This is a genomic window from Myxococcales bacterium, assembly GCA_016706225.1.
In the GTDB taxonomy this organism is placed as follows: domain Bacteria; phylum Myxococcota_A; class Polyangia; order Polyangiales; family Polyangiaceae; genus JADJKB01.
Genome location: JADJKB010000005.1, coordinates 1091099 through 1271091 on the forward strand (window position 1 = coordinate 1091099; position 179993 = coordinate 1271091).

The 179993-nt window shown below is 66.8% G+C and carries 167 protein-coding genes and 1 tRNA gene (1 of these 168 cut by a window edge); 81 read left to right on the forward strand and 87 right to left on the reverse strand.

The genetic code is table 11. From position 1 onward, the window contains the following. From acs to IPI67_12515, 8 genes are all read right to left on the reverse strand, one after another. Window positions 1-1935, reverse strand: the 5' portion of a protein-coding gene (acs, locus tag IPI67_12480) for an acetate--CoA ligase (protein ID MBK7581015.1). The gene continues 27 nt to the left of window position 1, outside the view; 1935 of the gene's 1962 nt are visible here — the first part of the coding sequence; it begins with the start codon at window positions 1933-1935; its stop codon lies off the left edge, out of view. A 173-nt stretch (window positions 1936-2108) separates the two neighbouring features. Beyond that, window positions 2109-2267: a hypothetical protein gene (locus IPI67_12485; protein MBK7581016.1), complete on the reverse strand. Its 159-nt coding sequence runs from the start codon at window positions 2265-2267 to the stop codon at window positions 2109-2111. Then, entirely contained in the window at window positions 2255-3589 is a 1335-nt protein-coding gene (locus tag IPI67_12490; protein MBK7581017.1) for a PEGA domain-containing protein, read from the reverse strand. Before IPI67_12490 ends, IPI67_12485 begins: the two co-directional genes overlap by 13 nt. A gap of 68 nt (window positions 3590-3657) precedes the next feature. Then, on the reverse strand, window positions 3658-5112 hold the full coding sequence (locus IPI67_12495) for a protein kinase (protein MBK7581018.1): 1455 nt from the start codon (window positions 5110-5112) through the stop codon (window positions 3658-3660). A 122-nt stretch (window positions 5113-5234) separates the two neighbouring features. Beyond that, complete coding sequence (gene rpsT / locus IPI67_12500; GenBank protein ID MBK7581019.1) at window positions 5235-5498, reverse strand: 30S ribosomal protein S20; 264 nt, start codon at window positions 5496-5498, stop codon at window positions 5235-5237. A 9-nt stretch (window positions 5499-5507) separates the two neighbouring features. Next, a complete protein-coding gene (locus tag IPI67_12505) occupies window positions 5508-5672 on the reverse strand; it encodes a hypothetical protein (GenBank protein ID MBK7581020.1) in 165 nt (54 codons plus the stop codon). Window positions 5673-5780: 108 nt separating this feature from the next. Then, complete coding sequence (locus IPI67_12510) at window positions 5781-6941, reverse strand: hypothetical protein (protein MBK7581021.1); 1161 nt, start codon at window positions 6939-6941, stop codon at window positions 5781-5783. After that, window positions 6938-7528 (reverse strand): sigma-70 family RNA polymerase sigma factor, encoded by a 591-nt coding sequence (locus tag IPI67_12515; protein MBK7581022.1) that lies wholly within the window; start codon window positions 7526-7528, stop codon window positions 6938-6940. The genes IPI67_12510 and IPI67_12515 overlap by 4 nt, the downstream gene beginning before the upstream one ends. Before the next feature lie 246 nt (window positions 7529-7774). Between IPI67_12515 and IPI67_12520 the strand changes: the two genes are divergently transcribed. Genes IPI67_12520 through IPI67_12535 form a run of 4 tightly spaced genes read left to right on the forward strand, consistent with a single transcriptional unit; the run spans window position 7775 to window position 12255 of the window. Continuing rightward, window positions 7775-9079, forward strand: coding sequence for an efflux RND transporter periplasmic adaptor subunit (locus tag IPI67_12520; GenBank protein MBK7581023.1), 1305 nt, complete (start codon window positions 7775-7777; stop codon window positions 9077-9079). 5 nt (window positions 9080-9084) lie between these two features. After that, complete coding sequence (locus IPI67_12525; protein MBK7581024.1) at window positions 9085-9807, forward strand: ABC transporter ATP-binding protein; 723 nt, start codon at window positions 9085-9087, stop codon at window positions 9805-9807. Beyond that, complete coding sequence (locus IPI67_12530) at window positions 9804-11027, forward strand: ABC transporter permease (protein ID MBK7581025.1); 1224 nt, start codon at window positions 9804-9806, stop codon at window positions 11025-11027. Before IPI67_12525 ends, IPI67_12530 begins: the two co-directional genes overlap by 4 nt. Continuing rightward, window positions 11020-12255 (forward strand): ABC transporter permease, encoded by a 1236-nt coding sequence (locus tag IPI67_12535; protein MBK7581026.1) that lies wholly within the window; start codon window positions 11020-11022, stop codon window positions 12253-12255. The genes IPI67_12530 and IPI67_12535 overlap by 8 nt, the downstream gene beginning before the upstream one ends. 30 nt (window positions 12256-12285) lie before the next feature. Here the strand turns inward: IPI67_12535 and IPI67_12540 are convergent, their stop codons facing one another. The 4 genes from IPI67_12540 to IPI67_12555 form a co-directional block, all read right to left on the reverse strand. Then, window positions 12286-14196 (reverse strand): 30S ribosomal protein S1, encoded by a 1911-nt coding sequence (locus IPI67_12540; protein ID MBK7581027.1) that lies wholly within the window; start codon window positions 14194-14196, stop codon window positions 12286-12288. Between the two features lie 95 nt (window positions 14197-14291). Continuing rightward, window positions 14292-15215, reverse strand: coding sequence for an Mrp/NBP35 family ATP-binding protein (locus tag IPI67_12545; protein ID MBK7581028.1), 924 nt, complete (start codon window positions 15213-15215; stop codon window positions 14292-14294). 87 nt (window positions 15216-15302) lie between these two features. After that, window positions 15303-16487 carry a hypothetical protein gene (locus IPI67_12550; GenBank protein ID MBK7581029.1) on the reverse strand — a complete coding sequence of 395 codons (1185 nt, stop codon included), beginning with the start codon at window positions 16485-16487 and terminating at the stop codon, window positions 15303-15305. 91 nt (window positions 16488-16578) lie between these two features. Continuing rightward, the gene (locus IPI67_12555) at window positions 16579-18171 is read right to left on the reverse strand and encodes a hypothetical protein (protein MBK7581030.1); all 1593 of its coding nucleotides are present in this window, start codon (window positions 18169-18171) and stop codon (window positions 16579-16581) included. A 175-nt stretch (window positions 18172-18346) separates the two neighbouring features. Between IPI67_12555 and IPI67_12560 the strand changes: the two genes are divergently transcribed. Further along, on the forward strand, window positions 18347-19162 hold the full coding sequence (locus IPI67_12560; GenBank protein ID MBK7581031.1) for a redoxin domain-containing protein: 816 nt from the start codon (window positions 18347-18349) through the stop codon (window positions 19160-19162). 50 nt (window positions 19163-19212) lie between these two features. Continuing rightward, window positions 19213-19722, forward strand: a complete 510-nt coding sequence (locus IPI67_12565; GenBank protein MBK7581032.1) for a TlpA family protein disulfide reductase — start codon at window positions 19213-19215, stop codon at window positions 19720-19722. 51 nt (window positions 19723-19773) lie between these two features. On the opposite strand, the gene IPI67_12570 is transcribed toward IPI67_12565, so the two are convergent. From IPI67_12570 to IPI67_12590, 5 genes are read right to left on the reverse strand one after another with little or no spacing between them, the layout of a single operon-like run. Next, window positions 19774-21153 carry an MATE family efflux transporter gene (locus IPI67_12570; protein MBK7581033.1) on the reverse strand — a complete coding sequence of 460 codons (1380 nt, stop codon included), beginning with the start codon at window positions 21151-21153 and terminating at the stop codon, window positions 19774-19776. Between the two features lie 15 nt (window positions 21154-21168). Further along, window positions 21169-21684 (reverse strand): hypothetical protein, encoded by a 516-nt coding sequence (locus IPI67_12575; protein MBK7581034.1) that lies wholly within the window; start codon window positions 21682-21684, stop codon window positions 21169-21171. Next, complete coding sequence (locus tag IPI67_12580) at window positions 21681-23573, reverse strand: hypothetical protein (GenBank protein ID MBK7581035.1); 1893 nt, start codon at window positions 23571-23573, stop codon at window positions 21681-21683. Before IPI67_12580 ends, IPI67_12575 begins: the two co-directional genes overlap by 4 nt. A gap of 5 nt (window positions 23574-23578) precedes the next feature. Then, window positions 23579-24265, reverse strand: coding sequence for a TlpA family protein disulfide reductase (locus IPI67_12585; protein ID MBK7581036.1), 687 nt, complete (start codon window positions 24263-24265; stop codon window positions 23579-23581). Next, the gene (locus IPI67_12590) at window positions 24265-25254 is read right to left on the reverse strand and encodes a hypothetical protein (GenBank protein ID MBK7581037.1); all 990 of its coding nucleotides are present in this window, start codon (window positions 25252-25254) and stop codon (window positions 24265-24267) included. The genes IPI67_12585 and IPI67_12590 overlap by 1 nt, the downstream gene beginning before the upstream one ends. 521 nt (window positions 25255-25775) lie before the next feature. Here IPI67_12590 and IPI67_12595 point away from each other — a divergent pair. Further along, window positions 25776-26363, forward strand: a complete 588-nt coding sequence (locus tag IPI67_12595; protein MBK7581038.1) for a hypothetical protein — start codon at window positions 25776-25778, stop codon at window positions 26361-26363. 12 nt (window positions 26364-26375) lie between these two features. Here IPI67_12595 and IPI67_12600 read toward each other — a convergent pair whose 3' ends face one another. Together IPI67_12600 and IPI67_12605 are read right to left on the reverse strand one after the other, a co-directional pair. Next, window positions 26376-28640 carry a TIGR04551 family protein gene (locus IPI67_12600; protein MBK7581039.1) on the reverse strand — a complete coding sequence of 755 codons (2265 nt, stop codon included), beginning with the start codon at window positions 28638-28640 and terminating at the stop codon, window positions 26376-26378. 80 nt (window positions 28641-28720) lie between these two features. After that, window positions 28721-29878 carry a protein kinase gene (locus IPI67_12605; GenBank protein ID MBK7581040.1) on the reverse strand — a complete coding sequence of 386 codons (1158 nt, stop codon included), beginning with the start codon at window positions 29876-29878 and terminating at the stop codon, window positions 28721-28723. A 132-nt stretch (window positions 29879-30010) separates the two neighbouring features. On the opposite strand from IPI67_12605, the gene IPI67_12610 reads away from it, so the two are divergent. From IPI67_12610 to IPI67_12640, 7 genes are all read left to right on the forward strand, one after another. Continuing rightward, window positions 30011-31591 carry a thrombospondin type 3 repeat-containing protein gene (locus tag IPI67_12610; protein MBK7581041.1) on the forward strand — a complete coding sequence of 527 codons (1581 nt, stop codon included), beginning with the start codon at window positions 30011-30013 and terminating at the stop codon, window positions 31589-31591. After that, a complete protein-coding gene (locus tag IPI67_12615) occupies window positions 31591-32133 on the forward strand; it encodes a TlpA family protein disulfide reductase (GenBank protein ID MBK7581042.1) in 543 nt (180 codons plus the stop codon). The genes IPI67_12610 and IPI67_12615 overlap by 1 nt, the downstream gene beginning before the upstream one ends. Window positions 32134-32238: 105 nt before the next feature. Next, a complete protein-coding gene (locus tag IPI67_12620; GenBank protein ID MBK7581043.1) occupies window positions 32239-33066 on the forward strand; it encodes a HEAT repeat domain-containing protein in 828 nt (275 codons plus the stop codon). Between the two features lie 42 nt (window positions 33067-33108). Then, window positions 33109-34227, forward strand: coding sequence for a glycosyltransferase family 4 protein (locus IPI67_12625; GenBank protein ID MBK7581044.1), 1119 nt, complete (start codon window positions 33109-33111; stop codon window positions 34225-34227). Beyond that, entirely contained in the window at window positions 34224-34967 is a 744-nt protein-coding gene (locus IPI67_12630) for a crotonase/enoyl-CoA hydratase family protein (GenBank protein MBK7581045.1), read from the forward strand. Before IPI67_12625 ends, IPI67_12630 begins: the two co-directional genes overlap by 4 nt. Before the next feature lie 49 nt (window positions 34968-35016). Further along, window positions 35017-36069: an MBL fold metallo-hydrolase gene (locus IPI67_12635; GenBank protein ID MBK7581046.1), complete on the forward strand. Its 1053-nt coding sequence runs from the start codon at window positions 35017-35019 to the stop codon at window positions 36067-36069. A gap of 50 nt (window positions 36070-36119) precedes the next feature. Further along, entirely contained in the window at window positions 36120-36485 is a 366-nt protein-coding gene (locus tag IPI67_12640) for a hypothetical protein (GenBank protein MBK7581047.1), read from the forward strand. 11 nt (window positions 36486-36496) lie between these two features. Here the strand turns inward: IPI67_12640 and IPI67_12645 are convergent, their stop codons facing one another. Next, on the reverse strand, window positions 36497-38905 hold the full coding sequence (locus IPI67_12645) for a hypothetical protein (protein MBK7581048.1): 2409 nt from the start codon (window positions 38903-38905) through the stop codon (window positions 36497-36499). 66 nt (window positions 38906-38971) lie between these two features. Here IPI67_12645 and alaS point away from each other — a divergent pair, with 66 nt between their 5' ends. After that, the gene (gene alaS, locus IPI67_12650) at window positions 38972-41641 is read left to right on the forward strand and encodes an alanine--tRNA ligase (GenBank protein ID MBK7581049.1); all 2670 of its coding nucleotides are present in this window, start codon (window positions 38972-38974) and stop codon (window positions 41639-41641) included. Between the two features lie 16 nt (window positions 41642-41657). On the opposite strand, the gene IPI67_12655 is transcribed toward alaS, so the two are convergent. Next, window positions 41658-42698 carry a UDP-N-acetylmuramate dehydrogenase gene (locus tag IPI67_12655; protein MBK7581050.1) on the reverse strand — a complete coding sequence of 347 codons (1041 nt, stop codon included), beginning with the start codon at window positions 42696-42698 and terminating at the stop codon, window positions 41658-41660. Window positions 42699-42745: 47 nt separating this feature from the next. Continuing rightward, entirely contained in the window at window positions 42746-43162 is a 417-nt protein-coding gene (locus IPI67_12660) for a hypothetical protein (GenBank protein ID MBK7581051.1), read from the reverse strand. Between the two features lie 241 nt (window positions 43163-43403). Here IPI67_12660 and IPI67_12665 point away from each other — a divergent pair, with 241 nt between their 5' ends. The 4 genes from IPI67_12665 to IPI67_12680 all read left to right on the forward strand — a co-directional run bounded on the left by IPI67_12665 (window position 43404) and on the right by IPI67_12680 (window position 47879). Continuing rightward, window positions 43404-43958 (forward strand): O-acetyl-ADP-ribose deacetylase, encoded by a 555-nt coding sequence (locus IPI67_12665; protein ID MBK7581052.1) that lies wholly within the window; start codon window positions 43404-43406, stop codon window positions 43956-43958. Window positions 43959-44097: 139 nt separating this feature from the next. Continuing rightward, a complete protein-coding gene (locus tag IPI67_12670) occupies window positions 44098-45753 on the forward strand; it encodes a restriction endonuclease (GenBank protein MBK7581053.1) in 1656 nt (551 codons plus the stop codon). After that, window positions 45750-46646, forward strand: a complete 897-nt coding sequence (locus IPI67_12675; protein MBK7581054.1) for a hypothetical protein — start codon at window positions 45750-45752, stop codon at window positions 46644-46646. The genes IPI67_12670 and IPI67_12675 overlap by 4 nt, the downstream gene beginning before the upstream one ends. A 42-nt stretch (window positions 46647-46688) precedes the next feature. Next, window positions 46689-47879 carry an arginase family protein gene (locus tag IPI67_12680; protein ID MBK7581055.1) on the forward strand — a complete coding sequence of 397 codons (1191 nt, stop codon included), beginning with the start codon at window positions 46689-46691 and terminating at the stop codon, window positions 47877-47879. A 299-nt stretch (window positions 47880-48178) separates the two neighbouring features. Here the strand turns inward: IPI67_12680 and IPI67_12685 are convergent, their stop codons facing one another. Both IPI67_12685 and IPI67_12690 read right to left on the reverse strand, forming a co-directional pair. Then, a complete protein-coding gene (locus IPI67_12685) occupies window positions 48179-48952 on the reverse strand; it encodes a glycerophosphodiester phosphodiesterase (GenBank protein MBK7581056.1) in 774 nt (257 codons plus the stop codon). Next, window positions 48949-49905 carry a hypothetical protein gene (locus tag IPI67_12690; protein ID MBK7581057.1) on the reverse strand — a complete coding sequence of 319 codons (957 nt, stop codon included), beginning with the start codon at window positions 49903-49905 and terminating at the stop codon, window positions 48949-48951. The genes IPI67_12685 and IPI67_12690 overlap by 4 nt, the downstream gene beginning before the upstream one ends. Before the next feature lie 92 nt (window positions 49906-49997). Between IPI67_12690 and IPI67_12695 the strand changes: the two genes are divergently transcribed. The 7 genes from IPI67_12695 (at window position 49998) to IPI67_12725 (ending at window position 57239) form a co-directional block, all read left to right on the forward strand. Beyond that, the gene (locus IPI67_12695) at window positions 49998-50723 is read left to right on the forward strand and encodes a hypothetical protein (protein MBK7581058.1); all 726 of its coding nucleotides are present in this window, start codon (window positions 49998-50000) and stop codon (window positions 50721-50723) included. 52 nt (window positions 50724-50775) lie between these two features. Then, the gene (locus IPI67_12700) at window positions 50776-51210 is read left to right on the forward strand and encodes a DNA-processing protein DprA (protein MBK7581059.1); all 435 of its coding nucleotides are present in this window, start codon (window positions 50776-50778) and stop codon (window positions 51208-51210) included. Further along, window positions 51210-51737, forward strand: a complete 528-nt coding sequence (locus tag IPI67_12705) for a hypothetical protein (protein MBK7581060.1) — start codon at window positions 51210-51212, stop codon at window positions 51735-51737. Before IPI67_12700 ends, IPI67_12705 begins: the two co-directional genes overlap by 1 nt. Before the next feature lie 76 nt (window positions 51738-51813). After that, window positions 51814-54279, forward strand: a complete 2466-nt coding sequence (gene topA / locus IPI67_12710; protein MBK7581061.1) for a type I DNA topoisomerase — start codon at window positions 51814-51816, stop codon at window positions 54277-54279. Next, window positions 54276-55619: a methylenetetrahydrofolate--tRNA-(uracil(54)-C(5))-methyltransferase (FADH(2)-oxidizing) TrmFO gene (trmFO, locus tag IPI67_12715; protein ID MBK7581062.1), complete on the forward strand. Its 1344-nt coding sequence runs from the start codon at window positions 54276-54278 to the stop codon at window positions 55617-55619. Before topA ends, trmFO begins: the two co-directional genes overlap by 4 nt. A 48-nt stretch (window positions 55620-55667) precedes the next feature. Beyond that, window positions 55668-56558: an rRNA pseudouridine synthase gene (locus tag IPI67_12720; protein MBK7581063.1), complete on the forward strand. Its 891-nt coding sequence runs from the start codon at window positions 55668-55670 to the stop codon at window positions 56556-56558. A 186-nt stretch (window positions 56559-56744) separates the two neighbouring features. Then, complete coding sequence (locus IPI67_12725; protein MBK7581064.1) at window positions 56745-57239, forward strand: hypothetical protein; 495 nt, start codon at window positions 56745-56747, stop codon at window positions 57237-57239. Window positions 57240-57265: 26 nt separating this feature from the next. Here IPI67_12725 and hemW read toward each other — a convergent pair whose 3' ends face one another. Beyond that, window positions 57266-58522, reverse strand: coding sequence for a radical SAM family heme chaperone HemW (gene hemW, locus IPI67_12730; protein MBK7581065.1), 1257 nt, complete (start codon window positions 58520-58522; stop codon window positions 57266-57268). Window positions 58523-58581: 59 nt separating this feature from the next. Here hemW and IPI67_12735 point away from each other — a divergent pair, with 59 nt between their 5' ends. The 8 genes from IPI67_12735 to IPI67_12770 all read left to right on the forward strand — a co-directional run bounded on the left by IPI67_12735 (window position 58582) and on the right by IPI67_12770 (window position 65500). Further along, complete coding sequence (locus IPI67_12735; protein MBK7581066.1) at window positions 58582-60744, forward strand: bifunctional (p)ppGpp synthetase/guanosine-3',5'-bis(diphosphate) 3'-pyrophosphohydrolase; 2163 nt, start codon at window positions 58582-58584, stop codon at window positions 60742-60744. Window positions 60745-61144: 400 nt separating this feature from the next. Further along, the gene (locus tag IPI67_12740) at window positions 61145-61471 is read left to right on the forward strand and encodes a four helix bundle protein (GenBank protein MBK7581067.1); all 327 of its coding nucleotides are present in this window, start codon (window positions 61145-61147) and stop codon (window positions 61469-61471) included. Window positions 61472-61567: 96 nt separating this feature from the next. Next, window positions 61568-62044, forward strand: a complete 477-nt coding sequence (locus IPI67_12745) for a hypothetical protein (GenBank protein MBK7581068.1) — start codon at window positions 61568-61570, stop codon at window positions 62042-62044. After that, window positions 62041-62577, forward strand: coding sequence for a hypothetical protein (locus IPI67_12750; protein MBK7581069.1), 537 nt, complete (start codon window positions 62041-62043; stop codon window positions 62575-62577). Before IPI67_12745 ends, IPI67_12750 begins: the two co-directional genes overlap by 4 nt. Before the next feature lie 107 nt (window positions 62578-62684). After that, the gene (locus IPI67_12755; protein ID MBK7581070.1) at window positions 62685-64250 is read left to right on the forward strand and encodes a beta-lactamase family protein; all 1566 of its coding nucleotides are present in this window, start codon (window positions 62685-62687) and stop codon (window positions 64248-64250) included. A 105-nt stretch (window positions 64251-64355) separates the two neighbouring features. Next, window positions 64356-64427 (forward strand) — tRNA-Gly (locus tag IPI67_12760). 326 nt (window positions 64428-64753) lie between these two features. Beyond that, complete coding sequence (locus tag IPI67_12765; GenBank protein ID MBK7581071.1) at window positions 64754-65176, forward strand: hypothetical protein; 423 nt, start codon at window positions 64754-64756, stop codon at window positions 65174-65176. A 15-nt stretch (window positions 65177-65191) separates the two neighbouring features. Next, window positions 65192-65500 (forward strand): hypothetical protein, encoded by a 309-nt coding sequence (locus IPI67_12770; protein MBK7581072.1) that lies wholly within the window; start codon window positions 65192-65194, stop codon window positions 65498-65500. Here the strand turns inward: IPI67_12770 and IPI67_12775 are convergent. Both IPI67_12775 and IPI67_12780 read right to left on the reverse strand, forming a co-directional pair. Beyond that, a complete protein-coding gene (locus tag IPI67_12775) occupies window positions 65459-65995 on the reverse strand; it encodes a helix-turn-helix domain-containing protein (GenBank protein ID MBK7581073.1) in 537 nt (178 codons plus the stop codon). The genes IPI67_12770 and IPI67_12775 overlap by 42 nt on opposite strands. Before the next feature lie 6 nt (window positions 65996-66001). After that, complete coding sequence (locus tag IPI67_12780) at window positions 66002-66199, reverse strand: hypothetical protein (protein MBK7581074.1); 198 nt, start codon at window positions 66197-66199, stop codon at window positions 66002-66004. Window positions 66200-66338: 139 nt separating this feature from the next. On the opposite strand from IPI67_12780, the gene IPI67_12785 reads away from it, so the two are divergent. The 4 genes from IPI67_12785 to IPI67_12800 all read left to right on the forward strand — a co-directional run bounded on the left by IPI67_12785 (window position 66339) and on the right by IPI67_12800 (window position 68623). After that, the gene (locus tag IPI67_12785; GenBank protein MBK7581075.1) at window positions 66339-66590 is read left to right on the forward strand and encodes a hypothetical protein; all 252 of its coding nucleotides are present in this window, start codon (window positions 66339-66341) and stop codon (window positions 66588-66590) included. After that, complete coding sequence (locus tag IPI67_12790; GenBank protein ID MBK7581076.1) at window positions 66538-67023, forward strand: hypothetical protein; 486 nt, start codon at window positions 66538-66540, stop codon at window positions 67021-67023. The genes IPI67_12785 and IPI67_12790 overlap by 53 nt, the downstream gene beginning before the upstream one ends. Window positions 67024-67376: 353 nt before the next feature. Beyond that, window positions 67377-67850, forward strand: coding sequence for a hypothetical protein (locus IPI67_12795; GenBank protein ID MBK7581077.1), 474 nt, complete (start codon window positions 67377-67379; stop codon window positions 67848-67850). 62 nt (window positions 67851-67912) lie between these two features. Continuing rightward, the gene (locus IPI67_12800) at window positions 67913-68623 is read left to right on the forward strand and encodes a hypothetical protein (GenBank protein ID MBK7581078.1); all 711 of its coding nucleotides are present in this window, start codon (window positions 67913-67915) and stop codon (window positions 68621-68623) included. 31 nt (window positions 68624-68654) lie between these two features. Here the strand turns inward: IPI67_12800 and IPI67_12805 are convergent, their stop codons facing one another. From IPI67_12805 to IPI67_12840, 8 genes are all read right to left on the reverse strand, one after another. After that, window positions 68655-68891, reverse strand: a complete 237-nt coding sequence (locus IPI67_12805) for a hypothetical protein (GenBank protein MBK7581079.1) — start codon at window positions 68889-68891, stop codon at window positions 68655-68657. A 41-nt stretch (window positions 68892-68932) separates the two neighbouring features. Then, the gene (locus IPI67_12810) at window positions 68933-69541 is read right to left on the reverse strand and encodes a hypothetical protein (protein ID MBK7581080.1); all 609 of its coding nucleotides are present in this window, start codon (window positions 69539-69541) and stop codon (window positions 68933-68935) included. Between the two features lie 61 nt (window positions 69542-69602). Beyond that, the gene (locus IPI67_12815; GenBank protein ID MBK7581081.1) at window positions 69603-69782 is read right to left on the reverse strand and encodes a hypothetical protein; all 180 of its coding nucleotides are present in this window, start codon (window positions 69780-69782) and stop codon (window positions 69603-69605) included. After that, entirely contained in the window at window positions 69779-70768 is a 990-nt protein-coding gene (locus IPI67_12820; GenBank protein MBK7581082.1) for a serine/threonine protein kinase, read from the reverse strand. The genes IPI67_12815 and IPI67_12820 overlap by 4 nt, the downstream gene beginning before the upstream one ends. A 60-nt stretch (window positions 70769-70828) precedes the next feature. Further along, window positions 70829-72967 (reverse strand): DEAD/DEAH box helicase, encoded by a 2139-nt coding sequence (locus tag IPI67_12825; protein ID MBK7581083.1) that lies wholly within the window; start codon window positions 72965-72967, stop codon window positions 70829-70831. Continuing rightward, window positions 72964-74316 carry a BREX system ATP-binding protein BrxD gene (gene brxD, locus IPI67_12830; protein MBK7581084.1) on the reverse strand — a complete coding sequence of 451 codons (1353 nt, stop codon included), beginning with the start codon at window positions 74314-74316 and terminating at the stop codon, window positions 72964-72966. Before brxD ends, IPI67_12825 begins: the two co-directional genes overlap by 4 nt. Then, window positions 74313-77084 (reverse strand): BREX-2 system phosphatase PglZ, encoded by a 2772-nt coding sequence (gene pglZ, locus IPI67_12835; protein MBK7581085.1) that lies wholly within the window; start codon window positions 77082-77084, stop codon window positions 74313-74315. Before pglZ ends, brxD begins: the two co-directional genes overlap by 4 nt. Beyond that, window positions 77081-80728, reverse strand: coding sequence for a hypothetical protein (locus IPI67_12840; protein ID MBK7581086.1), 3648 nt, complete (start codon window positions 80726-80728; stop codon window positions 77081-77083). The genes pglZ and IPI67_12840 overlap by 4 nt, the downstream gene beginning before the upstream one ends. 81 nt (window positions 80729-80809) lie before the next feature. Here IPI67_12840 and IPI67_12845 point away from each other — a divergent pair, with 81 nt between their 5' ends. After that, window positions 80810-81013, forward strand: coding sequence for a hypothetical protein (locus IPI67_12845; GenBank protein MBK7581087.1), 204 nt, complete (start codon window positions 80810-80812; stop codon window positions 81011-81013). Next, on the forward strand, window positions 81010-82152 hold the full coding sequence (locus tag IPI67_12850) for a zinc-ribbon domain-containing protein (protein MBK7581088.1): 1143 nt from the start codon (window positions 81010-81012) through the stop codon (window positions 82150-82152). Before IPI67_12845 ends, IPI67_12850 begins: the two co-directional genes overlap by 4 nt. An 18-nt stretch (window positions 82153-82170) precedes the next feature. Here the strand turns inward: IPI67_12850 and IPI67_12855 are convergent, their stop codons facing one another. Beyond that, window positions 82171-82599 (reverse strand): hypothetical protein, encoded by a 429-nt coding sequence (locus IPI67_12855; GenBank protein MBK7581089.1) that lies wholly within the window; start codon window positions 82597-82599, stop codon window positions 82171-82173. Continuing rightward, window positions 82600-83739, reverse strand: a complete 1140-nt coding sequence (locus IPI67_12860; protein ID MBK7581090.1) for a hypothetical protein — start codon at window positions 83737-83739, stop codon at window positions 82600-82602. A 404-nt stretch (window positions 83740-84143) separates the two neighbouring features. Here IPI67_12860 and IPI67_12865 point away from each other — a divergent pair, with 404 nt between their 5' ends. Together IPI67_12865 and IPI67_12870 are read left to right on the forward strand one after the other, a co-directional pair. Further along, window positions 84144-85391: a hypothetical protein gene (locus IPI67_12865; GenBank protein MBK7581091.1), complete on the forward strand. Its 1248-nt coding sequence runs from the start codon at window positions 84144-84146 to the stop codon at window positions 85389-85391. A 109-nt stretch (window positions 85392-85500) separates the two neighbouring features. Next, entirely contained in the window at window positions 85501-86643 is a 1143-nt protein-coding gene (locus IPI67_12870) for a hypothetical protein (GenBank protein ID MBK7581092.1), read from the forward strand. Window positions 86644-86661: 18 nt separating this feature from the next. Here the strand turns inward: IPI67_12870 and IPI67_12875 are convergent, their stop codons facing one another. Together IPI67_12875 and IPI67_12880 are read right to left on the reverse strand one after the other, a co-directional pair. Continuing rightward, the gene (locus IPI67_12875) at window positions 86662-86868 is read right to left on the reverse strand and encodes a hypothetical protein (protein MBK7581093.1); all 207 of its coding nucleotides are present in this window, start codon (window positions 86866-86868) and stop codon (window positions 86662-86664) included. Next, window positions 86868-87017 carry a hypothetical protein gene (locus IPI67_12880; GenBank protein ID MBK7581094.1) on the reverse strand — a complete coding sequence of 50 codons (150 nt, stop codon included), beginning with the start codon at window positions 87015-87017 and terminating at the stop codon, window positions 86868-86870. The genes IPI67_12875 and IPI67_12880 overlap by 1 nt, the downstream gene beginning before the upstream one ends. 709 nt (window positions 87018-87726) lie before the next feature. Between IPI67_12880 and IPI67_12885 the strand changes: the two genes are divergently transcribed. Next, window positions 87727-88203: a DUF4157 domain-containing protein gene (locus tag IPI67_12885; protein MBK7581095.1), complete on the forward strand. Its 477-nt coding sequence runs from the start codon at window positions 87727-87729 to the stop codon at window positions 88201-88203. Between the two features lie 371 nt (window positions 88204-88574). Here IPI67_12885 and IPI67_12890 read toward each other — a convergent pair whose 3' ends face one another. The 3 genes from IPI67_12890 to IPI67_12900 form a co-directional block, all read right to left on the reverse strand. Then, a complete protein-coding gene (locus IPI67_12890) occupies window positions 88575-89276 on the reverse strand; it encodes a hypothetical protein (GenBank protein MBK7581096.1) in 702 nt (233 codons plus the stop codon). 194 nt (window positions 89277-89470) lie between these two features. Further along, on the reverse strand, window positions 89471-89749 hold the full coding sequence (locus tag IPI67_12895; GenBank protein ID MBK7581097.1) for a hypothetical protein: 279 nt from the start codon (window positions 89747-89749) through the stop codon (window positions 89471-89473). A gap of 66 nt (window positions 89750-89815) precedes the next feature. Continuing rightward, window positions 89816-89977 (reverse strand): hypothetical protein, encoded by a 162-nt coding sequence (locus IPI67_12900; GenBank protein ID MBK7581098.1) that lies wholly within the window; start codon window positions 89975-89977, stop codon window positions 89816-89818. 243 nt (window positions 89978-90220) lie between these two features. Between IPI67_12900 and IPI67_12905 the strand changes: the two genes are divergently transcribed. Beyond that, complete coding sequence (locus IPI67_12905; protein ID MBK7581099.1) at window positions 90221-90535, forward strand: hypothetical protein; 315 nt, start codon at window positions 90221-90223, stop codon at window positions 90533-90535. A gap of 244 nt (window positions 90536-90779) precedes the next feature. Then, the gene (locus tag IPI67_12910) at window positions 90780-92453 is read left to right on the forward strand and encodes a hypothetical protein (protein ID MBK7581100.1); all 1674 of its coding nucleotides are present in this window, start codon (window positions 90780-90782) and stop codon (window positions 92451-92453) included. A 57-nt stretch (window positions 92454-92510) separates the two neighbouring features. On the opposite strand, the gene pglX (IPI67_12915) is transcribed toward IPI67_12910, so the two are convergent. Genes pglX (IPI67_12915) through IPI67_12930 form a run of 4 tightly spaced genes read right to left on the reverse strand, consistent with a single transcriptional unit; the run spans window position 92511 to window position 101150 of the window. Further along, the gene (pglX, locus tag IPI67_12915) at window positions 92511-94682 is read right to left on the reverse strand and encodes a BREX-2 system adenine-specific DNA-methyltransferase PglX (GenBank protein ID MBK7581101.1); all 2172 of its coding nucleotides are present in this window, start codon (window positions 94680-94682) and stop codon (window positions 92511-92513) included. After that, window positions 94565-96214, reverse strand: coding sequence for a BREX-2 system adenine-specific DNA-methyltransferase PglX (pglX, locus tag IPI67_12920; protein ID MBK7581102.1), 1650 nt, complete (start codon window positions 96212-96214; stop codon window positions 94565-94567). Before pglX (IPI67_12920) ends, pglX (IPI67_12915) begins: the two co-directional genes overlap by 118 nt. After that, window positions 96181-100506 carry a BREX system serine/threonine kinase PglW gene (gene pglW / locus IPI67_12925; GenBank protein MBK7581103.1) on the reverse strand — a complete coding sequence of 1442 codons (4326 nt, stop codon included), beginning with the start codon at window positions 100504-100506 and terminating at the stop codon, window positions 96181-96183. Before pglW ends, pglX (IPI67_12920) begins: the two co-directional genes overlap by 34 nt. Beyond that, on the reverse strand, window positions 100500-101150 hold the full coding sequence (locus IPI67_12930; GenBank protein MBK7581104.1) for a hypothetical protein: 651 nt from the start codon (window positions 101148-101150) through the stop codon (window positions 100500-100502). Before IPI67_12930 ends, pglW begins: the two co-directional genes overlap by 7 nt. Before the next feature lie 133 nt (window positions 101151-101283). Here IPI67_12930 and IPI67_12935 point away from each other — a divergent pair, with 133 nt between their 5' ends. The 6 genes from IPI67_12935 to IPI67_12960 all read left to right on the forward strand — a co-directional run bounded on the left by IPI67_12935 (window position 101284) and on the right by IPI67_12960 (window position 105571). Further along, complete coding sequence (locus IPI67_12935) at window positions 101284-101481, forward strand: hypothetical protein (GenBank protein MBK7581105.1); 198 nt, start codon at window positions 101284-101286, stop codon at window positions 101479-101481. Between the two features lie 76 nt (window positions 101482-101557). Continuing rightward, entirely contained in the window at window positions 101558-102430 is an 873-nt protein-coding gene (locus IPI67_12940; GenBank protein MBK7581106.1) for an ATP-binding protein, read from the forward strand. Further along, on the forward strand, window positions 102430-103149 hold the full coding sequence (locus IPI67_12945; GenBank protein ID MBK7581107.1) for a DUF4325 domain-containing protein: 720 nt from the start codon (window positions 102430-102432) through the stop codon (window positions 103147-103149). The genes IPI67_12940 and IPI67_12945 overlap by 1 nt, the downstream gene beginning before the upstream one ends. 121 nt (window positions 103150-103270) lie before the next feature. Beyond that, the gene (locus IPI67_12950) at window positions 103271-103717 is read left to right on the forward strand and encodes a hypothetical protein (GenBank protein ID MBK7581108.1); all 447 of its coding nucleotides are present in this window, start codon (window positions 103271-103273) and stop codon (window positions 103715-103717) included. Between the two features lie 156 nt (window positions 103718-103873). Further along, the gene (locus IPI67_12955; protein MBK7581109.1) at window positions 103874-104638 is read left to right on the forward strand and encodes a restriction endonuclease; all 765 of its coding nucleotides are present in this window, start codon (window positions 103874-103876) and stop codon (window positions 104636-104638) included. 288 nt (window positions 104639-104926) lie between these two features. After that, the gene (locus tag IPI67_12960; GenBank protein MBK7581110.1) at window positions 104927-105571 is read left to right on the forward strand and encodes a hypothetical protein; all 645 of its coding nucleotides are present in this window, start codon (window positions 104927-104929) and stop codon (window positions 105569-105571) included. 46 nt (window positions 105572-105617) lie between these two features. On the opposite strand, the gene IPI67_12965 is transcribed toward IPI67_12960, so the two are convergent. The 4 genes from IPI67_12965 to IPI67_12980 form a co-directional block, all read right to left on the reverse strand. Further along, entirely contained in the window at window positions 105618-106478 is an 861-nt protein-coding gene (locus tag IPI67_12965) for a hypothetical protein (protein ID MBK7581111.1), read from the reverse strand. Window positions 106479-106537: 59 nt separating this feature from the next. Then, window positions 106538-107086, reverse strand: coding sequence for a hypothetical protein (locus IPI67_12970; protein MBK7581112.1), 549 nt, complete (start codon window positions 107084-107086; stop codon window positions 106538-106540). A gap of 143 nt (window positions 107087-107229) precedes the next feature. After that, window positions 107230-107727, reverse strand: coding sequence for a hypothetical protein (locus IPI67_12975; GenBank protein ID MBK7581113.1), 498 nt, complete (start codon window positions 107725-107727; stop codon window positions 107230-107232). A 164-nt stretch (window positions 107728-107891) separates the two neighbouring features. Continuing rightward, window positions 107892-108758, reverse strand: a complete 867-nt coding sequence (locus IPI67_12980) for a hypothetical protein (protein MBK7581114.1) — start codon at window positions 108756-108758, stop codon at window positions 107892-107894. Window positions 108759-109288: 530 nt separating this feature from the next. On the opposite strand from IPI67_12980, the gene IPI67_12985 reads away from it, so the two are divergent. Further along, complete coding sequence (locus IPI67_12985) at window positions 109289-110155, forward strand: hypothetical protein (protein ID MBK7581115.1); 867 nt, start codon at window positions 109289-109291, stop codon at window positions 110153-110155. A gap of 1 nt (window position 110156) precedes the next feature. On the opposite strand, the gene IPI67_12990 is transcribed toward IPI67_12985, so the two are convergent. From IPI67_12990 to IPI67_13000, 3 genes are all read right to left on the reverse strand, one after another. Then, complete coding sequence (locus IPI67_12990; protein ID MBK7581116.1) at window positions 110157-110627, reverse strand: hypothetical protein; 471 nt, start codon at window positions 110625-110627, stop codon at window positions 110157-110159. A 53-nt stretch (window positions 110628-110680) separates the two neighbouring features. Then, a complete protein-coding gene (locus IPI67_12995; protein MBK7581117.1) occupies window positions 110681-111391 on the reverse strand; it encodes a hypothetical protein in 711 nt (236 codons plus the stop codon). Window positions 111392-111587: 196 nt separating this feature from the next. Beyond that, on the reverse strand, window positions 111588-112469 hold the full coding sequence (locus IPI67_13000; protein ID MBK7581118.1) for a hypothetical protein: 882 nt from the start codon (window positions 112467-112469) through the stop codon (window positions 111588-111590). A 143-nt stretch (window positions 112470-112612) separates the two neighbouring features. On the opposite strand from IPI67_13000, the gene IPI67_13005 reads away from it, so the two are divergent. Next, entirely contained in the window at window positions 112613-113578 is a 966-nt protein-coding gene (locus IPI67_13005) for a hypothetical protein (GenBank protein MBK7581119.1), read from the forward strand. A gap of 90 nt (window positions 113579-113668) precedes the next feature. Then, window positions 113669-114682, forward strand: a complete 1014-nt coding sequence (locus IPI67_13010) for a sensor histidine kinase (GenBank protein MBK7581120.1) — start codon at window positions 113669-113671, stop codon at window positions 114680-114682. Between the two features lie 47 nt (window positions 114683-114729). Here IPI67_13010 and IPI67_13015 read toward each other — a convergent pair whose 3' ends face one another. Further along, window positions 114730-115461: a hypothetical protein gene (locus IPI67_13015; protein ID MBK7581121.1), complete on the reverse strand. Its 732-nt coding sequence runs from the start codon at window positions 115459-115461 to the stop codon at window positions 114730-114732. A gap of 64 nt (window positions 115462-115525) precedes the next feature. Between IPI67_13015 and IPI67_13020 the strand changes: the two genes are divergently transcribed. Then, window positions 115526-116068 (forward strand): DUF2378 family protein, encoded by a 543-nt coding sequence (locus IPI67_13020; GenBank protein ID MBK7581122.1) that lies wholly within the window; start codon window positions 115526-115528, stop codon window positions 116066-116068. Window positions 116069-116135: 67 nt separating this feature from the next. Here IPI67_13020 and IPI67_13025 read toward each other — a convergent pair whose 3' ends face one another. The 5 genes from IPI67_13025 to IPI67_13045 all read right to left on the reverse strand — a co-directional run bounded on the left by IPI67_13025 (window position 116136) and on the right by IPI67_13045 (window position 118535). Beyond that, on the reverse strand, window positions 116136-116720 hold the full coding sequence (locus tag IPI67_13025; protein MBK7581123.1) for a hypothetical protein: 585 nt from the start codon (window positions 116718-116720) through the stop codon (window positions 116136-116138). Between the two features lie 191 nt (window positions 116721-116911). Then, window positions 116912-117208, reverse strand: coding sequence for a hypothetical protein (locus IPI67_13030; GenBank protein MBK7581124.1), 297 nt, complete (start codon window positions 117206-117208; stop codon window positions 116912-116914). A 243-nt stretch (window positions 117209-117451) separates the two neighbouring features. Further along, window positions 117452-117613 carry a hypothetical protein gene (locus tag IPI67_13035; protein MBK7581125.1) on the reverse strand — a complete coding sequence of 54 codons (162 nt, stop codon included), beginning with the start codon at window positions 117611-117613 and terminating at the stop codon, window positions 117452-117454. A gap of 91 nt (window positions 117614-117704) precedes the next feature. After that, a complete protein-coding gene (locus tag IPI67_13040; protein ID MBK7581126.1) occupies window positions 117705-117920 on the reverse strand; it encodes a hypothetical protein in 216 nt (71 codons plus the stop codon). Window positions 117921-117980: 60 nt separating this feature from the next. After that, window positions 117981-118535 (reverse strand): hypothetical protein, encoded by a 555-nt coding sequence (locus IPI67_13045; protein ID MBK7581127.1) that lies wholly within the window; start codon window positions 118533-118535, stop codon window positions 117981-117983. 473 nt (window positions 118536-119008) lie between these two features. Between IPI67_13045 and IPI67_13050 the strand changes: the two genes are divergently transcribed. Next, window positions 119009-119464 carry a hypothetical protein gene (locus tag IPI67_13050; GenBank protein MBK7581128.1) on the forward strand — a complete coding sequence of 152 codons (456 nt, stop codon included), beginning with the start codon at window positions 119009-119011 and terminating at the stop codon, window positions 119462-119464. A 226-nt stretch (window positions 119465-119690) separates the two neighbouring features. Here IPI67_13050 and IPI67_13055 read toward each other — a convergent pair whose 3' ends face one another. Further along, on the reverse strand, window positions 119691-119870 hold the full coding sequence (locus IPI67_13055; GenBank protein ID MBK7581129.1) for a toxin-antitoxin system HicB family antitoxin: 180 nt from the start codon (window positions 119868-119870) through the stop codon (window positions 119691-119693). 71 nt (window positions 119871-119941) lie between these two features. Between IPI67_13055 and IPI67_13060 the strand changes: the two genes are divergently transcribed. From IPI67_13060 to IPI67_13080, 5 genes are all read left to right on the forward strand, one after another. Then, window positions 119942-121198 carry a transposase gene (locus IPI67_13060; GenBank protein MBK7581130.1) on the forward strand — a complete coding sequence of 419 codons (1257 nt, stop codon included), beginning with the start codon at window positions 119942-119944 and terminating at the stop codon, window positions 121196-121198. Next, a complete protein-coding gene (locus IPI67_13065; protein ID MBK7581131.1) occupies window positions 121195-121482 on the forward strand; it encodes a hypothetical protein in 288 nt (95 codons plus the stop codon). The genes IPI67_13060 and IPI67_13065 overlap by 4 nt, the downstream gene beginning before the upstream one ends. Then, a complete protein-coding gene (locus IPI67_13070) occupies window positions 121479-121622 on the forward strand; it encodes a hypothetical protein (protein MBK7581132.1) in 144 nt (47 codons plus the stop codon). The genes IPI67_13065 and IPI67_13070 overlap by 4 nt, the downstream gene beginning before the upstream one ends. A gap of 491 nt (window positions 121623-122113) precedes the next feature. Then, the gene (locus IPI67_13075; protein MBK7581133.1) at window positions 122114-122947 is read left to right on the forward strand and encodes a hypothetical protein; all 834 of its coding nucleotides are present in this window, start codon (window positions 122114-122116) and stop codon (window positions 122945-122947) included. 383 nt (window positions 122948-123330) lie between these two features. After that, window positions 123331-124149 carry a hypothetical protein gene (locus tag IPI67_13080; GenBank protein ID MBK7581134.1) on the forward strand — a complete coding sequence of 273 codons (819 nt, stop codon included), beginning with the start codon at window positions 123331-123333 and terminating at the stop codon, window positions 124147-124149. A gap of 1061 nt (window positions 124150-125210) precedes the next feature. Here the strand turns inward: IPI67_13080 and IPI67_13085 are convergent. The 4 genes from IPI67_13085 to IPI67_13100 form a co-directional block, all read right to left on the reverse strand. After that, window positions 125211-126059: a hypothetical protein gene (locus tag IPI67_13085; GenBank protein MBK7581135.1), complete on the reverse strand. Its 849-nt coding sequence runs from the start codon at window positions 126057-126059 to the stop codon at window positions 125211-125213. A 229-nt stretch (window positions 126060-126288) separates the two neighbouring features. Further along, a complete protein-coding gene (locus IPI67_13090; protein MBK7581136.1) occupies window positions 126289-126924 on the reverse strand; it encodes a metallophosphoesterase family protein in 636 nt (211 codons plus the stop codon). 57 nt (window positions 126925-126981) lie between these two features. After that, window positions 126982-127479 (reverse strand): hypothetical protein, encoded by a 498-nt coding sequence (locus IPI67_13095; protein MBK7581137.1) that lies wholly within the window; start codon window positions 127477-127479, stop codon window positions 126982-126984. Then, complete coding sequence (locus IPI67_13100) at window positions 127476-128069, reverse strand: DUF4352 domain-containing protein (protein ID MBK7581138.1); 594 nt, start codon at window positions 128067-128069, stop codon at window positions 127476-127478. The genes IPI67_13095 and IPI67_13100 overlap by 4 nt, the downstream gene beginning before the upstream one ends. 214 nt (window positions 128070-128283) lie before the next feature. Between IPI67_13100 and IPI67_13105 the strand changes: the two genes are divergently transcribed. Together IPI67_13105 and IPI67_13110 are read left to right on the forward strand one after the other, a co-directional pair. After that, window positions 128284-128754, forward strand: a complete 471-nt coding sequence (locus tag IPI67_13105) for a helix-turn-helix domain-containing protein (GenBank protein MBK7581139.1) — start codon at window positions 128284-128286, stop codon at window positions 128752-128754. 610 nt (window positions 128755-129364) lie between these two features. Then, entirely contained in the window at window positions 129365-130018 is a 654-nt protein-coding gene (locus IPI67_13110; protein MBK7581140.1) for a hypothetical protein, read from the forward strand. A gap of 1644 nt (window positions 130019-131662) precedes the next feature. Here IPI67_13110 and IPI67_13115 read toward each other — a convergent pair. The 11 genes from IPI67_13115 to IPI67_13165 form a co-directional block, all read right to left on the reverse strand. Next, entirely contained in the window at window positions 131663-132106 is a 444-nt protein-coding gene (locus tag IPI67_13115; protein ID MBK7581141.1) for a hypothetical protein, read from the reverse strand. Window positions 132107-132314: 208 nt separating this feature from the next. Further along, window positions 132315-132674 carry a hypothetical protein gene (locus IPI67_13120; GenBank protein MBK7581142.1) on the reverse strand — a complete coding sequence of 120 codons (360 nt, stop codon included), beginning with the start codon at window positions 132672-132674 and terminating at the stop codon, window positions 132315-132317. A 326-nt stretch (window positions 132675-133000) separates the two neighbouring features. Beyond that, window positions 133001-133981, reverse strand: coding sequence for a hypothetical protein (locus tag IPI67_13125; GenBank protein MBK7581143.1), 981 nt, complete (start codon window positions 133979-133981; stop codon window positions 133001-133003). Window positions 133982-134147: 166 nt separating this feature from the next. Then, the gene (locus IPI67_13130; GenBank protein MBK7581144.1) at window positions 134148-134984 is read right to left on the reverse strand and encodes a hypothetical protein; all 837 of its coding nucleotides are present in this window, start codon (window positions 134982-134984) and stop codon (window positions 134148-134150) included. A 39-nt stretch (window positions 134985-135023) separates the two neighbouring features. Continuing rightward, entirely contained in the window at window positions 135024-135791 is a 768-nt protein-coding gene (locus IPI67_13135) for a hypothetical protein (protein ID MBK7581145.1), read from the reverse strand. Continuing rightward, window positions 135788-136390 carry a sigma-70 family RNA polymerase sigma factor gene (locus IPI67_13140; protein ID MBK7581146.1) on the reverse strand — a complete coding sequence of 201 codons (603 nt, stop codon included), beginning with the start codon at window positions 136388-136390 and terminating at the stop codon, window positions 135788-135790. The genes IPI67_13135 and IPI67_13140 overlap by 4 nt, the downstream gene beginning before the upstream one ends. A 31-nt stretch (window positions 136391-136421) precedes the next feature. Continuing rightward, window positions 136422-137396, reverse strand: coding sequence for a hypothetical protein (locus IPI67_13145; protein ID MBK7581147.1), 975 nt, complete (start codon window positions 137394-137396; stop codon window positions 136422-136424). A gap of 616 nt (window positions 137397-138012) precedes the next feature. Next, entirely contained in the window at window positions 138013-138498 is a 486-nt protein-coding gene (locus tag IPI67_13150; protein MBK7581148.1) for a hypothetical protein, read from the reverse strand. A 241-nt stretch (window positions 138499-138739) separates the two neighbouring features. Further along, window positions 138740-139672 (reverse strand): SGNH/GDSL hydrolase family protein, encoded by a 933-nt coding sequence (locus IPI67_13155; GenBank protein ID MBK7581149.1) that lies wholly within the window; start codon window positions 139670-139672, stop codon window positions 138740-138742. Window positions 139673-139674: 2 nt separating this feature from the next. Then, window positions 139675-139971 (reverse strand): hypothetical protein, encoded by a 297-nt coding sequence (locus IPI67_13160; protein MBK7581150.1) that lies wholly within the window; start codon window positions 139969-139971, stop codon window positions 139675-139677. Continuing rightward, on the reverse strand, window positions 139971-141296 hold the full coding sequence (locus IPI67_13165; GenBank protein ID MBK7581151.1) for a hypothetical protein: 1326 nt from the start codon (window positions 141294-141296) through the stop codon (window positions 139971-139973). The genes IPI67_13160 and IPI67_13165 overlap by 1 nt, the downstream gene beginning before the upstream one ends. Before the next feature lie 202 nt (window positions 141297-141498). Between IPI67_13165 and IPI67_13170 the strand changes: the two genes are divergently transcribed. From IPI67_13170 to IPI67_13185, 4 genes are all read left to right on the forward strand, one after another. Next, window positions 141499-142419, forward strand: coding sequence for a hypothetical protein (locus IPI67_13170; GenBank protein MBK7581152.1), 921 nt, complete (start codon window positions 141499-141501; stop codon window positions 142417-142419). Window positions 142420-142516: 97 nt separating this feature from the next. Next, the gene (locus IPI67_13175; protein ID MBK7581153.1) at window positions 142517-143284 is read left to right on the forward strand and encodes an META domain-containing protein; all 768 of its coding nucleotides are present in this window, start codon (window positions 142517-142519) and stop codon (window positions 143282-143284) included. 281 nt (window positions 143285-143565) lie between these two features. Next, window positions 143566-144168, forward strand: a complete 603-nt coding sequence (locus IPI67_13180) for a hypothetical protein (GenBank protein MBK7581154.1) — start codon at window positions 143566-143568, stop codon at window positions 144166-144168. 89 nt (window positions 144169-144257) lie between these two features. Further along, window positions 144258-145055 carry a hypothetical protein gene (locus IPI67_13185; GenBank protein MBK7581155.1) on the forward strand — a complete coding sequence of 266 codons (798 nt, stop codon included), beginning with the start codon at window positions 144258-144260 and terminating at the stop codon, window positions 145053-145055. 11 nt (window positions 145056-145066) lie between these two features. Here the strand turns inward: IPI67_13185 and IPI67_13190 are convergent, their stop codons facing one another. Beyond that, window positions 145067-146431: a hypothetical protein gene (locus IPI67_13190; GenBank protein ID MBK7581156.1), complete on the reverse strand. Its 1365-nt coding sequence runs from the start codon at window positions 146429-146431 to the stop codon at window positions 145067-145069. 560 nt (window positions 146432-146991) lie between these two features. Between IPI67_13190 and IPI67_13195 the strand changes: the two genes are divergently transcribed. Continuing rightward, entirely contained in the window at window positions 146992-148125 is a 1134-nt protein-coding gene (locus IPI67_13195; GenBank protein ID MBK7581157.1) for a hypothetical protein, read from the forward strand. Window positions 148126-148137: 12 nt separating this feature from the next. Here IPI67_13195 and IPI67_13200 read toward each other — a convergent pair whose 3' ends face one another. From IPI67_13200 to IPI67_13230, 7 genes are all read right to left on the reverse strand, one after another. Next, the gene (locus tag IPI67_13200; protein MBK7581158.1) at window positions 148138-148653 is read right to left on the reverse strand and encodes a hypothetical protein; all 516 of its coding nucleotides are present in this window, start codon (window positions 148651-148653) and stop codon (window positions 148138-148140) included. Between the two features lie 165 nt (window positions 148654-148818). Next, entirely contained in the window at window positions 148819-149571 is a 753-nt protein-coding gene (locus IPI67_13205) for a hypothetical protein (protein ID MBK7581159.1), read from the reverse strand. A gap of 87 nt (window positions 149572-149658) precedes the next feature. After that, window positions 149659-150108 (reverse strand): hypothetical protein, encoded by a 450-nt coding sequence (locus IPI67_13210; protein ID MBK7581160.1) that lies wholly within the window; start codon window positions 150106-150108, stop codon window positions 149659-149661. 49 nt (window positions 150109-150157) lie between these two features. Next, entirely contained in the window at window positions 150158-151072 is a 915-nt protein-coding gene (locus IPI67_13215) for a hypothetical protein (GenBank protein MBK7581161.1), read from the reverse strand. 184 nt (window positions 151073-151256) lie between these two features. Continuing rightward, on the reverse strand, window positions 151257-151859 hold the full coding sequence (locus IPI67_13220; protein ID MBK7581162.1) for a hypothetical protein: 603 nt from the start codon (window positions 151857-151859) through the stop codon (window positions 151257-151259). Further along, the gene (locus IPI67_13225; protein ID MBK7581163.1) at window positions 151853-152860 is read right to left on the reverse strand and encodes a hypothetical protein; all 1008 of its coding nucleotides are present in this window, start codon (window positions 152858-152860) and stop codon (window positions 151853-151855) included. The genes IPI67_13220 and IPI67_13225 overlap by 7 nt, the downstream gene beginning before the upstream one ends. Beyond that, the gene (locus IPI67_13230; GenBank protein ID MBK7581164.1) at window positions 152857-154212 is read right to left on the reverse strand and encodes a serine/threonine protein kinase; all 1356 of its coding nucleotides are present in this window, start codon (window positions 154210-154212) and stop codon (window positions 152857-152859) included. The genes IPI67_13225 and IPI67_13230 overlap by 4 nt, the downstream gene beginning before the upstream one ends. Before the next feature lie 133 nt (window positions 154213-154345). Between IPI67_13230 and IPI67_13235 the strand changes: the two genes are divergently transcribed. The 6 genes from IPI67_13235 to IPI67_13260 all read left to right on the forward strand — a co-directional run bounded on the left by IPI67_13235 (window position 154346) and on the right by IPI67_13260 (window position 158868). Next, on the forward strand, window positions 154346-154681 hold the full coding sequence (locus tag IPI67_13235) for a helix-turn-helix transcriptional regulator (protein ID MBK7581165.1): 336 nt from the start codon (window positions 154346-154348) through the stop codon (window positions 154679-154681). A 212-nt stretch (window positions 154682-154893) separates the two neighbouring features. After that, window positions 154894-155589, forward strand: coding sequence for a response regulator transcription factor (locus IPI67_13240; protein ID MBK7581166.1), 696 nt, complete (start codon window positions 154894-154896; stop codon window positions 155587-155589). Between the two features lie 203 nt (window positions 155590-155792). Next, a complete protein-coding gene (locus IPI67_13245; protein MBK7581167.1) occupies window positions 155793-156254 on the forward strand; it encodes a hypothetical protein in 462 nt (153 codons plus the stop codon). A 149-nt stretch (window positions 156255-156403) separates the two neighbouring features. Then, the gene (locus IPI67_13250; protein MBK7581168.1) at window positions 156404-157261 is read left to right on the forward strand and encodes a hypothetical protein; all 858 of its coding nucleotides are present in this window, start codon (window positions 156404-156406) and stop codon (window positions 157259-157261) included. A 244-nt stretch (window positions 157262-157505) separates the two neighbouring features. After that, window positions 157506-158438: an SUMF1/EgtB/PvdO family nonheme iron enzyme gene (locus IPI67_13255; protein MBK7581169.1), complete on the forward strand. Its 933-nt coding sequence runs from the start codon at window positions 157506-157508 to the stop codon at window positions 158436-158438. 148 nt (window positions 158439-158586) lie between these two features. Further along, window positions 158587-158868 carry a hypothetical protein gene (locus tag IPI67_13260; GenBank protein MBK7581170.1) on the forward strand — a complete coding sequence of 94 codons (282 nt, stop codon included), beginning with the start codon at window positions 158587-158589 and terminating at the stop codon, window positions 158866-158868. A gap of 765 nt (window positions 158869-159633) precedes the next feature. On the opposite strand, the gene IPI67_13265 is transcribed toward IPI67_13260, so the two are convergent. After that, window positions 159634-159774 carry a hypothetical protein gene (locus tag IPI67_13265; protein ID MBK7581171.1) on the reverse strand — a complete coding sequence of 47 codons (141 nt, stop codon included), beginning with the start codon at window positions 159772-159774 and terminating at the stop codon, window positions 159634-159636. A 6-nt stretch (window positions 159775-159780) separates the two neighbouring features. Between IPI67_13265 and IPI67_13270 the strand changes: the two genes are divergently transcribed. From IPI67_13270 to IPI67_13300, 7 genes are all read left to right on the forward strand, one after another. Beyond that, entirely contained in the window at window positions 159781-161520 is a 1740-nt protein-coding gene (locus IPI67_13270) for a hypothetical protein (GenBank protein MBK7581172.1), read from the forward strand. Continuing rightward, window positions 161520-162323, forward strand: coding sequence for an SUMF1/EgtB/PvdO family nonheme iron enzyme (locus tag IPI67_13275; protein MBK7581173.1), 804 nt, complete (start codon window positions 161520-161522; stop codon window positions 162321-162323). Before IPI67_13270 ends, IPI67_13275 begins: the two co-directional genes overlap by 1 nt. A 206-nt stretch (window positions 162324-162529) precedes the next feature. Beyond that, a complete protein-coding gene (locus IPI67_13280) occupies window positions 162530-166513 on the forward strand; it encodes a hypothetical protein (GenBank protein ID MBK7581174.1) in 3984 nt (1327 codons plus the stop codon). After that, a complete protein-coding gene (locus IPI67_13285) occupies window positions 166474-166959 on the forward strand; it encodes a hypothetical protein (GenBank protein ID MBK7581175.1) in 486 nt (161 codons plus the stop codon). Before IPI67_13280 ends, IPI67_13285 begins: the two co-directional genes overlap by 40 nt. A gap of 17 nt (window positions 166960-166976) precedes the next feature. Continuing rightward, window positions 166977-168635, forward strand: a complete 1659-nt coding sequence (locus tag IPI67_13290) for a hypothetical protein (protein ID MBK7581176.1) — start codon at window positions 166977-166979, stop codon at window positions 168633-168635. Continuing rightward, window positions 168632-176101, forward strand: a complete 7470-nt coding sequence (locus tag IPI67_13295) for a hypothetical protein (protein ID MBK7581177.1) — start codon at window positions 168632-168634, stop codon at window positions 176099-176101. Before IPI67_13290 ends, IPI67_13295 begins: the two co-directional genes overlap by 4 nt. Window positions 176102-176263: 162 nt before the next feature. Next, complete coding sequence (locus tag IPI67_13300; protein MBK7581178.1) at window positions 176264-176488, forward strand: hypothetical protein; 225 nt, start codon at window positions 176264-176266, stop codon at window positions 176486-176488. A gap of 659 nt (window positions 176489-177147) precedes the next feature. On the opposite strand, the gene IPI67_13305 is transcribed toward IPI67_13300, so the two are convergent. The 3 genes from IPI67_13305 to IPI67_13315 all read right to left on the reverse strand — a co-directional run bounded on the left by IPI67_13305 (window position 177148) and on the right by IPI67_13315 (window position 179585). Further along, complete coding sequence (locus IPI67_13305; protein ID MBK7581179.1) at window positions 177148-177348, reverse strand: hypothetical protein; 201 nt, start codon at window positions 177346-177348, stop codon at window positions 177148-177150. Between the two features lie 1342 nt (window positions 177349-178690). Further along, a complete protein-coding gene (locus IPI67_13310; protein ID MBK7581180.1) occupies window positions 178691-179014 on the reverse strand; it encodes a hypothetical protein in 324 nt (107 codons plus the stop codon). Between the two features lie 370 nt (window positions 179015-179384). Then, a complete protein-coding gene (locus IPI67_13315) occupies window positions 179385-179585 on the reverse strand; it encodes a hypothetical protein (GenBank protein ID MBK7581181.1) in 201 nt (66 codons plus the stop codon). Window positions 179586-179993 lie beyond the last annotated feature (408 nt).

The following is a 179993-nucleotide window of genomic DNA, read 5'->3' on the forward strand; positions in this document are numbered from 1 at the left end:
CAGAACGTTCAGGTCCTCCAGCGTGGACACGTCACCTTTGGTCTCGCGGCCGGCGGCGATGTCCTTCAAGAGCCGACGCATGATCTTGCCGCTGCGGGTCTTGGGTAGGCTGTCGGCAAAACGGATCTCATCGGGCGCTGCGAACTTCCCGATCTCTTGCCCGACGTGGGCTTTCAGCAGCTTGACGAGCTCATCCCCGGCGGAAAACCCTGGTTTCAGCGTCACGAACACCACCAGGGCTTGCCCCTTCAGGTCGTCCGGGCGACCCACGGCCGCGGCCTCCGCCACCGACTTGTGCGAGACCAGCGCGCTCTCGATCTCTGCGGTCCCGATGCGGTGACCGGAGACGTTCAGGACGTCGTCGATGCGGCCGACGACGTGGAAGTACCCGTCCTCGTCGCAGCGCGCCCCGTCGCCCGTGAAGTAGTTGCCGGGGATTTCACTGAAGTACTGTTGCTCGAAGCGCTCGTCGTCCCCCCAGATGGTGCGCAACATGCTCGGCCACGACTGGCGCATGACGAGCAGCCCGCCTTCGTTGGCGCCGACGCCCTTGCCGTCCGTCGTCACGACCTCGGGACGCACACCGAAGAACGGCAGCCCCGTCGACCCGGGTTTGCTGGGAACGGCGCCGGGCAGGGTCACGAGCATGATCGCGCCCGTCTCGGTCTGCCACCACGTGTCCACGATCGGGCAGCGCTTGGCGCCGACGAGCTCGTGGTACCATATCCACGCCTCCGGATTGATGGGCTCACCCACCGTGCCGAGCAGGCGCAGGCTGTCGAGGTTGCTCTTTTTTACCCAGTCGTTGCCGGCGCGGATGAAGGCACGGATAGCGGTGGGCGCGGTGTAGAGAATCGAGACCTGGTGTTTCTCGATGATCTGCCAGAAGCGGCCCCAGTCCGGGAAATTCGGCGCGCCCTCGTACATCAAACACGTGGCTCCGTTGGAGAGTGGGCCGTACACGATGTAGCTGTGGCCGGTCACCCAGCCGACGTCCGCCGTGCACCAGTACATGTCGTCTTCCTTGAGGTCGAAGACGTACTTGGTCGAGACGTGGGTGCCGGCCAGGTAGCCGCCCGTGGTGTGCAACACACCCTTGGGTTTGCCCGTCGATCCCGAGGTGTAGAGGATGAACAGCGGGTGTTCGGCGTCGACGATCTCGGCAGCGCCATTGGCGGGGTCAGCGGCCTTCGAGACGTCGTCCCACCACACGTCTCGCCCGCTCTTCATCTCGACCTTCGCTAGTTCGTCGTTCAGGCGCCGGAGAACCACCACCTTTTCGATGCTCGGTGTGGACTCGACCGCTTTGTCGACCGTTGTCTTGAGTGGGATCACCTGCCCGCGTCGCCAGGCGCCGTCTTGCGTGAGCACGACCTTGGCGCCGCAGTCGTTGATGCGGTCACGCAACGACTCGGCGGCGAAACCGCCGAAGACCACGCTGTGGGGAGCGCCGATGCGCGCACACGCCAGCATGCCGACCACGACCTCGGGGACCATGCCCATGTAGATGGCTACGCGGTCGCCCTTCTTCACGCCGAGCTGGCGCAGTGCCGCTGCGAAACGTACGACCTCCGCGTGCAGCTCGCCGTACGTCCAGCTGCGGACCTCGCCCGGCTCGCTCTCCCAAACGATCGCTTTTTTGTCTTTGCGCTGCTCGAGCTGCCGGTCGAGGCAGCTCTCGCTCACGTTCAGCTCGGCCCCCACGAACCACTTCACGTGGGGCAGCTCGCCCTCGCTGATCTTGGTCCACGGCTTGCGGAACGAGAGCTCACGGGTCTCGCGCTTCCAGAACGTGTCCGGGGAGTCGATGCTCTCTTTGTAGAGCCGCTCGTAGTCCGCCTTGTTCTGGATGCGGGCCGTGCTGCGGAACTCCGCACTCGGTTCGAAGCGGCGGTTCTCGGCTGAAAAGGTCGCGATGGCTTGGCTGTCCGTCATGGCTTGTCCCCTCGGAGTGGCGGCGCGCTCGCCGGTTGTGCGACGACGCACTTGGTCCCAGCGAGCACAAAAAGCGACCCCCATTTACCACGGCCGCGCGTGTGCGGAACCGAACTCCGGGTCACGCCGGACAGATACCGGCGATCAGCCGGCATTCCGTGCGGCGTCCGCGCTCAGCGCGGCTTCCACTCGCTCCAGCCGCCGCGCAGACCAATGCCGCCCATCAACAGGCCGCCGGTGTCTTCGAACGGTGTCCAGCTCGAGCCGTCGTCGCGCGACCCCTTGGCGTTCGACGCGCCGTCGATGAACACGAGCCCGTTCAGCTCGAGCAAGAGGTGGCCCCAGTTGTACTGGATCCCGACCTCGAGCAGGAAGTACGGATCCCAACCCTTGGCGCTGCCGCCGGGCATGGCCTGGCCCCGACTTGTTTCGAATCCGGAGCGTCCAACTTGATCTCGTGGCGGACTGCGCCGGCGCCGACGACCGACGTGAAGCGCAGCGTCTCCCCTCCGCTCATGATGCGCAGGTTCGGACCGAAACGCGTCGAGTCGAGGGTGAACGAGCGCTCGAAGGCGTTGTCGGTTCCGCACTTGCGAGCTTGCACGTTGGTGTCGCAGGCCTTGTCGACTTTGTGTGAGCCGCCTTCGACCAGGAGCTCCACGGCGACCGGTGTCCAGATCCGATAACCAGCCCGCACACCCAACGAACCGCCGGTCACCTGGCTCTGGTCGAGCTCGAGCCCGGCGGGTGCGTTGCGCAGACCCACCCCGGACAGTGCCAGGAGTGCGTACCAACCGCGCTGCTGTGGCGGGGGCGGACCGCCCGGTTTCGGCCGATCGTCGGGGACCAGCACGGCCTTCACCTCGACGGTCTTGCCGATTTCGACGGCGAAGGCCTGCTCGAACTGGCGGAAACCGTCGCGGTAGACCTGCACGTAGTGACGGCCGGGTTCGAGCGGTCCTCTCCAGCGCGAGAAAGCGAGGGCCTTGCCGTCGATGGCGATGGCAGCCTTGGGGTCATCGCTGGTGACGGAGACGAAGCCGGCGTTCGCCGTGAGAGCGAGGTCGATAGGCACGTCGCGCTGGGCGCCGGCGACGCGGATCGTGCGCGCGACGCGCGCGTAGCCGGGAGCCTCGGCCACGACTACGTGCTCTCCCGTGTTGAGCTGCGTGCTCGCGCCGAGCTCGTTCGGTTCTAGCGCCCGCCCGTCCAGGAAGACCCGCGCTTCGGCAGGCGTCACCCGGACGACGACGCTGCCGACGAGGGAGCCCAGCTCGGTGATGGCGTCGCGCAGCGACTTTTGTTCGTCCGCCGAGATCTCACTCTGGTGCCGAGCGAGCAACTTCTTCAGTGTGTCGATGGCGTCGGTGTAACGAAACAGCTCCTTCTGACACAGAGCGATGTTCTTCAGCGAGCTCGGTCCTGGTTTCAGTTTGTAGGCCGCGTCGAACTCCGCGAGCGCTCCCTTCCAGTTGCTGCCGTTGAACAACTTGACGCCATTCTGGAAGTGGCTCCGGGCCTCGATGGTCTTTGGGTCTTCGGCGGGGGCAGCCGGGGTGGCTGCCGGCTGCGCAAACGAGCGCGGACTCGTCGTCGCCACAGCGAGGGCCACGAGCCCGACCAGCCGCCGTCGTCCGGTAACCAAGGCGTGCACGACCACCGTCCAAGGGTTTTGCCCGATTGGGGCGGCGGGGTCACGCCCTTCTTACACGGCGGCCCGACTCAAGGGCCGTGGGTGTCCAAGGTCAGTCCCGTCGCGACACCCGGCGGGTGGGGTCGCGTCGGCGGCGTGCTCGCTGAGGCTTGGCTCGACGCACCCGGCTTGAGTCCGGGTTTCGGGGGCCAGCCGGGTTTGACTGCGTTCTGGCCTGCGTCCGGCAGCAGAGCGGGGGACGGAGCGCTGCTCGCCGCCGCATCGGCCACTGGCGCGACCCCCAGCGCTGGCGTCGGAGGCGTCACGACGCTAGCGGCCGGGAGTGCGCGCGTCGTTGGGTCCGGCTCCGGCGGCCGTTCACGATGCGCGCCAGGCCCGGTCATGATCGCCGCGGTCCCAGCGAACGCGGCCAGCGCGCCCACGAGGCCCGCCACCCAGATGCGTCGGGCGTGGGTGCGAGGATTCGATGCTCCGCTCGCGAGCACGAGTTCCGCACCCTCTCCCAGCGGCACCGCGGTACCGCCGGCGGTCACGACCTTCGCCGCCGCCGGGTCGCCCGGCGTCGAGGCCTTGCCGATGGGATTGGTGTCGCTCGTGCTCGCGAACTGCGCGCGAGGCAGTCCCAGCCCGCCGGTGCGCAGGAGGCCCGGCGCGGCCATGCCCAGGGCGTCGTAGAAGTCGTTGGCGTCCTGCCAGCGTGCATCGCGCTCGCGCATCAGCGAGCGCGCGATGACGTCGGCGACGGCCTCGGGGATCTCCGGTACCAAGCTGCGAATGTTGGGAGCGTCCTTGGTACAGATGTCGATCAGCACCGCTTCGTACACCGAGCCGATGTGCGGTGGGCGACCGGCCAGGGCCTCGAACAAGATGGCGCCGACGCTGAAGAGGTCCGAGCGGCCGTCGATGTCGCGGAATGCCTGCGCCTGCTCCGGAGACATGTAGAACGCCGTACCGAGCACGACCCCGCGGCGAGTCAACGTGTCCGCGGTCGCCTCGCGGCGTGTGATCTTGGAGATGCCGAAGTCGACGATCTTGACGAACATCGGGTCGTCATCGCGGCGGCACAAGAAGACGTTGTCGGGTTTCAGATCGCGGTGGACGATGCCGGCGGCGTGGGCGCGGGCCAAAGCTCGCAGCACTTGCCCGGTGATGTGGATGGCGTCGGCCAGGGGAATGCGCCCCTCCCGTTTGAGCAGCGCGCGCAGATCCTCACCGCTCAGGAGCTCCATCACCAGGAATGGTCGGCCGTCATCGGTAGAGCCCGAATCGAAGATGTGAACGATGTGTGCGCTCTCGACGGCGCCGGCAGCCTCGGCTTCCCGCTGGAAGCGGGCGATCGAGTCGCGATCTCGGGCGGCGCCGCGGTCGAGGAACTTGAGCGCGACGCGTTTGCCGATGGCGATGTTGGTGGCTTCGTACACCGCGCCCATGCCGCCGCGGCCGATCAATCGGTCGACGCGGTACTTGTCGGCGACGGTCACGCCCGCGAGCGCTTCGTCCTGATCCACCTCGGGGCTACCCATGCGACTCTCGGTCCGCGCGTGGCGCGACCTCGAGCGATGTTAGCACGCAGGTTGGCCTGGGTTTTCCAGGGGCAGCCAGGCGCGGCGCGTGGGGCGACGCCACGACGCGTGGAGGCTCGACGTCAGCCCAGCTTGGCGAGGGCGGCCTGGATGCGCGAGGTGGTGCGCGACGCCGTCTTCTTGTGAATCACGCCCTTCTTGGCCGCCTTGGCCAAGGCCACGCTGGCCGACGCGACGCTGCTCTTTGCGACGGCTTTGTCGCCGCTCTCGACGGCGGTGCGAGCCTTCTTCACGGTGGAGCGGACGCTGCTCTTGGCCGCGCGGTTGCGCTCGGTTCGAACGAGTCGCTGCCGATTACGTTTTCCTGCTGACGGGTGGTTCGCCATGGCTGTCTCTCAGGCGCTCTTCTTCTTGGCGTCCGGCGCTTTCGCGTCGTAGCCCTCGGGGTGGATGGGGAATGCCGGCGTCGTGGCGCGCGAGCGGGCTCGCTTCTTGGAGCGCCCTGCTCGGGAAGCGTTGATGGCGCGGCGGCGCTCACTCTGTTTTGTGGACGAAACCATCGGCGAATCCTCGAAAACCCGCGGCCTTCCGGCCTGGGGGGCGGGGAATATGCGGGACGCGGCGCGCCTTGTCAACGAGAGTCGGGCCAAGCTCGGAGCCCGGGGTCTTCAGGGGCGGACCGCGGAGCCCACGCTGAAGCTCGGGCGCGCAAAGGGCTGCACCCGAGCCTTGCCGAGGGCGGCCTTGATGCAGGCCTCGGCGGGGGTTCCGGCCGCTTTCCCCGACACACCCACCGACTTCACCCGACCGTCCGCGCCGAAGGTGATCGTGGCCCGGGAGGCTTCGTCTTGGCCCGCCACGCAGGCACGGGCTGAGCCCATGACCGAACCGATGGCGGCCTGGACCGCGCCCGTCGATGGTTTGTCGGGCAAGTCGCCCGCCGTTGCGGCGGGCTTCATCTTCGCCGCTTCGTCGTCCTTTTTGTCTTCCTGTTTTGCGACCGGGGCAGCTGGAGGCTCGGGCGCCGGCTCGGCGCTGCCGGCCTTCGGGGCGGCTTCGGGTTTTGCTTCGGCGCCCTTCAGCGCGAGCTTCTCCCCGCCCTGCGGTCGCCCGGCGACGGCCTCGGGGTTGCCCTGCGCGAGATCGTCGAGGGCCACGATGTCGTCACCCGCGGCGCTCGCGGCAGGCTGAGTTGCTGCGGCGGGCTCCGCTGCTGGGCTGACCGTCGCGGCTGCGACAGCCGCAGGCTCTGCCTGACGCTGAGCCCGCACTACGATCGCCGCGGCGGCTGCCAGGCCCACCAGACCGATTGCTGCCATGGCGAGCGGGCCCGCGGCGGAGCGTCGTCGTGCGAGGTCGACCGGCGGCGCGCCCGCGCCCGGCGTGCCCTGAACCGACACCGGCGGCGGAGCGCTGATGCGCGTCGCGGCTGCGGCCGCCATCTGTGCGGCCTCGGCGCGCACCGCATCCGCAATGGCGGGTGCGCTCGCGCGGGCCGAGTTCGCGAGCGACAGGCTCTCGAGCGCGATGTCGTTGGCTTCCTCTTTGGGTTTCTCTGCCGCCAGGCTGCGCGCCAGATCCGCCAAGCTGCGCGGCGGCGCGTCGTCTGCCGCTGGCTCTTTCGCAAAGCCCGGCTCGCCGGCTTCCGGTGGAAGTGGCGCGGCGACGAGCGCGGCGCTGTCCTCGTTGCTGTCGGCCGCTGCGAGTCGCCCCTCGATCGACTTCGCGCTCTCTTCCCAGGCGCCGTCCTCGCGCTCACCAACGGGCCAAGCTCCGAGCATGGCTTCGAAGGGCTCCGGGAGCTGCTCTTCTCGATCTTGCTTGCTCATTTTTTGCCCGAACCTTCCGAGTAACCTTGACGCGACAGGTGGGCACGCAGCTTTTTCCGCGCTTCGTGCACGCGCCACGCGACGGTGCCTTCCGGGCACCCGAGCACCTGCGCTGCCTCGCCGTGAGACAGCCCGTCGATGCTCACCAAGATCAACGTCGTGCGTAGCGTCTCGCTCAGGTTGTCGACGCCTTCGGCCAAAGCCAGTGCGGCCTGGCGATCCGCGGCCAACCGCGCCGGGTCGGCATCGACGCTCTTCTTGTCGGCGAGCAGCCCCTCGATGCGCGGATCGTCCGGCGTCGTGGCCTTGCGCCCCGACTTGCGCGAGCGGATGGCATTCAAAGAAAGATTCACGGCTATCCGGTACATCCAGGTGAATGGCTCGCTGCGCCCATCAAAACGATCGAGCGCACCGTAGGCCCGCACAAAAGTGTCCTGAGTCACGTCCTCGGCTTCCGCGGCATCGCGCAACAAGTGCACCGCGAGCCGGTAGATGCGTTTCTGGTGGCGACGGACCACGACACCGAACGCCTCGGCATCGCCCTTTCGGGCCGCATCCACCAGCTCACGGTCGCTCTTTTGAGACATGCTGGTCCCGGCGTGCGGCCCTGACCAACGGGAGAGTCAGTCAGGGTCGAATACGACGGGTCACGATAGTTCAACACCAAGCGCTTGGACAAAAGGGCGGCAGTAGACTTGGGCGCGATCTCGGCTTTCGGTCAAAATCCCGAGATTACGAGGAAAATCGCCGGCCCCGGCTGGCGGCCCGGGGCACAAAAGGGGCCCTGGTCCCCAGACAGCGGGCCTCCGCGCTATACCGATCCCGCTTCGCCCATGAGTGCAGACCCCGACAATGGCAACGGCACCCAGCCCGGTGTCGTGACCGACGCCGTCCGTGAGTTGGAGAAACAGCTGCGCGCCCAGGGCGCCCGGCGCTGGCTGCGCCGGCTCGCCGTCGTGGTGGTGCTGGCGGGGGTGATTGGCGGCATCGGCGCGTACCGACGCGCCACCCGCCCGCCTCCGACTCCGCGTTTTGCCACGGAGGTCATCGAGAGTCGCGACGTCGTCGAGCAAGTTCAGTCCACCGGCAGCGTGAAACCTCTGACGGAGGTCCAGGTCGGCGCTCAGGTGTCCGGCCGCATCGTGAAGGTCCATGTCGACTTCAACACCACCGTGAAGAAGGGCGATCTGCTGGCGGAGATCGATCCCACGCTCTACGGCGCACAGGTGAGTCAGTCCGGCGCTCAGCTGAAGGCGGCAGAGGCGAGCGCCAAGCGCGCGCAGGCGCGCCTCTCGACGGCGGCGGCTGGGCTCAAGCGTCTGCAAGGTCTCAAGGCCGAGGGCATTGCCACGCCTGCGGACGTGGAGCAGGCACAGGGCGAGCACGACGTGGCCGAGGCGGATCTGGCGGCGTCGAAGGCGCAAATCTCCCAGATCCGCGCGCAGCTCTCGGGTGCTCGCACGACGCTGGCCTACGCGCGGATCTTCTCGCCCATCGACGGCATCGTGGTCAACCGCGCCATCGACCCGGGGCAGACCGTAGCAGCCAGCTTCTCGGCGCCGGTGCTGTTCGTGATCGCGCAGGACCTGGCAAAGATGCAGGTGCTCGCGGAGATCGACGAGGCCGACGTCGGCAAGATCCGAGAGAAGATGAAGGCCGAGGTCGTCGTCGACGCGTTCGTCGGTGAGAAGTTCGAAGGCACCGTGACCCAGGTGCGCTTCAGCCCGAACAACGTGCAGGGTGTGGTCACGTATTCGGCCGTGATCGAGGTGGCGAACCCGGCGTTCAAGCTGCGTCCCGGCATGACCGCCACCGTCACCATCAAGACCCGCGAGGCCAAAGGCTCATTGGCGGTGCGCAACGCCGCGCTCCGGTTTCGCCCACTCCCGGAAAAAGACGAGGACGGCAAGCCAAAGCCGGTGAAGCCGCCCCCACCGCTCGACCCGGGCAAAGGCCGCGTCTACGTGATCAGCGGCGGCCCGCTCGGCTCCGAGACCACCGAAGACAAAGTGGTCGGTGTGGGCATCACCGATGGTGTCTGGACCGAGCTGGCCGACCCTGCCGGGCTCGTCGCGGGGCAGGCGATTGTCGTCGAGCAACGCGAAGACAAACAGAAAAAACGCTTCGGCATGTTCTGATCCAGATGTCCCGGCTCATCGGTCTCAGCGGCGTATGCAAGGACTACATGAGCGGTCCGGAGATCGTGCACGCGTTGGTCGACGTGGAGCTCGAGATCGGGTCCGGCGAGTTCGTGGCGGTGGTGGGCACGAGCGGCAGCGGTAAGAGCACGCTGATGAACATCTTGGGCTGCCTCGATCGCCCCACGCGGGGTCGCTACGAGCTGGCGGGTATCGACGTGACGGAGCGCTCCACCGATCAGCGGGCGCTGGTGCGAAACCGACTGATCGGGTTCGTGTTCCAGGGTTTCAATCTGCTGCCGCGCACCACGGCTCTCGAGAACGTCGAGCTGCCGCTGGTGTACCGCGGCATCGGCGCCCGCGAGCGCTTCCGGCGGGCGGCGCGCGCCCTGGCGCAGGTAGGGCTGGCTGACCGAGCGCACCACACGCCCGCGCAGCTCTCCGGTGGGCAGCAACAGCGGGTGGCCATCGCCCGGGCGCTGGTCACGAATCCGCCGCTGCTCCTGGCGGACGAACCCACGGGCAACCTCGACACCCGCACCAGTCACGACGTGCTCGGCCTGCTCCAGGCCTTGTCGACGGACCACGGCATCACGGTCGTGATCGTGACTCACGAAGCGGACATCGCGGCCTGTGCACGCCGCATCATCACCGTGCGCGACGGGCGCATCGATCGCGACGAGCGGAACGCGGCCCCCAGGCTCGCGCTCGCCGAGAGCAGTCCGTGAACGCGGTCCTGACCTCGTTGCGCATGGCGCTCTCGGCCCTGGTTCGCCAGCGCCTGCGGTCCCTGCTCACGTCCATCGGCATCCTGATCGGTGTGGCGGCGGTGGTGCTGGTGGCGGCTCTGGGCGCCGGCGCCCGCGGCGAGATCGACAAACAGATCCAGAGCCTGGGCTCCAACGTCATCTTCGTGTTCTCACAACCCTCGGCCAAGAGCGGCGCGAAATCCCGGGCCAGCATGGGCATGGGGCTGACGGAGCGCGACGCCGAGGCCATTCGCCGCGAGGCGACGGCGGTGACCGCCGTGACGGTCTACTCCGAGGTCAAGGCCCAGCTCGTGAGTGAGTTCGGCAACGGCAAGATCGGCGTGATGGGGGTGGACCACAGCTACTTCGCCGTGCGCGGCTACGAGGTCGCGACCGGGCGGCGTTTCAACGAGAGTGAGGCGCTGACCAAGGCCAAGGTCGCGCTGATCGCGCCCACTGCCCAGACGAAGTTGTTCGGCAACCAGGACCCCGTCGGGCGCTGGGTGCGGGTCGGGAAACACCCATTTCAGATCATCGGCACGCTGCGCTCGAAGGGCCAATCGCCGTTCGAAGATCAGGACGACCGCATCCTGATCCCGATCGGGACCTGGCGCTCGCGGGTCGTGCCCACGCTAGGGGATCGCGTCCAGCTGGTGATGGCGTCGGCAAAGAGCGCGGAGCACAGCAGCGAAGCCGAGCGTCAGGTGCGCCAGATCTTGCTCCAGCGTCACCAGATTGCGGAGGGTGAAGAGCCGGACTTTCGCATCGGAACCCAGCAGGAATTTCAGCGCATGCAGGAGGGCATCTTCACGGTGCTGACGATCTTGCTGCTCTCGGTCGCTGCCATCTCACTCTTGGTCGGCGGGGTTGGGGTGATGAACATCATGCTCGTGGGGGTCACCGAGCGCACCCGCGAGATCGGCATTCGGATGGCGATCGGAGCGCGCCCGGCCGACATCCAGTTCCAGTTTCTGCTGGAGTCGATCGCGCTCACACTCTTCGGCGGCGTTGCGGGCATCGTCGTGGCCGCGATCTTGATGCAGGTCTTCGCCAAGGATCTCGGCTTCCCGATGCAGATCAGCCTGCAGGCCATCGCCGTGGCCGTTGGCACCAGCGTGATCATCGGGTTGGTGTTCGGGTTCTGGCCCGCGCGGCGCGCCGCGCATCTCGACCCGATCGAGGCGCTGCACCATGAGTAGGATCTTCGGTGCGGTCTGGATTGCGTTCTTGCTCGCCTTCGGCGCGCTCAAGCGCAGTCCGCTCCGGGCGAGCTTGACCGCGCTCGGGATCCTGATCGGTGTGGCCGCGGTGACCATTGTGGTTGCGCTGGGTGAGGGTGCGACCCAGGAGATCTCCGGACGCATCGACAGCATGGGCGAAAACGCGCTGATCGTCATGCCGGCCGAGACGTTGCGCAGCGGCGTGCGCGACGAACGGGCGGTCGGCATCCTGACCGAGGGTGACGCCGAGGCTCTGGCCGCCGAGGCCCCGGCGGTGGAGCGAGCCGCGCCGCTTCTCTTCAGCTCGGCGCAGGTCGCCTGGCGAGACGCGAACTCGCCCACCACCATCGTGGGTAGCACCCGGGCGTTCTTCGACATCCGACGCTGGAAGGTGTCGTCAGGCACGCTCTGGCCGGTCTCGAGCGAGACCCTCGGCGAGAAGGTGTGTGTGATCGGCGTCGGCGTGCGCAACAACCTGTTCGGCAGCGAAGATCCCGTCGGGCAGACGCTGCGCATTGGACGCCACCCGTTCCGAATCGTCGGGCTCCTGGACGAGAAAGGCCAGGGGCCCTTTGGCAACGATCAGGACGACGTGGTCGTGATGCCCGTAGCAACGCTGCGCGCCAAGCTCCTGCCCACCCGCCCGGGCCAGGTCGGGCGCATCTTGTTGCAGGGGACCACGCCCGACTCCGCGGCGGAGGTCGAGCGCCAAGCCGAAGCCATCCTGCGCCAGAGGCATGGCCTGACCGAGGGCGCCGAGAACGACTTCCGCGTTCGCAGCCAAGAGGACTTCCGGCGCCGCCAGGAGGGGATCTTGGGGACGCTGCGCACCCTCTTGCTCTCGATCGCGCTGGTGAGCCTGGTCGTGGGTGGGATCGGCGTGATGAACATCATGCTCGTCAGTGTTACCGAGCGAACCCGGGAGATCGGGATCCGCATGGCGATTGGCGCCCGGGAGATCGACATCATGTTTCAGTTCCTGGTCGAGGCCGTGGTGCTGTCGCTCCTGGGTGGCGCGGTGGGGGCACTCCTGGCGGTGCTCGCGGTGCGCAGCATCGCCAACGCCCTGGGCTGGCAGATGGGTGTGTCCACCGATGCACTGATGGTTGCGCTTGGCGTGAGCACGACCATCGGCGTCACCTTCGGGTTCTTCCCAGCGCGGCGGGCGGCGCGCCTCGACCCCATCCACGCACTCCGGCGCGAATAGCGGCCCGCCACGCGGCAGGTGCGAGCGAGGTCAGCCGCCTTTGTTCAGCTTCTTGGCCAGCAAGTCGCCGAGGGTGCCGAAGCCGCCCTCTTTGGCCAGGGCCTGGCGGTACTCGCGATGGGCGCGCCGCTCTTCGTCCTCGGCCATGCCCTTGATGCTGAGCTTGGGCTCACCCCGCCGAGGATCGATGTCGATGACCTTGACGTCCAGGGTCGAACCCATCTTGAACGACTTCCGGAGATCGGTGCCGCGCGGAGTTCCGGTCTGGCCGGCCGGCAAGAAACCACGCGCCCCACGCCCCGTGACGCCGAGGATGCGCACGATGAGCCCCGAGGCCTCGTGTTTGATCACCTCGACCTTGACGATGCTGTTGCGCGCGACCTTCTGCGGCTCCTCGGCCGCACGATCGGCGGGCGGAGCAGGGTGGAGCGCGATCTTCTTGGTGCGCGGGTCGAAGTTGTGGACGACGACGTCGACGTCCTGCCCTTCTTTGAGCACCTCGTTCGGATGTTCGATGCGGGTCAGCGAGAGATCCGAGATGTGGATCAGCGCTTCGATGCCCGGCTCGAGCTCGACGAAAGCGCCGAAGTCGAGGAGCTTCTGCACCTTGCCGGAGTGACGGCTACCCGGCGCATACTTCTCTCGCGCGGCGGCCCAGGGGTCCTCGATCAGCGCCTTGCGGCTCAGCCAGATCTTTCCCTTTTCGTCGATCTTCAGGATCTTGACCTCGACCTGTTCGCCGGGACGAAGCAGGTCGACCATACGAGCGCGGGAGTCGTGGCTGGCCTCCGACACGTGCACGAGGCCTTCGAGGTTCTCCGCGTCGGGAAGCGCAACGAAAGCGCCCCACTCGACCACCGTGCGCACGATGCCCTTGAGGACCTGCTCTTCGGTGAGCAGGGTGAGCGCGTGTTTGCGCCGCTCGTGGGCCTCGGCCTCCAGCATCGGGCGGCGCGAGACGACCACGTCGCGGCCCGCGTTTTTGTACTGGATCACCTTGAAGTCGAGGCGTTGGCCGACCAGCCCGCTGAAGTTGGCGTTCTGTGGGTGCAGATCCATGCCCGACGCGGGCGCGAAGGCGCGCAGGCCCGAGATGTCGACCTCGATGCCGCCTTTGATCGCGCCGGTGACCAGGCCGTGGACCAGGCTGCCGTCCTTGGCCGCTGCCTCGACCGCCGGTTTGATCTCCTCTTCCCTGAGGGGCTTGCGGGTGAGCACGACCAATCCGCCGCGCACACCGTCGTTGTGGATGTGCGCGACGAAGCGATCTCCGACGCTGGGCATCAGGTCGTCCGGCTTCATCTCGGTGCGATCGAAGATGGCCAGGGCTTTGCCCGCCAGATCCACCATGACCGCCGTCTCGAGCACGGCCGTCACCTTGCCGAACACCTCTTCGCCGACGTGGAACGGTGCGCGCTCGGTTGCCGGTCGGTGGCTGCGCGACCGCGCGTGCTCGTCGCGTCCGGTGCTCTGACCGTCTGCCGCCGCACTACCGTCGCCCGGCTTCTTCTTCTTGCGACGCCGTCGCTTCTTCTTTTTTCCCGGTTCGCCGTCCGCGGTTGCTACTTCGCCCTCGACCGCTTCGCCTTCAGCCGAAGCCCCGTCGTCGCCGTCGCCGTCGCTGTCGTCGGCGTCGTCGTCGCCCGCGCTGTCGTCGCCTGGAGCTTCGCTCTCGCCGCCGCCCGCGGCTGGCGCCGCGCTCGCGGCGTCGTCCGTCGCGGCTGCGCTTGCGGACTCGGCGTCGCTCGGGCTCGGTTCGACAAGCGGCGCGCTCGCGTCGCTCGTTGCCGTGCTCGACTGGCCGGGCTCGGGGGTTTCGGGTGTCACGGGGGTGCCTGTCGACGCCTCCGCGGCCGGCGCGGCCGTAGCTTCGCCGGAGGTGTTCGGCTCAGCGCCTTCGGGCGCGGAGTCGGCGGTGGAGTTTTCGATCTCGGAAGACATGCGGGCACCATCCCTCGACGAGGGGACCGGCCCTATAACGTGCCTTTTGCCGCCTGCCAATCGCGGCGCGCGGATCGGTTTCGGTTGTGGCGAGGTCAGCGCGAAATCGGCAGGTGGCGGTTGACTCCGCCGGCCCGGTCGATGACCAGACCGCCCGAAGCGCGCGCATTGTCCGCTTCCAGCTGCTCCACGAGGCGCTCGGCGACCCGCACGAACGCCTGCGCCATCTCGGAGCCCGGGGAGGCCTGCACCAGGGGAGTGCCAGCGTCACCCCACTCGCGGACGCTCGGGTGGATGGGGATCTGGCCGAGCAGGGGGGCTCCCGCCATCTCCGCGACCTTGGCGCCGCCGCCGGCGCCGAACAGCTCGTGCCGTTTGTCGCAGCCGTCGCAGATGAAATAGCTCTCGTTCTCCACCACGCCGGTGATCGGAATGCCGACCTTCTGGCACATGCTGACGGACTTGTAGACGTCCATCAGCGCGACCTCTTGGGGGGTCGTGACGATGACAGAGCCGTTGGTGCGCAGCTGCTGCGAGAGGGTGAGGGCGATGTCTCCGGTGCCCGGCGGCAGGTCGAGCAACAAGAAGTCGAGCTCACCCCAGTCCACGTCCTTCAGGAATTGCACCAACGCGCCGTGCAGCATCGGCCCGCGCCAGACGATGGCGCTCTTCGGATCTTCGAGCATGAAACCAATGCTCATCAGCTTCACCCCGAAGCGCTCGAGGGGCTGGATCTTCTTGCCATCGGTCATGGGCTGGCCGGTGATGCCGAACATGGTCGGCACGCTCGGGCCGTACATGTCCGCGTCGAGCAAACCAACGCGATAACCCTGGCGTTTGAGCGCGAGCGTCAGGTTGGCGGCCACCGTGCTCTTGCCAACCCCGCCCTTGCCGCTCATCACCAACACGACGTTCTTCACGCCGGGGACGGGGTCCCCTTCGGCGACGACTCGTCCCGACACACTCGGCGTTTGTTGTTCGCTGCTCATGGCCCGCGTTCCCGTAGGACCGGGAGGCATGCCTGTCAAAGGCCGGGTGCACAAAAAGCAAAGAGCCGGCGGCCCCGAGAGGAACCGCCGGCTCCTGCTTCTAGCAGCGCTGTTTGCTCAGGCGCCGCCGCTGCCGGTCGCCGAACCGCTGGCGCTGGCGCTGGCCGAGACCGAGACGCTGACCGAGGCCGAAGCCGCGACCGACGCCTGGAGCTGGGCCACGAAGTCCGCGCCGAACGTCACGGCACAGGCTGCTGAGGCGGCGACCTCGGCGCCGACGTCCGCGGCCTTCACCGCGATGTCCGCCGCCGCTTTGCCCGCGAGCTCACCCTTCGCCGCAACGTCGAGGATGGCCGGCAGGTTCGCCTCGAGCGTGGCCGAGAGGGTTGCATCACCCGAGGCCTGCACGACCACCTTGGGCGGGGTGCAGGTCGCGGTCAGTGAGCCTTGACCCGAGCAGCCGGCCTTGCAGTCGGCGTCGATGTCGCACTCGAGCGGCTTGAGCTCACCCTCGCACTTCGGCGCGGTGTACTCGACGCTGCAGCCACCCTTGCAGCTGGCCTCGGCGCCGCAGTTGACCTTGGCGGTCGCGCTGAGCTTGCACTCACCGGAGCAAGTGCCCTTGCACTCGGTGTCGCATTTGCCTTCGCATTTGCCAGCGCAGGTGCCGCTGCTGTCAGCCCCGTCGCACTTGCCGGTGCAGGTGCCCGCGCAGGTTCCGGTGCAAGTAGCGGAGCAGGTGCCTTCGCAGTTGGCCGCCACCGTCGCCGAGCCCTCGCAGGTCGCGCTGGCCTTGCACTCACCCGAGCACTGGCCGGAGAGCTCACCTGGGTCACAGCGCAGCTCGAGCTTCGGCGGCTCGCACTTGCCACTGACATCGCATTTGCCCTCGCAGCTGAACTGCGCCTGGGCGTTGACCTCGCACTTGCCACCCTCGATCGACAGCGTCACCGAGCCGCTGGCCTTGATCTTCGCGTCGAGCGCGACGGAGGCCTTGTTGCACGCAGCCTTGAGATCGTCGTCGGAGACGTTCTTGCCGTCGCCCACGTCCGGCGGAGTCTCGCCCAGATCCTTGGCGATGTTGGCGCAGGCCACCGACAACGAGGCCTTCATTTCGCCGCTGACCGTGACCAGCGCGTTGACCGCGCCCTGGAAAGCCTCGGCCTTGGCCTTCAGCTCGGCCGCGCACTCCGTGGCGTTCTGCGCGTCCTTCGCCGCGTCACACCCGCCGCCAAACGGCAGGGCCATCGCTGCAATCAGCGCCGGCCCGGCCAAGAATCGGAATCCCTTCATCTTCTTCATTGGAAGCTCTCCTTATTCACGATCTTCTTCGGGAGCGAACGCCCCACCAGACTCATTCGACGAACGATTTCTGCCACTGATGCAAATCCGATCACTGGGGTGGCCAGCAGCCGGGCTTCGAGTAGGGGGCAATCTTGCCCTGCAGGCTGTCGGCACCGAGACACGTTTGATAGAGGGGGCTGCCGGACGATTTGATCGCCGAGCCGCCGTAGCAGTTCATGGTGATGCCGCTCGGTGCCTTGGGGCAGCCGCCGTCCGTGCACTGCACGTTCTGGGTCACCGGCAGCCCCGTGCAGTCGCACTTCGGTCCGAGATCCAAGCAGTAGTGCTCGCCGCCGTAGTCGGTGGACAGGCACAGGCCCGTTGGGCAGTCGGCGTCGTCGCGGCACGGCTCGCAACCCTTGCCCGTGCCCTTGCACGCGCCGAAGCGGTGGGCACAGGTGGGCTTGCCGAGGGCCGTGTCGTGGACCGCACACTCGGCCGCCGTGCCCCAGGGACAGGCGTTCGAGACGTTCGGATCGCAGATGGCCGAGCAGTACTTGTGACCCTTGCCATCGCTGGCGCAGATCTGACCCGGGATGGCGCGACAGTCCTCGTCGCTCTTGCAGTCGCCACAGAACTCCCGCTTCAGGCACAGCTTCCGCAGCAAGGTGATGGGGCCGCAGGAGAACTCCTTGCCCGGCCCGAGCTCCGCGGCAGACACACAGCTCGGCGGGTTGCCCCCGACGCCGGTGAGGCCGCAGGCCGTCACGCAGGGTTTTCTGCCGGTCCGCACGGTGTTGCAGGAATAGCCCGCGCCGCAGTCGTCGTCGGAGCCGCAACCCGTCTTCGTGCAGTAAGCCTCGATGTCACCGGGGCCGGCGCCAATGCACACGAAGCCGTTGGCCTCGTCGCACTCGGCGTTGGTGCCGTTGGTGCATTTAGAGCCGAACTGCCCCTTCGGGTAGGTCTTGCCAGCGGCGCAAGCCAGGACGTCTTTGCCCTCGGCGTTCTTGGCGGTCTTGCACTCACCGACGGTCGCGCAGTCGGCGTGGGTGGTGCAGCCGACGTACGCGCACACCCCTTCGACACAGCCGAGGCTCAGGTCCGAATCACACTCGGTCGACTTGGTGCAGGCGTGGCCCAAGCCGAAGACGGGGGTGTCGGACTTCTCACACACGTTCTTGGTGGGGTCGCCGCTCGGATCCTTGACACACGCACCTGGGACCGCCGCGCAGTCACTGTTGAGCGTGCAGCCGGTGAGTTTGCACGTCCCGCCCAGGCACTTGTAACCGCGGAGCTCGTCGCACTCGGTGTCCACGGTGCAGGTCGTGTCGTATTGCCCGAGCTGCTTCCCTCCGTCGGTGAAGGGCGCCCAGAAGCAGAACTGCCCCGCAGCGCCGGTGTCGTCATTGGTGCCGTAGCAATATTTGCCAGCGGGACAGTCCTTGGTCGCGTCGGCGCAGGTCTGCGCGCAGGTATTGCCGACGCACTTCATCGTCGCCGGCGAGACGCAGTCCGCCACGTCGCACTTCTTCTGGCACTCGCCGTTGATGACTACGCCCTTGCAGGGCTCGGCTGCCGCGTCGTCGCTGCTGCAGGCGGGCAGCGCGAGGGTCGCGGTTGCCGATAGTCCCAAGACCGCGGTGAAGGCCTGTGCCGCCTTGCGCCAGAGACCCGAATACCCCTTGAGAGACCTAATCATGGTGACCATCGTTTCCGCGTTCGCTGCCGGCCGCGCCAGCCGGAAGGCCCGATAACTCGGCGAGTCGCCTTAGCCCGGCCGGGCGGAGGTGAAAAGGCCCCCGGGGCAGCGCTTGACGGGATCGCCGCTCCCGCTATGCTCCCGGCGGGTCTAGCACAGTCCCGGGAGGCTACCCATGAAGACGGCATTGCTGCTCTCCGCAGCGGTTGGTGTGATCACGATCACTGGATGCGGCAGCTCCGACGCGGGCGATCCTCCGAAACAAAACGACTTCGATCACGGCACGGTCGTGAACAATGGCACCGGCGGCGCAGCCGGTGGCACCTCCACCACCGAGCCTCCGTTCACGGCGTACGAGTATCCGGCGGGCCCCTACGGCACGCAGGTCGGCTCCATCATCGAGCCGCTCGCGTTGCTTGGCTGGACGGCGCCCCGGCAGGCGGGGCCCGAGGGCTACGACAACAGCCTCTTCGAGCCGGTCAACGTCGCTCAGTATTACAACCCGACCGGGGCAAAACCGATCAAGCTGCTCTGGATCAACTCGTCAGCGGTCTGGTGTGGGCCGTGTAACGAAGAGTACCGCTACATGCGGGACAACAAGACCTACCAGAACGACATCAAGCCACTCGGGGTCGAGCTGTTCGGCACGTTGATGGAAGACGGCGCGAACCCGCCGAACCCCGCCAAGCCGGTGAACCTCACGTCGTGGGGCGTCAAATACGAGGTCGAAGCGCCGATGGGCCTCGACCCCGCGTTCAAGGTTGCCAAGTACTTCAAACAGGCCACCGTCCCCGGAGGCCTCTTCGTCGACACCAAGACGATGAAGATCGTCGAGATCCTCTCGGGCGGTAGCGTCCCCGACGTCTGCTGTGACTCCAGCAGCTGTTACGCCGCGCCCAACGACGAGTGCCAGAGCGGCGGCTGCTCCTCGGGTCAGCAGTGTGTCTCCGGAGTGCTCAGCAAGCTCAAGTCGGCGGTCGCGAATCTGTGACGGCGGCGGGTTCGTTCGCGCGCGCGGTCGGGCGAGGCTCGAGCGTCGCGATGGCGCTGCTCGTCCTGGGAGTCGCGGCGTGCGGCTCGAGCCCGGCGGGCGGCCCATCGGACGCGAGCTCCGGAGGAGCCAAGCCGCCGGACTTCGAGCTTTCGACGCTCGACGGCCAGACGGTGCGGCTCTCCGATCACCTGGGCAAGGACGTGATCCTGATCGACTTCTGGGCGACCTTCTGTGATCCCTGCCTGGCGTCGATGCCCCACCTCGACGAGCTGTACAAGAAGCACAAGGCCGAGGGCTTCGTGGTGCTCGGAGTCTCCATCGACGGGCCGGAGTCGGCCGCGCAGGTGAAGAGCACGGTGTCGAAGCTCGGCGTCTCGTTCCCGATCTTGCTCGATCAGGAGACCCGCGTCGTGGCCCTCTACAACCCCAAGACGAGCGCGCCTTACAGCGTGCTCATCGGGCGGGACGGCAGTGTGCTGACCAAGAAAGAGGGCTACACCACCGGCGACGGGACGTCCGTCGACAAGGACGTGGAAGCCGCCCTCGCGCGCAAGTGAAGCCCGACGCGCGCTCGTAGAGCCCCCGCGGGCGGCGCCCAGCGGCCGAGCTCAGCTGCCGTGATCCGGCCGTGCGATCAGCGGCAGCGTGCGCGACGAACGGAGGAAGCGCGAGCCGAGCAGGACCGCGGCCACCGTCAGACCCACGATGAGCCCCGTCCACATGCCGCGAGGTCCCTGCCCGAAGTGGAGGCTCAGGCTCGCCCCGAGCGGAATGCCAACGACCCAGTAGGCGATCGCCGCGAGGATCATCGGCATGCGGGTGTCTCTGAGGCCGCGCAGAGCACCATTGGAGAGCACCTGCGCCCCGTCGGGAAACTGAAACGCCGCCGCGTAGAGGATCAAGCTGGCGGCCAGGGCAGCGACGGCCGGGTCCTTGGTGTAGAGGCGGACAATCTCGTGGTTGCCGAGGAGCAACACGGCGCCGGACACGAGCTGAGTGCCGAGCATGATCACGAACCCGGCGAAGGCGGCGCGGCGAATGCCCAGCCGGTCGCCGCGACCGACGGCGTGTCCCACCCGTACGGTCGTGGCCTCGGCGATGCCGAGCGGGATCATGAAGGCGAGACTCGCCACGTTGATGGCGACCTGGTGGGCCGCCGCGGGCACCTCACCCAGGCGGCCGATGAGCAGTGCCGCCACGATGAAGAGGCTGCCCTCCATCAGCACGGTGAAACCGATGGGCAGCCCCGTGCCGAGCAACCGCGCGAGCTCCGAGACACGTGGCGGGTCGAAGCGCGAGAACAGCTCGAGCTCGGAAAAACGGCGGGCACGGGCCAGGTACACCGCGAGCACGATGGCCTGAGTCCAGAGCACGATGGCAGTGGCAAACCCGAGTCCCCCTGCGCCGAGCTCCGGGGCGCCGAAGGCGCCGTAGGTCAGGGCGTAACCGAGCGGCACGAGCAGGAGCAACCCGCCGAACGACAGGAGCATGGTGGGCAGCGTGAACTGCACGCCATCACTCATGTAGCGCATACACAGGAACAGACAGAACGCCGGCACTCCCCAGCGAATGCCGTGCAGAAACGCGGTCGCGCCCGGCGCAATTTCACTGGCGATGCCCATGGCGGGCAGCGCCTGGGGGATGAGCGTGAGGAACAGAAAGAGCGGCGGCGCGAGCCCGACGGCGAGCCACAACGCTTGCCGAAACAACGGACCGATCTCCCGGCGCCGACCTGCACCGTACAGCTCGGACACCGACGGCGGCACCGCCATCAAGGTGCCCATCACCACCGTGAGCGGCAAGAAGTACAAGGCGTTGCCGATGGTGACCGAGGCCAGCGTGCGAGTGCCGTGATGCCCCGCGATCACGTTGTCGACGAAGCCGATCAGGGCGGTCGACAGGTGCCCGAGCACGAGCGGGCCCGCCAGTGTGGTGGTCGTCCGGAGCTCGCGACGAAAGCTCGCCGGCTCGAGGCTGCGATGCGACATGGATGAAGTGCCGGTTCAGGGCGGAGGGAGGGGCGGGGGCGCTTCCAGCGCCCGAGCGAGCGTGACGTCGCGCAGCAGCGTGTCCCTGCCGTCGTCCACCTCGTACACCCGAGCAGGCCGGATCACGGTCTCGGTGTCGATGGGCGCCGGGCCCTCGCCCGAGAAGACCGGGCGGTAGGTCTTGCCCGCCTCGGCCACGAAGGCCGCGCGCCCCACCGCTCGCGCTGTTCCCGACACGTCCCCGATGATCAGCCGATGTGGGCCCGGGAGCACCTCGACGTGGAGGCGGGCGTCTTCGGGCACTCGCGTCGCGATGTCCTCCCCGTCGAGGGTGAGCAGCGCGAGTCCGCTGTCACCGTTGACCCGGATGATGGCGATGCTCTCGCGAGGCCGGACGGGGCCGGCGTATTGCTGCGCGATGAAGGTCGGGCCGCCGCACCCCAGCAGACTGAAGCCGAGCGCCACGCATGCGCCAGCGCGGACGGCGCGCAAGAAGTCGGCGCCCGGGAGCGGAGCGAGGTTTGGGTTCAAAACCGCACCGTGGCATCGAGGCGTGCACCCTCGAACGGCGGATAAATCCGGCACACTCCGCCGACACAGCGCAGGGCGCCGCGCCGCTGTCCGACGAAGGCACTCACGCTCGACGACGACGTGATCTTGTAGCTGACCTGCCCGTTGAAGTACGTGGCCGGCACGCCGGGGTTCGAGCTGTACTCCACGCCGAATGCCGCCGAGAGGTGCGGCGACCAGTCGACACCCGTCAGGTGTTGGCCCTCGAACCACGGCTCATCCGGGCCGCCGACGACCTGATGTCGGCGCCGGTGCCAGCCCTGAAACTGCAGAGAGAACGGTCCACCCAGCGAGCGCAGCACGTCGTAGCGGGCGTAGGTCTCCTGGTAATAAAGATTGGTGACACCGCCGCTGGAGGCCGCGAGGGACTCTTCGGCCTGATCGATGCGCGCACCGAAGGTGAGGTTGGCCCGGCTCTTGCGCCGCTGACCGGTGAGCTCCATGCCGGTCGCCAGATCCCACACCCGATTGAGGTTGGCGTTCGACGTGTCACACGCCTCGTTCAAGGCTCGCTCCGCCCAGGTTCGGTAGTGACCCACCCAGGCGAAGACGCTCTCGTCCTTGCCGAGGTGAACGTCGCCCTTGAGCCGACCGCCGGTGACGCAGGTGTTGAACCCCTCGAACTCGGTGTCGACCCAGAACGCCTCGGTCGTCGGCGGGGCGCTGTACTGCACCAACGAAAACTCGCGCGCGCGCGCCGTCTCCACGTTGGCGGCGAGCGCAAAAAAGCGCCGGTAGTGTTTGCCCTCGAAGGTGAACGTCACGGGCTTTTCAATCAGCGTCACCGCCGCGTAGACGGCGTAACCCTTCTTGCCGTCGATCAGCTGGCGATCGGAGCTGCTCGCGTCGCGCTTCGCGTCGTCCAGGCTCTGCAGCGCCAGCTCCAGGTAGCCGTCGCCGTGACCGTCGAAGTCCGCGATCTCGAGCGACTGGCTGCCGGTGAGGATGGTGTCGGCCTGGCGCACGACGTCGCTCGACAGGGGATCCTGACGGTAGAGCAGCGAACCCTGGGTGCCGAGGCGAAAGCCTTTTGGGGCCACCTCGAGCTGAGCTGCGGCCAGCCGATCCGGCGCGTAGCTCGGCGAGGCCCCGAGGAAGTCGGTCTCGACGGCCCGGGGCATGCCGGCCTCGGTGACCGCGATGAAACCCGGAGTCACGCCCTTGTCGACGCTGAGGTACCGCCCACTGGCCTCGTCGATGCGCAGCGGGTTCATCTCGCCGCCGAGGGCGCTGAGCCGCAGTTTCAGCGGACCTGCGTCCACTCGCCCGGTGATGCGCGCGCCGCGCACCGTGGTGTCGCTCGCCAGCTCGTCCATCTTGCGAACGCTGAGCACGAAGCCGCGGCCGAACGAGGCGTAGAAGTCTCCGGCGGTCACCTCCACGTCGCGCGTGGAGTACCCGACGTAGTACTTCGCGGGGTAGACCCAGTTGATGTAGCGGTTCGACATCTCGGCGCCTGCTTCGTTGAACTTCTGGCGAAACAGCGCCGCGTCCGAGATGCCGGCGGTCGCAGGCCGGTTCTCCACCACGTCGAGGGCGATCGCCTCCGGGTAGGGAGAGCGATAGAACCACGCGTTGTCGATGCGCAGTCCGGCCGTCCACTTGCCCCACGAGGCCTGGACGTTGAAGCGGTTGTACCACATGCCCCACTCGTCGTTGACGCGGGTCGGGACGTCCAATGGGCGAGTGTCGCGGTTGTCGAAGTTGTAGAGCACGCTGGTCGCGTCGGTGACGTCCAGGTGAACTGCGTCGTCGCCGAGGCGCCCCGGCTCGAGGGCGTTCGCAGCTCCGGCGACGAGCAGCGAACCGAGCGCGCCGCTCCAGGCGGTCCAGACCAAGGCCCCGCGCATCGCTCCTACTTCCCGCGCTTTTCCAGCTCGGTCTCGATGAAGGGCCAGATCACCGCGCCCTTGTCGCCCGTCGTTCCGAACAGGACCTTCATAGTCTTGGCGTCGACCACCAGGTTGAGCGGTGCGGTCTGATCGACGCCGAAGGTACCGCCGAGCTGATTCTCGGGATCGAGAGCAAACGGGAAATTCGTCTCATAAGACTTCGCCCAGGCGACCAGGTGTTTCTCCTGGGCGGGATTGAAGTTCCCGTCCTCGAACAGCACACTCAGCACCCTGAATCCCCGAGGCGCGAGCGAGGCCGCGTGTTCACCGAGCGACGGGTTCGTCCCGGTCCCTTCGTGTTCGTTCTTGCACGCACCACACCAGCCGGCCGCGGTGTTGAACAGCAAGATCTCGTTGCCCTTGCTGCCGTCGGGATCGTAAAAATCCGAGAGACTGATGGGCGCGAGCTTGGCCGTGTCGTACCCGGCGGTCTTGGGGTCGAGCCAGCCCTGCTGAAACGAGAGGTCGCCGAGCACGAGCCCGATGTCGCCCTTGATGTCCTTCGCGTAGGGTCCACTCGGATAACCGGCGGTGTTGCCTGCGTCGTCCGCCAGCAAGTACTCCGGTATGTCCGGGCGGTTCGTGCCGCAGGCGCAGGCGAGCAGCGCCAGCACCCAGACCCCGCTCGAGGACCGTGGCAGGTGGTCCATCACTTCTTCTTGATGCCGAAGGTGCTGAGAACGGGGATGCCCTCGCCGTCGTTGGTCTCGACGCTCTGGCCATCACTCGTCACCTTGCCGCCGCTGACCTTGGCCCAGCCGGCGTAGGGAGCCCACTCTTCCCCTGGATCGATGCCGTGGATCCAGAACTCGACCTCGGTCCCTGCGGCCCAGCTCGCCGTGTTCTTCACGCTCAGCTTGGCGTGGGGACAGAACTCGGTGTCGAGGGGGGTCGTGCCGACGATGATCTCGAAGCCCGCGCTCTTGTCGACCGCCGGCGGCGCGCTGCTGAGGGGCACCTCGGCGGCGCGGAACTTCTTCAGCTCGTCGGTATCGAAGGTCAGCTCGTCGAACGTGATGTCGGTGCCCGCCGCCAGGGTCAGCGTGGCGCCGCCGCTCGACGCGCTGCCACCCGGAACGAGAGTCACACCTTGGGAGGGATCGGGCAGCTTCGCAGTTCTCACCTCCCCAATGGCGTACTTGGTGGTGTTCGTCGGCAAGAGCTGGGCGAACTTCACGTAACCCATGCCGTCGCCGTATTTGAACGCGGGGCGGCGGAACTCGGCGTTCGGCAGGATGCCCGGCGCACAGACGCTCGTTTGTTTGTCGAGCGTGCAGACCACTCCCTGGTTGTCGGTGCTGCCGTTGATGCACAAGTCGAGGCCACACACCTGCGCCAATACCTTGGTCGCCGGCGCGCCGGTCGTGTCGAGGATGGTCGCGTTGAGCTCGTCGACCTGATGCGAGGGATCGGTCGATGGGTAACCGGGGCCCTTGGCGCACGCGGAGCCGCCGGCTCCGGAGCTGCCACCACTCGCGGTGCCTCCGCTGCCGCCGGTCGTGAGCGTGCCGCCCGCGCCGCCGCCGGAGGTCCCTCCACTCGTCGAGCCGCCGCCCCCGCCGCCGTCGCTGCTGCTGCAGCCGAACGAGGCGAAGACCGAGAGGCAGATCACTGCCGAGGTGATGCGAAATCGAGCCATACCATCTCCTAGATGCACGAGCCGGCCGAGCTTGCGCGCGCGTCGTGGATCTTTACCAGCTGGCGGCAGCTTGACCAGGCCCGTGCGCGGATTGGCCCGCCGGGGCGCGCACAAATTCGCAACGGCGATTGATGTGGGTGCCCCCGCCTCGTCCGTCCTCGGCCGCTGCGCGGCCTGCGGGCGGCCGTTCCCCCCTTGCGTCCGTCCTCGGCCGCTGTGGGCCGCCACGGGGCCCGCGGGCGGCCACTTCGCGAGGGCGAGGGCGGGAGCGGGTGCGGGGGCGCACTGGGGGGGCCGTCGGCTAGCGCTGACCAGCATTGCGCTCAACGCCGCGACGGCTCGAGTCGTTGGACCATGGCTCCTGCGCTGGTGCGCCGCGCGCAATTGCCGCCGCCGCCCCCGACACGGTCACCTGATGCTGGCTCCGACGGCCGCGCAGGGCAGAGAGACCTCCGGTCAAGAGTGCCATTCCGCCCGTCCATCTGGCCCTTCGCGCTCCGGTTGGCTACCCTGACCCGGGGATGAGTGTTTCGGTCGTACCCAGGCGCCCGGCGCGCGTGCAAGCGGCGACCGTGCGGGTGCGCGATGCCTTCGTGCGTGAGCGCTTTGGCGACGAGGCCACGCAGCGGTATCACGAGCACGCCTCTCCGGAGCTGCGGCAGCTGCTCTCGTCCAAGGACTCGCCGCCCGGTGGCTGGGTCCCGTTCGCGCTCTTCGTCGAGGCCAACCTGCTCATCGACCGTTTGTGGGGTCGAGGTGACGGCGAGCTGATCTGGCAGAGCGGGCGCTTTGCCGCGAGCCACAACGTCGGTGCGTGGAAGGGGTTGATCATCCGCCACGTGACCCCGGGCATGTTGGTCAGCCTCGTCGGCAGCCTGTGGGGCAAACACTACGACGGCGGCCGGCTGGTGAGTCGCGCTGCAGGGAGCACGGCCCTGATGGTCAGCATCCTCGATTTTCCGGAGCCACACACGGCGCACTGCAAGGCCGTCGGCGGCTGGATGCTCGGCTCCCTGGAGATGGGCCCGCGCAAACAGCCCGAGGTGGTCGAGCTCTCGTGTCGCAGCCAGGGCGCCGGCCTGTGTGAGTTCCGGTTGAGCTGGGCCTGAGCCCGCGCCGCATCAGAACAGTACGCCGAGGTACCAGCGGAGGATCTGCGCGGTGCTGGTCTCGGACGCGCCGGCTCCCAGGTCCTGTTCGATCTGACCGGCTTCGCGATCTTGCTGGTAGCCGAGCCCGCCCATCGGGAAGAGCACGCCCCACTGCAGCATCGTGTAGAAGCCGCCGGGCTTGGCGTGGTGGTCGTTCAGCGAGCCGTCCTTGGACTGGTAATAGAGCGAGAGATCCAGCTCGATGCCCAGATCGCGCTTGTGACCCGGGGTCTGCACGAACTCGCTGGCGCGGCTCCAGATCCCCGCGAAGCCGCCGCCAAACCGCTGGCCGCTCGCCTCGCGCACGAAGTCGTACTCGACGCTGGGGCGGAAGTAGTAGCTGCCCTGCACCCGCGACAGCAGGTTGCGGTGGAGGATCAGATCCACCTTGTAGTTGGGGTGGAAGCGAAAGGTGCTGATGGTGTTGTCGCCGCGCTGAGGCTGTAGGCCGCTGAAACCCGGGGAGAGCCCACCGGCACCATCGATTGGACCGTAGACGTCGGGGTCACCGGACGCCCAACCGGTCTTGAACTCGAGCTTCAGCCGATCTTCGACCAGCTTCTGCTCGATCTCCGTCGCAAAGCCCCACATGCGGATCTTGCGGCCGTTGACCGCGTCGTCCGGCGTGCTCTCGATGGAGCCCTGCACGGTGGCGAGCTCGGACTCGAAGCGGAACTTCTTGTACAAGATCTGCAGCCAGAAATCCGGGATCCACGCCACCGCACCGCGCCGCACGTAACCTGTGCCGACGTTCTCCGTGGGGCAACCCAGCGTCGGCGCACCGTTGTTGCAGGTCCCGCCCTCGCCCTCGTTGGCGATCAGCTGGCGGCGGTGCACGATGTACGCGCCGCCGTTCAGCACCAGGTCGCCCTTGGCGAGCGCCAGCTGGGTCAGGTCGGGGTTCTTGCGCCGCGCCAGCACCAGCACGTACTGATCGACGTCGTCGAGCTGACCGAGATCGTAGGGCTGAGCTTGGGGTTGGTTCAACGAGTCGCTGGTCGCACCCTCGTTGGTGAAGTCCCAGGCGGCGCCGAGGTAGAGGTCGAGGGATTTGAGCCCCGTGACGAACATGATGCGGTCCGCAGTCGACTGGTAGTCGTCGTCCGGCCCGTCTCCGCTGTTGGCCAAGATCCCCAGGCCCCAGTGGCTGGGCATGCGCCCGAACCGCAGCTGCCCGACGGGGGTCATGTATTCCGCCCAGACGCGCTTGACGCGAATGCTGTCGCGGAAGCTGTTGCGCCCGTCGCTGGGAGGCGACTGGGTGTTGTCGAAGGCGCCGATGGGGTTGTACCCGCTGCGCTTGGTGACCTGAGCGCCGGTCGCCGTGGAAGAGTTCGAATAACCCTCGGGCGTCGACCCGAGCACCAGGTTGTCGAGCAGATCGATCTGCGACATCACCCGCAGGTTGTCCGAGACGTGCAGCTCCGGATTGAGCCGGAAGCGCATGTTGGCGCCGGCTTGTGTCTTGTTCTTGCACGGGTAGAGGCCGTCCCGCGGATCGTCACTTGCGGAGAACGACTCCGGCGACTCGTCTCCCGTACACAGCGCCGGCCCGTAGGCGCTGCCGCCCCGCCCGATGTAGCGGTTGTCGCTCGGCATCGGCCACAGCGCCTGGTTCGGTGCGTCGACCCGGCCGAGTGAGAAGTTGTGGAACAGCTCGGCGCGCAGGCGGTAGTAACCGTGGATCTCGAAGATGGGTCGCGCGTGGGACCACCAGTCTTCGGCGTAGATCTCGTCGGACGACTTCGCTTTCTTCTGCGCGCCTGCCGGCTCCGTGCCTTGTTTCTGCAGCGCCGCGGCGTCCGTGCCGGGCTGCGGCCACATGGGCATGGGCCCGAAGCCTGTGCCCGGTGCGGGCGTGGGGGTCACGCCGGTGCCGGCGGGTCCCTTGCCGGTCGTCGGTGGAATCGGCGTAGGCGCTTCTTCTCCGCCGTCACCCGGGTCGGTATCGACCTCCGGCGGCAGCTCTTCTTCTGCTGCCGCGGCCGGCGGCTTGGCGCCTGCCGGAGGTTTGCCGGGCGTAGCTGCGGGCGTCCCGGGTTTGCCGGGAGCCGCTGCCGGCGCCGCGGGTTTGCCGGGAGCCGCGGGTTTGCCGGGCGCGGCTGCGGGAGGTTTTGCCGGGGCTGGCGCCGCCGGGGGTGGCTTCGGTGCCGCCGGCGCCGGCGCTTGGGCCGCCGCCAGGGCGCTCGTCACGACCCAGCTCAGAGACAAAAGGAAGGCGGAACGCTTGGGCATGGGTGGACGGCCGGTCGAGGCTATCGCACGCGCCCGACGAGACTGTCAACGACGCTCTTTTCGGCGCGCTTTCGCGGGGTTCACGCGCGGGCGCCCGAGCTGTCTTCGTAGGCGGCCATGACGTCGGTGCGCATCTGGTCGGCTTGGGTCTTGGGGACGGACGACGGGCTGCTCTGGCGCAAGCCGAGCTGAGAGATGGCCTGAGCGTGGTCCGCGAGTCGCTGCTGCGCCGCCCAGCCCGCACTCTCGGGCAGGCTCAGCGCCTCCCGAAACGCTTCACCCAGCTCGATGGCCGAGTTGAAGCGATGCATTGGATCTTTGGCCAGCGCCCGCGAGAACAGCAGATCGAGCACCGGCGGTGCTTGCGGAACGAAGCTCGTGAACGGCGGCGGTGACTCCTCGATCTGCGCCGTGCGCACCATGATCTCGTTGCGCAGCGGTGAATCGAAGGGCGTGACCCCGGTCAGCATCTCGTAGAGCACGATGGCCGCGCTGTAGAGATCGCCGCGCGCGTCGATGTCCTTGCCGAGTACCTGCTCGGGCGACATGTAGGCGCCGGTCCCGGGCGCCATCCCGCCCGTGTTCTTCGCCTCGTCGGCGGGCAGGCGGGCGATACCAAAGTCCGTGAGCTTGACCACACCGTCCACGCGCACCAGCACGTTGCTGGGTTTCACGTCGCGATGGATGATGCCGAGGGCGTGAATCGCGGCGAGCGCACCCAAGAGCTGCGAGAAGAAATGCCAAGCGCGCATGAATGCCATGCAAGGCAATCCTCCGGGCGTGCTGCTCTTGGCCTGGCGTGCGATCAGCTCGGACAGCGGCTCGCCCTCGACCAGCTCCAGCACGATCGCGAGCTGGCCCGCGAGCTCCGCCATCGCAAAGAAGTGTACGATGTTGGGGTGGGACAGGCGTCCGAGGGCGCTCGCTTCGCCCTTGAACAATCGCCGCGCCCGCTCCCGGCTCTTCAGCATCGGGTGGAGCACCTTGACGGCAACCGGGTGCGCCGGTGTACCGGCCGATGAGCCTGCGGGGTTGTAATAGAGCCAACCGCGGTGGACTACCCCCATGCCGCCCTCCCCGATCCGAGGCCCCACCACGACCCGCCCCCACTCGAGGTCGAGCTCGCTGCCGTCACCGAAGCGGCGCTCCGCCTCACGAGCGGGTTGAGGCGAGCCGCACTGCGTGCAGAAGCGGGCCGCATCGTCGAGGATGTTCTTGCATGCGGGGCAGAGCGCCACGAAGGCGAGGATAGCCGGGCAGCGGCTCCAGGGAGAAATCGACGACATTCTTCGCTGAAAAAAGCGCTATCAAGGCCGTTGCGAAACGCTGGTGGGGTGTGCGAGCCTTGGCTTCGCTGAGGGTGCCCCTCAGTGTCGGAGGAGATCCCGTTGCCGTTGTTCGTCGCCCCGCTGCCACCTGACCCCCTCACCCCCAGGCGATCCCGGCGCCCGCTCCGCGCGGCGCACCTGCTCGGAGTTGCCAGTTTGCTCGGCGTCAGCTTGGGTTCGGTCACCGCGCAGGCCCAGGACGCGAAGGAAAAGGAGTTCTCGGCGCAGCGCTTCGACCCGGCTCCGGGGCCTCGCAACTACTTCTCCACCCGGGGTGTGCGCACCGACGGACAGATGGCGTGGAGCGCGGGCCTGATGGTCAACTACTCCTGGGAACCGTTCGTGGTTCGGAGTTGTTTCAGCGACACCAACTGTGATGACAAGAACGCGACCGGCACGGATGACGTCAAAGTCATCGAAAACATGGTCACGGGTGACGCGCTCGCGTCTCTCACGCCCATTCCCCGCCTGCAGCTCGGGCTGAAGATCCCGGTTACCTGGGCCAGCGGCGACGGCCTCGCGGACGGGGGTGTTCCGGAGGAGGGCGGCATCAACGCGGTTGGCCTCGGGGACGCGACCCTCGAGGGCAAGTACCGGCTGCACGGCGAGATCAGGGATCCCTTCGTGGTCGGAGTCGGTGCGTTCTTTACCGGACCGCTGGGTCGCGCAACGGCCAAAGACAGTTACATCGGGGACGCGACCCCGACTGCGGGTCTGCGCGGCATCTTCGACGGTGAGCAAGGCCCGTTCTCGTTCGGCGGCAACCTCGCCGCCGTGTACCGCGGCAAAGGGCGGGTCGGCTCCACCGAGCTTGGGCCCGAGTTCCGCTATGGCGTCGCCGGCGGCTTCAAACCCAGCCCCACGCTCCGCGTGATCCTCGACGGCTTCGGCGCGACCAAGTTCAGCGCCAAGAACGGGACGAACTCCCTCGAGGTCGACGGCGGCGTCCAGATCATGCCTCTCGACTCGCCCTTCGTGATCTTCGCCGGTGTGGGCACCGGGGTGATCCAAGGCGTGGGCGTGCCGAAGGTGCGCGGCATTCTCGGCCTGATGTACGTCGCCGAGGGCGGCGATCGCGACGGCGACGGGATCCCCGACGACAAGGATCAGTGTCCGACCGTGCCCGAGGACAAGGACGGCTACCAGGACAACGACGGCTGTCCAGACGCCGACAACGACGGCGACATGATCCCCGACGAGCAGGACAAGTGCCCGAGTCAAGCCGAGGATCCCGACGGGTTCGAGGACAAGGACGGCTGTCCCGAGCTGGACAACGACAAGGACGGCGTCAACGACGACCAGGATCGTTGCCCGAACAAGGCGGAGACCAAGAACGGCTACAAAGACGACGACGGTTGCCCGGACGAGCCCGACCGGGACAACGACGGCGTGTCGGACAAGCTGGACAAGTGCCCGGATCAGGCGGAGGACACCGACGGCTTCCAGGACACCGACGGTTGCCCGGATCCGGACAACGACAACGACGGCGTGCCCGACCAGCAGGACGAGTGCGGAGACCAGCCGGAGACCATGAACGGCTTCCAGGACGAAGACGGCTGCCCGGACGAACTGCCGAAGGGCGACGCCAAAGAAGACAAGAAGAAGGAAAAGAAGAAGAAGTGATGCCGCCAAGCGTCGCGCGCCTGGGGGGCGTGGTCGTCGGCGTGAGCCTCGCGCTCACGTCGATTGGATGCGGAAAGATGGGTCCGGCTCAGAGTGGCAGCGGCGCCGAGCACCCGCTGCTCGGCGCGCCGGCCCCCGCCTTCGAGCTCCCCGGATACTCGGGGGGAGTGAAGAAGGTGTCGTTGGCCGACGGTGCCGGGAAGGTCATGCTCGTCGACTTTTGGGCGACGTGGTGTGAACCCTGCAAGGACTCGTTTCCGCACCACCAGCAGCTGGCGGAAAAGTATTCCGGCAAGCTCGTGGTCATCGGCATCAGCATCGACGACGACCCCGACGGCATCGCCGAGTTTGCCAAGAAGAACGGTGGCAAGTTTCCTCTCGGCTGGGACGAAGGTCAGAGCGTCTCGGAAACCTACCAACCACCCACGATGCCAACGGCGTACGTGATCGACCAGAACGGCATCGTGCGTTACGTGCACCCTGGATTCCACCAGGGCGACGAGGCCGAAATCGATGCGCACGTCGCCGAGCTCTTGAAGTGACGCTCGACGCAGAGCTCGATGTAGCCGACGCTCTCCGCTGTACGTCGATGTAAGTACATCGCGCGGCTTGGGAATGGGCCACCGCTGGGGTACGATTTCATCAGCGTGCGGTTCTGGCTCAGTCTGCGACTGCGACGATTCGCGCTATCCGTAGCGTGCGCCATAGCGCTGACCCTCTCGCACGGAAGCGCCTACGCTGGAGGCAGCGTCGATCAGCTGATCGAGCGGCTGCAGAACGGCGCCGACTTCCGTGTGCGCGTGCAGGCCGCGCTGCAGCTTGGCAAGACCAAACACCCGGACGCGCGTGAACCTCTCGAGAAGGCCCTCGACGACGACAACGCTGCAGTGCGCACCGCTTCCGCGGCGGCACTGAAAGTGCTGGCTGACAAGAAGAGCATCACGGCGCTCGAGGCGCACAAGAAGGATTCGTCATCGGCGGTGCGCTCTCAGATCGCGGCGACCTTGGCGTCGCTGCGCATGGTCACCACCAGCAGCGTCGCCAAGATGATCGTGAAGATTGGCCGCATGCGCACCGGCAAGGACGTACGCGGGAAGCTCGTGGGTGAGCTGGAGGACGCGAGCCGCCAGAAGTTCGGCGAGCTTCCCGGGGTGAGGGTCATGGACGAGAAGTCCGGAGCCGAGCCCGAGAGCAAGGGCAAAAAGACACCGATGGTGATGGTGACGGGGCTCTTGCGAAAAATGAACGAATCCCAGGAGGGGTCCGAGGTCGTCTACTCCGCGAGTGTGGAGTACGTCGTCCACCGCATGCCCGAGCAAGCCATCGCCGGCACGGTCAGCGGCTCGGCGAGCACTCGGGCGAGCACCGCCGAAGCCAAGAAACGCTCACCCGAGCTCAGGCGGCTGGTGCTCGCGGCCGCCGTCGCCAGCGCAGTAAAACGCGCGCCCGAAGCCCTGGCTGCGGCGACCCGCTGACGGGTGGTTGACGCGGCCACACTGGCCGTTCGATAGGGGTGCGTGCCCACGCCGCCCCGTGTGCTGTTCGTCTCCAAGCCGGTGGTTCCGCCCTACCACGACGGCACGAAGTGTCTGGTTCGAGACGTCGCGACTCACCTGGAAGGGTTCCATCCCGTCGTCATGGCGACCCCTGGCGCGGCGCCGCTCCCGGGAGTCGAGCTCGCGAGCGTCTACTCGGATGCGGGTCACCACACACCGGCCTTGGCCGAGAACGCCCGCGCCGCCCTGTTCGTCGCCCGTTATCCTGGCGCCGCGCTCTGGCACTTCGTGTTCGCACCCAACCCCAAGACCAGCGTCATCGGTCGACTGCTCCGCAGTCTGCGACGCACACCCGTCGTGCAGACCATCGCGTCGCCGCCGCGCAGCTTCGAACACATCGACCGCCTCTTGTTTGGTGACATCGTCGTGGCTCAGAGCCATGCCACCGCCGCCCGCATCGCAGAGCATGCGCCGCGTCGCCGCATCGAGGTCATCCCGCCGCCGGTAGCCGCCATCCCATCCCGGCCAGTGTCCGAGCGCCGCGCTCTCTACGAACGCCTCGGCCTCCCTGAGGGCGCACCCGTGCTCGTGTACCCCGGGGACATCGAGCTGTCCGCCGGCGCCGAGAACGTGGCGGCTCTGGTCGAGCCGCTCGCGCGGGAGTTGCCGGACGTCGTGATCGTGTTTGCGTACCGCGCCAAGACCTCGCGCGCACACGCCGTTGCCGCGGCACTGCAGCGTCGGCTTTCTGCACGGCACACGCGCTTCACCGACACACTTCCGGATGTGCTGGCGCTGATCGAGGACGCCCGCGCGGTGCTGTTTCCCGTCGATGATCTGTGGGGAAAGGTCGACCTGCCCATCGTGCTGCTCGAGTCGATGCGGCTCGGTGTCCCGGTCATCTGTCAGGACCAGGGCCCGCTCGCCGAGCTCGGGGGTACGCTGCGGATCGCGCCAGGGGACCAGGCGGGTTATGTCCGGGCGGTGCTCGAGCTGGTGAAGAGCAGCGAGCACACGGACGCGGTCCGACGAGCGCAGTGGGCGCGGCTCGAGGCCGAGCACGACGCTCGGGTCGTGGCGCGGCGCTACGAGCGCCTCTACTTGGAGCTCTTGGGGGAACGAGCAAGGAGCATACGATGAACGTGCGAACCGAAATTCGGGGAGCGGTGACGGTGGTCAGCTTGGACCGCCCCGAGCGCAAGAACGCGGTCGACCGGCGAACCGCCGGCGAGCTCCTGGCGGCGTTCCGGGAGTTCGACGCCAGCGAGGCCGCGAGGGTGCTGGTGCTGACGGGGAGCGGGGGCACGTTCTGTGCGGGAGCGGATCTGAAGGCGCTGGACAACGACGTCGACGCGCCGGAGGGCCCCATGGGTTTCACGCGGCTCGTGTCTTCGAAGCCCTGCATCGCGGCAGTCGAGGGACACTGTGTTGCCGGGGGTCTCGAGCTCGCGGTGTTCTGCGATCTCCGCGTCGCTGGGCGTTCGTCGCTCTTTGGTTGTCTGGAGCGGCGCTGGGGTGTGCCGCTGATCGACGGTGGCACCCAGCGACTGCCGCGGATCGTGGGGCTTGGTCGCGCCCTCGATCTGGTGCTGAGCGGTCGCTTGATCGACGCCGTGGAGGCGGAGCGCATCGGGCTCGTCAATCGGGTCGTGGACGACGGCGCTGCGCTCGAGGCCGCCGTGGCGCTCGGCCAGGAGCTCGCGGCCTTCCCCTGGTCCTGTCTGCTGGTGGACCGGACCTCGGTCTACGCGGCCTTCGACGTGCCGCTGTCGAGCGGGCTCGAAGCCGAGGCAAGACGCGGGCGGGAGGTGCTCGCGGAGGCCGCGGAGGGTGCGCGCTCGTTTGCGGGTGGCGCTGGCCGACACGGTTCGGCGCGCTAGGGCTTCCTTCCAGGGGTGCACGCTGTATGGTCGTTCACTGGAGTGACAAATGACCTTCCGGCAGCTGTTTGACCTGGTTTCCTGCACGTACACCTATCTGCTTGCCGACGAGGCCACGGGCGAGGCGGTGCTGATCGACTCGGTCTTCGAGCGACACGCGCGCGACGCGGCGTTGATCCGCGAGCTCGGGCTGAAGCTCCAGCTGACGCTGGACACCCACTGCCACGCGGACCACGTGACGGGCGCCTGGCTGATGAAACAGGCCTTCGGCAGCAAGATTGCGCTCGCCCGCGCTTGCGGCGCCGAGAATGTGGACCAGCCGCTCGGCCATGGCGATGTGATTCGCTTCGGCGCGCAGAGCCTCGAGGTGCGGGCGACGCCCGGCCACACCGACGGCTGCTTGGCGTTCGTGAGCGCCGACCACAAACGGGTCTTCACCGGCGACGCGCTGCTCGTTCGGGGTGCCGGCCGTACGGACTTCCAGCAGGGCAACGCCGCACAGCTCTTTCGTTCGATTCGCGAGCAGCTCTTCTCGCTGCCCGACGACTGCGTGGTGTGCCCGGGCCACGACTACGAGGGGCGCGCCTCGAGCACCATCGGTGAGGAGCGCAGCTTCAATCCGCGCATTGGCGGCAAGGCGCGCGAAGAGGACTTCGTCGGCTACATGCAGAACCTCGGGTTGCCGCACCCAAAACAGCTCGAGGTCGCGTTGCCGGCCAACATGCGCTCGGGAAAACCCGAAGACGGCCAGGTCCCGCGCGCGCCGGATTGGGGCCCGGTGGGGCTGACGTACGCGGGGCTCCCAGAAATCGCCGCGGAGTGGGTCGCACGTCACCGGAGCGACCTGCACCTGCTCGACGTGCGCTCGGCCGCCGAGTTCGACGGTGAGCTCGGCCACCTCGAAGGGGCGCAGCTCGTGCCGCTCGAGGAGCTGCGGGCTCGGGTTGCCGACGTGCCCTCGGACAAACCGGTCGTCGTTGTGTGTGGGACGGGCAAACGCTCGGGTCTGGGCACCAACATTCTCCAGAAGGCCGGCCTGACCCGGGTCGCGAACCTGAAGGGTGGCATGCTCAACTGGCGCGAGCTCGGGCTGCCGAGCTGACGGGCGCTCCACTACTTCCCCCAACAGGCGGTGATTCGTGAAGATCCTTGGTGCGGGCTTCGGCGGGCTCGAAACGGCGCTGGGGCCTCGGCGCGCGCCTGCGCGACGGCTACGAGGTCACACTGGTCGACAGAAGTGACTCGTTCTTCATCGGGTTTTCCAAGATCGACGTGCTGTTCGGGCGTCGCACCGAAGCCGAGGAGCGCTACCCGTACACGACGCTGCGCGGCGAGGGGCTTCGATTCGTGCGGGCGACCGTGCGCAACATCGACACCGACACACGGAGCGTCGACACGACGGGTGGGAGTCGCGCTCGGAGCGGAGCTCGCCCCGGGCAAGACGAACGGTTTCGTCGAGAGCAGTACATGGTCGACGCCGGCGGCGTCTGGATGGTCGCCGAGCGTTTGCCGGACTAGGTGTGTCGTGCTCAGCCCGCGATGAGCCGCGCGTAGTCGTCCGACAAGTAGAACGAGACCAGCGCCGCGATGCGCACCGCGAGATCCTGATGCGCGAGGTGACCGTCCGCGCTCCGCTCGCGCAATACCGCGAGCGCACCGTCCTGCTCCGCCAGCGCCAGCTCTTGTTTGTGATCGGGTCGCACGAGCAGAATCGCGCGCAGCGCGGCCGCGAGATTGCGGCACGCCACCAGCCCGGCGCGATCCGCCGTGAGCTGCATCACGCGGGCCGTCGCCACCAGATCCTCGTGCATGGCGGAGAGCACGTCGTCGCTCTCGTGAGGTACGCCGAGATCGGGCCGACTCGCCAGCCGCTTGCGTACCGCGCTCGCGCCGCCCACCACGCGCTGGATGGTGCTGGTCGGGACCTTCTGCAAGATCTGGAACGCCTTCTCCGCAAAACGGTAGCTGCGAAATAGCGGCAGGACCCCCAGCAGCAGATCGAACCCCTCGCGGCTGCGTTCGAACAATCCCCGCCACACCTCGCTGGACGTCACCCGCGCGTGACCAAACGCCACGTGGGCGACCTCGGCTGCGACGGCGAACTGGAGCTCTGCTTCGCTCATTCCGTAGTCCGGATCGTCTTCGAGATGGCGCCCCCCCACCAGCACGAAGGCCGGCGGACCTTCGTACGAGCGCAGTCCGATGCCCTTCTTGCCCCGAGAGATGAAGCCCTCCATGTGCTGCACACCGAGTAGCCGCGCGGCGCGCATCAGCGCTCGCGCCGGCACCGGCCGACGCGACACGCTGATCGGCTCCACGTATTCGAGCAAGGTGCCGTGGTCCGGCTCGGGGACCGCCGCGAGCAGCGATTGGATCCGCCCGAGCACCACGCTGTCTTCGCGTGCGGCCGGGTGAGGCAGAACATCGGCGAGCAACGTCTGGGAGAGCGGCGCCGGATCTTCGCCAATCGGTAGGTCGTGCCGCTCGAGGCCGCCCGGCGCGAGCACCGAGAGCACGCGCGCGGCGCGCTCGGCCAGCTGCCCCGTTGCGCGTTGGGCCAGCGCCTCGACCCGGGTGTGCACGAGCGGTTGCAGGCGCGCGAGCTCCGCGACCGCCCGCGGGCACGGGCCCTCTGGCGTGCGGCGGGCTTCGGCCAGGAGCTCGAACACACGAATGCGCAAGACCTGTCCGCCGGCACCCGCAGTGAGATCGGTGTCCTGACTCGGCAACAGGTCGAGCAGCTCCTCGCTCGGGAGCACGAGCAGGCGAGCCTCGAGCAGGTCGCGCGCGCGCTCACGCTGTCCGGACTCGATCAGGTGCTCGGCGAGCTCGACGTCGGCGCGAGCCAGTCGCTTCGGATCTTGGCGCAGCTCGGTCAGCCTCGAGTGCAGCCGCTCGTGCAGCTCGAGCGCCCAGGGTTCCGCGCGACTTCCGCGCCGCCGCAGGCTGTCGTTCAAGTGTACCGCGGCCTCCGGCGACAGCCGGAAATCCGTCCACAGCTCCGCGAGCGCCTCGGGCGGCGAGTGTCTGGAGTCGAGCTCGTCGACGAGCAGATCCACCTCGTGCTCGGCGGGGGCGAGCTCGGAAGCGTCGACCGCAAGCATGAACGCCGCAGCCAGAGCTAGTGGATCTCGCGCCTCCCGCAGCCGATCGAGCAACGTGCGACCGAACGCCCGGGCCACGGGATCCGCGCGACCGAGCCAGTTGGCACGCGCAAACGCGAGCAGCCGCCCCGCCCCGCTCACCTCGGCGCCCGCCAAGATCTCCCGCCACAGGTCGGTCTCGGAGCGAGGAACTCGCCAGCGAAAACGCCCAGCGACCACGTCGGTCTTCACCGGGCCGTCGTCGAGCGTCAGCCGCACACCTTCGAGGGGTTCGATGCGGCGATCCCCGAGGGGTGACAGCACCACCCGCGCCACCCGCTGGTCGCTGACGAACAGGTAGCCGGTGCCGCTCATGCCAGGCGACAGTCGAGACTCGACCGGGGCGTCCTTGTCGGTCTCGCGCATCGCCAGCATCAGCTCACCCGGCTCGAGGAAGCCCGCGAGGAACGCACGCTCCACCGGCCCGAGCGGCAGCACGTGACGCCCGATCTCGGGCGCGGCCCTCGTCGGGTCGCCTCCGAGCCGACCAACCGCAATGCACTGACGCGCCTCGCGCCGCGCAGCCATCGGGACCGAGAGCTCGGTCCCCGTGATGCGGAGCTCGTCCCCGAGTGCGCCGCGCTCGTAGCGCAGGTCGTCCCGCTCGAGCAGCGACAGGAGCACGCCGTCTGCCGCGCTGTCCGCCGCCGCCAGATACAGCCCGCGCGAGGTACGCAGCAGGCTGGCCGGGCGCCGCGCGCCACCGGCGACGGAGAGTTTTCCGCGCAGTGGGACCCGTTGCTCGATACGACCGAGATCACGGGCCTCCAGGTAGGCGAGTAGGGCGTCAGCCATCTGTCGGGGTGCGATGCTACTACGCGCGCGCGGCGCGCGGGCCCCTGTGCTAGACCCCGGGGCCCCATGTCGAAGACCTCACAGGAGCTGCGTCGAGCGTTCCTCGAATTCTTCCGGTCCCGTGGCCACACCGTCGTCGAGAGCGGCGCGCTGGTGCCACCCAACGACCCAACCTTGATGTTCGCGAACGCCGGAATGGTGCAGTTCAAGGACTGCTTCACCGGCCGCGAGAAGCGCGCCTATCAGCGGGCGGCGAGCAGTCAGAAGTGCATCCGCATCAGCGGCAAACACAACGACCTCGAGAACGTCGGCCCGAGCCCGCGGCACCACACCTTCTTCGAGATGCTGGGCAACTTCAGCTTCGGCGACTACTTTAAGGAGGAGGCCTGCGTCTTCGCCTGGGACTTCCTGATCAAGGACATCGGCCTCGATCCGCAGCGCTTCGTCTTCACCTACTTCAAGGGTGAGGGCGACGTGCCCGCCGACCACGAGGCGCGGGACCTGTGGCGCAAGATCACCGGGCTGGGTGAGGAGCGCATCCTGGGTCTCGGCATGGCCGACAATTTCTGGGCCATGGGAGACACGGGCCCCTGCGGTCCTTGCAGCGAGCTTCACTACTACGTCGGCCCCGAGGTCGACCTGGCGCGCTTCGGTGAGGAGCAGACGGCCCAGGGTCATGGCTGGATGGAGATCTGGAACCTGGTCTTCATGCAGTTCGAGAAGAAGACCAAGGAGTCCGCGCTCGAAGCCTTGCCGGCGCCGAGCATCGACACCGGCATGGGGCTCGAGCGCCTGGCGGGCATTGTCCAGGGAAAGACCAGCAACTACGAGTCGGATCTGCTGCGCACACTGGTCGACCGCGCTGCCGAGCTGTCGAAGAAGAGTTATCAGGGTGGCATGACGCCGGACGAGGTCTCCATGCGGGTGATCGCGGATCACGCGCGCACGACCGCGTTCCTGATCGCCGAAGGCATCATGCCCGACCGAACCGGGCGTGAGTACGTGCTCCGGCGCGTCATGCGCCGGGCCATTCGCCACGGGCATCGCCTGGGCATCAACGAGCCGTTCTTGCACCAGGTCGCCGATCTGGTGGTGACGCACATGGGCGAGCAATATCCGGAGCTCGTCGAGCGACGCGAGATGATCCGCTCGGTCGCCGAGGGGGAAGAGACGCGGTTTCGTCAGACCATCGAGCGCGGGCTCTCGCTGCTCGATCAAGCCTTCGGCGGCATGGACGAGACCGGGCAGAAAGAGCTGCCCGGCGCTGACGCCTTCCAGCTCTACGACACCTACGGCTTCCCGCTCGACCTGACCCAGGTGATCTGCGCCGAGCGCGGCTACGCGGTGGACAACGCGGGTTACGACGCCGCACTGGAAGAGGCGCGCAAAAAGAGCGAGTTCCGCGGCATGGAGCAGGCCGTCGAGTCCGTCTACCGAGATGCGCTCGGCAACCTGCCCCAGGGCACGGTGGTCTTCAGCGGTTACGAGCGCGACACCGACAAGTCCAAGGTCGTTGCCATCGTCAAGGACGGCGCCCTGTGCGAGCGCGCAGCCGCGGGTGACTCCGTCGAGATCGTGACCGAGCGCACGCCGTTCTACGCGGAGTCCGGCGGGCAGGCCGGGGATCAGGGCAGCATCGTGCTGCCTGCGGGGCGGCTCCGGATCGAAGACACCTTGCGCCCCGTCGCGGGCCTCAGTGTGCACCGCGGTGTCGTGGAAGAGGGCAGCGTCGCCGTCGGAGAGGAGGCCACGCTTGCCATCGACGTCGAGCGGCGCGAGGGCATTCGGCGCAGTCACTCCGCCACCCATCTGTTGCACTGGGCGCTCCGGCAAGTGGTGGGCAGCCATGCCCAGCAGAAGGGCTCGCTCGTGGGGCCCGGCCGCCTGCGCTTCGACTTCACCCACGGCAAGCCGCTGAGCAGCGAAGAGCTCAGCAAGATCGAAGACCTCGTGAATCAGCGCACGCTCGCCAACGCGCCGGTTCGGACCGAGGTGCTCTCGATGGAAGAGGCCAAGAAGCGCGGCGCCATGATGATCTTCGAAGAGAAGTACGGCGACACGGTGCGCATGCTGAGCATGCTCGAGAGCGTCGAGCTGTGCGGTGGGACGCACGCCCGGGCTACGGGGGACATCGGTCTGTTCAAGATCCAGCTCGAGCAGGGCATTGCCGCCGGAGTGCGCCGCATCGTAGCCACGACGGGGGAGGGCTCGCTGGCTCACCTACGAGCGGTCGAACACGATCTCGAGCGTGCGGCGCAGGCTGCAAAGGCGTCGCCCAAAGATCTGGTCGAGAAGATCGAGAAGCTCGTGGCCGAGACGAAGTCGCTCGAAAAGAAGGTCGACGAGCTCTCGAAGAAGCTGCTCACCGGTGGCGGCGGACTCGAAGCGCTGCTCGGGCACGTACGCGAGATCGGGGGCGTCAAGGTGCTGGGTGTGAAGGCGGACGTCGCCGATCGCGGCGCCTTGCGCGAGCTCGCGGAGCAGCTGCGGGACAAACTGGGTGACAGTATCGTGCTCGTGGGCTCCGAGACCGAGGGCAAGGCGCAGCTCGTCCTGACCGTGTCGAAGCCGCTCACGGGTCGGTTCAAGGCGGGCGAGCTGATCCGCCCGATTGCCGCCATCGTGGGCGGCTCCGGTGGCGGTCGCCCCGACATGGCGCAGGCGGGCGGCACGGAGATCGACAAGCTCGATCAGGCCATCGAGGCCGTCTACGCCGGCGTAGCGCCGACGAGCTGACGCTCTCACCCCTCCGTCACGCTTCGAAGCCCCAGTGCACGGGCTCTGGCTCGAGCTGCACACCGAGCTGGTCGCGAACGGTCAGCCTGACCCGCTCGGCAAAGCGCCGGATGTCCGCGGCCCGGGCGCCCGGGTGCGCAACGATGCACAGCGAGTGTTTGGTCGACAGGCCCACGTTGCCATCGCGAGTGCCGCGCGCGAGCCCCGCACGCTCGATCAACCACGCGGCGCTGAGCTTCACGCTGCCGTCCGGCTGGGGGTACCTCGGCAGCTCCGCAACGCCAGCTCGGGCAGCGACCTGGTCAGCCGCCGTCGCGTCGACGATCGGGTTGACGAAGAACGAGCCGCAGCTGCGACCGTTCTCGTCCTGGGGGTCGAGCACCATGCTCTTTCGCCTCCGCAATTCGATCACGGTGTCGCGCACGCGCGCGAGCCCCGGCTCCCCCGCCGCCCTCGCCGCGAGCTCGCGCTCGAGCTCCGGGTACCTCACACTCGGCGCTCCGCCGGGTGACAGACGAAAGGTGACCGCGAGCACCAGGTGGCGCTCCGGAGCCTCGCTCTTGAAGAAACTGTCGCGGTACCGGAACTGACAGCTCGCGTTGTCGAGCTCGAGGGTCTCGCCGGTCCGCCGGTCGAGCAAGCGCACGCGTTCGATGCGTTCGCTGACCTCCTGGCCATAGGCCCCCACGTTCTGGATCGGCGTCGCCCCGACCAGCCCGGGAATGCCGCTCAGGCACTCGACGCCGGCGAGTCCCCGCGACACCGCGCTGGCAACGAACTCGTCCCACACCTCGCCCGCGGCGACCGTGACCTCCCCGTCGTCGCCCCACACACAACCCCGGTTGGCCATCGAGACCACGAGGCCGGGCACTCCGTCGTCAGCGATGACGACGTTGCTTCCGCCACCGAGAACCCGGAGCTCCACGCCGCGTGTCCGCGCGAGCGCGACAGCCTCCCGAGCGTCAACCTCGGAGCGCACCACGCCGAACAGTGCGGCCGCGCCGCCGACGCCCAGGGTCGTGAGGGCCGCGAGAGGTACATTTTCCGAGAGCTCCACGTCGCCGCGGTCTTATCACGGCGCGCTGCCCCTTCCGACAATCCGGCTCAGCGCGGACGCGTGCGCCGGAGTCCGGGCTTGGGGCGGGCAAAGACCTTGACCTGTCGCTCCCGGCTCTCACCGCGCCCGGCGCGGCCTTCGCGCTTGGCGCGCGCGGTCTCGATCAGCTCGCGCGACTCGGGGCTCAGGGACTCGGGCAAGGGAGTGACCGCCAGGGGAGCCACGGCGTCCGCCAAGGTGAGGACCCGATCGAACAGCGGGCTCTTCGAGTCGATCAACACCAGGGCCTGACCGTTCAGTCGAATGAGTCCACCCGACGCGTGGTGCATCGCCAGCCGCATCGGTTCCATGCGCACGCTGATCCCCATTCCTCGGGCAAAGGCCACGAGCTCGTCGAGCAGTCGCTCCGGATCGTTCGCAGGCTTGGCGTCGTGCATCTTCCTCCGCGGAACACTCGCTGCCATCGGACTCCCTCCCTGGATCACCCGAAGGGCTGACCCGAGACGACTTCGCGACTCATGTCGCTTCACTGACGTGGGGGCCGGCGAAGCCGGCGTGTCATGCGCTGCTCCTCCCTCGTGCCGCTCGCCCCCCGTCGGTGCTCCGCCAGGATCGCTTGCGCCGAGACTCCACAGTCTACAGCAGAAATCCGGGGGCCGGCGCGCCGGGCTTTACGACGCGGGCAAATCCTCTTTAGTTACGCCGATGCACCGCTACAGTTTGGGTGGGGCGGAGTTGGAGCTCTGCCGCGGAGACCTCACGGAGTCCGACACCGTGGCCATCGCCAACGCCGCCAACTCGATGCTCATGGGTGGGGGCGGCGTCGATGGCGCGATCCACCGCGCGGCGGGTCCCGAGTTGCTCGAAGCGCTCCGAGAGCTGAAGCGCGATCTTCCCGGTGGCTTGCTCGAGACCGGCGCTGCCGTGATCACACCCGGCTTCGGTCTCACCGCCAAGTGGGTCATTCACTGCGTGGGTCCGATCTACGATCGCGAAGGGGAAGCGGCGCCCAAGCTCCTCGCGCGCTGTTACACGAAGGCGCTCGAGCTTTGCCGGCGGCGGGAGCTGGAGAGTGTTGCGTTCCCGTCGATCAGCACCGGGGTCTACGGCTACCCGGTAGAGCTTGCCGCCAAGGTCGCCCTCGACGCAGTCCGGCGTGGGGTGGGCGAGGGGAAGCAGCCCAAGCTCGTGCGGTTCGTGCTGTTCAACGAGCCCACACTCGACGCTTATCGAACGGCGGCCGAAGCCTGGCGTCCGTGAATTCCGGTTCCCCGCGGCCAAGCGGCCGTGGTATGGCGCACCGCGCGTGTGTGTATTGCCGGAGGAGGGAGCGATGATCGCTTCCCAGGCATGCCACCCGAGAGAACGAAAATGTTCTCCAAGAACCCAGAGACTCAGAATGACTTTTACGGAAGCTGCGGCGCAGGTCCTGCGCCTCGTAGGCAAACCTCTACACTATAAGGAGATTACGGACGTCGCGATCGAGAAGAACCTGCTGAGCCACGTGGGCAAGAGCCCGGAGGTGACCATGGGGGCACGGCTCGCAGCGCTCGTGAAAAAGGGGGACAAGGAAAATCCTCTCGTTCGGATCAAACCTGGCGTCTTTGCCCTGCGTGATTGGGACAAAGCCACCATCGACAAGGGGCTCGCGGACCGCACCCCGGCGCTCGAGATCGCCAAACACGCGAAGCTCGATCTCTCCCCGATCACCCCGGCGAAGCGCGCGGACGACGACGACGACGACGAGGTCTTGGTCAGTGCCGATGCCGGCGACGAGGACGACGAAGACGACGCCCCTCCCGTCAAGACCGACGCCGAGGAAATGGCGCGCGAGCAGCGAGCTGCTGGCGCGACGGAGTTGTTCGAGGCAGAGGACGACGACGATCTTCCGATCCTCGGCCGTCCTGACGACGCAGAGGGCGAAGAGGACATCGAAGGTGAGGGGGCCGCGGACGCGAATGGTCGCCGTCGCCGTCGCCGTCGCCGTCGTGGCGGTCGCGGAACTGAGCGAGACGAGCCGCGCAGCAGCGGCGACGATCTTCCAACCTATACCGTCTCCGACGCCCCCGCCGACGTTCAGGTCGACGGTGACGCGGAGCCAGGTCCGGACCGTGAGCGAGATCGGGGCGGCGCCCTGGAGCGCGATCGGGATCGGGACCGAGGTCGTGACCGAGGTCGTGGCCGCGACGATCGCGAGCGTCGTGACGACCGCGATCGAGATCGAGATCGCGACCGACGCGATGATCCCGGCGGGCCGATCGACGAGCTGGCAGCCAAACCCCTCGCAGACGCGGTGGCCGCGCTGCTCGGCACGTTCGACCGCGGCGGTGGTCCGGTGGGTGTGCAGAAAGTGGCCGATCTCGCCCAGCGGCGTGGGCGGCTGACCGGGGACTTCCAGGCAGCACAGGGGCTGATCCTGGCTGCGGCGCGCGCCGACAATCTGCGCCGCTCCGCCAACGGAGCTCGCCCCCGCTTTCGGATCAGCGGAGGTCGCCTTGCGCTCACCGAGTGGGCCATCGACGCAGAGGCACTGCGACTCGAGCGGGACGTGCTGGCGCAAGCCGACCGTTACCGCGAGGCGGTGCGGCGGTCGCTGCTTCGGAAGATGCAAGACTTGCCTCCGCGCGCCATCGGCGAGCTCGTGTGCTTGCTGCTCGAGCGAGTGGGCATGACAGACATCCAGATGGTTCGCCGTCCCGGCTCCCCGGGCACCGAGCTGCATCTGTCTGCCGTTGCTCGGGGGCCGAGCGGAAACATGCCGACGGCCATCGTGGTTCGGCGTGACGGGCGCGAAATCGGGCGTGAACGCGTGACCGAGCTGCGCGGTGCGCTCCACCACTACGGCTCTGCCGCTGCTGGCTGGCTCGTGACGACCGGGCAGGTCCTGAGCGGCGCGCGCGAAGAGGCCTCGGCCGTTGGTGCGGCTCCGGTCGCGCTGGTCGATGGCATCGGGTTCGCTCGCTTGTGCGAAGAACACGGCGTTGCGGTGCTCGAGACCCGGGTGTCGCTCCCGATCATCGACTTCGAGCTGCTCGAGGCGCTGCGCGGGTCATGACCTCGGGCGGGGTGCGCGCCAGCAAGACAGCAGCCTTCGGCGCCCTTTGTGCGGCGCTCGGGGGCTGCACCCGCTCCCCCCCGCCGTCTCAGTTTCCGAGCGCTCAGGACGCGCTGGCACGCATGCACGCGACCTACGCGTGCAGTCGCGGCATCCAGGGCGAAGCCAAGCTCGATTACTTCGGCGAGCAGGGTCGGGTTCGGGGCAACGTGCTCTACATGAGCATGTTGCCGGACTCGCTCCGGTTCGACGTGTTCAGTCCTTTCGGCGTGACGCTCTCGACGCTCACCGCCGACGGGCGTGACTTCGCGCTCTACGATCTGCGCGAGAAGTCGTTCCTCTCCGGTCCGGCCAACACCTGCAACGTGATGCGCTTCACCCAGGTGCCCGTGCCCCCTTTTGCGCTGGCCCAGCTACTCCGGGGCGAGGCGCCGGTGCTCGTGCACGAACAACCCCAGGCGACGCTGGCCTGGGAAGGGGGCGTCTACGTGCTCCGGGTGACCAGCAAACACTCGGCCACTCAGGAGATCCACCTCGAGCCGAACCCGAACGACTGGGCCGAGCCGTGGGAAAAACAACGCGTGCGAGTGCTCGAGGTACGCGTCGCGCAGCACGGCATGGATCTGTACCACGCCTATCTGGCCGACCACGTGGCGGCGAGCACGGCTCCTCCGCGCAAAGACCAGGACGGTCTCGAGCCCACGCTGATGCCGAGCGGTCCGGAGTGCCACGCCGAGATCCCGCGGCGGCTCCGCCTGGTGACCCCGGACACCGACCAGGAGCTGGTCCTCAGAAACAAGGACGTCGTGCACAACCCGCCCCTGCCCGAAGGGTCTTTCCGTCAGGGTCCACCGCGGGGCGTGACGATCCGCCGCTCGGTGTGCGCCGATTGACGATCCGGTGGCTGCGGTAATCTCGTATAGTTCCCCGTCGAGATGGCCAAGAAGCGCAAGGCCCGAGCGGCACAGGTCGATGCGGCGCGGGCGGAGCGCCTGGCAAAGGCGAAAGAACGGGCGCAGGCCCGGGGGCGCGCGCTGAAGAGCGCGGCCGAGCGCGAGAAGGCCGCGGCGAAGCGGGCCGAGCGCAAGGTCGAAACGACACCGTTCGAGCCCGATGGCAAACACACGCCGTTCAGTCCCGTTCCGACCGAACGCATGCCGCGCTTTGCGGGGGTTCCGACCTTCCTTCGCCTGCCGGCGGTCCCCGACGGCGACGCGGTTCCAGCGGTCGACGTGCTGTTGGTCGGTGTGCCGCTCGACGGCGGTTCGACCTATCGCTCCGGTGCCCGCTTCGGCCCGCGCGCAGTGCGCGACGCGTCGGCGCTCGCCCGTGGTTTCTCCTCGGCGCTCGGCATCGACGTGTTCGACGAGCTCCGGGCGGCGGACGGCGGCGACGTCGTGCTCTCGCCATTCGATCTGGACGCGGCCATCGAGGCGGTTGCAGCGCGGGCGGAGGCCATCGCGCGCTCGGGGGTCATCGGTGGTTTCATCGGTGGCGATCAGACGCTCACCCTCGGCGCGCTGCGCGGCATTCACCGGGCGAAGCTCAAGAGTGTGGGTTTGGTCCACATCGACGCCCACAGCAACACCGCAGGCCCGGCCTGGGGGCGCGACATCCACCACGGCAGCGTGATCCGACACGCCGTCACCGAGGGTCTCATTCGTCCGGACTGGACCGTGCAGATCGGGCTCCGAGGGCCGTACTCGACCTCCGGGGACCTCGCGTTTGCGATGGGTCAAGGGTTCGAGATCGTGAACGTGGACGAGGTGAAGTGGGATCTTCACTCGGCGGTGAGCACCTTGCGCAAGGTCGTGCGCCAAGGACCGGTCTACGTCAGCGTCGACATCGCGGCCCTCGACCCGGCGCAGGCACCCGGCGTGGGGATCCCATGGCCCGGCGGCATGACCGCGTGGGAGCTGCAGCAGATCCTGCGGGCGCTCGTCGGCAGCGAGATCGTCGGCTTCGACGTGGTCGAGCTCTGCCCGCCCTACGACGTCTCGGAGATCACCGCGCACGCGGGGGTGATGGTGGTGCAAGAGATCCTGGCGGCCATGGCCGACACCCGACGCAGCGCGCGCCCGGCGCCGAGCACACGAGACGCGCGGGGCGGGCGCATCTCGGCGTGATGCGCGGGGTGCGAGGTCAGCGGGAGAATAATTACAGGAAGTCGGAAGGGCGGAGAGGATTTAGGGATCGGAGGAGAAGCAGAGGGGCGGAGAGCGGAAGGGGAAGGGCGGAGAGGATTTGGGGATCGGAGGAGAAGCAGAGGGGCGGAGAGCGGAAGGGGAAGGGCGGAGAGGATTTGGGGATCGGAGGAGAAGCAGAGGGGCGGAGAACGGAAGGGGAAGGGCGCAGAGGAAAGGGGAGGGGCGGAGAACGGGGAGGGGCGGATTGAGCGGGGCAGGAATGTCGAGGCGCTGGTGTTTCATGGCGAACGGCGCTGACGAAGCGCGTGCACGATCACGTCGGGCACGTCGCTGATCAGGGCGTCGACGCCCGCGTCGGCCAGGCGCAGGGCGTCGTGGGGTTCGTTCACCGTCCACACGTTGACCAGCGCGCCGGCGCGCTGCCAGCGTCGGATGCGCTCGGGGGTCGCGATGGCGAGCTCCGGGTGAACGCCAACCGCGCCCAGCCGGCGAAAGGCCGGCGCCCACCTGAGCACGCGCTGTTTTGCGTGCACGAGCCACGCGGACGGTACCTCGGGCAAGAGCCAGGTGAGCGCTCGCACGAACAGCGGATCGAACGACGAGAGCAGCAGCTGTTCACGGCTGAAACGCCGCGCGCGGAGCAGCTTTGCCACGCGCCACACCAGCTGGCGTCGCTCCGTCACGTCCCGCTTCAGCTCCACGTTCAACAGGTGTCCGCCGGCCTCCGCCCAGTCGAGGACCTCGTTCAAAGTCGGGATGTGTGCGCCGCCCGCCAACTGAACGCGGCCGAGCTCGCTCGCGTCGAGCTTCTCGATGTCGCGCACGTCGCGCTGCTCCGTCACGCGCTCGAGGCTCCGGTCGTGCGCCACCACGACGCGGCCGCTGCCGTCCAACCGCACGTCGAGCTCGACCCCCGCCGCCCCCCGTTGCACCGCGAGCTCGAAGGCCTCGAGGCTATTTTCGGCCGCTTCGCGCCGCGCCCCGCGGTGACCCAGCACCAGCGGCGGAGCTCCCGGCCTGCGACGGAAACCCCGAGCCGCGGGCGGCGTCACGCCAGCTCTTCGGCAATGGCGCGGGCGATCTCCCGCGCCCGGTCCACCTCGGCCGCCCGGAACGCGATCGCCCCGACCACCGGATGACCCCCGCCGCCGTAGCGCGCGCAGATCGCGCTGATGTCGGTGTCGAGGGGTTTGCCGCTCCAGGGGTTGTAACCGACGCTCACCTTGGCGCCGCTCTTGAGCACTCCGACCACCACCGAGTAGACCGAGTCGGGGAAGAGGGCGTACGTGACGAACTTGCCGACGCTGTCGAGCACCGTCTCGGTCAGGTCCACGAACACGACGCGCCCCATGCGCTGACCTTTTTCCCGCACGCGCTCGACGAAGCGACCTTGTTTCTCACCCAGCGGTTTGTAGCGGTCCTCGATCAGCTGTGAGCGAGCAACCTCGGCCAGCGGTTTCTTCAAGAGCTCGGGCACCATGCGCTCGAGGAAACCATCGTCGCCGTAGTGCTCCACCACACTCACCATGCGCATGATGGGCTCGGTGCGGCTGATGGCGTGTTCGGGGGAGTCGAAGCGGGCCGAGTCCACGATGTCCGCCCAGTGCACCAGATCTGCCAGCGCTGGGTCGTTCAGCGCGAAGTGGCGCCAGGCCACGTCGGCAATGAGCTTGGTGCAGGAGCTGTAGTCCGGATCGTAGAAGTAGCGCCCGCCGGCCTTTTTCTCTTCGAATACGCCCTGGTCGTCGCTCGTCTGAAAGGCTGTGCGATGGTGATCGAAGAACCAGGTCACGTTCCCCACCGCCGAGTAGCGGTAGTCCAAGATCGCGTTCTCGTCGCCGCAGAGCAGCGTGGCATCGGCGCGAGTCTGGCCGTTGCCGTAGCCGCACGCGCGGTACACACACTTGCGCTTCGGGCCGCCAATCGCACCGAGCAGGCGTGTGAACACCACCGCGCTCGCCAGCCCGTCGAAGCAGTGTCCGTGTGTCGCGACGACGACCTTCACCCAACGCCTGTTAGCACAGGTCCTGGCACTGTGGGGTGGTGTGGGTATAGACTCCGAGCCGTCGTTTTCGGCGAACCGAGGGAGCCCCGAGCATGCGATTGATGACGTCGACCATCGTTCTCAGCCTCGCCATTGTGAGCGCAGTTGCGCTCACAAACTGCAAGAAGAAGGACTCGGGCCAGGATGCGCAGTCCGGGTTTCAACAGGGGCAGTCGGGCGGTCCATACGGAAGCGGCGGCGGTCCTGGACCCGGCCCCACTGCAGCGGCACCCGACGCGGGCAGCCCCGCACCGTGTCAGCCGGGTCAACCGTGTCAGCCCCAGCCGGGCCAGGTGCCCGCGCTCGGCAGCGTCGGCAACGACCCCAACGCGCTGCAGGCGATCATCGCCGGCGCGCTCGCCGGCGGCGCTGCGACCTTCGGGCTCCTGACGGGCGGCGAGACCTCGCAGCTCGAAGCGGGCATCAAGATGAAGGCGCAGACCGACGCCAAGGGCAAACGGCCCGACGGACAGCTGATGACCGCCAAGTTGCAACAAGATGGCCACGCCGAGGCGATGTTCACGCTGCCGCCGAACAGCTGTTTCACCTTCGTGGGCTTCGGAAATCCCGGTGTCTTCAACTACCAGATCAACATCTTGACCGCGCCGCCGATGCCACCGCAGGTGCTCGCGCAGAGCGGCGCCGGCGGTGTGGATCCAACCGTTGGTCCCAACGACCAGTGCGTGCGAAACCCATATCCGACCGCGCTACCGGTGAAGATCGACATGCACGTGCTCAAGGGTCAGGGGCTGGTGGGCGTGCAGGCTTACAAGAAGTGACGGGAAGCGCGGCCGCGCGCAACTGCCCGATTGGTGAGCCGATACGCGGACGGTGCAGCCACCTTCCGCTTTCGACGTTCTGACGGACGCCCGCCTCCCGCCGCGCGTTCGCGACCTGCCGCGTCCCCCAGCGCAGCTCTACGTGCGCGGTGAGCTGCCGCGCGGTCCGGCGGTCGCCATCGTCGGCACACGAGCGCCCAGCCTGGATGGTGAGACGTACACCCGACACCTCGCGGGAGCGCTCGCGCGAGCCGGAGTGGCGGTGCTCTCCGGAGGCGCGGAAGGGATCGACACGGCTGCTCATCAAGGTGCCCTCGACGTGGGCGGAGTGTCCGTCGTCGTGATGCCATCGGGTTTCGAGCGGCCGTTTCCCGAGGCCAACGCCGAGTTGTTCGAGCGCGTCGTGGCCGGTGGCGGCGCCTTGGTGTCGGAACACGCACCGGACGTTGCAGCGAGCCGCACCCGCTTCTTCCCCGCAACGCGCTGATGGCAGCGCTCGCGCATGTGGTGGTGATCAGCGAGGCGCCCTGGCGGAGCGGGGCCCTGAACGCGTCGAAACACGCTCGCGCCCTCGGGCGCACGCTCCTGGTGGTGCCGCACGCGCCCTGGAACCGAAGAGGCGCCTGCTGGTCCGTCGAGCTCGGCCGCGGTGCCGAGCTGTGTTTGGGCCCCGACGACGTGCTCCGCCGCCTGGCTGACCGGCAGCTGCACGCCCTCGGGCGCGCGGGGGCGCCCCCGCCAGTGCCCGCGCCGGCGCCCGCCCCCGCCCGCGAGGAGACCGAGCCGCCGAGCCTCCCGGAGCCACCACCCCCGACCCAATGGCACCCCGACCCGGACTGCCGAGCGGTGCTCCAGGCAATTTCTGGCGGCCTCCCCCATCCCGACGAAATCGCTCAGCGAACGGGGCTCGATGTGCCGCGCGTCCAACACGCGCTCTTGACTCTGACGCTGGAAGGCGTGTTAGTAGCGGCCCCCTCCCGCCAAGGGAGAACCGTAACCCGTCGAAAGCATTGATTTTTGATGCCTTCACCCCGGGGAACGGGGTTGCGCCTCCAGGTTTCGGAGCGCATGAGGAGGGGTTCAGGCTGTCATGGAGAAGACCCTCGTCGTCGTCGAATCACCGGCCAAGGCCAAGACCATCAAGAAGTACCTGGGCCCCGGGTTCGAGGTCCTGGCGAGCAAGGGTCACGTCAAAGATCTGCCCAAGCGCATGGGCATCGACGTGGAGGACGGCTTCAAGGAGACCTACGAGGTCATCGAGGCCAAGGCCAAGGTCCTGGTCGAGCTCAAGGCCCACGCCAAGAAGGCGGAGCGCCTGCTCCTCGCAACCGACCCCGATCGCGAGGGAGAGGCCATCGCCTGGCACATCGCGGAGGAGCTCAAGCGCCCCAAGCTCGAAGTGCAGCGGGTCGAGTTCCACGAGATCACCAAGAAGGGCGTCCAGAAGGGGCTCTCGCAGCCCCGGGCCCTCGACGAACACCTCTATGATGCCCAGCGCTGCCGCCGGGTTCTCGATCGCATCGTCGGTTACGACGTGTCGGCGCTCGTGTGGAACAAACTCGCGTTCGGCCTCTCCGCCGGTCGAGTGCAGTCCGTCGCGCTGCGTTTGATCGACGAGCGGGAGCGCGAGATCGAGGCCTTCGTCTCGGAAGAGTACTGGAACATCGGCGCGGCCCTGAAGAGCAAGAAGTCAGCCCCGCTGGTGGCACGCCTCACTCGCGTGAACGGCGAGAAGGTCGAGGTCACGAACGGGGCTCAGGCGGCCGCCATTCGCGCCGATCTCGAGCAGGCCAAGTACCGAGTCGCCACGGTCACCAAGAAGGAGCAGAAGCGCAATGCGCCCGCTCCGTACACGACCAGCAAGCTACAGCAAGATGCGACGGGGTATCTGCGCTTCACCGCCAAGCGCACGATGAGCGTCGCGCAGAAGCTCTACGAGGGCGTCGACCTCAAGAAGGACGGCGGCGCGGTCGGCCTCATCACCTACATGCGTACCGACAGCGTGCGCGTGAGCCAGGACGCGATCGACGACGTGCGCGTGCACATCGCCGAAAAGTACGGCAAGGAGTTCCTGCCGGCGAAGCCCAACGCTTTTCGCAGCAAGAAGAACGCCCAGGAGGGCCACGAGGCGATCCGCCCCGCCTCCCTCGAGTTTCCGCCGGCGCTGGTGGAGAAATACCTGACGGCCGAGGAGTTCAAGCTCTACAAGCTGGTCTGGGATCGCTTCGTTGCGTCGCAGATGGCGCCCGCGGTCTACGACCAGACGGCCGTCGACATCGATGCCACGCCCACTCACAAAGGGGCGACCCACAAGTCGCTCACGCTGCGCGCCAACGGCAAGGTCCTGAAGTTCGCCGGTTGGCTCGCCGAGTACGGCAAGGGCACGTTCGGCGACAACGAGCAGCTCGCGGGCGAAGACGAAGCCAACGAGGCTGAGGCGCGGGACAGTGTGCCGCCGCCGCCCTCCGGCGAGACGGTCAAGACCCTGGGCTTCGACAGCGACGACGGGACCCTGCCCGAGCTCAACGAGAACGAGGAGCTCAACCTCGTGACGCCGCCGGGTGTGCTCACCGAGCAGAAGTTCACGCAGCCGCCCGCGCGCTTCAACGAGGGCTCGCTGGTGCGTGAGCTCGAGAAGCGTGGCATCGGCCGGCCGAGCACCTACGCGGAGATCATCAGCAAGGTGCAAGCGCGCGACTACGTCGAGAAGCTCCCGGGCGGACAGATGAAACCGACGGAGCTCGGCAAGATCGTGGTGTCCGGGCTGCTGTCCACCAACCTCGACTTCATGGACCCCGACTTCACGGCCAAGATGGAGGAGGAGCTCGACGAGGTCGAAGCCGGCCGCCTCGAGCGCGTGAAGCTCCTGTCCCGCTTCTACAAACGCTTTCGCGAGGTGCTCGACGTCGCGAAGAAGCAGAAGCGCTGGGCTCCGGAGCCGGAGCGCACGGAAGAGAAGTGCCCCGAGTGCGACTCGTTCCTGCTCAAGCGCTGGAGCAAGAACGGCTTTTTCCTGGGCTGCGAGGCCTACCCGAAGTGCAAATTCACGCGGGACCTCGGCAAAGACGGCGTGCCCGCGCCGCCGCCCAGGCTCACCGACGTCGAATGCGACAAGTGCGGCAAGCCCATGGTGATCAAGACCGGGCGCTTCGGTGAGTTCATGGCGTGCAGCGGCTACCCGGCCTGCAAGAACGCCCGGCCTCTGCCGCTCGGCGTGCCGTGTCCCAAGTGCGGCGGTGACATCGTAGAGATCCGCTCCAAGAAGCGCGGCGGCAAGACCTTCTACGGCTGCACCAAGTACCCCGAGTGTGACTTCAAGATCTGGCAGCGCCCCATCGACGAGCCCTGTCCGCTGTGCAAACACCCCTTCTTGACCGAGACCACGGGCAAGAAGAAGAAGATCGTCTGCCCGCGCGGCAAAGAGTGCGGCTACTCCCGCGAGATCGAGGAGGTCGGCGAGGGTGTGCTGCAACCGGGTGGGGATGGCGCGCCCGAGTCCGGCACCGTGCGCTCGTCGCACGCGCCACCCGACGCTGCCGAGTCGCTCTCGCCGTGACCGCGGCCGCGGAGGTCTCGATCATCGGTGCGGGCCTCGCGGGCTGCGAGGCCGCGCTCAGTCTCGCCGCCCGCGGCATCCCGGTGCGCCTCTTCGAACAGAAGCCGGTCGCCCGCACCGAGGCGCAGTCGAGCGACTCCTTGTGTGAGCTCGTGTGCTCGAACTCGTTCCGCGGCGCGGCGCTCTCGAACGCCGTCGGCCTCTTGAAGGAGGAGATGCGACGGCTCGGCTCCCACGTGATGCAGGTCGCCGAGCTCACGAAGGTCCCCGCCGGCGGCGCGCTCGCCGTCGACCGCGAGGCCTTCGCCGCGGAGATGAGCCGGCGTGTGCGGAGCGAGCCGCGCATTCAGGTCATCGACGGGGTCATCACGAGCATGCCCGCGGCGCGGCCCTGCATCGTTGCCACCGGACCCCTCACGGGCGCGGAGCTCGCGGCGGACATCGCGCGGCGCGTCGGCAGCGAGCACCTCGCGTACTACGACGCCATTGCGCCGATCATCGACGCCGAGAGCATCGACTGGGACAAGGTCTTCGTGGCCTCGCGTTACGGCAAGGGCGAGACCGAGGCGGACCAGCAGGCTTACGTCAACTGTCCGCTCGATCGCGAGCAATATCTCGCGTTCGTGGACGAGCTCCGGCGTGCCCAGAAGGTCGAGCCGAAGAGCTTCGAGGACGTGCGTTACTTCGAAGGTTGCCTGCCCGTCGAGGTGATGGCCGCGCGGGGTGAGCTCACCTTGCGTTTTGGTCCGATGAAGTCCGTCGGCCTCGACGACCCGCGCACCGGCCGCTGGCCCTTTGCCGTGGTCCAGTTGCGCAAGGAAGACGCGGCCGGCAGCGCGTACAACCTGGTGGGTTTCCAGACCCGCATGACGTGGCCCGAGCAGGCGCGGGTGTTCCGCACCATCCCCGGCCTCGAGCAGGCGGAGTTCCTGCGCATGGGCTCGGTGCATCGCAACACCTTCATCTGCGCGCCGAAGTGCCTGGGCCCGACCCTCGAGCTGGTGGGTGAGCCGGGCCTGTATTTCGCGGGGCAGATCACCGGGACCGAGGGTTACGTCGAGAGCGCCGCGGGCGGCTGGCTCGCGGCCTATTTCGTCGCGGAACAACTGGCGGGGCGCACGCCCGTGCCGCCGCCGGTGACGACGGCCCACGGCGGTTTGCTCACGCACCTGTCGCGTCCCAACGCCGACTACCAACCCTCGAACATCACGTTTGCGCATCTGCCGCCACTCGAAGGCGGAAGACTCAAGAAGCGCGCGCGGTACGAAGCGCTGGCGGCGCGAGCGCTCGCAGATCTCGAGGTGTGGTGGGCGGCAGCGCAGAGCACGCGGGCGGCGTAGGGCGTCTGGGGCAAGTCGCGCCCCAAGTCGTGTTACTCCTCCAGCGGAGTGTTCGTCCCCCGGCGTCTCGACAAGTACCTCAAGGACTGCACGCCGTTGTCGGTGAAGCAGGTGGAGCAAGCGCTCTCCGAGGGGCGCGTGCGAATCGAGGGCCGCGCGGCACTCGACCCGACCCCGCTGGTCTTCGACGAAGATACTGTGACCCTCGACGGCGTGGCGCTACGGCTGCGCGCCGATCACACGCATCTGATGCTGAACAAACCGCTCTCCGTCACCTCCACGGCGCGAGATCCCGAGGGGCGCGCGGATCTGAGCGGGTTTCTGCAAGCGATGCCGCCGGGGGTGTTTCCCATTGGGCGTCTCGACCGCGACACGTCGGGGTTGCTCCTGTTCACCAGCGACGGGGATCTGGCCCACGCCGTGCTGCATCCGGAGCACCACACCGACAAGATCTACTGGTTGTGGCTGAACGAGGTCGTCGAAGACCACGACCCACGCCTCGCGCAGATGCTCGAGGGCTTCGTGGTGCGGGAGCAGCACGTGCGCGCGCGGGCGATCGAGGTCCTCCACCGCACCTCGGATCTCACCGAGCTCCTGGTCACGCTGAACGAGGGAAAAAATCGGCAGATCCGCCGCATGCTGCGGGCGCTTGGCTTCCATCTGCAGGCCTTGCACCGAAGGAGCGTGGGGCCGCTCTCGCTGGGTGACCTGCCGCTGGGGCAGTGGCGAGCGCTGAGTGACGCGGAGGTGGACGCCCTCTGGACCGCGACGGGTGGGCGCGACTTGGTGCGAGCGCGGAAGGTGGCCGCGTTGCGACTCGCACAGGGCAACGCTCGCGCCGCGGGCGCGGCGGACTTGCGGTTGGAAGCTTGGCTCGCGGGGGAGCAGGGGAGTCGGAGGAATTACAGGAAGGCGGAAGGGCGGGAGGATTTGGGGTGAGGGGAGCAGGGGAGGCAGAAAAATTACAGGAAGGCGGAAGGGCGGGAGGATTTGGGGTGAGGGGAGCAGGGGAGGCAGAAAAATTACAGGAAGGCGGAAGGGCGGGAGGATTTGGGGTGAGGGGAGCCGTTGCTCGAGCGGGTGTCTGGTCCGAACGAGGCGACGGTGCGAAGCTGGAGCAGGCTCATGCGTGCGCGAACTCGGGCAGACGTCACCCTCGCGTTCCTCCTCGCCGTGGCCGGGTGCGCGGCGCGGGAACCTGGGCCTCCGCCCGCGCGCTCCATCGTCGTCCCTGAGGCTGCGAGCGAGCCGAGCGAGCCGAGCACCGCCCCACCGCCAGCGTCCGCCTCGTCCTCCGGCGCCCGCTCGCTCGAGTGCAAGGTGCCAAGCGAACAGAGTGATCTCGAGGCCGCGAAGCGGACCTTCAGCGCCGGCGTCAACGCCTACCAAGACGGTGACTTCGCGTCGGCAGCGGACGCGTTCGCGCGTTCGTACGTCCTGTCGTGCAAGTCACCCCTCCTGCACAATCTGTCGAAAGCCGAGGAGCAGCTCGGTGACTTCGCGGCGGCGGCCCACACGCTCGAGCTGTATCTGCAGCGGGACCCGAGCGTCCCGCAGGCCGAGGACGTCCGGCGACGCATCGACGAGTTGCGACGGCGCGCCGGGGGCCCGCAGCGCTGACGCCGGCGTGCCCGCCAGCGCGAGCCTCACATCAGCTCGCTGATCGTCCCATCCGCGAACAACCACGCCGCCTTCGGGATCCACAGGCGCTCACCACTCTGCTCCAGCCGTCCGCACCCCACCAACCGCTCGACAGCGCGCCGTCGCTCCGGCGTCCAGGCCTCGACGCCGAGCTCCCTGGCCGCCGCACCGAAATCGAGACCTTCGGCCAGCCGAAGCCCGAGCAGGATGCGCTCGACCAGCGCGGTCTCGCCGTCAATCGGCTCGTGTTCCGGAGTGAGGGCCGAGGCGCGGCCGAGCTCGGCGGACTCCCAGCTCTCCGACAGATACCGCTCCACCGCCGGCGTGTTGCGATACCGCACACGCTCCCCGCCCATGCTCACGGTGCCCCATGCTCCGGTGCCGAGGCCCAGGTACTCGCGCCCGATCCAGTACCCGACGTTGTGCCGTGAGCGCGCTCCGGCGCGGGCAAAATTGCTGATCTCGTAGTGCTCGAAGCCCAGTCTGCCGAGCGCCTCGTCGACCGCCAAGAACGACTCCGCAACGACGTCGTCCGGCAAGAGCGGCAGGCTGCGCTGTTTTGCGCGCCGCCCGAACTCGGTGCTCGGCTCGATGGTGAGCGCGTAGGCCGAGAGATGCTCGACCCCGAGCTCGGCGACCGTCCGGCTCTCCTCCGCGGCCTCCGCGGGGCTCTGGCCGTGCACACCGAAGATCAAATCCGCCGACACCCGCGGCACACCGGCTAGGATGGCGTCCTCGACCGCGCGCAGCCCGCCGCGCACGTCGTGCAAACGACCCAGGAACGCCAGCCGCTCGGCGTTCAAGCTCTGCACCCCGAGGCTCACGCGATTGACGCCTTCATCAATCAGCGCCCGGGCTCGCTCGCGGTCGAAGCTGGTCGGGTTGCACTCGACGGTGATCTCGACGTCGTCCGCCACCTCGAAGGCCTCGCGGATTTTCCCCAGCACCCGCCCGAGCTGTCGCGGCTCCCACAGACTCGGGGTTCCGCCTCCGAAAAATACACTCTCGAGCCGGCGCGGCCCCAGCTCCGGCCGCCGGCGCCCGAGCTCGTCGATGACGGCGCTGGCGTAGTCCTGGTGGGGGAGGGCTTGCGGAACGCCCGCGATGCTCAAGAAATCACAGTACGGACACTTCTTGAGACACCAGGGGAAGTGCACGTACACACCGAGTGAGCTGAGCTGATCCGCCGCGCTCGCGCGTCCTTGTTCTGGAGTTCCGATCAGCGCAGGCCCTGGAAAACGCCCGGGTTTTGCGAGCGACATGCCGTAGTGATACCTTCCATGCGGCCAAGCTCAGCGCTTGGCAGTTTTTTCTCGCCACCGTGCTCGACGTCTCACAGCTCGTCTCTCGAGTGCAGGGTTACCAGCCCGCGGCCGACACCGATCTGATTCGGAAAGCCTACCACTACTCCGAGTGGGCCCACCGCGAGCAGATGCGCAAGAGCGGGGATCCGTACTTCATCCACCCGGTCAGCGTCGCCGACATCATCACGCAGCTGCGCCTGGACACCGCCAGTGTGTGCGCGGGGTTGCTGCACGACGTGGTCGAGGACACCGGCGCCACCCGCGAAGACATCGCCCGGGAGTTCGGCGACGAGGTCGCGCACCTGGTCGACGGGGTCACCAAGCTGGGCAAGATCAACTTCACCAGCAAAGAAGACCGCCAGGCGGAGAGCTTCCGCAAGATGGTCGTGGCCATGGCCCAGGACATCCGTGTGCTCCTGGTGAAGCTGTGTGACCGCCTCGACAACATGCGCACGCTCCAGCACATGAGCGCCGAGGGCCAGGAGCGCATCGCCCGCGAGACGCTGGAGATCTACGCGCCGCTGGCCAACCGCCTCGGCATTCAGCTGCTCAAGAGCGAGCTGGAAGATCTCTCGTTCCAGTACCTGGACCACGACGGCTACAAGGCCATCAGCCAGAAGCTCGCCAAGACCAAGAAGGAGCGCGAGCGTTACATCGAGGGGGTGTGTCGCACCATCTCGTCGCGGCTGGCCGAGCACGGCTTCGGCGCCGACGTGACCGGGCGCGCCAAACACCTCTACTCGATCTACCGGAAGATGAAGTCGATGCAGAGCGACTTCGAGCAGATCTACGACATCCTGGCGTTCCGCATCTGTGTCGAGTCCGTGGCGGACTGCTACGCGGTGCTCGGGGTGATGCACTCGAAGTGGATGCCGGTGCCGGGACGCTTCAAGGACTACATCGCGCTGCCGAAACCCAACATGTACCAGTCGCTGCACACGGCCGTGATCGGACCGGGCCGCCAGCGCATCGAAATTCAGATCCGCACCCACGAAATGAACCGCGTCGCCGAGCACGGCGTGGCGGCGCACTGGAAGTACAAGGAGCGCATCTCCGGCGGGGTCGACCCGAGCGCCGCCGAGAAGTTCGGCTGGCTGCGGGAGCTCGCGGATTTCCAGCGTCACCTCAAGGACCCGGCGGAGTTCCTCGAGAGTGTGAAGATCGATCTGTTCCCGGACGAGATCTACGTCTTCACACCCAAGGGCGACGTGCGCATGTTCCCGCGCAGCTCGACCCCAATCGATTTTGCGTACTCGATCCACACCGAGGTCGGCAATCGCTGCTCTGGCGCCCGCGCCAATGGCCAGATTGTCCCGCTGCGTTACAAGATGCGCAGCGGCGACGTGATCGAGGTGATGACGTCGCCCCAGCAGCACCCGAGCAAGGACTGGCTCGACTACACGGTGACAACGCGCGCGCGCAACCGCGTGCGAACCTTCCTGCGCAGCGAGCAGCGCGAAAAGAGCATCAACCTCGGCCGCGAGCTGCTCGACAGCGCGATGCGCGAGGCCGGCATGAGCCTCACGCGCCTGCTGAAGAACGAAGACGAGCAGCGGAAGCTCTGGGAGGCGCACAAGACCGGCACCTGGGACGAGCTGCTCTTGACCATTGGCTACGGCAAGCTCGAGACCGAAGATGTCATTGCGACGCTGCGTGCCAAGTCGCCTGCCGGCAGCACGGAGCCGCCGCCGGAGCTGAAGACGGGCCGCATCGAGCAGCTGGTGCGCAAGGTCACCGGCAAGGACACCGGCGGCATCAAGGTCAGCGGCGTCGACGATGTGCTCGTGCGGTACGCCAAATGCTGCAACCCGCTCCCCGGTGACTCGATCATCGGTTTCATCACCCGCGGCCGGGGCGTGACCATCCATCGGCGGGAGTGCGCGAAGGCGTTCGACACCGATCCCGAGCGGCGCATCGACGTGTCGTGGGACAGCAAGGCGAAGATCAACCGCCCGGTGCAACTCAAGGTCACCACCAGCAACAAACCCGGCATCTTGGCCAACGTGAGCCAGACCTTCAGCGCCCAGAAGATCAACATCAGCGAGGCGAACTGCCGCGCGCAAGACGACGGCCGGGCGTGCAACATCTTCACGTTCTTCGTGGGCGACCTGAACCAGCTGAAGAACGTGATGAAGGCCCTCACCAAGGTGAGCGGCGTCGTGGACGTCGAGCGGGTGTAGGCCGCCCGAGCCGGCCGCGTCAGCGGAGGATTTTCGCACCGCGGAAACGGGCGCGCTGGGCGGCGCGGGGCGGAGGAGTGTTTGCGAGGGGCGGCGCGGGGCGGCGAGGGGAGCGCGCATGCGCGGCGCGGGGATGAGGGCAGAGGGGCAGGGGAAAAGCGCAAGGGGCAAGGGGCAAGGGGCAAGGGGAAAACCGGGAAGCGAGGAGCGGGGAGCGAGCAGTGGGGAGCGAGGAGCGGGTGGGGACTGCTCGTTCGGTAATTGATTTTGCCGCCGTGCTCGCGTGGGTCAAGGCCGAGCCGCGGCTTCGCCGCGGTGCTCGCTGCGCTCGCAGCCTTGACCCGCGCTGTGCGCGGCAGCGGGACGCGAGCGCTCCGAACGAGCAGGAAGAGAGACGCGAATGTTGAGGATCTATTCGGTGGTGCTGGGGGTGATTCGGGGACTGCGACCGGTGCTGGCGGTCGTGGAACGCAAGGACGGTGACCTCGGGCGGCACCTCAGGCGGTGCTCGGCCAGTGTCGGTTTGAACTTGGAGGAGGGCATGTACTCCAGGGGACGCAGTCGCGCGGCGAAGTACCATGTTGCACTCGGCTCCGCGCGCGAGACCCTCGCGTGCCTCGAGGTCGCGGAGGCGTTCGGCTACATCCGGGGTGTCGACCCGGCTCTGCAAGCGGAGCTTCGGCAGATCGTGGGCACCCTGGTCCGCCTGGTCGAGCGGGCGGTGTAAGCTCGCGGATCTCGCGGGATTCGCCGCGGGCCCCCATCAAAGCGTATATACGTCGTTTCCAAAGACGTATGCACAGAAATGCGCTACCTTGTCTGCGTGTTGGTCGCGATCGCACGCCAGCTCGACCACTGGCTCATCGAGCGGAGCGCTGAGCTTCGGGGCGATGGCCTGCCGGCCTACGCGCACGCCGAAATCAAGGTTGTTGGGCAAGCCGCCTTGCTCGAGGCTGGCGTGCCCTTGCAGCTGGCGGCCACCAAGGACGTCGATGTCCGCGCCAGCTATGAGTTTGCGGTCGAGCAGGAGTTTCGACGCTTGCTCGAAGAAAACGGCAGGGTGCTCGATCCCGTCGGGCACGAAGCCTGGATGCCGAGGGAGACCCGATACACTGCGCTTTACTCTGGCAAGCTCGTCACCCTGCTCGTTGCCGATGCGGATGCAATCCTGGTGTCGAAGGCACTGAAGGCCCCGGCGAAGAATCGTCCACTGATCACGGAGTACCTGGCGAAGGGCGCATCGACGCGGTTCTTCGACCTTGCGAAGCGGTACGGTGTGGACCTGGAGCAGTTCACATGAGCCTGACGGGAGCGGAGCTCCAGGCGCGCGCGAAGAGGCGCTTCGCGCAGCTTCAGCGCGGGCGGCGAGATCCTCGCTACGCACGAGTGCTCGGCCGGTTGTGTGCCTTGGGCCTGGTCGTGACCAACTTCGAGGTCGAACGCTACACGCGCGCGATCACCATCGATGACGCGCTGTGGGTTGGCAAGCTCGAGCCGCGAGTGTTGGAGCTGCTGCCGGCGCTGGTCGTGAAAGCGCCCGCGCTGTTCGTCGATGCCCGAGCGCTGCCCCCGGATCTGGCGCAGGCCGTTCGTGCGCTCCGACGCGGTGAGCCGCCCGAAGATTTTCGCGGCATCCCCGGTCGGGACCTCGTAAAGTGGCTGCCCCGCGTGGGTCGAAAAGACAAGTTGCCGAGCCTGACGAAGGCCTTTCGGCTGCGACAAGAAGACCTGAAGCTCCTGGCTCGTCTCAGCCATCAGCTTGGAATTACCGAGACGGACGTGGTGCGCCGCGGCCTCCGTAGCCTCGCCGCGTCTGAGCTGCTCGACGACTGAAGCGGGTGCCGCGCTCGCTTGCCCGTCCTCTCTGCTCTTCGCGCTTTGCCCCTCCCCCTTGCGCTTTGCCCCTTGCCCCTTCTCGCTTGCCCGTCGAAGGTCGTGCCGTGCTCTCCCGTCGCAGGTGGTTGCTCGGTGCCGCGGCGCTCGCCGCCCCGCTGCCGGGCTGTTACGCCAAACCGCCGAAGCCGTACCCCTACGCAGCCACGCCAGAGGAAGAGCTTCGCGAGCGCGTCGCCGCGCGGGTCCGGGCGTTTCAGGCGAGCGCGCCCGACGCCGGAGTTGCCGTTGGCATCTGGCGAGACGGACGCCCGAGTGTGTTCGGCTTCGGGCGCACGACGTATCACGATCCGCATCCGCCGAACGCGGACGCGCTGTTCGAGCTCGGTTCGCTCGCCGAGACCCTCGTCGGTGTCCTGCTCGCTGAGATGGTCGCCCGAAAGCGTGCGGCCTTCGATGGCCCCGCGCAGGAGCTCCTGCCGCCGAGCCTGAAGCTGCCGGCCGATGGCGGGGGGGAGATCACGCTTCGGCAGCTGGCGCTGCACACCTCGGGTCTTCCCGCAGTGCCCGACCTCGAGCGTGTCGCCGGGGACGAGGCTGCGCTCACTGCGCTGTTGGCGAAGGCCAAGCTCGAGACGCCACCCGGTGCGCGCTTTCAGCCCTCGAACCTCGGCATTGCGCTGCTCGGGCACGCCCTCGCGACGCGTGAGGGGCGGTCCATCGGCTGGCTCTGCAGGAATCGCATCGCCGCGCCCCTCGGCATGCTGTCGACCACGACCTTCGAGCGCGACGCCGCGTTCGACGACAATCGCCTGGTCGAGGGGAGGGACGCTCGCGGCGCGCGCGTCGCTCCGCGCTTCGACGTGCCGATGTTGTCGGTCGGTGCGCAGCGCACGAGCTTGAACGATCTCTTGCGGCTGTTGCAGGCCGTGCTCGTGCCGGGGCAAAGTTTGCTCGGCGCGGCGATCTTCTCAGCCATCGACCAGCGTCGTCCACTCGGTGATGGAACCGAGGTCGTCATCGGTTGGCGCAGTGACCCAGCTCGCGGCGTGCTCTGGCAGGCCGGGTCGTCGCCTGGGTTCCGCGCGGGGCTGTGGGTCGAGCGCCAGAGTGCGCGGGCCATCGCGGTGCTGGCGGCCTCCGCGAGCATCGACGTGCGGGCGCTACTGTTCGAGCTCGCGCGAGAGGAGGCGTTGCCGTCGAGTCGGGCGATTGCGCAGGGCGGTCCGGTGGTGCAGTCGCTACCGCCGACCGCGATCCGTGCCGACGTGGTGATCGACGGCAAGCTGCGTTTCGCGGGGCATCGGGTCGAGAGCGTCGTGGTCAGCCCCGGCGACGCACTGCGTGTGGTGTTGTACTGGCAATGCCTCGCGCGCATGCCGGAGGATTTGCAGGTGAGCGTCGTGGGCATGGATGAGAGCGGGCGCGAGCGGCTCAGGGCGGATCACTATCCGGCAGGGGGTCGGTACCCGACGTATCGATGGCGGCCGGGTGATGTGGTGGAGGACGAGCTCGTGGTCGTGGTGCCAGCGGGCTACGATGCGGGTCGCCTCACGTTGTGGCTTGGCCTGACCGGCTCAGGGCGCCCGCTCCTGCCGGGGCCGGCCCGGGACGTCGATCTGGCCGGTCGCATCCGCGGACCGAGCGTCGAGGTCGTCCGTGGATCCCCCTGAAAAAATGCCCTTTCCGGCACCGGCCCAGCGCCCGCCGCAGGCTCCCCCGCGGCCCCAACCCGCGCTTGACACGCTTCGGGCCGAGCGGTAGTTACACGCCCTTCCGCGGGAGTAACTCAGCGGTAGAGTGCCACCTTGCCAAGGTGGACGTCGAGGGTTCGAATCCCTTCTCCCGCTCCGAAAGATCGAGTGTGAAATCCGCCGGTTGAGCTTCAGCGCTCAGCCGGCGTTTTTCGTTTTGCCTCCTGTGCATACCCCGATGCATACCCCGGGCACCTGGGTTTGGGGTTCCGCTGTGGACTTGCCGGAACTGCGCGAGCGACACCACGCGGGCCAGGCTGAGCCGCATCTCGTCGGCGCTGACCGTCGAGTAGCGGCGCTGCATGGCCTCCGTGGCGTGACCGGACACCGCCCGCGTCACCACGTCCGAGACCTCCGCCGCGCGCGCCAGATCCTGGAACGTGCGGCGCATGGCCCGGGGCGTGACGCGCTTCTGGAGGCCCATGGCCTTCGCCACGGCCCTGAAGGGCTTGTCCAAGGCCGAGCGCGACAAGAAGCCGCCCACGGTCGAGGGAAAGAGCAGGTCCGAGTCCTGCATGGGCCCTTCCGGGAGCTGCTCGACGTGCCAGCGGAGGATCTCCATCAGCTCGTCGGGCAGGCTCAGCCTCTGGTGGCGCTTGGTCTTGGTGGTGTTCATGACCTCTTCGCCCACCGTCTGCGAGCGCCTGATCAGCAGCACGCCGTCGTCCCACAGCACGTCGGGCTTGCCGCCGCGCCGCCGCAGCGGACGCAGCGTCGACGGGCGTGACCCCGTCGCGATGCCGATGGCCGTGATGGCGAAGTACTGCGGGAAGAGGGCTCGCATCTTCGCGAGAAAGAGAGGGACCTCGTCGGGTTCGAGCGCATTCGGCTCTTCTTCCGAGTAGGTCTCCCACTCGCTCGTGTCGAACGGTTTGACGCCCAGCATCGGGTTCCGCTCGAGCTCCAGCTCCGCCACGGCCGAGCCCACGATGACGCGCAAGACTGCGAGCCACGTGTTCGCGGTGTTCGGAGACAGGTTCTCTTCGTGGATCCTCTTGCCGAGCTCCGCGCGCCAGCTCTCGATGTGCTGGCGCCTGAGCTCGTTCAAGGGCAGGGCGCCGAAGCGCGGGATGAGGTGGTGCTCCAAAGTGGAGCCCCACTTCTGCCGCCCCTGGGCGCTCTTGATTTCAGCGGTCATGATCTTTCGCTCGAGCAAGGACACGGCGTAGTCGCAGAAGAGCGGCGTCCGAGGACTCGGCTCGATCACGCCCGAGGCGTGTCCGACCTCCTCCCAGAGCAGCTTCTCGGCGACGCGCGCCTCCGTCACCTGCGGCAGCGTCAATCGAACTTCTTTCCTTTTCCCCGTCTGCGGGTCGCGGAATCTCCGGCGAACGAGGAATCCGCCCTCCTTCCTCCGAAAGACCCCCGGCAAGCACGGCCGCGGGTCGAGCCAACTGTTCCACTGCTTCTTCCATCTCACTTTGTCCATCGGTGGCTCCCTGTGGAGGCGCACCTGGACGTTCCGGATCCAGAGTACGCGGGGCCTCGCCTCGCAGGAAGGCGTCGAGATCGCTTCGTGACCACATCAGCGTCCCGCCGCCGCCGCGGCGTCCCACGGGCTGGATCCGGCCTTCCAATTTGGCCTTTCTCAGCGCGGAGCCGTCCCGATACCCGAGGTATCGGGCGGCCTCTGCCGTGGTCAGGTAGGGACGCGCCGCGGACATCGGCGCTCACTTCTTGGGCTCGACCAGCGGCTGCTCGGTGGTCGCCGGCCCCGACAAGTAGCCGGCCTCGATGAGCACGCGGCGGGCGCGGTGGCCGGCGGCGCCACGGACGGGATATCCGTGATACAGTCGCAACAGACTTCGCGGATCTACGTCGGCTTGGACGGCGAGACGGCGGAGGGTCGAGGCGTCGATGCTCTTCATGGTGGGGTCTCCAGGACCGCATGATGCCCGCGCCGAATCCGGTCACTTCGCCGTTTGCCAAACCCCCAAGCATGGAGTGATCTCGCGGGGTTGCTGCGCGTCCTGGCCCAGCGACGGCTGCCGCGTCAGAATTTCCGACATGGATCGGGACGACCTGACGACCGAGCGCGCGCTCGCCTGCGAGCTCCTCAATGAGCTCGGCTTCGACGGCGATCGCCTTGCCAAAATGCGCCTCAACGGACCGGTTTGCCCCTGGCTGAACGAGGCCGAGCACCGGGCGCTTCAGTGGGTCTTCACGAACTTCCCCGAGCGCGGCGGCCCGGCCGTGAGCTTCACCCATGCCGCTCGGCGCGTCGCCCGACACGCCGGCGCAGGTCGGCCCCGACGCTGACGGCATGCTGCACTTCGCGCGCACGCCGGACATCGTCGGCTCGGCCGGCTCGATCCTGCACTGGCGCGGGATGCTTAGCGGGGCGGTCATGATGGACATCGCGTCGGCAACGCGGGCCCAGGGCGGCCGCCGGTCGCCGCTGGACCTGCGGGCGGTGCTGCAACAGCTCGGCATGGCAATCGAGCGGACCGCCAAGGTCCGCCTAGCGAATCCGCCGCGCACAGCCCGCTGCGTGGCGCTGCTCCTGATGGTCGATCACGGGCAGCAGGCGTTCCATCAGAAGGTCATGGTCAACCCCGAGGTGTTTCCGTACTTCGATCCATGCCATCGTGACCGTCGCTGGAAACCCAGGAAGCGCGCATTGCTGCGCGCAAGGCCGCGAGCGCCGAGGTGGCGCCGGTGTCGCGCGGCGTCTTCCGCGTGGCCACCGTGAAGCTCATCAACGCAGAGGTCCGTGAGCTGATCCGTGATCGGCGCGGGAGCACGCCGTCCGTCGTGCACTCACCATGAGATCCTCTCGCGCGTGACGGCTACGAGCGCTTGCTCGGTCGAAGAAGGCTGTCCAGAATGGCTGTGATCTTCACGGAGGATCACCGTCATGAATGCGAGCTTGGAGTCTGGATTCGCGAAGAACACGCCTGAACACACCGCGTTTGGTGGTCCTGCGCACCCCGGTTTGGTGCACCTCAGGTGGCCGCTTTGGTGTACCAAGCGCGCTACCAAACACGCGGTTACGGCAGTACCAACGGCGCGGCGCGAGCGATGCCATAACGGGACGCAGGCGCGATGAGCCCGGCGACCACAAGGGAGCGCCTCAAGGTCATCGCGTCCTTCGGCACGCGCGGCTGCACCCCGGCCGAGTTCGCGGGCAAGGCGTACGCCGACTCGAAGGAGTGGAAGAAGCCCGTGCGCCGCGGCGGCATGCGCGGCGGCAAGGTCATCCGGGCCGCGGCAGGGGTGCTGGGCAGGCTCAGGGCCGGGAGGCTGGTCGAGAGCCTGGACGGGCGCTTCTGCATCACCCAGGCGGGCAAGGAGTACGTTTCGGGGCAGCAGCCGGTCCAGCCACCCATCGCCGCGCTGCCCCCGGCCAACGCCCACCCAGCGCCCCGGCAGTGGGTCCAGGCGCCGGGAGTGCCGGGGGGGTGGCTGTGGTGGGACGGGGCGAGCTTCTGGTGCCGGGATGCCGCGGGGCGGCTCTTCTACTGGGGCCCGCCGGCGAGCCCAGCGACGCAACCGGCTCGAGGGGCAACTGCACGCTGACGTAGGATCCCGTCAGGGGTCGCTCCGGCCCTAAAGGCTCGGCCTGCAACGGGCGTAGCTTCATGCGAGACCAATACGCCGGTGACCTCTCGGACTTGATCAAGTTCTCGCTGTTGCGCGCCTTCGGGAGTGGCGGTCGAAGATTAGCGGTCGCCTGGTACTACGCGCCAGGACACGACGGCCGAAACGACGGTCGTCACGTTGAGCACCGGGCGGAGAAGAGCTGGCAAGCGCTGGACCCGACCGTGCACCACGCTCTCGCCCGCCTGCGGGAGCGGACCGTCGCTGCGCTCGAGCGGCTCCCCATCTGGCCGGCAGGCACACGGTTTCACCGAGACCCTGTTCCAAGGCGGGGACGCGACAAGTGGGTTCACGGCATGTGTCTGTCCCTCGCAGACACTGACCTCGTGTTCCTCGACCCTGACAACGGCCTTGGACGGCACTGGCAGAAGCATGCCCGGATCGACGACCTAGCTGAGCTGCGGCAGAACAACCGGGCCCTCGTGTTCATCAAGTTTCCGCATCGAATGAGCTCCTACGAAGCCCAGATCCAATCTCTGCATGCGCTACTTCGATCGACCGGGTTCAGGAGTCCGCTCACCGTGAGAACGAGTGTTTCGGTGCTCGGGGCGGAATCGCAGCGCCGGGTTCCGCGCGCACGGTTCTTCACCGTGGTCGGAGCTGACGCTCACCTGGCCCAGATCGCCGAGGCGTTTGCCGCGCGGGTCTCGGCGATTCCGTTCGCCAGCGCTTCCGTCATCGCGGAGACCTGACGCGGGCGCGTACAAAGCGCCGGGGAGTCCCTCAGCGAACCAGGTAGCGCTGCTCAAGGTAGTCCAGCCAGCCCCGAGGCGCAGCGTCCGCTCCGGCGAGCTCCCGGGATTCCTGGATGAACCGCTCGAAGGTCACAGGCAGAAATGTCCTTCGCCGGTCCGGCACGATGAGCTCCAAGTGAGCGCTCGCCGCCTTCGCGTAGTGCTCGTTGCCCTCGGGGTAAAGCAGGACGGACACGAACTCCTCAACCGCCGTGCCGGGTTTCATCCGGAGAGCCTCTCCCAATAGCTGATTCCGCCAGATCTGCTTCAGCTCGCGCGTGCGGAGCGCGCGTCGAGCGCGCCCTCGATGTAGAGCTGAGCTCGCTCGTGGATCCGGTGGTACGGCGAGCTCTCGGCGAACATCCGCGCGCGTTCGGTCTTGCCCCAGGCGTAGGGGCCCTCGGTGTACTTCACCTCTATCCCGAGAGCCGCGCGGCGCCCGTCGGCCAGCGCACACTCGACGTAGGCGTCGAACGAGGTGTTATCGGCCAGGTACTCGGCCTTGGGTTCCGGCGCCCACTCGATGGCTATCTTGACCAACTCGGCGACATCCAGCCGAAGCCACCGCGCGAACAGTCGCGGGGCCCACGGCAGGTCGCGTAGGGGAACGAAGAGGTTGAACGGGATGTGCTCGCTCCGCAGCATGTCGTGCCAGAGCGGCGTGTCGGCTCTACGGTAGCGCTGCTCTACCGACGTGAGCATTCCAGGCCAGTCGTAGAAGTTCTTGCCCGCGATCGCATCCGCAGTCGTCAGCCGGTTTCCGTACTCTCGATACCCGGCCGAGCGGAGCTGCTCCACCCGGAATCGAGACTGGTGACGCCGGGCGCGTGCCTTGAACGCGTCGTCGCCGGAGTATTGGGGGCCAAGACTGGTCATCGGTCCGCCGAATCAGCTCCCTAACATCGACGCGGCTCGCGGTCCCGGCGGGTGCGGGTTGTCAGAATGGGATGTCGTCGGAGTCCGCTCCCCCGAGCGCTTGTTTCGTTTCAGTGGGGCGGATTAGCTCCTCGATCCGTGCAAGGTTTCGCTCGGCCCACGCCGCGCCTGCATCCAGCGGCCGATACACCGAGAACGGTTCGCTATCGTTGTAGCTTTGCTCCTTTTGTTCCTCGATCATGTGCCCTCAGGAGAAGCCACTCTGAGGGCAAGAGACGTCCTCAGCCTGGTCTGGCGGCCGCCTATCTCTTGTTCGATCGCGTAGAGCGCGACGGAATGCGTGCTGGTCGGGCAGGCGCCGACGATCACGCCCAGTACTCTCGCTTGGTCGTCCGTCAAGTCGTGGGGAGACTGCGATGGCGCGTCACCGCGCCGGAGCGCACGCACATCCTCCACGAGCTCGGTCGCCGAGCTGTACCGCTTGTCTGCTTGAGCAAGGCAACGCAGGAGCACTCGTTCATAGGACTGCGAGATCGTCACGCTGGAGCGGAGGTTGGACTCCCAGTTCACGCCCCTGGGGGACATCCCAGTCAGCAGCCAGTACCAGCAGGCACCCAGGCTGTAGATGTCGCATCTGGGATCCAACAGCTGAGGATTTTCGGTCAGCTCTGGCGCGCTGAAAGCATCACCCGCAACTGCATCGCTACTCTTGGTGAAGCGCTCGCCCTTCGGATCCAGGAGCGCAGCGACTCCGAAGTCCAACACTCTCGCGTCGCCCCGTAGGGTCATGAGGTTCTGCGGCTTGATGTCCCGATGAACGATTCCGCACTGATGCGCATATGCGAGCGCGTCGCCGACGTACTCGATGAATGGGAGCACGATTTCCGGCGTGGGCTGGCCGACGCGGCGCGCCGCCGCCAAGTTCATTCCGGTGAAGTACTCCATCAAGATGTACGGGCGTCCTTCGTGTTCACCAACGCCGTAAATCGGAACGATGTGAGGATGGCGAAGCCGAAACAGCACCTCCGCTTCCCGGAAGAACCTCTTCGTCGCCGTTTCGATGTCATCGTTACCGATGCTCGGGCTGAGGAACTTGACGGCAAACTCGAGGTTGACTCCTTCGAGCGTCGCCACGTGAACGACGCCAAAGCCCCCGACGCCAAGTTGCTCCCCGACGATCAGCTTGCCCAGCTGGACACTGGTCCCTGGCGGTGGTCCGCGCGACATGCCATCAGCCTACTCCAACGTCGCGTTCCGCGCCGAGCGCCACGAGTCGGGCGAGCCGGGTCAGCGTGCGCCGGTTTGACCGCCGCTGGTCGCGGTCGGAGGCGCCGACAGTGCCCGCCTCGCACCCTCCACATCCAGCACCTTCTCGACGACCAGCTCCGCCAGCAGCGCCTCCGGCAAGCACACCTGGAACTTCGACACCCTCGTCCGGCTGGGATCCGGCGCCGCCCGTAGCGCATCCTCCGCCGTCGGCCTTTCGTCGGCCTTCCACCGCGCCAGCACCTCCCGCACCGCGGCGCCGCTCTTCGCCGCGTCGCCCTCGAGCTTGATGGCCGCGTTCGTCGCGACCACCTTCTCGCCGAGCTCCTGCTCGAGCATGCCGCGGAGCAGGGCGTTGGCGCCGCCGCCGGCGAAGTTCCACCAAGTGATGCGGTCCGGGGCCTCGATGAGGGAGCTCTCGCTGCCGCGCAGGTGCTCGAACTCCGAGCGCAGCGTGGTCATCACGCGCGTCGCGCGCTCGGACCAGGAGTCGTCGCGCTCATCCGAGACCAGCAGCTTCCTCATCGCCTGGCATAGGTCGTGGGACAGGTGCCTTGCTTCACCCTGCCAACGGGGGGTGCGGCCCCTGGGAGATGGGCGCACGACGCACACACCGCGGTCCCACTCGACTGTGATGATTTCCCAGGATTTGCCGGCCAGCATGAACGAGCCTGGGTTTGGGCCGTTGTCGATGGCCGCGAGGAAGCGGGCCTCGACGGTGCCGACCTCGTCGGGGCCGGCGCGAACGGTGATGTCGCGGGGCGCGTCGAAGACCGCGTAGAGCTCCTTGAAGTGCGCGCGGCCGAAGCGGCGCTCGCCGACGGGCCCGAGCCAGAGCTTGCCGCTGTGATCGGCCAGGATTTCCTGGGAGAGCATGTGGTCCACGATGGCTTTGCGCTCGGCGGACCCGAGGCGCGAAAACGCCGCCGACCCGCGCAGCCAGTAGTCCACGTCCTGTGGGAGCACACCGTCGAGCTGGATGCCCAGGGTCATGAGCTGGTGCGCGAAGATGTGCGAGGCCCGGGAGCTCGGCTCGACGGACTCGACGAATCCGTCGCGGAAGAGCTGCACCAGGGCCGCGGCGCCGAGGACGGCCATCTCGTCCAGGGCGAGGAACGTGCAGTTGGGAGTCATGTCCGGGCGGCGGCCGGTGCGGCCCATGCGCTGGAGGAAGCTCGCGACCGTTGCGGGAGCGTTGATTTGCAGGACGTGATCGAGATCGCCGACGTCGATGCCCAGCTCGAGCGCGCTCGTGGCCACGATGACGCAGTCGCGGCTCTGCTCGAAGGCGCGCTCGGCGTCGCGACGCGCGGCGGCGGAGAGCGAGCCGTGGGTGACGTAGGAGATGACGCCGCGGTCGTTGAGCAGATTGCCCAGCTTTTCGGCTTTGCCGCGCGAGTCGACGAAGACCAGGCGCTTCTTGCTGGGGTGGAGCCGCTCGATGGCCACCGCGGCGGTCTCCATCGAGCCGACGTAGTCGATGTCGAGCTTGGGCTCTCTCCGCGAGCCCTTGGGGTCGACGACGGCGCCTTGGCGTTCGGAGCTGCCGCGGATCCACCCGAGGATTTCCTCGGGATTGCCCACGGTCGCCGAGAGGCCGATGCGCTGCACGTCGTGGCTGGTGAAGCGGAGGATGCGCTCGATGACCGCGCTCAGGTGAGCGCCCCTGTCGTCGTCCGCGAAGGCGTGGATCTCGTCGATGATCACCGCGCGGAGCTTCGCGAACAGCTCGCGCGTGGGGACGCTGGAGCTCATCAGCATCGCCTCGAGGGACTCGGGGGTGATGAGCAAGATGTCGGTGGGGTCGCGCAGGAAGCGACGGCGCTCGCCGGGGCCGACGTCGCCGTGCCACTTGAACGAGCGGCGGCCAATCAGGCCAGCCAGGCGCGCGACGCGGTCTTCCTGGTTGTTGAGCAACGCGCGGATCGGGGAGAGGTAGATCACCGAAACGGGGCGCCAGTCTTCGGTGTCCATCTGCGACAGGATGGGGAAGAACGCGGCCTCGGTCTTGCCACCGGCGGTGGGCGCGAGGACGACAGCGTTCTTGCCGTCGAGAATGGCGTCGATGCTCTGTTCCTGCACCAGCCGGAGCTCCCTCCAGCCGAGTGTGTTCGCGATCTGATACGCGAGCGCGCTGGAGAGCCGGTCGAAGGCGCTCAAAGGTTCCGCGCTCCTCCAGGCGGCTTGATATCGACGTCCAGGGCAATGTCGTCGGGGGACTTCGCGATGCCCGCCGCGCCGCGCTCCTCGTCCGTCAGCTCTTCCGCTTTGACGATGAGCGGGTAGTCTTCCCGTGGATTGAACTCCGGATGCTCGTCCACGCGGTCCAGCACGTCGACCACGCGCTTGAGGTAAATGCGCGGCGCGACGCCGACCTTGCCGCCGAGCTTGCCGGCGACGCCCTGCGCGAGGGTGTGGAGCAACGCATCGTCGACCTTCGCGTGGATTCGGTCGCTAGCGGTGGACGGGTAGAGATCGCGGACGCGCTTGCCGACCTCGACGAGCTTGTCGAGGTCGAAGGGCATGAGCCGGAGCTGCGGCGCGCGCGCGCTGTCGAAGCGGGTGTCTTTCGCGAACTCCGTCGCGAGCCGCGAGGCCAGGGCAGGGGCGCGTTGCACGCCCTGGGGCCCGTCGAAGAACTGCGGCGTGCCGGTGACGAGAACGTACAGGCCGGGGTAGCGGCTCTGGTACAGGTCGTCCACGAACTGTCGGAGCGCGTTGAGGCTCTTCTCTCGGCTGTCCGCGCGCACGCGCTGGATGGTCTCGACCTCGTCGAGCACGAGCACGAGCCCTTTGCGCCCCGTCTGCTTGAGCACTTCGAGCAGGCCGCGGAAGAATCCGGAGGCCCCGTCGTGGTCGATCTCGCCTTTCAGCGCCGCGGCCCGCTTGATCTCGGCGCCGACGTTCGGCTGCCCCATCAGCCAAGCGATCAGGCCCTCGGAGATGGCGTGCTCACCGCCGACGCGCGCGGCATGGCAGCGGCGGAGCGCCGCCGCGAACTGAGGCTGGGTGGCGCTGACGGAGGCGAGCCGCTTTTCGAGCAGCTCGCCGACCGCCCGGCTCACCGCCTCGGCGTCATGGCCGCTCACGTGACCGCCGGTGAGGACTTCCTCCTCCAGGTTGTAGAACCAGCGATCGATGAGGGCTCGGAAAGCGCCTTCGGACCACTCCTTGGTCTGAAGCCCCTCGATCGCGCGCCGGTAGACCGTTTCGAGGCGGTAGAGCGGCGTGTCCGTCTCGGAGATCTGGACCAGCGTGGTCGCAAAGCCGCGTTGGCGGGCACGGTGCTCGAGCCAGCGCGCGAAGAAGGTCTTGCCGCAGCCGTATTCGCCGCGCACGGCCTTGAGCATTCCGCTGCCCGCGGCCACGGAGTCGAGCTCCTCGTCGATGTGCTTCTCGAAGCGGTCGAGCCCGACGGCGAAAAGCTCGAGGCCCCGCTTCGGGACGACGCCGAGTCGCAGGGCGTTCACGATGTCACGACGCTTCAGCGGGCTCGCTTCGGTGCTCACAGCTTCACCTCGAACTGTTGCGCGAGCTTCTCGCGGTCCAGATACACCTGCTTGTCGACGGGACTGTGGCGCAACACCTGGTAGCCCTCCAGGTTCAGGACCTCCTGGAGCGACGAGACCAGGCCGGCGACGCGCCACTCGAGCTCTCCCATCGCGGCGGCGAAAGCCTGTTCGCCGGACGCTCCGTTGCGCGAGAGCAGGAAGTCGACCGCCATCACGACCTTTGCGCGGCGATCGGCGCGCGGGCAGATCTTCTTCAGCACGTCGGAGGTCGCGAAGGCCGATTCTTCGATGGGCGGCGCGCTCGGCCGGCGCTTCGACGGCGGCGGAGGGGCGACGAACGGCAGTGTGGCTTGCTTCGGCTTCTGCTTCTCGGGCTGACGCGGGGCGGGAACCGCGACGTCGAAGTGCCACCACGCCGGCACCAACGCGGGCCGTGGCTCGAGCGCAGGGTCAGCGACCGAGACCCCCGCGTCATCGCAGCCGATCAGCACGCAGGGCGCGACGACCTCCGCCAAGGTGGCGCCCCCATGCTCGCCCGCATGCGCGCCGCCGCCGTATCGCGAGGCGTCGTCCGCCAGCAAGACCACGCCGTGTGCGCCGCGCGGCGTCCAGACTCCGCTCCCCGCGAATGCGGCCTCGCCGTCGGCGACGGGATCGGCGGGCGATGCCCACGGGCGCCAGCGAGCGCCACCCCCCGCGAGAGCGCTCACGGTCTTGAACCGATCGGCGGGAACGTGCCCGTGGTCGCTGGCGAGGAGCACGCAGCGACCTGCGGTGCGCGCCGCCTCCAGGAGGTCCGGCAGCGACGCGATGTTCTCGGGCTTCCAGTCGGGACGGTGTTGGCTATCGCCCTTGAGCGCGGCGTCGATGGCGTTGATCACCATGGCGACGACTCGCTTCGAAGTGTCGGCGATGAGGCTCAGGGCTTCCGAAGAAGCACTTCCGCCCGTGGTGTGGCCCTCGGAGCGCAGCAGGAGGCGCGGGGTCTCGTTCTTCTCGCAGAAGCGCAGGATGTCGCGGTGGGTCTGGAAGCGCTCGGGGTCCTTCGACGTGTTGCCCGCATCGCCGGGCTTCATCGGCTTACCCTCGAAGAAGGCCGCGCGGCTCACCTCGGTGATGGTCGGTAGCGATGCGAAGACGACCGGGTAGGCCCCGCTGCCGATGCGGCCCTTGGTGCTCGCGTGCCACGCGAGCGGGCCCCACGCCGCGGCGCGATTGCCGAGCGCCTGCATGAGCTCGACTGCTTGCGCCCACGCCATGCCGTCCAGCAGGAGCACGAGCAGGCGCCGAGAGGCATCATCCTCGAGGAAACGCGCAGCTACGCGCGACAAGGCTTGGTCGATGGGAAGGACCTCGGTGGCGGGGCGGCCTGCGTCGTGCCAGGAGCGGAGGCTCTGCGCGAACCGCCGGTCGAGCCCGGTGCGCGCGAGATCGGCCGCTTCGACCACAGCCTGCGCGCCGCGACCCAAGGCGGACTCCGCGCTTCCGCGAGCCCAGCGGCGCGCCCAGTCCACGTAGCCGCCTTCTTCCGAGTACCAGCGACCGAGCGCTTCCGCCGCCGCTTGTGGCGTGGGCGGGTGATCGAGCTCGAGCCCGCTCTTCTGCGTGAGCCACGCGGCCAGGCGTACGGCCATCTCGGCGCGCTTCACCACGGCCGTCTGGTCGCTGTCCTTGAAGAACAGGTGACCGTCGAGGGCGCGCAGGGCGCGGGCGGCGTCGGCAAACGTTTCGGGGGTCGCATCGCTCGCGCACGCTTCGAGCGTACGACCGAGCTGCTCGAGTCGGGCGGTCCAGGCCGAGGGCAGCAACGGGTGCGCGGCGATCCAGGCGCGGATCTCGGGCTCGTCCACGTGGGTGTCCGCGGCACGCAAGATCGCGCGCGCCTCTCCGGGCGACGCGCGCTCGACCAGGCGCAGGCTGCGCGTCGCGCTGCCCGCTAGCCCCCTGACCACGCCGTCCACGTTTGCATCCGGTACGGTCACGCCGAGCGAGTGCTTGAGCTTCTGCTTGAGCCAGATCCACGCCGCCGCGTCGGGGCGATCCACCAGCGCTTCGAAGATCAGCGAAAACTCGAGGAGCAAGCGGCCGCGGCCGTTTTCCCAGCCGTTCCAGATGATCGGTCCGACCGGGCCGAGCTGGCGTGCGAGGTGTTCGAGCAGGGCGGCGCGCACGCCCGGTCCGCCATCGCCGCCGAACATCGCTGGCGCTTTGGGGAAGCTCGCGTTCGTCGCGGCCCAGGCCATCAGTGCGTCCACCGCGAGCTCGCCGCCTCCGCTGAGCCCCCAAGTCTGATCGAGCCACGCGCCCCACAGCTCGTTCAGCGTGAGCCGACCCCCGGTGATACTGAACGCCGGCGGCGGCTTCTGGTCGAGCAGCAGCCCCACGAGCGGCGAGCGCAGCACGGCGTCCTCCAGCTCGCGCACTCCGAACATGCGCCGCACGCGCGCGTCCACTCCAATGCGGTGGACTCGCCCGTTTTGAACGAAGCGTCCCGCGAGATCGATGGGGATGTCGCTGGACCACGGCACCAGAAACGCGACGTGGGACTCGATATCGTCGAGCGGCGGCAGGTGCTCTCTCAGCTCGAGCTCGCAGCGAACCGGCAGGACACGAAAGCGGAGCGACTGGTCCGTGCTCACAGTCGTGGGCTCACCCGTTCCGTAGAACGCTACCAGCGTCGACTTGCGGGTGGTCGTCGGGCCGTACAGGCGATCGAGCGCGCCCTTCAGATCTTCATGGGTCAGATGAGGGAGCTCGCTGGTCATGGCTTTTTCGGCCAGGAGACTTCGATTTGCCCCGACACCATCACGTCGTCGCCGTGCGCCCCCACTTTCTGCTCGAGCTCGGCCAGCGACTCACGCAGCGCTTGAACGGCGGCCTGTCCTTTCCCGGCGATCTGCCGCGCCTGACGTTCGCGTCCGGGCGCTTCCAGCGCCGGCGCTCGCGGCGTGAGCAGGCGCTGCCCCTCGACCGCAAGCTCGCGAAGGCGTGGCGCCAGGTGCTCGTTGATCTCGTCCTGCCGCAACGCGCGCTCCACGCGCTCGAGCAGCTCGGCGGCGCCACCGAGCGTGGCACGCTGGGCTCGCAGCGCGGCGAAGACGTTGAAGATGATGTCGTCGGAGAGCACGTCTGCCGTGGCGCCCGCCGTCGCGATGCTGGCGCCCACGGCTCGCGGGCTCGTCTCGGCCACGAACGAAGCCAGCAGCTCCACCTGCGCGAGCCCCGACTTGCCGCGCAGGCCTGCCCACAGCACGTCGGCTGAGCGTGCGGTTTTCTCGCGGTCGGTGTCTCCGAGCCCGAGCTCCGCCCGTCGCGCGGAGAGCGCAGTGACCAGGCGGCTGCACGGCTGAGAGGCCTTCCCCGCGTGCTCCTCCACGGCCGTCTCGAAGCGCTTGAGGTTGTCGGCGTGCAGAGCGCGACCGCCGAGGCTGAGGCCGAAGGTGTGGCCCGCCAGCCCCAGCGCTTTCTCCCAGTCGGAGGCGCTCGGCAGGTCGGGCTTCTCGAGCACGACCTCGTCCGGGATGTCTTGCCCGGGCTTGGGGAAGAAGGCCTTGCCGTAGAGCGAGAAGGTACGCTGGGCCCAGCGTGCATAGCAGCGCACGACCAGATTTTCCGCGCCGCGTTCGAGGCCCATCTTTCCCGCTTCGTCGAGCCAGTCGCGCACCTCCGCCGCCGTGGGCGCGTCCACGCTCTTCCGGAGGCGGCTGCGCTCGATCTCCTGGAGCTTCAGGTCGTCGATCAGGTGAACCGCGCCCTCGGTCACGCGCACGAGCCCAAGCTCCTGCAACGTGAGCCGCATCTCGTCGGTGAGCGCTTTGTCCGCGGCGATGCGCTTGTCGGTCGCATCCACGATTTCCCCAAACTTCTCGACGAGGGCGTCGATGCGCGCCTTGGTGAGCGGCTTGGCGGACGAGAACTTCGGGTGTCGCGGCCAGCGTGCGTCGAGCGCCGCGCGGGCGTAGGCGTCCAGCGCGTCGGCGAGCTGCGCGGCGGCGGGCGCCTGGAGCGTCGCGCCCGGCTTGAGCAGCATCAGGTGCTTCGCAACGGACGCGGACGGATCGAGGTCGCCCTCCCTGGCGGTGGCGAGGCCGTAGGCCTGCTCCAGCACGTTCAGGATGCGCGACTTCTTCTGGTTTCGAAGGTTCTCCAGATCGTTCAGCGCTCGGCTCTGGTGCTCGGTGCTCAAGTCGGCGACAGCCTGTCGCTTCGTGGCGCTATCCGAGAGCACGTGCTCCAGAATCGTCAGCTCCCCGAGCAGGTTGTTGACGGAAGCGCTGAAGAAGTGGGGCAGCCACGCCAGGGTCCAAGAGCCCCCGCTCTCCTCCATGAAGCGCTCACAGATTTCGACGTCTTCGTTGGGTCCGTGGCCCGGATCGTCGAACGGGTAGTCCACGATGACGCGCAGGGCGTCGGAGTCCGGACAGCGGAGCTGTTCGCCGCCGAGCTTGCGAACGTTGGCGAAGCGCAGGTGTGCGGGACGCTTCGTGCCGCGCCACTCGACCTTCTGGTCGATGCCCCAGTCCGCGACCTTCTCGACGCCGAGCGCGTCGAACAAGAGATCCCGGAGCACGCGTTGTCGCGACCCAGCGGTGTCCGACGAGCGGTAGCGCTCCAGGATCGGGCCGAGATCCACCCCTTCGAGCTGGATGCGCACGGAAGGATCGGTCTGGTTTCCGACGTGAACCTGGCCGATCACGCTGGCCCACTGCCGCAGCTTGCCCGCGACCTGGGCGCCTTCGGTTCCCGCGATGGGCACCTTGAGCGTCCCGTGGTTTAGCTGCGCGAGGCGGCTGGCGGTCAGATCCTTGAGCGCGGGCACCTCGGGAACCAGCGCCGCGACAATCAGGGTCTTGATCAGGCGGTTGTCGGTGCGACACGCCTTTTCGCCACAGCTCGAGCAGCCCAGGCGGATCGGGTGGCCATCGCGCATGCGCTGGCAGCGGTCCGGGGTGTTGGTGCCGTGGGTCTCGCGGATGATGGGCAAGAGCTGCTGCTTGTAGAGATCCTTGGCGCTCTTGAAGCGCGCCCGCATCACGCCGTCCGCCGGTTCTTCGCTACCCGCCAGCACGTCGAACAGATCGCCCACGCGCACGACCTCGCCGAGCATCAGATCGTCGATGTGCTCGACGAGGAGCTCCATCAGGAGCTTCAGCGCGGTGCGCTGCCGCTGGAGTGAGCTCGACAGCGCGACCAGCGCTTCGACCAGCGCCGGACTGAAAGGATAGAGCTTGCGGAATGCCTCCGCGTCCTGCTGCCCGAGCAGGGTTTGCCAGGACGCTCCCGCGCTGCGCTTCAGCGTCTCGAACGCGCCATCCAGCGCCTTCTTTGCCTCGTCGCTCTTCGGGCGCAGCATGCGCCGCTCGATGATCGCCGGCAGGTTCCGGTCCTCGAGCGCTATGGTGTCGTAGCGGCCCTCCCAGTGCTCGAGGGAGCCTGCGAGGCGCTGCGCTTCCGCCCCCGCGTAGTCCTTGCCGCACATCTCCACCAGGCTGCGCTGCCGGGCGATGAAGCTGACGAGCGGCAGAGCCCGCGCCGTGTCCTGCGCCTCGACCAGCTTGACCATCTTCTGCACTTCGTTGTGCAGCCAGGCCGAGTCGCTCGCGCGGTGCGCCAGCCACAAGATGAGCTCGTCCAAGAACAGGACGACGCCGTCGTAGCCGAGCTTCCGCGCGTGACCCGCCAGCACCGCCAGCCCGGAGTCGATGTCCACGAACGCGCGGCTCTCTTCGGCCCAGGCCTGGAACCAGGCCTTCACCAGCGCATTGAAGAGCTCGGCGCGAGTCTCGAGGACATTCGAGGCGGCCGCCTGCTCGAAGCGTTCACGGTCCCAGCCCGCGGCCAGATCGCCCCAGCCCTCGCTCGCCGCGGCGCCTTCGTTCATGTGGGCAAAGAAGCGCTCGTCGCCCAGGCGATCGAGCATCCGGCGCGCGTCGGCGAACAGCCCCTCGTCCGCGAACAGCGCTGGGATCGGGGCGTCAGGGTGATGCTTCTGCACCCACTCCACGTACGTCCCGAAGATCGCGCGCTCGATGCTCTCCTCCGCGATCATGTGGAAGTGGAGCTGGAGCAGCTTCGCCTTGCCGACGAAGCCGTGCTTGGCGCGGAGCGCGTGCAGCTCGGACTTTCGCCACGCGGCCTCGTTGCCGTCGAGCAACAGGCTCAGGAGCGCCATGAAATGCGACTTGCCGCTGCCGAAGCTGCCGTGGAGGTACGCGGCCTGGCTGCGCCCATCGCCGAGCGCGCCGCCCACCAGGCCGAGCGCTCGGTCGAAGGCATCGACCAGCGCGGGCGTGACGACGTAGGTGTCGGTCGTCTCCTGCGGGTGCTGCACGCCCTCCGACAGCTTGACGACGAAGTCGCCCTTCCGAACTTGGTCGGGCAGATCGAAGAGGTCTTGCACGCGGGTCATCGCGGTCCCCAAGGGCCAGGCCGGGAGGCGCAGTTAGGGCGTCGAGACTACACGGTTTGTGGGAGAATTGGGTGCGACACGATGCGGCGCACGAAGCCATCGAAGTGCCCCGATTGTGGGACCGGCAACGTCGTGCGCATCATGCGCGGCGAGCCGACACCGGAAGCCGAGGCGCAGGCGCAGGCCGGTCTGGTGATCCTCGGCGGCTGCATCGTGTTCGAGGGACAGCCAAGGTGGGGCTGTACGGCGTGCGGAAACACGTGGATGAGGAAGCCACGCCGATGACGGCTGGAGCGCGAGCGAGTCGAAAGAGCCTGGCCGAGCGCTACCCACGCCTCGCGCGGGAATGGCACCCGACGCGCAACCGACCCCTCACGCCCGGCGAGGTGGCGCCCGGGTCCGCAAAGCGGATCTGGTGGAGGTGCTCCGTCGATCCGACCCACGTTTGGAGGACGGCGCCCTACAATCGCACGAGCGGGAGCGGCTGCCCGATGTGCTCGGGGCGTGTTGCCACACCGAGCACGGCACTCGCCGCCGTCTCACCCGAGCTCGCGCGGGAGTGGCATCCGACCGCGAATGGAGACCTTCGGCCGTGCGACGTGCGCCCAGCCTCCAATCGGCGTGTGCGCTGGCGTTGCCGCGAAGATCACCGCCATGAGTGGGATGCGCCGGTCAACCGCAGGAGCGCCGGGATCGGTTGTCCCTACTGTGCTGGCCGGCGTGTCGCGCCTGGTGCGTCGGTCGCGGATCGATTCCCGGACGTCGCCGCCGAGTGGCACCCGTCGCGCAACGTCAAACAACCCTCCGAGCTCACGCCGGGCAGTCAGTATCGCGCGTGGTGGCGATGTCGGCGCAATGCGCGGCATGTCTGGCAGACGGCCGTGGTGCATCGGACCACCGGAGGGCAGGGCTGTCCGATCTGCTCGGGCCGGCGCACGACGCCGGCGACCTCACTTGCAGGCAAGCACCCAAAGATCGCGCGTGAATGGCACCCGGTCAAGAACGGTTCGCTTCAGCCGACGCAGGTCAGCGCCCGAAGCCACCAGCGGGTGTGGTGGCTCTGCTCGAAAGATCCGCAACACGAGTGGCAGCGCGCTGTCTCCACGCAGACGGCCGGCGGTGCGCTGTGTCCGTTTTGCTCTGGCCGGCGGGTCTCGCCCACGAACTCGCTCGCGGCGCTGCGCCCGGACCTGGCGCGCGAGTGGCACCCGACCAAAAACGGCAAGCTGGGCCCGGCGTCGGTCACCGCGACAGCGCCACGCCGCGTCTGGTGGCGCTGTCAATGGAACGACCACCACGTGTGGAGCACAAGGGTCTATTGCCGCTCGCGAATGAGCACCGGCTGCCCGTTCTGCGCCGGGAATCGCCCTGGAAAGCGCAAAAAGCGGAAGCGCGTCAAGGTTCGCGTTCCGCGGATGGTGTGAACGCCAGCCGCGCCTGGTTCACCCAGCAGGAAGCTCATCGGGCGGGTGCAGTCGGCCACGCTCGTTGGCGAATCGGGCCAGGCGCGCACCATGTGCCTCGACCTTGCTGTTCGTCAGGGTCGCAAAATCGACGACGGCGTGCGCGGGGTCGGGGCACGGTTGTTCGCTCAGCGGATCGGCGAGCGCAGGCAGACCGAGACTCGAACACTCGCCGACGGTCACCGCCCAAGTCCCCGCGGAACGGAACTTCTTGCATTCTGTGTGGAGCTGAAACGCATCCTCCGCGGTCGTCAACGCGCTTCGGGCGACGGACAGCTTTCGGTGGTCCTTGGGTGTGGGCCGGAACGCCTGGCTTCCAACGCGCCCATCACGGATGAACCCTGGATTCACCTGTCGAAAAAGCAGCTCTGCCGCGTCGTCCAAGGTGCCTGTGTTGGCATCCGCCATTCAGTCCTCCCCCTGGAGATGGCTAGAAAGGAAGGCTCCGAGCCGCGCCTCCTGACCTGGGTCTGCCGTAGTGAAATCGCGTTCGTGCATTTCGTCGGCGTCGAGTCGCACCGCGCGCACCTCAGCCGTCTTGTGCGCGGGCTCGAGATCCATCGAGATTTCCCAATTCGGTCGTGACCACTCCGCGCGAACTTTCCCCTCTGGGGTCGGGTAGACGTAGGGCGTGGGCAGGCAGAAGCCGTCGATGATTCCGCGGAGCAACTTTGCGCTCCAGACCAGCGCAGACTCCTCGAACCTCGTCCCCTCGCCATCGCACCACCCATCGGAAAGGCCTCGGAGCGAAGCAATCTGCTCGTCCACCGGGATGTTGCAGCCGGGCCGGCCGGTTGCCACGTCACCCTCTTCTGCCGCGCTGACATCCGACGCTTGAGCCACTCGCAGCAGCTTGCCTTCCGCGTCGAAGACACCCGTTCCGGAGACTCTTACGGCGCTGTCTCGCTCCAGTGATCGAACGACCTGCGAGAAGAACAGGCGGGACGACCGCACCGGTATGCGCCGATCGGTTCCCAGCCGAATCTCGAAGGACTCCTGGTCTGCGTCGGTCTCCCTCACCACTCCGACGAGCTCGATCTCTTCCTCGTAGGTGCCTTGCGAACGGAGCAGGATCGAACGGCGCGCGTGCCGGTCATAGACGGCTCCCTCGCGCTTCCCGGCCAACGCAACTACGACCGACTCGTCGTCGCGCAGCGTCCGACCGAAGGAAGCGAAACGCCCGACCACGTCGGGCGTGAGCCAGCTGGGCTTTGGCTCGTTGTCGGGCAGTTCGGCAATCGCGCGCTCGACCGCCGCACGAGCGTTGTCGAAGAAGTCACCCGGGAACAGCGGTAGCAGATCCTGCTCGCGTTCGATGATCGGTACGGCGCTCCCGGCCTCGATGCGCGAAAGGGTCAGGCGGAACGAGGCGTCGAAGCCTTTCGGAAGCCGCACCCTGTTCGGGTTCGCCTCGAGGAACAGCTGCTTGGCAACAGCCACGACGAGGTCGCGATATGCCGCCAGCTCGGGCAGAGCCTCGAGCGGCATGGCGGCGCCGTCGAAGCGCTTGCCTCGGAAGATCAGCGTGGCGAACGGGACGCGACTCATTGTGCCTTGAACATCCGTAGCCTACCGCGTGTTCCCGCCGCACGCCCAGGTCGAATCCGCCTCCCGCCACGCAGGCTCGCAGGGCACTCCCGCGGGCGCGAGTGGCCCCGGGACGGTACTCGGTCAGGCGAAGCAACGGAGGTGGGTGAAATTAACGACCGCACATCTGTGACTTTCGAGTTGCCTCGACAGCCCGCTGTCGTCCGTTACCACGGTCGAGCCGTGCGGTGGGCCGAAGCGACGAAGCCGCGTCAGTCCACCAGCTCCGCTGTGGCTCAGCGCCTGCTCCGCGCGCCCAAGCGGCATCCGGATCTCCAGTCGGCCCGCGCCGGCTGCCAAGAAACGCCGTGGTACTATCCTCATCGTTGAGAGGGACAATGGGTGACCACGAGTCCAGTAGAACCGTGTTGCCATTGTCCGCAGCCAGGCCCATCGAGCGCGCGGAGAGCGACTTCGCCGGCGCGGAGCTCACGCTCGTGTACGACCGAGCGACTGAGGATGGGGCGTCCAGTCGGCGACTGGTGCTCGGCATTGTGGAACTCTTGCACGACGGACTCGAGTTTGGCCCGCAACAGCCGGAACGACACGGCGATGGCTGCTGTCGATTCGACAACCACGAGCTGAACGTACGACGTCTGCGCTTGGGCGTGCGCGACGCGATCGAGTGGTACCGTGCTTGCGCGTCAGGCAAGGGGGTAATCCCTCCGATGGCCCACGAGCGCCTGGGCAATCCCGAGGGGTTTGTGCTCGACCTCCCCGCGCTCGGGGAAGAACCGCCATGGCCCACTCTCGCGCTGGACGAGAAAGACGAGTACTGGGAGGGAGCGCGCTTCTGGGGAGCCCGGCCCGGCGGGACGCGGCGCCATCAACTCGTTTCAGAGGATCCGGAGTTCGTTTTTGGGGGATGGCCCGAGGGCTCACGGCGCAAAGCGCGCGAGTGGCTCAGGTCACAGCTCGCGATTGACCTGTTCGAGCGCCCGCGGTTGCTGGGGTCCATTCATCTCGTTCTGACGAACCCCGTGTTCGGGCAGGTCATGCTCCGGCTGAACAGCGAGGATCGGCGGCAAGTATTTGTCTCGATCCAGACGTGGCCCGGAAAGCCGCTTCCCGGGCTCATTGCACGCGTTCGCGAAGAGAGAGCGATCGGACGCGCAGTCGACGAAGCCGTCGCGCTGAATGGCAGGCACGTGACGCTTCAATTTCCACACGAGCCCCATCTCCTGGACCTGATGATAGAGAGTGACGGACATGGGCCGCTCTTCGCGAGTGGAACGAGAGTATTCATTCGGCAGATCAGCACGAGTATTGGCATCGTCGGAACACGCCGAAGCGTCTCAGTGCCGGGTCGCTCACGTGCGAGGGGTCCGGAGGTCTACACGGTGGACGTGGCTACTTCCACGCAGACGGTCACCGTTGGTGAACACTCGCTGCCTCGCGCTCTCGCGACGCTGTTGCGCGAAGAAGCTGAGGTCCAGGGGCGTCGCGACTCGAAGAAGCTCGGACAGCACTGGTTTAATGGAGAGACCGACGAAGCGACCCGGTTCGTCCGGGACCTCATCGGCGGCGTCCGTCAAGACGCGCTCATTGTCGACCCGTACTTCGGGTACACCGAACTCTTGCGCTTTCCGTTGATGCGATTGGTGATCTTGTAGGTGTGAAGGCTTCCCATGCGGGGAATGCGAGAAGATGCCCATGAGCGCGAAAGCAGCTTTTCGGCCGGCGTTTCGCTCGTTCGGCGGGACGGCTACACTTGGCCCCGCGATGAGCCTCTCGGACGATGTCGATACCCTGCTGCTGGCCATCTTCGAGCGCGAGCAAGAGCGCGAGAGCAAGGGCGAGCCGCGGTGCTACTTCGAGTCCCGCGAGTTGGCCGCCGCGCTGAGCTGGACACCCGAGCGCTTCAATCGAGCCGGCGAGCTGCTTGAGCAGCGTGGCCCGGTCGAGGTCGATGAAAGCGGAGGGTCAACGCCGTTCTTCACCCACGGCCTCTTTCTCACTCCCGCCGGCTGGCTTGAAGCCGAACAACTGCGCGCAACACAAGCTTCCAAGGATTCGGCGCGTTCGGTAGAGTCTGGTGGCGTGTCCCCATCGCTTCGCGACAAGCTTCGCTCGCTCGCCGACGAGCTTCGCGCCGTCGAGTCCTACCCGTGGGCCAACGTCGAGGTCTTGATCCAGCGCGGCAAGCCCTTGGTTCGAACGGCGTTCCCCGACCATGTTGATGAATTCGCGAAGGTCTGCACGACCCCGAAGTGGGCATTCTTCGGCCGCGTCGTCTCCGGCGGCGACCCGTGGACAGGCACACCGCGGCGCGACAACTTCGCCGAAGCAGAAGCTGGCGAGAAGAAGCAAAACATCCAGCTCGCTGCCCAAGCCCGCAACCGCATTGTGGCGTTCCTCGACGGCCTGCTGGAGATCCCCGAACCGGCGCACGACCCACCGGCGACCCAGAAGACCCCGCTGGAGCTGGTCATTGGCATCCTGGAGCGCTTCCCCGCCGTGGCTCGTGCCCTTGCAACACGGAGCCAGAAGCGCGAGCCCCTGACCATCAGCGACGAGTACGATGTCCAGTACATCTTGGGCGCGCTCCTCGCGGCGCACTTTGACGACGTGCGGGCCGAGGAGTGGACGCCGAGCTACGCGGGCAAGTCATCGCGCATGGACTTCTTACTGAAGCGCGAACGGATCGTCGTCGAGACGAAGTACGCGCGCTCTGGCCACGCCGACAAGGAGATCGCCGACGAGCTGATCATCGACAAGGAGCGGTACAAGAAACACGGCGACTGCGACGTGCTCGTCTGCTTCGTCAACGACCCCAGCCACGTGATTCGCAATCCCGTAGGCCTGGAGGACGACCTCGCCCAAGAGAGCGGGCCCAAGTGCGAGGTCGTCGTTCGGCCGAGGTGAGTTACTCCGAGTGGGGGATCAAGGCGCCTCACCGTCACGAGGGCGCAGCCGGTCTTTGATCACAGTCATGCCGGCATCGAACATGGCGTTCTCGATCTCCGCTTCGTTGCCCAACAGGAGCACAACCGCATCGGTTTCGGTAATCGTCAGGCCAAGCGCAGACGCAGCGCGCATGACGTCCCGAGCACGCCAGAAGACGGGCGCGAATCTCTTCGGCTTCGACATCACGGCCTCCGAAAGCGAAACCCACACTCGTAGGTGACGCCCTGCTCTTCTCCGTCCAACGGAGTCCAGCCTTCGTCCCAGAAGAGAAAGATGTTCACTGTGCTCCCCAAAGAGTCGCTGATCTCGATCTCGACGGTGTCGCCACCCACTCCGCGGTGTCGGTACTTCCGTGCGGTCGATGCTCGGCTTCGTCCTGCTCGTGACGGCCTGCCAGGAAGGCCCGTCGCCAGACCTCATGTCGGTGGGCCCGCAACTCGAACCGGCCATCCGCGCGGCTCACACCACGGCGGCGGCCAGGATCGCCTATGACCGCCTCACCTCCCCGAAGGCGCGCCTCGTGGTGGGCTGGCGGTGCTATTTAGCGCCTCATGCCCCTCCGGGTGCGAACGAGGCTCGCGTGCTCGTGGATTCCGGCCGTGTCGATATCCTGCGGAAGCTCGCGTCGGCTCCCGCCCCTGAGGCACGAGTCTACGGCGCAATCGGGCTGAGAGAGCTTGGCGTGATCGACTCCGAGACGTTCGCGCGCATGCTCAGCGACATCGAGGGGCCGGTGCAGACTTGCAACGGGTGCATCTTCTGGACGGCCAACGCCAAGGAAGCAGCTGCTGCGCACGACGAGTGGTTTACAGTAATTGAGCGGCAACGGCTTGGTGAGCTTGTCGTCCACCAAGCGAGCCGGTCGTGCTGCATAGTCACTTTTTGTACACCGCCATCTCCATCGGGCGGAGGGATGAAGACACGAGCGCTTCCTCGGGTGCTCGTAACGGTGTTAGCCTCACTCTGTCGGGGTCGGTCATCCTGCCGTAACGTCAGTTCGGCGAAGGAGCGGCCACGGCTTGTTTCAACGGAGGGATGCAGATGAGTGTTCTCGATACGCTGCAAGAGTTGGGGGGATGTGCCGGGGGCAAGTTGATCTACTACGCGGCGAAGTACTCGGCCGAGGTCGCAAACGTCTTCAAGGACAAGAACAAGCTGAATGCTTCGGCCAAGGCGAAGTTCAAGCCCCTGTTCCCGCATCTCAACCTGGACAAGGTCAGGATTCGCCCAGACTGCACGTTGCCGGGAAACTGGTTCACCAGTTCCAACGACGTGGTCGCGATGACCTTCGGCTACACGATCTACTGCAAAGGCAAGAAGATGCAGAGCACCAACAAGAAGCTCAACATCCTCATGCACGAGTTGGTTCACGTCGATCAGGTACGGCGGCGCGACAACAGCGAAGACAAGTTCGCGTGCGCCTACGGCAAGGGCTTCTTGGCGGGCGGCAGCTACAGGAAGAATCCCATGGAGAACGAAGCTTACGACTTCGTGGCCACCAACGCTTTCCCGGAGTGACCTCGCGAAAGCGCCAACGCTACTCCGTTGAAACGCCGGTAACCCCGCTCGGGCACAAAGCCTGTTGTCAGGCCGCCCTCCTCCGGGATCTGGACGCGCGTCTCGATCGGACGGCACCAAGAGCTACCGGAGTGTTGCCTCGCCAGCGCAAGGCTTGTCCGCCTCGGTTGCGCGTGCGCAAGCATCCTATTCTCTGCCGCACGGTCTCGCGCGTGAGTGTGGAGCGTCAGCTCGACAACATTGTCGATCAGCATGAGTGCGAACCGATCGAAGTTGCGGTCGTGCAGCGCCAGCTGGTCAAGCGCGAGGTCGAGTTGGTCGATATGGTCAGCAAGAGTTTGAATCATGGGCCCATACCTCGTCGCTGGGCGTCACGGCGGAGTTCCGGCGGAGTAGTGCTCGTCCACGCCCGCGATGGATTCAAGCAACCACTCGCGCCACAGGCAGCAGGACTCGGCGATCTCGTTGACCTTGTTCCACGCCACGGGCACACCGATGATCTGGCCATCGGAGGACGGTGCCCAGATTGGTGCGTCCTTCTTGGCTCCGCGAAAGCGCCACACCGCACCGCCGCTGATACCCCCTGGATGTCCGAGTCGAAAGACCTCGCCTGGCTTCACATCGAGGTGCGGCGGAACTTCATCTCCGGGTTGCACGACAGCTTCGTCCCACGAAACGTGGAGACGTCCGCATTCGTCGCGGTGCCGCACTCCGGTGATGTAGTAGATGTGCGTGTAGCCGCGCGACTTGGGCGATCCATTCAACGTCTCGCTCAGGTAGTACGGATAGCCCGACAACACGATAACATCGTTGTTGTCGTCCACACCGTCGTCGCTCGCGATGTTCTCAATGGTGATGGCCATGGATCGAAGAACGCGCTGAGCATCGTCCGAGACCAGCAGCAGCGCAACATCGACACCCTCCTCGCACCCCGTCACCTCCGGTCGTCGCTCCCGTGCTGGGCCAGGAATGATCCCGCGCACGACATCATTCAGCCCCGGATCGCATCCCCGGTATCCAAGCCGATGAGGTGTGGTCTGCGCATCCTTGGCCACGTGCCAAGCTGTGAGCACGGTCACTACTCCTCCAGGGGTGAGAAGTGCCACGCCACTCGCCACCGTCGTGGGAGCGTCCGTCGAGGCACCGGGCACGAGAAACACTGCCGGCCGCTGAACGAACTCCGCGATGGCAGAATGAGCGTGGTCTTGCTTCGCCTGCTCCGGGTCCACGACCAGAGGGTTCTATTCCAGAACGGCGAGCCGCACCATCACCCTCGCACCACCCACTCCGTTGCGCCCACGATGCCTTCCGCCCTCAAGCTGATGCATCCGCTGTCCCGCGCGCCGATGACGACCACATCCGCCAGCAAGATCCCCACCGCTTCGCCGGCTGCATCGAGCCTCTCCGCGAGGTGCTGCGTGTCGGGCGACAGCAACGGCTTTCCCGCCGGGTTGTTCATCACCACCACGAACGCCTCCGCACCGGCCTTGATCATGCTGCGCAAGACGGTAGCTGCTTCGAGCCCGTAACCCTTCTGGATCCGCACTTCGAGGGTGAAGAGGGCTACGAGGTGCTGAAGCCCTGGACTCAGAGTGCGCTCGATATCGCTCGTTCAGAGCGCCGTCGCATCGATGTTCGCATCATGACCGGGCGCCTCGGAGAACTCGAGGCATGGATCGAGAACAACAGCGTCGCCGTCGATGAAGTTCAGCGGAAGGGCACCGCCCGGCCGCTTCATGACCGATACGCGCTCGTGGACGACGACCTGTGGCATTTTGGGTCAACGGTCGGCGGGGGGCACCCCGGGCTCTCGAGTGCGAGTCGAGGATGGGGCAGACACGTCAACAACTTCGACACTCTGTTTCGCATCTGCTGGGAGGCATGAGGGATCGGGCTGCTCGAGGTGATGATTGGCGCCCGCGACCCTGGCGCTCCTTTCGATGCGCAGAGCCAGGCGTTGTGGCGCGAGCTCTTCCACGCTTTGGAATTCCTTGTTGCCGGACAGGATGGGCGTCTGATGCAGCTCGGACCGCGCGAGCTTGCGCGGTTGTTTGCCTACGTTCCGTACGTCTTCGGGGCCACTTGGGCGAGCGCGGTGAGCGAGGTTTCCGAGCACCTCCGAGTGGACGAAGTCCTCGCGCTTCGAGCGGCGCGCCACTTGGTCCGCAACGGTGTGGAGCGCGACGACCTCCACGCCGCGTTCGCGCAGCTCGGCCTCGACATACAAGCGGTCGGCCGCGCTGCGCTCGTGGCCGCGGAGGTCGTGCCTGAGGTGGAATCAGGCGAGGTCAAGGAGGCGCTCGGCGAGGTTCTGAACGGGACGAGTGTCTGAATACCCTGAGACCCCGGTCCTGCGCGGCCCCCCGTACTCGATTATGCGCGCGATGCGAAGCATGTTGCGGCGAAGGCGAGCGGGCTCCAGGGGGATGTTTCCGTGTTCGTCCAGCCAGTGGCGGGGATCAACGGTGAGTCTCACGTCCGCGATTGTTGCCTCCCGCAGGCCTGACGATCAAGGCCCCACCCGCGAAGCTCGTTGCTTGCCATCGAGTCGCCGGAGGCAAAGACTCGTAGCCGCCGTGGAACCGCCGCTCAAGCTCCAGGCACTCGTCGCGGGCAAGAGGATCTTCGTCACCTCTGGCGAAGGTGGAACAAGCACCGTGCCCGAGCTGCGAGCTTTTCTCCGGCGGTATCCGACCCGCGAGATGCTCCGCGCCATCGGTCAGGCAGCCGCTCAGGTCGAGCGCAATCCGCCGAATATCATCGGCCTGCTCGAAGGAGACGTACCCGTACCATTGGCAGGGTTGCCTTATCTCGCGCTGCTCTCCATCGAGGAGTCCAACGATGTGGCAGAGCCGATGTGGGGCTACGCCGGCCTCGTCTGCAACAGGCACGGTCAGCTCGTTTCCGCGCAGATGATCCCCGGCGGCGGTGTCGATGGGGCTGCACTTGGGCAAGCGATCCGGATGTTCCACAACCTCCGTGACCCGATCAGCTCTTCGACGGGTTCAGACGGTAAGGCTTTCGAGTTCATGGTCAGGACGAGCCATGCGCAGTTCGCCATCCAGGGCGCGCTCAACCAGCTGCTCCCGCGAACGGTGCTCATCTATCGAGATATTTGGCCGCGCGTCGAGAAGGCGAGGAGCGCTTCGCCGCTTGATGACCTCAAGAAGATCACCGGCGGGCTCGACCTTGGTCAGGCTCTTCTTTTCGCGATGGCGTGGTGGGGGAGCGTGGATCAGGGCTACTTTCGTCCGTACACCGCCAGCCAGCTCGACGAAGCCAAGCGCAAAGAGATCCTCAACGACGAAGCGCAGCAGACGGCCCTGGCTTGGCTCTCGGCAAGCTACTCCGAGATCCGAGAGGCCGCGAAAAAACACTCGGAGAAGCACGTCCCGCCAGACGAGCGCTACGACCGGTATCGCTTCAACCCACTCCTCGAACGCCCGATCGTCCGCCCGGACATCCAGCCCGATCCGAAAAGCGGGCTCGTCTATATGCTGCCTTGCCCGAGGCTCTTGTACTACCGGGTGACGAGTGGCCTGTACCACGACCTGCTCAATCACCACATGGGCCAGGGCGTTCAAAATCCGTTCAAGGAAGCGTTCGGTCACGTGTTCCAGGAGTATGTCGGCGTTCTTCTTCGCGAGGCGCTCGGCACCGATTCCGTCCTTCCCGAGTGGCAGTACGGCACCGCGAAGCAGGCCCGCGACACGCCCGACTGGATCGTCCTCGATGGCAATCGCGCCGTGGTGATCGAGGTCAAGCAGTCCGGCCACTTCTTGCCGTCCAAGATGTGGGGCCACCTCGATGACCTCCGCGCCGAACTCAAGACACCCGCGGGTCGTGCAGCGGGGCAACTACGCGCCTTCCAACAGGCGCTTGACGGTTCGGCTCCTGGCCTCGAACGGCTCCGGGACGTCGTGTCCGTTGAGCGAATGCTCGTGACCTACGACTTCCTTTCCTGGAGCAACTGGATCATCCGCGAGGAAGCGCAGAGTGTCGCGGGCGTGGCGGCGGAATTTCACTTCCACATTGCCCACATCGACGAGTTTGAGCGTCTGCTTGGCGCTTGCACCGATCGTTCGCTATTCGATCTGCTCCACCAGAAACGCACCGGCGAGGGCGATCAGGACATCATGGACTTCAGGGAGTGGACGCACGACTACATTGGCGACAACGTCTCAAACCCGTTCCTGGAGGCGAAGGTCAGAGAGGTGATGAGCGAATGGGGCGTTCCTTTTCCCGAGTAGGGCCGCCGCCGTTCTACTCGTCGCCCTCCGCGCCCACGATGCCCTCGGCGCTCAAGCTCAGTCCCCCTCAACCTCGGCCGCCTTGGCCTTCTTCGTGGCGCGCGCAGCGCGGGATTTGCGCTCCGGTCTCCACTCCCTCAGCTCCTCGACCGTCAGCCCGAGCTCGCGGCATTCGCCTTCGAGGTAGCTCTGGAAGTAGTCGCCGAGGCGGAGGCCTTCGAACTCCTGGCTCGGCTCGTTGTGCCACTGCTTGATCCAGGGGATGAGCTCGAGCAGGCCGGCGAGCATTGGGGTCAGGCGATCCTTGCTCCAGCCCTCGCGCTGCTTGCGATCTTGGTAGAGGGCGGCGAGGGCTTGGGCGCGCTGGAGGTGGTTCCAGCCGGCCCAGCCGTAGACGGGCTCGCGGTCTTCGTCGCTCTCGCAGCCGGGGTAGGAGATGAAGCGCTCCTTCGGCACGTCGAGCTTGCCGCGCAGCTCCCAGAGCCGCGGAGTTGAGTAGTCCTCACGTGCGTATTTCGGCGGAACGGCGGGGACCGCCGATGCACCGGCATCTTCGGCTCGCTGTTCGTCCCAAGTTGTCCGCCAGAAGTCATGCTTCTCCAGGCCGGCGCCGGTGAAACGCAGACACGCGATGTATGGGGCTTGGTCGTCCGTGAGCAGTTCGGTCAGGACCGCTGCCGCGTCGCGCTCCGGCATCAGGTAGCCGATCGCCGCTGAGACGAAGCCGTTCTGCAGGACACCCCGAACGACGTCACCCGCGCGGAGCGGTGCTTTGCCCTCGGACAGGCCTCTTTCCAGCTCTTCGAATAGCATCCGCGACAGCGTCTCGCGCGCGCGGCGCTCGAAGGTGAGCACCGCTCCGGCCAGATGTTTTGGAGTAATGAACCAGCGTCGCTTGTAGTCTGGTGTCTCGATGATGCGCAGCTCCGCGCTCGCGTCCAGGCTCTGGCATCGGTTCTCCCAGAGTTTCGCGAGCCGGTCTGGCAAGTGGTCAGGAAGGGTCGGTGACAGGCGGTGGTCATCGATTCCCGTGGCCAAACCCCGACGGGCCAGCCGTAGCTCGAACGGACGATGCCCAACTTCGACCCCCACCCCGAGCAGCACGCTCGGATCCTCGAGGATGAGCTCACGCTCACAGAGGTCCCAGCGAACGTAGGAGCGCCAATCTAGCTCCTCCTGGAGGACCACGAGCTGGGCGAGCATCGAAGCGTCGTCCTTCTCGAGCTCCGCGAGCAACTCTCGGAGCGCGACTCCAGATTGCGGCAGCTCGGCGCGTAGGCGCTGCTCGAGAGCGCCTGCGCGCGCCTGCGCCAACTTCGCGGCGTGGCGTGCGAGCACGACGTCTGCGGCGTCAACAAGCGGCGCAGGGATGGGGCACTCGCCAAGTTGGGTACCGGCGAACTCGTAGGCGATCTTCGCGGGTTCGTCCTGCCACTTTCCGGTGTCAGTTCCCGACCCCTTGTCGTGGAACACCTGCTTCATCCAGAAACACGCCGTCGAGCTGTTCAGGTAGGCGAGCAGGGCGTAGTGGTCGTCTTCGGCGGCGGATTCGGGGAGCTTGATGATGGGGGCCGAGCGGTTGAACACCTTGCCGCCGCGGTCGAGGACGAAGTGGTTGTGGGTGGCGACAAACGCCCACGCGATGGAGGTGGGCGTGCGGTGCTTCTGTGCTGGGAGCTGCGGAATGGCCCAATAGGGCATCCCTACGTCACACATCCGAGTGCCGCCCGATACAAATCGCTGTGCGAGCCAGCTCCGGTGCGGCCAGAGGAATCTCGCCAAGCCTGGCCATCGCTCGAGCTGCTCCACGACCCAGGTTGCTCGGTCGTAGGGAACGGCAATCGAGTCTCTGGCAACAAGGGCCCAGTCGCGAATCTCCTCGCCGATCGGCTGCGCCAAGAGCACGCCGGGTTCCACGCCGAGTCGCGCGTACTCGGTCGGTGGCATTTCGAGCAGGTCGCCAGCGCGAGTGATGGTGTCCACGCCAATACTGGCGACTAGATCCGAGAGGCGCTTCTCGGCGCGATCCTCCAAGAGTTCTTTGAGCTCGCTGGCCCCGCCGCCACCAAGGCTCCACGGATGCTTCGCGAGGCTCGTGCGCTCCACGTCTGTCACAGAGATGTACTCGTTTTCGAAGCCCGTCTCGCTCCAATGGTCCGCGATGCTTCGCCAGACCACGCCCTGCTCTGCGTTGTCCGGTGTGCTCGGTTCGCCGCGACTGGCCAGCACGCTGTGCACTTTCTTGCCCTGGCTGCCTCTGCCGTCCCGAAAAGCAGAACGGTGGGAGTGCCATGCCCGGGGATATAAGCGCCGCTGGTGTTGATCACTAGGTCGAGGTTCACGGTCGGGAGGTAGTCTTCGATTAGCGTCTTCCCGAACTCTCGCTTCATGAAGGAGTTGGCCGTGATCATGCCGACCGCGCCGCGAGCACGTGCGAGCTGAAAGAAACGCTCCGCGAACGGAATCGTGAGTGCATACTTGCGCCGCGCTGAGGGATACATCGCCTGGTATTGTTGTGACCGAGCGTGGTCCTTCGGTGCAATGTACGGCGGGTTCCCGACCACCGCCGCGTACTGCCGGTGGAGCACCTCCCGCGCCGCGGCTTCGTCCTCGAGCTGGTAGAGATCGCTGTCCCAGATCGCGCGCGACTGGCCGCTGACCTCGCCGAAGGTCTGTTGCGCGCCGACCGTGGTCATGCCGCGCGCCTGCGGGTTGTGCAGCAACGAATCTGCCACCACCAGGTGCAGCGGCAACGCCGGTGCGTCCTTTAGCAGCGTGAAGCCCGCCTTCTCCAGGTACGCGAGCGTCAGCCGGAAGCGCGCGATGGCGACGGCGTAGGGGTTGATATCCGCGCCGAACACCGCGTCGAGGGCCTTGCGCGCGGCTTCGCGGGGCTCGAGCCCGGGTTCGGCACGCAGGCGATGGTCGAACAGGCGATCGAACGCTCCGAGCAAGAAGTGGCCGCTGCCGCAGGTCGGATCGATGAGCGTGGTCTCGTTCAGGCCGAAGCGCTCGATGGCGCGCTCCAGCGTGCGATCGAGGATGAAGCTCTCGACGAAGCGTGGCGTTTGGAGCAGGGCGAAGCGCTTCTTCACGTCTTCCGACAGGTCTTGGTACAGATCGCCCAGGAAGCGCGTGTCGCTGGCGCCGAAGCGGAAGGCGGGCTCGCTCGCGTTCGGCGTGCGGAAGAGGGCGAGCAGCTCCTTCGTGACCTCCGCGCTCGGCGCCAGGAGCCAAACGGGGTTGTGCCGCGCATCGAAGAGATCCCGCGCCGCCGCGAAGCGCGAGAGCTCGCGGAAGACCGTGAGCAGGTAGTCGCGCTCGGTGAGAGAAGGGGCGAGCTCCAGGAACAGCTGCTGGCTGTCGGTGGCCCCGGGCCCGGCGATGCGCGCGCGGCCGAGCAGCCCCCGGTCTTCGAGCACGCGGGCGAACACGCACGAGAGCAGCCAGGCCGCCGCGACCTGCTCCACGAAGCTCTGCTGCCACACCACGAAGGCGTCAGCGGTGCGGCGCGCCTCGACCTCCGCCGCGTGCCGCGCCTTCAGCGTGGCCGTCACCGCCGGCGACGTCGTCGCGCGCTTGGCGAGATCGTCCGCGAGCAAGCGCAGCACGCGCTGGGCGGCCTTGAGGAACGCCGCGCCATCGAGGGGCGCGCGCGGATCGGCGAGCGGAGCGAGCTCGGCGTTCTTCTTCGCCTTCGAGGTGGTTTTCTTGGGGCGGGCCATCTTCATGCCGCCGCGTGATGCGCGTTCGAGAGCCACTCGCGCGGGATCCAGGTGGACTGGGAAGCGAGCAGGCCGGGGATGGCGAGCTCGCCGTTGATGCGCGGGGTCGTGCCGGTGTCGCGCCCGGGGACCAGGAGAAAGATGGCGCGCGCGTCGTCGTCGCGGGACGCCTCGATCGCGCGCGCGAGGAAGCGCTCGAGGCGATAGCGCGCGATGAGCCCGGGCTGCACCAAGAGGAGCGGCTCCTTGGGCGGGAACAGGCGGCTCGCGACCTCGTCGGCGGCGGAGCTCGCGAGCCGCAGCAGGTTGGGCCAGCCGGGGCTGCCGGGTCCGAGCCGATCGGTCTCGAAGACCTTCTCGGGGTCCACGCGGTGCTTCGCGATCTGCTGCTTCATCTCCGCGATCAACAGCGCATCGAAGGACTGCGGCACGAGGCCGAAGCGCTGCTTCAAGCGACGCGCGGCGTCGAGCGCGACGTCGGCAGTGACGCCGAGGACGCACAGGGCCTGGCGCTCGAGCAAGGCGCGCACCGTGTCTTCGAAGTCCTGCGCGGTCGCGGCGCGGCCGTCCTGCGCGCGGGGCTGGCCTGTGACGGCGCTGGTGATCTTGGTCAGCGCGGCGGTGTGCGTCGGGTTCGGGCGTTCGCCGGGGCGGTGATAGCTGCCGCTCTCCGCGTCGAAGATCAGGCCGTAGCGCGAGAGCAGCTCGTCCAGCGCGGGTCGCTCGGGAAGGGCCTGAGCCTCGGGGTAGCGCGCCGAGACACGCTGCTGGATCAGCTCCGGCGTCAGCGCACGCTGGAACGCAGCGGACTGCACGACGTAGAGCAGCGCGGCGCTGAGCTCGAGCGCGCGCTCGGCCGGCAGCCCGCGCGGGTAGATCTCGAAGCGCGCCGAGCGGGCCGCGGTGCGGCTGGCGGACACAGCGAGATCAACCAGTCGCTCGGGCGCTAGGCTCGCGAGAGGAGTGCTCTCCGTGAGCTCGACGAGCGCCCGCGTGACCTCGGCGGGGGAGGCGAGCACCGGCCGCGCGGCGAGCTCGTCGGCGCGCTCGCCGAGCAGGCGCAGGACGTCGGCGAGGTCTTCTCGCGCGACGAGCCAGCTCTGGTCGTCGAGCAAGCGCGAGAGGCGCAGGCCCAAAGGCTCGGCCTTCTCGGTCTCAGCGACGACGCGCAGGAGGCCCGCCGCGCGTGCGCGGATCAGCTCGGGCGCGGCTTCTCGATCGTGCGCCAAGGCATCGACCAAAAGGTCCGCCGCGCGCGCCAAGGGCAGGGCGCCGCCCACCCCGTCGAGTAGCGCGCGCACGCGCTCGCGCAGATCGGTGACCGCAGGTTGCTTCGACCAGACTTCGCGCTGCTTCATCAACGCGATGTAGAAGAGCGCGGGGGTCTTCTCGAAGTGATCGGCGAGCTCGCGCACCGTTACGTCGAGCCGGCCGAGGAACGGCTCGCTGAGGCCGAACAGCGCGGAAAAGTACCGGCGCTGGGTCTTGCCTCGCGGCATGAGCGCTTCGAGAAATCCCTCGATCGTGGTCGGGTGCTCGCGTTCCCCGGCCAGGGTGTGCTCGCGCTCGAGCAAGGCGCGGAGCACCGACTCGTCGAGCGACGCCGCGCGAGCGAGCTGGGCGATCTGCGTCCCCGGAGTCTGGGCCAGCGCGCGCAGCGAGCGCAGCCCGGCGTTCACCAGCGCCTGCGACGCGGTCTCGTCGAGCCCGGCCATGGAGACCATCAGGTCGTCGCCCTGGTAGCCCGCGAAGAACGGCTCGGCCGGCTGCAGCTGCACCGCGGTCAGGGACTGCCAGCGCTCGCGCAGCGCGAGGATCTCGCGGGCCACGCCGCGCCCCACGCCGCGCACCGCAGAGAGGCGATTGTCCGGCAGCGAGAGCAGATCCTGCGCGCAGGTCGCGCCCGCACGATCGAGGGCGTTCTTCGCGCGAGCCGAGAGCGGCAGGGAGTCGATCGGCGTGTCCGGCGTGATCAGCGCGATCCGATCGTCGCTGAGCTGCTCGGGCTCCGGCTCGGGTTTTCCCGACTCGACGGTCGGCGGAGTCACGGGCAGCGCGGGCGCCTCGAAGCAGCGCGCCCAGGCGTGCAGCATCTCGTTCGCGCTGGCAAAGCGGAGCTCGGCATCGCGGTGCAGCGCGCGCTCGAAGAACTGCGAAAGGCCGGTACGCACCGAGGCGTCGAAGCGCTCGGCGGCAATGGCGAGCTTGGCCTCCGGGTCGAGCGCGGCGCGCGCGCCGAAGCTCGGACGCATGCCGGCGAGCATCTCGTGCAGCGTGACCGCGGCGCTCCAGCGATCGGCGGCGGCGTCCCACGCCCCACGCGCGCGCAGAAACGGGTCGCGATACGCGGTGGTGCCGATGCCGAGATCGCTTGCGCTCGCCTCGGCCAGTGAGAAGTCGAACAGCACCAGGCGATACGCGCCTTTCGTCGCGGTGCCGACGCCGAGGTTTGCGGGCTTGATGTCGCGATGCTGGATCTGCTTGTCCTCGAGCTCGACCAGCGCGCTCAGGAGGTCGTCTCCGTAGCGAGAGGCGAAGTCGAGGGAGACCGGGCCTTGATCGGCGAGGTCGCGATACAGCGTGCGGTCACCCGCGAGCGACAGGAGCAGCGCCGTGCGTTCGGAGAGCACGCGCGTCGTGACGTGCTCGACGATGCGTGAGCTGCGCAGGCGCCGGAGCGCGCGTTCCTCGGCGGCGAGCCGCGCGTCGTGCTCCGGGCCCAGGCTCACCTTGAGCGCATAGCTGCGGTTGTCGTTCTCCCAGAGAACCTTCAGCACACGCGCGGTCGCGCCTTGTCCCAGGACGGCTTCGACCATCAGGTCGCCCAGCATGTCGCCCGGCTGCGCCGTCAGCGGATCGACGACGGCATCGGGCTCGCGGGCGCCGTCGTGCTGCGTTTCGGTGACCAGGATCTCGACCCAGCTCTCGACGTCGTCGGCGCGATTCACCGGCGAGAGCTGAGTGGCGAGCTCCACCGCCTCCGCGGCGGCGGAGTGGATCCCGTCGTTGACGGTGCGAGGGTTGAGGCTGCGGTCGACCGCGAGCCGCTCGTCGAGATCGGCGCCCGACTCCGCGGGGGCCTTGCCCGTCAGCACGAAATACGCGACCGCGCCCAGGCTGAACATGTCGGACACGGGCGCGCGCCGCGAGGGATCCTCGCGCAGCTCCGGCGCCTGGTACGCGGAGAAGCTCTTGGTTGCGAGCAAAGACACGTGGACCGTCGCGCTCAGATCCGCGCCCGCCCCGAGCTGGAAGTTGTAGACGCGGGTCTCGAGCTCACCCGAGTCGGGCCGGCGCCGCACCAGCACGGACTCGGGGCTCAGCGCCCCGTGGACGATCTGCTTCTTGTGACAGAACGCGAGCGCCCGCCCGATCTGCGCGATCAAGCTGATGCGCTCGGCGGCGGGCAGGTCGGGGTTCTGGCGCATGAACGCATCGAGTGGCAGCGCGTCCGGCAGCTCGTCGAAGAGCACGGTTGGCCCGAGCGGCGCGTCGGTGACGTAGTCGGCGAAGCGCAAGATCCCCGGGTGCTCGCGCAGCTCGTACAAGAGCTGGGCCTCGCGATCGGCCGCCCGGAGCAGGGCCTGGCGGCGCTCGACGCTAGTCTGCTGCGGCACCAGGTAGATGCGCGCGCGCCGGCGAATGCTCGTCCGGTCGCGGTGCTGTGCGACGCGGTCCTGATACGCGGTCCCGTCTTCGAGCACTTCCCCGAGCTCGTACGGCCCCACGTATGCACGGCCCTTGCGCGGCCGAATGCCGAGCTCGCCAATCGCCCGCACCACATCCCGTGCGGTCGGACGATCGATGGGGCGCAACGTGCGCTCGCGCTCCGAACCGGGAAACTCGTGGTGGGTCAGCGCGCGGATCACGTCTCGCCGGGTGACCACCCCCACGCGACCTTCCGCAGTGAGGTCGAGCTCGACGCCCTCCGCGCTCAGGAAGACGAGCGCCTGGATCCACGGGATGCGCCGTTCCCCGAGCTTGTGCGCGAGGCGGCTCTTCAAGACCTTCGACTTGTGGTTGGTCAGGGACAGCGGCGGGTCCATGTACCGAGACGGCTGGCCCGGCTCGGCGCGCGACCAGTCGTTGGCGTTGCCCGCGTACTTGCCGGGACCGCCCTTGAGCTCGACCAAGTAGAGCGCGGCGTACCCCATCACCAGAAGGTCGATCTCGTAGAGTCGCCCGCTCGTCGGGTCGATCAGCTCGAAGAGCTCCCAGACGTGGAACGGATCGCGGTCCGGTAGGTTCTGCTCGACGAAGCTCAGCCCCTCGCGCTCGTGCGCGTGGACGGTCGTCCCCGACAGCAGAATTCGGGCCTGGCTCAGCACTGCGCTGCCTCGAGGTCCGCCGGCGCCGCGTCGTCCGACACGAGCGCGCGGCGACCCTTCCCCGGCCCGAACACCGTGGGCTTGGTGCTGTTGAGGAGGGCCGCGCCGAGGGCCGCGAGCTGCCGGTGCGAGGGAGGAGTCGCGACGCACACGACCTGGTCCGCCCAGTCGAGGGCCGGTGTGCTGGCGAAGGTGCGAATGCACGCCGCAATCGCGCTTGGCCCCGCGACCACGAGTTGATCGCTGGCGTTCACGGGGCCCACGTCAAACGGCGAGAGGGTCAGCCCCCAGGCATCGGCGGCGGCAGAGAGAGCGTCCTCGATGCCCCGTGGAGACGGGAGCGCGCGCCAGAGCTCTTCGGCGTCCACGGGGTCGAGCGGGCTCCAGTTCGCGCCGAAGGCTTCGTCCTCGGCCGTGCCGTGCAGGTCGAACACCGTCCGCGCCCCAAACGCGCCGGGCCACTGCGCGTCGGCGTCGCGGAGCATCAGGTCGATGCGATCCGCGGTGGTCAGGTCACCCTGGAACGCCCGCCAGCGGGCGTCCGCATCGGCCCCGAAGCGCCGCGTCGTCGGCGTGCGCTGCTCGACGAACCGGAGGCCCGCGAGGGCGGCGCGGTAGTAGGAGCGCTGGTCGGAGACGAGCATTGGGGAGGTGAGAGTATCAAGTGGGGGCGGGGGGACAAATGGATGAAAACGTGCGGGTGCGACGCGGGCTGTCGCGTGGAAGGTGGGGACATCTTGGCGTGCCACGCTCGCGTACCGCATGGCCGAGGAAGCCATGAATCACTCGATGACCCGCGCAGGAGCCATGGCCGACCCCGAGTTCCTTGCCGTCTTCCACGCGAAACGGGACTACTTGTGCGGACTGCGCGCCGCCGCTGTGGAGATCGCGAACCCGGTCGAGCTTCATCTCTTCGAGATCTACGCGGCGCTGGCCTTGGGCACGTCGACGTGGAACACGTTCCGGACGCACTAGACCCACGGTCGAGACCCTCTTTCGTTGGGACCGGTGGAGCGGGAGGGAAATCCGCGGTAGCTTGGAGACAGGTTAGATGGCGGACGTCGTTGAGCTCCCGGCAGTGTGTGGCTTGGAAAACGCCGACGCAATCGTGGCCTGCTGCATCTCGCTCGAAGCCGCCGACGTTGCCGAGATAGATGCGCGGCGCTGTGAGTCCATCGACGCTTTCGCGATTGCCACCATCGCTGCTGCGGTGATCTCGCGTCACTCCCGGGCAGAGTCTGCGCCTAGATTCCGTGCCCCCGCGAGCAGCGAGACGAGCGCGTTGTTTATTCGTTTGGGCTTCCAGGAGCTGTGTGAGAGTCCGAATGGCGATTGGAAGCCAGCCTCGACTTTCGAGGCGCGGCAACTGCGCGCCCACGACCCCGCCTTTGTCGACCGCCTCGCGGACGAGTTCGCGCAGGGCGCCAACGGAGTCGTCGAAGAAGCGCGGTTCTCCGTGCGCCTGTGCTTCATGGAGCTCCTGACCAATGCGTTCGACCACTCCCTGTCCCCGATCGGTTGCCTGGTGGCGTCCTTGCGTGACGATTCGGGCATGGTCGACTGCGCAGTGGCCGACGCCGGCATCGGGATCCCTCGCGCCTTGCGCCAGAGCCTTCGGCCCGGCATCGCTGGCGCTCAACAGACCGACACGGAACTGCTCGTGCAAGCCGTCACCAGCGGGCTGACCTCCAGGCGAGAGCGAAGCGGCGGGCTGGGCCTCGGAAACGTCCGGCAACAAGTCGTGATGAGGGACGGCGTGATGACGATACGAAGCCTATCGGCCGCAGCGTCGTTCGGGCCGGGTCTTCGCGTGCGGGGCGAGGAACAAGGATCCCGGCTCGGCGGGACGACCGTTCACGCACGCTTTGATCCGAGGCGGCCCTTGCATGACTCGAAGGGCCACGAGCAGGTGGAGGTGTTCTAGTGCCGCGCCTCGAAGTGGAAGCAATCTGCGGTGCAACGCGCGTGTCCCGTGCGGATGGGGCCAAGCTGCGCCGGGCGATCGAGAGCGCTTGGGACGCCGGCGAGACCATCGAAGTCGATTTCGGCGGCAGCGTCATCGCGTCCGTGTCGTTCCTCGATGAAGGCATTGGACTCTTGGCAAGACGGTTTCCCCTCGAAGTGCTGAAACGTCGGCTGCGCATGATCAGGCTGTCCGAGCCGGACCGAGCACTATTGAATTCGATCTTGGTCTCACGAGCCAGGGAGCGAGGCACCCACCTGTGGCGCGGAGCTCTCGGGACGGAGGAATGGGTCGCTGACGTGCTTTGGGATGACGGTACGCTGCTCGGGCTTCGCATCTGCCGCGCGGGCGGCGACGCCGCCAGCGGAGACGAGAACGCGTGGTGGGACTACCAGGCAAAGCACTTTGCGGGCTGGGATGCCCCGCCACAGTTACGCTCTGAGATCGAACGGGCTCTCGAAGCGCGCGAGGTCGCGATTGAAAACGCCCGTCGTCGGTTGCTGACGTTGGCCGCAGAGGCCGCATTATCGAGTGGCAGTACGAGCGAGGAGCAGAACGTAACGCTCGAGCTCGAAACGCTGGACGATGTCGAAGCAGCCAGACGCCTTGCGCGACAAGGCGCGGCGATGGTCACGGGGCACAGTTGCGTCATCCGAGTGAAGGCGAGCGCGGCAGAGTGATCGCAACCCTGGTGGTCAGTCGATGGGCTCAATCAGACACCTGAAGCGCCGGGGCGACCGCGGGTCGTACGGCGGCTCGCGCCGGCGGGGCCCGGGAAATCTCCTGGAGGCGGTGGCCGCCATGCGCGGTCAAAGCTTCCTCGAGGTGGTGCAAGCAATGAGCGTTGGGTCCGAAGACCAGACCCGACTGCCGAGTCCTGACGCGCCGTCCGTCCCGTGGGAGCAGCTCTTGCAGGTGCTCGAGCAGCTCCCGACGATCACGGAGCTCGGGAACCGTCCGTCCCGTGTTCGGGCGCGGTTGAAGACAGCGGAAGCCATGGACCTGCTGGCGTTCACGTGCGATCCACTCGTTGGCGCGCGCAACACGCTCGGCGCCCTGCTGTTCCCGTGGGAAGACCCCACGAATCGGCAACTGTTTCCGTTCGCTCTGATGGGACTGCGCGGCAGGACATGCGCGGTCACGCTGGACGACTACGAGGCGCTCATGGAAGAGGGCGGGCGGCACGTCTTCTCGTTCACGATCATCCAGGCCGACCTGGAGCCCTGGTCCAGCGCGATCGAGTCTTGAGGCGCCCGGCGGGCGGCGACTGTTCGCGGTGCATGACCCGGCGGCGGCACTCGGCGCGCCCGCACCAACGGGCGATCGTGCAGGCGGGACCGGCCTCGGCTGAAGCAGCCGAACGCGCGCCGGATGTCCATGAGTCCGGTGTACGCTTCTCGGACCGTGTCGAGAGACAATGATGATGAGTCCGGGAAGCACGCCAACGGTGGTCTCGGGCGCCTGGTGAGCCATTATCGACTGCGCGCCGAGGCAGGAGCGCTCAGCGTCACCGCAGGAGAAGTCCGCCTCGCTCAAGGGCATGCGCAAGCGAGTCCCATGCAGGCTCATGGCCGAGGTTTCGTGCTTCCGGTTGGCGCAGCCACCGAGCGGGACGAGGCGCACGCTCTCGCGCCGGCAGTCGTGCACCGCGAGCTGCTCCTTCAATCCGCCGTGGTCCGCCTGGGCGAGCGCGTGCCTGAGGGCCAGGTCGTCGAAGCCGTGATGGTTCCATGGACGGACCTGGTGCGCGCCGTGGCGCACGATCCTGAGTTCTTGCGCAAAGTCGACCCGCGGACGATGGAGGAGCTCGTCGCCGGCGCGTACAGAGCCGACGGGTATGAGGTCGTGCTCACGCCTCGCAGCGGCGACCTTGGTCGTGATGTGATTGCCACGAGAGGCGACCTCAAAATCTGCGTTCTCGACCAAGTGAAACGCTACACGACGGGGCACCGCGTGACAGGTGACGAAGTGAACGCCATGCTCGGCGTCATCACGAAGTTCCCGAACACGTCCAAGGGCTTTGTTACGACCACGGCATCTTTCGCGCCCGGAGTCCTGAAGGATCCACATCTCCAGCAGTACATGCCGTACCGACTCGAGCTTCGCGACGGAGACGCCTTGCTCGAATGGTTCAGCGCTCTCGCGAGCACGCGAAACCCGCAGACCTGAGCGTGTCACCTACCCCGATACGCCCGCGCGCATTGTTCTGAGCGTTGATGTGCCAGTTCGCGACAGGCGATTCAGAGTGAGGCCAACGGGTGGCGTGTCCCGCCACCCGGGCGTATCCTCGAGGCGAGGCGCGAGATTGCCATGAGAATCGCAGTCGCGACTTTGATGACGCTCGGGCTCATCGGCTGCGCAGAGCCGCCCGACGAGCCCGCCAGTACCGCAGGCGCGAGCACCGAAAGTGGGTACACGCATCTCTTCAGCCACTCGCGCTTCGCTATTGGTCCGACGGTGACCGAAACGAAGAGCGAGTTTGGAATGGACAAGGTGATCGGCCCTTGGGGGGTCTTCGCCACGATCCAGAAGACCGGCAGCGTGCTCGCCCTGCCGAACGCCGACGCGCCCTCGCGGGCACGCCCAGCGCTGCCGGGGGGCGCGGAAGCGCACAACGTTGAAGTTCGGTCGTACTTCGTCGGCGCTGGCCTGCCCGCCGCCGAAATAGACCAAGTGACGGTCAACACGACGGCGAGCGCCGGGGGCTCGGGGACGGAGACACCGGAGTGGACCCTCGTGGCGTACACGTCGGTCCTCAACAGGCAGTACCAATCGATCCCGATCGTGGATTCCTTTGCGTGGGCACAGGTGAATGATCTTGGCGACGTCGTGACCGAGTCCGTCTACTGGCCCGGGATCCCGAAGAGCATTCTCACCGAGGCCTCCGAGTTCGCTGACCAACTCGAGGACCCCGCCTCGAGCCAGGCGTTCTTCGCCACCGTGCCAAGCGGGGGCCGGTTGGTGATCCATCACACTCCGGGAACCTGGGCCGGCACGTTCGACGCCAGTGTCGCCTACGACATCAGCACGTTTGGCAAGACCACCCACTACGATGCGGGCGGGAAGACGTTCGTCCTGCCGGAGGAGTCGGGGGCGCTCTAGGGCGCGACGTTGACGGCGTCAGCCGCCGTCCCGTCAATGCGAGGCGCTACACGTCGCGCCGCTCCAGGTGAACGACGTCTCGGTCAGCTCCGTGGGTGAGCAGAGCGTTGGCACAGACTGCAGCGGGGCTGCAGTGGATCTTCAGCTCGGTGGAAGGCACACCCCCGGCCATCACGATGCGTCCGGTGCAACCGCCGCTCTGCTGCGACTCCAGCTGGAAGTCGACGGACTCCGAACCCGGTTTCCCGCAAGTGAACAAGGGATGCTCGCACACTGCGCAGGCGGCTGGCGGGCCTGCGGCGCTCGCCGCGACATACTCCGTGGGCACGCCCGGGTACGCGCTCAAATTGAGCTTCAGCGGCTCCACCGCGAATCGAACGAAGGCCGGGATGCCGCCGCCCTGGGAGCTGTTGATGTTTAGCTGGACCGCGTTGGGGCCGGGGCCGTTCATGCTCGACGTGTCGACCAAGTCCCAATCGCCGCCGCCCGAGAAGCCCTGGCGCCGCACTAGCGCTCCCTGCTTCAGGTCCAGAAAGTACCAGTGACCGTCTTCTGCGAACTCGATGCCATCGTGGGGCGAATCGAAGATGGAACCGCCGTTGCAGAAGAACCAGGTCCGCACGAGCCAAGCGCGAACGCCCTCGAGATCGAAGACGTCGGTGACCGTGCCCGGCGCGGAACAGCTCGCGGCTGCGACGCTCGGTGCCGGAAACGGTCCGTCCGGGGGCTTCGGGCTCGCGGGCACGCCGCCGCTCCCGCCGCTCGACGCACCGCCAGTGGCACCGGTCCCGGACGAACCTCCGGACGCTTGACCGCAGTCGTCGAAAGCCTCGTTGCAGCTTCGATCCGCCACCCAGCCTGCGGCGCCACGCGCCGCGGACGCGCGCCGACACGCTCGCGCTCCCATCCTGCCACGATGACTCGCTCCGGGGGGCATGGCTCGCACGGCCAGGTCGCCCCGCAGCATCATCCCGCGCAGTACTCGGCGCCGACGGTCGTTGACAGCTCGAGGCAGCTCGAGGGCGCAAACGTCACGCCCGCCTTCGGGCCCGTGCAGGTGCACACCACGGTCGGGGAGTCCTTGGTTTCGCAATCGACGCCCCAGGTCGGGCACGAGATCTTGCAGCTCTGCTTGTAGGGCGGGTCACCCGGGCCCATGCCGCCCTGACCCATGCTGCACTCGTCTCCGCTACCCGGGTGCGAGCACTGATCGAGGGCGTCGAGCTCCGGCTTGCAGAGGTCGTCGATGTCGTGCTCGCAGCCGGAGAACTTCTCGATGCCGCAGGTCACGACCTGGTCGAACGCTGCGGTGCAGCCGGTCTTCGCCTCGCTGGCGCGCTGCTCGTGGAGCTGGGCGTTGCAGTCCTCTGCCGTCATGGGTGAGCACTGGGCGCTCGAGATCTTGGCGCAGAGCTCCTCGATCAAAGCGTCGGGGTTCTGTTGGGCCGTGCTGCTGGTCGAGCCGCCGCAGGCACCGGCCCCGACCAGCGGTAGGAGGAACCAGAGAGTCTTCACGCGGCCAGTGTAGCACCTCTACTCCGCGCCCTCGGTGGCGCGAACCCGAAGAATCGCGCGCGCAGCGGCGATGAGGCGCGGGACACTTTGGGAAATCACTTACGAGACGTGGCTTGGTGCGTCCGCTTCAGATGACGACGGGCCTAGGCAGTGGATCCCCACTGCCCTTCGCCGAGCCTCGTGCCGTCGATGGCGTCGATAGCCACGAAGGTGCCCATCTGGCTGCCCTGTCCGTCGTCCTGGAGCGTGCTCTGGACGTTCCAGATGATTCGCTCGTACTTGAAGTGATACGTGATGCTGGCCTTCCACGCCGCAATTCCCGGCGACAGCCCCAGGCTCTTGGCCACGCATATCGCGGCCTCTCGCGTCATCAAGAGATTCGCGTCACAAGCGGTCGCCGGCTGACCTGCCGTCACGCAATCGGATGCGGCACGCTCTTGCGGTGGGACCGCAGGCGGTACGCCGCCGTCCGGCGGCGACGTGGGTGTTGCCAGATCGTCCTCCCAGCCGTATCCCGCACTGGGCGAGAACTGGCTCTTGCAGCTCTCGACTGTTGCTCCACCGGCAGTCTTTCCCGTTCCAGTTTCGCCCGAGCCGCACCCAACCCAACTGATTGTGAGGAGCATCAACCAGGGACGCATGCCCGGAAGCTCAGCATGTCGCCTCGACCCGAGCAAGACTTCGTCGTCCGCTGGCGCTACGGCGTGACGGGTATCCGGCCCGGCCTTCGCCGGTGGTCCTGGGACGACGTGCTTGCAGATGTGGTTGGCCCATCGGGCCGCAAGGTTGGACCAGGTGCACGCAACTACTGGCACTCCGTCTGACACTTCTGTTCGACGCAGGTCATGAACCCGTAGAACGTCGGCTTGCCTGCGGGGTAGCCCGTGACGCACTTGTCGACGCAGGCCTGCTCCGTGCACGCGGAGACACAAGACAGAATCTGGGTGCATTGTTGGTTCGACGTGCACGCGTTCAGCTCGACGGAGCACTGCGCGTGCGCACACACGCTGCAGTTGCCGCTCGAGCTGCCACACTTCTGCGGCGCACCGCCGGCGGCCCCGACCTCGGTGCAGCCGAAGTAAGGCCCGCCGATCGATGTGGTGTCGATCATCACGCCGCAGGTGCCAGTCGTCGCAGAGCAACATCCCGCGAAGCTGCCGGGACCGCCATCGAGTAGGTTCGGATAGAAGAGCGCGGGACAGCTCGGATCGACCGCGCCCGCTTGGTTCGTCGGGTAGCAACCCGGGTTCATGCCGATGAGCGCAGCCACGCTGGGCTCCACCAGTGCCCCACAGCCGCCGCTGACCGAACAGCACGGCTTCATGTCGAATAGCCCGGGGAGCTTGTACTCGGGACAATTCCCGCACGGCAGGCCGCCGCTGCCGCCGGGATCGCCGCCGCTGCCGCCGATCGGGTACCCACCGTAGGCGCCTGTGCCGCCGACCGGGTAGCCGCCGTAACCGCCACCGCCCGACCCCGCACCGCCGCACGTGCAGTCCGAGTAAGCGTCGCCGCTGGCGAGACACTGCTCATAGCAGGAGCCCTTCGCCCCGCAGACGCGGATCTCACCGGGAGTACAGGATTCGAGCGGATTGTCGGTCTTGCCTCCGCAGGCATCCAGTATCGCTGCCGACGCAACCAGCACCGTCCAGAAGAAAAGCCGCGACTTCATTGGTGCTCCTCCACGCCCCCCGAGAATAGCAGCGGTCAGCGCCGATGATCGCGGGGCGTCACGCGCTGCTGCCCTGGGACGACGTGCTTGCAGGCCCATCGGGGCGCAAGGTGGCAGGGCGCGCAGTCGATCTCCGCGATGGTCCGACCCGGATCCACCAGTGATGAACCTCCAACCGGGCCCTCAGCTCTGCGAGACTGGCGACCCGCTGGAAAGCCCATCACAGAGCGAGAGCCCTCGGGCCGAGAGCAAGCACACGGGACCCAATCACTTTGGGACGAGGGGCAACGTGACCGAAAGAACGCGAGGGCAGTCGCTGCTTCGAGCGGATGCATACTGACTTGGCCATGAGACGACGACGGACGGGCCGGATGCCAGACCTTGTATTTGTTTGGCTCATCGGCGGAATCGCAATTGTCGGTTGTGGACGCAGCGAGCTAGGGAGCGAACCGGCGCAAGCCACGACGATCCCCGACTGCACGCCCGGTTCCCCGGAGGTAGTGTATTCGTTCGAGCATGAGTCGCGCCTCGTGGGAACCACCTTGGCGGACGAAGCCTCGGCTTACGTACTGCTGGAGTCGGACCCCACCGATGGCAACGACACGATCTCGCTGATACGGGTGTCGAAGAGCGACCGTGGCAAGCACGAGCTGGCCAAGATGTTCGGCGCGCGGGAGCTCGTGTCCTACGCTGACTCGCTACTGACGAGCTCGGGCAGCGAGCTGGTTCGCATTTCAAAGGACGGCGGTGCCGTAGAATCGATCGCCAAGGTCCCGCTGATCGGAATGGGGTACTCCCGCATCGGCGTGGAAGGGGCGAGGATTGTCGTCTTGGTGGGCGGAAAGGAGCCGGAGCTCGTGGTGTTCGACACACTCGATGCACCGCCGCGACACTTGCCGGTGCCGAAACAGAGCCAACCCGTCGCAGCCAAGCTGCGGGTCCATGACGGGAGCGCCTACGTTCTGCGAAACACTCTGGATCGGGTCTCGCTGGAGACCGGCAACGTCGAGACGCTCGTCTCCGACGCGACCTCGTGGCGTGACTTCGAGGTGAACGCGCACGGCCGCTACTGGCTCGACTCGGCCTGGCCACCGGCGGGCCCGGTGGAAACGGCTACAACGTCCGTCTACTGGCGTCCTCCCGGAACTTCCGACGACTTGCTCCTGGCGACCTCCTCTGGGGTCGGTGAGCGCCTCGTCTTGGACGAGGCGCACGTCTACTGGAAGGCGAAGGTCTACGAGGACATGGGAATCGCGGGACGGGTCTTCCGCGCCCCGCTCGAGGGCGGGAACACCCAAGCTCTGCCCCTTGCCGCGTCACTGGACGCGGTGCTCGCGCAAGATCCCCGGTGTCTGTACCTGAGTTGGAGGTCGAGCCTGGTGCGGTACTCTAAATGATTCACGAAGTGCAGAACAGATCGCCGGACCCCACTCGCCGCTCGAGGGAGCCGTCCGAGGTGGACCAGGTGACGAACATCTCCCAGCGAGCGCCGCCGCAAAAGGAGCATGTGGGCGATCCCGTGCCCGTGCCGGGGGGCTTCACGTGCTCGATGCTGAGAGTCTCTCCCGGGCGCACCAACCCGCTACTATTGGGAATGAAGGGGAAGTGGACAGTCCCCCTTTCGCCGTCGCCGGACAGCTCAAGGCGCGCATCGTCGATATCCCAGACGCGGCTCACGTCGGTCGAGTTGGTGTACGCCACGCGCAGCAGCGCAAAGGACGCGTCTGCGGGGTTAACCGGGAAGCAACCCAGGCTTGCACTTGCCATGAGCACGCGCACTTCGGGATTCGCGTCTCCGACCTCGCTGCTGCACGCGATCGACTGGAGCGCCAGGAGCAGCCCCGCGACCCGTTGAACGTTGCGCGACATGTCGGCTACTCTACCCCCTGATTGCCTCACGCCAGCGAGCCAAGGCTGCCGGCCTACGGCACGGCGTTGAGCGGCTCGGCGGTGAAGTAGAGGCAGGCGCCACCCGCCACGGGGGTCGAGACGTAGTTGGGCGCGCCACCGATCGTCACTTCGACGAGCTTGACCTTGTCGAGGCTGCCGGTGAGGCCGGAAGTGGCCGCCGAGGATGGAGGCGTACTCGACGAAATCGTGATCGTCCCGCTCTCCGGGAAGAATTTCTTGTTCGTCCCCGTGGCATCCTGCACGACCACCACGCAGTGCTCGCAGGTCGAGTAGTTCGACTCGATCCCTGCGCCCAGCGTGAACGTGCCGGTCTTGTCCAGCGCACTGCCGTCCGGCGACGCGATGGTGAGCGTCATGCCGTCCACCGAGGTGGGCTCACCCAGTGTCGTCGAGAGCTCGGCGCGAAACAGCGCTGCGACGCTGTTCGAGTTGGCCGCATCGAAGTTGAGCGTTGAGAGGTGAATCTCCGTACAACCGGCGGGAGTGCCGCCGGTGCCACCAGTGGCTCCAGTGCCCGGGGCGCCGCCCCCGCTCGCGCCGCCGACGCCAGTTCCACCGGTCGAAGTCCCGCCAGAACCCCCAGCCCCGCCGGTCTGCCCACCGGACCCTCCGAGTCCGCCGCCGACGCCCGCCGCACCGCCGACAGCACCGCCTCCTGAACCTGAACTGCCGCAACCTCCGACAACGAGAGAGCATGTGACCAGCAGGACGGACTTCCGCATCAGTGCCTCCACCAGCGGACGCTATCGGCCCGCCTCCGGTCCCGCAACCGCAGGGTCTGCGCGCCCGTCCTGCCGCGGGTGCCGGGAGGGCATTCGAGTTTTGCGAGAGATACTCAGCACGACCGGGCCATCGCAGGCCGCTGCTTTGTCACGGCGCACCCGCAGGCAGAGCCGGGAGGGTTCCATTTGGACCAGCTCAGTCCGAGGCGCTGCACGTCGCGCCGTCCCAGGTGAACGATGTCTCGGTCAGCGCGGTGGGTGAGCAGAGCTCATTGGCGCAGACTGCAGCGGGGCTGCACTGGATCTTGACCTCGGTGGAAGGCATACCCCCGGCCATCACGATGCGTCCGGTGCAACCGCCGCTCTGCTGCGACTCCACCTGGAAGTCGACGGACTCCCAACCGGGTTTGCCGCAAGTGAACAAGGGATGCTCGCACACTGCACAGGCGGCTGGCGGGCCTTCGGCGCTCGCCGCGACATACTCCGTGGGCACGCCCGGGTACGCGCTCAGGTTGAGCTTCAGCGGCTCCACCGCGAAGCGAACGAACGCGGGGATGCCGCCGCCCTGGGAGCTGTTGATGTTGAGCTGAACCGAGTTGGGGCCGGGGCCGTTCATGCTCGACGTATCGACCAAGTTCCACTCGCCGCCGCCCGAGAACCCCTGGCGCCGCACCAGCTTTCCCAGCTTCAAGTCCAAAAAATACCAGTGACCGTCTTCTGCGAACTCGATGCCATCGTGGGGCGACTCGAAGATGGAACCGCCGCTGCAGAAGAACCAGGTCCTCGCGAGCCACGCACGAACGCCCTCGAGATCGAAGACGTCGGTGACCGTGCCCGGCGCGGAGCAGGCTGCCGCTGCGACGTTCGGTGCCGGAAACGGGCCGTCGGGGGGCTCTGGGCTCGCGGCCACGCCTCCGCTACCGCCGCTCGACGCACCGCCGGTGGCACCGGTTCCGGACGAACCTCCGGACGCTTGACCGCAGTCGTCGAAAGCCTCGTTGCAGCTTCGATCCGTCTTCCCGGAACAGGCGATGACGCCCACCGCGAAACCAAGGAGGACCACGCGCCTCGCGCTCATCAGTCCATTCTATCTGGGCCCTCGGTGCGGCGCCATGCAAGGCGGGAGCGGAGGCCGGGGAAGGCTGCCGCTGGGTCTCCCGATTCTGGGGATGCGCGGGGTCGGCAGGCGTGCGCGTCATCACTGTGAGCTAAGCTCACGACATGCGTGCGTGGAACAGAGAAGCAACGCGAATCTTCGCCGTTGTCGCCGTCGTGGTCGCGAGCGTTTCGTGCTCAGGCAGCGTTGAGCGCGACGGCGCCGGCACCACCGGTGGAGTTGGCGGAAGCTCCGCGACGGGAGGCACCGGCGGAAGCTCCGCGACGGGAAGCACCGGCGGAACTGCCGCGTCGCCCGGCGGGGGAGGAACGACATCGGGCGGGGGCAGCGCCGGAGTGGCTGGGAGTGCTGGTGTGTTCTGCGCCGGCGTGACTTGTGCGGCGAACGAGGACTGCTGTCTCGGAACCGGGAAGTGTTTCGACCCGTCGGCCGCGCCGAGCAGCTGCGAGGTGCCCAATCTACCGCCGGGACGGCAAGGTCAGAAACCGTGTGCATCCAGCGCGCATTGCGCACCGGGCGAATTCTGCTCGCCAGCGAGCTGGCAGCTCTGTCTGGGTCCCGGTTACTGCGAGTCCAAGACCAACTGCGGGACCTCGAGCGGCATGCTCATGTGCGGATGCAACGGCGTCACGTACCCCGACGTGCAGACCGCGTGTGCGCAAGGTGTCTACGTCATCGGTCAGGGCAAGTGCGGGGAGCCGCAGACTCTGGGCGCGGGGGGCACGTCGGCGGGCAAGACTGTGACGTTCTGCGCGACGTCCTCGATGTGTCCGAAGGGACAGGAGTGCTGCAGCATCACTGGCCAGTGCTTCGACCCCGCGAAGCCGGCACTCTGCTCGTTCCCGCCCGAAGGCACCAAGTTCCCGTGCATCGACGACTCCCAATGTTTCCAGGGCGGGGAGTACTGCTACGCAGAGACGTGCGACGGACCGGGCGGCTGCGTGACGGTCGGCGGCACCTGCACCGGGCAGCTCTCGCCGGTCTGCGGGTGCAATGGCAAGACCTACGTCAACGCGGGATGCGCTGCGACCGAGGGCGTGCGCGTGGCCCACAGCGGCGCGTGCACGTAGCCGGAAACGAACAGACGCGCGCCCGCCCTCCCGAGCCCCCCATGTCGGAGCACTGGTCGTTCTCGGCCCGCGCCGGTATAGGAAGCGAGGATGACCGCACCCATCACCGTGCTCTGGCTCCTCGACGAGCACGATGTCCCCGTGTCGCGCGACGACCGGTTCCGACACGTCGTCGGCAACGCGGAGCGGTTCGCGGCGACGATCACGGGCCTGCTCGTCGACGGCGCGGTTCTCGCCGTCGTCCGCGACGAAGAAGCGGGTCAACGCGCCATCGCCTGTGGCGCCGACGAGTTCATCCTCGCCAGCGACGCATCCGGTGCGACCTTCGAGAAAGTGGTCGAGCGCACCGGCGCCAGGGCGCGTGCGCGACTGCACCGAGATCTCTTCCTCATCGACCTCGTCCGCAAGGACGACACGACCGCTCTCGAGCTCCTCGCCGCCGCGCTCGGCGAGGCGATCGCAGGGCCGCTCTCCCGCGCAACCCAGGAAAGCGCCGAGCTCGCCCTGCAGATCGGTGGCGACAAGGCGCCGGCCGACCGCGCCCACGCAATCGCGGGAACAGTCGCCGGTGTGGCAAACATCGTCGAGCGCATGCGGGAGCTCGTCAGCACCGAGCCGACCGACGAGGTCGTGGACTTTTGCGAAGTCGCGCGCGAGGTAACGCGAGCCCTCGCGGCCGGAGTCCAGCCGAGCGCTTCGTTCGAAGTGCAGGTCGTGGATCGCGCGTGCCAGATCGGAATGCCCCGCTGGCAGGCGGCCATGGTCGTGGCGAGCCTGGTTGCGAACGCCGTCGAGTCGGTGGCGGCGCGGGGCGGCGCGGGGCGCACAGTGTCCGTCGACGTCTCATTGGTCGATGACGCGGTCGTGCTCGAAGTCTCGGACGACGGCGTGGGCATGGCCGAAGATGTCCGCGTCCACGCCGGAGATCCCTTCTTCACGGCGACGGGCAAGGGCCGCCTTGGCCTCGGGCTCACTCTGGTGTCGTCGCGGGTGCGCCGCGCCGGCGGTGAGCTGATCATCGAATCGGATCCGGGAGTGGGCACCACGGTACGGGCGTTTCTGCCGCTGGTCGGCGGCAGCCCGGCTCGGCGTCCCTCGAACTGAGCGCTCGGGGGACTGTTTCACGCTGAAACAGTCCCGGCGGCCTTTCTTCAGCTGCTGGCCTCGCGCAGCAGCGCTCGCAGCGCGACCAGCCGCTCGTCGAGCTCGCGTAACGCGACCAGGGCGACCTCGATGTCCTCCGCGCTGAGCGTCGCCACGGCGGCACGATCGCCGAAGGTCTCCAGTGGCACGGCCGCCAGGCGCCGAAGTCCGTCGAGCGCGCGCAGGATCTCGAGCTTGGGCCGACGTCCTCCGTGTCCGCCTCGCCGCCCGGCCGCCCGGGCGCGCAGGGCAGCTGGCGTCCAGCGCTCGCGCTCCGCCGTGCCGAGCAGTTGCTCCTGCTCCCGGCCCGGCAAGCCCAAGACGGCGTGAACGTGGGTCACCCCGAGGTGCTTGCTCTGCGTGAGCAGCGGAACGCGCGTGGACAGCTCGAAGATCGCGACGGCACGCCAGAGGCTCGCGGCACTCATCGGCAGCTCGGGGTGCAGCGCGAGACGTCGGAACGACGCCTCTTTGGGGCCGTTGCGCCGGACGAGCTCCAAGTCGCCCTTGAACAGGTGGCGAAACACGATTCCCCCGACGCCGAGCGCGAGCTCGATGGATGCAGCGCGGGACAGATGGCGGATCTCGGTCACGGCCCGCTCCACAGGGTCATCGGTCGCGCGTGCGGCGCGATTCTCGCCGCGCACGACCATGCCTTGCGCACCGTTGACGTCCTTCGCCACTACCTCTCGAGCACACCAGTACTTTCCCGGGCTGGCAAGGTGGTAGGATGTCGGCACGACAGCCTGCAGACTGACCGCCGACCTCGGGCCGGGACTCGCGCTGCTCGGGGTCGAGAAGCGAATGGCGGACGCGCCCGCTCACGCGCGTGTACGCGGCCTGTTCTTCCAGCTGGCCGAGCAGGCGGTTCAAGCGCGGTCGCCGGAGCTTCTGGCAGTGTGGCGAGCCGTGTCTGGAGCTCGCTCCAGGTGGCCGTTCTTGATGTACCCGCTGCGAGCATTCATCCGGGAGCAAGCAATGGCCGCCGTGCTGCTGGACGAGGAAGACCCTGGCGGCGCGCTCGGGCGGCTGTGGAGGGCGACGCCAAGGCTGTCGCCGTTGATCCGCGCCGAGGCGTTCATGAGGTACCTGGCGAAACGCAAGCCCGAGGAAGCGCTGACCTGGTTGGGGCAGAACCGTCGCATGATGGTCGACTATGGCGAGTGGCGTGTCGAGATGACGGGTCCGAGGAGCGCGCTCCTGCACTTCGTGGACGAGTACGTCTGGATCGAGCACAGCCAGGTGGGTGGGTTGACGGGGACTCTCGAGCGCTGCGGAGTTTCACCGGTGGTGACTGCCGAGCTGGACACTCCGTACTGCGGGCGTTTGGTCGCCCGGTGGGAGTAACCTGCCAAGCCGATCTTCGCTGGCACGTGACCTGCGGAATCGTCTTTCCCGATGGGGGCCCCTGCTGCTAGCCGGGGCGCATGTCGTGGTCGAGGATCGCCCGCACCAATTCTGTCGGGGCAGCGGTGCCGTCCAAACGCAGCACAGGGCACGAGAGTCCGGCAAGCCACGCTTCGTGAAGCTCACGGCTTCGCTGTTCGACTCCGCCCGTGTCGTACCGCGCAGCCCACGCGAGGAAGGCCTCGTGGGCTTGGTGCATGTCGCCGCCGTGCGCGATCCGCGCGCCGAAGCGAAGGTGCTGTCTCGATCGCAGGCGTTCGAGCCGCACAACGGTCGGCGCCGTGAGAAAGACCGCCAAATCGCACTGACGAGCGAGCGAATCTCCCCAACCACAGAGGCAGCCAGATAGAACCCAGCGTCGGGCGCGCGAGACGGCTTGCGTGAGCAACTGCACGCGCTCGAGCGGCGTCCGTGGGGTGGTGTATGGCGGATCGGTCGGAGCCCAGAAGAAGTCGTCCACGTCGATCGATTCAGCGTCGATGGCGCCGGCGATGTTTTGACCGAGGGTCGTCGTCCCGCTGCCTGAAGCACCCAGAATGTGAATGAAGCGGGTGCGCGTTTCTGCGTGCCGGGCTCCGCGGCGAGAGACCATCGGGGCTACTCTGACCACGCAGTGGTCGGCTGAAGTCCCCAGCGACGATTGCCCATGTCAGCAGGCATTCTCGCACGCTTCCCGCGCCCAGCACGCCTCGTCATTGCCCGTCCCTCCGCCGCTGCAGCGTGCCGGGCCGGCCAATCGCCGGCGGCCTTCGCTGACCTCACTGGCAATGCTCGTCCTGGCACCTAGCGCCGCCGGGTGCGCAGCTCCTGCGCGGTCGAGCGCACGGCGATGGCCCAGGCGGATCGATACGCGGCCTCGAACGGCAGGTCGCCGCCAACCGCTGCCTCCACGACTTCTTCGAGCAGCGCGGCTTCGAGGTCGGGTGAACCGACCGGCAGACTGATTTGCACGAACACGCCCGCCCCGGGTCGCACCAGGTCGACGCAGACGCGTGTCTCGCCGGAATCTCGTTCTACGCTGAGCAGCGCATGCGCCCCATCGCAAAGCCAGATCATCCAGCGATCGCGCTCGGGAGACACCAGCCATCCCAAGCCCGAGCGGCCGCGAACGATGGAGCGGGGCTCACCCATGCTGCGCCAGGAATTGCCACGTCCCGTCCGGCACGGCCGAGCGAGCGTGGCCACCAAGTAAGAGATGAAGGCTGCCGGTGCGTCGCCGCCCCAGCAGGAAGGACCAAGCTTACCCCGCGGACTCGGGCGCGCCACCCCGCTCGCGCGGCAGAACGCTGGCCTTCACGTTCACGTTGACTGCGGCCAGGTGCCCTAGTTTGCAGATGGATCCACGACGCGCCCCACGAACACCGCTGCGCGTGTGGCATGGTCGAGGATGACGAAGAAGAACGGCCGCGAGACGTCGAGGGTCGCGGCCTTGGTCGGTAGGTTGCGGCTGCCGCCGGTCCGCGTCGAGGCTCTGCTCGACTTCACTGAATCGCCCGGCGTCGGGCAAGAGCAAGAGCATCGCGACTTCGCCACCGTCGTAGGGCAGCACCGCCGCCTGCCAACCGTCGCGGGCGCCCTACGCTCCGGCGCCCTGGCTGCCTTGCATCATGGGGATGGAGACCGCGCTCCCGTCGAGGCGGGTGAACGTGCGGGTCTGAGTGGACGACGCGGAGAATGGACGGGCCCACGCTGCGTTGAAGTAGACGGTGTTGGTCAGCACGAACACGGTGTTGGGGTCCACGCTGCCTTGGGGCAGGAGCTCGGGGATCTTCTCCTCGGTCTGTTGGCTCACACCTGCTCGAGACGCGCGCGCAGAAGATCCACGTGTGCTCCAACACGCTTGCGCGCGGCTTTAGTAAGTATCCTGGCCCGCCAGGAAATTTGCGGTCTTTAGCTCACCGTACGTTCCTTGAATCTTGTAAGCGACGAGCCCCACGCCGCGACAGAAGATCTCGTAGACGTCCTTGTTGTACGAAGCCGTCTTGCGCCAGCAGAGATCGAAGGCGCCTGCAGGGACGGAGACCGAGCCTTCATCGCTCCAAGTGAACTTCGTTCCATCCTTGAAACCGGCGTCCCAAGACGCGCCAGCGACAACCGGCGTAGACACCAGGTTCTCCTGGAACGCCGCGGTATAGAGCGCCACGTTGTCCGGGTCCTGACCGATTGTCACGTACCCGTCGCTACCCAACCACTTGAGCGACCACTTGCCTTCGCTCGAACCGCCCACGGCAATCGAAGAGTTCGACGTGTACGTCCACTCCCGACCGACCTCGACTGGGAATAGTCGCGTGTCCGTCGGCTGCTGCGGCTTACCAAACTGGCAGTGGTCGCCGGCACAAGCGTAACCTAGACGTTGACACCCGCAATTGGGGCAGAAGTTGCTCGGCGCATCCGAGCAAGAGAGCATATGCCCGTCCGCACAGACCCATCCGCCGGTGGTGTCTTCAGGTTTGCACCGGATAGCGCAGTAGTTCGGCCCAGGCGGCGGTTCTGTCGAGCAAACCTCAGGTGTGCAGTCAGCATCGCTCTGACATTGCTTGTGGCACCGGCCGTTCGCACATTCCAGGCCCGGGTTGCATTTGTCTTCGGGCATGCAGAATTCGTAGACACCCCCCGTACTGCCACAAACATGCTGGTCATTGCAGTACTTACTCGCGCACTCGTCGCTACCGCTGCAGCTCTCGCCGATTGCCGGCTTTGCCTCGGAAACTCCACGAGCCCTCTCCTTCTGAGGCAGCGAGAGCAGTTTTGAGGCAGCCGAGTTTCTCCGCATCGCGACACCAAGCGCCTGCTTGGCCCAAGTCATCGCTTGGTGCTAAGTGGTGATTTTCGTTCGCGTTTCTCGTTGCTCGACTCGCGTGCGCTGCTACAACTCTCTGCATGGGCCAAGCAGACAAGATCGTGCACGAGTACCGCGTCTCCAAGCGACGCTTCGACGCCGCGGTTTCCGCGGTTGACCTCCTCTCGGCAGAGCAGCGCACAGAACTGATCGCTGTGCTCCTCGAGAGACTCGAGTCAGAGACTCGTACTCCGAGAGCTTCCGGACCGAGTGCTGCTCCCGCCGAGCCCGTGCAGCGCCGACGAGTCGTGCGCGCACCGACCCGCGGAGGCACCCGTCGGAAGAACATGAAGACCGACCGCGCCGAGGCTCTAGTCCGCGAGCGGCCCGGGCTGACCTCGCAAGAGATCGGGGAGGTCATCCAGCAGGCGCGCCCAGCGGCGGACTCCACCCTGCGACAGGTCCAGGCGCGCAGGGGCTCGATCGAACGGCGGGACGGGCGCTGGTACCCCGTGACCCCACCGAATGGAGGAGGGCCCCCGCCGACCGCCAACTGATTCCCCACCCACAAAACGATGCGACCCCAAGTTTGAGGTTGGGGTCGCGTCACGTCCCGGCCGGTGAGGCCAGCACTTCCTAGAGAGGATGGGCTGAACCTAGCACGCGCACCGCCGGATGCAACCCGTCGTGTGCCCGGAGGTATAGCGTCATGTCGCAAATCAGGAGGTAGGCGCGGCGCCGTTGGCCGGACGGCGCTCGCATCGAAGTCGGGGGCGGTGGGGCTCACGCCTTGCCGTCCCCGTCGGCTTTCTTGGCCGCACGTAGTCCCAGTCCCAAGAGCCATGTCGAAACCGGCGCGCCCACCTCTTTGGCGGCGGCCTCGAGGCGCTCTTTCTGCTCTGCCGTGACCCTGATGCGCAGCGTCAACTCTTTCCTCTCGGCTTTCGGCTTCCTCCTCTTCACGGGGTCTACTGTAGCCACATTTAGTCTACGGTCCAAGGGAATCTTATTTGCCCGGATGGCGTAGACCTAGTGTGACCACATTAGGCTCAGCTCAAACCGCCCCCATCGACAACCCCAGGCAAGCACGTGGCCTGGCGCTCGCGAAGAGCAAGGCCAAGGCGTTTCGCCCGATCGCGGGCAACTCTTACCTCGTGCCGTCCGCCACCACGGCAGGCAACAGCGGCTACGTCGTAGACCTCGTCGCTGGCACGTGCACCTGCCCCGACTTCGAGACGTCGGGTGTCGCCTGCAAGCACCAATGGGCGCTCCGCTACCTGACGCAGGAGCAGGAGCTGCCCGACGGAAGTGTCGTGACTGAAGTCCGCCAGACCTACTCCCAGAATTGGCCGGCATACAACCGCGCCCAGTGTGAGGAGAAGGAGCGCGTGCAGATCCTCCTGAAGGGTCTCTGCGACGGCATCCAGCAGCCCTCACAAGGGCTTGGTCGGCCGCGGACACCTCTTGCTGACGTCGTCTACGGCGCCGCGCTGAAGGTCTACGGCACCATGAGCGGCCGTCGGTCCACGACGGACCTCCGCGAATGTGAGGCGAAGGGGTTCGTCGATCACGCGGCCTCGTACAACACGCTTTTCCGGTACGTCGAGTCGCCTGCGCTCCTACCTCTCTTGACCCTGCTGGTCGAAGAGAGCGCCGCACCGCTCCGGGCCATCGAGCAGCACTTCGCGGTGGACGGTACCGGGTTCTCGACGAACACGTACAGCCGGTGGTTCGACCACAAGTACGGCAAGGAGACTCGGGTGAAGATCTGGATCAAGGCCCACGCGATGATCGGCGTGAAGACGAACATTGTCACCGCGGTTCGGGTAACCGAGGGCAACGTCAACGACTCGCCGCAGCTCGTGCCGCTCCTGGCCTCCACCGTCGCCAACGACTTCAACGTGGCCGAGCTGAGCGCGGACAAGGCCTACCTGTCGAACGACAACTTGATGGCGATCGAGTCGGTCGGAGCCGCGCCGTACATCCCATTCAAGTCGAACAGCCAACCCACCGGTGAGTCCGAGGCGTGGCGACGGCTGTACCACCTGTTCGAGCTGCACCGCGAAGTCTTCCTCGAGCACTACCACCGGCGCTCGAACGTCGAGAGCACGTTCAGCGCGATCAAACGCAAGTTCGGTGGGTCCGTGCGGTCGAAGCTGCCTGCCGCCCAGTTCAACGAGGTCTTGCTCAAGTGCCTGTGCCACAACCTGAGCACCCTCGTTCACTCGATCCACGAGCTCGGTATCGAGCCCCGCTTCTGGCTGCCGCGCGCGAACGGAGGAGCAAGATGAGGAAGTCAGCAGACTTCACCGCGGAAGAAGAGCGGAACTCGAGGACGGCGTTGAAGTTCCTGTACCAGCAGTGCGGCGCGTGGGAACCGCTCGGCAAGGCGCTCGGCTACGGCGACGTGGCGCTGAGCAAGATGGCCAGTGGCGCCAAGCCCATGACGACGACGCTGGTGTTCCGGATCGCGAGGTTCGCCAAGGTCGGCGTGGACGACGTCCTCACGGGCCGGTTCCCGCCCGAGGGCACCTGCCCGAACTGCGGGTACTGCCCGAAGGCGGTGCTCCAGTGAGTGCGCTGGAGATCGAGCTTCGGGTGTCGCTGATCCGGGTCGAGCTGACGAGGCTCGCCGAGCAGTTGGAGCCGGCTCGCCCAAAGGCCGCGCGGGTGCTGCGGTATGCGGCGGGGGTTTTGAACTTGTTGCGGGCGTGAAGGCTCAGCCATCGTAGGCCGAGGGGAGACTTTCGTGCACGGCAGGATCCTCTGCTCCACCGCTCGCTGAGCGGCCCGTCCATCCTCCACGGCTGCGCCTCACAGACGAAATTGGTTGGCAAAGACCTCGCCGGGATCCGCCAGGAACGGAATCACGCTAGCAATATCGTGAGCAGAGGGGCGCGAGGAAAATCGTCCAGCGCGGTAGGCTACAACAAACTCATCTCCGCTTACGCCAAATAGCTGCCTCGCCATAGTGTCCAGCCACGCCCGAAACTCCTCAGGGCCGAACACAAATTCTGAGTCTGTCATCGCAGCCATACTCGGTACATTAGCACAAAAACATCAATAATCAAGCGCGCTTACCAGAACAGTCCCTGACCTGACCTTTGCTGTTTCCAGTAGCGCATCGGGTCGCTGGGGAAAAAGTCACGCCCCAGGCCTTGCACGCAACGGGTAGTTGATGGTAGATTGTATCTACGGTGAGAGTCATGGAATCAAACATCCGAGAGAACGACGGCGACGAGAGCGCGCAGGACAACGGAGATGGGAGGAAGGCCCGGAGCCAGACAACCTATCCGTACTACGGGCTCCAGGAGGCCATCCGCTTCGGCGAGGCCGTCCAGCGGGCTGGTGGAAATGAGGCCTCGGAAGACGACATCCGGAGTCAGCTCGGGCTCACGTCGAAGACATCGCGAGGGTGGAGCTACCGCCTTAGCAATGCCCGAGAATTTGGGCTGATCGAGCGGTCTGGAAGGGCGTCAGAGGCCAGAATTCGCGTGACTCCACTCTTCAAGCGCTACTCGATGCCAGAGAACGAAGCCGAGAAACGAGCGGCGCTCATGCAGGCACTCGTCAAGCCTCCCCTGTACGTTAGGCTCATGGAACGGTACCGCGGCGCCCCGGTGCCCGACGCCCAAGGGATTGCGAATGTCCTCGAACGTGAGTACGGGCTTCTGCCCGCCGTCAAGAGCGAGGCTGCCGAAGCATTTCTCGCATTTTTTCGCACGGCCGGGGTTATCACTGGCGCGAACACCGTTGCAACCGTCGCGGCAGGGGGCGAGACACCTATGTCTCCACCTCTGCCTCCCGAGCCTAGGACCGAAGCGTTGCGCCAGCCGCCGGCGTCGGACGAGCAGACGATCCAGGTTCCAGCAAGCTTCATCGCTCACGTTTTCCAATTGCGACGCGATCTCCAGATCATGGTTCCGTTGCCCCCTGATCTGACGGCCAAAGACGTTGCCCGCCTCTATAAGTGGCTAGTCACGTTGCCGATCGACGAAGAGGGAGGTCAACCGTCGTCCCTGGCGGTCAACGGCGCATAGCGCATGTGAAACGCCCTGCGAAAATCTACTGGATTCAAGGCTGGTGCTTCAAAAAAGTGGACCTGAGTGGCATGTCACTTGACATGCTGCGGCGAAGGCCGCAAAACTACGCTTGATCGCGAACCAACAGGATCGCGAGTGGCGCATTACAACGCCACCGGCCAACGCTCCCCGACAATCTGAGGCGGGCAGCGTTCTCGTCGACGGTCCCTCCCCTGACGTCTCCAAGACCTCGGGAAGCAGAAAGTCGAGCCCGGAATCCTCGAGAGGAACATCCAGTGGCTAATTGAAGGAGGCCCACCGGATGCTCCTTTCCATTCATCCCGCACACCCTGGGGCTCGCTCTGGGCCTCAGGGTAGCGGACTTACGAGGAGACCGAAGGATGCTCGACGCAAGAACAATCATTACGCGCGTGCTGGAGATGGCCGGGGAGCCAGTTCGCGGCGCAAAATTTGGCCAGCTCGCTCGCCTGGTGGAGCCGCAATATTCCCTGCGGGCATATGGCGCGGCGAACTTGCGGATGCTGATCACGCAGCACCCTGACCTGGCGCAGATCGATCATGACGAGTTCGACATCGTGATCTCGAAACCGACGGCGACACCGACGGTTGAAGCCGCCACAACCCCGCGGAGGCACGCGAAGCAGATCCCCCGTGAGCTGTGGCGAGCGTTCACGTTCGTGGCCCCAAGTGTGAAGCGCTTTTACGAGCGAGCCACGGGAAAGGTTTTACTCTTCGCGGAGGACGACGAAACACTAGCGCGGACACAAGAAGATGCGGGCTTCGCGAAAATCGAGTCTATTTCGCCGGCCGAGCATCTGGCATTTGCACAATCGTTTACTCGAACGGCACCCGAAGCCTGGCAGGGAATCCTAGGTGCAGCACTAACGGAGCCCTTCTGGTTCAGAGCATTCACGACGGCTCTTCGTCGCGATCAGCAGCTCTTCCTGACGTGGAATCGGGCCAGAACAGGGTGGGTGCAACAGCGCATCGAAGGTTGGGCAAAAGAAAACGATGTCAGTCTTGCTAGCCCAGTCAGCGTCGTCTCACCTGTGCAACAAGCAACCTCGGGTGTGGGCGTCTCGGGTGTGAGACCGCCGGAACGGGCCAGGGAGCGGATTCTCGCGGCCGTCAGCCGAATGCCTTTGTCCGAACTTCTGACCTTGCCTATTCCTGCCCAATACTGGCTTGAGAGCGAGTAAGGCGCCCGAGGTGAGAGTGAGCCCGGGGCCCGCGAATGGCAACCAGAGAGCAACTAGCAACCTGGCTACGGCAGGTCGACCAGCGCCCACGATTTGCTGTGGTCGGTAGAACCTGCGGCTCTGCGGTGAGTTATTTCAGTGACCTTGGTTGTTCGAGCGCAGGTTTTGAAATCGCCCAAGACTTCTGGAAGGCCTACTCGGGGGTGTGCAATTGGCTCAAGCGCGCGAGTTCGTGCGACGCTGTGGTCGTATTGTCCAGCACACGACCGGAAGAATCTGAACACATTCGGTTGCTGGAGCGCCACGGGGGCCCGTTGGTGCACGTCGGCGCGGACGCGGCGGAGGCTCTCGGAGACGTGGCGTTTGAAGCGATTGGCCGTTGCCCAGCGCGAAGTTCTGCACCGCCGGAAAAAAAGAACCGCGTTAGTAAGATCCCTCATCACAGGCCCAACGGATGGGAGCAATTCGTGGAAAGCATCTGCGAACAGGATTGTGTGACGCTCGTATCCTACCGTACTGGCATGGGCGATCTCGTGGTCGACATACAAGGGGTTCAGCTGCATGCCGTGTATCGCGACGGCTTTGGCGTTAGTGCGACAGTCGTCTGCAATCATCCAGTACATCTCGCAAACGCACGAGACCAGGTCGCAATCGCTATCGCCGACCTTTGACAGGAGTGGTTGTCCGACGGGGCCAGAATCGGTGCCCAGGTCACGCCGGAATCGCACGTGTAGGTCTACTTTTGGAAAGTGGCTGGTTGGGGTCGCTCAAGCAGCGCATCAAGCTCAAGGTACAGCCCTGGCGGACAGACCTTCCCGAGCGGCCTGACAGCCCCGGAATTGCCGATAGTAGCGATGGCCACATTCTCGGGTCTGAAGAATGTCGGCTTCTCAAGTTGGAGTGCCATTCCATAGCGGTGGCGGTGGTTGACCTCCACGCGTCTAGCCCTAGAGTCGTTCGGCGCACTCCCAGTGGAATAGAGAATCAAGACGCGATTTTCTTCAAGGCACCGCATCACGACACCTTTGCGCCACTTTTTCCCCGCGAACACTGAAACAAGATCACTCTTGTTCATCCGACGCGCCGAAGGGGAAGTACGGGTCGTCTCCACTTGCCTTGGCCGCGTCGGCCCAGCTGGTGATGGCGGCAGTGGTTTCGCGAGCGGTCAATTCCAGTTCAGCCAAGTCGAGACGATCCTCGAAAGGGACAACTGTGGCGGGCACTGTGATTCCTGGAATCGCAGCAAGGACACGTAGCCGGGAGAGTTCCCCGCTGAGCATGAGCTCAACAAGTGTGATCGCCAGCCAAGGGTTTAGCCGCTTCTTCTGCTCGACAGCAGCGACAATCGCAAAGCCGAACACCTCCGCGCGAAAAGCGGCCAAGATCTCTCTGCGGACCGCAGTAGGCATCCGTTCATCCGAAAGACAGGAGATGGAGCCTGCAACTGCTTCACGAACAGACTCGGTCGGCAGTACCGAAAGAATCTGAATATAGGCGGCGGCGCCAGCCTTCACCAAGGGAGCGAGGCCGCTTAGCAGCTCCCGTGCCGACGCAACACCCAACGAAGCGACGAGTTCATCGCTCGGTTCTGGTCTTTCGTCGAAGGCGTCCTCGAGAGACGAAAGCGGCAAGGAGCGTGTGAGCTCGAACATGAGGAGTCTGGCATTTTGAAATGCGTCGGACTCGATCACCTCGTCTGCGCGTGCGACGAGATCATCTCTAGAACTCGCGCCAATCAGGCCCGCGCCCGTTGAGAGTGCGGCTTGGCGGAGATCTTGTAGAAGCGGGTTTTTTGCTGGTTCTGCGACCGGCTCCGCGCTTCTGGGCAGCCAGTGACGAACGAGTTCAAGGACCGCTAGAACGCTTGGCCATCTAGCCTCCGGGAGGAGGGCGACGACGTCAGTGGACACGACAAGAGCCTAGGCCCACAAAGCGAGGCGTGCAATGTCAGCCGAGAAATGCCCGGAAAGGGCATGACGGCTCTGTCGGGTGACTTGCGAGTCCAACGGTCTGCCTATCCCTCTTGAGCACCCCCGGCCAAGGGTAATCCCATGCTTGCGGCTTCGGGGGCGTACTTTTTGGCGACCGCAGCCTGAAAGCGCAGAAATCTGAGCAACCCGATCTCACAGCGTTTCGCCTCTACCTCCCCGTCCTCACGATCTCCACGGCCTTCCCCGTCCGCGCCCTGATCACGGTCCACTTCCTCGCCGGCAGCTCGAGCACGCCGAACGTGCCCGGCGTCGGGAGCTCACGTTCCCAGCCGTCCGCTGGGTCGCGGAGCAGCGCGCCCGGGTTGAGCACGAGCTGGTCGCCGAGGCGCAGCTCCATCGCGCGGTGCGTGTGGCCGACGACGACGATGTCAGCCTTCGACGTCTTCAACACCTCGTGGAGGTCGTCGGCCGTCGCGTCGGGCATGACGCCGTTCATGTCGCTGCCCGGCCTCGCGTGGTGCGCGGCGACGCGCACGCCCTCGATCGTGGCCGACCAGGATGGTACGGTGGTTTTGAGGAAACGCCTCGACGCCGGGGTCAGGTCGGTGGCGTTCGTCCCCACCGACTTGTTGGTCAGGCACCACCGGTCGTGGTTGCCGCGCAAGGTCGGAATCAACCGCGCGGCGAGCAGGGCCAGGGTCTCGTCGGGGAAAATTCCATAGTCCAAGACGTCCCCCAAGCAGACGATCTCGCGCACGTCCATGGCGTCGAGCAGGCGCAGGGCATCGCGAAGCGCGTGGAGGTCGCCGTGGACGTCGCTGAGGAAGGCGGTGATCGTGGGCATGAAGAGGGCCTCCTACCTATAGGGGGGTTCAGCCCACCCGCTGGGCCACGCGGGCCCTCACCTGGCCCTCGACGCCTTCCATTCGATCTCCGCGAGCCGCCGCCCGAACACGTCGGCCGCATACGGCCCGAGATGCTGCCGGAGGATGTCCTCGGTGGTCTTTCTGTCGATCGCTCGGACCAGTGTCTCAAGCGCCACATCGTCGCGGTCCCACATCGCGATGGCGGTGAGGTACTCGGGGAGAAGGACGAGCATTCGCACATCCGGCCCCTCCCGGCCCACCGTCTCAAGCGTCACAGCCTCATCAAGCGCCTCAGCATAGAGCGCATCGATCTCCTGGGCGTAGTCCCCGGTCGCGACGAATCGTTGAAAAGTCACGCCGTTCGGCGCGGCTTCGGGGACCGCACCGTCGGCGAGCACCTCGATCCGATCGGCGAGCTGGTCAGCGCCCCACAGCTGGCGAGCGAACACTCCAGCCAGCGCCACGCGCACGTGACTGAGTTCTGTCACCTCGGCCAGGTGCGCGACAGCGTTGTCAAGCTCGTTGAGTCTCACTGCCCCAAGTCGAACTTCACTTCGTTGTTTCCGTTGCCCACGATGAGTGGGTTGAAGATGAACGTGAGCCCCACCGAGGTTGCCGGGAGCTCGAACGTGATCCACCCCTTCGCTGTCTCTCCCGGGGCGAGCTTCACGGACTTGAGCTCGGGCTCGCAGCCGCCGAACGTTGATGTGTAGGCGTATCCAGTCGAGTCCGTGAGCTTCGCGTAGAATGGGTTCACGTTGACGGAAGTGTTCGTGGTTGCAACGATCTGGACCTCGACGCCGAGCTTGACCTTCCCAGCGGGCGGCATGAAGTAGTACGGAATCGGGCAGGCGCCGCTGTCCTCGGCCGCTTCGGCCATGCCGGTGATTGAGAGATCATAGTCGGCCGCGTGCGCCGTCTCGTTCAGCTTGTGGATGGGCGTGCTGGCGTCCTGCGCAACGGTCCCACCGGCGCCAGCGAGACCGCTATCGGCTACGCCTCCGCCCCCACCCGTGCCAGTTGCTGAACCGACTCCCGCGGCGCCGCCCGCGCTGTTGTTAACGCTCTCGCTCGTGCAACTGAAGCAACCGAGCACGGCGACAAGGGCGATCGAGACCTTCATTGTTTCCGGCCTCCTCCGACCTATGGACTTCTCACATGTTACGTAGCGCCGTCTATCAATTTCCGGCTTGTTCAAGGAGATGGGTCGGGATGTCAGCCTATCTCTCGCGTTTCGGCGGTCGCAGCGCTTCAAGAACGTCGCTGCCTCGTTCGGCGTCCGGGTCCGCGAACTTCGCAAGGGCAAGGGCTGGACTCTCGAGAAGGCGTCCGCCAAGATGGGTTTGGATTTCCGGCACTTGCAGCAGATCGAGGCGGGCACCGTGAACGTGACCTTGGCCACGATCCTGCGGATCTGCGACGCCTTCGGGGTCACCCCGTCCATCCTCCTGCCGTTTGCTAAGGAGACCAAGCCAAAGCTTGGTCCTCCTCGAGTCCTCCGCGTCCTGGCGATCAGGGCCGCTGAGCCTCCTGGGTTTCGGCCTCGTCCCACGGGCGCGGGTCAGTTCCTGGCGAACCCGATCGAGCGACCACCGGAGGCCGAGACCGCCGAGGCCCAGAAGCTTGTGGGGTCAGCGATCAAGCGCGCGCGTAAGCTAAAGGCTTTGACGCAGCGCAAGCTGGCCGAGGCGATGAACGTGTCGGTGCAGTACCTGCAGGCCGTCGAGGGCGGGAAGCAGAACTTGACGATCGAGTCGATCTTGAAGTTCGCGAGGGCTCTCGGTGTCGACCGGCGCGAGCTCTGGTAAGCGCCGACCGCACCGTCACGCTCGACGGCGTCGCCTTCGAGGTCGACGCCGCCCTCGTTGGGGCGAGCGCGTCACGCTCCGCTTCGACCCGGCGCGCAAGCCCGACAAGCGGACCGTCGAGGTCTGGCACCAGGGACGGCGTATCGAGATCGCCCGCCGCGTCGATGTGCTGGCAAACTGCTTCGTCAGGCGCAACGCCACCACGCGCGACATCGAGTTCCCCAAGGCCTCCGCCGACCTGCCCCGAGGGACTGGCCATGCGCGAGCTCGTCGACTTCGACGGCCAGGACGAGGATCTCTTCTGATGTACCGCAAACACTTCGCCCTCACGCACCATCCCTTCGACAAGGACCTAGCCGCCGACGATCTCTTCGCGTCAGCCAGCCTCGCCCCGGCGTCCCGCTTTGTGCCGACAGCGCCGCGTGCCGAGACGATCACGCAGTGCGAGCGAACTCGCCGGGCGCGTCACGACAGAGCGTGACGGCCGGGCGGTGGATTAGCGCGAGAGACCACATGCGGTCGGGACGGACACTTGATCCTTGTCATCTTCGACCAGCAATCAGAGGAGTAGCGTGCCACCACCACTGCCTGAACTGAAAGGGGAAACGCAATGAAGTCTCATTTCACAGCGCCAATCACCACCGCAGGCGTCATGCTCGGGCTAGCAGTCGCGCTTTCTGCGTGCATGACATCACCCAAAGATCGCACCAAAGGGCAGGGCATCTACTACAGATCCAGCACGATCACTTTCACGGGGCGATCACTGGAATCCTCGGCCGGCCTCTGGCTTGAAGCGAAGAACCCGTCAACAGGTAGTTGGGACACAATAAAGTCATTCACCGGCGGCACGACGTACACGTATTGGCAAGGGTACAATTGGTACAACTGGAGCACGACTGCTGTCATTCCCAATCAGTATTGGATCGCTGGCTATGGTGGAGGCTACCGCGCCGAGGTCAAGACACAGTACGACTACAACGGTCAAGACTTCATGTCGGTAAGAGCCGACTGGGATGACTGCTTTGCGGAGAACCTCGCAACCGGCATCGACGCGGTCTACGACAATTGCCGCGCCCCCAATTCGCCGTCGTCATGGGTGATCACGGAAGACTATTCGGAGACGAGTTTCCACAGCTGCTACGACACGCAGTGCGTCTACGTCTGCCAACGGCAGTGCCGAGACGCCATCATCGCCCACGGCCCTCTTTTTTCAACGGGGACTTCCTACGGGAGCTGGTACAATTCTGGCAGTTGCTGCTGGTAGATGTCACCGTGTTCACGTATGCACGATCGGCTACATTGGCTGCGGGAATCTTGGCGGCTTGCGCGGGGGGTGTGCAAGCAGAGGATCCCGACGTTCTCGCCGCCTGTCGTCGCGCGGCGAGGTGCGGCAGCAACATAGCGTTAGGCGCTTGTATTGATAGCTGGAACACACTCAGAAGGAATAGTGAGGAAGTTGACTGTGGAGCGTTCTTCTACCAGCTCCTCGAGTGCTCCCGGGATGGCGAATGTGGCAAGCTTTGCGAACAGGAGCTCTCTGCCCTGAACGCTTGCCGGTCATGCAAGCCCACTCAGTTCCTAAGCGATGGTTGCGTGGGCGAGTGTGGTATATTGACCGCCAAGTGTTCAGGGCCTGTCAACGCCAACGTGGAGTGTCAGTGCCTCTCAGGACCTAGTGCCGGCACCGTATTTCAGCTGTCGACGTGCTTGCAGCTGACCCCAAGCTTGCCGCTCAAGTGCACTCAATGACTTGGTGGGTTACGGGACATCGCAAGCACGTGTGACAGGCCCGTCGTTGGGTGCGTGTGCAACGAGGCGCAACCAGGACTCTGAACAAGTATCGTTTCTCACACGGATGATGTTTTCACTTACGACTTCGACAACAGCCTGGTTTCCTGCACTTTCCGATATGTTTCCGTCGCGCAAGGGATATTCCGAGAACCCCAGGAAGATAGCGTATTCAACCGGCATCCGCCCCAAGTAGTGGTTAAGGTCGAACACCCGCCCCGCCGGGAAGTGCAGATACGGCGCGTCGAACGCAGAGGTCTGATAGGTTCTGCCGTCGGGGTTGCATCCATCAGCGAAGGTGACTGGGTCTGCGTCTGTTGTCTCACACGGAGGCGAGCACGCGACAACCGCGACGACTAGAGCCGACCAGACAGACAACTTTTCCAGGACCTTGGGCATTTTCTCTCGATTTCTTTGGGCAGCGGGCTACCCCCCGTCTTCGGTGTTGGCGAGCTTTATTTTCAGCAGCCACGCTGAGTCGCGAACCTGATCAGTCTTCCTGCTGAGCATCAGAGCCCTTGTGTAAGATGTTGTAGGTACGGTCCGAGTTGAACGGCGGGTCGAGATAGATCCGCGATCTTGTGTCGAAGCACGTCGAGGTTGTCACCGTGGTAAAGGGCTCCCTGCATCGCGTACGAAATCGTGCCTGGGGTCCGCTCACTTGGCCCAGGAAGTGAATGCTCTGAGCGCGATGCCGCGCCCAGCAATCGGCCCGTTTCGCTCCCCATTTGAGCGAGCTCTGCCGGGCGCACGTGCGTCGCGTCGCCCCCGCGGTCACCCGCATGGGGGGTCGTCAGTGACCGACTTACGGATCATCGGTCAGCCTTTCGGGGCAGGTGGAGGCTCTGAGGCAAAGCCCCGATTGCCTTAGCTTTCGGCGACGCTTCGTTCGAACCGCACGCGCTGCAGAGTACTGCCGCCGTCGCGGTGATCACCACGTTCATGAGCGCCCGCCATGCGAGTTTCATGTCACGAATTAGGCACCGAAGGACGGTGCCGCGCAAGGTCCGACGACTTCGGCTGATCCCGCGGGGGCGCGACGGGTTTCGGCTCGGTGCGACGTCTGCCGAACGAGACACACGCCCACTCACCTCCGCCCGATCCCATCGGCGAGGCGTGCTCAGAGTTGGACCTTCGCGTTCTTGCAGGTTGGCGGGCAGTCCGAACCATTAGGCTGCTGAGTCACGTACGTCGGGCTCACAGTAGTGGTCACGAGGACACTGCCCGCCGACGAGAACGTAAGCGTGAGTTGCTCGGGATGGCGGTTGGGCAGAAGGAAACCATCGATCTGCGAACCGCTCCCTTGTATCCAGACCCCGCTCGAAGCGCAGGTGTCCAGACCCTTCGAGTGGGCGTAGTCGCACACAACCTGCTCTTGATCTGCCTTGATCGACACCGAGAGCTCTGATGACGAATCGATCGGTGCGGCGAACCAGACCTCGACTCCATCGTGACAGCCCGCTTCGGTGCAGCCGGTGCCGTCGCAGCCGGACGCCAGAATGCATGCCCCAGCCAACATCACTGCCGCCACAACCTGTCGCGCGAACGCCCACATGAACGTCATGTTGCGCCCCGGACCGTAAACGTGCCAGGCGGGTGTAAGCGACCGCGGCGCGTTCTCCACCGGCGTCGGACACCGGAGTCGCTCCACGATACCGAGGTGTAACTCGTCTGCGCGGCCAGGGCCTCAATCGCTTCACTCTGGGAATGACTGAAGGGTCTGTCAGAGCGCCCGGGCGCTGGGGCCAGCGGCCTGCTTGCGCCTTGCAGCGTCACCCGTCTGGAGTGCACGCCGCCGGCTTCCAGCCAGCCGTCGCTATGCCGCCCGTACCGTCGTTCCACGAGCACGTGGCGGTCACCCAGCCTGCGCCGTCGTCGCAGCGGTACCCGCAGACGTCGGGATCGGCGCCGAAGCCAGCGCCGGGCTGACACGGGGTACCGTCGCTCGGAAGGGATTCGGGACAGGGGGCGGGCGGATTGCCACCGCCGCCGAAGAACACCCAGGTCCCGGCCCCACAGTAGTACCGCGGCGAGCACTCATCCCCGGCGTGGGTGCATGGGGTCCCCGTGTGACGCCAATACCCGTACTGACACTCGAGCGAGATCTCTGCTGGGCCGCTACGGCACGTCACGTCGAGCAAGCATGTCGTCCCATCTTTCGAGCACTTCCCGTCAGGCGCCGCTGATGCGCATGCGTCCTCCTGGGAGCTGCTCGAACCGCAGGCGAGTTTTGCACTGCTCGCGAGCGCGACCATCGTGATTACAAAGGGAGCCCGGCGTTGGTTCTTCGCTCTCCGCACGCGGATAGCATGGATCGGTCGACTTCGCGCGGCCAGGGCCAGCGTCGCCGGGTGGCATGTAGTGGCGACATGCGCTGCGGTCAGCTCGCCGTTGCGTTGGTAGTCTTGGCGCTGGCCGGTTGTCGGCACGAGCAGCGCCCTCCGCGACGGCAGGTGGTTCACCCCGCCCAACCCGGGCCACGGCGGAAACGCCGCGACAGCGCGATACCCCACGCGACGAGCCCGATCGAGACCCACGCGGCGCCACCTCGACGTCCATTGCCGCGCGCGGAGCAGCCGCCACTACCTGCTACTGAGGGCTTGGCGTCCCAGATACCGTCCGGGCCGTCCTCGAGGGGCTTGGCGTCGGTCGGCTGGCTCGCCCCTCCGTCGAAGATCACCGTTCCGCCATCAGGCTCGGGCACCGGGGAGCACTCGTAGTGGAACGGGGCAGACACAGTATCCGGATCTGCCGCGAAGCCTGCCACATGCAGGTTGAGCGAGAAGGCATCGACCGTGGTCCCGTTGCCGGAGCACTGCAGGTCGGGCGCGTACTTCAAGATGGGAGCCGTGAACTCACCGTAGTCGTGAGAGGCGATCCCTCCGCCTTTGGTCGTGTCGAGCCGAATGGACGCGATGGGCAGGAACGCCTGTGCTTCGGGCGAGAACTTCACGTTGGACGTGATCTTGCCGCTGCCATCGACCACCGTCTCGATCGTTCCGGAAGGGGACGGCCAGGCGACGGCAGGCCCGACGTCGAAGGAGCGAACGCCTTTGAGCTGCATCGTTCCGGGGTAGGAATTGAGACAGGTCTGCGTCCACCGAAGCTCATACCCCTTGCCCTCCGCGAGGGGCGATTCGAAGCGTACGAGGCGCGCCCCGTTCGCATAGGGGTACGCGTCGGTCTCGATGTTGAACGCAATGGCCCCACCGTCCGGACCGACCAACTCGAGCTCGACCGTCCAGATCGGAGAGTAGTCCACGGCGAGAGCCGGCGCGTTGGCAGGTATCGTCAGGCCATCGGTACGCGGCGCGACCTGAACCAAGTCGTAGCTGCTGCAAGTCGGCGGAGCGCTCTCGGCCCCGGCGCCCTGCACGGAACCGAACGCGAGAAGGCCGGCGAGGGTCGCGACGCTCGCCCTGGAGAGCTTCTGTGCCACCACCGCCACATCGGCGCGTGGTGCACGCCGCGTGCCAACGCGGGTGGGTCAAGCTGTGCCAGCGCGCGCGCTTCGTGACCCGGCGCAGCCGAGGGGAACGCACCCGGCAGCTCGTGCGCTCGGACCAATGCGGGCGTGCGCGGGAGCGCGAGCGTCGTCGGGCGGTTCAGGGCGGCGGGCCCGCTTCGAGGACTCGGTTGAAGCGAACGGTGTAGTCCCCCCACCACCCGGACGTCATGCTCCCGTCGAGCTGTCCGCCCTGGTGGTCGAGATCGAAATCGACGTCGGGCGCCTCGTCCGACCTGCATCCCGAGGTGGTGCACTTGCAGGCGCTGTATCCCGCGCGGCAGAGGCCGACCTGAGCGCAGAAGACCTTCACCAGCTCCTGGGTCTCAGGATTCTCCAGCACACACCCCGACTGGCTGAACTGGCCCCCCCAACTGGGCAGGCAGCTACAGCCTCCTGCGCTGGCGTACGACGTCTGCAGCGGACACCAATCTCTCCAGAGTTGCCTGCTCGCCAAGGAGAATCGCACACGGGTTCCATCTACCTCTCCCTTTAGAAGGGCGTACTCGAAGCCCTCGTAGGGCTCGAGGGGTGGAGCGTAGGAGCTGATCGGGAAGTCCTCCGGGTAGGCGTTCGACCCGGATGCCGGCGGTGGCGGTGGCGGCCCGCTGCCGAAGACCAGGAATCCGCTGGGCGAGCCTTCGCTGATCACGAGCTCGAGCTGATCGCTCGTCGTCTTCTGATAGTTCTCGATGTAGCCGACCCAAGTCCCTACCAGTGACGGATCCACGGTCGTCTTGGGTCCTCCTCCGCCGACCCCACTGGTCGTCGGATCGGGGATGGCACATGCGGGAACCTTGCTGAACAGCTCCGCCTTGGAGGGAGGCACACCTCCAGACTCGGCGTCCCGCTTCTGTCCGAGCGAGTCCTCGCTGCTGCAAGCGACGAGCACCAGGGCCCAGGTTGCTCCGAACGTCGTCCATCTCGAAGGTTGCATCGTGCCTCCGCGTCTGATTCCCGGTGCTGCGCCGTCTGATCATTCCCCGGCTATCTTGCGAATGCTCTGAGCGTGCGCGCCGCGAGGGTTGCTCTCCAGGTACCTGCGGGCGAGCTCGCGCGCTGCTTCGCTGCGCCCGGCGCGAACCATCGCCTCCAGACGCAGCACGAATGCCTCCGGACGCAACAGGCCGTGCGGGTGCTCCCGCTCGTGGCGGTTCAGATGGCCAAGCGCCTCGCCGGGGTCGCCGCGCACGAGCGCTCGCCGCGCCGCGTCCACCAGCGCCACCTCCGGGCTCAAGCTATCCGGTTTGGCCGCACTCACGTCGATGGGTCGCGTTGGTCTTCGTTGTGGGCTCGAGGGCAGAACCACGGCCCGACTGGGCTCCGGCCGCGGTGGCGAGGCGGTTTCGGCGAACGCGGTCGGCGCAGCTTCGGCCGTTCGGTGCGGGGCGGCGCCCGCGGGCTGCGGGAACTGTCGCGCGTCGGTGTGGGTCGGCCCTTCCTTTGCGCCCGAAATCGGCAGCGCAGAGACCAGAACCACCGCTCCCAGCACTAGACTCCCAGTCGCCCACTTGGCGATCACCGCAAGAGACACGGTCGACGCGCCCTTGACCAAGCCGGTTGCCGCCGTCGTCGTCGATGCGGCGCTCGTGGTCGCGACTGTCGCGACGGCGGTGCCCAGGCCGAGCGACACCAGCGTTCGCCCCATCGCACCTGGAGTCGGCGCGTCGTCTCGCCCTGCGGCGAGCAGGGTTTGCGCCTCTGGATGTCGATCGCCGTCCAGGAGACGCTCGGGTTCCTTCATGGGTCACCTCCAGCCTCGGGTTGGGTCGTCGCGCGTCGAGCCTGCTCGACGAACGCCGCCCGCGCACGCCTGAGACGCGACGCTACCGTTCCAGGCGGCACCTCCAGGATTTCGGCGATCTCAGCCATCGTGAGCTGCTCCAGCTCGTAGAGGACGAAGACGGCGCAGAGGTCGAGATCGAGCAGTGCGAGCACGCGGTAGAAGAGATCCTTCGCGCGTGCGCTGACGATGAGGTCTTCGGGGCTGGGAGCGGCCGAGGCCTGTTGGTCCAATCCGTCGTCCGAGACCTCTCGGCGACGAAGTCGGGTCCGGTGGGCATGGGCTGCGTGATTCATGGCAGTCCGGTACAAGAAACCTCGCACCCGGCTCGGCTCGACCTCGTCGAAGCGACGCGAGAGTGAGACGAAGACCTCTTGAGCCCAGTCTTCGGCGTCCGAATCCGGCACTCCGAACCGTCGCAGGGACCGCCACACGAATTCATAGTGTTGCACGACGAGTGCTCTGAGCTGCTCGTGTCGCTCGACCGCGCGCGGCGGCTCTTCGGCCTGGTCGGCGCGCGCGGCGGAGTACTCGTTCGAATCGGCCGCGAGCGCGCTCACCGCCCTAGATTCCCAGAACCCCGAGGTTTGATCACCTGGTCTCGGCGCTGAACCCGAATCCCGCGCGCCCGACCAGAAGTGGCGGCTCGTGGACCACTTCACGTGGATTCTCGAAGACGTAGGCTCGGCGAGTGAGCGGTGCGGCGGCGCCCCCGAAGAGCTCCAGTCGGTAGCGGTCGGCGAGGACCCAAGAAAAGCGGGTCGCGACCCCGAGCTCGAACCAGGGGCGGGTCACCGAATCGGGGCTTTGCAGATCGCCTCGCGCGAGCCCTTCCGCTTGAATGACTCCGCCTTCGACGCTCGCGCACCCAGTCAGCAGCAGGTCGCCCGTTTGGATCGCGGCCGGGCACGCATCGAATCGTCCGGTGGTGAGGACGAAACGCGCCGCGCCCGAGCCGAGGGTGCGGACGCCCGTACTCGCGCGTGAAATTGTCGCTCTAAAGCCTGGACCGGCTCGACCGTCCACGCCGAGCTCGCCGAAGAGATGGGCGCCGTACAGTGTTCGTGGTGCCGGCCCGCTCGACACGACCCCACCTGCCCCGAAGAGCCCCATGGTTCCCCCGCGGGGGACTTCCGGCACCCTCTCCGGCGCGTTGTCGGAATCGGGCTCCAGGGCTCGTGGTAGTGGCGCGTCGGAGGGCACGCTTGGTGGCTGCGACAGGTCGAGCGCGATGGTGGGGTCGAGCGCCACGGCCACGATCAGCGCGAGCGCCTTGGCTACCGAATCGCAGGTCGCGCCCGTCACGCCTCGGGGACTCTCGTCCTGCCAGAGCTCGACTTGCCCTTGCCACTCTTCTCCGCTCCGGATGATGCGGACGACGAACATCTGCTCACCGCGGCCCGGGGCATGCTCGGCGTCTCTCGCGCGAGCCGCGATCTGGGCCACAAACCCTGCGTGATCGAGGCAGCCCTCGTCGGCGCGGTAGTCGAGGTCGTAGCCAATGGGCGCGGCCAAGGCGGTCTCGATTCCTCCGCACAAGCCCAGCACGACAATCGGCGGTGCCATTCGTGGTCGCACGACCAACGCAATCTCGCCCGACGACATCTCCAGGTCAAATTCGGGCCATGTCCTGGAGTGGCCGCAACGACGACGACTGCTGGAGCGTGTCGGGACTTGGTACGCCACGAGCGATGCCGATGAACGTCGGGCAGTCGCAGTCGATCGCATTCGACGCTGTCGCCACGCCCTCGGTGTGCACGAGAGTGTTGCAGGACTTGAGCTGCAGGAGCGGGCCGGCGTAGTCCTCCGCCGGGGCCTCACACGAGTAGCGCGATTGCAGGCGGGTGCGTGGGTCGCGAACACGGTTCCTGTGGTCGCCCAGCGCCGAGGCGCGTCTTGGCGCGCGCGAAGCGGTCGCGGTCGCCTACGCGAACCCCGTTTGGCGCCGGCTCCGCGCTGGGTTCCTCGGATGCCGGCGCACGCGCCGTCCGCACTATCCGCATGTCTGCCCCAGCGAGGTGGTGGAGGCGCACTTCAGGGGCGGCAAGACGAATGGGTCTCGAGATGGCGACGTGTCGATAGAGGGGCCGGTGCACGAGTCGCCGCTCACCACCGGACTGGCGCCGGACCCACGATCTGGCGTTCACCCGCAAGCACCGAGCCTCAAACACCACCAAGACGCTCAGCCGAACGTGCGCTTCCACATGCAGATGTCGCCGAAACCGTACGGATGGGAAATGCAGCGCATCGTGGCCGGGCAGTCGGCGTCGTTCACGCACGGCAGCACGCAGAGCTGCTGGGTCGTCCCCGCCTTCGTCTGGCAGACCGGCGCCGGGCCGTTTTCGACGCTGGGGCACTCCTCGTCGGCGCTACAGACGTAGCTGCACGACTCCCAGAAGGCGCAGCCGTCGTGGAAGCCGAAGCCCGTGCAGTCGTTCCCCACGTGGTCCGACGGGTAGCCATAGGCATTCCCCGCGGTGCCGTCCCAAGTGTCACCACCCTTGGTGTAGCCCCCGGCGGCCGCTTCGCCGCCGCACCCGCCGCTCTTCCCGCTGGTGCCGGCGACGCTGGTCAGCGCGTTGGGGTCGGACTCGGGCTCCGTAGGGTTCACGCACGCGATGGGAACGAAGACGAACAGCAGAGCAACGACTCTGTCATGAAATGACATCCGGCATGCCTCCCGGTTCGGAGGAACCTAGCACGCGCCGTTCGTCGCGCAGCGAATCGCTCGGCGTTCGATGGGAGGAACCCAGCGCTCGATCGCGCAGACCGAGTTCGACGCGTGTATCTCGCGGGCACAGTGGCGCGCGACCGCCCGGCTCCGAGGGTCGAGCGTCCCAGCGAACGAACGACGAATGCGTGCCTCGTCGCAGCGGAAGAACCGTTTCAGCGTGAAACAGCTCGGGGGTTCAACACCCGGAGCCGTACATTTTCGCGAAAACCTCTTTCCACTTCTCGGTCATGTGAGCGAAGCCGGCGGGCCCCGGGTGAGTCCCGTCGCCCTGGAGCCAGTGGGTGTTGTCGGCGCCGCAGTGCGGGCATCCTCTCAGATCGGCGTTGCGTCCGTGACCCAGGAAATCGGGGTAATGGTCGACGGCGACGGAATCCGCGCGCTGCTTCGCGACGTCGATGAACAGGGCCTTGTTCACGTCCTGGAGGAGTTGCTCCTGCTCGTCGGTGACTCCGCGGCTCGGCCCTGGTGGATCCGGACACTGGTCGTAGGGGCTGTACTGCGTGTTCAGGAGGAACGTGGCGCCATCGGGAAACCGCGAGGTGTCGGTGAAGTAGGCGAAGACTTCGCTCCAAGCCTTGTTCCAACCCAGGTAGTCGATCTTGTCCGTCGCCAGGTCGTTTCCTATCGCGTAGACCCAGACGAGCACGTGCCCGGGACCGCCCGCGACAGCTTGCGCCTGCACCGGCAGTTCGGCGGTGAAAGCTCCACTCTTGGCCTTGGACTCGAGCACGACGCCGGGCGCAATGGTTTGCTTCAAGTGATCCACCAGCTGGTTTGGCGTGCACTCGGACGGTCCGACTCCCAGGCATGCGGCGATGCTGTCGCCCAGGACGACGAGCCTCGCCGGTTTGGGACGGCACGCGTCGAGCCCGTAGATGTCGTCATTGGTGTCCGGAGGCGGGCTCGACGACGGCGGGTCGCAGCTGGGGGGCTCGCCGTCCTGGTAGAAGCTCAGGCGGAAGCGATCGCAGTTCTTGACCAACGGCAGGCAAGCCGCGGGCGTCTCGATCAGGTAGCCGGCGTTGGAGCAGACCTGGGTGTCATTCCAAGCATCGAGGCACTCCAGGTAGTCACTCACCAGGATCGGGCAGCTGCCCGGCGGTCCCAAGGTCAGACCTGAGCAGTCCAGCGTTTGCTCGGCACCTGCCACCGAGCTGTGACACGTCGCCACGGCCGTTTCACACTCGGCCACGCCGGCCAGTGCATGCCCGTGGTCCGGCAGGGGTCGACGTGGGCCAGCACTGCCTTGCACAGGGTTTCCGCCTGCGCGCTGTCGAGCTCGTCCAGCGGCAGCTCAGCGATCTCTGCGAGCTCGGGCGGGTCCGGCGTGGGAGCCCATTTCTCGTCGCGACCGCAGCTCGACAAGAGCAGAAGGCCCAGTGCCACGCCCCAGGCGGAGCCTTTCATCACGGCACCTCCGGTAGCTGGGCGATGCCGATCTCGGCGACGGTCGCGAACGCCACGCGGCCGTCCGGCAAAGCGACGACACGCGGGGTGTCGCCCATCGAGATGTCTCCGGATCGGAGCATGAACGAAGCCTCCAACTGGTATTGGACGCAGCGAGATCCGTCGGTCGACACTTGCACCAGCAAGGACTTCGGCTGCGGGAAGGAAACGTCCTGAGCGACGAGGGCTCGGCCATTGGAGTCGACCGCCACGAGGTCGTTCAAGCCGAAGCTCATCGGAAGTCGCGCGCGCCAGAGACTCTTTCCGTCGCGGTCGAGAGCATCCAGGGCCTGAAAGGACTCACCCCCGTTGTCGAGGTATTGGCTGACGTAAGTGGTCCCATCTGGACCTGCCGTGGCCGACGCCATGGGCGTGGGAACCTCACGGGTCCACACCAACCTGCCGTCAGGCGCAACCCGAACGATCAGAATGGGCGCGGCCTTGCCAAATTCGGGGACCAACCGCAGCTGGAATGTCGTCGATCCGTCCGAGTCCCCACCGACGAGCTCCATCCGATCGACGGTGAGGCTCGAGAGGGCGGACTGGTTCCACGACAGACGCCCGTCCGAAGTGAAGCGCGCGACTCCGGCGCGTCGGGTCGCGACGGGTGGCTGCGCATCGTGGTCGACGCTCTCGACGTACGAGTAACCCACCACCGCGTGGTTCGCCCTGAGGTGCGTGTGGCTGGACAGCGCGTCTTGCACGAGCCAGCGGGCGCTCGTGAGGTCGCCCCTCGCGCCGTGTCGGCGCCACCAGATCCCGGTTGCTCCGTGACCGGGCCCTATCCAGGATAGCCCTGCGCCACTCGCGCGGATCCCGCGGGTTCGCTCGAGGATCGACCCTAAGCCGACCGCCACGTCGGCCGCGATGGCCAAACACTCATCCCCGGTCGGCCCAAATCGGAGTAGCGCGAACCCCGCGCGCTCGTGGGGCTCGGGCATCGGGTATTGGATTGGATGCAGTAGCCAGGCGCTGACCCACAGCGAGCCGTCTGAGCCAAGAGTGAGGTCCTCTCCGATCACTGGGCACGAGCCATAGGGGCACGGCAGCGTTCCGTTCTTGGTCTTCCATTCGACCACCGCCTTGGCCTGCACCGGTTCGCAATCGACCAGGGGGCCGGGAGTCAGAGGCTCGCGCTTCGGGAGCGTGCAGTCCGTTGCCAGGCAGCTACCTGGGACGACCGGCGGCTCCGCAGCGGGCATGACCTCCGGCTCCGAGCACGCCAACAACACGAAACAAGGAATGCCGAGCCACATCGAGCCGCCGTGCACCATTGGTCCGCCCACCTTCCATCCCCCCCTAGCGTTAGTCGTCACTGGACCCGGAGCCGAGCGGTTCCGGATCCAGAATCTGTGGCGCTCCACAGGCCGCTGCGCTCCGACCGCGCGAACGCCGCGCGAGTTCCGCGGTCGTATCTCCCGCGCGCGCGCATTCATTTCCGGTAGACCAGCCTGTTGCCGAGCTCGCGTTCGAGCGCATGCTTGGTTCATGTTGGTCCAGGTGCTCCCCGCACGGCTTCGGCCGGCATGGTTCCTCGTCGCCATCGCGATGGTGGCATCCGTCGCTGCCTGCACGAGTTCGTCTGACGAAAGCGGGCGCAAAACCGCCGGGAGTACTGATGCCGGAAGTGGCGGAAGTGGCGGGACTGGAGGCACCGGGACGCAGAGCGCGTGCGATCCGCTTGCGCCGAAGGGCATCGCGCTGGGCGAGGTCGTGGGCGTCGGGAAGGATGCGGCGGGGACGTTCTACGTCGACTCCTCGAACGGGATCTTCGTGTCGGGCACCGGCAACTTGATCCGCCAGCACGTGATCGGCACGGGGCAATCAGGCAGTAACGAGTACAACTTCTCGTTCGTGGCTCCAGGGGCGGACTACTCCACCGCGCGGAATCTGCTCGTCGAGACGACTGCGGGCAAAGCCACGGCGATGGCTCTCGGACCCGATGGCAAGACCTTCCTGGGCCAGCCAAGCACGGGAATCACCATGCTCACTCTCGTCGATCCCTCCACCGTGTCCGGGATGCCGCTCGTGAACACGCCGAACGTCATCGCCTACGTCGCCGACGTGGCCAACGGCAATGTCATCTTGGCGACGCGGCCGATGGGCGGCGATTCGACGTCGAGCAGCGGTGGTCTTGCCATCTTCTACGGCCCGCCCACGGCGGTCGCCCAGCGCGTCATCACCGAGTTTCAACAGAGCTTGAGCAACAGCGGCACCGTGACCTTCCTCGTCGATGGCACTCCCTACGTCCTTGCGTTCGGGATGATCGCGAGCCCGGACGCCGGCCCGTTTGGAACGTTCGCGCTGCAAAGCCTGACTCCACAAGGCGGCTCGCCGATTGGCATCACCCTGCGCGTGCCGACGCCGGACGAGGTGCCGTCAGACCTGTCGGTCACCTGTTCGACGTGAGTTCTCCCCGCGTTCGCGCGCGGCGACTCCGCCGGTCGTCGCGCGCGGCTATGTGCGCCCGTGCTAGTATTGGGAAAGCGGTAGGAGGAGGCTGCGAGTGAGAATGGCGTCGCTCAACAGGTCTGGCTGGTGGATGCCGTGGCTCCTGGCGCTCAACTGCTGCGGGGCGCAGGCGGAGGATGGGGGTCAGCTCGCGGGCCGTGAATTCCTTCTCGACAGCGCGCAAGGCTTCGAGCCGGTGGCAGGAAGCACGCTGAGCCTGAAGTTCAAGAGCGGCGAAGTGAGGTTCGACGCTGGGTGCAATCTCCTCAATGGCTCCTACTCGGTGAGCGGCGGCCGCTTGGTCGTTACTCACGTGGGCTCGACGAGCATGGGATGCGGTCCAGAGCTCGGCGCGCAAGAGGACTGGTTTCAGGCCTTCATGACGTCGAGCCCACAGATGGACCTGGCTGGGGACTTCCTGACGCTGACCGGCGCGGTTGCCACGCTCGTGTTCCTCGACCGCGAGGTCGCGGATCCGGACCGGCCGCTCGCGGGGCCAACATGGAGGATCGACACCATTTTCGACAACGGCATGGCTAGCGGTGTTTTTTCGGACCCCGCCCGGACACTGGTGTTCCACCAGAGTGGCGGTGTCACAGTCTCCGCTGGCTGCAGCTCCGGCGGCGGGGCCTACGTCGTTCAGGGGGCTCAGATCGTTCTCAGCGGCATGGCGTACTCCGACGAAGGCTGCGCGGGCGCGTTGCCGGCGACAGACGCGCAGGTGCAAGCCGTGTTGAGCGACGGAGCGCTCTCCTACGAAATAGACGCTGCCCGCCTTCGGATTCAGCGCGGAAGCACAGGGATCGGAGCCGTCACCGACTGATTTTTCGGCGAACTGATCGACTGACGCCGCGCTCATTGCGCGTCGTGCCAGCGCAGACCTGCGCACACTGTCGTATCGATGTCGGATCTTGTCGGTTGACGCCTCGTCACCGCGAGGAATCGAGGAACCTGGGTGGATGGCGCGTTTGGCGTCGTCCTGCCGCTGACGATGCTGGTCGCGAGCGCATGCGGTTCCGACGAGGGCCGCCAACGTCACCGATGAAGAGGAGGTCTGCGACGTCGCGGCCTCTCACGGGAATCACGTGTGATAGGTTTGCGCGCATGAGTGGGAAGCCGCTCGCCGCGGTCTGGTTGACTGCCGCGCTCGTACTCGCCACGGTCGCCGAGGTTCGCGCCGACGCCGCGGGTCGGGCGCAACCCGTTCGCGCACGCGATCCCAGTCAATACGTCCGGTTGGGTGCGGGTCTCGGAGCGTACTTCGGTCCGAGGAGCAGCACGTATTACACGGGCACCCCGTGGGGCTCATTCGTCACGTCGACCACTACCGTCGCGGGGCTGAGTATCCCGTTCGAGCTCGCGCTCGGCGGACCCGTGAGCCGGGGCCTGGTGCTCGGCGCCGGCGCCTACGGCGAGGGCGTCCCGCTTCTCGAGCGGCGCGCAGATCCACGCCTCGTCGGCGTGGTCGGGCCAGCGCTCGACTACTACTTCAGCGGCTGGGACGGCTTTCACTTCCAGATCGCCGGCGGCGTGGGCGCCACGATTAGCCGCCAGATACACGCCGCGCCCGGAGCAGCACTCGGCCTCGGCCACGAGTGGTCCACGAGCGTCGATTGGAACGTTGGCTTCAGCCTGAGATTGACCACGCTGCTCGAGCGCGACCCGACGTTCGCGCCAGGCGTCTTGCTAACCACAACGTGCTTCTGAACCTGGATCTACGGGTGAGCGGCTCTTCGCTGTCGATCCAGCCAAGCCCCCGCTTGCAACCGCGGGCCGCGGGTCTATGGTTGTCCAGCATGAACCCTGGGGTGGGGTGGGGTCTTGGCTTCGCGTTGCTCGCGACCGCTTGCGGTGGGAGTGAGGACGCCGCTGGCGGTGGCGGCGCCGATGCGGCCGCTGGTGGCAGTGCCGATGCGGCCGCTGGCGGCGGTGCAGCGGGTGCCAGCGCGACGGGCGGCACGAGCGCGACGGGCGGCACGAGCGCGACGGGCGGCACTAGCTCGACGGGCGGCACGACCAGTGGTGGGGCACCTGGCGGCGGCGGGTCGAGCGGTACGGCGGGCGTGGGCGGGACCGGGGGCAGCGGCGCCGTTTGCGGAAGCCTGCCGTTTGGCGCCCCCGCGGCCTGCGTGAGTTGCGTCGAAGCGAAGTGCTGCTCCCAGATGAAGGGATGCGGCAGCGACGCCGAATGCGTTGCTCTGCGAACCTGCGGCGGGAAACCCGGGTGCTCGTCTGGGCCCTGCTGGCAGCAATGCAAGGTCGACCATGCAGGAGGGCTCCCCGAAATGAACGTGTTCAGCGCGTGCATGGCTCACGAGTGCACGGCCGAGTGCGCCATGCCAACGTCTCTGGTTTGTGGCGTGACCATCCAGGACGCCGCGTGCGCGACGTGTGCGCAGGCGCAGTGCTGCGCCGAGATGTACGCTGCTTCCCAGTCCAGCGATTACTGGGTGTGGACGCAGTGCTACTCCGGATGCGGTACGGACACGGTTTGCATGCAGAAGTGCGACGCGGATCACCCGGCGGGATCGGCGCTCTACGTCACGTACGGAAACTGTCTCCTACAGCAATGTTGGACGGCTTGCGGCAGCTGAAAGTGAGAGGATCAGTACAAGGGCGCAAGCGCCAGGAATGATCCTTGGCCCGCAATCGGTTCGAAGGGTGGACCGAACGGATTCGGCTGCTTCGCCGGCTCGACGAACGTTCCCACGACGAACAGCGAGCTTGGATCACGCGGTCGAAGGGCGGAGTAGTACCAGTGGCCGGTGGAATCGGCGGGACGCTGCTCCGACCCCAAGTACTCCCCGCTGCCGCCGATATTCGTAGCGAACAACCCGACGCAGGGTTCCAGCGTGGGCCCGGGGTCAAAATCCGCGACTACGGCGCACCATCCCGCCGCGGTGACCGAGTCCGCTCCAGCCCAAAGCGCACCTGCGAGGATTGGCTGAGCCCAGAGGAAGCCACCTAATGCATCGAAGCCGGAGAGGAACAGATCGCTGTTGTAGACCTTGACGGAGTGCTCGCCCGGCCCGGGATCGAGGTCGATGGGGGCGCTGCCGCCCTCGGCGATGCCGAAGCTCTCCAGCAGGTAGATCGTCCCGTCTTCGTCGACCGCCACGTCCCCGGCAAAGCCGGAATGGTTTCCCCCCCACTCCCGCGACCAAAGCTTCACCCCGTTCGCGTCGAGTCGCTCGAGCCAGATGTGGTGGGCGCCGAAGCTGCCCGGCGCGGCCGGATCCGCGACCGTCCCGGATACGACCAAACCCCCGTCGGGCGTAAGCGCTACCGCGCCGCCCATATCGTCTCCGGGGCCCCCATACGTCGACGCCCAGCGAAAGCTGCCGTCCGGCGCAAACGCGACGAGGGCGACGTCTTCACCGCCCTTGGTGTCGACCATCGACTCCGACGGGCCTGGGTCGATGTCGGTGAGGACGTGGTAGGTGATCGACGTGACGACACCGCCATCGGGAGTCACTGTCAGAAGTCCGCTGAAGACGACGGCTGCCCAGTCCCAGCTGCGGGTCCACAGCTCCTGCCCGTCTGCGCCGACGCGCTGGAGGAAGACCTCGCCGTTGCCGAGCGCGGTCCCCTCCATTCCCAGGATGTAGGCCCCGCCCTCGGGCTCGGCGGCGATGCTGACGGGCGTGAACGAAAGCCGAGCTCCGATCCAGGTGCCGTCCAGCGAGAACCACGACAGGTAGCCAGTCGGCTCGAAGGCGTCCGGTCCAACCAGCTCCAGGGTGCTCGGACCGGGATCGAAATCCGTTGTTCCTGCGAAACCTCCGCCCACCCAAACACGGTCGCTGCCGACCGCGAGCGCAGACGCCTCCGTCTTCGCGTCACCCCCCCAGGTTCGCACCCAACCTTGAGGACGCTCGACGGGGACAGGCTGCTCCTCGATCGTGACGTGCCCACATGCCAACGTGCCGACGCTACCCACCAAGCTCGCGATGCGCCTGCAGTACCCCATGGGCCGAGTGTCCACGAGGACCGCGCGCTCGCAAGGCCGATTTCCGGTGCACTGCCTCGCATGGCTCGGCGAGCCGACAGCCGGTCGTCCTCCGTCCTGTTTCAAGACCCGCTCAGTATGCAAGAGGTTTGGCGAGCCGGCGCAGCGGGAGCTGTTCGACAAGCGCTGACGCGCGCTCGCGAGGGCCGACGTGCCATTCGTGCTGAGCGGTTTGCCCTCCGGATGTGCGGAAGGGCTCGAGCAGCATCTCGTAGCCGAGCATTCATCCCGACGCAGACCCGAAGGTCAGCGGTGCGGCCGTGCGCAGCAGGGGAAACGGTGGTGCACGCGATGCCTCCGTTGCACATGGGATCAGGTGCTAGATGTGCCGACCGTGTCGAAGACATTGATGACGAAAGCGCGCGGGGCGGCGAGGGCGGTCTCGGGCGGCCGGTGACCCACCGGCAAGACGCCAAGGCAGGAGGGTTCCGCGTCGCGGGTGGAGAAGTCTGCGTCGCGCAAGGGCATGCGCAAGCGAGTCCGATGCAGCGATGGCGCGATGCTTGCGTGCGCAATCCACCATGCCAACTTGTGCCACCGAGGTCCTCCTCGCCGCGCTCTCGGTGAGTTTCGCCTGCGCTTGCGGCGGGCATGTCGCCGACGGCCGCGATCTACTCCACGGGACGGGTGGTGTCGCGGGCAGTGCCGGAGGTGCCGGGGGATCTGCGGGCGCTGTAGTGGGCGGCGCCGGCGGGGGCGCGGGAGCGGGCGCCGGCGCGGGCGGTTGCGCGGCAGACACCCAGGCCGACCCAAAGAACTGTGGTTTCTGTGGTCACGACTGCAGCGCCTGCGCGGGCGGCAGCACTTGCCACGACGGACGCTGCGATCCCGTCGTGCTTGCCACGGAGGCGGGACTCTTCTCGATCGCCGTCGATGCGACGGCCGTCTACGGAGCCGTGGGGGTCGCCGGCACGGTGATGAAGTACCCGCTGGCCGGAGGCCCTCCGGTCGCGTTGGCCACAGGGCAATCGCATCCGGGCGGTCTCATCGTTGCAGGGTCGTACCTCTACTGGGCGAACGGCGAAGTTGGCACCAAGGGTTCTATCGCGCGGCTCCCCCTGGCAGGGGGTCCGCTTGAGACTCTCGCGGCGGCACAGGACGATCCGAGACGGCTCGCCGTCGATGCAACGACCGTGTACTTCACCGCGGCAAACACCGGCAAGGTCTCCAAAGTTCCCCTTGGCGGCGGTTCACCGGTACTGCTCTCGACCGGAGGGACTCCGCAGGGCATCGCGGTGGATGCGAGTCGCATCTACTGGGCCGACGGCGCTGCCAACACCGTGCGGGTGATGCCGGTCGGTGGCGGAGCAGTCTCGGATCTCGTGACGGGTGCCGATGCAGGCTGGGTCGCCGTCGATGAGAAGCGCGTCTACTTCATGGGAAGCGCGCTGCGTGCGGTTCCGATCGGCGGTGCGGCGGTCGAGACGATTGCAGCGGGGCCTTATGTGCCCATCGCGTTCACCAAGGATGCAACCAGCGTGTACACAGGCCACTCGGACTCGTCGGGAACGATCGTCAAGATCCCCCTCGATGGCAGCGCGCCGGTGACCCTCGTCCAGCTGACGGATAACAAGGCCTACGATGTCGCGGTCGACGAGACTTGTGTCTACTACGTGGGCGCGAAGGATGGTGCCCTTGCCAAGGTCGCGAAGTAGTCGCGAGATCGCTCAATTTCCGCAGAGAAACTTGCCCTGCACCAGGGACGTGCGGTGGTCGGCCGTGTTGGCGAGCATGTCGAGACAGTGGAACGGAGCTTCGATGGTTCCAGCGCGGAAGTCAGCGTCGACCCGACAAGAATCCAACGAGCTCATGCTCGTCGCGGCTCGCTCGCCGTGCTGCCAGTTGAATCGCGCGCATGGGATCGAGCACGCGAGAGGCGATCCCGGCTCGACAGCCGTCGATTCGCCGGCCGCGCTGAACGCGCCGTCGTTGCCATCGGGCGCCATGCGGATGCGAAGCTGAAGGTCAGTCTGACCCTGTCGGCTGAACTCGGCGATGAGAACGCTCGGGTACAACTCCTCGTGCCAGCACTTCACCTCGCCGCCGCGGAAGTGGAACTCTTCGAACTTGCCGGCTTGCGAAACCTCTGCGAAGGACGCGTAAGACGCGTCCTTCTCGGTCGTCCCGCCGCACGACAGCGTCATGGCGCACGGTAGCAGCACGGTCAATGAGAGGCGTTGCATGTGGTGCGTCCCAGGTGAAGGACGTTTCGGTGAGCTGGGCTGGTGTCCCGCGCTCATCTGTTGAGCCTAGCTGGACAGCTGGTGGTGCGCCATCACGCACACGGATGGAGGTTTGTGACATCCGTCCAAGCGCCTTGTCGCGGCCGGCTCGGCTCACCCAAGGATTCAACTGCAGCCGATCGTCATGGTCACGAGCCCGCCATCGGGCGAGCTGTCACCGGCGTCAGCGTCCGCCGATACTGGCTCGTTCGCGTCGTCCATCGCCGCGTCCCCGTCTGCGGCGGTCGCGGCCTCCGCCGACCCGTCGGACAGCTTGGGCGGGAACTTCAGCCGTCCGCCCTTCTTCATGGGCTTGGCGACGCATGAGCCGCTGTCGCAACCTGCGCACTGGCACGCGGCCTCGAACGAGTCGAAGCAAAATGTCTGGACCAAGTATGCGCAGGGTCCCGCGTCAAACGAGACGTTGAGCGCGCACGGGCCCGGTAGCTCGGCGGGGAGGCACGCCAGAACAGCCCCGTAGAGACCGCACCCGTGCTCGCAATACTGCCACGAGGAAGCGCTGCACTGCTCACCGACGGCGGCAGAGTGGACCAGCGCGCCATCCATGCAGGTCGTCTCCGGGCACGAGAACGCATCGGGCGCCGACTCCGGCTGCGGACCGTCATCGAAGCCCACCTCGGCCGAATCGATCGGCGCGTTCTCGGCGGGGCCGTCGGAAGCATCCGACCCCGCTTCGAAGGTCGCATGGGGCTCGCCCTTCGGCGCCGCGGGGGAGTGGCCGACCGCTCCACCATCGTCGTCATTGCTGGCCGCGACCCCGCACGCAGCGACGAGCGCCGCGCCGACAAGCGCTCGCGAACCGGCGCGCAGACCCGCTCCGAGCTCAGCAAGTGTCGTTGGAAGCCGAGCGAACCCCATTACAGAGGATGCTACGCGCGCCATGCCCGACGGTCCAACGCCTCCGCGGCCGCCGCATCGGCCGAATTTTCGGGCGCGGTCTTGGCGTCAGTCCGGGCCGGCCTCCGAATTGCTGTCCGGTGCGGCATCCGCTCCGCCGTCGGGGCACGGGTCGAAGACGCTGTCGTAACTCCCAGCGTGGCACTCGGCGCTGCCAATCCAGCCGCAGCTCGCAGTGAAGCTGCAGTACGTTGGGCTCGAGTGCGGGCAGCTATCCCCCAGCTTCGGTAGTGGGGTGCTCTTGGCTGGGCAGGACGGCACGATGTCGCACGGGAGGCCCACCTTCACCCATTGCCCGTTCGCGCATGCGAACGTGTAACCACACGAGCCGCCGTATTCGCATCGGAGCTCGGGATCTGCGCTGCAGGCTCCCGACGGGAAGTCCGTTGGGCAGGTGTTCGCGTTCGACCGATCGTTTCCACACCCCATCGCTGCCGCCAGGCCCGCAACGCTCCACGCAATGGAGCGGAGAGCGAGGCGCGTCGTGAGCATCGACATACGCCAGAAGCCTAGCAGCCAAAGGCGGCGTCATGCCCGTCGGCGATCGTCAGGGCACTCCGCAGTACGACGTGAGCTGCGGCGCATTCCACGGCTTGCAGGCGTAACCCGAGGGGCAGGCGCTCGGACTGAGGTAGCACATCACCCGCTTGCCAAGCGCGTACTGGCAGCTCGCGGCGCTCTCGCACTTCATCGTCGTGAACTGCGTGAGGGTAGAGTTGAGCGTGCCGCAGCACACCTCGCCACCAGAGCAATCCTCGGGACCGTTGCAGTAGATCTTCACGCTGCCCGGGTAACACTGATCACTGGGAGTGACGCAGCCCATGAGCCACTGCGTTCCCGTAGCTGGCTTCGTCGCGCAGCAGTAGTCGCCCGCAGCGAGTTGGCAGAGTTGCTCGAATCCGCAAGAAACGGCCTTGGGCTCGCAGAGCGAGGCGTAGTCATCGCAGCACTTCGTCATCGTACAATTCGAGTTGCAGTGGCAGGTCGTGCCTGGAGGCGAATAGGCCTCGCCGCAATGTCCCGCGCACAAGCTCCCCGTGCCGGAGCTGCCGCCTCCGCCTCCAGGAGCGCCTCCGCCACCCGGGCTGCCTCCGCCGCCAGGAGCGCCTCCACTCGGCGAACCGCCACCGCTCGGGGAGCCACCGCCTCCCGGCGTGCCCCCGCTCGCTGACGCGCCTCCGGTCGCCGCGCCTCCGCCACCCGTGGCGCCACCCGGAGCGCCTCCACCAGAGGGCGAACCGCCGCTCGAGCCCCCGCTCGCGCCCGCAGTTCCCCCTCCGCCGCTGCCAGCCGCGGGCGTCCCACCGCTGGACGTGGTCCCGCCGCCTTGTGCGGCGTCGACTCCGGCACCGCCGCCGGAACCGAACAGCTTCTCCTCCGCGCTGTCACCGCACGCAACGGGCGCGACGAACGGGAGAAACGTCACGGTCACCAATGCCACCCACGCACGCACCCTCGTCATTCGCGCTCTCCCTTGGGAGTACATACCGGAAGTCGGCTTCGCCGGCGAGCCAGTTGGGCGGCTCGCACGCGCGTACATCAAGCTCGCGCGCTGCGGACCCGCCTCGCAGCATGGGGTTCCCCCATAGCGTGATCCGGTCGATCGTCGCGACGTGGCGACTGGCAGCGCCGGACCGAGCGTCCCGCTACGGCGGGCAGAACCCGTAGGTGTCTGCGCCGATCTGAACCTTCTTCGTCGCCGGCTCGGTGCACCCGGCGCAGTCGTTCTTGCCGATGCGGCACCACCTCAAGCAGCCATACTGCGGCGTGCATCCGTAGCCTGGCAGGCAGTCCGTCGCGTCGCTGCAGTAGCCAGCGCCGGAGCCGGCGCCCGAGCAGTCCGAGCAGACGACCGCACCGCCAACGTCGCACGCACCATCACAGTTGGCGCCTGGGCCGCAGACCGCTTCAGGGTTGCTGAGGGAGCATCCCGCGCTGCAGAACAGCTTCCCCTCGAAGTTCAGCAGGCAGACTTGGCCGTCGCTGCCGCAGAGTGCGCCATTCACGCTGCACGTCTTGTGACAGGTGTTGGCGGTTCCTACACCCTTCGAAGTGCACTCGTATCCCGCCGGGCACTTGTCAGTGTCGGGGTTGCAGGGGTGGTTTGCCGGCACGATCCCGCCGGACGTGCCTGCGCCGCCGTCACTGTTGCCCTTCAGATCCCGATCCTCCGGCCCGCACGCCGCCGCACCGACCGCCACCAGCGTCATCAGGACCGAGCATTGCCGCAACAATCTGCTGCCTACCATGTTCCCTCCGCTGACAAGCCGACCGCCCGGGTCGCGACACTCGCGCGCACGCGCAGTCCGCCCGACTTCTGCTCAGGCGCCGTGAGCAACAGCACCACGCCGCCGACCACCGCTACTGCCCCGACTCCAAACGCTGCGTTCGAGATCCGCGCGTCTCTTCTCGCGGCATCTTGATCCGCCCGCGCTTTGACCAGGTCTCCGCACCCGTAGGTCCCGTCAGGCCGCACGGGACATTCATCCTTGACTCGCTGGTCGGCGGCCTGCCACTGAACGAGCTCGAAGACGCCGACGCCCAGTCCCACCGCTCCCGCGCCCATGAGGACCCAGCCGAGCGTTCGCTGCGTTGCGCCTCGCGGTGGCCCGTCGTCGCGGGCCGGCGCCATCGCGAGAAGCGCTCGCGGCGGAGGCGCTGGAGACGTTTCCGCGGCCGGTGTCGCGACGGCTTCGCCAGCGCTGACTTCGAGCGTCTTGGCCTCTCCTTCCGCCAGCGTCGCGGCGTAACGGCGCTCGGAATATCCGGGCGCGGTGACAATCACCTCGTGCGGGCCGACGTTTGCCGGCAACGCCGTGCCCAGCGCGCCCATGCCGAGGAGCACGCCATCTCGCGTCACAGTCACCCCCGGCGGGGCTCCCGGCGCGAGCTTGATCGTGAGCTTGGGCGCCCGCCGCTCGATCGTGGCGATCTGCGCCTTCAGGGGCTCGATGCGCTTGTCGCCCGGCTGAAGCATGTCGAGCGCCTCGCGGTGCGCCTGAAGGGCATCGGCGAGCTTGCCGAGCTTTTCGAGACAGTCGCCGAGGTTGATCGCGGTCCCTGCGGCGGGGTCGAGACGCTGGCTGTCCGCGAGCTTCGGGCAGGCCGAGACGTAGTCGCCCTGCTTCATCAGCGCGCGCGCCTCGCGGAACAGCGCGTCCGCGGTTGCGGGGTCCCGCGTCTGCGCACGCGCGCCCGGAGCGACAAGCAATGAGGTGGCTAACGCGACCACCGAGAGCCGCTTCCTCACTTGCGCTGTTCCTTCCAGTCCGGCGCGGGGAGCTCGGGCGGTGCGGCGCTGGCGGTCGCGCTCGGCCTCGCGCCGGGGGACGGCTTCGGCACCGTCACCGATGGAGCCCGCGCCGACTCGCTCGGTGCGACGGAAGGGGCAGGCGTAGGTGAGGGTGGAGCGGCTGCGGCGGCGGTGGCCGGGGAGAGCGCTGGTGCCGACCCGGACGACTCTGCGAACGCCGGTGCCGATTCGGCCGCTCCACGCCAGTTGGCGATGCGTACGGTGACGAATATGGCGAACGCGATCACGCCAGCGACGGTGACCGCAGCAGCGACGATCACCGGTTTCGGAAGGGACGTCAGCGTTCGCAGCGGAGCGCCCGTTCTTCCGGAGCTGACGGCCGCGCCCGTACCGCCGACTCCACCGGGGAAGATGTTGGCGAGCGCCGACGGCAAGGTCCGGTTCGGCACGACGTCCGGCACGACGATCGGCGGCTGCGTGGAGATTGGGGCGCCGTGAATGCGGTGGTAGGCGCGGCGGATTGCGTCCTGCATGGCGCGCGCGTCGGGCCAGCGCTGCGCCTTGTCGAACATCAGCGCGCGGTCGACGATCGCCCCGACCGGTTCGGGCACCGACGGCTGCGCGGCACGAAGTTGGGGCGCGGGCTTGGTCATCGCGGCCAGGAGTACCTCGTTGGTCGTTCGCCCTTCGTGAACGACACGGCCGGACAACATGCAGTACATCGCCGCGCCCACGGACCAGAGGTCACTCTGAGCATCCACCTCGTCCCAAAGACCGCGCGCGTGCTCCGGCGCCATGAACGCTGGCGTGCCCATGGTGGTGCCGGTGCGCGTGGCCGTGCTTGGCGTCGAGAGCTCTCGCAGGCGCGCGATGCCGAAGTCGAGGACCTTCACCGCGCCTGTGCGCGTCAGGAAGACGTTCTCCGGCTTGATATCGCGGTGGACGATGCCCTTCTCGTGGGCCTGGGCCAGGACATCTAGAACTTGATCTGCCGCGGAGAGCACCTCGTCCACGTCGAGGGTTCCACCCAGTCGCACCCGACGATCCTCGAGTGACTCGCCATCGAGCAGCTCCATGACCAGGAACATCGACCCGTCTTCAGCGGTGTCGTCGTCGGTTACGCGAACTGCGCCCGGATGGTCGATGCGGTTGGCGACGTACCCCTCCTTCAGGAACCGCGACCGGATCGAGGGGTGAGAGACCAACTCGGGGTGGAGGACCTTCACCGCGGCTCTCGTGCCGTTGCGGTGCGTGGCCGCGTACACCGCCGCCATGCCTCCGACGCCCAGCAGTGCATCGATGCGCCATTTCTCCCGCAAGACGGTCCCTACGCGGGTTTTGGCGCGCATGAGCGTCGGATCAATGGCCTGCGTTACCGAATCCACAGCGGTCTGATCGTCTCGCAGTATGACCTATCGTGCAACATGTGCTTGCACTGTCGGGCATTCACCGCTGGGGCATGCGCGGGTCACGCTCGGGTGCATGAAGCTGGGCGCGGAAATCAGGACCCGTCGCAAGGCGCTGGGCCTGACCCTCGATGACCTTGCGGAACGTTCGGGCCTCTCGCCGCACTACCTGTCGACGCTCGAGAACGAGCACCGTGATCCCCGGCTGTCCACCATCACCGCTGTGGCAAAAGCGCTCCGCGTGCCACTCGCCGAGCTCCTGGGCCCATCCGCCGCGCCCGCCGCGGCCCAGCGCATCGGTCCACTGTTCGAGCGCCTGCCGCCGGAGGCGCAGGAGGCCCTGGTCACCCTGGCGCAAATGCTGGTGGCAGCTCCGGGGCGGAAGGCCCGCGCGCGAGGGAAGCGGCCCTGACCGGCGGCGCGCCGAGCGCCCTCGGGCCCACGGCCCTGCGTCAAGAAACGTCGCCCCTGCGTCAGGGAAGGTCGCAGCTGCGACCGAATGAGACCCATGACCTCGAGGGCGGCTTCCGGTATTCTTCGGCGCACGGGTGAGGTGGGGCTTGGGGTCCGGGAACCGGAACAAAGCGCGCAACTCCCGCGGGTGAACGACCGATGGACGCACCGATGGACACCCCTCCCGACGGAACGCGGGTCAATCCGACTCAGCGAGCCGACGTCCCGGTCGCGATCATCGACGACGAAGAGCTGCACCGCAGAGCCATTGGCCGCCTGCTCCAGAACAAGGGTTTCTCCGTTCGAGACTTCGCGTGTCCCGATGAGGCATTGCGTTCTGGCGCCTTGTTCGGCTGCGAGCTGATTCTGCTCGACGTGATGCTTGGCCGAGAGAGCGGGATCGTCGCCTGCCGGCGCCTGCGGGAGCTGGGCTACTCGGGCGGGATCATCATGGTCAGTTGCCTGGGCCAGTCGGAGGTCAAGGCACAGGCGCTCGACGCTGGAGCTGACGACTACGTCACAAAGCCCGCGGGCGGCCGAGAGCTTCGCGCGCGGTTGCGATCAGTGCTTCGCCGAGTGCAGCCCGCTGCTCGGGCGAGCCGCGCCGGTGGGCAGCTCCGCCAGAGAATGGTGCTCGAGGCGCTCAAGTCCCCGAGCCATCGCCGAATGTTCCGGCAGCTGAGTGCTGCACGGGGGCAGCCGGTGCAGCGCGACGCCCTGAAAGCCTTCGGGCTCGAGAACCCCAGAGCGACGGACAAGGCGTTGGAGAAGCACATCGAGCGCATGCGCGAGATTCTCCAACCGCTCGGCGTGCGCATCGAGACCGTTGTCGGCACCGGGTACAGCTGCCCCACTCGGTTCGACTGACGCTGCGCTGTCGCGCGTCGCACCAGCGCGGTCCTGCGCACACTGTCGTATGGATGTCGGATCTTGTCGGTTGACGCCCCGTCACCGCGAGCGAGTCTAGGCGGGCCGGGGACTCGCTCGCCAAACGCACCTCGGAATGCCCACATGATCCGGCCAAGGAAATTGCATGAGGCGAGGCAATGGAGTTCGCGCAGGGAGGAACGATGAGGCGTGATTTCGGCGGGCGCGCAGCGACCGCGGTGGTGTTGGTCCTGAGCGTCTGGATCGCGAACTGCGGCAGTGGCGGAAGCGGTGGGGGCGGTGGCGGCAACAGCAGCGGCGTGATCGGTCAAGCTTGCAGCGCAACGAGCCCATGTGGCGCCGGCTTGTTCTGCTACGCGGGCGACAACTCGCTGCTGACCGGTCTTTGCACGACTACCTGCACTGCTTCTGCGGACACGGATAGTTGCATCGACAAGTACCCCAACACGGCTTGCCTGGTCGCCGAGGTGTGCGGCGCGAATTGCGGCAACGGCCTCTCGTGCCCGCCCGGCGCGTACTGCAACACGAGCTACGAGGTGTGCGTGAACGCTTCAAACTCGTGCCCGACCGCCTTCGACGACTACTGCGATGAGCCGGACCCGTGCGCGACCGGAACCGATTCCTACGACTGCGAGGGGATCTGACATGCATCGCGCGCAGACTCGCGCACACTGTCGTATGGATGTCGGATCTTGTCGGTTGACGCCTGGACAGCGTGAGCGAGTCGCACGTGCTGGCTGGCGCTCCGTGCAGCAATGTCTGACACTCTGCTCGTAGGTCGGGAGGCAAGATCGTGAGTCGTCTGTTCGTTCGGCTCTGCTGGGCAATGATGTGCGTCGCCGGCGGTGCTACCGGGTGTGGCTCGGATGAATCCGGCGCCGAACCACAGGCGTGCGTTCCGAACGCGAGCGTTGGGTGTACCGGCCCCGGAAACTGCAGCGGCTACCAGGTCTGCAAGGCGGACGGCAGCGGCTACACCACCTGCGAGTGCGGCGGGGCGGGCGGTGCCGCTGGCAGCGCAGGCGCCTCGGGAACTGCGGGGAGTGGCGGAACCGGTGGTGCCCCCGACGGTGGCGGAAGCGGCGGCACTTCCGACGACAGTGGCGGGATGGGCGGTGGAGGAACGGGCGGTGGTGATGCAGGGATCGGTGGAGCAGGGACTGGCGGGGCCGGCGCAACCGCCGGGGTCTGCGCCGCGACGTGCCAGAAGAGTGTGGCGGCCAAGTGCCCGAACGACCCGCTGTATTCTGTTTGCTACTCGAAGTGCGTGAAGAACTTCCCTGGATACCAGGCGGTCTGCGGCGGCCAGACATCGGCGTGGTACACGTGCTTCGAAACCACTGGAACGGCGGCGTGCAACACACTTGGGTACTGGAAGCTCGGAGGCTGCTTCGACGAGTTTGTGGCCTTCGGAAGTTGCACCGCGTGCGTAACGAGCCCCGGTGACAGTACCTGCGAGGCGTGCACGCGAAAGCAGTGCTGCCAGGAGATGCAACAGGTCTATGCGACCTCCCAGTACGCGTCCTACCTGAGCTGCCTGTCCGGGTGTACTTCCGAGAGCTGTGAGGCCGCCTGCTACTCCAGTCATCAAGCGCTCGGTCAGGCCCTCACGAAGTTCGTCCAGTGCCGCTCCACGAAGTGCGGGTGCTGAGCGGCCTCGTCAAATCCGTGACACCACGATTCGTACGCGCAGGAATCGAAATGACTCGCGTCAACTTGGGGAAGAGCAGACCTGGCCGAGAGGACAGTGCTCAGGTAGCGTTCCTGCGGATGCGGCTCGGGCACGGGCGTGGCGGTTCCACGTTCAGCATCGAGCCGGGAGGGCCATGAAGTCAGAGTGGGGCAGAGGCCGGGGACTCGAGCGCGTCGGTTTCCGCGTGGGCCTTCCGTTGCGCATGGCAGGAGTGAGGCGGGCGGCCAAGGCCTTCCTGATCGCGAATCTGCTGGCCGTGGCGATTCTGGGGGTCGGCTGCGGCTCGGAGGAGCCGGCCGCGGATCAGAAGGCGTGTACACCCGGGCTATCTCAAGCCTGCGTCGGCCCCGGTGCCTGCAAGGGGGGCCAGGCCTGCAAGCTCGACGGAAGCGGCTACGGTCCCTGCGACTGCGGTGTGGGTGTCGGTGGAAGCGGAGGCACTGGAGGATTGCCCGACGGCTCTGCCGGCTCCACGAGCGTCTGCCCGACGGGCCTGCCGGGGCCGCCGCTCGTGGAAGTGAAGTCGCCGACCGGCGTCGCATACTGCATCGACGCGACGGAGGTGTCGTTCGCGCAGTACGACGAGTTCCTTTCCGCAAAGGTCGATCCGAAGACGCAGGAGGGGCGGTGCCTGCAGATGAATGTATTTGGGTCAGCGGAGTCACTGTCGTGCCGGCAGGCGATGCAGAACACTTCTCCGTCGGCTCCCGTAGGCTGTGTGAATTGGTGCGACGCGGTTGGGTATTGCAGGTGGGCGGGGAAGCGGCTTTGCGGAAAGATCGGGGGAGGCGCAGCGGGTATCGCAAAGCCGGACGATGCAAACGACAGCCAGTGGTTCAATGCGTGCAGCGCGGGGGGAACCCGGGCATACGCGTACGGCGACGCAGGCTTGTCTGACTGCTGGGGAAAGTACCCGCGGGCTAGCGTTGGGACACAGGCAGCCTGCAGTGGCCCGTACCCGGGGCTCTTCGACCTGGGCGGCAACGCCGAGGAGTGGGAGGACTCGTGCATCAGCGTGACGCAAGGCGATGGGTGCCGGGTGCGAACAGGCGATCCGTGCGCGAGTTCGAAGAACTCCTCCTGGTACTACGTCTTCGAAACGAAGGGGTTCAGGTGCTGCCATGACGGGAAGTGAAAGGCTCCCATGGGCGCGCCGTCGGTCCGGCCGGTTCCCTGACCTGGTGGCCGCATTTGTCGCGCGCGACGACGTGGCCGAGCTCACGTCGTCGCGCGGTCGTGACGTGGGCTACACATGACGCAATAACGTACGGAAAGGGCCCGACGTGGCTGCCGAGGCTGACGGAAAGGCCTCGCGCTCGGAGGAGCCGGGAGCCGCTCGGCGCGAGCGCCGCACCAACGTGTTCGCGTTCGCCTTCGCTGTGCTGTCCGCGCTCGGCTCCGTGGGTTGGCACAGATGGCTGTCACTCCAGTTACGCGAGAGCGCGCCCGACGCCATTGGCGCGGAGAGCTCCGGCCCCATCATGCTGGGCGCGGTGGTGTGGGCGGTCCTAACGAGCGGGGGTGTTGCAGTTCGGGATGCGGTGGGCGCGAAGAACGGGTGGTGACACCGACGGGGTGAGCCGGCGTGCTTCACAGCCTCGGGTCTACCGGCTTGCTCTCCAGCGCGAGCACCGCGCGCGAGGAAAGCGGGGCTGACCGGTCGGCGCGCCGAGCGCCCACAGCTGCCCCACTCCCAATTGAATGAGGTCGCGCCCATTGCGCATCGCCCCAGCGCAGACTCGCGCACACTGTCGGATGGATGTCGGATCTTGTCGGTTGACGCCCGGTCACCGCGAGCGAGTCTAGGCGGACCTCGGCAGTGGGTGGCCGGGGCGGGCAGGAGTTCGAAGGTCGTGAGACGGCGCGGTCGATTTGAATTCGAGCAACTCGGATCCGCTGCGGGCCGATAGCGCGACATCTTGCGCCGGCGAAGTCCGATGGTGGAGTCGATGTCTAGCGGAGCGAGGAGTGGTGGTCGGCGTGTTTGGGCGAGACGGGATCGAAGGAAGATGAAGAGCGGCTCACCGCCTCGTGTCGCCTCGAACGCGGGCTGGGTGGTGCCAATGCTCGCCGTCGCGGCGACGTGCTCCTGTGGTTCGGACGCACCTCCCGAGTCTTCGACGTCTCAGACCTCTGGCGTGACTCACCAACTCGCAGTGACCGAATCTCCCGAAGCGATGGCGCACGTGGCGCGGCTGCAGACACGATTCCTTGTCTCGCAGCACGGCGCGCGTGCGCAGCACGCCGCTGAGTCAGACCGTCCGGCCATTCCGGGTGGTTCGATTCGCCGACTTCTTCTCGACGGCGATGCCCTCGTCCCGGAGAGCGCTTCAGCGCCAGGCGTGGGTGGATTGCGGGTGCGCCTCGCGCCGCGAGCTGATGGGTGGTCTCGGATCGAGGATGCTCGCAGCGGCGTCGCTGCCGACTTCAGGCTGAGCGGTGCTCGGGATGTCGGGCCTGCCGTCGGTCACGGACTCGTGCTTTATGACGGCGGAGGGCCCAGCGGCGGCGCGCTGCTCATGCGCGTCTCGCCCGGCGCGCTCGAGGACTTCGTCGTGTTCGAGACGGCGCCCGACGAGCCGGAGGTGCGGTACTCCGTCAAGCTTCACCGCGTCGCCGGGTTGCGCATGGTCGCAAACACGCTCGAGCTCATCGACGCGGCGGGCGCCCCCCGCTTACGGGTGCGTTCTCCATATCTCGTGGATGCGACAGGTTCGACACGGGCCGCCATGCTGAGCCTGGAGGGCTGCGAGGCGGACACTAGCCCTCGCCCGCCTTGGGGCCGATCACCGACCGCCGCCGGTTCGGACTCATGCACCCTGAGTCTCACGTGGGATCCGTCGTCACTGCGCTATCCGGTGCTGCTCGATCCGGCGTGGGTGATCGCCGGTGAAATGGTCGCTCCGAGAATCGAGCACACCGCGACGGTATTGAACGATGGTCGCGTCCTGGTTGCCGCCGCGTATGCACTGCCTGGGCAGTGGGCGAATTCCCGCTCAGCCGAGATCTTCGATCCTGCGAGCGAGACGTGGGCCGCGACGGCACAGCTGAACATTGGGCGCATCAGGCCTGGTTCAGTCACGCTGGACGACGGGCGCGCGCTCGTCGTCGGAGGCGCTTGCGCAACGGACGCTTGGGCCTGCAACGAGATCACCAGCGCGCCCGCCGAGAGCTACGACTCGAACAGCGGGACCTGGCAGCTCGTTCCCAACACACCGCCCATGCTCAGCGGTCCCGCTGTTACGCGGCTGCCGGACGGCACTGTGTTGGTCGCCGGCGGCTGCTCGTACTACCAGTCCTGGAGTGAGTGTGGGTATGGCGGGAACAAGACCTCGTTCTTGTTCACTCCTTCCTCGGGAACCTGGGAGAAGCTCGCAGACCTTCCGCCTGAGGGAACGCCGGCGCAGCCAGGCCACGGTTTTCACACCGCGACGCTCTTGACGGATGGTCGCGTTTTGGTCGTCGGGGGAGCCACGGAGCTCGGAGCATCGAGGGCGGTCAGCATCTACGAACCGAGCACCAAGTCATGGTCCGTGGGGCCGCAGCTCCAGCAAGCGCGAGGAGACCACGCCGCAACGATTCTTCAGGACGGCAGAGTCCTGGTAGCTGGCGGGCTCACTGGACCATTCGAAGCGTTGGCCAGTGCCGAGATCTTCGACCCCAAAGCGAACGCTTGGCAGCTCTTTCCGGTCGCCGGTCGGACGATGTTCGGAATGGCGCTTCGCGACGACGGCAGCGTGATCTTCGCGGGGGGCGGAATCGAGGGCTCGACGACCCCGTCCGCCGAGCTGTTCTGGCCGCCAACTCAGACGAGCACACCGTTGAACATGCCAGGTACGCCCCCGCGTTTCCATCACACCGTGTTGCGTTTGGCCGACGGGCGCGTCCTCGTCACGGGCGGAAGCAACGAGCCGAACTTTGCGGGGCCCTTCAGTGGCGTGACTCTGATCCTCGACGCCTCACCGTTCCAGCCCGGAGCAGACGGCGGTGCGGGAGCGGGCGGCGCCGCGGGTGGAGCTGGGGCAGCCGGAGCATCTGGACTCCAGTGTGGCGCTGGGACGAGGCGCGAGGGCGATCGGTGCGTCGCCAACGACGAGTCAGGATGTGGGTGCCGCATCCGACGGCCACATCGAGACGCGGTTCAACTGTGGTCCCTGCTGGCAGCCGTGCTTCTAGCAGCGCGTCGCGGGTTCACGAGCAAGCGGAGGCAATGTTGATGACTAAGGTAGTGTACTACATCGGCGTCCTGGTCGGCATCTCGAGCGCCGGCTGCGAGAACGGCTCGGAACCGTCATCGCCCAAGGCCCCTCCCGACGCCATTCCGAACAGCACAGAAGTTGCGGCTGCCGAGATCGACGTGGGTGTCCGCCTCGGGGTTCTGCGAAGCAAGGTCAAGGTAGACGCGTTCAGCATTTCGGTGCTGCCGACCACCGTGGCGCAGTATCACGCCTGCGTAGCAGCCCGCGCCTGTAGTGCGCCCGCGTCATTGGCGCCCCAGTGTCAACTCGGGGATCGGGGACTCGACGGCGCGACCTACGCCGCCGCCTCCGGAACGGCGGAGTTGGCGAGCAAGACGGCTCTGACTTGCGCGACGCACGCCCAGGCTGCGCAGTTCTGCCGATGGGTCGGCGCTCGTTTGCCACGAGCACACGAATGGCTGCTCGCCGCGCGAGGTCCCAAAGTGTCCCGCTTCGCCTGGGGCGAGTCGCCGCCAACTTGTGAGCGTCACTGGCGCACTTCGTTCCTGGGCGGGGAGGCGGGCGCGTGCTGCAAGGGTGCGTGCGCGGATCTGACCGTCGCGTCGCTCGGACAACATCCGCTCGCGAGCTCTCCTTTTGGGCTCGACGACGTGCTCGCATCGCCAGCGGAGTTGATTATCCCGGCTCCCAAACAGGTTGTTCTGGGCTGCTCGCCGGGCAGCGAGGCGTGCGTCGTCTCCGGTTTGGTCCCCGGGGCTATCGACTTTGTTCACTCCGATCCTGATGCAGTGGCGTCGTTCCGTTGTGTGTGGGAGCAGTAATCATGCGAGGTACCCGTGTTGTCCTGCTGCTTGTTGTCCCTGCCGCGCTGAGCTGCGGAGCCGACCCCGGGCCCCAAGAGTCGAGCGGGGTGGTTGTATCCGGTCTTCAGATCCCGAGCGTCAGCCCAATCCCGTGCAGGAGTAGGGCTCAGTTGCTCAACAACGGGAAGCTCCTTCCCCCCTCCTGGTCGGGGGATGCCGAGCCGATGTTCGACGGGACGGCCACTGACCTGCTGGCTGCTGACGCGCTCGTGCAGTGTGCCGCGGCGCGCGTGGATGCCGAGGGGAGAATCAAGCCGAACTTGATCAATCACGACCAGTACTCCGCGACCTTGGTCAAGAAGATGAGGGTCGCAGTGCCTGCCGGCGCGCTAGCAGACGACAACGGAAAGCTCAAATGGTCCACGGAGGAGGCCTGGAAGTTCGTGCGCACCAGGCCGGAGTGGAACTGCGATCCGGTCACGATGACCCCCGGCCGGCCCGTCTCGTTCAAGCTCGACGGCGGAGTGAGGGAAGACATCCCCGACAAGTTCAACCAGCCCGAGCACTTCGCGGCGGGCGCAAATGACGCGAGCAGCGACCTGCGCACGGCCGGCATGAACTTGTGCATTGCGCAGTACCTGCGAAAGGCGTCACCCGGGGCGTCGTCAGGGCAGACCCTCCTGCTCGATGATGCCGAACAACGATGGCTGCTAGAGGTGATCCGCGAACGGACCCAGATTGCGATGCTCCATTACGCGCTCCTCGGCGTCGTCTTCGCGAAGCCAACCAGCTACGTCTCCATCGACAAGGCGGAGCAGACGCCTCCGGAGAGGACCATCCCCTTGCTCGAGTGGTGGGGGTTCAGTTGCGGCGGCGTCGGCTGTCAACCAGAGAACAATCGCCTCTTCGGGATGGGCCGTGACTTCGCGACGGCGGTGCAGCTGCACTCGGTCGTTACGGAGGAGCTCGCGCAACTCCTCGCTCGAAGCGGCAGCGCGGCGCTCCCGCGTGGCGGAAAGGCCGAGACTCGGGCGGATGAAACCTGGGGTCCCGGGGCGTGGAAGCAGCGCCTCCATGCGCTTCTATATGGAGGCGATCCGCTCGCCATCGAGTCCGGCGGCCCGTGGGCACATCCCCTTGGCACTTGGGTCCCGGCGGGGCTTTCAGAAGGCGACTGGCCTGACGCAGCGCGCGTCCCAAATTTCCGAACGGAAATTCAAGAACCGCAGGTGAACGAGCTCCTGGTCCTGGCGCGTCGCTACGACCGGTTGAAGCTCAACGTCACCAGTCCCGTTGCTTGCCTCGACTACGACCTTACGGCGAGCGCGCAGCTGCTATACGACTACGTGGAGGCGCACCTCCGGCGAGACGCGTGCTTCGTGCAGCTGCCTGGTGGTGGGTGCGAAACGGCCATCGACAACCTGGTTCCTGTGCCGGGGACCGCGCTGGAGCAGATGTTGCTCTGGCGAGACCATCGCATCACGCGGGAGCACGCCACCACGTTGGTCAAGCACCTAGCCGAGCTCTTGACGTTCAAGGGCAACTGCCTGCCTGCTGGGATGGATGCGAACGACTCCCGTTTCGGACCGCTGAACATCGACGGAGCGCTCAGCATCACCGTGGCTCCGCCTGTCATTCTGTCCATCGCGCAAGACGCGCGGTTTGTTCAGCCACCGCTGCAGGAATCGGCGCCAAAGTACACCCGCTTCGCGGGTTTCAGAATCCCCGACCCGGTTGAGATCCTCCCGCTGGCTGATTCTGGCAAGCAGGGCTTTCACGGCTGCGGAACGGTTGGCGCGTGCCCACCAGGTGGCCAGGTCACCGTCTCCCAATCCACGGAGGCCAAGCGCCTGATGGGTTCCGTCTCTGCGCTCGCAGCAGTACGCCGGGCACTTCTGGGTACGGTCGACTACATTGCATCGACGCCTACGGCTCAGAAGGCTCGTCTCAATGACTACTTTGCTCTGAGGGGCCAGATTCTTGGAGTGATTGGAGGGGCAATCGGGGACGAGAGCTTTGCGCTCCGCCCGTGGGTCGTGGCTGCAAACGGGGACACGGATATCGCGGTTTTGACTGTCCCTGTGACCACCAGCACGGGGAGCAACGAGCTCCGAACGATGTGGAACATCGAGGGTACGATCGCGGCGGAGGACGAGTCGTTCTGGCCAGATGGTGTCTGGAACCGCGTCTGCGCGCTGGAGAACCCACTCGCTGGCAACCTCGCCGCGTACCCGCAAACGAAGATCGGTTTCGCCCCGGGGCTGGACCAATTGATCGACCAGGCTGCTGGGGCCTTCACGTGCGGCTCGGCCCGCCGCGCTCCAGCCGTCGAAGGCGGACCGAGTAGGTGGGCAGGGTTCGTCGCCACGCGAGGGCCCAATTGGGATCTCTCTGTGAACCGGGTGGCACCCACTTTTGTCGCTTCGCACCAAGAAGGTGCACAGTTCTCCCACCGTCTTCTCGGGTCCCAGTTCCGGGCCTGGGCGTCGGTGCAGAACGTCCGCCAGGGACAATACCTGGCGACTGGCGGGACGTTGGGCACCTTTGCGGTGCAACAGAACGAGCACAGACAGGGCAACCCGGTTGAGCCGCGCTACGACGCGTTCGGGTACCCGACAGATTGGGTGCCTCCCCTCAGCGCCGAGCTGGTGGGCGGGCCGGCCGGACAAGACAGCGCGACCTACTTCCTGGGCCTTGCCAAGTCCAGCTCGCAAGAGGCCACCGCTGCTGTGGAGAAAGCTGTCGACGACCTCATCAAGACGGAGCAGGACGAAGTGGCCGAGGCTGCCGCCGCGGCGAAGGCCCAAGCGGGCCTGCTCGAGGACAAGCAGGCACTCTGTGGCACGAATCCAAGTTGCGACGTTCTCCTGGTGACCAGACCGCTTGACCCGACCTGGTATCCCAACAAGCCCGTGAAGCAGGTGGCGTGCCCCACCGATCCGAAGACGGACGCTGAGCTCAGCAAGGCAATCGATTGCCTCGTGTCCACGGTCGTCGAGAGCTACTTCACGATGCAGCTGAAGATCGCCAAGCCGGTTTCGGATTCGATCAAGGCACCGTCGCCCCCGAGCTTTGCGGAGTTCTCTGGTGGCTCGCTTCAGCAGGCGTTCATCGACCAGTGGTCGGCCATCAAGGCGCCGGACGAAAACTTCAAGGTGCTCGTTACCACCGCCAACGCCGCGAAAGCGCAGATGGTGGTGGCTCAGGCCGTTGTGAACAAACTGCAGATCCAACAGCGTGAAGCATGCGGCGCTTGGGGGACAATCAAAGGACACGCTTCAGGTATCAGTGTCGGGTTCCCAAGCGGCGTGAGCTACAGCCCTGGGGGCGCAATCAACCAGCAGGAAAAATGCCAAAACCTTACGCTCGAGATCGGCGTACAGAAGAAGCAGGTCATCGCCACTCAGATGGAGGCACTTGCAGCGATCGGGAGCGCCATCAAAGGAACGGTCGATGCGCAGACGGCGATCGTGAAGTCCTCGGCACAAGTCGACCTGCTGATGAACCAGCGTCGCTTGGCCGATGCTCGCTATGAGTTGGAGAGCAAGCTCGCGTCGCAGACGGCCGCGACCTCCTTCGGTCTCTCTCGGCGATTCCGTGCCTACGACCTGTGGCGAGCCAAGGCGCTGGTCGAGAACTCCAGGCGCTACGCGCTCGCGGCTCGCCGCGCCACCGAGGCGCGCTTCGTGGTGGATTTGTCGCATCTCAACCAGCCTGAAGCATTCGTGGGAAGCCCCGCGACTTGGGCCGACGAAGTGTACGAATACGACCTCAGTCTCCCCGGTTCGGTCGGGCTCGCCACCGGCGAGAATCAGCCGGGCGGCATCTACGCCAACAAGGTCAAGGACTACGTAACGAACCTCGAGAGTTTCGTGAGCGGATACGCCGTGACTCGACCGGCGGCGGTCGCGAAAGATGACATCGACGTCCTCACGCTGCCCGGACTCTCATCGGACAGTCCGATATTCATCGACACTTTCACCGGAGAACCGTGCGTGGACCCGCCGCCTTCGACGTGTGTCAAGGCCTACGCGAACCGGGGAACTGGCAGGTCCACTGCAAGGCGAGCAATACCTGGAGAGAGCTCGATCCTGGCCTTCCCGCGAGTCAAGCATGCGGATACGTGTGCAGCGCGTGTGACCCACCGGTCAAGGACCGCGCGGATGTCATGCGGCTCGAGTTCTCGCTGGACCCTTGGGGACGGCTGAACGGTTCCATCACGAATGAGCCGTACCAGAAGCGCTACAACGCGCGTTGGGGGCTCTTCGCGGTGAACGTCGTCGGCACCGGCGTCAAGGATTGCAAGCTCGCAGTCGACCCGCTCGGCTGCTACTCGCAAGGCTTCTTGCCCTACAACTTGACACACGTCGGTCCCGCCTGGGTCACGGATCACGACGAAATCTGGCGGCAGCAGGGTGTGCCGTTCGGCCGCGTCGAGGGCGGCAAGGCTGTTGCTGCGGAGCTCTGGCTCGATCCGCTCAAGGACGGTTGGTCCACCAGCTACATCTCCGCGGTCAAGCGCTCTGAGTTCGAAGTTCGCCCGCTCGGCGGGGCGTACGAGCTCGAGATTGCGCTCGGGCCCGAAGTGCAGATGGATCGCGTGGAGCGCATCCAGGTGCTCATCGGCTCAAACTACTGGGTCAAGCAGCAGTAGTCGCACCGGGTGCACCCATGACCTGGCGCGACTCACCTCGAGCGTGGATCCTCGCGGCGGCCGGACTGGCTGCCGCGAGCGCGGCCAACGCCTGCGGTCCCGGCGGCGGCGGCGGAAGCGGCGGGTCGTCCACAGGCGGCGCTGCCGGCGCGGGCGGCGTTGCCGGCATGGCCGGCGCCGCCGGCACCACCGGGGGCGCGGCCGGCAGCGGTGCCGCCGGCAGTGGCGCTTCGGGTGGTGGCGCCCTTGGCGGATCGGGCGGCGTTCCGCTCGGTGATGGCGGAGACACAATTCCGGAAGGCGGTTTTGACGCGCCCGCGGACACGTCCGATGGCGGCCCTGTCTCCGTCGTCTGCGGCGACGGTATCCGCGGCCTCGACGAAGAATGCGACGACGGGAACACCGCGAACGACGACGCCTGCACGTCGGCGTGCCTGGTGAACGATTTCCTCTGCGTCACTCCAGTGCTGAACGACTCCGGCAAGCCCGCGTCCGGTCGCTACCTTGGCGAGGGCCGGCACCCCGTCGCCGCCGACGCCGATGGCTTCGCCGTGGCCTACGTCGAGCCAGGCTTTGCCCCGCCGCGCATCGCGCTGAACGCCTTTGATCCCAAGGGCGTGCGCATCGGGAACCCACTGCTGGTCAGCACCGGCACCAAGTCGAAGCCGCTGCTCTTCAGCTCGCCCGTTGTGGCGCCGCTCCCCGGCGCGAAGTACGCCGCGGCGTGGACGGACTTCGACGGGGACGGCGACGCACTCGGTGTGGCACTCCGGCTAGTCGAACCTCCGAACGCACCGTCGGGCGAGCCCGCCCATGCGAACAAAACGACGGCGTTCTCGCAGTCCGACCCGGATGTGCTCTGGACTGGGACGGACCTCGTCGTCGCCTGGGTCGACGATTCCGACGCGGTCAAGGGGCCGGACTTGCGATACCGCCTGTTCGATGCGGCGCTGAACCCGAAGGTGCCGACGGATCCGGACCAGACGTTGGCCGAATCGCCCAACGGCGAGGCCGCTGTCGCGCTGGGCATGTTCGGCACGACCTGGGCCGCGGCGTGGCGCGCGACCGGCAGCAACGGCTCCGAAACCATAGAAGCGAAGTCCGGTACGACGACTTGGTCGGTGGGCCCTCACGCCTCGGCTGGAACCGAGGACAAGCCCGCGCTGGTTGAGCTCGACGCATCGACCTTGCTCGTCGTCTTTACGGTTGGAGACGGCGGCTCCGGCGCCGGGTCGAAGCTCCGCGGGGCTTTGCTCGGGACGAGCGCGCCGGGCCTCACCGCATCGATCGCCCTCGACACCGGCGTCACCGCGGCGCAGAGCCATCCGAACGGTGTCCGAGTTGGCTCTCGGATGTATCTCTCGTGGCGCGCGGCCGCGGCGTCCGGGGATCCGAAAGCGGAGGAGCTCTGGCTGCGTGAGCTGCAGTGGAGCGGATCGTCAATCACTCTGGGCACGCCTCTTCGTCTCCCGAGATGGGACGCGCACACCGCGGGTGACCAGCGATTCCCCGCGCTCGCAGCGAGCCCGCTTGGGCCCGAGGGCGCTCTCGTCACGGCGTGGGACGACTACGGTCTCGTGTTCGGGAAGGACGAGGGTGCCCCCGACGTCGTGGTGGAGCTCATCCCGGTTCCGGCCCTCCGCAAGAACCTGCTGATCGACGGAGGTGCGGGGTGAGGCGCGGACGCTTCGTGCTCGCGGGCGCTGCGCTGGTCGGCTCGTGCGTGGCCATGACCAGCGGCCCGGACGCGCTTGCGAGCTCGCCGGACAAATCGCCGCCTGTCGCGGAGTCCGAGAGTGAGGTCTCGACCGAGGCGCAGGCCGAGGCTGAACTCCCCGCCGCGGAATCCTCGGAGCGCCAGAGCTCCCAAACGGTTGCTCGAAACAAGAGCGAAGCGAAGGTGAGTACGAAACCCGTCACCGGCGTGGACGTGTCCTCGACACCGGTGGCGCCCGCCGTACCGCTCCAACCTGCAGCCTTGCCGAGCGGCGCCGACAAGAGCGGCGTCACGAGCCAAGCCATTTCGCTGCCGAGCACGAGCGGAAGCGTTCAGGGCATGGGTGAGAGCTTCTCCGCCCAGCTCTCGACGGGAATCGCCACGTTCAGCGTGCCGTTTTCGTTGCCCTCGGCGCGCGGGGCGGCTCAGCCATCGCTCGGCCTCTCGTACAGCTCGAGCGCGGGCTTCGGCGCTGCGGGCGTCGGCTGGGATCTTCCGGTGCCGTTCATCGCACGGCAAACGGATCGAGGCGCCCCGAAGTATAACGATGGGACTGGCTGGCACCCCGAGCGGGACCGCTTCGTGTTCAACGGCGGGCAGGAGCTGATCCCGATCTGCACCGTCGGTCACGCGACGCTGGGTTGCACAGGGAAGCTCCAGACCGGGGAGGAGCTCCCGGCGTGGGCTACCGGGTGGGAGTACTACCGTCCTCGCGTTGAAGGGTCGTTCCTCCGATTCTTCTGGAACGGCAACAACACGTGGCGCGTGCAGAGCAAGACCGGCGTCACGATGGAGCTCGGCGCTCCGCTCAACGAGACCACGTACACAGCCGGGCTCGAGCGCAACCCCGATGCTCTAACCGAGATCTACCGCTGGCACCTCGTCCGGCAGTACGACACTCATGGCGACGCCAATCCAAAGAACGTCGTGGTGTATCGCTACACCCAAGATTCCGGCCGCGCGTACCTGACGGACATCTACGACACGACGCCGAAGGCGAACCCAACCACGACCACGTTTGCCGATTTCGCGCATCACACGCACCTCGCCTGGCAGGTGCGCCCCGACCCCACGTTCTCGTTCCGTCCCGGCTGGCGCATCGACCAGCGCTGGCGTCTCGCGACGGTCGAGGTCGCCAGTAAGACCTTCGACGGCACAGGTGGATTCAAGCGTGTCCGCAAGTATCACCTGACCTACAACGACTCGTTCCACGTCTCGTTGCTCGAGAAGGTCGAGGTCGAGGGGCGCTGCTCGGGAAGCGAGGCGTCTGCGCCTGGCGAAGGCGACGCGCAGGCGTGCACCCAGCTGCCGCCGATGACATTCGAGTACACGCACGTCAAGCCGCAGCCCGGGAAGCTCGGGTTCGAGGACTTCGTGGAGAAGCAGCTCTCCCTCGGCTCGAGCCCGAAGTACTCGCTCGACGAGGCGCTCACGGATCTGTTCGACGTCAACTCGGACGCGTTGCCGGACGTGGTGGTCACGGCACCGGCCCTGTTCAACGGCAAACACGGTCTCTTCGTCAGCGGCGCTGCCGGCGCCACGACGAACCCGCTCGGCCTGGGGTTCAGCGCGACGAACATTGCGGTCGATCCTACCGGAATCCCTGCCGGCACCGACGAGAACATCCTCAAGCTCTCGAACACGAATGTCTCGGTGTTCGATCTGGACGGTGACGGGCGCGCGAACCTCGTGCACATGCCGATCGCCAAGAAGTACGAGGTGCTGGCGCCGGAGCTCGTGAACGGCGTGTGGCAGTGGAGGGGCCGCTCGATCGAGACTGCATCCAAGCAGGACGTGAAGATCGACTTCACCAACGAGAGCTCGAAGATCCGCGTTTTCGACGTCGACTCCGACGGTCTCGTGGACGTCGTCGTCACGACCGGCACGCAGATTCAGACGTTCTTCGCCCTTGGGCGCTACCCGGGGCAGGACGGTCAATTCGGCAAAGGCACGCGCACCGGGCCGGAGAGCGCGACTGTATCCAACGACCCGGTGACCTCTTGCCTGCCGTGGAGCGCGACTCCGATCCAGTTCAGCGACCCGGATGTCTTCCTCGGCGACATGAACGGCGACGGCATCACTGACATCGTGCGCGTACGCGCCGGGGAGATCCGGTACTGGCCGGGCCGTGGGAACGGATTCTGGGGAGCGGGAATTCGCAACAACTGCCCCTCCGGGACGTTCGGTCAAGACCGGCACATCGCCATGACGTCGAGCCCAAACTTCGGGGTCGTCGGCGACGGCAAGCTCCTGCTCGACGACGTGAACGGCGACGGGCTCTCCGATCTGGTCGAGGTCCGGTTCAACGCCGTGGACGTCTACCTGAACGTGAACGGCGAGTCCTGGACCGACCGGCACATCCTCTACAACACGCCGCCCAAGCCGGCCGCGACGGACCGCGTGCGCCTGGTCGACGTCGACGGCTCGGGCACCCGCGACATCCTCTGGGGCGACGGCTACGACTACAAGTACATCGACCTGGCGGGCGGCGTGCGCCCGTGGCTGCTGGCCAAGGTCCAAAACGGCCTCGGCAAGACGACTGCGGTCGAGTACTCCAATTCGACCGCGGAGATGCTCGCGGCCGAGGCGACCCCGGCGAAGTGGACGACGCGCATGCCGACCGTGGCCCACGTCGTCAAGAAGGTCACCGAGCAAGACGGCCTCGGCGGCGCGTACGTGACCGAATACACCTACGGCGATCCGGGCTTCGACGGCCAGCAGCGCGAATTCCGCGGATTCGCTCGCGCGACGGCCCGCCGCGTCGGCGATGTGAACAGCCCGACCGACATGACAGACTCGCGCTTCTTGCTCGGCGAGTGTGTGGACGAGACGCCGACCAACACTACTACCGAGTGCTCCTTGCCCGAGCGGTGGCGGGACAATCCTCGTGAGGCGCTCAAGGGGCTGCCGTGGCTGACGGAGCGCCGCGACGAGAGCGGGCGCTATTTGCAGACCGAATCGAACCGGTACGTGCTGCGCGAGCTCTACAAGGGACTCGATGGGCGCGTCGTACGACACGCCCACGTGGTGGAGACCAGCCAAACGCTGTACGACACCGCCCAGCCCACCACCGCGTCCGCGGCGACGTCCGTGAACGCGGTGACACTCGACGTCGCCGGCACCACGACAGACGACACACCGGTGAGCGTGCCGAGCCGTGCGAACGCGGGCTTCGCCCGGACGCGCTCGACCTTCGTGGTGGATGGTTTCGGTAATCGTACGCTCGCCAAGGCCTTCGGGTGCGAGAGCGGTGATGCGTGCCCGGCGGCAGACGAGGAGATCTGGCAGCACACTCTCGCCGCGCTGCCGCCGGGTGATCCGACGAAGTGGAACTGGCGCACGAGTCGGAGCTTCGTGACCGGCAAGAACCACGGCACAACAGAGTGGAAGGACACGCAAAACACCTACGACGCGAACGGAGATCTCATCTACGTCCACGCCCAGCTCACTGGGTCGTTGGGAGTGGATCGCTCGGTCGCCGGTTCAGTGCCGACAGGCCTGTCCACCGACGGTCTCAAGCTCGTCGCCAACAAGACCTACGACCAGTTCGGCAGCGTCACCGACGACGTCGCGCCCGTTGGAGGCGGGCAGACTGAGCGCTGCCGGCAGATCTCCTACGACACTGCCTTCGCCGACCTGCCAGTCACCGAGACCATCTTCCGCGGAGGCTGCGGCACCGCCCCGCTGACGACGCAGGCCGACTTCGACCGCGGATTCGAGCTCGCCTCGGAGGTGAGGGACTGGAACGCGCAACCCGCGAGGATGACCTACGACCACTTCGGACGCCTGACGGCGCTCACCCGCCCGCTGCCCGGTGGCGGCGCGGGTACGGTCGAGACCGTCAAGCTCGCCTACTTCCTGCCACTTGATCTGAAAAAGCCGTACTCGGCGATCCACTCGATGACCCAGGACGGGGGCGGGCCTGCGGACCCGAAGTACCTCGAGTCGGTTTCGTTCGTGGATGGGATGGGTCGTACGCGCGCGACGTTGAAGGAAGCCGACAAGGCCGCTGGCGATGGCGGCGATTGGGTCGCCGGCGGGTTCGTGGACTTCGACGCGAAGGGCGCGCTTCGCAGGAAGTACCTCGAGGTCTTCTTCACTGGTACGTGGCAGTCCTTCGACGCGAGCGTCGCTCCGAGCGCACCCTACGGCCGCCAGCGCTACGACGCCTTCGGCCGGCAGCTCCAGACCTTCGACCTCGACGGCACGGTTACGCTTCAGAGCGTCTACCACGCGTTGAGCACGGACCTCTTCGATGCGGCCGACATCCTCCCCGGCCCACACCAGGGCACGCCGGCCACGGAACGTCGCGACGGACACGGCCGCACCGCGGTGGGCACCGAGCGCTTCCGCGAGAATGGCTCGATCATCGCGCGTGAGACCCGCACGACCTATCTCCCAACCGGGGAGCCCGAGGTCATCGAGCGCGTGCGCGCCGGCACGAACGACAAGGTCGTGCGCTGGATGCGCTACGACACCCTCGGGCGCATGGTGCTCAACGTCGAGCCCCACGCCACGATCGGGTTCAGCGCGAATCCCACGGCAAACCCCGACGTCGGCCAAGGCATCAAGGCGTGGCGTTACGCCTACAACGATCAGGGCGAGCTCCGCGCGACCAGCGACGCGCGCGGCTGCGGCTCGAGCTTCTTCTATGATGGTGCCGGGCGCCTAGCAGGCGAGGACTACGCGCCCTGCATCACGGGCCAGCACGAGGCCTACAGCGCGCCCACGGTCTCCACCCTGACCGGGCTCGAGGTCATCTACCTCTATGACGCCGCTCCAGCGACTCCGGTCACCGGGCTCGAAGCGCCCGTAGGCCTCTCGACCGGCTTCTCGCTCGGCCGCCCCGTCGCCGTGTTCGATCGAGGCTCGGCCGTCTGGAGCCGATACGACGCGCGTGGCCGCAAGCTCGAAGAAGCCGTGCGGGTTACTCGGCCGGGGATGACCGGGCCACTCGCGGGGCGATACGCTCCCCGGTGGTACTACAAGACTGTCGCGTTCGACGCCGCGGACCGCGAGGTGAAGGCCAGCACGGGCGCCACGGTCCCCGATCTGCTCGGCACAAACAGCGAGAGCGCAGTCGAGACGACCTACACGGACCGCGGCGCTGTCGGCAGTGTGGCCGGGAGCTACGGCTCACTGGTGAACAAGGTTCACCGTACCGCCGACGGGCTCATCGAGTCGATCGAGTACGGGGATATCGCGAAGACCACGACCGACTTCTTCTTCGACAATCGCCGGCGCCTCAAGAACGTTCAGACCTATCGTGGTCCTCCGCCCGAGTGGTCGGCATCGCCCGCGGTCATTCAGCCCGCGCCGCTCCCGGGCTCGCTGCCGACGTTCCAGCTCCTGCTCCAGGACGAGGACTTCGCATACGACTCGGTCAACAACCCCGTCGAGATCCGTGACTGGCGCATCGCCGACGAGTGGCCCGCCGGAGCGAAGCCCGTCACGCGAAAGGTCCAGTACGACGACCTGAACCGCGTTCGGCGTGTGGACTACCAGTACGCGGCCGGCGACGACACCTGGACCTCGCCGTTCGATGCGGAGAACAGCGGCACCGCCGCACTCCAGGATCCGCGCCGCGCGACGCCGAGCCCGCACTCGTCGTTTGCCAAGCGCCCGCTCTGGCAAGCGTTCGAATACGACTGGCTCGGGAACACGTCCAAGACCGACGACGACGTTGGCGGCTTCTACGACCGCTCGCTCGGTTCGATCACCAACAACCTGACGAACGGCAAGCCGTACCAGCTCGCAGGCGCCAGCAACAAGAGCGGCACTTCCACACACAAGGGCGAGCTCAGCGCGAAGTATGACGCCGCCGGGCATCTCGTTCGCCTCGCCCTCGAGCGCACCGGGCCGTGCCTGCCAACCCCCGGCGGCTGCAGTCAGATCTTCGAGTACCAGTGGGACGAGGTTGGCCGCCTCGCCGAGGCCGCGCGCTGGGACCTGCCCACCGGCACGGCGCCGCCGGCCGACGGCATCCCGACGGGTGCGGTGCTCGGGGCGAAGCTACGTCACGCCTACGACGCCGGCGACCAGCGAGTCTTGAAGACCGCGATCGCTTCGGACGGAGCGGAGCGGCACACGGTGTACGTGTTCGAATCGCTCGAGCTGCGTCGGGCGGCCTACGGCGTCTTCGGAAGCGTCGATGACGCCGACTACGAGCTCTCGAAAACCACCGAGGTCCCGTACCTCTTCGCAAACGGCGTCCGGCTCGCGCGCATCGCGTGGGAAGACCTCGACGTGCCGAGCATCGGCCAGTCACACCTCCACGTGCTCTTCGAACTCGGCGATCACCTCGGCTCGACGAGCGTGGTGCTCGACCGGGCAACGAGCGAGCTCGTCGAGCGGAGCACGTTCCAGGCGTACGGCGCTGCGGAGAGTGACTATCGGCCCGCGAGGTGGGCGGGGTTCAGGGAGGATTATCGGTTCACTGGGAAGGAGGAGGATGTCGAGGTCGGGCTCCAGTACTTCGGGAAGAGGTACTACGCGCCGCTCTTGAACCGGTGGGTGAGTGCGGATCCTTTGGCGGTCCACGCGCGCGGTGGGGACCTGAACCCGTACGCGTATGTAAGTGGACGGGCGCTGAAAGCCACAGATCCGTTGGGACTCGAAGAAACAGAGAACAGCTCCTTCGAGGCATTCGTACAGTACTCCGATGCCAGCGTGGGCAGCGGCCAGACCAGCGCCGCCGGCGAGCAGGCGCGCACGAACGCAAGCTACACTCCTGCGACGCCGTTGCCCGCACGGGCCGAAGCCAAGACTCCGACGGCAGGTACGGGAGGCACCGCTCCCGACATCAAGTTGTCGGAACAGCGGCTGGATCAGCTTCGCTCTGCATCAGAAGCACTGTTGTTCCTGCATGACTACGACATCCCAGTCGAGCACCCCGCCATGGACATCGGCGCGGAACTCAGGCAGGCGCACGGTGGCTCCGAAGGCGCCGGCGGGTCACAGTGGCTGCCGGACGTTCCGCACTATGCGCTTCGTGTAGGCAGTGTTCGGCATAACCTTGAGCTGGCCGCCGCCCCCAGCCAGCGCTCGTTGGTTGGCGCTGTGGCAGAGGCTGCCCCGTTGCGGCCGTACGGCGGGCCGGGAGGGGGTCATCACGTTCCAGCAAAGAGCGCGTTTGTCGGCGCGCCCGGGTATGATCCCAACGCGGCACTCGCCATCTCGAATGAGACGATGGCCAACCTCGGCGTCTCGCACAGTGCCGTCACTGGCGCACAAATGACCGGGTACCGAGCGTTCGCGCGGACAGGCGCCGAGCTTACGTGGGAGAGTGTCGCGGACATCGAGACAAGGGCGTTGATAAGGGGCAACATGGACCCAGGGATGGCAGAATCGACGGTTAGTAGGGCAATCAAGGGCCTTCAGGAAGCCGGAGTCGCGGCGCCGACGCGGATCCCTTGGGGAGGCTGAGGCATGCCGAGTCCGGAAATCGAAGAGTTTGCCAAGACGCTTGTCGAGCAGGTAAGGGATGCGGCGATTCGAAGTTGCGATGGCCAGCTACGCCCGAATGCGGGCTCGCCGATCGCCCAGCGATGGCGGCAGGGGGCCGGTGGGGCTGGAGTCCCCCCGAGCGTGGTGATTCCGGACTGTGTCGACGAGGCGGTCTTCTATCTGCTTCAGGCGATCGATCAGGGCCTGCTCCAGCTCACATTCAGGAGCAGCGACGGGAAGATGGTCGATCTACCGCGGGATGGGCTCGGTGAACTTTCCGGTTGGTACATGGGTAGTGGCGGGTGGCGAGCGATGTACTCAAAGGAGCGCTTCGAAGACGACTTCGCGGACCTAGATGGGGGCTGAAGAGGCCGGTCATCAAGTCTTCGACATGGCCGGCCTCAATGCACACCCCATGCACACCCCACCTTCGAAACGGGACGGAACGCCCAGGCACGCGTGGTCACGTAACCTCGCGGATTTGTAACGGGTCGACACGGCCCGTCACCCTCTTCGGCTCCTTGCCAAGGTGGACGTCGAGAGTTCGAATCTCTTCTCCCGCTCAAGCAAAGCAGAAAAGAATCAGCCGGTTGGCGTGGATGCGCTAGCCGGCTTTTTCGAACTTGGCACCACCTCCGATCCGAAGCACCACCTGAAGCACCACCTACTGTGGGAAACGCACCACTTTGGTGCACTCGATCACTACCCGAGTCGACCCCGCGCGCTCCGAACAAGCTGATGACGCGCCCGATGCTCTCCGCTACTGCTCGTCGGGTTGGATGTTGCCGGCCAAACTGACGTCGCACGAAACTCCAAAACTGACGTCGTAAAGATTTCCGAAGAAGCTCGCGCTGCCATCGCAATTCGCGACTGAAACGGTCGTAGGCGCAAGATGCCAAACGACCAACGCCATCGTAGCGCTGGTGGGCACCACGACGGCGCTGGCCGCGTGCAGCGAAGTCGCTACTGCGGCAGGTCGACCTCCCTGCGCCAGTGTGGCTGGAGCAAGACGCGGTTGATTTGCTTCAGGTCGACGGTTTTGGTGCGGTCGCGCACGGCTTCGAGCAGGGCGCTGAGGCAGAGGTTTCTGGCGCGGCGCAGGACGCCTCGGACGAGCGGACGATGAGGCTGAGCGCGTCGTCAGTGAAGGTCGAGTGGGCGAGCGCCACCTTGTCGAGCTCGGCGCGGATGAAGTCGGCCACGCTGTCGGGTGCGAGCTTCTGCATCAGGACCGAAGTAGGTGACGCGGTTCTTGATGTCTTCGTTGACGGTGAGGCCCAGGCGGCTGAGCAACTCGGGCTGGGCGACCAAGACAGGCAGTGATTCTTGGGGAAGTCTTCGAGCAGCCGGATCCGGCGCAACGCGAGACGTCCATCAGGTGCGCGTCGTCGATGATGGGCGCGAGCATCTTGCCCGATGCGTTGAGCCGGCGCGCCTCTTCGATGAGTCGTTTTCGCAGCGGAAGTCGGCCCCGTCCGGCTCGATCTGAAACGCCTCGACAGAATGCGCAGCGTGCTGTGGTAGGTGTGCAGCGTCCGATTGACGACGGGCGTCATGGGGCGCTTGGGATCGTGCTGGCACAGGGCGTGTTTGATGACGCTCTTGCCGGTGCCCGGCTCGCCGACGATGACGCACAGGCCTCCCTGCTGGCAGTGGACGCAGGGTGTCGAGCACTTCCCCTCTGGTGCGGCAACAGGGTCAGACTCTCCGCCGAGAATGGGTCTTTCGCCAGACCGAAGTGAGCGCGGATCACGACTGCACCTCGCCGGCGGTCGCGCGCCGGCGCGTTCGCGTGAGCTGTTTTCGAGGGGCTTTCGGTCATTGGCGACGAAGTCGACGGGGCGTGCCTCGCCCATGCGCTCACCTTTGAAGTACGATGGCGCGGTCGAAGTGCAAGCGATCGAAGCGGACCTGGATCTTGCGACTTCCGGAGGTCGCGCGGCGCTTCGAAGCGGGTGTTCTTGAGGAGAAGGTGTTGTCGGCAAGGACGGTGCGATTTTGCTCGACGAAGAACAACTCGTCGTTGACGTCGCCCGGCGGCAGGAAGCGGATGCGGCTGAGATCGAGTCGAAGCGATCGATGGGGCGCATGCCGAGGAGCTGTGCTCGCTCTGGTGGTACTCGTCCTCGCCCAAGCGGTGAAAGCTCGGTTGAGGCGTCGAGGCTCGACAGGTCGAGCTGCCGGCTGAGAAGCTCATGCGGACAGTGCGGAAAAACCGCTCGATCTTGCCCTTGGCGGCGCCGTCGCGCGCGGGCGTGTGACACAGGATAGCGCCGATGCGCTGGCAGACCTGACTCATGCTCCAGCGAGGTAGTTGCTGCCGTTGTCGACGTGAAACTCGCACAGGCCGCGCTTGTAGAGCGCCTCGCGAGACCTCGAGCAGAAGTTCGGTGTTGTCGGCGGGAAAGAATTGCCCGTGACAGCACACGCGGCTCGCGTCGATCAGAAACGCGATCAGCACAACTTGCACCTGCCCGCGCGCCGTGCTGCACGTAGGGGCCAAACATCGTGTCGGCCTGCCAGAGTTCATGTGGCGTGCGCCTTGGCGAAACCAGCCGGCGCTGTCTTTCACTTCGGCGTCGGGCTTGAGCAGCTCGTGGGCCCTTGACGACGCGGCGGAAGGTGTTCGGGGCGATATGCTCGCGCTGTCAGCAAGCCGTGCTCGATGCAGGCGCGGTAGACCGCCGTCACGTTGGGCGGGCCGCGGAAGCTGCCGCGCACCTGCTCTATGGCTTCGAGCACCTCCTCGGGCGTCGTCTTGCGCGTCTTGCCCTTGTCTGAGCGGGTCTTCGGCTTCACCGTCGTGATGCCGTTTTTCTCGTAGCGCGAGTACCAAGTCTGGATCGTGCGCCAGGTGAATTGGAAGCGCTGGCCATCCTCGTCGAGGAACATGGCCTGACGTGGCGAATGCGCGCCACGATGCTGTTGCCTGCGGCGCCGATTCGATGGCGCCGAGCACCCGCATCTTCAAGTAGCTGCTGACTCGTTTCATGTTGGGTCCTTTCAGGGGCGCGCGGCGCCGCCCGGACGTCTACGGCGAGCCGCGTTTGGGATCCGGATTGCCGTCTGCTGTTTGTTGTGTGCGCCCGGTTCGAAGGCGCCCGCAGGCTACTGACGCAGTGTGGATGGCGCGCGGAGGTGACGATGGCGCGATCAACCGTCGAAAGCCCACGCGCTGCAGGCGGCCCTGAAAACCGGATGGGGCTCAGTCTTGCCAGAGCCAATCACGACGCGCAGGTGCGCCCACAGCTGCGCCAGCGGCTCACGCGCCGTGCTCGGGGTGCCCGTCGCCTCGCGGGCACAGGCGGGCGCGGAGCGCGCTCTGCGCCTCGCACAAGCGCTCCCAGAGTCGATACCGCTCGACAGCGACAGCGCGCCGCCCGCCGCGCGCAGCCACGCTGTCCGCCTGCTGAGCCCCGGACAAGACGAGCTGCAAGAAGACCCAGAGCGTGAGCGTGCGCACGAGAAACCGGCGACCACGGTCGACAGCTTCACCGAAAGGTCCGGCCACACCGCGTTGCCTGCCGCGGTTCGAGCAAAGAACCGCCGGCCGCGCACCACGATCTCGGACCCGCGCTCCGCGCGTAACCGCGCAGGAAGCCGTGGCCGATGGGGCTCGGTCCGGCGGCAATGCGGACGCGATGAGGCGATGCCCTCGAGCACCGCGCCGAAGCGCGGCGTCGGAATCTGCGAAGCGCGGAGGGCCGAGCGGGCGGCGCAAGGGCAGGCTGCCCTATCGATGCCGACTTCTCACGTCAAAACACCAGCCGCCGCAAGCCCGAATTGTCGGCGTTTTCCATGCGCCCACCATCCGACGTCAATTCGGGTGAATTCCGAGCTGGGGCTACGACTGGAGTGCGGCTTTCAACAG

Excerpts from the sequence above, each read along its gene's own strand:
- IPI67_12495 (MBK7581018.1), bottom strand. The coding sequence starts at position 5,112 with ATGGGTAGCCCCGAGGTGGATCAGGACGAAGCGCTCGCGGGCGTGACC.
- rpsT (MBK7581019.1), bottom strand. The coding sequence starts at position 5,498 with ATGGCGAACCACCCGTCAGCAGGAAAACGTAATCGGCAGCGACTCGTT.
- IPI67_12505 (MBK7581020.1), bottom strand. The coding sequence starts at position 5,672 with ATGGTTTCGTCCACAAAACAGAGTGAGCGCCGCCGCGCCATCAACGCT.
- IPI67_12510 (MBK7581021.1), bottom strand. The coding sequence starts at position 6,941 with ATGAGCAAGCAAGATCGAGAAGAGCAGCTCCCGGAGCCCTTCGAAGCC.
- IPI67_12515 (MBK7581022.1), bottom strand. The coding sequence starts at position 7,528 with ATGTCTCAAAAGAGCGACCGTGAGCTGGTGGATGCGGCCCGAAAGGGC.
- IPI67_12520 (MBK7581023.1), top strand. The coding sequence starts at position 7,775 with ATGAGTGCAGACCCCGACAATGGCAACGGCACCCAGCCCGGTGTCGTG.
- IPI67_12525 (MBK7581024.1), top strand. The coding sequence starts at position 9,085 with ATGTCCCGGCTCATCGGTCTCAGCGGCGTATGCAAGGACTACATGAGC.
- IPI67_12535 (MBK7581026.1), top strand. The coding sequence starts at position 11,020 with ATGAGTAGGATCTTCGGTGCGGTCTGGATTGCGTTCTTGCTCGCCTTC.
- IPI67_12540 (MBK7581027.1), bottom strand. The coding sequence starts at position 14,196 with ATGTCTTCCGAGATCGAAAACTCCACCGCCGACTCCGCGCCCGAAGGC.
- IPI67_12545 (MBK7581028.1), bottom strand. The coding sequence starts at position 15,215 with ATGCCTCCCGGTCCTACGGGAACGCGGGCCATGAGCAGCGAACAACAA.
- IPI67_12550 (MBK7581029.1), bottom strand. The coding sequence starts at position 16,487 with ATGAAGAAGATGAAGGGATTCCGATTCTTGGCCGGGCCGGCGCTGATT.
- IPI67_12555 (MBK7581030.1), bottom strand. The coding sequence starts at position 18,171 with ATGATTAGGTCTCTCAAGGGGTATTCGGGTCTCTGGCGCAAGGCGGCA.
- IPI67_12560 (MBK7581031.1), top strand. The coding sequence starts at position 18,347 with ATGAAGACGGCATTGCTGCTCTCCGCAGCGGTTGGTGTGATCACGATC.
- IPI67_12565 (MBK7581032.1), top strand. The coding sequence starts at position 19,213 with ATGGCGCTGCTCGTCCTGGGAGTCGCGGCGTGCGGCTCGAGCCCGGCG.
- IPI67_12570 (MBK7581033.1), bottom strand. The coding sequence starts at position 21,153 with ATGTCGCATCGCAGCCTCGAGCCGGCGAGCTTTCGTCGCGAGCTCCGG.
- IPI67_12580 (MBK7581035.1), bottom strand. The coding sequence starts at position 23,573 with ATGCGCGGGGCCTTGGTCTGGACCGCCTGGAGCGGCGCGCTCGGTTCG.
- IPI67_12585 (MBK7581036.1), bottom strand. The coding sequence starts at position 24,265 with ATGGACCACCTGCCACGGTCCTCGAGCGGGGTCTGGGTGCTGGCGCTG.
- IPI67_12590 (MBK7581037.1), bottom strand. The coding sequence starts at position 25,254 with ATGGCTCGATTTCGCATCACCTCGGCAGTGATCTGCCTCTCGGTCTTC.
- IPI67_12595 (MBK7581038.1), top strand. The coding sequence starts at position 25,776 with ATGAGTGTTTCGGTCGTACCCAGGCGCCCGGCGCGCGTGCAAGCGGCG.
- IPI67_12600 (MBK7581039.1), bottom strand. The coding sequence starts at position 28,640 with ATGCCCAAGCGTTCCGCCTTCCTTTTGTCTCTGAGCTGGGTCGTGACG.
- IPI67_12615 (MBK7581042.1), top strand. The coding sequence starts at position 31,591 with ATGCCGCCAAGCGTCGCGCGCCTGGGGGGCGTGGTCGTCGGCGTGAGC.
- IPI67_12630 (MBK7581045.1), top strand. The coding sequence starts at position 34,224 with ATGAACGTGCGAACCGAAATTCGGGGAGCGGTGACGGTGGTCAGCTTG.
- IPI67_12635 (MBK7581046.1), top strand. The coding sequence starts at position 35,017 with ATGACCTTCCGGCAGCTGTTTGACCTGGTTTCCTGCACGTACACCTAT.
- IPI67_12645 (MBK7581048.1), bottom strand. The coding sequence starts at position 38,905 with ATGGCTGACGCCCTACTCGCCTACCTGGAGGCCCGTGATCTCGGTCGT.
- alaS (MBK7581049.1), top strand. The coding sequence starts at position 38,972 with ATGTCGAAGACCTCACAGGAGCTGCGTCGAGCGTTCCTCGAATTCTTC.
- IPI67_12660 (MBK7581051.1), bottom strand. The coding sequence starts at position 43,162 with ATGGCAGCGAGTGTTCCGCGGAGGAAGATGCACGACGCCAAGCCTGCG.
- IPI67_12665 (MBK7581052.1), top strand. The coding sequence starts at position 43,404 with ATGCACCGCTACAGTTTGGGTGGGGCGGAGTTGGAGCTCTGCCGCGGA.
- IPI67_12670 (MBK7581053.1), top strand. The coding sequence starts at position 44,098 with ATGACTTTTACGGAAGCTGCGGCGCAGGTCCTGCGCCTCGTAGGCAAA.
- IPI67_12675 (MBK7581054.1), top strand. The coding sequence starts at position 45,750 with ATGACCTCGGGCGGGGTGCGCGCCAGCAAGACAGCAGCCTTCGGCGCC.
- IPI67_12680 (MBK7581055.1), top strand. The coding sequence starts at position 46,689 with ATGGCCAAGAAGCGCAAGGCCCGAGCGGCACAGGTCGATGCGGCGCGG.
- IPI67_12695 (MBK7581058.1), top strand. The coding sequence starts at position 49,998 with ATGCGATTGATGACGTCGACCATCGTTCTCAGCCTCGCCATTGTGAGC.
- IPI67_12705 (MBK7581060.1), top strand. The coding sequence starts at position 51,210 with ATGGCAGCGCTCGCGCATGTGGTGGTGATCAGCGAGGCGCCCTGGCGG.
- topA (MBK7581061.1), top strand. The coding sequence starts at position 51,814 with ATGGAGAAGACCCTCGTCGTCGTCGAATCACCGGCCAAGGCCAAGACC.
- IPI67_12725 (MBK7581064.1), top strand. The coding sequence starts at position 56,745 with ATGCGTGCGCGAACTCGGGCAGACGTCACCCTCGCGTTCCTCCTCGCC.
- hemW (MBK7581065.1), bottom strand. The coding sequence starts at position 58,522 with ATGTCGCTCGCAAAACCCGGGCGTTTTCCAGGGCCTGCGCTGATCGGA.
- IPI67_12740 (MBK7581067.1), top strand. The coding sequence starts at position 61,145 with ATGTTGAGGATCTATTCGGTGGTGCTGGGGGTGATTCGGGGACTGCGA.
- IPI67_12750 (MBK7581069.1), top strand. The coding sequence starts at position 62,041 with ATGAGCCTGACGGGAGCGGAGCTCCAGGCGCGCGCGAAGAGGCGCTTC.
- IPI67_12765 (MBK7581071.1), top strand. The coding sequence starts at position 64,754 with ATGGCCTTCGCCACGGCCCTGAAGGGCTTGTCCAAGGCCGAGCGCGAC.
- IPI67_12775 (MBK7581073.1), bottom strand. The coding sequence starts at position 65,995 with ATGTCCGCGGCGCGTCCCTACCTGACCACGGCAGAGGCCGCCCGATAC.
- IPI67_12780 (MBK7581074.1), bottom strand. The coding sequence starts at position 66,199 with ATGAAGAGCATCGACGCCTCGACCCTCCGCCGTCTCGCCGTCCAAGCC.
- IPI67_12785 (MBK7581075.1), top strand. The coding sequence starts at position 66,339 with ATGGATCGGGACGACCTGACGACCGAGCGCGCGCTCGCCTGCGAGCTC.
- IPI67_12790 (MBK7581076.1), top strand. The coding sequence starts at position 66,538 with ATGCCGCTCGGCGCGTCGCCCGACACGCCGGCGCAGGTCGGCCCCGAC.
- IPI67_12795 (MBK7581077.1), top strand. The coding sequence starts at position 67,377 with ATGAGCCCGGCGACCACAAGGGAGCGCCTCAAGGTCATCGCGTCCTTC.
- IPI67_12800 (MBK7581078.1), top strand. The coding sequence starts at position 67,913 with ATGCGAGACCAATACGCCGGTGACCTCTCGGACTTGATCAAGTTCTCG.
- IPI67_12805 (MBK7581079.1), bottom strand. The coding sequence starts at position 68,891 with ATGAAACCCGGCACGGCGGTTGAGGAGTTCGTGTCCGTCCTGCTTTAC.
- IPI67_12810 (MBK7581080.1), bottom strand. The coding sequence starts at position 69,541 with ATGACCAGTCTTGGCCCCCAATACTCCGGCGACGACGCGTTCAAGGCA.
- IPI67_12815 (MBK7581081.1), bottom strand. The coding sequence starts at position 69,782 with ATGATCGAGGAACAAAAGGAGCAAAGCTACAACGATAGCGAACCGTTC.
- IPI67_12820 (MBK7581082.1), bottom strand. The coding sequence starts at position 70,768 with ATGTCGCGCGGACCACCGCCAGGGACCAGTGTCCAGCTGGGCAAGCTG.
- pglZ (MBK7581085.1), bottom strand. The coding sequence starts at position 77,084 with ATGACCAGCGAGCTCCCTCATCTGACCCATGAAGATCTGAAGGGCGCG.
- IPI67_12840 (MBK7581086.1), bottom strand. The coding sequence starts at position 80,728 with ATGACCCGCGTGCAAGACCTCTTCGATCTGCCCGACCAAGTTCGGAAG.
- IPI67_12845 (MBK7581087.1), top strand. The coding sequence starts at position 80,810 with ATGCGGCGCACGAAGCCATCGAAGTGCCCCGATTGTGGGACCGGCAAC.
- IPI67_12850 (MBK7581088.1), top strand. The coding sequence starts at position 81,010 with ATGACGGCTGGAGCGCGAGCGAGTCGAAAGAGCCTGGCCGAGCGCTAC.
- IPI67_12855 (MBK7581089.1), bottom strand. The coding sequence starts at position 82,599 with ATGGCGGATGCCAACACAGGCACCTTGGACGACGCGGCAGAGCTGCTT.
- IPI67_12860 (MBK7581090.1), bottom strand. The coding sequence starts at position 83,739 with ATGAGTCGCGTCCCGTTCGCCACGCTGATCTTCCGAGGCAAGCGCTTC.
- IPI67_12870 (MBK7581092.1), top strand. The coding sequence starts at position 85,501 with ATGAGCCTCTCGGACGATGTCGATACCCTGCTGCTGGCCATCTTCGAG.
- IPI67_12875 (MBK7581093.1), bottom strand. The coding sequence starts at position 86,868 with ATGTCGAAGCCGAAGAGATTCGCGCCCGTCTTCTGGCGTGCTCGGGAC.
- IPI67_12885 (MBK7581095.1), top strand. The coding sequence starts at position 87,727 with ATGAGTGTTCTCGATACGCTGCAAGAGTTGGGGGGATGTGCCGGGGGC.
- IPI67_12900 (MBK7581098.1), bottom strand. The coding sequence starts at position 89,977 with ATGCCACAGGTCGTCGTCCACGAGCGCGTATCGGTCATGAAGCGGCCG.
- IPI67_12905 (MBK7581099.1), top strand. The coding sequence starts at position 90,221 with ATGCAGCTCGGACCGCGCGAGCTTGCGCGGTTGTTTGCCTACGTTCCG.
- IPI67_12930 (MBK7581104.1), bottom strand. The coding sequence starts at position 101,150 with ATGCTCGTCTCCGACCAGCGCTCCTACTACCGCGCCGCCCTCGCGGGC.
- IPI67_12935 (MBK7581105.1), top strand. The coding sequence starts at position 101,284 with ATGAATCACTCGATGACCCGCGCAGGAGCCATGGCCGACCCCGAGTTC.
- IPI67_12940 (MBK7581106.1), top strand. The coding sequence starts at position 101,558 with ATGGCGGACGTCGTTGAGCTCCCGGCAGTGTGTGGCTTGGAAAACGCC.
- IPI67_12950 (MBK7581108.1), top strand. The coding sequence starts at position 103,271 with ATGCGCGGTCAAAGCTTCCTCGAGGTGGTGCAAGCAATGAGCGTTGGG.
- IPI67_12965 (MBK7581111.1), bottom strand. The coding sequence starts at position 106,478 with ATGGGAGCGCGAGCGTGTCGGCGCGCGTCCGCGGCGCGTGGCGCCGCA.
- IPI67_12975 (MBK7581113.1), bottom strand. The coding sequence starts at position 107,727 with ATGCGTCCCTGGTTGATGCTCCTCACAATCAGTTGGGTTGGGTGCGGC.
- IPI67_12980 (MBK7581114.1), bottom strand. The coding sequence starts at position 108,758 with ATGAAGTCGCGGCTTTTCTTCTGGACGGTGCTGGTTGCGTCGGCAGCG.
- IPI67_12990 (MBK7581116.1), bottom strand. The coding sequence starts at position 110,627 with ATGTCGCGCAACGTTCAACGGGTCGCGGGGCTGCTCCTGGCGCTCCAG.
- IPI67_12995 (MBK7581117.1), bottom strand. The coding sequence starts at position 111,391 with ATGCGGAAGTCCGTCCTGCTGGTCACATGCTCTCTCGTTGTCGGAGGT.
- IPI67_13000 (MBK7581118.1), bottom strand. The coding sequence starts at position 112,469 with ATGAGCGCGAGGCGCGTGGTCCTCCTTGGTTTCGCGGTGGGCGTCATC.
- IPI67_13005 (MBK7581119.1), top strand. The coding sequence starts at position 112,613 with ATGCGTGCGTGGAACAGAGAAGCAACGCGAATCTTCGCCGTTGTCGCC.
- IPI67_13010 (MBK7581120.1), top strand. The coding sequence starts at position 113,669 with ATGACCGCACCCATCACCGTGCTCTGGCTCCTCGACGAGCACGATGTC.
- IPI67_13020 (MBK7581122.1), top strand. The coding sequence starts at position 115,526 with ATGGCGGACGCGCCCGCTCACGCGCGTGTACGCGGCCTGTTCTTCCAG.
- IPI67_13025 (MBK7581123.1), bottom strand. The coding sequence starts at position 116,720 with ATGGTCTCTCGCCGCGGAGCCCGGCACGCAGAAACGCGCACCCGCTTC.
- IPI67_13045 (MBK7581127.1), bottom strand. The coding sequence starts at position 118,535 with ATGCTCTCTTGCTCGGATGCGCCGAGCAACTTCTGCCCCAATTGCGGG.
- IPI67_13050 (MBK7581128.1), top strand. The coding sequence starts at position 119,009 with ATGGGCCAAGCAGACAAGATCGTGCACGAGTACCGCGTCTCCAAGCGA.
- IPI67_13065 (MBK7581131.1), top strand. The coding sequence starts at position 121,195 with ATGAGGAAGTCAGCAGACTTCACCGCGGAAGAAGAGCGGAACTCGAGG.
- IPI67_13075 (MBK7581133.1), top strand. The coding sequence starts at position 122,114 with ATGGAATCAAACATCCGAGAGAACGACGGCGACGAGAGCGCGCAGGAC.
- IPI67_13080 (MBK7581134.1), top strand. The coding sequence starts at position 123,331 with ATGCTCGACGCAAGAACAATCATTACGCGCGTGCTGGAGATGGCCGGG.
- IPI67_13090 (MBK7581136.1), bottom strand. The coding sequence starts at position 126,924 with ATGCCCACGATCACCGCCTTCCTCAGCGACGTCCACGGCGACCTCCAC.
- IPI67_13100 (MBK7581138.1), bottom strand. The coding sequence starts at position 128,069 with ATGAAGGTCTCGATCGCCCTTGTCGCCGTGCTCGGTTGCTTCAGTTGC.
- IPI67_13105 (MBK7581139.1), top strand. The coding sequence starts at position 128,284 with ATGGGTTTGGATTTCCGGCACTTGCAGCAGATCGAGGCGGGCACCGTG.
- IPI67_13110 (MBK7581140.1), top strand. The coding sequence starts at position 129,365 with ATGAAGTCTCATTTCACAGCGCCAATCACCACCGCAGGCGTCATGCTC.
- IPI67_13115 (MBK7581141.1), bottom strand. The coding sequence starts at position 132,106 with ATGACGTTCATGTGGGCGTTCGCGCGACAGGTTGTGGCGGCAGTGATG.
- IPI67_13130 (MBK7581144.1), bottom strand. The coding sequence starts at position 134,984 with ATGCAACCTTCGAGATGGACGACGTTCGGAGCAACCTGGGCCCTGGTG.
- IPI67_13135 (MBK7581145.1), bottom strand. The coding sequence starts at position 135,791 with ATGAAGGAACCCGAGCGTCTCCTGGACGGCGATCGACATCCAGAGGCG.
- IPI67_13145 (MBK7581147.1), bottom strand. The coding sequence starts at position 137,396 with ATGGCACCGCCGATTGTCGTGCTGGGCTTGTGCGGAGGAATCGAGACC.
- IPI67_13150 (MBK7581148.1), bottom strand. The coding sequence starts at position 138,498 with ATGTCATTTCATGACAGAGTCGTTGCTCTGCTGTTCGTCTTCGTTCCC.
- IPI67_13160 (MBK7581150.1), bottom strand. The coding sequence starts at position 139,971 with ATGAAAGGCTCCGCCTGGGGCGTGGCACTGGGCCTTCTGCTCTTGTCG.
- IPI67_13170 (MBK7581152.1), top strand. The coding sequence starts at position 141,499 with ATGTTGGTCCAGGTGCTCCCCGCACGGCTTCGGCCGGCATGGTTCCTC.
- IPI67_13180 (MBK7581154.1), top strand. The coding sequence starts at position 143,566 with ATGAGTGGGAAGCCGCTCGCCGCGGTCTGGTTGACTGCCGCGCTCGTA.
- IPI67_13185 (MBK7581155.1), top strand. The coding sequence starts at position 144,258 with ATGAACCCTGGGGTGGGGTGGGGTCTTGGCTTCGCGTTGCTCGCGACC.
- IPI67_13190 (MBK7581156.1), bottom strand. The coding sequence starts at position 146,431 with ATGGGGTACTGCAGGCGCATCGCGAGCTTGGTGGGTAGCGTCGGCACG.
- IPI67_13195 (MBK7581157.1), top strand. The coding sequence starts at position 146,992 with ATGCCAACTTGTGCCACCGAGGTCCTCCTCGCCGCGCTCTCGGTGAGT.
- IPI67_13200 (MBK7581158.1), bottom strand. The coding sequence starts at position 148,653 with ATGCAACGCCTCTCATTGACCGTGCTGCTACCGTGCGCCATGACGCTG.
- IPI67_13205 (MBK7581159.1), bottom strand. The coding sequence starts at position 149,571 with ATGGGGTTCGCTCGGCTTCCAACGACACTTGCTGAGCTCGGAGCGGGT.
- IPI67_13210 (MBK7581160.1), bottom strand. The coding sequence starts at position 150,108 with ATGTCGATGCTCACGACGCGCCTCGCTCTCCGCTCCATTGCGTGGAGC.
- IPI67_13215 (MBK7581161.1), bottom strand. The coding sequence starts at position 151,072 with ATGACGAGGGTGCGTGCGTGGGTGGCATTGGTGACCGTGACGTTTCTC.
- IPI67_13220 (MBK7581162.1), bottom strand. The coding sequence starts at position 151,859 with ATGGTAGGCAGCAGATTGTTGCGGCAATGCTCGGTCCTGATGACGCTG.
- IPI67_13230 (MBK7581164.1), bottom strand. The coding sequence starts at position 154,212 with ATGCGCGCCAAAACCCGCGTAGGGACCGTCTTGCGGGAGAAATGGCGC.
- IPI67_13235 (MBK7581165.1), top strand. The coding sequence starts at position 154,346 with ATGAAGCTGGGCGCGGAAATCAGGACCCGTCGCAAGGCGCTGGGCCTG.
- IPI67_13240 (MBK7581166.1), top strand. The coding sequence starts at position 154,894 with ATGGACACCCCTCCCGACGGAACGCGGGTCAATCCGACTCAGCGAGCC.
- IPI67_13245 (MBK7581167.1), top strand. The coding sequence starts at position 155,793 with ATGAGGCGTGATTTCGGCGGGCGCGCAGCGACCGCGGTGGTGTTGGTC.
- IPI67_13255 (MBK7581169.1), top strand. The coding sequence starts at position 157,506 with ATGGCAGGAGTGAGGCGGGCGGCCAAGGCCTTCCTGATCGCGAATCTG.
- IPI67_13275 (MBK7581173.1), top strand. The coding sequence starts at position 161,520 with ATGACTAAGGTAGTGTACTACATCGGCGTCCTGGTCGGCATCTCGAGC.
- IPI67_13280 (MBK7581174.1), top strand. The coding sequence starts at position 162,530 with ATGTTCGACGGGACGGCCACTGACCTGCTGGCTGCTGACGCGCTCGTG.
- IPI67_13285 (MBK7581175.1), top strand. The coding sequence starts at position 166,474 with ATGCGGCTCGAGTTCTCGCTGGACCCTTGGGGACGGCTGAACGGTTCC.
- IPI67_13290 (MBK7581176.1), top strand. The coding sequence starts at position 166,977 with ATGACCTGGCGCGACTCACCTCGAGCGTGGATCCTCGCGGCGGCCGGA.
- IPI67_13305 (MBK7581179.1), bottom strand. The coding sequence starts at position 177,348 with ATGCAGAAGCTCGCACCCGACAGCGTGGCCGACTTCATCCGCGCCGAG.
- IPI67_13310 (MBK7581180.1), bottom strand. The coding sequence starts at position 179,014 with ATGTTCCTCGACGAGGATGGCCAGCGCTTCCAATTCACCTGGCGCACG.